Raw genomic sequence first — 192,790 nt, 5'->3', positions numbered from 1 at the left:
ACGACTTTAGTCCGAATCCCCTTCTCGCCCGCGGCCTCCCAAGCTGTCTCCGACGCTTCCTTCAGCGACTGCGCAAGCTGATCCCGCGTCCAATGCCGGTTCCGTTCAAGATTAAACAGCCGGCAGCTTTCCTCCGCTATCCCGAGCGGTAGAGGCTCCGACAGCCAGCAGACGGTTTTGCCGCCTCCTATCCGCTCTTCTGTCCACTCATGCGACTCCCAGTCAACCGACCATCGAGCTTCTATAGCTCCACCCTCATGCTCCCTCGCGTAAACGACCGCTCTCATTCCTCTTCCCCTCCATCGGCCCCATATTCGGACATCGACGATCCGCTCATTCCGCAACCACCTTTTCCCCATCGATGTTTCACTCTTCCTGCGACGCCCATTCCCATTCGGTAATGCACCGTTCCCGTAACGCCCATTCCCGATCGACGATGCGCCATTCCCCCAACGCCCATTCCCATCGAAGAATCGCTATACCGCCTCTCCCCTTCGCTCAGGACGCAAAAAAACACGCCCGAGACTGTCTCGCGACAGTGCTCGAGCGTGCTTCGCCCGCACTTCCAACATATGCTTCCAGTATAAACTCCCCGACACGCGAAAGCAATCCCTCACCTCGCCCACGGCCGATCGCTTAGAGCGGAAGCCGAGCCACGTCCTCTTCCCGGGCCAGGTCGATCCAGACGAGCGCCTGATCCGCTTTCCAGGTTTGGTCGTAGCGCCACTCGATTCCTCTGTCGTCTTTGGCGAATTTTTGGACGATTGCCGCCGTGTCGTCCTTCGAATCTTCTAGCACAACCGTTATATGAAGCCCCATTCCCGTCCTCCGGGAAAAGCTCATGAGAGATCTCATATACCATTCGATCTGTTTCTCGTGGTTGCCCGCAACGAGCACGTAATGCCGATCGTCGCCCAGATGTCGGCGTCGCGCCAGCCAATGGACAAAAAGAACGCCAAGAGCGTAAACGACGAGTATCCCGCACAGCCCAGCCAGCATGGGAGCACCTCCTCCGTCGTGCTTTTATCCGGTCCGACGTCGCCCATCGGCTTTCGGTCCGGGAAGGTGGCAGCTGCTGCCCTCTTTTCCGCTCCTTTGCCTTGGAGACATCCCTTTGACCTCGTGTGACAATATATGCCGAGGTTCGGGCGTTCGTTCCGGTATCTGCCTGTCCGCGAATGACGAGGGTTGACCATTGTCACACGCCGTTCTCTGTGCTGGGGATAAGGAACCTGAGCCAATGGGAGAGGCGACATAAGCGGACCACCGTCTGGCTTATGCTTTTGCTGGGCCTGAGCCAATGGGAGAAGCTACCTAGCAAATAAGCACAACATACGAACCTGAGCCAACGGGAGAAGCGACCTAGCAAGCAAGCGCAACATGCAAACCTGAGCCAACGGGAAAAGCAGCCTAGCAACACTAGCGCAACATGCGAACCTGAGCGAGCGGGAGAAGCGACCTTAACCCGCGGTGAGCATTTGCAGCGCTCAGCCCCCATTCCTTCCCGCTAGCCAAACGGCCCCCCGGCGATCAATCGCCAGGGGGCCGTTGCTGCTGCCTGATATGTATGTTTTGCTCTAAAGTTTATCCTACAGGACGACCCAACCGTTCTTGATCGAGTTGATGACGGCTTGGGTACGGTCGTCGACTTCCATCTTCTGCAGAATGCTGCTGACGTGGTTCTTGACGGTCTTCTCGCTGATGAAGAGGTTCTCGCCGATCGTCTTGTTGCTCTTGCCTTCCGCCATCAGGCGTAGCACTTCAGCCTCGCGGCGGGTCAGCGGGTTGTTGCCGTTCGGGATCAGCTTCGTCACGGTCTCGCGGCTCGCGGCGGCGCCGGAAGCGGCTCCGATCTCGTCGAGGTAAGTCATTCGGCGAAGCTGGTTGATCAGCTTGCCCGTCACCTTCGGATGGATGTACGCTTGTCCCAGCGCGACGGTGCGGATCGCGTTAATGAGCGCCTCCGCTTCCATATCCTTAAGCAGGTAGCCCGAAGCGCCCTTGCGGAGAGTCTCGAACACGTAGCTCTCATCGTCGTGAATGGAGAGGATGATGACCTTGATCTCCGGGAAAATATCGCGAAGGCGCTCGGTGGCGATGACCCCGTTCTCCGTCGGCATGTTGATGTCGAGGAGGACGACGTCCGGCTTGATGCGGTTACAAAATTCGAGAACTTGAATGCCGTCGCCGCACTCGCCGATAACCTCCAAGTCGGACTCCATATTCAGAATTCTCTTAAGCCCCTCGCGGAAGAGCTGATGATCGTCGGCCAGAAGCACTTTGATCTTACGATTCGGTACTTTGTTCTCCATAATGTCCCAACTCCTTTCGCGGCTCTGCGTTAATCGGTACTTGAATGGTGATGGTCGTGCCTCGACCGACTGCCGATTCGAATTCGATCGTTCCTTGCAGAAGATCCACCCGTTCCTTCATCCCGATCAGGCCGTACTTGGCATGCTCCCTCGCGTTGGACTCGATCGAATGGGCCGGGAAGCCCTTCCCGTTGTCCCGGATGACCAGATCGATCATCGTTTCCCCGAAGGCGATGTCCAGCGACACGTAGGTCGGCTGCGCATGCTTGTGCGCGTTCTGGAACGCTTCCTGCACGAGTCGGAACATCGCCGCTTCCAGGGCCGACGACATTCTCTTCTCCTTGCCGGACACTTCGAACTTGGCATGGATCGTCGTGCGTTCTTCGAAGTCCTGAACGAACTTGCGAAGCGTCGGCACCAAGCCCAGATCGTCCAGCGCCATCGGCCGAAGATTGAAGATCACCTTGCGGATCTCTCCAAGATCCTGGCGAATCTGAGTCTTCAGGTCTATTAGTTCGCTGCGAACAACCTCCAATTCCTGCGTCCCCAGCATGCGCTCCGCGATCTCCGTGCGAAGAATCAGATTGGCGAGCGATTGCGCCGGGCCGTCGTGAATCTCCCTAGCGATCCGCTTCCTCTCTTCTTCCTGCGCGAGAATGATCTTGAGGCCAATCATCTGCCGGTTCTTGGTAGATTCCAGAATTCTCGTTACTTGGGTCAGATCGCCCGAGAGGTAATCCAGAACGACATTCATCTGGGAGCCGATCGACTCCGCCCTCTCGATAGATCTCTCGACGTTCCGGGCGCGCCCTTGCAACTCGTCGCGTCGAGCTTTGAGATAGCCTTCTTTCTCCCGGTACACCATAAGATCGAGCTGGATGATCGTCGCTTTCTCGTAGGCGGCCTTGATGTCCTTCTCGGTATACCGTACGAAATCCCGGCTTACTTCCGTAAGCCGGATTCTCGCAAGACGGTAGTCCCGCTCCAGCCGGTCTACGCGTTCGATCGTCTCCCCCGTCTCCTGGAGAACCTTCTCCAGTTCCTGGCTGAGAGACTCCAGCTCGCGGCGTGCCGATTCGCATATCTCGAAAACTTGCATCTTGCTGTCTTCCATGACCTTCACGGCATTCTGAATGACACGATCAATCTGCTCTACGCGATACTCCACGTGTTCGATTCCCCTCTTTATGCTCGGTTCCTCGCGCACTCGTGTCTCAGGCGCCGCTTAGTCCCGTTCCAATCCCCCGTCCGCGGAACAATCCCTCGGAATCGAGGTCTTATTTCCATCATAACACATTTAGGTCCGTATTGTATCCGGGGGCGTGATAGTTAAAGTAACATTAATAAATTGTAATGGATTTCTTGGCCTGCTCCCAGACGACCGTGAGACCTAATTGTTCGGAGACGACCCGCAGCGGAACGAGCACGCGGCCGTTCTTCACCATCGGAGCTGCCGGAGCCGTTACGCGAACGCCCGACGCGATCATATCGGAGCTGTCCGGCCAGAGCTCTATCATCTTCGAGCCTCTCAGAACGGTCACTCTCTTAAGCGTCTTCTCCCAATCCGCTTGCCCGCCGAGAGCTTCCGAGATAAAGCGAAGTGGGACGTAAGTCGTATTATCCTGGATATAAGGAGCGGTATCGAGCGCTACCTTGCTTCCGCCGATCGTCGCTTCCTTGCTTCCTACTTTTAGGACGACGGTCTTGCTGCTAGGAACAGTAGAGGTCGGCGGATACTGCAGGGACAGATTGTCGAAAGCAACCGTTCCCGTCGTCGCCCGTTCGTCCTGATCCTGAGCCAGATTCACGACGTACACTTTCGTCAGGGTCGCGGGATACTTGATTCCCGCTTCCGTCATGTCGACGCGCACCGACTTCCAGCCCGTCCAGTTCGTTTGCTTGGCGATGTCCAGGTAGGAGAGGGTGCCGTCCGAATTCTTGACCTCCGCGCGAAGCCAGCTGTTGCTGTTGTCGCCCATGACGTCAAGCGTCAGAGCGCTCGGGCTGCCGTTCAGCGCAAGCCCGGAGCCCAGAACCGCGTAGGCCCGGCGATCCCCGCTTCCCAGCGTAAAATCGTAGTCGAGCTGCAGGACCTTCGAGGACTCGCGCCCCGCCACGCCGCTTGCGATTGCGGCGTTCCCCGCCGTTTCGGCCGGAGAAGCCGTGAAGCTGACCGCGTACCCCGCGTTCTCGAAGTCTTCCAGCTTCTTCTCGGAGCCCGCCGCCAGGACGATCATCGTCGAGAAGCCGTCGTAACGGGCGATCGCGTACGCGTTCGTCGCGTTCTCGTTCACCGACTTCACGACCAATTGTCCGCCGGAGACGTCCGCCGTGAAGCCCTTGAACTCCCACTTGACCGAGGAGGCCGGAACGCTCAGCTCGCGCCCGTCCTTAAGCTTGGCGGTAACCGGAACGGAGATGGTCTGCCCGACTTGAAGCAGCGTCGTGCTCGGGGAGACGGACAGCTGGCTCAGCTGATCCCCTCCGACGACCTCGATGTCCACGGTATTCGTCGCGCTTCCGGCCTTAACCGTAAGCTTAGCCGTTCCCGTCTTCGTCGCCGTGAAGACTCCGTTCTGGAAAGTCCCGGCTCCCGAGTTGGCGCTCCAGGTTGGAGCAAGAGTGCCCGCGTCTATCGGGTTATAGTAAGTATCGTAAGCCTTAAGAGAGTAGGTCGCTTGTTGACCGATGAACAGGGTCGAAGGTCCGCTGGCCACGATGCCTTTGATCGAGCCATGCGGAGCGGTCGTGTAAACGCCGATTCCGTTCGCGACGAGACGCTGGTAGGTTCCGGACGAAGTCGGATGGGTAAGCGTCACCGCCGTCTCGCCGAGAGGACGCGTCACCATCGTCGTGGACCCGCCGCCGTCCATGTTGACGCCCTTGTAGACGCCGAGCTTAAGCATGATCTGCTGAAGCTCCTTCAGCGTCACGCCCTTGCGGTCGCCGCTCTCTTCGACCGTGATCAGATAGACCGTCTTGCCGTCCTGCGAGTAGCCGACCGCCGTGCGGGCGCGATCGTTCGAGCCGCTCAGCCCGCTGATGTCCCGCGAGAAGGACGCCGCCGCCCCATTGTTCACCAGGATCGTATGACCGCCCACCATCATCTGGAACGAGGTCGGATCGTACGAAGCCCCGGACGTTTGAGAGACGAGCTGATAGGTGGAATCGACCCTCTGGCCGATGGCAAGGTGGTTCTTGATGAAGTCCGCCGCTTCCTTATGGCCACGAAGAATATAGCCGTTAGCCGGAATCGCCGTCGCGATCTGCGAGTCGACCGCGATCTCGGTCACGACTCCGTCCACGACCAAGGCTTCCGTCGGCGTCGTCCCGCTGTTCATCGGGCGCTGCGAGGCCGTCCAGTTATCGGTGTAAATATAAAGCTTGTTAACGTGGCTGTAGCCGTTGTCCGGCTCCGTCCTGTAGGAGCTCTTGTTGATTCCCGACAGGGCGAACGAGGTTCCGTCCTCCGCCGTCGCCATTCCGGTAAAGGTGAACAGATCGATCATCGGCTGCCGGTCCTTCGTGACGGCGAACGCGTACATGCCTTCCAGCTGCGAGGTGCTCGTGAGCAGCTCGCCCGACTGGATCACGGCGCCGAACGCGGTGCCTTCGCTGCTGGAAGACGTGTTGAACACGTCGCCGTTGATGCCGGCGACCGCGCCCGTCTCCTTCGCCATTCCGCCGGTCGATTGCTTCGTCGTCACGGTGGAGGCTTTGCCCGACATGGCATTCAGTTGAACGTAGGGGTTGGTCAGGTCGATCTGAAGAACGTGCACGATCTGAGTCGTCTCCGAAGCGTTCGAGGAAACCCATTGGTAATCCACTTGCTTCGCGCCGGCCGTCACCATCGTCTCGGCCGTCTGTACGAGCTTGTAAGTAGCGGAAGTCGTTGCGGCGATAGCCGCCGGGGGCGTGGCGAACGGAATCCCGATCCCGCCGATCGAAGCGAACACCAAAGTACCTGCTACAACGGGGACTAGACATTTTCTGCAGAAGCTTATCATATGAAATTTACGAGACATTCGAGTTCTCCCATGCTGGTAAGGATTTGTTTGGGGACTTGGGTCTACCTCTTCTACCAAATTCCCTATTATTTAAGACTCCGAAAACCTCAAAAAGTTACATTAGAAATAGATTAAGATAAAATAATGGCTCAAAAAGGAGTCTCGCGGGAACGCGATCCCCCTATATACTCTGTCGCTTTGCCCCCCGAATCCGGAACGCCGGTCCTATATAATCAAAGTGAACCTGCGGTATATTCAGCTTGCAGTACGCCTACTTGCGGAAACGAAGGGGAGACAAGGGCAAAAATGAGTCAAAATCTTCAATACTATGAAAACTTGCTGCGAAAGTATATCCAAGAGAACGCGGATACGACGCTAAAGGTGCCCGTCCATTATTTGAAGCATCCGTTCGTCGATCCGGGCTCCCAGTACGCCGGGAATTTGTGGGATTGGGATTCGTTCTGGGCGGTGTATGCTCTGTTCAATCTCGCGGACGGTTCCGGCGACGAAGAACGCCGTTCCCGTTATCTGCTTCATGCGAAGGGCAACGTACGGAACTTCTTGGATTACCAGATGGAGGACGGGTATATCCCGATGATGGTCGCCACCCTGGACCAGCACGCCGGTCTTCCGGAGCCTTATTTGATCCATAAGCGCAGGGAAGGCTTCGTCACCAACATGCACAAGCCTTTCTTGTGCCAGCAAATCGCGCTTATCGGCGGCTTCGGCGGCGATTACGAATGGATGCGGGACGACTACCCGAAGCTGGAAAAGTACTTCGAATGCTACGACAGCGGATATTACAACGAGAATTGCGGATTGTACGTGTGGGCCGACGACATCATGATCGGGATGGATAACGACCCGGCCACGTTCGGCCGCCCCAAGTATTCGACAGCCAACGTGTTCCTGAACGCGTTTATGGTCTCCGAGCTGAAAGCGATGGCCGAAATCGCCGGGCGGCTCGGCAAGCCGGACCGGGCGGAGCACTACTCGGCTAAGGCGGACTCGCTGACGCAGGCCATTCAGGCCGAGTGCTGGGACCCGAGGGACAAGTTCTTCTATTCCGTGGACGTGGACATCAAGACCCGGCACTTCGACTGGTTCCACCGGGGCCTGGGCGTCTTCTGGAAGACGCTGCCGATCAAGATCCGGGCGTGGACCGGCTTCATTCCGTTATGGGCTGGCGTGGGCAACGACTCCCAGGCAGCCCATTTGGCGGACGACCATTACGCGGACAAAAACACGTTCAACAGCCCGTACGGGGTGACGACCCTGGCCCAGGACGAGAAAATGTTCGACTGCAGAGCGACGAACAATCCGTCGAACTGGCTCGGGCCGATCTGGATCGTCGCCAGCTACGTCGTGTTCCGCGGCTTGATGAATTACGGGTACCGTGAAGAGGCTCGGGAGCTGTGCGAGAAAACCGTGCTTCTGCTCGGACAGGATCTGGAGCGGACCGGCGTTCTTCACGAATATTACGTCCCCGGCACGGGCGAACCCGTGATGAACGGAGGGTTCCTGAACTGGAACCTGCTCGTGGTCAATATGATGGACGAATTGGCCGGGAAGCCTCCGATGTGCGCTCACTGGTTGAAATGACGGGAACGATTGCGAAGGACCTCGAACTCCACGGCCTAGTGGAATTCGAGGTCCTTTTTGCGCGCCTTCCGCTTACGATTCAGCGAGCTTGCGAATCCGGACGGCTTGGTACACCTTGTCCGGAAGCTCCAGCCGGCTGGGGCCGGAGAGCGTACCCTCCACCTCGCGAATCGTCATCTCCCAAGTATCGATGATTTCCGCTTTATACGCCGCGTCTTCCGGCAGCGGGATTTCCCGCCAGCAGGGGCGGTGGATGCCGAAATACTGCAGGTAATACTCGCCCTCCACCCCGATCGTCGGAACATCGTAGATCTCGGGGATCGGCTCGATGCCCGCGGGTGCGTCTTCGAGAATGTCCCGCAGGAAGGCGATCCGCTCCGGGCTCTGCCCGTGCAGCTTGCCGCCCTTGGCCCACCAGATGTCGTCCTTCGGATCGGCATACGTTTCCCCGTGCGTGCAATACGCCCCTCTTGCCGCCGAATCCCAGAACCGCCTCGTCATTTCCTCCGCCGTAATGTTGCCCCACCGCTGGGGAAGGTTGCCTTCATAGCAGCATTCGTCGATCACGATCGGTTTACGGTACTGCCGGTGCCAGATCGGCGGAAGCGTCACGTCCCAATGCTGGACGCTCAGATGGGTGACCCAGGGCTTCGCGTGGTCGTAGAACCGAACGCTGCCGTGGTCGTACATCCGGGTGCCGTTATGGATCGAACGGAGATGGCCGTACGGATCCGCTTCCTGGACGACCCGGAACAGGCGGTCCCAATCGGCCGTCGTTTTCTCCTCCATGAAGTCGTACTCGTTGGCCAGAGACCACCATACGCTGCGAATGGAAGCGATCCGGGCGATCAGGTAACGCAGGTAGAATTCGTCGGTATCCGCGCTCATCCGGTCGAAGCCCCACCGCCCGTTGTCGTAGGGATGGAACAGAATCAGGTCCGTCTCGATCCCCAGCTTCTGCAGTTCGAGAATCCGGCGCTCCAGCTTCGCGAAGAACCGCGGATCGAACCTGTCGAAGTCGAAGCCGCCGTCCGCCCGCTCGGCGAACGGGTAGCTGTCCGGATCCGCCGAGTTGAACGCGTAATGCTTCGGGAACACGCACATCCGAAGCTTGTTGAACCGCTTGCCCGCGAGCGTCCGCAGCGTCTCTTCCTGCATGCCTTCATCCAGGTGGATCCAGGCATAACAGGTCGTTCCGAACGGATGGTACGGCGTTCCGTCCTCGTGGGCGAAGTGGTAGGCGTCCCGCACCCTCACCGGACCGCGGTTGCCCTCGGATGCCGGCGCGCATTCGAAGCTTCCGGCCACCCCGTCGAGCTGTTCGGCCGGGCTCGCCGTATGGTACGACCAGACGCCTTCCCGGTCCGGCATGAAGCGGACGCGGTACGTTCCCTCTCCATCGTAGAATCCGTCGACGGTTACCTCCCGGCCGCCGTATCGGAATACGGCCTTGAGCGGATAGTCCCGGTACGGATTGCCGTCGCTCGGGCCGCGGAGCGCAAGCTCGAATACGCTCCATTTCTCCACCCGTTCGCTGGATGATTGGGTCATGATGGGTTCCACCTTCCTTTAACCTTTGATACCGGTCGTCGAGATTCCCTCGACGAAATATTTTTGCAGCGAGAAGAAAATAATCAGGCTCGGAACCAGGGACACGACCGACATCGCCAGCATCGGCCCCCAATTGGACTGGCTCGACGAATCCAGGAAGAGCCTAAGCCCCAGCGGAACCGTATACTTGCCCGGCGAGTTCAAATACAGAAGCTGGCTGAAGAAGTCGTCCCACGTCCAGATGAACGTGAAGATCGCCGTCGTGATGAGCGCGGGCAGGGCGAGCGGAAGGATCATCCTCCAGTAAATCTGGATCGGACCGCAGCCGTCGATCGTCGCCGATTCGTCCAGCTCCCTCGGCAACCCGCGGATGAATTGGATCATCAGGAAAATGAAGAACGCGTCCGTGGCCAGAAGCTTCGGCAACGTAAGCGGGCCAAGCGTATCGATCCAGTCCAGCTTGTGAAACAGGATGTACTGCGGAATGATCGTGACGTGGTGCGGAAGCATGATGGTGACCATCATGAGCGCGAACCAGACCTTTTTCAACGAAAAGTTCAGTCGCCCGAACGCGTAGGCCGCCATCGAACAGGAGGCCACGTTGCCGACAACGGTGAGCAGGCACAACACGATCGAATTCAAGAGATAACGCCCGAAGGTCACCTTCGAAAGCCCGGACCAGCCGGTCACATAGTTGTCCAGCGTCACTTCCGCCGGCCACAGCCGCAAATCCGAGAAGATCAGGGAGTCGGGCTTGAAGGAGCTGGAGATGAGCCACAGGATCGGATACAGCATGAGCAGCCCGAGCGCCAGGATGAACGCGTGGACGAGCCAAGCCGTTCGGCGGGAATAAACGTTCATTACGATCTCCCCCCGTCCCCGTAATGCACCCAATATCTAGACGTGCCGAACACGATCGCGGTAAAGAATCCGATGATGATCAAGAGCACCCACGCCATCGCCGAAGCATAGCCCATCTCGAATTGGGAGAAGCCTTTCTGATACAAATACAGCGTATAGAACAGCGTCGAATCGATCGGGCCGCCGGTGCCCCGGCTGATAATGAACGCTTGCGTGAACGCCTGGAACGAACCGATCAGCTGAATGACCAGGTTAAAGAACATGACCGGCGAGAGCATCGGGAACGTAATGCTTAGGAATCGGCGAGCCTTGCCCGCTCCGTCGACTTCGGCCGCCTCGTACAGCTCCGGAGGGATCTGCTTAAGCCCCGCCAGGAAAATGATCATGGAGGAGCCGAACTGCCAGACGGTCAACGCGATAATCGAGTATAAAGCGTACTTCGGATTCGAAACCCAGTCGGGGGCTTCGATCCCGAACGCGCTGTACAGAAAGCCGTTCAACAGGCCGTCCGCTCCGAACATCTGGCGCCACATGACGGCGATGGCCACGCTTCCGCCCAGCAAGGTCGGAATGTAATAAAGAGTCCGGTAAATATGGAGCGCCCGCAGCCCTTTGTTCAGCAGCATGGCGACGGCCAGCGCGAACGCGAGCTTCAGGGGAACCGAGACGAACACGTACGTCAGCGTCACTTTCAACGACTGCGCGTAGCGCGCGTCTTCGTTCAGCATTTTCTCGTAGTTGGCCGTTCCGGCCCACCGGGCCGGCGACAGCAGGTCGTAATCGGTGAACGACAGATAAAGCGAACTGATCATCGGCCCGAGCGTCAATACGAAGAGGCCCAGGAACCATGGAAGAAGAAAGAGGTACGGAACCGCATTTTTCTTCCAGAGCCCTATGAAGTAATTTCGCATACGATTCGGTTTGGCAGCTTGATTCAAATGCGGTTCCTCCCCGGAATCCCTTATTTTTGCGATTTCTTAACGGCATCCTGAGCCGCCTTGACCGTCTCTGCCGCCGCTTCGTCGTAAGTCGACTTGCCGAAGGCCACCTTCTGCGCCGCGTTGCGGAGCGCCGCGTCCCAATCGGCGATGTTCGGCATCTCCTGGTCCATCTCGCGGGCATAGTTGACCGCAACGTCCATATATTCGTACGTCTTCAGGAGAACGGGGTCGGCGTTCGCCTTCAATACTTCCCGGACGGACTTGTTGCCCGGTATGCCGCGGTCGCTGCCGAGAATGGCGGTCGCTTCCGGATCGTTCACGAAGAAGTCGATGAACTGGGCGGCTTCTTCCGGGTGCTTCGAGTCTTTGCCGATCGCCAGGAACTGGCTGGGCTGAATCCACATGCCCTTCTGGCTGCCGCCGCCCGGCAGAGGGACGATCTTGAGCTCGTCCTGCATGGCGTTCTGGAAGGCGACGAACTGGTTCGACCAGATGATCGACATGGCGATTTTGCCTTCCACCAGCATCGAGTTGTCCGGCGCGATCTCGAGATAGGCCGCCGCCTTCTCCGCCGGAGGAATGATACCTTCCTTACGGAAGCGGTCCCACATCTCGAACCAGGATTTCGCGATCGATTCGTCAAAGCCGATCTCCGTCCCGTTGAACAGCGACTTGCCGTTCTCCCGCACATAATTGCCGACGTAGTGGGTGAACGCGGATTGGTCGGCGAACGCGTAATAGCCTTTGCCGAGCTTGTCCACCAGCTGCTTGCCGTACGCCTCCATCTCCTCCCAGGTCCAGCCTTCCTTAGGAGGCTCCATGCCGGCTTTCTTGATCAATTCGGTATTATAAACGATACCTAACGCGTTCGAACCAAGGTTGACACCGTATTGCGAGCCGTTCAGCTTGCCGCTCGTCGCGATCGCTTCGTCGAAGCCGCTAAGATCGATCTGATTGCCGATATACGGCGTAATGTCCAGCAGCGTGCCGCGGGAGACATAGTCCGGATAGTTGTTGCCGAGCTGGATCAAGTCCGGCGCGTTGCCTCCGGCGACGAGCGTGTTCAGCTTATCCCAGTAGCCGTCCGCGCCGAGATATTCCGCGTTGATCTTGACGTGGGGGTTCTTCTGCTCGAACAGCTCGATGACCTTAAGCGTCGCATCGTGGCGCGACTGCGATCCCCACCACATCATGCGGAGCTCGACGTTCTCCTGCTTGCCGGAATCGGCCGAGGAAGAAGAGCCGCCCTCCGCCTCCTTGTCGTTGCCACATGCCGCAAGTACCAACAACAGAGCCGCGAGCAGCAGGGCCGTTAACGTTCTTTCTTTTCTCATGACAAACAACCTCCCTAATGTATGTTTCTCTATTTGATGCTGAACGGTGTCAGCTTCAAACCGACGCCTGCCGGGCTTCCATCCGGCAAATGAACGTATAGCTTCCCGAGCCGATGCGATACGTCTCTCGTCCGGGCGGATGCTCGCCGCCGTCTTCGAGGCGCACCGCCGGGGCCGGAAGCGTGACCGTCGCGTACGCGTTCGGCGGAATCCGCACGCTAAGCGTGAACTGTCCATCAGGCTCCAGCTTCCAGTTCGACTCAATTGGACCGTATCCGCTTTCATAACGGGCATTAACGGAAGTGAGCCGCCCTCCCGGACAAGGCTTCAGACGGATATGCTTGAATGCGGGCCGCTCCGGATCGGGCTCCAGTCCCGCCGCGAACCGGAACATCCATTCCCCGACCGAGCCGAGAGAATAGTGGTTGAAGGAATTCATCGACGGCGATTGGAAGCCGTTCTCCTCCGTCCAACCGTCCCATCGTTCCCAGATCGTCGTCGCTCCGTGCCGGACGGAATAGAGCCAGGAAGGGAACGTATTCTGATGCAGCAGCTCATAAGCCAACTCCGTCTCCCCGTGCTCCGTCAAGGCGGGCAGCAAGCATCCGACGCCGAGGAACCCGGTGGACAAGTGACCGTCGTTCTCCCGAACGAGCTCGGCCAATCGGCGGACCGCCTGAGGCTTCAGGAAATCGGGCAAAACCTCGAAATAGAGGGCCATCGCGTAGAGGGATTGGGTGTCGCCTTCGATCTTCCCGTCGCGAGCAACGAAGCGTTCGACGAAAGCCGTCTGAATCCGCTTGAACAGCTCTTCGTAAGCCAGGACGTCGGCCTTCCTTCCGAGAACGCCGGCTATTCGGACGAACAATCGGGTGCTGTAGGCGAAGTACAAGGTGGCGAGCACGTCCTTCGGAGTCTCGGCCCCTACGGATAGCCAATCGGCATGGTCCGCGTACCCCGGCCGTATGAGACCTTCGCAAGTCGACTCGCAATAGTCGATCCACTTTCTCATGGCCTCGTAATGATCTTCGAGAATCTTCGTATCCCCGTACATCAGGTACATCGTCCAAGGGATGATGACCCCGGCGTCCCCCCAGCCCGCGTTGTCGGGGGCATGCCAGTTGGCGCTGGATACTTTCTTGAAGTGCGACCAATTCGCATCCGGCGCCGTGTCGGGGAACGCGCCGTCTTCCCGCTGGGCGTCGACGACATCCTGCATGTACTTGCGGAAGAACGCGGCGACGTTCATGTTGTAGGAAGCCGTGCGGACGAACACTTGAGCGTCGCCGGTCCAGCCCAGTCGTTCGTCGCGCTGCGGACAATCGGTCGGCACGCTGAAGAAGTTGCCCTTCTGTCCCCACACGATATTCCGGTACAGCCGGTTCACGGCCGGATCGGAGGTTTCGAAATCCCCCGTCGTCGGCAAGGACGAGTAGGCCGCTTGCGCGAGCAAGTCTCCCGGCGGCAGCTCGTTCTCGAGCCCTTCCACCTCGACATACCGGAAGCCGTGATAGGTGAAGTGGGGCTCCAGCCACAACGCTTCTCCGCCCCGGAGGACGTAGACGTCTTCCTGCACCGCCTTGCGCAGGTTCTCCGTATACAGGGTGCCGTCCGGGTTCAGCATCTCCGCGTGGCGGACTTTGATCGTCCGGCCTTCCGTTCCCGGAACGCGAAGCCTCGTCCAGCCGGCCATATTCTGGCCGAAATCGTATACGAAGCTTTGCGGACCGGTGCGATGGGCGGCAATGGGTGTAAGCGATTCCATTACGAGGATCGGCGGGTCTTGCTGAGCGGTAAGCGTTCCTTCATAGTAATCGAATACTTCCGCCGGATACCATGTGAGATCCTGGAAATCGGCCGAATCCCAACCCTGCGGTTCCAGACGGGTATCTTGCTTCTCCCCTTTGATGATGTCGGAATAGAGGATCGCGCCCGTGCTCGTTCGCCAGGAGCCGTCCGTGACGATACGCTCCCCGGTTCCGTCCGCGTACTCCACATGAAGCTGCACTAGCAGTCTAGGCCGGGTGCCGTAAACCCCTCTCCCCATCATGCCGACGGTTCCCGCGTACCAGCCCGTTCCCAGAATGGCGCCGACCGCATTCCCACCCTCCGTCAGGAAGTCGGTGACGTCATAAGCCTGATATAACACTCGCGTGTGGTAGTCGGTCCACCCCGGCGCGAATCGGTCGCTCCCGACTTTTCGCCCGTTGATTCTCAGCTCGTAAAGCCCCAACGCGGAGGCATATACAGTCGCCCTTCGGACCGGCCGGTTCAAAGCGAACGTTCTTCGCAAGTACAGGCCGGGAATCCATTCTTCTTCCGGGCTAACCCCGCTTCCGATCCACTCTCCATGCCACTCGTTCCTCCCGAGCAGCCCCATGGACCAGTAAGCGGGCTCGCTCCAAGCCGTCGGAGTCCCGCGTTTGTCCCATACCCGGACTCTCCAGTAAGCGATTTGTTCGGATACGAGCTCCCGGCCCTCGTAGATCACGTGCAGCGATTGATCCGACGGCACTTGGCCGCTGTCCCACAGATCGGGGCGGTCTTCGCTCAGCTTCGCGAGCTCGGTCGCGACCTGGATCTGGTAGGCGGTTTGATATTGATTCCTTGCTTCGTCTGTCAAGATCCAGCTGAATCTAGGCTTCGGGTTGTCGATCCCGATCGGATTGGTCCGGTAATCGACCGTTAATTTCTCAATCGCTGGCGGCATGCTATCTGGCTCCAATCTCGCTGAGGCAGCGCTTTCATTCAACCCCATTATAGGGCGATTAAGCACTCAAAAAAGGGGGTGAAAACGAGAATTTTATAGGGGAAAATCGTATTTTTGTTGAGATTCCCAATCATTTAAGGGTATGATAGGGGCAAAATGCGGAAGAAGCGGAGGCGTAATCGGGTGATTCAATTTCTGGGCGGAGAACGTTTCTTCGAGCTGGACTTCCCTATCTTCGTAAACCGTGAGACCGAATCGTTCAAGGTAAAATACCATCAGCACGATTTCATCGAGATCTGCCTGGTCGAACAAGGCCATGGATTTCACCATATCGGCAATCAGACCATTCCCGTCCAGAAGGAGGATTTGTTCCTGCTTCCGGTCGGAACGCCCCACGTGTTCCGTCCGTCCTCCCCGGATTCGAACGAGCCCCTGGTCATTTGCAACTATATCTTCAAGCTAGAGGCGATCGAGGAGGTCAAGCAGTGGATCCCCGGCGACTCCGAGCTGTTCCGGATTCTATACTCCCCGGAGCACCGGTCGAAGCCCTGGTACCATTACCAGGACCGTCACAACCGATTCGCCCAGCTGTTCGATTCCGCCTATCTCGAATATCACCAACGGTTGTCGGACTACCGCACGATGCTGAAGACGACTCTGCTTCAAGTGCTCATTCTTCTGCACCGCATGCAATCCGACGTTGCCGGCAAGGGAGAGGATCGCGCCGCGCGGGGAATGGAGAAAGTGAAGGACGTCCTTCACTACGTGAATAATCATTTGCATGAACCGCTGGTTCTTAAGGAGTTGGCGGAAAAGAATCTCATGAGCGTCAGCCAGCTGCAGCAGCACTTCAAAGCCGCCACGGGCAAAACGTTCACCCAATACGTGCAGCATCTCCGGATCCAGCGAAGCTGCGACCTGCTCAACACGACGAATCTGTCCGTGCAGCAGATCGCGCAGCGAATCGGGTATTCCGACATGAAGTTTTTCCACGCCTTATTCCGCAAAATAACGGGCTGCACGCCCAGAGAATACCGGAACCACAGCCGCAACGAGTTTTTCCGGGGCGTATTGGAGCCGTAACGGCGGAAGCTCGAAATCAAGCCGTCCAAGAAAATTGTCAATTAAAACGGGAAAGCCGGCCTCTACTTTTTACAAACTTATATAATTTTCTTCTCTCATACGATACTATTAATTAAAATAGTAAAATTTTCAGGGGGGATGTTCATTGAATTTCTTTAGTAGAGCAAAACGATCAATATCTGCTCGTATTCGTACAAAAATTCATAGAATAAAAGCGAGTAAATTTATAAAACAACTCAACGCAAAGAAGTCCAATCTTCAAATTTTTGGGTTGCCCTTAACGATAATAAATCCTGAAAACATTAAAATAGGTAATAACTGTAGAATTAACGAACATGTTTTCTTTCATGGTGGTGGGGGAATTTTAATTGGTAACGATGTTACATTTTCAGCCTACTCCAAAATTATATCCTGGACGTATGATACAAGTGACTGGATAAACAATTATGTAAAAAAAGACCATGTCGGACAACTTGTTGAAATCGGTGATGGCGCATGGATCGGAGCAGGAGCTATTATATTGCCAGGAGTTAAGATTGCTGGTAAAGGAGTAATTATAGCAGCTGGATCTGTGGTCACTAAGGACATTCGGGAAGATTTTGTTCTTGTTGGCGGAATTCCTGCTAGAGTAATTAAGAGCTACAATACATAGCCGCATGGAATAGTTTTAAACGTGGATTGAATTAAGCAGCAACGTAATTAAGCCGTGTAGGAACTGAATGCAATTTAAATCTGAGTGGAACAATGGACTTCACGCAAATTTTCATTATACAGAAAAGAAGGTACTGCTTGAGAAATAGTACCTTCTTTCGTAAAATGACTTTTCACTGGCCTCTATTAACTCCCATTTTTTTACCTATTGGACTGAAATTTAGCCTAGCCATATTTGCAAGGGATATTCCAACATTGCTATTCTTTGTTGCTAGCTGATTTGCAGTTTCATTCTCAAGAAACACAAGTACTATCAATAGTGTGATGTACCTCGTAGAGAAGATGTCTGGAACAAGACAAGTTCCGAGAACAGTTAAGAGAATGAGCCAGGATGCATTCATTTTTCTTTTTTTCGCATAAAGGAAAGCTACGAAAATAACTCCGAACAAAATTAGGGTATAGAAAATTCCACCATGAACCAAATATTGCAAGAAAGATAGGTGAGGTATTGGTTGTCCCATTACACTGGATATATAATCGATACTGAACCCATGACCGAATATCGGATTCTGCAGAAATAGATTATAAGCTGCTTCATATCCGTTATCACGATCAGAAGAGTCGAACAGGATGTCCCGAATACTAGACTGCTGTCGCACATTCTTGTATAGGCTGTAAGCACTAAACAACGCAACAACTCCGATAACGAGAGACATTACTTTCCGAGATATTCCCTTTTGACCAACGAATATGTAGATCAAATAGACAATAAAAAATGCAACAAGTCCTGTCCTAGCCGAGGTTATTGCAGCACCTATTAATATTATGATTGGGATGATCCACATCTTCACATTTTTTTTCGATTTTCCAATTAATTGAATTGACAACAACGCTGTTGTTGCTAGGTAAAGAGATGCATGGCTGACGTCGGAAATCAGAAAGTGGAAGGATTGGCGGTTTAGATAAAACTTAATGACCCCAATTGATATGCCCACTCGAAATAGAAAGTACTGAATTATCAATCCTATGCTAGTTGCCAAGCCTGCTAGAATATAACTTTTTTCAACAGCTAATACATTCATGTTGCTAATGTTCCTACCCTTAAGAACAGCCAAGAAGATGATAATATTATGAAACGTAAGTATGATAAACTGAGTCAGACCTTGATCAAAGTAATCTGGATTCGTCAACAACAGTGGTATAACCGAGAAAACAACAGCGAATGCAAGCAAAAGTACAAGAGAGAAGTTCGCTCTATTAAGCTTAATCTCTTTTCTTAATGCGAGTAGATGGATGGAAAGAAACAGCCCAAAGATATAGAACCAAGTTATCGCCAGATCCCCATAATCACCACCAAAAATGTTCCTCCAAGATAGCGGGATGCTTAAACACATGATCTGCATAAATGCGGTAGTCTTATTGGATTTCGCTTTGAATTTATTAAACGCATAAAGAAAGAACAACGCTGAAACTGCAAAAATTGCAAATCCTGGTATACTATTAGTGACTGCGGCAGCGTAGATAATGAGTAAAGCAATATACAGGATGACTAGCACAACGTATCCCCTTTATTAAAAAGTCTTACTAATCGATAATAGGATTGATTACATGAACTTGTCAATTCAGGGGGGGAAGAAATATCAAAATGTCAAATTATTGGTCTACATTTAGTATCATAAAGATGTGGATGCTATCCAGGACAAGTAAGCTACAGACGTGATTCAAAGTGAGCTTCAGGGGGTCGAACTTTCTTGAGGGTCAATCTTCTTATTCATTTTTGGATTTTGGTTCATTAGCAGAGCTTGTAAGTTTTGTTTTTAGTCTTGAAGATGCTCCCCCATATAGTTACAGGTTGTTTTTTTCACCTATCAACCGTATGAGGGAGCATATTAAGTCCCCATTAGCCATTTACATTCCTGATCAGGAAACCTCCCCGATCGGCTCCTCGTAGTCCTCTTCCGTTAGCTCCATCCCCCGCTGGATCTCCATCACTTCCATTCTCGTGTGCGCCTGCAGGGCATGCTCCGTGCCGGGCGGAATCAGCAGCGTATCCCCTTCTCTCACCATCCGCCGGTCTCCGTCCAGCTCCGCTTCTCCTTCCCCATAGAGGATCAGCCACAGCTCCTCCCTCCGATTGTGGAGGTGCTTGGGGATTTTTTTGCCGGGATGAATGTTCATTCGCCTCGTCAGCATCTCCGATTGGGAGTCGTAGTGGTTGTAGTCGATCACCCGGTACCAGCCCCACGGGCACTCCTCGTACATCGGCCGCTGATCGATCGTGAGCACCTCCTTGAGTCGGGGGCTTGCCGCCTTGTCGGAGACAAGAATCCCGTCCGGACTGACGGCCACGACGGCGTCCGAGATTCCCAGCACCGCCACCGGAATGTCCAGCTCGTTGATCAGATGCGTGTTATGGCTGTCCGCCGATATCGTCCCTTTGCCGATCAGGTTGGCATCCATCTCTTCCGTCAGCGTATTCCAGGTTCCAAGATCCTTCCAGCTGCCGTCATACGGGAGAACCGAGACGTTCCGCGTTTTCTCCACCACCTGGTGATCGAAGCTGATTCTCGGAAGCTGCCCGTAGCTCGACCTCAGCTTCTCGTAATCCGTCGGCAGTCCCAAGCTCTCGATATGGTCCAGCATCCAGCCGATCCGGAAGGCGAACACCCCGCAGTTCCAGAGAGCGCCTTGCAGCAACAGCCAGGTTGCCTGCTCTTCCGACGGCTTTTCTTGAAAATGACTGACTCGAAGGTGAGGTTCGATCGCTTGCTCGGGGAGGAATTGGGGGACGATGTAGCCGTATTTGGAGGAAGGAAGCGTCGGCTCGACCCCGATCAGCGCGAGATCCGCCTTGCCGCTCTGAACGATCGTTCTCAGCTCCATCACCTTGCAGAAGAAGTGGTCTTCCACATGCGAATCGACCGGAAGAACGGCGACCGCCTCGTGCCGCCCCACCCCTTCGACGCTGGAGAGATAGGCCACGGACAGGGCGACAGCGGGAAAAGTATCCCGGCGTTCGGGTTCGATCACGAGAGGAACGGAGGCGCCGATCTGACTGTACAGAATATCTACTTGGGCGCGGCTCGTCGCCACGACGGCATTGGTCTGCAGGTCGGCCTGCAGCAGCTGTCTCCACACCCGCTGAATCATCGATTCCGGATTGCCTCTAGGATCCGTCAGCACCTTCAGGAACTGTTTGGACCTCGAATCGTTGGATAAGGGCCACAGCCTTCGGCCGGAGCCGCCGGATAACAGAATAATTCTCATCTCTTCACCTCGTGGTTCGGTTTCGAAACGGGGCAAAAACCATCTATTATTCATACCGTCCGGGCAAGCCCAATATGAACGATCAAGCCCAAATTAAAAAACCATTCGAGAAACAGGGGCTGGGCTCCTGCCTCGAATGGTTCGCTTTAATGATTATTTGATTCCGAGATAATCCTCGGCTGCCTTGCGGTAAGTTTCTTTGGTCTTCTCGTAGGTGCTTCTGTAGCCGGCGATCGTCGCCTGGATATCCGCGTCGTCCGCTCCCGCCGCTTGCAATTGCGACTGGGCGGTCGTCATCGCCGCCTCGAAGTTCGCATCGCAGACGGCCAGCTTGGCATTCGCCTTCTCCATCAGTTCGGCATTATCCGTCGTGGTCCCGAGGAGACCGATGATGGAATTGATGCAGCTGCTTTGGAGACTCTCCAACGACTTCTGCGTAGCGGCCTTGACTTCGGCAACCGTCATGGCTCCGCCGCCGGCACCGCCTCCCGTCGACCCGGATCCGCTGCCCGTTTCTCCACCGCCGTTGCCGCTGCCGTTCTCGCCCGATCCGCTTCCGTTCGAGCCCGAGCCCGCTTCCAGGTAAGCCTTGGACTTGCCGATGACGCTGCCCGTCTTCGAATCCCAAGCGATCGTCGTTCCGATCGCTTCCGACATGAAGCGGACGGGAACGTAGATCGTTCCGTCCAGGCTGAACACTTGCTGGCCTTCCGGAAGCTTCTTCTCCGCGCCGTCGAAGACCAGCTTCACGCTTACCGGAGCGACCTTGATCGACTTCGCGGTAACCGGCTTGCTTGCGCTATCAGCAGCAGCCGCAGCCGAGTTCATGAGGTATTCCTTCAGAACGACGGACTGCGCGGAGGTCGGCTCCGACACCGTCACCTTCTTGGCCGTGCCGTCCCATATGACATTCTTCTGAAGAGCGTAGGAGACGAATCTCAGAGGAATATAAACGCGAGATTGATAGGTGAACGCATATTGTCCCGAAGGGAGGGCGAGAGCCTGTCCGTCAAAATTCATCTGAACGTTCTGTTGAGTTACCGTTACGGAGGTAGCCGTCGCCGCGTTGGCGGAGAGCGGAGCCATGAACAGCAGAAGAGCCAGAACGAGACCGGACAACCGGAGCTTATTCATCATCATGATAGTTGGAATTCCTTTCTTCTACCTGTTGGATTTTTTACCTATTCTACCCCATAGGAGCCGATAGGCCAACAAAAAGAGACAAATCGCTAGAATGGCGCCCGTTAAATCGACTCCCACGTCGAGAAGAGTCGAGGTCCGATTCGACACGCGCGACTGGTACCATTCGTCCGTGAGGGCGGCCGCCGCGGTCAATGCCAACGCTCCAAGGAAGCGCCAGCCCGTCTTGGGTATAGGGAACAACAGGAGGAAGCACAGAACCCCTAGAACCCCGTACTCGAACAAGTGAGCGCCCTTGCGGACGAAAAATTCGATAAACCCGTACGGATTCGCTCCGGAGACCGTGCCGTGATGATACTTGAAGCTGATGTTCGGCACGATTCGTTCGGCCGTCTCCTGCGGAATCCATCTCTGGAGCTTAGGTTTAATATCTTGCTTCTGATAAGGCTGCGAAGAGAAGCCGAAGATCACGAAGAGCCAGCCGACGAGCAGAAGCGGCAGAAGCAGCAGTCTCCATGACCAAGCGTTTCTCCTCTTCATTTCGTTCCGTCTCCCCATGCGACCAGGATCTGCGACATCGCCTTCATGCGCGCCTGCCCTTTGCTGGCCGAATACTCCTTCGACCATCCGTCCAGGTCGTCCGTGCCCAGCTTCGCTTCGGCATATTCCTTCTTGGCGCTCGCCAGGATAGCCTCGAAGCGCTTATCGCAATCCGCCTCCGCCCCCGCGATGTCCGACATGAACTGCTTTTGCAGGTCGGATACGGTCACCTCTTCGCTGGATGCCTTCGCGCTCTTGATATAGGAGACAACCTCTCCCGACAGCTTGTCTACCTTGGCCAAGCAGCTCGAGCGCAGAGAGGAGAATTGGCCTTCGTACTTGCTGCGGAGGGCCTTCTCTTCGCTTGAAGGTTCGCTAGGCTTGGGAGACGCGGCTGGGGATTCCGATGGCTTGACGGCCGGCGGTTTGGCGGTCGCTTCCGCCTTATCGTCGGAAGGGCTCGGTTGCGATTGCTCTTCGCCGGATTGCTCTTCTCCTGGTTGTTCTTCGTTTGAAGGTTGCTCGCTAGACTGGCTTTCGCTCGGAGCCTGTTCCGCCTCTCCCGTCGGCTCAGGTTGCTGACTTGCCGGAGGCGTACTCGCCGATTCGGGAGACCCGCTTGATTCCGCTATCGGATCAGGGGGCTGGACAAGCTTCTCCCCTTCTCGCCCGATCTTGCCCCCGATCAGCACCGCTGCTATGATCAGAACGATCAAACCGACTGCTCCGATCGCTATCCATCTTCGAAGACGAGTTCCTTCTTGCTGTTTCTTCATGAATTCATTCCTTTAATTCGTAAGGTCCTCTTGCTGGGAGTCCTCGTAGCTCTTCCCTTGGCTGAGGCCGTATTTCTTCGCGATCTCGATGAGCTCGTCGTACTCCTTCTCCGACAGCTTCTCCAGGATGATGGCCTTGGCTTCCTTCTTCTTCTCCAAGGACAGCCCGCCGCTGGCCAGCTGCTGCAGAGTTTTAATATCGTCCACGCTTAATCTCTTGAGCATGACGGTCATGACCTTCGTTTTCTCGGAGAACGAGATATCCTCCTTCACTTCCTCCGCTTTATCCGTAGAGATCTCTGGCGTATAAGTAGAGGATGGGGTTGGCTCCAATGACGGTGTCGTAGACGGTTGTGTAGACGGTGGCGTAGACGCTTCCTTTGAAGGCGGCGCAGACGCTTCCTTCGATGGGGTAGATCCCCCAGAATTACCCGATTGTGCGGGATCTGAAGCTTCCGGAGACGAGGTTCCTTGAGCTCCTGCATCCGATGCGATTGGAGAAGAGCTCGGAGTTTCACTCGGGGATACGCTGCTATCCGCTGGAGGGGTCGTTGCCGTATCACCCGTACCTTCTTCCTTTACGGCCGATTCGAACATGGCGTCCAGAACCTTGTCCGCCGTGTAATTGATAGCAAAGTAACCTCCGACGCAACCGATAATAATAAGTCCACCTAGAATAGAGCCTATCCAGATAAAAAGCTTTTTCTTAGATTTCTTCTTCAAGAGCTTCGCCTCCATTCCGAGAGGTCGGAACCGCCCCTCGGACGCCCCGCACTCTCTTGATGATCAGTCTCTGCTGAACAAATCCCTCGTGTACACCTTGTCCGCAACGTCGGCCAGCTCTTCCGACATGCGATTGGCCACGATGACATCCGCCTGTTGTTTGAAAACCGTAAAATCGTTAATCACCTTAGAGTTAAAAAAGTCCTCTGTTAACGCCGGTTCATAGATGATGACCTCGATGCCTTTGGCCTTAATCCGCTTCATAACCCCTTGAATGGCGGACTGGCGGAAGTTGTCCGAGTCCATCTTCATCGTCAGCCGGTAGATTCCGACAACCTTCGGGTTTCTCTTGATGATCATCTCCGCGATGTGATCTTTTCTCGTTCGATTGGCATCGACAATAGCGGACATGATGTTCTGGGGAACATCCGAATAGTTCGCTAAGAGCTGCTTCGTATCCTTAGGCAAGCAATATCCGCCATAGCCGAACGAAGGGTTGTTGTAATGATCCCCGATTCTCGGATCCAGGCTGACGCCGGCGATAATCTGCTGCGTGTTCAAGCCTCTTACTTCCGCATAGGAATCGAGCTCATTGAAGAAAGCAACCCGCATCGCCAGATACGTATTGGCGAACAACTTAATCGCCTCCGCCTCCGTCGAATCCGTGAACAGCACCGGAACATCCTGCTTAAGGGCGCCCTGCACCAGCAAGTTAGCGAACACTTCTGCCCGCTCCGAACGCTCTCCTACCACTACCCGAGAAGGGTAAAGATTGTCATACAGCGCCTTGCCTTCTCTTAGAAACTCGGGAGAGAAAATAATATTGTTCGTCTCGAACTTCTCTCTCACCGACTCCGTGTAACCAACCGGCACTGTCGACTTAATAACCATTACCGCATCCGGGTTAATCGATAACACGGTCGCAATAACCGCCTCGACGCTTCTCGTATTGAAGTAGTTCTTATCCGGATCGTAATTCGTCGGCGTCGAGATAATGACATAATCTGCATCTTTATACGCAAGATAATTGTCAGTTGTTGCATGTAGATTGAGATTTTTGTTCGTGAGATACTCTTGTATCTCCTTGTCTATGATTGGAGATTGCTTGGCATTGATCATGTCGACTTTCTCTTGGATGATGTCGAGAGCGATGACTTCATTGTGCTGAGCGAGCAGCACGGCATTTGAGAGGCCGACGTAGCCTGTTCCGGCTATGGTGATTTTCATGTATGTCTCCCCTCCTTTACTTCACTTTGTAATAATCCACATACCAATCCGCGAATTTCTGCAAGCCGACTTCAATAGGGGTCTTGGGCTTAAATCCTACCGCTTGCTGCAATCTCTCTGTGGATGCATAAGTAGCTGGCACATCGCCAGGCTTGATCGGCTCGAAGATTTTATTAAATTCGACTTTTCTCTTAAGCTTATTACTAAAAGCCTTCTCCAAAGTTTCGATAAATACCATCAATTTTTCCGGGTTGTTATTACCAATGTTGTATACCTCATGTTGCACTTCACCCTGCGGCGGATTGCATATTAAACGCTCGATACCTTCTACAATATCATCTATGTAAGTGAAATCACGGTATAAGTCATTCTCAAAATCTCCATTATTAAAGATCTTGATCGGCTCTCCTGAAAAATACTTATCTGCGAACCCGAAGTAAGCCATATCCGGGCGCCCCATCGGCCCATACACCGTAAAGAAACGAAGTCCCGTCGCCGGGATCTTGTAAAGATGACTGTATGTGTGAGCCATGAGCTCATTCGATTTTTTTGTAGCCGCGTATAGAGAGACGGGGTGATCGACGAAATCCATTTCTTCGAAGGGAACCTTTTGATTGGACCCGTAAACGGAGCTAGAGGAGGCATATAGAAGATGCTCTACAGGATGATGTCTGCATGCTTCTAAAATGTTAAAGAATCCGACGATGTTGCTCTGAATGTATGCATCTGGATTTTCAATGGAATATCGAACTCCGGCCTGTGCTGCCAAGTTCACAACAACCCGAGGCTTATATTCCTTAAATATCTTTAGAAGTATCTCCTTATCGGAGATATCCGCTTTTAAAAAAGTGAATCTGTCATATAATGATAACGCCTCTAGCCGTGAGTTTTTGAGGTTCAAGCCATAGTAGTCATTAAGGTTATCGATCCCCACAACATTACATCCTTGATCTAGAAGGCTACGCGTAAGAAAAAAACCAATGAATCCAACTACACCTGTAATTAAAAATGTCTCGTGGGGACCATTAAGTTTGCCATTCATTATACCCGACTCCTCGATTTCTCACTTATTCGCACATGTTGTTTCCTCTATACACTTTTATATACTTTTTTATGCTCCTAAATTAACCTATCTATTTCCTTTTAATTTTTGATTAATTCGTGATTGAAATACAAATATAATATCCCTATTAGCAAAAAACAAAACGGCAACTACTATTATAAGAATAATCATTTGATATATAACCGATACACTATTCAAGCTGCATACAAACATTACACAAATACAAAATAATGATAAGCCTATTGTATTAATGTACTTTAGTTCTAAAACCATTCGTTTCTTTAACATTAATGCTCTAATAAGGAACATACACACTGTTCCAATTAGAGATGATACTACAACTCCCATTAATCCCAATATTGGTGCAAGAACTGCAGCTCCACCTACAGATATAATTCCAGCAACAAGTGTTGAGTAAAAGATAACATTGCTTTCTTTACGAGCTAAAAATCCACTACCTAAATGAGAGGAAAATGTAGAGAAAGCCGTGCTTAAATAAATTATTGGTGTTAGTAATAGCCCTGTAGAATACTCTCCATAAACAAACCATCGATAAAAGATAAAGGTCACCGGGATTAATACTGCAATTCCACTAAATACACTTCTCACTAAAAAATCAAAGACCCTATTGAAATAGTTATCTGCTCCTTTTTCCCCATGTATTCGAAATGATTCTTCCTGCCATGCCATATTTACTACAGAAGTGATTAATGTCATTATCATTCCAAATCTACTGGAAATTGAATAAATGCCATTCTCCTCAATACCTATTTGATTTACAATTATTATGCTTCCACCTGAATTAATAAGCCACCAAGAAATCGTATTAATACTTAACGGAAAAGAGTATTTAATTAGTTGCTTTAATAAAGATATATCAAACTTTGATATGCGGAAATTGGCAAACAACCTCAACTTCATTTCCATAACAATAATCATAGCCAAGCTACCAGCTATGTTAGAAATGAAAAGTGCAGGTAATCCCAATTTAAAAATCATTATTAGAATGAAATTCAATGCAACAGTAATAACTGTATTAGCAACAAGTCCAAATGAATAAGCTTTACTATTCTTTAAGGCTCTCGCAGAAAATTGCCAATATGATACTCCCATTTGGGTTAATGCCATTAAAAAAATTGAAAATCCATAGTTAATTTCCATAAGCAAAGAAATCAATAAAAAAACTAGACCGTAAAGAATTGACAAACCAAAACAATATAGATTAGTAGAAGTAAATATTCTTTCTTCGTTTTCAGACTTTTCTATTACAAATCTCAATATTCCTTCCCATATTGTTTGATATAACAAAGGAACAGCAAACCAAACAACAGACAAAATTAGATTAAAATAGCCTAACTCAAAAGAATCGATATATTTCGTATATAGAGGAATGAATAAAAATTGTATTAGTTTAGTTGAAAAAGTACCGAAAAAGTAAATTTTTATATTCTCTACTAACCTATCAATCTTCATTTAATAGACCTCTTTTACATAACCTATCATTCATTAATTATGTATATTTATTATATATATTACATTTAATTTGACTGAAAATATTATATTTGTGATAATTTGAGCAAACAATTGCAATTATCACCTTGATAGATCCTTTAAGAAATGATTTCTCGTGCATTTGCATACGACCCGTAATAAAAAGATCCGAATAGAATTCAAACTTCCTCTGAACTTTCTCATTGTCTACTTTTTTTTTCTTTAAATATTCCTTGTACGAATTAGGATTATAACTATCTGATTCGTTTCTATTGTAACTGTTGAACAACTTCCTTATGTATTTTATTGTATAGTACTGTTTGAGTTTATTTTTACCAGTAATGCTATTACTTCGCACTCTATAATAGAGCAATTTTTCTGGAACCATATAAAAACTGCATTCAGCAGCAACCATTCGAAGCCATAGATCATAATCTTGAGCGCATGGAAATTCTCTGTATCCATTAACTTTATGAAATACTGAAGCTTTTATTAATACAGTGGGATGATGAATGATGTTTTGATGCGGCAACAGCTTTCTGATAGCATTACTGTTATAAATTTTTGCAGATCTATTTAATATCTCGTCATTTTCATTAATAAAATAATAATCAGAGCAGACAAGATCATATTTATTTTCTTTCATTATATAATATTGTTTTTCAAAACGGCTTAAATCACATATATCATCAGCATCTGTTCTAATGTAGTATTTCCCGGTCGCGATGGAGGCTGCCTTATTGATAGATAGTGCTAAACCTATATTTCTCTCATTAAAGACGACTTTTAATCTATGGTCCAGTTGGGCGAATTCAGAGACCATTTGATGGATCCTAATATTTTCCGGATTATCTACTATAATGATGAATTCAAAATCTGTAAAAGTCTGATGAATTACAGATTCGATTGAGGCCTTAAGGTCTTTCTCATTTTCATTATATACACTCATCAGTACACTTATTTCAGGCAATTTTCACACCTCGCTTAATTAAACTATGTAACATTCATTATTTTAAAAATCAATTTTAATTTATACACAAATAACTTAACATTTCTTAACCGAAGAGAGTAATTCATTTTCAAAATTTCTTTTTTATAATTCAAATAATACTTTTTTATTTGACCTATATCTAATCCTGTTTCAAAGGCTCCTATGAGTCTATAAGTCAAAAGTGCAGGCAGGCGATATCCAACCAATGCTTTGATACAATCTTTCCTATCTTTTATTGCACTGATGTTTATTAATCTGTTTATAGATTCAAAATCCTTATCCATTTTATCTATGTTAAAAGTAGATAGAGCAGATTCCGTTGGTTCCACCGTATAGTTAGTTAAATATCCACGTATATAGCAAATAGCATTGGTTCTGCTTAGCACTTCACAAAAGAACTCAAAATCTTCTCCCCATGAAACTCCTTCGACATAGAAAATTTTGTTTTCCATTAAGTAGTTTCTTTTAATCATCCAGCCTGTAGTATGCACGTTAACTTTACCTAAAATGTATTTAACTAAGACTCCCTTTGTAGTGAAATGAGTCTTTTTATTCTTAATAATATTTCTTTTCACAATGTTATAACCACAGTAGCACACATCGGACATTCTATATTTTATTTCCTTATGCATTTCAGCAAGGAAAGTTGGCTCATAGTAATCATCAGAGTCCAAAAAGCAGAGGTAATCCCCTTTTGCCCTAGAGATCCCATTGTTTCTTGCCACTGAGACCCCCTTATTCCGCTGATAGAAATATTTAAATCTCGAATCTGCTTCGCAATACTGTTGAATTACTTCTACAGACTCATCCGTGCTACCATCATCTACAACTATAACCTCAAAGTCAGTGAATGTTTGGTTAACAAGCGATTCTAACGCTCTAGCAATAACATCCCTTCTATTAAAAACAGGGATTATAATAGATACTTCCAAAATTAATCCCCCAATCAATTTATTATTCACTTTAACTATTAACTCTCAAAGAGCAATTCCAAGTAGGCTATATGTCGATTAAATCCATACTATGTATGGTATCTTCATCCATCCTCATAAATTCGGGTTATAGAACTCTTCCATCTATCTTTACTGTTGTTCTCCATTATTCTCTGTTCAACTGCTGAACTTATTGTGTTATATAGTTGGTCATTTGATAATACTTTTATGATAGAATCTGCTGAATCAGTGGGATCATCTACATTAATAATACATATGTTATCGACAATAGTATCTTTCAAACCACCGACGTGAGAACAAAATACTGGCTTACCAAGTGCCATTGCTTCAATTGCAACTAGCCCAAACCCCTCATATTTTGAGGTCATAACTACTATTTTTGAGTTTGAAATAATTGAATATGGATTTCTTTGAAAACCTACCATGTCTATTGTACTGTTTAACTCTAAACGATCAATTAACTCAGTACATTGTCCTTTAAGGTCACCTTCACCCACCATTACAGCTCTTACATTTTTCTTTTCACTAGCAACGGCCTTTACAATTTGAATAAATTGTAAGGGGTCCTTTACATCGACTAGTCTTCCTATAAAAGCTAGGTCATATTGACCGCTAACTAACGTATCATTATTTAACTTTGATTTTTCAATAACATCTTCTATATCTACATAGTTGGGTACTATGTGGAGTCTATTTTTAACAAGTCTGGTAAATATCGCTTCCCGCTCAATTGCTTTTGATACAAAAATAATATTTTTATATCGAATAGCACTTAACATATACAACAACGTAAAGGGATTTAATTTTCTTAGCCAATGAGGATTTTGATGAATATGAGAAACTACGTGACAGTTATGGATTGAAGCTGCACTAACAATACTTGCCCTGAAATCGTGAGCATGAATGATGTCCGGCTTCCATTCACGTATAATTCTACTAACATAAAAAGGATTCATTTTCTTCAATGGTATGTACGGTATGTTATTATGTTTCAATTGGTCTTCAATTGGGCCCTCAGGAGACACATAGACAGAGTAGTAACTCTCCTCAAAAGACTTAATTATATTAAACGCAACACTCTCAGCTCCAGAATATGAATTACTCGAAAGCAAATGAAGTACCCGTTTTTTCATAATATTCCTCTTTATAAATTCTTTTTTTATTACAATGACTTATAGATATCTCTCATAATCATTTCAACCTTATCCAATCCATACTCTTTGATATACTCTTTGTTTCTTTCTCCAAAAGACTCTAGCTCTTCTGGATTATTAATAATCTGTTTTATTCCATTGGCATAGCTACCACTATCACTTGGATTTACTAAATAGCCACCATCTTTATCTTTAATCAAATCTATATTCCCTCTAATTTTTGACGCAATAACAGGCAGTCCTGATGCCATAGCTTCCATTAATGCGACTGGAAGGCCTTCTTGCAGGGAAGGAAATACAAACAAATCTGCTGCCTTACAATAATCGGATATGTTCGTCTTATACCCTAAAAAAATCACTCTATTTTTTATATCAAGTTTTTCACTTAATGTTACTAATTCTTCTTGCAATTCCCCACGACCACATATATAATATATGACCCTTTCATCGGATATGAGAGATAACGCTTTTATAACAATTTCATGGTTTTTCCTTTTACTGAGCTCACCAACTGATAACAACATTAACTCATCTTTCTTGATCCCTAGTTGTTCTCTGATTTCGCTCTTATTATTTCTATTCGTATCGAATTTTTCAACATCAATGCCGACCCCAGGAATTTGAATTACATTTTTTGTAGAGAATCTTCTAGCCGCGATTTGATAGTCTTCGGCATTGATTGTAATGAGGACGTCAGTATTTTTTGAGAGTATTTTCTCTATCGGATAATAAATTAGCCAATTGATTAGTGGCGCTCCTTTATAGAAGTGAAATCCATGAGCTGTATAAATCACTTTAGTATTTGTTTTCTTAGCAACCAACCTGCCGACGACCCCACCTATCGGTGAATGGCAATGCACAAAGGAGTAATTATTCGCTTCCAATAACCTCTTGACCTGTTTATAGGCTCGAAGGTTTTGAGCAAGTTTAGTCACATTTCTAGCAAAGTCAATTTGATAATAATTGATCTGCTGATCTTCTAACTCTTTCTTGAATGCACTTACCCTTTCGGAAGAGCTGGTATTCCCATTTTCAAAATTACACGCAACATCTACTTGAAATCCCATTTCCTGAAGCAACTTAATATTCGGCATATTAAATTGGTCGATCATGGAGGAAACGGAGGCGAGCATAAGCATTCTCTTCATTGTTTTATCCTTCTGTTCTTTTAATAGATTCCTCGAAGGTTCTAATTCTATAATTACCTTTATCGTAAACACTCAATGACTGATCATAGGCAAGATTACCAAAAGCCTTATTTACTAAACCACCGATTTTGCCTGGAAATAATCCTGCAATAATAAGAGGCAAGTTTAACAGTTTGGTTAGCTTCATCTGTTTACCGTGGTATTGTGCTATTAGTTGAACCATTTTTGATGTACTAACGTGTTCAGCGTTCTGCGGAAAGAACAATCCTGCTTCCTCGTTATCAATTAACAAACGAATAAACTCAGCGAGGTTATCTATATGAATCATAGATCTTTTATTTTCAACTTTAGGGAAAACGCTCAACTTTCTTGAGATCTTCGATAATAAAGGATAATTCCCTTTGCTATCCTTGCCATATATCATTGGTGGACGAATTATCGCTATTTTAAAATCATTACTTGAGAGCTTAGAGATTACGATTTCCGCCTGCAACTTACTATCCCCATAGAAGTTTGCAGGTAAAGGTATTGTATCTCTTGTAATTACTTTTTCCTTAGATATTGGATTACTATTGCCGTAAACTATAATTGAACTCATATATATAAACTGTTTAACCCCGGCTTCTTTTGCCTTATTCGCCACTTCAAGAGTTAAATCTTTATTCACCTTATAGTACAATGCCTTTACTTCATCGGATACATGACCAACGTCTGAATGAGCCTTACCCGCGACATGAAAAATCACGTCATATTGCGAAAAATCATGTTCAATCCAATTAGGGTCCTTTAAACTAATTGTTTTAACTAAATAGGAGTCCGGTTGTTGCTCCAGCCATTTTTTTTGAGAATTTCCAATATAGCTATTCACCCCAGTTATTAGGACCCTTTTCATTAACTAAACTTCCCTTCTCCCTGAACCTGTTGCAACCTGCTTGTTTGTTCCGCCTTCTACGACACCCTTAGCCTTAAGAACGCTAGTGAAAGTTCCAAAGAAACACTTTAGATCCATTCCTAAACTGATTCTATCTACGTAAACTCCGTCAAGTTTCGCCTTTACATCGATAGCTAATTCGTCCCGTCCATTAATCTGTGCCCAACCCGTTAATCCCGGCCTAATATCATTTGCACCATACTTATCTCTCTCGAGGATAAGATCTGTTTGGTTCCAAAGAGCTGGACGAGGGCCGACGACGCTCATATCCCCTTTAAATATATTGATTAGCTGTGGGAGTTCATCCAGACTAGATTTTCTAAGAAAACGGCCAACTTTGGTAATGAAATAATCCGGATTCTGAAGGAGATGGGTAGGCATTTCCTTAGGCGTATCAGTCCTCATCGTTCTAAACTTGAGGATCATGAATTCCGATTTGTTCTGTCCAATTCTTTTTTGTTTGAACAGAACAGGACCTCGAGAATCTACTTTAATGACAGTAGCAATAATTAGTAAAACGGGCCATAGACATAGAAGTCCGAACCCGGACAGAACAATGTCTATGACCCTTTTCCAAAATAAATAGTTCATTGGATTACCCCTAATTAAGTGGTTAAGACACAAACTCCAAAATCGGAACAAAGCTCTCGATCGCATTCCTGACTGTACTCGAATCCTCGCTGAGGACTCTCTCCAAGCGGGAGAATTCCAGATCTAGTTGACGCTGGCTGATCTCGTTCGCTTTGCCGATGAAGATTCGCTCGTTTGGCGTTTGGATGATGCCCTCCTCGTCCGTGAGGAGCTCCTCATACAGCTTCTCTCCGTCACGCATGCCGGTGAACTGGATGTCGATCTCAGAGTAGGGCTCGAAGCCCGAGAGTCGGATGAGATCCTCGGCCAGCTTGAGGATGCTCACCGGCTCACCCATGTCGAGGAGGAAGGTCTCTCCTCCCTTGGCGTAGGCGCCGGCTTGGATGACGAGTTGGACGGCTTCCGGTATGGTCATGAAGTAACGAATCATCTCCGGATGAGTAACCGTAACCGGACCTCCGCTTGCTATCTGTTGCTTAAAGAGCGGGATAACGCTGCCGCGGCTTCCCAAGACATTGCCGAAGCGCACGGCGGCGAATTTGGTTGCGCTCTGAATATTCAAGTTCTGTATGTACATCTCGGCGATTCGTTTCGTTGCTCCCATGATGCTGGTCGGGTTGACGGCCTTATCCGAAGAGATCAGGACGAAGCGTTCGGCTCCGTACTTATCTGCGCAGTCCGCTACGTTCTGCGTTCCGAACACGTTATTCTTAATCGCTTCCGAGGGATTCTTCTCCATTAGCGGCACATGCTTATGGGCGGCAGCATGGAAAACCACGTTCGGAAGATGCTCAGCGAATACATCCTCGATCCTAACACGGTCCTGAACGTCAGCAATGATAGGTTCGATCGTGAGTTCAGGGAATTTCCGCCTCATCTCCATCTCGATGGTGTAGATGCTATTCTCCCCATGTCCTAGAAGCAGCAGCTTCTCTGGCTTAAACGGTGCAATCTGACGGCATAGCTCCGAACCGATCGAGCCGCCGGCCCCCGTCACCAAGACTACCTTGTTCTGAACATACTCGGCGATTCCGACCAAGTCCGTCTTTACAGGCTCTCTTCCAAGCAGGTCCTCTACGTCTACGTTGCGGATGGAACTGAAGGAGACCTTTCCTTTAATCATGGCATCGATACCTGGGATAATCTTAGGCTTCACTCCGACAGCAAGGCAAAGGTTAATGATCTGAGAGATCGTCTTGCGAGGCGCCGATGGGATCGCGATGATGATCTCTTGAATCCGATGAGATTCCACCAGTCGGAGCATCTCGGACCTACCGCCGAACACGCGCAAGCCATGCACCGTCAAGTTGCGTTTGGATGGGTCATCATCCAGAAATCCGACAAGCTTGTGGCCGTCCATGGCCGGATTCATGAATTCCCGAGCAATCAGTTCGCCGCAATTGCCAGCACCGAAGATGAGCGTCGGAATTTGAGTCTCCGCTTTGTTCCTTGTGCGCATTCCGAAGAGTCTCCACAGCACCCGGACTCCTCCAAGGAGGAGCAAGCTGGTCTCCAGGATTCGCACGCTCACGGATAGAGGAACCGACAGATCGGACAGGAGAGCCGTAATCCCATAGGCAAGAGCCCAACTGGCAACGGCCGCCTGGCACATCCTTACGAGATCCTTAATACTCGCATATTGCCACATCCGCCGGTACATCCCGAAGAAAATCATAAATCCCATGCATAGAAGCGTAGAAATCAGGCTATATTCGAGCATTTGGCTCATGTACCGTCCCGGAATGTCCCCTTCGAAACGGAACAGATAAGCTGTGTATGTGCTAAACCAGATTATCATCAAGTCAAGTACAAGCAACAGCACCAAACTTCTCTTCATAACCATTTTCCTGCGCCTCCGATTTGATTCTTAGGAATTCGGTGAACCGTAATAGTAGTAATAGTAGCCTTCGTTTTTCTTACGTTTCACGTTATTAAGCACCACGCCAAGAACCTTGGCTCCCACCTTATCCAGAAGGGACTTCGACTTCAAGGCGACATCCTTCTTCACCTTGCCGTAATCCATAACGAGGATGACGCCGTCGCAGCGTGTCGACAGCAATTGAGCATCCGTTACGGCCAGAACCGGCGGGGCATCGATCAAGATCACGTCGAATTGTTGCTTAAGCTCCTCCAGTACCTTCGACATTCTCTGAGAGGCTAGCATCTCAGCCGGATTCGGAGGAATGGGCCCGGAAGGGATCACCGACAAATACGGGATATGCGTATCTTGAATGGCTTGGCCAAGCTCTGCCTGATTGGACAAGACCGATGACAAGCCGATTCGGTTCGAGATTTGGAAAGTGTAGTGCTCGGTAGGCTTGCGGAGGTCGGCATCGATCAAGACGACTTTCCTCTCCGACTGGGCGTAAGCCACGGCGAGGTTGCCGATGGTCGTCGACTTCCCTTCTCCCGGGCCTGCCGAAGTAACCATGAGGACCTGCATCTGCCCGTCTATCGAGGAGAAGTCGATATTCGTTCGAAGCGTCCGGTAGGATTCCGACACAGGCGACTTGGGGTCCGCTTCCGTGACGAGATATCGCTTATTTGCTTGTGCGGACACTGGATAGCTCACCTACCTTTTTTACTTTCGCGGCATCGGTTTTTTTCTCGGAAGGGAGCCCGTCTGCTTGCAATCTAGTGATTGCGGCCAGGGTAGGGAGCCCAAGAATATTCTCGACATCCTCTTCTGTCTTAACGGTATCATCCAGATATTCAAGCAGGAAGGCAACTCCGACTGCGATCATCAGGGATACGATGAAGGCAATGACTACGTTCAGCGGAACGTTCGGAGCAACCGGGCCTGGAGTCTTGTCCGGATTCGCTTCATTAAGGATGGTTACGTTCTCAACGTTAAAAATACTAGGGATCTCTTGTTTAAAAATAGCGGACACCGCGTTGACCATCTGGGCTGCAGAGGCGTAAGATTCATCACGGACAACAAGGGTCATTACTTGGGTGTTGTTTACGGAGCTGACGCTGATTTTCGATTTGAGTTGATCCGCGTTAAGCCCGAACTCCGGATGCTGCTCAACCACCTTGTCCAGGACAGCAGGCGTCTTGATGATCTCCTTGTAGGTATCGATCATCTTGATGTTCGTGTTTACTTCGTTAATGTCGAGCTGTTGCGATCCGACGTTAGACGAAGAGCGGTTGACGACGATCTTCGTCGAAGCCTCGTAAACCGGACTCTTGATAAACTTGCTGTACGCCCCCGCTGCAAGAGTGACGATCAACACGAAGCTGACGATCCACCATACTCTCTTGCGAAGAATTTGAAAGTAATCGCGGAGATCGAGTTCATTGGACACGTAACGTTCCCTCCAAGCAGTTACCTAACCGTAGTCAGAATGTTTTCATATAATTACCAAACAGGGCACTCTAGGTAGAAAATCCCCCACCCGTAGGCGGGGTGGAGGATACTTCTCGAGTACGGCCGGCTATCTTATTTGGTGTTGATCGTACGGTATACAATGACTGCCGCTTCTGCGCGGGTTGCGTTGTCGTTCGGCTTGAACTTGCCGTCGGTGCCGATCACGATGTTCTTGGAGGCGGCCAGAGCCACGCCTTCCTTCAGGCTCGGGATAATCTGGCCTGCGTCGCTGAACGAAGCCAGCGCCGCTTCCGCATTCGCTACGTCTTCTACTCCCTTAACCGACTTGAGCGCTCTTGCGATCATCGTCGACATCTCGGCGCGAGAAATCGTTGCCGTTGGAGCGAAGGTCGTTGCCGTGCGTCCATTGATGATTCCTTCTTCAGCCGCTACGGCTACATATGGAGCGTACCAGTCGCCAGGGCGTACGTCCGTGAACTTGTCCGTCGTCGCATCGTCGTTCTCGATGTTGAGAGCCGTCACGAGAATCTTCGCGAACTCCGCTCTCGTGATCTTGTCCTGCGGAGCGAACTTGCCGGCTGCCTTGCCTTCAACAACACCCTTCGCCGCGATCACTTCGATCTGGCGTCCCGCCCATGCTTGAACGGACGAGATATCGTTGAAGCTCACTTTATTCTCGACGACGACATATGGAGAGAAGTGACGGAAGTTATCGGTGATCGTATTCCCTACCACATCGCCGCCTTGTACCTTCAACGTGCCGTTGGATTCTACTCTTGCGACGGTCAGCTTCTCTTGATCGACGCCGGCGACAGTCTGGAACGGGAACTTAATGAAGATCGGTTGGTTGAACTTCGTTACCGCTTCTCCGCCAAGAGCCAGGCTGAAGTCGTACAGTTCGGATACGGCCTTGCGTCCGCCGGTCTCTGCCGAAGTCGCCGCCTTGTGGTTGAGCTTGAAGTCGATTCCCTTCGCGAAGTCGCCGCTGATCGGGAGCGTAGCCGTCAGACCGTTCACGGCGAATGCCACCTTAGCGACTCCGGCCGTGGTCAGTTGAGCAATAACGTCGGCCGGCAAGCTAACCGCGATAGAAGCTTGAGCAACCGTGCCGAGGTTAAACGTCAACGTAGGAACGACAAATCCGTCAGCATTACCTACAGCGGCAGCCAGCGCGGCCTTCAGTGCAGCCAGATCCTTCAGGAAGCTTGCAATCGCCGCCGCGTCGATCTTGATGCTTGCTTGATCGCCGCTGATCGCAACGAGCTTGGAAACATCGACGTTGGCTGCGGAAGCGAGTGCCGCGTTTGCCGTATCGATCGCTTGCTTGATCAGAGCAGCTTTCTCATCGCCGGTAGCCTTGGCGATCTTGTCCTTCAGGCCAGCCAGTGTCTCGAGGGCTTTGGCTACGTCGGTGTTGCCGGCTTGAACAACTCCACCGCCGCCACCGCCATACACAGGAGCATTAGCACTTGCGAACGCCCCTACGATCGAAGGAAGAGCCGCGTCGAATGCATCCTTCACACCAGGAGCAGCCATATAATTTTCAAAAGTATCAAGGACCGCTGATTTGAAGTTCGCATTCGAAGTGAAGTAATGCTCGATCAAATCAGATGCTTTCTGCGCGCCGGAAGTATCGCCACCAAGCACCGCTTCAGCGATAGACTCTACGAACGCGGTTTTTCCGCCAGCATAAGTCGGATTCGAGATAAGAGCCGAATATGCTTTATCGTTCAACGCAACGAAGAGAGCAGCGAAGTCTTCTACCGTGATGTCGATACCCGAATCTCTTTCGATTTCACCGATAAGAGACTTCACTTCAGTGGTTTGTAAGAGTTCGATGAATTCGGCTTCATTGTCAACCGGTGCAAGAACAATCCCCTTCAACAACCCGATCAGAGCGGATTTCTCTTCATCAGTCAATCCAAGAGAGGAGAACGGAGCATACAATGGAGCAACCGCATCCTCGTGATCCACTCCACTCAGAGCCACTTTAAGCGCGAGTACATTCGCATTAGTTGCAAGGGAGCTATTCAGCTTTTTCTGAAGTTCTATCAACTTCTGAAGATTAGCATCCGCAGCGGAAGCCACATTGACTCCCAGGTTAACGGTTGCTCCGTTAGCGGTGATCGATACTCCTGCAAGAGAAGTAACGGCGAGACTGGTAGCGACGAATCCGGCAAGTGCTTTCTTTCTTAGTTTCATTTAGAATCCTCCCACTTTATTATGTAATAGGTAATGAAGGAATTATTTCGGAAACACAGTTACTTAATCTTAACCCACATAAGTATAAGGGTCAACACTAATGGAAAAGATTTGATAACTTTCTCCACCATTTTACATTAACTTTAGAAAACAATTCAATAGCAATAGGCTTATTATCGAGGATGTTCGATGAGTTTTGTCTATAATACTCGGTTGCTGAATCTCCTATATAATGGGAGATACGGCTATATGTCTCGCTCATCTTGAATCCTCTTAGCTCCAAATGATGAGCATCGGAGGATACCGCATGGATCAATCCCTGTTTGCACAAGGACCAAGCGACCTCTTCAATCTTCTTGCCGAATCCTCCAAGGAGGGAATGAGTAGTGACTTGAGCGTAGCAGCCCGCTTCCACTAGTTCAGCAAGCCTTCCGGGATTCTTCACGACCTCCGCGTTCCGTTCCGGATGCGCAATGATCGGATGCAGCCCCATCAATCGCAGCTCATGAACCCACTCGAACATCTTGGACGGGATACGAGACGAAGGCATCTCTAGCAAAATATATTGGGAATCCGCGAGGGTCAACAACTCTTCTCTGGCCCATGCATCGAGCATATCGTCATGCACTCGAATCTCTTGGCCCGGGTATAGCTCGACCGGAATCCCTTCCCGTTTCAACTCTTCATTCAACTTCTCTACCGCTTCTCTTACGCTTTCTGCCGGATTGTTGTAGACTCCGTTAGCATGATGAGGAGTGGCGATGATCTTCCGGATTCCTTCAGCTGATGCCGCTCTCGCCATGGAAAGCGCTTGCTCCAGATCCGGTGCCCCATCATCGAGACCAGGAAGAATATGAGTGTGGATATCGACCAATAGGCATTTCCTCCCAACCACATTCTCGAAGCGAATTTTTACAGTCCATTAATCTATTTCGGCAATTCAGGCAACAATCTTTAGCATTTCAGTGTATTTACAAGGAAAATAAGCAAAACGCCCTACTTCCCGATTAAGGGGATAGGGCGTTAGGTATAATTTCGTATATCTTAGAGCGTGGCGCCTTGCTTAAGAGCCTCGACCTTATCGAGACGCTCCCAAGGAAGATCCAGATCCGTACGGCCGAAGTGGCCGTAAGCAGCCGTTTGCTTATAAATCGGACGACGGAGGTCGAGCATCTTGATGATGCCTGCAGGACGGAGGTCGAAGTTGGAACGAACCAGCTCAACCAGTATTTCTTCAGACACCTTACCCGTACCATAAGTGTCGACGTTAATGGATACCGGATTCGCTACGCCAATTGCATATGCCAATTGAATTTCGCACTTGTCGGCAAGGCCGGCCGCAACGATATTCTTGGCTACGTAACGAGCTGCATAAGCTGCGGATCGGTCAACCTTCGTCGGATCCTTGCCGGAGAACGCGCCGCCGCCGTGGCGAGCATAGCCACCGTACGTATCGACGATGATCTTGCGTCCCGTCAAGCCGGCATCGCCTTGCGGTCCGCCGATGACGAATCGGCCGGTCGGGTTGATGAAGAACTTGGTCTCGCCATCCAGCCATTGCCCCGGCACCACCGGATTAATGACATGATTGCGGATATCTTGCTGGATTTGCTCCAGGCTGACTTCTTCCGAATGCTGGGTGGAGATGACGATCGTGTCCACGCGGGTCGGCTTGCCGTCCACGTACTCGATCGTAACCTGAGTCTTGCCGTCCGGACGCAGATAGTCGAGCGTTCCGTTTTTGCGAACTTCGGATAGGCGGCGGGACAGACGGTGCGCGAGCGCGATCGGAAGCGGCATGAATTCCGGCGTTTCGTTCGTCGCGAAACCGAACATCAAGCCTTGGTCGCCGGCGCCGATGTCCGCGTTCTCTTGCAGCACATCCTTGCCGTCGCGGTTCTCGAGCGCAGCGTTAACGCCTTGGGCGATATCCGCGGATTGTTCGTTAAGCGAAGTCAATACGGCGCAAGTGCTGGCATCGAAGCCGTACTTGGCGCGAGTGTATCCAATTTCCCTGACCGTGCTTCGCACGATGGAAGAGATATCTACATAATCGGCTTTACTGCTGATTTCCCCGATAACCAGAACGAGTCCGGTTGCAACGGATACTTCGCACGCTACGCGCGCGTATGGATCCGCTTGAAGGAATGCGTCAAGCACAGCGTCGGATATTTGGTCGCAGATTTTGTCCGGATGGCCTTCGGTGACCGATTCGGACGTGAAGAGATGCCGTCCTTTGATCGACAATATCTTCAACCTCCCCTACACAAAAAATGAACCTTTTCCGGTTGGAAAAGGTTGTTAGACAGACCTTCAAATGATAATGATACCGGAATTGTCGAGGGGTGTCAATGGACCTTTGCCTATCCGAATCTTCTTAAAGAAGGGTTTGTTGCGCTTGTTGGACAAGGCGCTTCGTGACACCGCCTCCGACTGCTCCCGCCTCGCGTGCCGTCAAGTTTCCGAGATAAGCGGAGCCGGTTCCCGCTGGAGAGAAGCTTCCTAATTCTCCCGCGAACTCCGTGTCTTGTCCGAGCGCTCCGGCTTGTCCGAAGGGGACACCCAGCTCCGCCGCTATCTCGTACTTTAACTGATTCAGAGCACCGGCGCTCTCCGGCACCAGCTTCCTATTCCGGCTTGCCATTCGTTACAGCACCTCCTTTGAAGTTGACGGTCTTAGTATGGATCGGGACCGAACTCCGTAGGCGTATAACTTCATGGGCTTGCGGGAAAATAAAGGCGATTCTGTATGAGTTACACTTGCAGGAACCCGACGTACTTCAGCATTCTCTCGATCATGACAGCCGCCTGGGCTCGGGACGCGTTGTCCTTCGGCTTAAATTGATAACTCGAGACGCCGTTCATGATGCCTGCTGCAATATTCTGTTGAACAGCAGTCTTAGCGTATGAGCTGATTTTTCCGCTATCCGTAAATGGAGTCAATTCGGTTCCTCTAACGCTAACCGATGAGCCGACGTAAGCGATGGCTCTCTGCATCATCGTCGCCATCTCTTCACGAGTGATGAATGCCGTTGGCTGGAAGCGCCCATCGGTGCCTCCTTGAACGATTCCCGCTGCGCTTGCCGCGCCGATGTAGCTTGCATAAGCATTCGTAGTGCCTACATCGGAGAAACGGGCAGCCGCGCTCTTCTGACCATCAAGACCAAGCCCTTTCACAATATACTTGGCAAAATCGGCCCGAGTGATGTTCTGGTTCGGTTGGAACTGGGTCGCAGATGTCCCGCTGATGATTATTTTGGAAGCCAGGTTATTTACGCTATCTTTGGCCCAGGCAGCCGTTACGTCACTGAATACCTTGCCGTAGTAGACAACAGCGTACTTGCTGTTCCCCTTGCGTTCAAAGCTTAGCTTGGCGGACGAGCCGTTACGGGCAATCGTCGTCGGCGTATACGCCAGAGCTCCGGAATCGCTGTCGTAACGAACGACAGATAGATTGGAATCCTTATAACTTGCTACATTGCTAACCGTAAATGAACGAGTGACAAAGTTATCATACGCCTTCACTTCTGTCTTGGCGCCATTCGCTACCGTATAAGCAGTGAAATCCATTAAGGGCGTCAGAACGGTGGCGCCCTGCGAGTTTATCGCCGTCGTCAGATTGGCGTCGGATCCCCGGTCAATCTGGATGAGCAGATAAGCTGAAGGGTCGCTTGCGAGAACCTGATTTAACGAACCGCTGCTTAAAGCGAGTAAAGGATATTCGAATTGGTAGCTGCCGTAATCCACTCGAATGACGGCGTCCGGATTCAGGACCATGCCGTTGATTAAAGACTGTAGCGGCAAACCCACCATCGCTCCGGCTTGGCTTGTCGGAACGACGAAGTTCAGCTGAAGCTTCGTTATATCCGTTCCCTTCTTAAGCTGCGTCAATGCATTCGTAAGGTAATCCGCATTGAGCAAGTAACGGACCGTCGCATTGCCGGAAGGCAAAGTATCCGTAGCGGTTGTCGCCCCCGACAAACTAAAGGTAAGTCCGCCTTCGGAATTTTTTTCCAGATAACTCTCCAAGCCGCCCGTCGAACTTCCAGTCAAGGTAACGGGTCCGAAGCTGGCTACGGTCAGTCCGAGCGAGTCCTTCAGCGAATTGCCGGAAGAGCTGTAAGCCACCGATACGGCTTGTCCGGAAGGAATGGACGATGCTAACGTGAGCGTTAATGTCGAACCGGATACTTGCACGGAAGTTACCGTTGCCGTTGCGTTCCCAACCTTCACCATAAATTGAGACTGATAAGGGATATAGGAACTGCTTAAATTGGATGAGAAATTCAATGTAATCGTCGATCCGGCATAAGTTCCGCTCGAGAACTTGGCGGCAGTGCCGCCGGCCGTAACCGAATAATTACTGATTAACCCCGCGGCGTTCCCGGCCAAGTCCTTCAGAGGCGTCGTCCCCGGTATATAAGTAACCAGCACCGTTCCCGATGACACCGCCTGGGCGAGCGTAATAATGACGGCATTATTATCGATAGCGATCGATGAGATCGTCGCCGCCGAATTGTTCACGACCACCGAGAAGCTCGACTTCGGCGGAATCGAACTGGCATTGAGCCCTTCGTTAAAATACAGGGTAACGATATTGTTCGCTACCGTAGCCGTAGACAGCGCCGGAGCTACCGTATCGATCCCGTTCGTTACATAGAAATTGGTGAAGGCAGCCACCGCGTTGCCGCTCTTGTCCTGAATGGGCGTTGAGCTTGGCGTATAGGATACCGAGACGCTTTGGGACGAGCTCGGGGTCGCGCCGAGCGCAAAGGTAATGGAAGAACCGGTTAGGGCAATGGTTTGGATGCTTACTGCGTTGTTATCGAACTTAACCGTGAACTGCGAAGCAGCGTTGCTTGGCAGGTCATTTAACGTTTTATTGAAATTAAGCGTTAATACGCTTCCGCTAATGGATCCGGAAGAAGGCTTCGGGATCGTCGTGTTTGTCGTATTGGACACGTTTGTCGAAGCTAGATTCGCCGCTGCGTTGCCGGACAAGTCTCTAAGCGGAAGCTCTCCAGCCGTATAGGCGACAGTCACCTTCTGCCCGACCGCCACGCTGTTCTGAAGCTTCAGCCACACTTGCTTGCCGGAGACGGTGACTCCCGTTACCTGAGCCGCTACATCATTGACAGCCACATAGAAATTAGCGGGTGCCGGAGTGGACGTCGGATCGAGATCCTCGTTGTAGGTGAGGACAACCGACATTCCGTCCATCGCGGCGCTAGCGAAGCGAGGAGCCGTCTTATCGGACCCTAACGTCTGGAAACTCCATCGGTAATCGTTCAGGATTCCAGGGAAAACATTGGAATTCGTTGTGTCCATGATCAAGCCGGAGTCGATATAGACGGCGTACTGAGTTGCCGCGGATAAAGCAGGCACTGAATTGAGGTATACGACTGTCGGATCGTCTGAGGCTACGCTTAACGGAACTTCCCCCAGAATGCTTCCGGACGACGAGCCGGAGAGGACTTTGATCCGGGCTTTGGCTTCGGCGGCTAGTTTAACCGCTTTATTGAATTTAATGCTTAACGTGCCCACATCCGGCTTGACATTGATAACACCGGAAGCCGGCGTAAGAGTCACGATCTCAGGAGCGGAGAGATCCTCCACCACCTTGAAGGTCCATCCTGAAATTCCTGCATAATTGTTACCGGCAGCATCATGAACGGCCAGATTAGAGATCGTCACCGAGTATGAAGTGTTATTGCTAAACACCGGACACAGACCGACAGTAGGCGAAATCGTAATGGTCGCACTGCCATAGCCTGTGATCGCGGGCGAGTTGGCAGGTATCGTACAGATAGGCGCCGCTCCTTGATAAATCGTAAAGGAGCCGCTGCCTGCATAAACGTTCTCGTTGAAGCTAATAGCCAAATTTCCGCGGAGCTGGCCAAGCGTTCCTCCGTTCGACGGCCAGAAGGCACTGACGGTCGGAGGGGTCCTGTCCGTCTCGACTTTGGTCTTGAAGCTCCAGATGGAGTCCGAAGCAATTCCGTATTCATTGTTGCCCGAATCCAGAATGGCGCCCATATCCATTAAGATATAATACTCCGTCGAGTAATCCAGCTTATTCAGAGTGATCGAGACCGTCTGCTCGTTTACCGTAACGGAAGCGGAATTGACATCGATCGTCTGAAAAGTCGCATTATCCCCCTTGCGCTTAACTTGAATATAACCAGTCCCTTTTTTCATCGTCTTCGAAGACGGATAGGTCATCGTAAGCAAAATAGGGCCATCTGCATAATTATCGACAGACTTGTTGGCAGGATCAAGTCTAGGAGCCAAATCATTGTTATCCACTACCGTAAAGGACCAAGATGAGGTTCCGGTATAGAACTTGCCAGTGCTTAAGCTTGCGAACGAGGAACCGTCAATTTTAATTAAATAGTTGCCCGGAACAAGAGAGGTACGCGGAATAATGGTCGCAACTCTCGTCGGCTGCTCCAGAAGCACATTATTCAGATCCGTCTGAACGTTCAGAGTTTCGACCGTTACCAAGGAGCCGCTCTCTTTCTTCTGGATCGTAATAGCCCCCGTTCCCCTAACGATGAACTCATCAAAGGTTATCTTCAGCCTAGATCCGGCAGGAGCCTGGATCTCCTCTGGAGGCGGGACGAATTGGGTAACCAAAGGCCCGCTGTCACCGTTCGCTGAGGCTGTATTAGCGCCTCCCGGCAGGAGAGGTAAGCTCAATTGGACAATTAGGGCGGCGATAAGAACGAAAGCTATAGATTTGAAACGACGCAAAATGATACCTCCCGAATTGAACATAGTCGTACCTTATATTTCGGCTTCGGGATTGGAGAAATTTAGGGATATTCTAAAAATACAAAAAACCGTCACCGGAAGATGACGGTATAAATGGCTTTCTTGATATATGAATCATTTAGAAATTAATACAACTCCAATTATTATGACTCCTGCACCAACCCATTTCATTAAAGAGACAGGTTCATTAAACATAACTAACGCAACGATTATTCCAAGAACGTAAGCTAAACTTTGGATTGGATACGCTGTGCTTAGTGGCATTCTCGATAGAACTACAAACCAAACTAGGGTCGCCAAAGCATACAAAATCAATCCGATAATAATATGTATATTTAAAAGAGCTGACCATGCGTTAGATAGGGAGACACCGCCCATTTTCTCCAGTCCTAGTTTAAACAAAATTTGCCCTGAAACTAGCAATATTATATTCAGTAGCAGGTATACGGCATTCATCCCTGCTTTTCCTCCGCTTCTCGTTCTAACGCTAATCTTTTTACCTCGAGTTTCAATAGTCCTATCTCCTGTGATAGTTCTTTTATTTTTATTGAAGTGCGAGACGAAGTTATTGTAACAGAAAATAGTATAGCTAGTGCACTAAATGACATTAATAAAAATAACGCATTGACTGGAACCTCAATTCCAATTGCATGTGCTACGGCCCCAACTAGATCCGGGAAAATAGATAGTATTAAAATAATTATCATCATCGCTAGCCATAGCATAGAGTATTTCAATTCTAACCTATACTTCCGTATTAAGTTTATTAAAATAATAGCACACAACACAGAACCGAGAATTAATAACAATTGCAATTTTAATGGTATCATTATATACCTCTAAACTATTTGTCTTCTCAGGCTATCAATTAAAATAGCTAACGATACTTTCATCATGTAATATACGGATTTGAGCGATGTGATGGAGGAGTTCCCTTCCATTCTCTCTTGCATAATTACGGGGACCTCTTGAATACGATATCCATTTCTAATCAAATACATGATTGACTCTGGCTCAGGATAATCGGTTGGATATCTCTTTGAGAACAAATCGATTACTTTTTTGTTGCAGGCTCTAAATCCAGATGTCGGATCCGTGACATTTTTCTTCGTAATTAGTTTCAGCAAGAAAGTAAAGTAACCGATTCCCAATCTTCTCATCACTGTGGACTGAAACCCACGCTTATTAATAAATCTCGATCCAATTACCAAATCAGCTTCACTTTTTAAAATCGGGTCTATCAATTCTGACACAAATTCCGGCTTATGTTGACCGTCGCCGTCAACTTGAATTGCTATATCATAACCATGCAGATTTGCATATTTATATCCGGTTTGTACCGCACCGCCTATACCTAAATTACACGGTAAATCTACAGTAGGCACTCCAAGAGAACTACATACAGCACTGGTATTATCCTTAGAGCAGTCATTAATGACTAATACATCTACATTATCGCTACAAGTTATCCTAATAGATGAAACTAGCTTTTCGATGTTTTTTTCTTCGTTGTAAGCTGGAATAATCAGCAATATTTTTTTACGATCCATTTCCATCCCCTTAACCTACAGACAATATATATAATTCAATCCTGATATTATCCAACTTTCCTATATTAGAAAGCACAACAGAAAATTGTCTTATCAGAGCCCTCGCAAAACATTATATCAAAAATTGCAGAATACTTCCGTATTCTTTTTTCGTATCCGATAGAGGTATGCAAATAGGCTGGCAAACTGCCAACCTATCATGATGGTAATAATATTTAATTATATTCCCCCCGGATTCTTCACCAAAAGAAATTGATCTCTGCATTTTGCAAACATGGATGCTTGCCATCTTTGTCGGATAAAGTAGGATGCTCAATCGGCCAGTTAATAGCAATGTCAGGGTCATCCCATAGAATGCCACGATCGTGTTCAACCGAATAAAGTTCATCTACTTTGTAGATAACCTCTGTGTTTGGCATAAGAGTGACTTAATAAAAACAATAGAGACCCTAATGGGTCCCTATTGTAAACAATTAATAATAGGTACATCGTCACCTTTGTGTTTTATTTAATACGGTAATAACAAATTCAGAGAATTGACTTCTGAACTGTTCTGCTGTGAAGCGAGTTGCATTACTTCTACAATTCTCGGGTTTGAATAAATGCATTCTTGCTTCAAACCTCTCCACCGCTTCTCGGATGGATTCAACTGTCTGCTCATTGAAGAACAAGCCGGTTGGATTTTCACTTTCTTCCCCAATAACCGTCTCCAATACTCCGCCTTTGCCATAAGCAATTACTGGCGTACCACATGCCTGTGCTTCCACAGGGACAATTCCGAAATCCTCTTCTGCTGCGAAAATAATAGCCCTGGCTCTCTGCATATGATCCTTCAAAACTTCAAAAGATTGGCGCCCAAGGTACTTGGTATTCGGGCCGAGATGAGCTTTAACTTTATCTCTCTCAGGACCATCGCCAATGATTATAAGTTTCTTATCTGGCATTGTTGCGAATGCTCTTACGATCAAATCCATTTTCTTGTAGGGAACCAGGCGTGAAACAATGAGATAAAAGTCTTCTTTCTGAGCTTTCATTTCAAATGCACTAACATCAACCGGTGGATAAATTACATCGGAGTGTCTTCCATAGTACTTTCGAATTCTGTTCGACACGAATTGAGAATTAGCAATAAATGCATCTACGCTATTAACCGTCCGAAGGTCCCACATTCTTATATAATGTAGAATGATTCGGGCAATACTCGATTTAAACCCCTTAATCAAATTTGTTTGCTCCAAGTATTGCTGCTGCATATCCCACGCATAGCGAATTGGAGTATGAACATAGGAAATATGCACTTGTCCCGGACTTGTCAATACACCTTTAGCAACGGCATGAGAACTTGAAATGACGAGATCATAGCCCCTTAAATCTAATTGCTCAATTGCCAAAGGCATGAATGGAAGGTAACTCCGGTACTTCTTCCGAGCAAAAGGTAACTTCTGAATAAAAGTGGTTTTTGCTCTTTTGTTCTGTATAAATCCCCGTTCACTATCCTTTAGAAAATCAACGGTTGAAAACAGATCCGCATTCGGATATAAATTCACAAGTTGCTCAAGTACCTTCTCGGCACCTGCATTTACAACGAGCCAATCGTGTATGATCGCTATTCTCACTTTCAGTTCATCCTATCATGTCTTACGTGACTTGATCCTTCTTTATTTTATCACGTTTGACAATACTTATCGATTTTTATCTCTAATTACCCATAAAGTAAGAGCGACTCTATTGAATCGCTCTTTAGCTTTACTTTTATTGCCTTATTTATATATTAAGTAATAGGACAACATAGAGTAAAGAACGCCAAAAAACGAGATATAAAACAATAAATTTGCCAATAATACATCACTCGATTTAACGCTAATGGACCACTTACTTTTTACCGTTAATAATAGAACCGGCAGAAGTGGTATAAAGTACCTTCCCTGAGTCCCTTTAATACCTAAGGCTCCAACAGGTGTTATCGTCAAATAAAATATCCCATAAATGGCCATGCTTATTAACAGAAACACTCCAACCATAATGCTCTTCCCTCTTATGGATATGGTGTCCCTAATTGGATCAGATTCAAATATCAAACTCAGAATGAAGACAAAGGAGTAAATAATCATAAACAAAGTCGGTGCGTAAGGTGTTACCCAGGTCTTCAAGAACATCTGCCAGTAGTATAGTTGCTTTTCACCATCAATCGCATGAATTGTAGCTTTAACAAAAACAGTAGGATCACGTAACACATTTATAAGTTGCTCTTTTGAATCGATTCCAGGCCCATAAATATTCTGCATCCAAACAGCTAGGGCATCCGAACTTTTTCCAACCAATAAGGTCCATAATAAAGTTAATATACCACCTGATGCCAGGATTAGTGTGTTTGTGTACACATACTTTTTTCCGCTTCCGTAATATTGGCTCGGGATTACGAACAATAATAAGGCCAGTAAACAGAAACCAGGTTTACATAAAGCTATAATACAAATAATAACGGCAAGTAATTTGATATTATCTTTTTCTATTCTCTTTATAGGATTATGATAAATATTCAATATTTCAGCAATAAGTAAAAAACTACTTGCAAAGAGAAGCGCATCTGCAGAACAAGAAGCAGCAGTTTCGATAGAAATCGGCAACAATGCTAGCCCAAAGATTAAGCTCTTACCATACGGGATTCTCTTAATTGCAAAATAAAGCAAAACTGCCCAGGATACTAAATTCATTATTCTTGATATGATAAAAACAATAAGCGGAGATAAATCCAAAAATCTCCCAAAAAGAATGCCTATACTTTGGGATAAATAAGGCACTGGAGAGTAAACACCTGAATTCGGAAATGCCACAAACACCTTATCGTTTTGATTCAATTCTTCCTCTAACCCTTTTTGCCAACTATATAAATCCTTATAGTAGGCATTAAGATCCCGGAGCGAACTCGGAATGTAAGATCCTGTGGTGTCACCTTTACTTGGGAGGACAATATTGCCTTCTGAAATCGAATACGCTCGATTAAAGTGGGCCCATTCATCCGTTGATGGGGGTAGAATAACTGCAAAAACAATTCCGCTTATTAATGAAAAAACAACAAACAATTTATGAATTGGCCATTTCTTAAAAAATAAAAAAACGGAAACAACTAACATCAACAAAATCACAATTGCTGTTATTATTAAAATCTTGACCTTAGGAAGGACTGGTGATGAGTAAATCAAAGACATGGTTAAATCATATGCTTTCTTTTCTCCGTTAATATATAAATCGCCTTGGGAATATGCATTATAATTGCTATACCAAGTAACGACGGAATTATCCGATAGTTCTTTAGAATTACTACTAATGGTTATATTGTAATTTTTCCCTTTGGAATCTTTGATTTGATTAAAATGAAAGACTTTCTGAGGAGTTTGATTATTAATTTCGCTTGATAAAAAATTGGTCTGTATAATCTTCTCCCCAGAACTTTCATCTTCAATTAGAATATCAACTATTCTATCGGGTGCATTATAATTCGAAAATAAAAGCGTCACACCCTCCCAGTTATTTTCCATCACCCTAATCTTTTGCATCACCACATGATTATTGGTCACATTAATAGGCGAATCTGAATAGGGCTGTATGGATTGTACGCTTTTATTTTGTCCTTTATTTATCGAGTCCTCATATTTGTCCAAAAAATTAATTGTAAGTAAAATGGCCGCGGAAAAAATTATGATGCTCAGGATTGCAATTGTCGTATATCTTATATTAATTTTCACAATCCGTTACCCACCAATCCATGATCTTATTTACTATTAAAGCTACTTTCCATTGCGATTTAAAACTTGTAAATAGTAATCAAGAGTCTTCCTTGTCATCGCAATAGTCGAAAATTTGCTTTCCAAGATCTCTCTACCCTTTCGACCCATTCTATCCCTCTCCTCTTTATTTTTCGCTAGCTTTATTATCACTTGGGCTAACTCAGTGGCGTCCTCGGATTTTACTAAAAGCCCATTAACTCCATCTTCAATTATTTCGGGCACGCCGCCAACTGCGCATCCAATGACAGGTTTTTCGTACTTCATGGCCTCTAAATATACTAACCCAAATGATTCATAGCGTGAGGGAGCAACAAAGATGTCGCACTTGGTATACAACTGATGCAGTTCCTCGTCAGAAACTTCTCCAAGGAATTTAACCTTTTCTTGAATTTTTTTGTCCGAGCTTCTGGTAAATATCTCTTCCATAGTTAGACCGTTCTTGAATGGTATTTTCTTATTGCCCGCAAGTATTAGCTCAATCGGAAGACTGTCGTTGTAGCAAAGGCGAAAAGCATTCAATAGGATATCGACGCCTTTTCGTGGCTCAAGCCTCCCCACAAACAACACTTTTATAGGATTAATCTCGAGACTTGAATGGCTTGCTTTATGCAAGTTTTCGATTGTTTCCGTCCTGTTGAATAGACCAAGTGGAACAAGTTCGGGTTTAATTCCCCACTCTATTCCATACATTTCTGCGATCGTATCTTTTACATTGTTCGAGATCGTAATGATGCCATCCGACTTAGATAACAATTTTGCTTCAAGGTTAGCCGACAACTCCAGGTCTTTATTCCACTTCCACCCCTGCATATCTGCCGCTTTTCTTAAAGGTGTCTCTAACCTCACAATCGTTTTTAAACCATTAATCTCTGTACAAGCTAAACCTTCATAGTCCCACAGCGGCGTCTCTACTAAATGAATTTCTCCATTCCGATATAACTCTTCCACTCGGTTAGCCACATTAATAGAATAACGAACATTCGATTCAGTAATTGGCATTACTGAATTTAAAAAACTCAAATCGTCTGTTGAATTAGTAGAAGTTACAACCTGCTCTACACTAACCCCATTTATATTCTGTTTACCTTCTGGAACATTGCTCGTTAAAACGATAACGGGATGCCCTAATTTCACCAAAGTTTCTGCTAATACTTTAGTATAGGTGGCAACCCCGCCGCTGCCGAATGGAGGATAATACTTGCTTAATAAGCAAATACCAAACTTTTCGGGTAATACCGCCAGAGCCTCACTTGAGGTTTCGGCAATATGATTATTCTGATGAATGAGAAGAGCGGCATCGAGTTCAACTGGGACCTTACTGAAAGTCAGGAATGGATCATCGTTCTGTAGATGGTTGTTGATTTGCGTCGATTTAAACAAGCCATCCTTATAACCGGAGAACACGCCTTTGCGCCATAACTTCATGAAACGCCGATAATCCTTTTTGCTAATTAACCGATTACGGTACCAATGTTTAAACTCGCGTGCACGTTTATTGGCTACATGGAATGGCTTAATCATCCGCAAGGGCCATCCTTTAATTCCTTTCGAGTTCTTAACGCCAAAGTACACTGTATTCTTAACAATCGGATACCAGTTCATATCATAATTGGACTTACGAATATGAGATCTTGCGAATTCATGATGCACATAAGCTTCTTGATGATGATAAATGGGATATCCGGCTTTCGTCAGACGTACACACAGATCGCTCTCGTCATGGAAATATTCATAATACTCGTCGAAGCCGCCTACTTCCAGCAAAGCCTGGCGAGAGAAAGTACTGTTTACTCCCATCATAATGTTGTATTTATCCGATCTTGGGGCCGTATGAATTCCTGGTTGATCCAGCTTCACTTCCGCCTCGCCCCAAATATCTATATATCCATTATGAAACTGGAAGTGATCTCCGCCCGGTCCGAATACTCGCCCCCCTGCCCCCCCAATTGGAGAATGGGCATCGTATACTTCCTTGATTTGATGGAGCCAATTCGGTTCGGGAATAGCATCGTCATCGAGAAAAGCTACCACATCTCCCGCTGCCGCCTTTATGCCTATATTTCGAGATACAGACAGGTTAGCCTTGCTGTTGGTCCTAATTTTAATCCGATCCCGATAACCCTCGATGATCTCAGAGGTCCGATCTGTCGATGGTCCGTTCACCACGATAACTTCAAAATTCGAATACGACAAATTATTTAGGCTTAAGAGAGTTCTCTCTAGAAATTCATCTCTATTATAGGTGCAGATTACAATGGAAAACTTCAACTCTTCACTCATTTTCTACAAACTCCTTGCCTCCTCAAGAATCGAAACCAGTTGTTTGACAGACTCGTCTCGGGAAAAATGGTTTAACCATTCGTATTGCTTATCTATTATCTCCTGCGCCAACTTCTTGTCGCTCAGTACGGCATCAATCAATTCCGCAATATCTTCGAATCTTTTCTCATGGATGAGGACTCCGGCATTCCCCATTGTGGTCTTGACCGCTCCACAGTTAAAGACGAACGTCGGGATTCCATAAGACATGCTTTCCAATAAGGGCACGCAGAATCCCTCGTGTTCGCTCATGGATAGAAGCACATCCGCATTCCGATAGTAATGATCTCGCTCTTCAGCGGATACTTTACCCGTAAACAGGATCCGGTCTCGGCTTAGCAACCCCGCTCGATAGCTTTGCAATCTTTCGTAATACGGCAAATAATCCTGATAATTGCCGACAAGATGCAGGGTTGCTTGAGGGTCGATATATTTGCAATAATAATCAAATACCCTCATGATATCTTCGTGTTTCTTGTTGGGGGCAACTCTTCCTACAAACAAGAATTTCCTCCCTTTATTTGCATCCTTAACCGTTCTTCTTATAATACTCCCTAATTCCAAAACAATCGGCATGACATAAGTAGGTTCGCATCCCATAGCTTGGAGCTCTTGAACATTAAATTCCGAATCTCCAATGTACATGTCGAATTGACCCGCGAGCTGTAAGAGTTGTTTACGCCCCTCCATGCAATGGGTATAGTGGGGCTCCATACCTTCAAAAAATTCATGAGGGGTTATGTTATGATAAATTAGCAGCTTCTTGCATTTAAGCTTTCTGATCTTATCGAAGCTTGACGATTTACCCGAAAAGTGAAAAAGAATTATATCGTCCTTCTGAACAAGAAGTTCATCGATGCTCTTTCTTAGATGCTTCACTTTCTCATGGACATGAATGGTTCTTATCTCGTTGGAAAAGCCTAATTCGTCTAAAATACCATGAATCTCAATAGCATGACTGCTTACCGCATCGCCATAATCCAAGGCATCCATGACTTGAATAACCTTCATCGAGACCTTTCTCCTTCAACGTCCATTTCATAACACATACCGTTTTTTCTACTGGAAGCTATTATTTGCACATTAACAAACCCAATCTCTTCCAACATTTGCTGAAGAGTCTGAGGAGTAAACATATTATAGTGATAATTCCCTTCATATTCCTGTGAACCGAAGGTGACTTCCTTTAAAACCTCATAAGAGATTTCTCCTTGGGCATAGCCATCCAGCATTGCCTTCCAATTCGGGCAAATAACTTTAATTTTCCCTCCGTAAGCAATCTTGGAATACCAATGCGGTAGTACTTTATCTCGCATCTCTTGTTCCGAGAAATGTTCGATGATGTGGGACAAGTACAACTCCGAGACGCTTGCCTCAGGAAAAGGCAACTCTCTTGCATCTGCAACAACATCTACGCCATCTATTTCTCGCATATCAACGTTAATATATTCATCCTCAATAAGAGTTCCTGAACCAAGATTGACTTTTAGAGTTTTGTTTTCAAGCATTCTGTTATACTTTTCAGTATTAATGATCTTTGCCTCTAACTTCGTGCTCTGAATGGAATGAGTGTCGGTATACTTAATTTCCGCAAACAATTCCTTTCTCACTCGTTGCTGATAATTTTCAGCCCTATCCATTCGTCCGTTGATCAACTCTACCCATTGGTACAGATTATCATGCGCTGTATTTAACGACTTTAACCAATCATCTAAGTTACTGATTCGATCATTTGTATGGGTCGTTGATTGCTTCAAGTCAGCGATTGTTCTTGATAAAGTCTCAATCTTGCGCTCCATATCCCGTCTATCTTGCTCATAACTATTCAACAGTTGTAGACTATCCTGGTATTTGCCTTCTAGCTGAAGATAATTGTTATGCATATTTTTAAAGTGCTTCAAGACGAGTTCCGTGTAAGCTGTAGTAGACTGATTGAAATGGACTTGTCCTCTTGTATAAGTGCGAATGAGCTTGCCGATTATCCTCTTAATGAACCGGAACGGAGCATTCTGTGGAATCGGTATGGGATTACTGTTCTCTTGAACCTCTTTCGCTTTCCAGTAGAGATCAACAAAAGGATCTTCTTGTATATCCTGTTCACTAAGAAGGAGCTTACGTTCTTTTCTTTGTTTGCGAATGCGACTCATGATTTCTTCCGCCTGCGTGGAAGCATCTAATTCAAAAAATGGATCCAAAACCTAATCACCTCTTTATCGTATTCCATTCATGCGGCATCTGATAGATTCCAACGTCTCTGACTCTTGAAATCACTCGAAATGCTTTACACTCCGTATGATAATCGAACATTTTACCGCTGGTATCATGAACTGCGACGTCTAGAACATAGTCTCCCTCTGTTAGTTGAAGGGCGGGTATAGAGAATTGCAGCGTCCCCTTCTTAATAGTCGTATCCAACTCATATTCATCAATTTGAGTGTTTGTTCCATATACTCTTATGCGATCATTCGTATGGATAGCAACGCCAAAAATGGGCGTATCGGACAATTTCTTTCTAACGATGTAATCGATCTCAATGACCATGGAATCCACTGATGCAAATAAAGACTCCTGACTAGATTTCCTATTCAATGTCCTAACGCCAGTTATCTCAATATCTTTGGATCCCCATCGAAGGGCCGAGTCGAGCGTATTCTCCTCTACCTCAATGCTCTCAAGCTCTGCAGTTTCTACGATTTGCTCCTCTGCAGCCCCAGCAGTCTCTCTACTGGCATCCTGTTCCGCTAAATACTTCAAGTACTCGTTAACAACCTGCGTTGGAGGGCCATCTTCGCGTATTTTGCCAGCCTGAAGCCATATTGCTCGATCACAGAGTCTTTCAACCACCCCATGATCATGAGTGACCAATACGATCGTTTTATTTTTGTTTTTTAATTCTTTGATTCTATTTAAACATTTTCTCTGAAAAGAGGCATCTCCTACCGCTAACACTTCATCCACAAGCAACACGTCGGGTTCGACATTGATTGCAGTTGCAAAGGCAAGTCTCATATACATTCCCGAAGAGTAAGTCCGTACAGGATTGTGAATGAATTCCTCCAGTTCGGAGAATTCTATGATTTGATCTACTCTTTTGCTTATTTCCTTCTTACTGAGACCGAATATAGAAGCATTCATATATATATTCTCAATCCCCGTAAAATCGGGATGGAATCCTGCTCCCAATTCCAACAGGCTCGACACTCTTCCATTTATTTGAATTTTACCACTTGCAGGATAAATGATTTGTGTTAACAATTTGAGCAGCGTACTTTTCCCAGAACCATTCTGCCCAATAAGTCCGACCATTTCTCCTTCTTTAATGGTAAAGGAAACATCGTTAACGATTGGAATTTCCTTGTACTGATCCTTCCTGATTCTTAACAGCTTTTCTTTTAAGGTAGCCGGTTTTTCCTGGTATACTCGAAAAGACTTCTTAAGATTTTCTACGGAGATGGCAGCATCCATTATGGAATATCTCCTTTCTACAGCTCTTCAGCGTACTTCTTTTTCAACTTATTAAAAACAAAAGAACCTAATAAGAACGAAGCTAATGCGTAGGCGCAAGAAATTAAGATTCCCTTTATTTCCGGGGCTTGTCCATAATAAAAAATAGCTTGATAGCTTTGTTCCATCTTTGTCATCGGATTCAACTCATACAGATGTCTATATTTTTCTGGAACCATCGACAATGGATAAAAAATAGGAGTCAAATAAAACCAAGCCATAAAAAGAATGCTTACGATATGGCTAACATCCCTGAAGTAAACGTTAATTGAGGAGAATAATAGGCTTAGACCCTGAATAAAGATAATCTCAATCAATAATATTAACGGGAAATAGATAAGAGAAAGAGTAAAATCAATGTGGAAATAAAGCATTGCTATAAACAACGCTATTAAACAAAGCAGATAGTTTATCGCTCCGGCCAGCGTTGCGCTCAAAGGCAGAATCTCATGAGGAAAGTAGATCTTTTTAACCAAACCGCTGTTGTTAACAATTATGGATGTATTCGTCGAAACGACTGTTTGAAGAAATGTCCACGGCAAAAGACCAGAGAACAAAAACACGCTATAATTCGGCATGTCCATTCTCATAATTGTTTTAAATGCAATCGTATAAATAATTAACATAAGTATAGGATTAAGAAGCGTCCAAAGAAAGCCTAATACGGATTCTTTATATCTAGTCCTCAAATCTCTAATCACTAGATTTTTAAGCATTTCCCTATACTTATAGACTTCTAGCATATTTACGAACATTACTACACCGCCTTGAAAATAACCATATATTAATAGTTAAAAAGGAGCAATATGCCCCTTTTCACTAAGTAAATTATACATTAATAAATGCATTGTCATTTTGTAGAAGCCGTTTGTTCTTTTCCAGGTCGCTTTCTACCATCATACGAACAAGTTGCTCGAAGTTTACTTCCAGCTCCCAACCAAGCTCTTGGCGTGCCTTGGAGGAGTCGCCTAGCAACAAGTCGACTTCTGCGGGCCGAACGAATCGAGGATCAATGACAACGTAGTCTCTCCAGTTTAATCCCACTTGGTTAAAGGCTATGTCAACCAACTCATGTACGGTATGCGTCTCACCGGTTGCAATAACATAATCTTGCGGCTTATCTTGTTGCAGCATAAGCCACATAGCTTTGACATAATCCCCCGCAAATCCCCAATCTCGTTTGGCATCGAGATTGCCCATGCGGAGCTCTTTTTGAAGTCCCAACTTTATTTTGGCCACGGCATCCGTAACTTTGCGAGTGACGAACTCGATGCCCCGACGAGGAGACTCATGATTAAACAGAATTCCCGAGCAAGCAAACATATCATAACTCTCGCGATAGTTTACCGTAATCCAGTGTCCATAAACTTTTGCTACGCCATAAGGACTGCGAGGGTAAAATGGAGTCGTTTCCTTCTGGGGAGTCTCGACTACTTTACCAAACATTTCGCTGCTAGACGCTTGATAAAATTTAGCTTCCGGTCTGTTTAAACGTACAGCTTCCAGCATATTGGTAACTCCGATGCCGGTTAACTGGCCAGTTAAAGACGGTTGGTCCCAAGACGAACCTACAAACGATTGTGCAGCCAAATTATACACTTCATCCGGTTTAGCAATTCTAACAGCTTGACTTAGCGAACCTTGATCCATCAAATCTCCATCAAGAAACTCGATTTCCTTTTCAATGTGCTCAATGTTCTCCATCATTGGCATACTCGTTCTACGACGCAAGCCGTATACCTTATATCCTTTAGAGAGTAATAATTCCGCAAGATAGGACCCATCTTGTCCAGTAATTCCCGTAACTAATGCATTCTTCGTCATCGTTTTATCCCCTTATCAATTTATAAGTACTGTACAAGATGCTGTGATCGCAACTCTTTAAGCAGACGCTTTACTTCTTGAGCCTTATCTTTTGAACAGATTAGGGTAACATCTTCCGTATCCACTACAATTAGATCTTCTATCCCAAGAGTGGCAATAAGCTTGCCATTATTACTCTCAATGATGCACCTCTTGGTATCCATGTTAAGAGTATGACCTATTATAACATTTCCATTTTCATCTCGGTCATTAATCCGATCCAGAGCGGTCCAGCTACCTACATCATCCCAACCTAGTTTACATGGAATAACGTAGATATGATCCGACTTCTCCATTATGCCATAATCGATAGATTCATCTGGCATCTTGATAAATTCCGACTTAATTGTCTGCTCTTTATCAGGTCCATCCAATGCCGTTCGAATAGTGGAGAGTATGTCGTAAACTACAGGTAGGAATTCTTTAATCTTCTGCAGAACGGTTGTTGTCTTCCAAACAAAAATCCCGCTATTCCAATAGAACCCCCCCTGCTGGATATACTTCTCTGCCGTTTCAAGGTTTGGCTTTTCGACAAAACGACTAACCAAATGCACTTCCAACCCGTTTATCTGTACGGTGTGGTTTGTACTCTCAATATATCCATAACCTGTCTCCGGATAGAGGGGGTTGATCCCCAAAGTCACGATATTGGTATCTCTTGACGCTACTTCGATTGCAGCCCGTAGAGTCCGAAGAAACTCCTCCTCGTCTTTGATAATATGATCGGACGGGAGTACGACCATCGTGCTATCCGGATATTTTCTTTCTATCTGTATGGCCGCCAAGCCAACGCAAGGAGCCGTATTTTTACCAACCGGCTCTATGATGATATTCTCTTCCGGAAGATGAGGGACTTGCACTCGGATTAGTTCGGCGTAGCTCTCATTGGTAACGATAAAGACCTGATCGATTTCCATGAGTCTTTCTAATCGCTCGACGGTCTGTTGAATCATGGACTTGTTGCCGGATATATTTAGGAACTGTTTAGGCAAGTTAGTTCTGCTCTTTGGCCAGAACCTCTCTCCCTTGCCTCCTGCCATGATCAGACTTGTAATTATCATTGCCTGCCTCCCAGTATGTCGCGAATCTCGCTTAGGCGTTTCTCGACTTTAATCCCGACCGCTTGCGGAGAGAAATAATCCTGAATGGAACGTTTGCCGTTCTCGGCAATTTCCTGATAATATCCTTGATCGTTCACCAGCCTACTCATATAGACGCTTGCATGCTGAATATCGGGTTCAGCCCAATATTGCCCCGATGTATAGGGTCCATAATCCTGGTTGATTTGGATTAATTCATATTGAACCAGGCAAGAATTCTGTTCATTCATAAAGTCGATGTTAGCCGACCACCCGGTACCGATTGCCGGCTTACCCAAGTACATTGCTTCCGCCAAGCCGAGTCCGAAACCCTCGCTTCGATGAAGAGAAATATAGCTGTCCGTACACGCTATCAGCGCGTTCGTATCATTTCGGCTTAACGTCTCATTTAAAATAAAAATGTTCGGATAGCCCTGAGTTATGGACAACAAACGCTTCATGTCTTCCTTATTGGAATGAGCGTTGTTTACTTTGACAACAAGACCAGCGTGGCTGTCTGTCGGCTCAAACGCCTTCTGGAATGCCTCTATGGAAGCGATCGGGTTTTTGCGTTCTTGGAAGCTCTTCACGTCATACATGGTTAAGAACAGGAACATCTCTTCCGGCAAGTTGAAGTAGGAACGATCGCGAGGTTCGTCGAATCTGACTTCGATACCATGGGGGATGACCACGACCGGTACATTGCTCTTGGCAGATACGGATTCGGCCACGAAAGCGGTGGGGACCCAAACCTCGTTGACGAACTTGAATCCGTCCAGCCAGTCATCGGGGAATTCGGGCAATTCCCAGTGCCAATAACCAATATTATATCTTCCCTCGAACAAAGAGGGACCGAAGTGAGTGTACACCTCGATCATCTGCTCGGCGTTGATATGGAAGATGTTCAGATTATATTCCGGCTTCTCGACTTCTTTGTGCTGCCAAGTTAAGTCCGTCATTCTGGCTGTATTCGTGCCAACAAAATTCATCATCACGAAAGGAGTCGATGTGGTCTCTAAGCACTTGGCAGCGATTCGGCTCGATTCGCCTAATCCCATCTCCGCTCTGACGTAACCAATCAAATTGATTCCGTCGATATTCATTGAGGGAGAATTCAAAGAACGTATATCTAACTCTTGTAAATTAAAAGCTTTATCTAGAACCCTTCGCTTAAGTTTCTTCCGCATGGATTGGGGAATAAAGGGCAACAAGAACTTCTTCATCGAGATGGCCAGTTTATAGATTACTCGATAGATTAAGGACTTCATGAACTGCGCGCACCGCCGATTTCATTTACTAGTCTCGCTCAAGCACATTATTAAACATTATACCATGAATGCACACAGTTATTGACTTATTTTGTTGAATGCTAGGAGGTAATTTACTGGATATTATACTTCCCTCTTACTAGAACCGTAAGGCCGTTCTTCTGGGCCGGATCTGCCTCCACTCCCCTTCCAGCACGAGGGAAGAGAATAAGATGGTTATTGGCAACGGCCTTGCCCGGAGCAATATCCAACCCATCGGTCAAGTCGGATAGTCCGTTGACATCGGGACTATAGGCGATGGCCTTGCCAGCTCTGACGATGACCTCTCCTCCATCCTCCACGATGAGCTTCTTCCCTATCGGGACGGTAACAACCTCAAGTTTAGAGGACGATGTGCCCGAGTCGGCTCCGGTTCCCGTCCCAAGCGCCTCCGATATTTTCTGATCGACATAGCTCTTCGTTACGATCGGATCGTTCGTGCTTCCAGGGGAAGTAGTGCTGCTATCTGCCATTGCGGTTTGGTAGTATCCCACTCCCGCAAGTAAGCTTGCTGCTACGATTGCTGCACTGAGAATTTTCATATTTTTACGCATCCGGTTATTCTCCTCTCTCGTTACCTTAATAAGCGTTGCTTCGCTAGATTTTAAGTTGTTCTAGAATAGCTTTGGTCTCCTCACTCCACGTAAATGTGCGAATGTAAACGATCTTCTTGGATAGTTTAGTCAGCTCCTGCGCACGCTCATCATGGAGACTCACGATCTCGCGAATGGCGGTCTCTTCCGCCTGTTGGTTATTGGAGTCGTTTGCAGCTTGATAGGTTAACCACTGTTGAAAGCGATCCTTTATTGCTTGTTCATAATAGCTTATTTCATAGGGAAACTTGGACATCGCATCTTCCATTGCTTGATTCGCCGCTGTCTGATCCTTCAATGCTGTCGCAAGGCTATACTGAGCTTTGATTGACAAGTTCGAATTCGGTTCGGCTGAAATCAGCTGGTTCGTATACTTTTGAGCGTTTGTCTCATAACTCTGCTCTCCGGTTTGGGTAAAAGCCCCCGTATAATTAGCTGCCAGCTGCTTGAGAATAAACGGATGTCCCGGCACCCTTTTTAATCCAGCTTCCAGCTCATCCGTTAGTTGATTGAATGGCATTTGCGCATACAGCATTTCAAGGCTCTTCGTATATTTGGAATTGGCAGTAAAAGCGTTCGCGGTTCCGATCAGCAAATATATCGCCAAGACCGCCCAAAGCGCGACCATGCCATACTTTGCTCCGTTATGTTCTGCCGACTTCCTGTTTGCGAAAATCTCTTTCCTTTGCTGCCCAGCCAATACGCCAATACAGAAGAATACGAGTATGGCAAAGAAAGAATAGGTCATCTCAAAATCGATCACGCTATGAAGAAGGATGCTCAATGGAAGTAGCAAGAACAACAGGTAGTCGTTGCGCTCGTTAATTTTGCCTTTATAAAATTGATATAGAAAAGCTACTATGAGATAAAGGAATCCTCCCGCTACGAGGAGCAATCCAATCAACCCCGTGTCGAGCAATAGATCGATTAAGTAACTGTGCGGCTGAGAACTGACATAAGGGTAGGACTGATAGCGGTCATATAGAGCTTCCCATGTCCCTCCTCCTCCTCCGATTAGCTTATTTTCTCTCCAAAGCGTAAGAGAGTCTTTATAAAAGGTGAAGCGTTCAAGCACGCTATGGGTATTAAAGGAGAAATTATTTAACCGTTCGCTGAGCTGTTTAGGCAATATGGAATTAAGCAGACCTGCCCGAAGTGAAACAAATCCGGCTATCGAAACAATAACTAGGATGACCGGGATATAAAGTTGAGCTAGCTTTCGGTTCCACTTTTCCAGTCGGACTTTCTCATTATATTTAGATATTACATAGACGATTGCCATCATGATGACAGCAACAGCTGCAACCTGCAGCCATCCAAAAATCGAGTCGCTAGAGAAGAAAGATACCGTCTTAACAGGTTGGCTTGCCGACAATGAAGCCTGGATTCGATTGTAAACGGCCAATCCCTTGTCGGAGAGAGAAGATTGAATAGATAGCGAGAGAATAAAAGCAATTACAACATATATTAGGATAAGCAGTTGTCTTCTCAAATTAACTAGAAGGAGAGCAACAATCGCTATCACGGGAAGCATAAGCATAGCTCCGCGTGATAAGGTAAGTAGAAGGGAGACGCAGATGGGAACCAGCATAATGGCATAAGCCAACTGAATGGAACGTTTCGTTACGCTTGTCAATTGGTAAACCGTTATTAGTAACAAGGTTATGAGAAAGGCCGCATATGCATTAGCATAGGTGAAGATAGAGGTAAGCCGTACCTCATCGCTAAAAACCAATGCATCCATACGATATCGGTTGCCGAAAAGGTAACCAAAGCTATAAACCACGACTAGACTGCCGATGCCGTAATAGAAATGAATCAATCTCTTAAGGGTTGGAACGGAACCGGAAATCAATATCCCCATTACAAAGAACGCATACAACATGATGGAGTTGTGCAAAGAAATTTTATTCATATACGCGGTTTCCGCCCTAAAGGAGTTAATCCAATAGAGCAGTGGCAATGCAAAACCAATTAAGGCAATAAGATGCCTCTGCTCCCACTTCTCAGCTCGAATGAACTTAGCAATAACCAAAAGCAAGATAGGAATGCCAAGAAGAATTCCATAATAGATTTTCTTCTCGAAGAAAAATTGCGTGTCTGAATGCAGCCCTGCACCGTTAAAAAAACCGTACTGAAATGGCCAAAGGACCATGAATATCCCAAACATGAGAAATGCAAGCCATTCCCAAGTCCCGACACTTTTTTTTTGGAGCTGTGCCGTTTGTTTCTTTTGCTTACTTGCCAACTCGTCTTCCTCCTCAATATGCCCCGCTGCCCTTGAGCACAACCGGAACCGTCTTCACCAATATCTTCAATTCAAGCCCTAGACTCCAATGTTCAATATACTGTATGTCTAGATCCACCCATTCGTCGAAGGTAAGATCGCTTCTGCCGCTAACTTGCCAAAGTCCCGTCATTCCAGGACGAACATCCATCCTTCTCCAATGCTGATCCGTATAACGTTCGGCTTCTTCCGGCAATGGGGGTCTAGGACCGATTAAGCTCATATCGCCTCGCAGTACGTTGATCAATTGAGGCAGCTCGTCTATCGAATATTTGCGAAGGAATGCTCCAATTCGGGTGACCCTCGGATCATTTTTCATTTTGAACACAGGACCTGAAGCCTCATTCTTGCTCATCAATCGCTTCTTCATCTCATCCGCATTGACGACCATGGTTCGGAACTTATACATCATGAAGGGCAATGAATTCTTGCCTATTCTCTTCTGTTTATAAAGGACTGGACCTTTAGTCGTTGCTTTTATACTTATAGCTACGGCAACCAATAAGGGTGAAATCAGTGCAATTCCTATGGCCGATAAACTGATGTCCATGAATCTTTTGACTAATAAATTTAATCCTCTTAATGGTGTCTTTACGATCTGAAGACATGGAAATTCAAAGTCATGGCGGTATTCGTATATGGAACTAATGTGATCAAAATGCTCCGGGATGATGCGGATGTCGACCTGGTATTTATAAATGCGACTTAACAAAGAATTTATCTTATCTCGAGCGGATGGAATCGTAATATAGAGAATATCGATTCGATTTCTAATCAGGATAGATTCTAGGTCTTTTATCTCTCCGATTATCTCTTGACCAGTTTCTTTATCATCTAGAAATCCAACTATCGCGGCACCCGTTTGAGCTTTATCCATTTGGCTCTTCAATTGGTGCCCTACTCTTCCGGCTCCGATTATAAGAATATTTTGGTTTATGACCCCTTTTTTCTTAAGTTGAATTAAAAGACTCTTTCTTATTTGACGGAACAAGCCCGCTTCTACAATGACCAAGACTACGAAAGAGAGAAGCACGAATCTTGAATACGTCATTGTATTTTTGAGCAGAAAAGAAATGCCTATCGTGATTAAGAAGCAAATAAAGGCGGTGCTTATGATTTTACCAAGTTCATCGGATATACTATACTCCTTATCTAGCTTATAGTATTGCTTCTGATATAGGGATAAGAAGAATAATCCTATATAGCAAATAAAGAATATAAGATAATCATCTAACACGGGGATTTGCTTGCCCCAATTCAAGATTTGATTTACCGAAGACTCTTTGTATTCGGGGAGAACCTTATATATAAACAACATAAAATAGCTCATTAAGTAGATAATGAACTCAAGGATAAATAAGCCGCTTTGGATCCATTTCACTTTGGTATGTGAACGGGCATTTATTCTAGCCATAACTTCCATCTCATCGATATTGGCACGCCCGCGGAGAAGCTTAGCCGGTGGATTCAGGTTCATCGGCCCTCTCCTTCCGAAACTGATAAATAATTAATATTATATCACAGTTTACCGGGGATTTTGACGAATTATGAAAAAGCACCGATGTCAATAACATCGGTGCTTTCTTATAATTTGTTTTAACTTAATGCTTCTTGCGTCCAATCATTATCAAGGAACCAGTACCCCATCGGTCTTTCAGCCACAAGCTTCTTAGCTCCATCAATCACTTCATATAAGCGTACGGTGAACCTAAGAGTGCTGTCTACTCCTCCATAAGGATTAGCCTTCTCAAAGCTAATGGTCTTATCATCGCCTACCGTTAGAGCACTCTCGCCATCGCCTTCTATTGTAAGGTCTTGGGATATATACGTATATTCCGTTCCATCATCCGTATCGGTTCCAACAACCGTCATCAGGTACTTTGTATCCGTCGGATAGATGTTATAGCTGGTATCTTTGCTTAGGTCGTACTTAAAGGTAAGTTTGACATTATCCCCCAAGATGGTTGGAGTAAATGTATTGATGGACAGATTATATGGTAAAAGAGTCAAGTTCTGATATGAGTTCGTTACTCCTTGTTCTGCAGGTAGTGCAAATATGGCTCCATTAACATAAGCATTCGCAATTGCAGTTCCCGTCGTATATGCCGTATCGGTTACGCCTTCGCCGACGATTAAACGAAGCTTCGACGTATCGTAACCCAGTGGCACGCTTGCTTTAAATGTCACAAGGGACTTCCCTTGCGGATTAACCTTGCCCGTACCCGTGGAGATCGTTGCTGGGAAGATCTCATCATTATCGCTTATAAAGTAGGCCGTCAAGTTCACAGGGTCGATAGATCGCTTCTCATCGCTGGCGAGAGCCATTTGTACCGTGAACAGCTTTGTACTTAATCCCGTGTACACCTTTGCCCCATTAATCGTCCCCGTCATTTGGCTGCCTTCGCGCGCTATAGAATACGCTTTATCAAACGTATTAACCGGCAGACTCGTTTGGGCGGACGTTGTCCCTAGTTGACCAATCTTAACGGCGGTTGTATCTGCAGCCGTCTTATTGTTTACAATGATGCTGGCTTTGGTGAATGAATAATTCGCAGGAAGCGTTGCATAAACATCAACGTCTACATAGCCGCCGGCATTTAACCCAAATTGGTTACTGGAAGCAACCGTCTTAAAATCGAGTTTCACTTTATCATCTAAGTAGAAATATCCAGAAATGTTCGGAAGATCGGCCGATACGGTACCTTGGTTCGTAATTCGAATTCTAGCCGCCAGAATATCCTTGCTATCCATTGGTTCTCGGAGAAGCTTGGCCAGTTTAAATTGATATTTACCGTTCGTGTTAGAATAAGTAAAGCTATCGGTGCTAGTCGCGATAGGAGCCCCGCTGAAACTTAGCTGGTAAGAACCGACCGGAAGCTTCGCCGCAGCATCGGATTCATTTACGATAAGAAGCTTCCAGCCCGTTGTCTTCAGGCTCGCTGGAACCGTTGCCGTCAACTGAATCTCTTTGCGTTCAAGAGGATCAATCGTAATATCCTCTTCTTCTGTTGTTGCTTGGTAAATAATTCCTTCGTTTGTCATAATATAATATTTATACTTGCTAAGCGTTACGGCATTCTTTCCCGTATTATTATAGACGAAGTTGATATTCACATAGTTATTCTCTCCGGATGCGCCAACGGACGCCGTGTACACCTTAGTGTTTAACGTCGTATTGTTGTAGTACAAGGCCTTGTAAGAACCTACGCCTACAATATTCGTATAAGTGGTCGGGAACGTAAAGCTTCCGATTCCTTTGACATATCCGGCTGAACTGAAGTCGAACTTGCTAACCCGAAATTTCAAATCAGATAGCTTGGTCGACTCTCCGACAGATGCATATAGAGTAATGAACACCTTCGAACCCGGTGCAATCTTAGCCGTCAAGCTGTCAGCTGATGCTGTTTTTAATGTATAACTGCTTCCAGCCGTGTTCGTTAGTTGGAGCAAATAATCGGATAGATCTAACACCGCAGTGGAGCCATTATACACGCTGAGCCTAAAGGCCGCTGTTTGCCCATTGTCAGCTGGAGCCAGGCTCACGTCCACCAAATTAATATAGCTCTTCGCATTTAGATAAATAGGTTTTACAACTTTAGAAACAGCCGTAATAGCCGGTACTGTTGTTGTAACCATAGCAGCTTCGGCTGCAGAGAAGAACGGAGCCGTCGCCAGGACAACGCTCGTCACTCCTAGCAGTAACCTGTTTTTCTTGGTTTGGCTTCTCATTATGTAATCCTCCCTATTCTCATTAAGACAAGTATAGCTTCTGAACATGAACAGAAGATGAATCCAAGCTGAATATTCTTTAATATTTAGACGCAAGATTCCTCCTAATAGTTGCTAAATTATCAATAAAGAATAATGATTCTCAGCTAAACTTGCTACCTTTATAGAAATAAAAAAGAGCAAACCCTAAGGTTTGCTCTTTTTGTAAGGCAGTTGATTACTTCGTTACCGTGCCGTCAGCAACCGTGTTACCGTTAGTATCAACGATGCTGGAACCAGAAACAGCTACAGAAGTAGTCTTGGAAGCAGAGAACGGTGCGCTAGTAGCGTTCAGGTAAAGAACATTATCCGAAACGTTCCAGCTAGTGATCGTAACAGAAACATCGTTAACCTTAACCGTCAAACCGCTAGCAAGCGTGCTAGGCAGAGTGCCAAGCGTTTCGCTGAAGGTCACAGCGATTTGCGTGTCGCTAACAACCGAAACGGATTGAGCAACAGGCTTGAGGTTTTCCTTCATGTAAACCGTTTGTTGAACGTCAGCAAGCGTGCTGGACAGCGTGTTGCCGTTCTCGTCAACAATGTTAACTACCTTGATCGTGCGGTATCCGTTAACCGGAATAGCGCCGTTTGGCAGTTCAGCAATAACGACATTCGTGTCGCCCAAGAAGTACAGGTTAGCGTCAGCCGGCAATGGAGCACCGTTGATCAGGAACTTGGACTTATCCAGAGCAGCAGTCGTCAGCTTCTTGTTCTTGAAGTCAAACTTGATTTGGTTGTTCTTGAGCGTGCCGTCATAATGTGCAGTGTCAGTGCTCAGACCGTTCGTGTAAACAGTCACCGTAACGCTGCCAGACGTCGTGCTCGAAGACACAGTCAGAGACACAGTGCCGGAGTCATTGCCATGGGCAGAAGCAGCCTTATCGTATACAGAGCTGCTTGGTACCGTGATGGAATAAGTACCGTTGCTCAGAGAAGCAGCTACGCGGAGGTAGAAGTTCTCGCCGGAATCAGTTACATCGCCGTCGTTGTTAACGTCATAGCCAATCGTTGCACTAGCCAGCGAAATGTTCGGGTACGTTACAACGTTGTTCGAGTTCGTGTACTTAACGGTCAGAGTCTTGGTAGTGTCAACAGTGCTCAGAGCTTCGTTGAATTTGATTGCAAGATAAGTACCGTCATACAGCGCGCTCGCAACCGTTGGGTTGCCAGTGTCAAGCGTCAGCGTAATTGCTGCGGAGAAGTTGGAACCCGTATTGCCAACCAGGTCCTTATAGCCCTTAAAGATCGCAGTAGTGTTCAGGAACGAACCCGAACGCCAGCCGACCGTATAAGTCGCAACCGTGTTATCATTAGGATCAACAATACCAGCTACGCCAACATTGTCAACGCTACCTTGATATACAGATCCAGCTACGCTGATTGCTTCGCTGAACTTAGCCGTGATAACATCGCCTTCAACCGTTACGGAAGTAATCGTAGGAGCGGTGTTGTCGGACGGCACATTGATCGTTGCCGTGTAATCGAAGTAGTTCGGAGCATGCGTCGTAGAGTACACAGCAGCAGTGTCATAACCGCCAACAAGGTTAAGCGTGTAGTTCGTATCAGCACTCAGGTTGTAGATCGTGATGGACTTGATATCGCCGCCATAGTTGCTGCCTGCAGCCGTGCTGTTACGGTTGATCGTGTAGTAAACAGCAGAAGTGGAGGAGACAGTACCCTTTTGAGCGCCATTGATGGAAACAACACCAGCGTCAACCAGCGGCTCGCTGAACGTTACCGTAGCAGCGCCACCGGAGTAGGATACGCCGGAAACCGTCGGAGCAGTCGTGTCGTCAAGCAGGACAGCTTGCTTGTAAGCCGTTGCTGCTTTGCCGGAAGCGGACTTCAGGCTGGAGCTAACCGTGATTTCGGAATAAGAGCTCAGCTTGAAACCACCAGCGAACGTCAACGTAACCGTAGTCTTGTCGTCGCTCAGATCGATAGCCGTCGGGTAAGTTGTAGCGCCATTAGCCAGGGAGAAGTAAGAGTTCGCGGAACCAACTCCATACTTATGGCCGCCAACAGCTACGCCTTCTTGAACAGCTTTGTTGAACTTAACAGCGATTTGCTTAGCGTTCAGAACCGTCACGGAAGATACTTCGAAGCCATCAACCGTTACAGTTGCCGTCGTGGAAGCCAGGGAAGTTTCGCCCTTGTAAGCCGTTACCGTCAGCGTGTACGTGCCAGCTGCTTGAGCAGGCGTCGTATACGTGAACGATCCGTCTTCCTTCACCGTAGCAGCAACAGCAGTACCATTGCCGATAGCAACCTTAACGCTGTCAGAGCCATAAGTGACGCCCGTTACCGTGATCGTGTCATCGGAGTTCAGAACAGCCTTGACATCGTTCAGCGGCTTAACTTGCAGGCCTTGGAATACGGCGTAAGCAAGTTCGATTGCTTGACCGCGAGTAGCTGGAGCCTTGTAGTTCGTAGGAACCGGAAGATTGGCATCGATAGCAGCTTGGACGTAAGGACCAGCCCAAGCGGATGTGCCTGCAACCGTTGCTCCTTCAACAGGAGTCAGCTTAGCGATCGCTACGGCAACCTTGATTACCGATTCAACCGTTACGTTAGCCTTAGGCGAGAACAGCGAGTTGCCTACGCCGTTAACGAGACCAGCTTCGTACGCGGCTTGGATAGCCGACGTCCACCATTGGCCAACCTTAACGTCTTTGAATGCGGAAGAAGTGCTAGTGGATGGAGCAATGCCAGCGATCGCGATAGCGATCGTAGCGAATTCTGCACGGGACAGGTTGTCTTCCAAGTGCGGAAGTCCGTCCGGCTTACCCTTAAGTACACCCTTGTCGACCAGCTGCTGCAGCTTTTGAGCAGTAGTCAATTCAGTATCAGCAGCAGAAGCCATGGATGCGAACAAGCCGAATACCATAGCCAGTGCTAGAAGAAGAGACAAACTTTTCTTCATAACCTTTTTTTCTCCTCCTTGAAAAGGAATCTGTTGTGTTGTTTGTTTAGAAGATTTGTAGCTCGAATCTCTCATCGGCGTTTCACCCCCTTTCCGGAGTTGAGCATTGTCTATAATTGATGTCTACGGTCATGTTCTAAGGAAGAATCATGTCGCAGAAACTAGTAAACGCACAGAAATAAGCCAGGCAATAAATGCCACTTAACCTATTATACATTGACGACAAACGAGCGTAAAGAGATTTCTTGGCTTCAGCACTAGACTCTGAGTCTCTAGTCCCTCTGTTTACGCAGCATGTAATTAGACGCACGAGCATTAGAAAAGTTGCGGTTTCCTAATAAAACTTCGCAATTTTTTTTCAATAACCGTTTGAACAAATTCCCACATCTGATTATGTATCGTCTAACCTTCATCAGTATAGCCGATGGGCAGCGCACCGTCATTGCCAAAGTTCTTCCAGACCATCCAATCTCGTCTAGACCATTGATAAGCGAAAATAAAATGACGGCTCAGGGAGGTTGTCCCTTTGCCGTCATCGTTTACTGCCAAGCATTCATTGTAAATCAACAGAATACCTCAGTAATCCATTAGCTCAAGTTAGACGAGAATATATCCGTGCTCAGCTTGAGCAGCTCTACGGCCACTTTGCCCGCTTCCGCTCGCGTCATCGGACTTTGCGGGTTGAAGTTGTAAACCGGCTTCTTCTGTCCAGGCAAGGTCGTAGACGATCCTGTCATGATCTTAGCCTTATTCACGGCATCGACAGCCGGCCGCGCATAATAAGAAATGGAGCTTGAATCAACGAACGCTTTGGCCAGCGCGGCTTCCAGCTTGGAGTCATTGGTCGCCATCTTGAGTTCGAGCGCCCGGGCGATCATCACCGCGGCGTCTTGACGCGTGATCGGATCGTCTGCGCCGAAAGATCCGTCCGTATTGCCTGTAACAATGCCGGCGCGCGCTGCGGTCTCGATATGGGCATAGTCCCAAGTCGTCGTCTCTAGCCCGAGCGTAATCTCCGGGAATGTATTGTTCGCATCATAATTCAACGGTATATTCAGACCCTTTACGAGCAATGTCGCGAACTCGCCGCGGGTTGTCGTATCGTAAACTCCGAACTCCGAGATCTTGAGCGGATTCATGATTCCTTTGGAATACAGGGCGTTCAGAATGTTGCGCGCCCACGGGTGAAGCGTAATGTCGGAGAAGCTCTTCTTCATCTTAACTACTTTATAGTAGCCGAAGTCGTCGAACGGAACGGTAATGGTATGCTTCTTCATGTCCGCCGCGCCGCCGATGTTCTCCCATTGCTTCTTATCCGTGAAGCGGAACACCGTGATGGTGGTTCCGGCCTCATCGACGACGCTTTCGTCGAACTTAAGCGTAAGCTCGCCGCGATTGGTCGGTACGACCTTACGTTCCGAAGGGAACGATACTCCGAAAACTCCTTCGATCGAATAAGGCGTTAAGCCGTTGGTTGCAGGTTTGTACCCGGTCTCGCCTACGTTTCTTTCTTCCCCTACGCCGCCGCTAATCCAATACGTCGGCGATACGTTCGAGAAGTTCAGAAATGCCGTCGGGTTCGTATAAAACTCGGATAGCAGGTAATCGATCAGAACGACGCGGGAACCGACAGGCAAGTTCGCGTCAGTCCGTTGGTCCGGGTCCACCCCGATAATGTCGCCATAGTCGTTCCGGCGCTCCACGATTCCCGTATTCGGATCGGCAATGCCGAACAGCAGGTTCGTATCCGTATAAAGCTTGGTCACTTGGTTCGCATTAGGCGTCGCCGCCTTAAGAACCGTGTTCTTCGGGAAGGTCAGTTCCAATTGTTTGTTGAAGATGCTGAATTTGCTGCCCATCTTCTGCATATATTGGCTGTCCACTTGAACCGTCGATGAGTAGAAAACCGAAACGGTCTCGGTGAACGAATTGCCGGCCTGCTGAATCTGAATCTTGATAGAGGTTGCCTTGTCCGGTTTCAAACCTACGAAGTCGTAGACGAAGCGGTTCGCCAGATCCTCACGCTTGGTGGCGCTCACGCCATTGATCAAAACGTCAGTGGCTCCCTTAGCTTCGATATCGAAGTGAACGAAGTTCTTATTGACGGTGATCTGATCGCCTACGGTCGCAACCGGCGAAAGGATGCGGTACGGGGAGACGACCTTGGTAATCTCAAGCAGTTGGCTCGTGCTTGCGCCCGAACTGTTCGTCAACACCAAATTGTACACGCGCGAACCTTCATCCGGGAATGGGATGTCTTTAATCCGGAGGATGAAATCCCCGCTGTCCCCGATAAGATCGTAGTAATACGGATGAGTACTATTATAAGACAATTGGCCTTGGATTGCCGTCGTGCTGGACGTAACGGATTCCGGAATCTCAATCGGCCCGCTGATGCTCTCGGACCCCAGTTTCAACTCAGCGAATTTAGCGCCGCTTCCGCGAATGACGAGATCGTACAAAGTCTCGTTCGTTTCATAATGGCCGTCGACGGGCTTGAACACCGGCGATACGGACATGATTTTCGACATATCCGCATCGTAATTATCCAGGCCAGCAAGGACAAAGCCCACGCGTCCCTCGCCCAGGGCCGGTTGGAATTTCGCAACTGTCGGCACGTTCTTGTCGACCAGGTAAATGCGAATCTCCTTGACCACATCTTGACGGACGCCGCCTGGCGTTACATTCGTCCCTTTGAAAGTAAGGCGGTTCTCGCCCGCTACCAGTTTGCCGAGTATGCTTGAATCGACCGTCAGATTCAATTCGAATGCATGTGTGGTGCTATTCATTTCTGTCGTCGTATAAGCGTAAGACATGCCATTAATGACATATTGCTCATCCTGAAGATCGTCAAAGCCTAAATATTGGCCTTTAACGTTCACGGTGGTCGTCGCTTTGGAGTCGAAAGACACCTGTTGTCCGTCAGTCAGATTGGCAATATAGATGTAGCTCTTCTGAATGTACGAGATGCTGGCAGCATAAGCCGCGTCAAATGCTTTTGTCGGACTGCCAAGCTGAAACTGGACGGTTTGCTGACCGTTTAGGAAGCCCGTGACTTTATAAACGGCTTGCGTTCCATCTGCTGCTAGCCCCGTCGCACCCGATTCCCTCGTCAAAGTGAGCGGAGTTGTGCTGTACGGCAGATACTTGCCATACAGCTTATCGTTTGTGCCGGCAACAAGCGCCTTGTCCGCGGTCAACAGGATATAGAAGGTAGAGTCGGTTACTTCCGCGCCTTTGAGCGGAGAGCGATCGGCACTGGTCACATCCGGGTCGACGATAGGGTTATAGTTGGTCAAAAGCTGCATGTCCTTAATAACCGTGTTTCCAGGAAGAAATTGAAATCTCGCTGTCACCGACGATGTTGTCGTATCCGGATAGGCCAAGCTTAATTGTACTTTCTGATCGGCAAGCAGATTGCCGAGGCTATCCTTCTGCAAAGGGAAGGAAGGAAGCTTGAATTTGATAAGCCGATAGTTCGGAATGGTCGAATCGCTGCTTGGAATCAGCGTGTCGGAGATAATATCGGCCGCATTCACCGTGCCCGTTACGGTGCTGTTGATGCTGTAATCGGCGTTGCCTGCGAACGGCGTCGCGGCGGAGATGTCCGGGACCAGCATCGTAACCGTAAGTCCTTCCGCTTGATCAGCAGGCGACTTACTAGTCGTCACGGAAGGCGTATTATTAGCCAGTTCGAACGTGTCTGCACCGTATTGCATGATAATGCTAGTAAACGAGTTCACCGCGCTATAGTAGAACAATTGGCGAGTGATCGTGATCGTGTCCGAGCCGTTCTTCAACGTCAGCGTGATCGTATTCAGCCCTGGCTGCAGCGTCAGCGCCGGCAGAGACAAAACGCCGCTGTCCGGAACCGATATTTGAGACGGAGAGGCGCCGTTTAAGCTAAGCGTGACCTCGTTCGTGTTCCGCACCGTTCCGCGCGGCAACACCGTTTGGTTCGGAACGACAGCCTGCGAGCCTTCGTTCAGACTGATCTCCGCCGTTCCGCTCCTCACGAACAGATTCTCCACATAAGGAACTTGATCGTAAAGCACGTAGAACGAATCCGACCTTTGATTCGATCCGTTCATCCCGATCAGCGTAACGCGGTTCATCCCGCTGAACAGGGATAGACTGTTGGCCTTGAATCGCGGCGAAGTGCCCGAATCGGCCTGTACGACGCCGGTCGTGAATTGAGCCGCGTCGACCGTCCATGTTCCGTTCGAGTTCTGGTTCAAATGCTCGATCCTGGCGCTCATGCCGGTCGGCAGCACATTCGCATAAGCACCTTCGAAAGAAAGCGTGCTTTGGTACACAATATAAGCGTTGTCGCGCGACAACAGCGTGTCCGTCGTATTGGAATTATCGATCCTGTAGGTAGCCGTCTTCTTCAAGCTCGTAATATCCGGGCTGAAATAGAACGGAGCGTCTGCGGCCGCATCTGCCTGCTTGCCGATTCCGAAGGGGATCAGCGTGACGGCAAGAATAACCGCCATAAATAGAGAAACAAACTTTTTCACTAGGGTGCCTCCTTCTGTATGTAGAGCCAGATGACTCACTTTCCATTTGACGACCATCCGATAAAAAACATTACAAAAGTTCTATATTCTTTTTTATCGGTTTCTATCAGCAAATGTTTAAGCATTGAGCATAAAAAAGGCTCATATCCTTGTTCTCCGTCATGGCGGATCCAAGAAAATGAGCCTTAATTCTTTAATACAATTAACTAATTATTTAGACCGACTATCCGTCTGCTGCTTGAGGAACATGCCTCTTAAGAAATTGATAACCGGACGCTTCGTCTTGTCGACGATCCCGATGACCTCGGCGCCGATCTGCAGCAGGAAGATCAGCACGCAGATGACGATGAACGTGACCCAGTTGCCCATTCCCGCGCTCGTGGCGACCGAGAGAATGACGGCGCAGGCTCCGAAGAAGGCCGCGATGCCGTAGATGATAAGGACGGTTTTGGGGTGGCTGAAACCGAGCTGCTGCAGTCTGTGGTGCAGGTGCCCTTTGTCCGGGGCGAAAATCGGCTTCTTGTTGACCAATCGACGAATGATAGCGAAGAACGTGTCCGACAGCGGAACCCCGATAATAAGGATAGGAATCACGAAGGATACGATCGTAATTTGCTTAAATCCGAGCATGGACAAGTTCGCGAGAGCGAAGCCTAGGAAAAGCGACCCGGAATCCCCCATGAAGATCTTCGCGGGGTGGAAGTTGTAGTGCAGGAAGCCGACGACTCCTCCGAGCAGGACGGCCGACAGCAGGATAACGGAGCCTTGGCCCATGATCGCGGCCATCACGAGAATCGTCGCGATCGCGATGCCGGATACGCCGGCGGCCAGCCCGTCCAAGCCGTCGATCAAATTAATGGCGTTAGTCACTCCGACGATCCAGAAGATCGTAAGCGGAATGCTGAGCCAATCTCCCATCGGCTGCATGGCCGATCCGAACGGTATATTAACAAGGTTAATCTTGATGTCATATCCGAAAACAACGATACAAGCCGCCGCGATCTGAACGAGAAACTTGAGCTTCGCGTTGAGCTGGAAGCGATCGTCCATCGCTCCGAGAATCACGATAACCGTGCCGCCGACGAGCATCCCCATGATCAGGTTCCGATCATGTTCGCTTAGAAGGCTATCGGGCAGCCAAGGCAGAAAAAGCAGAATCGTTACGGTGAATGCGGCGTAGATAGCTAACCCGCCCATACGGGGCATGACCTTCGTATGAACTTTGCGATGATCCGGCACGTCCATGGCGCCAACCTTGACGGCAAACTTCTTGACGAGCGGCGTAAGCGCGAGCGCTAGTCCTAGCGCCAGTGCAAATCCGGCAATTCCGATTCCAACCAACCAGCCTATCGGCATCTCTATAACTCCCCTTTGTGTGATCACCGGAATGAATTATACTCCGGCTCCACCGAATTCAACAAGGCAGTTTTTCGGCCAAATTCCGGCGAATTTCCTCGTATCGTTCATTTTCATGATTTTTTCACAAGAGATCATCTTGTTTTTAGAACCTTATCTCCGTCTTTAACGACCTTAAGGGCGAATTGAGGCAGTACCAACATTCTCTTGTAACGCTTCGGCTCCTGCAGCAAGCGGTAGAACCATTCCAATCCGAACTTGCGGAAAATCGCCGGAGCTCTCTTGAGCTTGCCGGAAATGACGTCGAAGCTCCCCCCTACCCCCATCATGACGGGAACGCCGAGCTGCTCCTGGTACTTCGCGATCCAAGGCTCCTGATTCGCGACCGAGCGGGCCACGAAGAGCAGATCCGGCTTGGCCGCTTGGATCTGGGCGACGACTTCCGCGTCTTCGTCATCTCTGAAGTAACCGTTTCGCATTCCGACGAAACGGACCCCCGGATATTGCCGCTTCAGGTTGTCGTGCGCCGCTTCCAGAATCTCCTGCGAGGTTCCGAGCAGGAACACGCTCCACCCCCGCTTGTCCCCTTCGCGAAGAAGCTCGTGCAGAAGATCGAAGCCGGCGACCCGCTCGGCAACCGGCTGCTTCACGTGCCGGGCCGCCCAGACGACGCCAGCGCCGTCGGGAACGACGAGATCCGCCGTCTCCAGGATGCGCTGGTATTCCGCGCTCTCGGCGGCAGCCATCAGCATGATGGGATTGCCGGTTACGATTCGGTGAGGCTTTCTCTCCTCGACCGCTTTCGTCAAATACTTCACGGTATCGCTCATATTCATCTTGGAGAAGGGCACTCCATATAATGAGACGGTGGGAAAGGGCCTAAGGTTGCTATTTCCTGTCATTTAACGTCACCTTCTATCTGGATTAAGCAGCGAGCGTACGATGCTTTGCGCCGGCCTGGCCGATTCTTCCCGAAGGCGCCAGATCGCCGCGTGCGACTTCTCCCGCCAGGCTTGAGGATCGTCCAGCATCTTCGCTGCCGTCTCCGCGAACCGATCCGCATCCAGCGAATCGGTCGTGCCGACCGCCCGCGCGCCGAGCTGACCGAGGAATTGATCGATCTTCGGGTCGTAGGAGAGTCCGAGCAGCGGCACTTCCCGGCCCGCGGCATAGATAAGCGAATGCAATCTCATGCCGACCAAGAGCGAGCAGCGGTCTACCTCGCGCAGCATCTCCTGCGGCGCTTCGTGCGACGGGGCAATCTCCGCGTCCGCCGCGAAGCGCCCGAGCCGTTCCATTACGTACAGCGACGCGTCTTCGTCGGAGCCGCGATGGAACGGCAGGAAGCGCAGCCGAACGCTTCGCCGTTCGGCCAGCTTCCCCAGCGCTCCCGCCACGCGGTCCAGGTCCGCGCGGTCGGAGCGCCAGAACCTCACGGACACGCCGACGATCGGCCTGTCCGCGCCAGTCCCGCCGCCGCCGGCGGCCGCCCCCTCGCTCGAACCCGAGCGAGAGCCCGCGCCCTCCGGCAGCGGAAGCCCCATGACCGGATCGGGCACGACGTCGATCCGGTCCCTGGCGACGCCGAAGTCGGCCAGCAGGTCGGCCGATCCGGCGTCGCGCACGCTCACGTACGCCGCTTTGCGGAACGCGCGCGCGATCCAAGGGCGGAACATCGGGCGATTGACCGGCCCGATGCCTTGCGCGTACACGAACGTCGGCTTGCCGCGCATTCGGGCGAGCTCCATCACTCCCAGATAATACGGGATGGAGCCCATTCCGGTCGCATCCTGCAGCAGGCTTCCGCCTCCGCTGATCAGCCCGTCGCTCTCTCCCAGAGCCTTGCGGAGCTCGCCGAGCTTCATCCGCGGCACGGCCCGGACCCCGTATTGCTTCTCGGTCCAGGCCGGATCGCCGGACAGCACGATCGGCTCCACGCCGACTCCCTCTTGCGCCGCTTCCTTCTCCAGAGCGGCAAGAATGCTCAGCAGCACAGCCTCGTCCCCGCTGTTCCGGAATCCGTAGTATCCCGATAGAACGAGCTTGTATTTGCCGTCTTTCTTTGCCTTCATTATGTCACGCACCGCCCGATCTTACCTTAAAATTAGCTGAAAATCATGAGAAACCGCTTCAGCCCTATCCGAGCTTTATGAGAAAAGTCTAACGATCTTTTAAGAAAAGACTTGAAGATGGAATGGCAATCAAGGCCCGAAACGCCGTCTCTATCTCCAAGCCCTTCCCCCATCCGACTCGAATGCGGAGAATCCGAGCAATTTCGCCATCATGGCCCAAGGGCTGCAGGAGCTGTCCGAATAGACGCATCTCGCCGTTCATTAATCATTTTTAATCTTGAATCTCGTCTCGTCCCTTCAAGCGTTAGCCCGATACCCCCGCCAGACCTTCTCCAACACTTGCCAAACCGCGATGGCGATTAGGCCGAGCACCAACCCGATTCCGAGGCCGAGCAGGTCGCGCGTAGCCGACAGGAAAATCGGAGTGTGAAGATGCGCGAACGTGTCCACCATGGAGAGCTGGCCCAGCGTCGCGGCCACGAGGAACACGATGCCCCAGCGGTATTTCAGCGACAGGAACAGGCCGAGAATCAGCAGCGGATGACCAAGCAGGAATTCCTTCGTCCGAGGACGAACGCCGAACGTGGTCTCCAGGAACGAACGGAATTGCAGCTCCAGGCCGGAGGCTTGTCCGGCGTTCCCCGTCCGGGACAGGTAATACATGCCCATCGCCCCGACGATCGCCGCCAAGACGACCCACAGAACCGTGATCGGTTGCTTCATCAGGTTAACGAAGTTGCTGCGAACCGTTCCGCCGTAGCCGTACAGCACCGCATAGAGCGCCACCAAAGCGATCGGAGCCAAGTGCAGCAGGCTGACCCCGCGGAACTGCTCGAGAACCAGATTGTACGTAATATTGCTTAGGATCGCGATAACGAACGGAACGGCCACAAGGGACAGCACCGCCGTTCTGACGTACAGAACGATCGAAGCTCCGACTCGGCCCCACGCCGATTGCGGAAGTCCTTCTTTCCGGTCGTGCTTCGCGCGCAGCCATTTAAGCAGCAGCACCAGCGATGCCGTCGGAGCGGCGATCGCCGTGAACAGAGCCAGCGCCTGGTTCAGAAGCGAGGAATCCAGCACGAGCACGCCCGCGCCGCCGATGGCGCCGATAACGGTAACGAGCGTCAGCAGCTTCGGCAGATACAAGCCGATCGTCGCCGCGATGAGCGCGACCGAGCCGAAGATGGCGAAAGCCTTCCACAGCTTCTCCGCCGACGGACGGTGCACGTCGAACGAATGCGCTTCTCCGACCTTGAAGCCGAAGTCTTCGATCTGCTCGATCGCGCCTTTGGTTCCTTCGTCTTCATCGCCGGCGATCGTCTCGACGACCGTCCCGATCGAATTCGTGATTTGCCCTTTGGATGCGTCCTTCGACGCGCTCGCGTTCAGGAAGATCAGACGCAGGTTGCGGTCCTTGACCGCCAACAGGATGCGATCCGCGAGCGTCTCCGGCTTGCCGACGTTCATCTCCCCTTCGGAGATGGAATGAACGCGCATCACGTTATAATCGAGCAGATTGGCCAACGTTCCCAAGCCCTTCTGCGGAATTTTCAAATTCTCGATAGCCCCGATACCGATTCCCGCTTCCTTCAGGCGCGCGGCGAACTTGTCCAGGCTGCCTTCGTCCGCTTGATCCGCGAAGCCCGTCACGGCATCCCCGTCGAAAATAATCGAGCTGACGCCAAGAGCCTTGAACTGCTCGATCTCCTCGGCCACGAGCTCGTCGTTGTACGGAATCACGTGATCCGACAGGCGAGGCACGATCAGGAAGCCCTCGTCCTTGAGCATCTGCATCTTGATGGGGTTCGGCGGCAGAGGACGCATATAAGCGTCGTCGGGTCCGATATCGAGCAGCAAGCCCTCGCGGCCCCCGAAGGACCAATCCGATACCGGTATGCCGTTTCTTGCGAATGCCTTCTCGATCATTGGACGAAGAACGGAGACATTCTCCGGGTTATTAAATAGTAGATACGTGCGGTTGTCGCCGACTTCCGGCAGCTTGCCCTCGAGAAGAGCGGCGTTCTGCGCGTTGTACACCGTCACTTCCTTCTCCCAGCTCAGCTCTTCCAGGCTGCTCTCGTAGACGGCCATCGCGTTCACTCCGGCGTCCTTAAGCACCTTAATCTGTTCGGTCACGAACGATTGAGGATTCGGCTGGGTTTGGGACATCTGAACGATATCCCGGTAGTCCATCACGAATTCCACTTTCTTAGATGAGGCTTCCGTCTGGATTCGCGTATAAGCGAACGGCAGAGAGCCTAGCAGCCCGATCAGGACCGCCCACCACAATCCCTTCGCCAACCGGCGATTGCTTTTCTCCATCCACTGGGGCACGTCGTCAACTCCTCTAGTCATTCCAAGCGATATCCTATTGCCAATAGTGTGCTCATCTCAAACATTCCCATGTATAAAAAGGAAAACCGTCGCGTGCGGCAAAACCGGACAGGATTCGAGCTCATGCGAACGCGGCAAACCGTCAACCTGTTCGGGATGACGGTCTGCTGCAGTATTCTCTATTAACTAAGGGAATCCACCCTAGCCATAACGGCCGCCGTCAGATCGGCGATCGCGGACGAGGCGTCGGGAAGGCTTCCCTTGCGGACGGCGAAGTACACCTTGATCTTCGGCTCCGTGCCGGAAGGACGCAGGCAGAACCAGGAGCCGTCCTCGAGCAGGAACTTGAGCACGTTCTCCGGAGGGAAGCCGTCCAATCCGCCCGAATAGTCGAGCACCTTGGATACCTTGACTCCGGCCACTTCGGCCGGAGGATCGAGGCGCCAATCGCTCATGATCGAAGCGATTTTCTCGACGCCGTCCTTGCCCTTGAGCGTGCGGGATTCAAGCTTCTCCAGATAAGTGCCGTACTTGGCATAAAGCTCGAGAAGCACTTCGTACAGCGTTTTGCCTTGCGACTTGAAGTAGGCCGCGGCTTCGCAAATCAGCAGCGCGGCGACGATCGCATCCTTGTCGCGGGCGTACGTTCCGGTCAAGTAGCCATAGCTCTCCTCATAGCCGAAGAGGAAGCGATGGCTTCCCGTCTTCTCGAATTCCGTCATTTTCTCGCCGATGTACTTGAAGCCCGTCAGCGTGTTCATGACCTCGCTGCCGTAGGAACGCGCGATGTCCGCTCCCATCTCGCTGGTCACGATCGTCTTGATGACCGCGCCGTTCGCCGGAAGCTTGCCCTTCTCCTTCAAGCTGGAGAGCAGGTAGTAGACCATGATCGCGCCGGATTGGTTGCCCGACAGCACCACGTACTTGCCCTCGTCGTTCTTCACGACGGCGCCCATCCGGTCGGCGTCCGGATCGGTGCCGACGATAATGTCCGCTCCCGCCTTGTCGGCCAGAGCCATGGCGAGCGTGAACGCTTCGTGCTCCTCCGGATTCGGCGACTTGACGGTCGGGAACATGCCGTCCGGCTTCTCCTGCTCCGGCACGATATGAACCTGGGTGAAGCCCGCCTTCTCGAGAACCCGGCGAACGGGAAGATTGCCCGTTCCGTGCAGCGGCGTATAAACGACTTTGATCGCCTCGCCCGCGCCCGAGCGCAGCACTTCCGGGTTTACCGTCTGGGCGACTACGGCATCCGCGAACTTCTCGTCGGCCGCTTCGTCCAACCAGACAATCAGCCCTTGCTCTTCCGCTTCGGCTTGGGTAAGTCTCTTGACGTCATCGAACGATTCGACGGCGCGGATCGAGGCGATGACCTTCTCGGCATCGTCCGGAATGAGCTGGCCGCCATCGGCTCCGTAAACTTTATATCCGTTATATTCCGGAGGGTTGTGGCTCGCCGTGATGACGATGCCGCCCGCCGCCTTCAGATCGCGTACGGCGAACGACAGCTGCGGCGTCGGACGAAGCGAACGGAACAGGTAGGTCTTGATTCCGTTGGCCGCCAGCACGCAAGCCGACTCCAGAGCGTATACGTCCGAATTGCGCCGCGAATCGTGCGCGATCACCACGGAAGGAGCGGACGAACTTCTCTTAAGATGAGCGGCGAAGCCTTGAGTGGCCTTGCCGATCACGTACCGGTTCATCCGGTTCGTCCCGGCGCCCATCACGCCGCGAAGACCGCCCGTTCCGAATTCCAGCTCGCGATAGAACCGATCCTCGATCTCCTTGGGCTGGTCGGAGATTCCCCGAAGCTCCTCCTTCGTCCTCTCGTCAATGTTCGGATCGTTCAGCCATGCTTGATACACCTCATAGGAAGCCGTCTCATTCGCCACTCGTCTCTCATCCTCTCTTTATTATCTCTGTTCTCTCTATGTAGTCTCTCTTAGATCGCCCGGGTTTAGGAAGGTACTTCCGGCTTAACTTCCTAGCCCTTCTTAGCCGTTATTAACCCGGCTCGAGTCCCTTTAACCCTTCGAAGGGTCCGTCAGGGCGAACATCAGCTGACCCTCGGCGACGACCCGGTCTCCGACCTTCGCCGTAGCTTGTCCCTTGCCGACTGGCCCCTTCAAGCGGATAATCTCCACTTCCAGGGTCAACGTGTCGCCCGGGACGACTTGTCCGCGCCAACGGAATTCGTCCACTCCGGCGAAGAGGCCGATCTTCCCTTTATTCTCCTCGACGCCCAAGATAGCGGTCGCGCCCACCTGGGCCAAGGCTTCCAGAATCAGAACGCCCGGCATGACCGGAAACCCCGGGAAGTGGCCGACGAAGTGCGGCTCGTTCATCGTTACGTTCTTGAGTCCTACCGCGCGCTTGCCCGGTTCGAGCTCCAGAATCCGGTCGATCAATAAAAACGGCGGGCGGTGGGGAATGATTTCTTGGATTTGTTCTACGTTCAGCATCGTAAATGCTCCTTTTCTAAAAGTCGGTTAGCGGCGAAACAATCGCATAAGGCCGCCGTTCCGTGCCCATACTAATAATAATCCTTAGGCGAAACTGCAGTCGCCAAGGTTAAGATAAGAAGGTTCGCCGCCGGGCAGCGCCATGGCTTGCTGCCGGGCGGCGGGCTCTTACCAACCCTCTCCATCCCTTCCCGTTCCTCTAGGATGCCCGATTCAGACGGCGGAATTTCATGAGATAGACCCCCGTCGTGACGAAGGAAAGGGCGACCGCGCACCAGAGTATCCCGACTCCTCCGGGAACATCCAAGAAGAGAAAGACGATGGCCACGTAATACACGAAGGTCGTCAGCTTGCCGTATACGTTCGCCGGTACCGTTCTCAAACCGCGGAAATAAAAGATCGTCGAGCTGACGATCATGCCGACCTCCCGAAAAGCCATGATGGCCGCCGCGGACCAAGGAATCTCTCCCCCGATCAAGAGAGCGACGACGACGGAGAGCATCATCAGCTTATCCGCCAGGGGATCCAGCATCGTTCCGGTCAGGGTGATCTGTCCGCTTCGCCTGGCGATATACCCATCCAGCAGATCGGTCAGCCCCGCGAGCAGAATGATCAGCAAGGCGGTTACGGCATGATCGTTGAAATAGAACGCGAGGAACAAAGGGATCAACACGAACCGGGACATGGTCAGCATATTGGGTATGTTCATTTCCCGAATCCCCCTCTACAATAACTCCCATCATTATACCGTTCGCCAAGCCCGGCGGCAAAAAGAAAGCCCCCCTGGATTGCCGGAGAGCCAGAAATCTGCCAAGCTTAACGACAACTTGGCGAGATTAATCTTCTTAGTTGCCGTCTGCGAATACAAGGTCGTACATGTGCTTCCACGTGTTCATGTCGAACACGTCGGCCAGCTCCCGCTCTCCCAGCACCACGTAGCCTAGCGCCAGTCCGACCATCAACGCGAGTACGCAGAGAACGGGGATAATCAATATTTTAACGCTCGTCCCCAGAATCTGTCCGAAGAGACTCGGCTTCGATCTCTTCTTCTTGGCCGGGGGACGGTTAGAGGCCGTCACGGCGCTCCCTCCTATCATCCGCGCAAGTCGGTTGCCATCTGCATCATCTGATCGGCCGAAGTCAGGGCTCGCGCGTTCAATTGATACGCTCTCTGGACCGTGACGAGATCCGCCATCTCATCGGCCAAGCTCACGTTGGATTGCTCCAAGGAGCCTTGGCGGATCGCGACTCCGTCCGTCCGGTTCGGAGTCGCCGTTACCGTCTGCACCACGTCCCCGGCGTTAACGTCGATCGGCACCCCGTACATGTTGTCCGCTACGGCCTGCAGCAGCTCGGGCTTCAACACCTCGACCAGCTTCAGGGAACCGAGCTGCTGAGAATCCAGATTGTCCGGACTCGTCGCCGTTATCGTTCCGTCATCCGCGATAACAAGTTTATAGCCTTCGGGCACGTTAACGAACGTATCCGTCGTTCCGTTCGAAGCCACGACCGGATAGCCGGAATTCGTCACCAGAATCCGGTTGCCGTTCTCCGTCGGCATCAGTTGGAACGCTCCTTGCCTTGTGAAGGCGCGCTCGCTGTCGATCGTCATGCCGGAACGAACCTCGAACAGGGCGTTGCCTTCGATCGCCACGTCCGTCTCCAGACCCGTTGCCTTAAGAGGTCCTTGCGTCATATCCAGGGTTTGGGCGACGACGCGGGCGCCCCAGCCTTGGGTGAAGCCGAGAGGACTGCGGCGTCCTTCCAGCAGGAAGCTGTCCTCGTGCGGCTGAATGTTGGTCAGAATGTCTTCGAATACCGCATTCTTGCGCTTGTAGCCGTCAGTGTTGATATTGGAGATGTTGTCGGCCAGAATATCGAGTTTCTGTTGCATCGCGCCCATGGAAGCCGCCGCGCTGATCATGGAGTTGTTCATGCTTCGTTCTCCTTATTCTCTATAATAGAGTACTCGCCTTTAGACTTTGCCGACTTCGTTAACGGCCTTCTGCAAGCTCTGATCATAGAACTTCACGATCTGCTGATTCGCCGAGTATGCCCGCAGCGCGGCCATCAGGTCGACGGCGGATTGAGCGGAATCGACGTTCGAACGCTCCAGGAAGCCCTGCTGAATCGACACGCGGTCTCCGGCCTGGACTTGCTCGATGCCGTTCGGCTGCCCTTCGTAGCGGAACAAGCCGTTCCCTTCGCGAATGAGCAGATTAGGGTTGGCGACCTTCGTCAGATAGAGCTGTTGGCCGAGCGGTTCGTTGGTCGTCCGGTCGTACAGGGTTCCGTCCGAGCCTACCGTCACGTTATCCCAGCTGCCCCGCACGTTGATCGGCTGGCCGTTCGTGCCCAGCACGGCCATGCCTTCGGAAGAGACGAGCGTGCCGTCGGCCGTCGTCTGGAAGCTGCCATTGCGTGTGTAGCGGACTTCCCCGTCCGCCGTCCGGACCGTAAAGAACGCTTGCGGCTGATAGCTCACGTTGCCGTCGGCGTCCACGTATTTCCCCGAAGCGTCGAAGGTAGAGCCGTCGACCAGAATGTCGGAGATAAGGGCCAAGTCCTGAGAACGATCCGTCTCCATCATATCTCCCTGAAGCAATCCGAGCAAATTCTCTTCTGCGAACACGCCCGTGTTCAGCTTGCCGATCGTCCCTTCGGCCGAGGAGTCCTTGCCTCCCATGGCGGCGATCAGCATCTCGGGGAAGGCGCGATTGACGGAGCTCGTTCCCTTATAGCCCGGGGTGTTGAGGTTGGCGATGTTGTTCGTCACCGTATCGTGGCGTCTTTGCTGCGCGATCATCCCCGAAGCGGCCGTATACAGTCCCCTTAACATAATATCCCTCCTAGCTCATTTTGCGTGTCATCTTGTCCAGGTGGTCGAGCATGATTCCCGTTCCTTTGACCACGCAGTGCATCGGATCCTCCGCGATCAGCACCGGCACCTTGAGCTCGTCCGCCAACAGCGCGTCCAAGCCGTCCAGAAGAGCCCCGCCTCCGGTCAGAATGACACCTCTATCAATTATATCGGCAGAAAGCTCCGGAGGTGTACGTTCCAAGACGGATTTGGCCGAGGACACGATGGAAGATACCGGCTCCCACAACGCTTCCCGAACTTCGTCGGAATAGATCGTTACGGTGAGCGGAAGCCCCGACACCATGTCCCGGCCGCGAATGTCCATCTCCTCGCGCCTGCCCCCGTTGTAGACGGTTCCGATCTTGATCTTGATGTCTTCGCTCGTTCTTTCGCCGATCAGAAGCTTATATTTGTTCTTTATGTACTTCATTATCGCCGCGTCGAACTTGTCCCCCGCGACCTTAAGAGAAGAGGCGGTTACGACGTCGCCCATCGACAGCACGGCAACATCCGTCGTACCTCCGCCAATATCGACAACCATATTCCCGCTGGGCTGGAAGATGTCCATGCCCGCTCCGATCGCGGCCGCCTTGGGCTCTTCCTCCAGGAAGACTTCCTTGGCCCCGCTTCTCTCCGCGGCCTCGCGAATCGCCTTCTGCTCGACGGACGTAATATTGGTAGGCGCGCAGATGAGGATCCGCGGACGGCTGTACCAGGTCTTCCCGCCGACGCGGCCGATGAACGCCTTAAGCATCATGTCCGTTACTTCGAAATCCGCGATGACCCCATCCTTAAGAGGACGGATCGCCACGATGTTGCCCGGGGTACGCCCCACCATGCGGCGTGCGTCTTCGCCAACCGCCAGAACCCGACGCGTATCGCTCTCGATGGCGACGACGGAAGGCTCGTCAAGCACGACTCCTTTGCCTTTCACATGAATGGACACGTTGGCGGTGCCCAGGTCGATTCCGATGTCTTTGCTGAACATGTTCGAAGAATCCTCCACGGCGCTGTAATATCGTAATAGTACCAAATTCGCCGCAAGAAGAGAAAATCCTCTTTTTGTCGAAGAGAAATTAGGACTTAGGCCTTCCCCGCCGTCAGCACCTCGCGTTTCTTGACGGTCGTTTTCTTGTATTTGATCTTGGTCGCTTCTCCTCCTCTCAGATGGCGTATGGATTTATGGTACTCGAGAATGTGTTTGACCTGATCCGCCAGGTCCGGATTGATCTCCGGCAATCTCTCTGTCAGGTCTTTATGCACCGTGCTCTTGGAGACGCCGAATTCCTTGGCGATCGTCCGAACCGTGTTGCGCGTTTCCACAATGCACCGGCCGATCTTGATGGTGCGTTCTTTGATGTAATCGTGCACGCTCCCGCCTCCCTGCTCGATTAGATTGGTACAGTATATGAGGGGCGCGGTCACTTATTCTTTGTTCCGGTGGCTGACAAGCCCGGAAAGTCCATATCCGGCGTGGATTGTGGGCCTAACGGCTGGCCGGAGGTGTCTTTGGACCCATTCTTGCGTCCGTTCGTACCCGTTCGGCCACGCAAAAAGGACAGGGGGCAGCCCCTGTCCTTCCAGCTTCGGTTTCTATTTCCCTAGATCCCCTGCACAAGGCGCAGAATAACCAGTTGGCGGTTCTGATTCAGATCCACCGTGTAAGGCCGCGCGATCGCCTCGCCGTTCGCCTCCCGGATGATTCGGACGACCGGCCTGTGGGCCAGCCGGTTCTCGGCATGCTCGACGATCCCGATCTGTCCGTTGCTCAGCTCGACGACGGAAGAGATCGGAAAGACGACGACGTGCTTGAGGAACATCTGAACGATGTCCATGTTGAAGTCGTAATTGCCCGCCGCGAATAAATATTCCATCGCCTCGTTGTTCGGATACGGATCGCGGTGATGCCTCTTCGAGAGCAAGGCGTCATAAATATCCGCGAGTCCGATGAGCTGAGCGAGCTCCGGAATGTCCTGTCCCTTAAGCGAGAAAGGGTACCCGCCCCCGCTGAACCTTTCGTGATGAAGGAGAGCGGCGCGCGCGGCCTGCTGAGGAACTTCCTTGATCTTGGACAGAACGTCGTAGCCCAAGGAGGTATGCTGGCGAACCATCTCCCGTTCCGAGTCGCTTAGCTTGCGCTTCGCCTTGACGATGGTCTCCGGAAGCCGAGTCATGCCGATATCGAAAAGCATGGAACCGATCGTCAGCTCCTCCAGCCGCGACGAATCGAAACCGCGGACGTCTCCAAGAACGTTCGACAGGAGGGACACCTTAAGCGAATGTTGGAAAAGCTGCGGATCGCTTTGCATCATGACGCTCAGCTCGTTCGCCAGCGGCTTCTCTTCGAGCACGGACAGCACCCGCTCGCGGAAGTCCCGGCGGAAGCGCGCCGTCTCCAGAAACGGAAGGGACAGCCGGGAGTACGTTAAATCCGATTCGACGAAACGCCTCACGCTGTCTTCGGTCCTCACCAGCGCGGCTTCGTTATTCTTCATCTCGGCGACGGCTTTGGCGCCGCCCGATTCCAGGGCTTCTCCCGATTCTCTCTTCTTCGGTCTTGAGTTGGAGAGGTCCGGCGAAACCGGCCTCTGACCGGAATCCTTGACCGCCACTCTCTTGTAGCCTAGATTTCTAAGCCTATTGATATAGTATTCCGTAAGCACCGTGCCCGATTCGAGCATGACCATCCCGCTCTTGGACAGAAGCGTCTTGTTCACGATATCTCCCGGACGCAGGTCGTCTACGTGCAACTCTCTCATGTGCGAAATCTCCCCTTAGCCCTAAAGGCCCCGCCAAGTCAATATCACCTTGGTTCTATCGTACCATAATCTCACAAAAAATGGTGGATTAAATTACAAGAAGTATACTTAATTACAAATAGAGAGGGGCTCCCGGCTCATGCCGGAGGCCCCTCTCTTGCTTAGCGCGCTTATTGCTTCTTCATCAGGGAATTCGGATCGACCGATTGACCGTTGCTAAGAACCTCGAAGTGAAGGTGAATGCCTTCGTTCTGTTCCATTTCGCTGCGGTCGGCCATCGCGATCGTGTCGCCTTGCTTCACTTCGTCGCCTACTTGAACCTTCAGATCGGTCAGGCTTTGATAGACCGTCTTCAAGCCGCCGGCATGCTCGATCTGAACCTCGTAGCCGTTGATAGGGCTCTTCTCGGCCACCGTGACTTTGCCGCTCAGGGCCGCGAGAACCTCGAAGGTCTTGCCGTCCTTATGCGAGAAGTCGAGCGCCGTGTGAGGAGTGAACTTGTTGTCGTACTCGACGACGGCCGCTTGGCGTTCCTCGGCGGATCCGCTGGCGTTGTAGTAAGGCAGAGAGACGGTAATGTCTTCGGAGTCGAACGGCATGCGGAGGGCTTCCCCCGGAACGGCCGCTTCCACCGCTTCCTCGCTGGCCGACGGACTGGCTGCCGCTTCTTCGCTCGCGATGCTCGGTTGGCCCGATACCGGCTCTTGCGGATCTTTGCCGCCCGTGCCGTTCAGCCAGAGAATCGTTACGATGATTGCGGCGGCGGCCATGTAGACTGCTGGGAATACCCAACGCTTGCTGAACAATCTCTTGAGCCCCGACGTCTGGTTTTGCGACGCTCCCGCGCTTGGCTTGGAGGCCTCTTCGATTTTACGAGTGGTTTTGTTTTGGTCACTCATTGTTTATCACCTCAGTAAGCAAGTGTTACCAGGCGATAGACTTTTATACGTGCGAATTGCAAGATTTCTATTCTTATAGCGGTAGTTTCGGTAGCCAGTCGGATGCTTCGGCCAATTGGACTCCCTTATAATAGTATTCTATGATCTCTTCCGCCCTCATTCCCTGCTCGGCCATTCCCTCGGCGCCCCATTGGCTCATGCCGACTCCGTGCCCGCTGCCGTACGTCGTGATGTGCACTCCCCGCTTGTCCTGCTTCAGGGTGAACGCCGCCGACCGAAGGCCCAGCTTCTCCCTGACCGTCTTGCCCGGAATCCGCTCGTCTCCGACGAGGAGCTCTTTGACCCGCCCTCCGTCTGTCAGATCCAGAATGCGAATGGAAGATTTGCCGGCTCCTCCCGCGACGGCGGCTACGGAGCCCACCCCCATTTTCCGGTAGAATTCGGCCAGGCTGAACGTGCTCTTCTCCACCCAGTCGCTCGCTTCGGTACGATCCCAAGGGCTGTCTACCGACCGGAGGTAGGGAAGCTTCGTCCCGAAGACCTCCTCCGAGTTCTCCGTATGTCCGTTGCTCGAGGCAAAATAGAGCGCTTCGATCGGTTCCCCCTCGTAGACGATGACTCTCCCTTTCGTTCGCAAAGTCGCCAGATTCACCTTGTTCCAGCCCTGCTCGTTCGATTGCTTGAGCTCTTGCATCTCTTTAAGCGATTTATAGACTTGGTGGCTCACCGTATCCGTCACGTCCGCCTCGCTGGCCGCCCCCGTCTCCGGTATCCCGGTACGATCCTCCAGCAGCAGCCGGCGGACGATATAGGTTCTTGCCGCCAGGGCTTGGGCTTCCATCGCGGCGGGCTCGAACTCGAGCGGAAGCTCGGCGGCAACGACTCCGCGCACGTACTGCTCCAGGCTCACGCTCTCGACCCGTTTCTCTTCGGTCAAGTATACTTTTATCTTCAATCTTTCTAGCGACCTCAAGGCTTCCGCTTGCTCGGCCTTCTTATCCAGGCTAGCAGACGGCTGCCGCTCCTCCGCGTTCTTCTTGACTGCTTCTTCAAGAACCGGGGCATTCCCGCCGCCGTTCGAAGGGGAGTCCGACGTCGCCGTCGCCGCCGCCGGGAGCGCGGATTCTTGCCGAACCTGCGGCACCGCGACCGGCTTGTCCTTCCCGAGCCGATAGCTCTGCTCGTGAACGAACAACCAGACGATCAAGCCGATGCCGACTCCCAGCACGAAACCTATCCAATCAATTCGCAGCCTCTCGTTCATAGAATCTTCCTTTCGCCCGATGCTTCTCCCATTCTATGTACGATGCCCGATTGCTAGAACGAGTACGCGGGCCAATCAGAAAGGAACCTATCGAGGAGCTTCAGGCAAATAAAGAGACCTGAGCGAAGGGGAGGAGCGACATAGATGAAGCAATGTTATGCCTGCCGGCTTAGCCGATTTCTCCCGTTAGCTAGGGAAAGTCAGAGGGATTGGACTCCTCTTTCGATTTTTAACGGAACTGAGGAGCGTTATTTTGTCTATCCTGCATGTTTTTGCAATCAAACGGAACTGAGAGACGTTATTTGGGGAAAATGGTTAATAAATTCGCCATTCGACCGAAATAAGGGCTCCTACTTCCGTTAGAATAAAAAAGAGACGTTTTGAGTTCGAATAGAGGCTGTCAGTTCCGTTAGAATCGGGAACATCGGGAGCGACGCCGACATCATCACGCCGCAAGCTCTCTGATCTCTTATTGATGGCAAAAAAGCCCCTCTCCGTCGGACCGCCGCGAGGCGAATCGCTTTTAGAGAAGGGCTTTTCTTTGCTTACTGTTCGGAATAAATGAATAAGGTCAAGTCAAGGCGGCCCGCTTCGTTCGGGCTTATGCCAGCGTCGGTTGAACGCGGATTCTGCCCATGTCGGCAGGAGCCGCTGCCTGGCCTTTGATCTCCTCCAGAATCTTGGACGGGTGACGGGATGCCCGTTCGGCTTCCGCCATCACTTCCTCCGGAGAAGGCGCGCGGTAGATGTCGGCGCCGAGGCCGGCAAGCTTGCCTACGATATCCATATAGCCTCTGTCGATGTGATGGACGCCGGATACCTCCGTCGTGCCGTCCGCGACCAGAGCCGAGCAGATCAGCGCGGCGCCGGCGCGCAGGTCGGTCGCGCACACTTGGGCGCCGACAAGCTTGGCGTTCCCGGTCACGATGGCGGTACGACCGTCCACCTTGATCTGGGCGCCCATCTTGATGAGCTCGTCGACGTGCATGAAACGATTCTCGAATACCGTCTCCGTGATGATGCTCGTGCCTTCCGCATGCAGCAGCAGCGCCATCATCTGGGCCTGCATATCCGTCGGGAAGCCCGGATAAGGCAGCGTCTTCACGTCGACCGCGCGAAGCGGAAGCTGCGCTTGGACGCGAATGCCGTTCTCGTCGCTCTCGATAGCGACGCCCATCTCTTCAAGCTTCGCGACGACCGGTCCCAGGTGGTCCCGGATCGCGCCTTCAATGTACACGTCGCCGCCGGTCATGGCCGCCGCGACCATGTAGGTGCCGGCCTCGACCCGGTCGGGAATAACGACGTGCTCGACGCCGGCGAGCCGTTCGACGCCTTCAATGCGAATAACGCCGGTTCCGGCTCCGCGGACCTTCGCGCCCATCGCGTTAAGGAAGTTCGCCAGATCGACGATCTCCGGCTCCTTGGCGGCGTTCTCGATCGTCGTGGTTCCATCTGCCGTAGCGGCAGCCATCATAATATTCTCGGTAGCGCCCACGCTTGCGATGTCGAGGTAAATCCGCGCTCCGCGCAGCTTGCCCTCGACGCGGGCTTCAATAGAGCCTTGGCCGAAGCCGATCTCCGCTCCCATGGCCTCGAAGCCTTTGAGATGCTGATCGATCGGACGAGTGCCGATCGCGCAGCCTCCCGGCAGGGAGATGCGCACCTTGCCCAGACGGGCAAGCAGCGGTCCCATGACGAGGAACGAAGCTCTCATTTTGCGAACAAGCTCATAAGGGGCGTCGTAAGACGTCAGCTGGCAAGCATTCAGCCGAACGCTGCCCTCTTCCTGATTCGCCTGAACTCCCAATGCCGACAGCACCTGTATAATGTTGTGAACATCGTCCAGGGCGGGAACGTCATGAATGACGCACGATCCCTGTTCCGCCAATAATGACGCAGCAAGGATGGGCAGGACTGAATTTTTGGCGCCGTGTACGCGGACAGTCCCTTTAAGGGGACGGCCGCCGCGGACGATGATTTTGCTCATGGGTGGTTCCCTCCGCGGGTATATAATCATTCCGAAGCCGCTCGACGCGAGAGGCACTTCAGAAAACCCAAACTCCATCATATCACCGCCTCCGCTATGCGCACAAGTGGCAACATTTGTCGAATATGGTTGGTTTTCAGAAGGCGCTTCTGGCAAGCGGACGCATCTACGCCATATTATCCAGTGTTATCTTTACGTACTTTGGTTATGCGGCCTTCGCTTAATTGGAGCCGAACAGCCATTTCAGAGAAGCGGTCCAGTCCCAATAATCCAGGATGAACGAGGCTAGCTGATGCCCGATCACGATCGACAGGAACAGCTTCAACAATTGCGCGCCGGGGCCGAGAGGGTGCTTCACGAGCTTCTCCCAGCGGATCTCCTTCAGCACGACCCATGTTACGACGATAAGGCCCAAGGTGACGAACATGGAGAACAGCCCGTTCCAGCCTACGGTTTGATAAATATTTTCTTCGTTCATCCGCGAACCTCCTCGCTATTGCAGCAGCTTCGCGAGCAAGGCGGACCATTCCGCTCGCGTTATCGTCCGATCCGGCCGGAAGGTTCCGTCGCCGTAACCGGCCATCCACTTCTTGCGGACCAACGCGTCGACCGCCCCTGCCGCCTTGTGGCTGGAAGGGACGTCCAAGAACCGGATCGGCGGAAGCTTGGATTGCGTCAGGCCCGCGGCGTTCGCGAACAGGACGGCCGCCTCGCCTCTGGTGATCGACTTGTCGGGTTCCAGCCTTCGCCCCGTAAAGCCGGAGAGCCATCCTTCCGCCTCCGCTATCCGGATCGAATCGGATGCCCATTCCGCGGATGCCAAGTCGCTATACTTGGAACGGGTTCCCTTGCTTGCGGGCTGGAAGGCGCGAACCGCGATGACGATCGCCTCCGCGCGGGACAGCTCGCGATCGGGCAGAAACCGCCCGTCTCCGTAGCCGGACATCCATCCCTCCTTCGCGACCGCCGTGATCGGCTTCTCCGCCCAATGGCCGGATACGTCCTTGAACGACTGAGCAATGGGCACGCCCTTCAAGTTCAGCTCGTAATAGGAGCTCTGGATAGGAGCGTCTGCTTCCACCGACACGTAGTAGGTCCCGGGCGGCAGGAGACGCGAGCCGTCGATCCGATCGGTTCCCTTCCGGTTGCTCCATCCTTCAAGCTCCTTGACCCCTTTGTCGTACAGCTTGACGGCGGCTTGCGCCGAGGACGGAATGTTGCCGAGCTGCAGGCTCGCTTGCATCCGCTCGCCGATCGTGAACCGGTACCAATCCTTATCGTCGGCGGAAGAGATCAAGCCTTGAATCGGGGTTTCCGCGTTCAGCCGGATGACGGTCGCTTGAAGCGGAGCGTCGTTCGGCTCGTGCGGATCCACGTATGGTGTAATATATTCCAATTGCACACGGTAGGTCCCGATTACCGGTTCCGGCTTCTCCGAGACGGCATTACGCACTTGTATGTAGTATTTGCCTGAACTCGCATTCGTTAGCACGAGCTGCTCGCTGCGCCCGTCGCCGTAATCGTCCCTGGACCAGGAAGCTTCGCCGCCCGCTTGCTGAACGAAAATCGCCGGATCGATCCGGGTCGTGCTCGGCTCCACCGTCAGTCTTAGCTTGCCGTCCTTCGGCAGGGCGATCTGCACCCAATCCTCGTCGCCTTGACGGTTGAAGTTGCCCGTCCAGCTCTGGGTCCGAGGCGATAGCGTAAAGGCTTGCAGCGGCGAGCCGTTAGGCTCCATCGCATCGTCCGCCATGACGAAGCCGGTCTCGAGCCGATACGGAACGGCTCCGTTCGGGCCGCCCCTGCCCTTGCTCGTCTTCAGGTAATAACGGCCGTGGCCGACATTCCAGCTGTAATGCCTTTCTCCCCGGAAGAACGGGACAATCTCCTCCGAGGAGCCGGAGGAAGACAGAATCAGGTTCGGTGTCTGGGAGCTCCCGTCCAGCTCCTCCCATCGCACGGTCAGATCTCCGTCGTAAGGAACTTCGATCTTGTAATAGTCCCATTCGTCATCCTTCAACCATACTCCGTAGAGCTCCGCTCCGAGCGGGAACGCGGAGGCCGTCTGGCGGCTGTCGTTCGGCTCCCGCCAATCGATATTGTCGTCGCTGGCGGCCGCCAAGTCGGCTCGGACGATTCCGTAGCCGGTCTGCGCGTCCCACCCCTTCGCGGCGACGTCCTGTGCGGTGCGGCGAAGAATCTCGCGAAGCTCGGCCGGCGTCTTGTTGGGCTTAGAGGCCATCAGCAGCGCTGCCGCCCCGGCAACCTGCGGCGCTCCCATCGAAGTCCCTTCGACCGTGACCGTTCCGCCTCCGCGCTTGTAGGTGCTTACCCTCCAAGGAGCGGCCAGGTCGATCTCGGTCCCCGTCGTCGATTCCGCTTGCGGCTTAGTCCCGTCCGCGCCGGCGACGGCCAGCACCGTCGGATAAGCGGCCGGATACTGGATCGCCGCCTTCTTGCCGAACTGGGCCGCATCGTTGCCTCCGGCGGCGATCAGGAGCACCCCCGCTTTCTCGGCCTGCTCGACCACCTTCCGCATCTCCGGCGCATCCCTCCTAAGACCGAGGGAGAGCACGACGATATCCGCCTTCTTCTCGATGGCGTACTGAATTCCCCGAACGAGACTGGTTTCGCTTCCTTCCCCGTTGCTGTCCAGGGCCTTGATCGGCATCATCTTCATCTTCCAGGATGCGCCCGCGGAGCTCGCCTCCGCGATCTGGGCGATGATGCCGGCTACCGCCGTTCCATGTCCGTTATCGTCCTCCGGAGGCTTCCGGCTGTCCAGCAGGTTGACCCCATCCGTTAAATACTTCGCGAGCAGCGGATGGTTTAAGTCCACGCCGGTATCCACGATCGCGATCGTGCCCGCGACCTCCCCCTTAAGGGAACGCCAAGCCTCAGGAACGCCGATGGCCTGCAGGAAGTCGGCAGGCTGCTCTTGCGAGCCGCCGTTCTCCTGGACGAACGTTAGGCTCGAAGCCTTAACGGGAATGGCCTTGCTCTCCGTCGCGGAGGCTGCGGCCGGGTTGCCGAAGGCCAAAGGTCCCGCTGCCGCGGAGAAAATAACCGCCCAAGCCGTGCCTACAACGAGAACAAACGACGTATGGCGCTTCATGGTCGATCACAACCTTTGCACGAGCTGGCCAAAGCCTTCGGGCGCCTTGCGAACGCCTGCAAAACTTTGCGAGTAGGAGTTCATCCTTTTCTTACAGTTGATTAACCATCTCGGCCGTCCTTTAATCGCCGCGGCCTAACTCCGGTCGTCCGAACGTCCCATGCAGGGCGCGCATGCGGGTCCCGGAGGCCGGGCAATCCTGCGGCGCTTATCAGGTGCCGAGATCCCAATCCTCTTCCTCTTAATACTTCTATTTTCGACACTCTCTTCCTTCCTCTTTTCTTAAAAAAAGGACTTTTGTCGCAATGGAATCGATAAGCTCGAAAAAAAGTAGAACTATGGGAGCAGAGATCGCGTTGAACGGGGGTTAAGAGGACAGGAGAAGGAGGCTCCGGGCTCCCGGCCGAGCGTTGCCGCTCGCCTTGACGAAGCTCGAAGCCTCCCTTCTGCCGGAGGAACCGCGGCTTATCGCGAGAGGAAGTCAAGCGATACGGAGAAGAGGCCGTCGACCCACTCCAGGATCGGCTTCGGAAGCACGCCCAAGGCCACGGAAGCGATGGCGCAGATCCAGACGACCAGCCCGGTCGCCATCGGGACCTTCGTTTGACGTTCCGTATCGCCGCTCCTCATAAACATCTGGCGGATGAAGGAGAAGTAAAGGTAATAAGAGACGACGGTCGTGAAGAGAAGGATGGCGGCCAGCCAGTACTGCTTCGTCTGGACCGTGCCGAACAAGATAAACAGCTTGCCGAAGAAGCCTCCGGTCACCGGCAGTCCCGCGAGGGAGCAGATCAGAGCCGTCATGGCGGCGGCGGTCCACGGAGCACGGTGGTACAAGCCCGCGAAGCCGGACAGCTCCTCGCTGCCCGTCTCCCGGGATACCACGGTCAGAACGGCGAACGCCCCCACGTTCATGAAGACGTAGGCGAGCAGGTAGTAGATGAACTCGGAGAACAAGGAAGAATGGAAGCTCGTGATGTCCAGCGTTAACGGAACGAGCAGAATGCCCGCGTTGGCTACCCCCGACAGGGCCAGAAGCCGCTTCGCGTTCTGCTGCCGCAGCGCTCCGGCGACGCCGACGATCATCGCGGCCGCCGCCAGCACCGCAAGCGCCAGAAAGAGGTCTTCGCGAACCTGCGCGGTATCCGCGTACGCATATAAAGCGGTATTGACGAAGAGACGGTACAGCATCGCGAAAGCGGCAGCCTTCGCCACGACGCCAAGGAACGAGGTAACCGGCGTCGGGGCGCCTTGGTACACGTCGGGAGCCCAGGCGTGGAACGGAGCCAGAGCCAGCTTCAATGCGAAGCCGACGATCATCAAGAAGAAAGCGACGTAAACCAATGCCTTGGAACCTTCGACGGCGTCGCCGATCGATTGGGCGATTCCGCTGAGCCGCGTCGAGCCCGTCGCCCCGTAGAGGAAAGACATTCCGTACAGCACGAACGCCGATGCCGTCCCTCCCGTCACCACGTATTTGAAAGCCGCCTCGCCCGACAGCCCGCTGCTTTTGCGAACGCCGACCAGGATATAGGAGGCGATCCCGAGCAGTTCCATCCCGATGAATAACGTGATCAGATCCCCGGAGGAGGCCATCACCATGGCTCCGAGAACGGCAGGCAGAACGAGATAATAGAACTCTCCCTTGATCGGGACCTCTTCCTTCTTCACGGTCCCCAGGGAAGCCAAGACGATCAAGGCGGAGGCCCCTAGGAAAACCAGCTTCAGAAGGTTGCCGAAGTCGTCCACGCGATAGCTACCGTCGAGCAGGTTGCGGAATGGAGACTCGCCCGCCTTCTCCCACGCCCCGAGGTCGTGAATGTGCCAGCCGACGAACACTCCTGCCGTCACGAGTCCGAGCACGGCGCCCCAGCCGATGATGTCCCTGTCGATTCGCCGCGGAAGCGACAGGTCCAGAAGGGCAAGGGCGATCGTAAACGCCGCCAGAACGATCTCGGGGGCCAGATACCAGGTATCGTTCCAAGTCAATGTCTGCAATGCCTGCATCTTCTCACCCCCCGACCTTGGACTGAAGTAGCTTGAGCAAGCCGTCGAAGCTATGCGACATCATATCCGTCATCAACGCGGGATACACGCCGAGCAGAACGATCAGCGCCGTGAGCGCGATCATCGGCAGCGCCTCGACGAACCGGACGTCCCGAATGGCCGCGAAGCGGTCCGGCAGAGGCCCGTAGGTCATGGAGAGCACGCTGCGAAGAACGTAGACGGCCGCGAACAAGAGCCCGAGAACGCCGACCGCAACCAACCATGGATACGAGTCGAACAACCCGAGGAAGGACAGGAATTCTCCGACGAAGCCCGACAAGCCCGGAAGCCCAAGGGAAGCGAGCCCCGCAGTCAACAGAATCCCCGAGGTGAACGGGACAACGCTCGCGAGGCCGCCCAGCTCGTCGATGCGAGTGGTCTCCGCTCGTTCGTGCAGGCTTCCGACGATCAGGAACAGAAGCGCGGAGATAAGCCCGTGCGAGACGCTCTGGAAGACGGCGCCCTCGAAGCCCGCTTCGTTAAGCGAAGCGATCCCAAGCAGGACGATTCCCATGTGGCTGATGCTGGAGTAAGCGAGCACCAGCTTGAACTCCTTCTGCGCGCAGGCGAGAATCGCTCCGTACACGATGTTGATGACTCCGAGCGTCGCCAGGACCGGCGCCCAGGATTGAAGCTGGCCGGGAAGCAGGAACGCCCCGAAGCGGAGCAATCCGTAGGCCCCCATTTTAAGAAGGATTCCGGAATGGATCATGACGACCGGAGGAGCCGCTTCCGCATGCACCTTGAGCATCCAGGTGTGGAACGGGAAGATCGGCAGCTTGATGCCGAAAGCGATGACCAATAGGATGAAGGCCGTCCACTTCAGATTGTCCGATAGATACATGATGCTGTCCTGATTAACGGCCGCGTTAGGGTCCGCCAAATTCGCCAGCAGAACCTCATAGCTTCCGCTGAAGGAGAGCGTGGTGCCGGATGCCGTCTCCGTCGCGCTGAAGCCCGCCGTCGCGATCAGGATAAGGAAGGCGAGCAGCATGAACGCCGACCCTAGCCCGTTGTAGACGAGGAACCGGTTCGCCGCTTGCTCTCTTCCGAAGTAGCCCCAAATTCCGATCAGGAAGAACATCGGAATCAGGGTCAGCTCGAAGAAGATGAAGAACAGCGTCAGATCCCGGGCGAGAAACACCCCGTACATCCCCGTCTGAAGCAGCAGGAAGAGCGCGTAGTAGAGCTTCCATCTTTTGCGAATATATACGGAGGCCAGCGAAGCCATCGAAGCGACCGCCCCCGTCAGCAGGACGAGCGGGAGAGACAGTCCGTCGACGCCCATCCGATAATCGAAGAGCAAGCGATAGGAGGTCGCTCCCTTGTCCGCAAGCCCCGCTTCCGTATTCAAGGGAATGGACAGCCAGGTCAGCTTCTCTGCGAAGGCTCCTCCCCCGACTATCGGTTCGTAGGAGACGTAAAGCGCGATCGCCAGAAGCAGCGGCAGGAAGGTGAACGCGATCGCCGTACCCCGGATGAAACGGACTCGGCTTTGAGGCAGCAGCAGCGTGATCAGCGTCCCCAGCAGAGGCAAGAACGTTAGAATCGATAAAACCGGGATATCCTCCAGCATCACCAGAACCTCCTTCCGGCAATGGCTAGAATCAAGAGAACGGCTCCGAGCAAGGCGCATAAGGCATAGGCTTGGATTTGTCCGTTCAACAGCCTCGTATTCAGCTTGCCGGCCGCCTGCACGGATCGGCCCGCCAGGCGGACCGCCCCGTCCACGACGACCCGGTCGAACGCGTCCAGCCCGCGTCCCAACGCGGCAAGCGGCCTCACGAATGCCAGCTCATAGAGCTCGTCGACATAGAACTTGCGTTCCAGGATCCGCCGCAGCCCGGAGGCTTTCTCCGCCGCGGGATTGCCGGAGGAGGACCTCCTTCCGTAGAAAAGCCACCCCAAGTAAAGCCCGAGCAGAGACGCTCCAACCGAAGCGATTACCACCAGGCCGTTGATGCCTCCCTCTTCCTCCTCGCCGGATAGCCAAGAGCCGAGCCATTCGTTCCACGGAGTCTCGACGAAGCCCGCCAGGAGGGCCAGAACGGCCAAGATAACGAGAGGAACCGTCATGACGGCGGGAGATTTCTTCGCATGAGCGTACGCCTTCGCATCTCCGCGCGGGGCTCCGAAGAAGACGAGGAAGAACAATCTGGCCATGTAAAGCGCCGTGAAGAAGGCGGCAACGACGCCTACGGCGAACAGCCAAGGGCTCTCGTCCAAGGCGGCGGCGAGAACCGCGTCCTTCGACCAGAACCCGGAGAACGGCGGGATGCCGGAGAGCGCGAGAGCTCCGATTCCGAACGTCCAGGCCGTTATCTTCATCCGGCGGCCCAGCCCTCCCATCTCGCGGATGTCCTGCGTATGGATCGCGTGGATTACGCTTCCCGCCGCGAGGAACAGCAGCGCCTTGAAGAAAGCGTGGGTGAAGAGATGGAAGGTTGCCGCGGCCGTCGAGCCCGCTCCCAGAGCCAGCATCATGTAGCCGAGCTGGCTGACCGTCGAATACGCCAGCACTCTCTTGATATCGTTCTGCGCGAGTCCGATGACCGCGGCGAAGATCGCCGTGAACGCCCCGACGATCGCGACGGCGGCGAGCGCCGCTTGGGAGGCTTCGAAAATATCGAACGTGCGCACGACCAGGTAGACGCCCGCCGCCACCATCGTCGCCGCGTGAATCAGGGCGCTGATCGGAGTCGGCCCCTCCATCGCGTCGGGAAGCCAGACGTGCAGCGGGAATTGACCCGATTTGCCGACGGCCCCGAGGAAAATAAGCAGCGCGATTAGCGTCGTCAGAGAAGCCGAAAGGGTGTCGCTCTGCGAATGGAACACGTTGTAGAGGCTCGTAAAGTCCAATGCGTGATTCGGCATGTTCCAATAGAGCAGCAGAATGGCGAGCAGCAGCCCCAAATCCCCGATCCGGGTCACGATGAACGCCTTCTTCGCGGCCGCCCTCGCTTCGGGCTTGCGGAACCAGAAGCCGATCAGGAGGAACGAGCAGACCCCGACCAGCTCCCAGCATATGTACAGCGTAAGCAGATTGTCGGCCAGCACCAGCCCCAGCATGGAGGCGGTAAACAAGGCCACGTACCCGAAGAAGACGGAGATTCTCTCGTCGTCCTTCATGTAGCCGATCGAATAGAGATTCACGAGCAACGCGACGAAAGTGACGATGACGAGCATCAGCGAGGTCAGGTTCGTCACTTCATAGCCCGCGTGCAGCATGATGCTTCCCGCTCTCAGCCATTCGATCCGCCCGGTATAGTCTTCCGCAGTCCCCCCCAGCCTCTCTATGGCGATCAATAGGGAGAGGAGAAACGAGAGAAGCGAGGCGGCCGTGGCGACCCAAGCCCCGGCCCGCCCCAGCCCGCGGCCCATCGCGGTCAGAATGGCGAACGCCGCCAGCGGGAATAGAGGAGCGAACCACGCGTATTGCGCGAATGTGATGTCCATAGCGCTACCTCCTGAGCTCATCGTATTCGTCTACGTTCACCGTTGCCCGGCGTCGATAGAGCGAGATGAGCACGGCGATCCCGACGGCGGCCTCCGCGGCCGCGACCGTCATCGTAAAGAGTGAGAACACTTGTCCCCGGAGCGAGGCGTTGATTCCGTACTTGGCGAAGGCGACCAGATTCAGGTTGACGGCATTGAGCATCAGCTCGATCGAGAGCAGGACGATGATCGCGTTTCTCTTCGTAAGCACCCCGTACAAACCGAGGCAGAATAGGACGGCGGCCAGAGTCAGATAGGAACCCAGCATCGTCATTTCGGCTCCTCCTCTTCCTCTTTCTCCCTTTTGGCCAGGGCCACCGCCCCGATAAAGGCGACGGTGAGCAGGACGGAGACCAGCTCGAACGGAATCGCGTAAGCAGAATAGAGAAGCTTGCCGATCGCCATCGTGTTGTCTTCCGGCAGCTCGGCCTGCGGCTTCGGGAACGAGGCGTTCCGGATCGCGTAGAACAGAATGCCGAACAAGCACAAGCAGCCGATCGCCGCGAGCGTCTCGAGAAGAGGCCGTCCCGGCTCCCGGCCTTCGCTCTGGTGCTTCGTCATCATGATTCCGAAGATCATCAGGATCGTGACGGCGCCGACGTAGAGCAGCACCTGCACGAACGCGACGAATTCGGCCTGAAGCAGCACGTACAAGCCCGCCAGAGACACGAAAGTGAACGCGAGGGACAGCGCCATGTGCACCACTTTCGTGAAGTTGATGGCGAGAACGGCCCCGACGATCGCGCATGCCGCGAGCAAGAAAAAGGCGAAGAACTCTCCGGTGAAGTCCACGTTAAAGTTGAGCACGGCTTACTTGGCTCCCCCTCTCTGGGGAGCTCCGATGTTGTTGTTGTCCTCCCGGATATTTCGGTTGTTCCCGTACAGCCAATCCCGATCCTTGAACAGATCGTCGCGGCTGTAGGCGGCCAGCTCGAAGTTGTTCGTCATGACGATCGCCTCGGTCGGACACACCTCCGTGCACAGATCGCAGAGAATGCAGATCTCGAAGTTGAGATCGAACGTATCGATGACCTTGCCTTTCTTCTCCGGATCCGGGTTCGGTTTCCCCGTAAGCGTGATGCAATCCGTCGGGCAGACGCGGGCGCATTGATTGCACACGATGCACTTGTCCGGCTCGAAGTATTGAACCCCGCGGAACCGGTCCGGCATCTGAATCGGCACGTCGGGGTATTTCATCGTGACCTTCTTCGAGCCCATCGTCCGCAGCGTCACTCCGAGACCTTTTACGATTCCCGTTCCTTTCATTGTCCGTCAGCCCCCTTTGCCCCACCATTCAATGCCAAGCGCCGTCAGGAAAATATTCAGGATCGCCAGAGGAAGCAGCACCTTCCAAGCCATGCCCATCAGCTGATCGACGCGAAGCCGGGGAAGGGTAGCGCGAATCCAGAATAGGAAAAACACGATGAACGCGAACTTGAGAGCGAACCAGAGCAGCCCGGGGATAAAATCCAGCTGCGGAGCCGGAGGATTCCACCCGCCGAGGAACAGGATCGTCGCCAGGCAAGCGATCGCGTACACGTAGATATACTCGGTCAGCATGAAGAACGCGAAGCGGAACCCGCTGTATTCCACGTGGTAGCCCGCGACCAGCTCCGACTCCGCTTCCGGCAGGTCGAACGGCGTCCGGTTCAGCTCCGAGATCGCCGCCACCACGAACACCGCGAAGCCGATGATCTGCGGGAGGAAGTTCCAATGCCAGAAGTACCCTTCCTGATGGATGACGATCTCTCTCAGGTTCAGGCTCTCCGTCATCATCGCGATGCCGACGACCGAGAGCACGAGCGGCACCTCGTAGCTGATCATCTGCGCGGCGGAACGCATGCCTCCGAGCAGGGCGTACTTGTTGTTCGAGGACCAGCCTCCGAGGATGATGGCGATCGTCGTGATCCCGGAGAGCGCCACGTAGTAGAGAAAGCCGACGTTCAGGTCGGCGAACTGCAGGTTCAAGCCGTAAGGAATGATGGCCAACACGAGAAAAGACGGCACGAACGCAAGGGCCGGAGCGAGGATAAACAGAGCTTTGTCCGCTTTGGCCGGGATCGTGTCCTCCTTGATCAGCAGCTTCGCGACGTCCGCGACGGTCTGCAGCAGCCCGAGTGGTCCCGTGCGGTTCGGCCCCTTCCGGTACTGCATCCAGCCGATGACCTTGCGTTCGAAGTAAATCGCGTAGGTGACGAAGACGATGACCACCGCGAGAATGGCGATGGCTCCCAGAAGGTAAATGCCGGCGTGGCCCCAGGAGACCGGGTCGTTCCAGAATCTCTGCATCTAGCAATCCACCTCTCCGAGCACGATATCGATGCCTCCGAGAATGGTCACGAGGTTGGTCATGCTCTCCCCGACGAGCAGCTTGGGAAGAATCTGCAGGTTGACGAAGGACGGCCTGCGGAACTTCAGCCGGAACGGCTCGGCCTTGCCCTTCGAGACGATATAGCAGCCGATCTCGCCGCGTGGAGATTCGATCCTCACGTAGATCTCTCCTACGGGCGGGCGGATGACGCGGGGCACCTTGCCCATCGTCTCTCCGCCTTCCGGGAACTGCTCCAGCGCTTGCTCCAGAATGCGCAGGCTCTGCCTCATCTCCTCCATCCGGATGAGATAGCGGTCGTAGCAGTCGCCGTTCTTGCCCACCGGAACGTCGAACTCGAAGCGGCTGTAGAGGCTGTAGGGCTCGTTCTTGCGAAGGTCCCACTTCACTCCGGTCGAGCGAAGATTCGCCCCGGACAAGCCGTAGTCGATCGCCGTCCGGGCATCGTAAGCGCCTACCCCCTTGATCCGCGACAGGAAAATCTCGTTGCCGCTCGCCAGGTCGTCATACTCGTGCAGCTTCTCTCGCATGTCGCGGACGAACTCCTTGACCCGCCCGATCCAGCCCTCCGGAGCATCCCACTTCACGCCTCCGACCCGCATGTAGTTGTAGGTCAATCTGGCGCCGCACAGCTCGTTGAACAGCTGGAGGATTCTCTCGCGGTCGTTAAAGGCATAAAGGAACGGACTAAGCGCCCCGATGTCGAGCAGATACGTCCCCCACCACACCAGGTGGCTCGCCACGCGCTGCAGCTCCATCACGATCAGGCGGAGGAATTCGGCCCGTTCCGGGACCTCCAGCCCCATCATTTTCTCGACGGCATGCACTAACACATAGTTATTCGTCATCGCGGACACGTAGTCCATTCGGTCGGTATAAGGGATAATCTGAGTAAAATTGAGGTTCTCGGCAAGCTTCTCCGTGCCGCGGTGCAGATACCCCATCACGGGGGTCGCTTCTGTAATGATCTCTCCGTCCAGCTTGACGATGATGCGGAAAACGCCATGGGTGCTCGGATGCTGGGGTCCTACGTTCAGCAGCAGTTCCTCGGTCCGAATCATGCCCGGTGTCACACCTCCGAATCCAGCGGCACGTAGTCTTTGCGAAGCGGGTGGCCGACCCAGTCGTCCGGCATCATGATGCGTCTAAGATCGGGGTGGCCGGGAAAATCGATTCCGAGAAGGTCGAAGATCTCCCTCTCGTTCCAATTGGCGGTTTGCCAGATGGGGGTGACGGAAGGGACGGCGGGCCGGTCGCGATCGGTTCGCACTTTCACCGCATAGACGTGGCCGCTGTCCATGCTGAGCAGGTGGTAGACCACCTCCATGTGCGTCTCGTGATCGACCCCGGCTACGTTGCGCAAGTAGTTCGCGTTCAGCTCCGGATGGCCGCGGAACAGCCTCGCCGCCGCCAGCCAGCGCTCGTTCTTCACGACGAGCGTCGGGAGGTGATCGTTAGGCTCGTTAATCGTCGCTTCCTCGACGGCGTCCGCGGCCACGTGTTCCCGCAGCAGCTGGACGGCGCGGTCGAGGCGCGGCTGGTTCGGGGATGGAGGCGGAGGCGGCGCTGCCTCCGCTTCGGGCGCGGCGGCTCCGTCCGCCTTCGCGGCCGCCGGCGGGCTTGCCTTAGCGGCCTGAGCGGCAGCCTGCGCCGCGGCTGCCTTGGCGGCTTCGCGCGCTTCGAGCGCGGCCTTGCGGCGGGCCGCCTTCTCCTCGTCCGTCTCCTTGCGGCGGACGGGAGCCGCTTCCTCCGCGGGCGCGGCAGCGGCGGGCACCGAAGGCGGCGGCTCGCTCGCGGTTCCGGCCGGCTCAGCCGGCGCGGCAGGCGCGGCTTGAGGTGCGCTCTCCGGGGCAGGCGGAACGGCCGGTGCCGGGCTCTCTGCGACGGGCGCAGGCGTGCCGGGAGCCGCAGGAGCGGTTGAAGGCGCGGCGCTCTCTGCGACCGGCTCGGCGGGCGGCGCAGCGACGGGTGCAGGCTCGGCTGGAACGGCTGAAGGCGTGCTCTCCGCGGCCGACTGCGGCGGCGCACCGACGGGTGCCGACGACGGTGCGTCTGGCGCAGGTTCCAATGCGGCTGGCTCGGGTACTTGGGCGGGCTCGACCTTTGCCCCGCCCTCCGGCGCGGCTTCCTTCGCCCCCTCGACCGGCGGCTGTTCTTCGCGCTTCTCCTCTTCGCTCATGAGCCCGTCACCCGCTTCCCGGTCCTGGCTTCGTAGCGGATTTTCTCCTGGAGCTTGTTAATGCCGTAAATCAGCGCCGCCGGATTCGGCGGGCAGCCCGGAATATAAACGTCGACGGGAACGATCTGGTCCACTCCCTTGATAACGGAGTAGGACTTGATATAAGGTCCTCCGGCCGTCGCGCAGGAGCCCATCGCGATGACCCACTTCGGCTCGGGCATCTGGTCGTATAGCCTGCGGAGAAGAGGCCCCATCTTCTTCGTCACCGTGCCCGAGACGATCATCACGTCGGCCTGACGCGGCGAGGTGCGGAACATAACCCCGAACCGATCCAGGTCGTAGTGCGGAGCCCCTGCCGCCATCATCTCGATGGCGCAGCAAGCCAACCCGAAGGTTAACGGCCATAACGAATTGCTGCGAACCCAGCCCTTGAGCGTCTCGATGCTGCCGATGAACACGTTGCGCTCCAGCTCCCGCACGTCCTCGGGCGAGATTTTCGCTAAATCGAATTCCATTGGAACACCTTCTTCCTCCAGGCATAGATGAGTCCGACAAGAAGCAAGCCAACGAATACGACCATCTCGAACAGCGCAAATAGGCCGAGTTGCTTATACGCAACGGCCCAAGGATAGAGGAACACGGTCTCCACGTCGAAAATTACGAACATCAACGCATACAGGTAGTATCTGACGTTAAAGCGAATCTGGCTGTCTCCAACCGGCTCGTTGCCGCTCTCGTAGGTGGTCTCTTTCTCGGTGTTCGGTTTGCTCGGCCGAAGCAGCTTGCCAATCTGCAGCACGACAATCGGGAACACGATGCCAAGTACCAGGAAGATGGTGACAATCACATACTGATTCGCATATTTCTCCACATCATCGCCTCCGGCGAATTGGAATGAAGAGATTGCAGATACTGGGATTTTTGCCTCCACAAATTATAACAAATGAGTCTGGAGGCGTCCATAAAATTAAAGCGTTTACAGGATTCGACAGGGTATGCTTCTACGGCAAGAACCGCCCTCCGGCACTCGACGAATCGATGCGCTGGAGGACGGTTCTTATCGTTAATTAAGCGGTCGGAGTAAAGTCAAGAGTAAGAGTGTACTCTTCTAGATCGCCACTGGCATAGGTAATAGCTAGCTTTAGATTAACGACAGTTTCGCTTACGTTGCTGAAATCCAAAATATAGGTTCCGTTTTCTCCGGCTTTAATGATGCCCGAATTATTCGGATCGGACAGATAAGCTGCCAAAGCGTAATATCCTTCATCGGCGAAATTGAGATGTAGCTGATTCTCACCTGATTGGGTAGCCGGATCGATGTGAGCCGTCCAAGAACGACTTGCCGAGTCATAAGGGGATACGACGATTCCATCTCCTGCTTCGAACTGCGGATTAAGCCGCTCGTACATTTTGTAGAAGATCGTAATGAACGGTTGGAACGTCCGCCCTGCCACGTCCGACATATATAAAGTGTATCGGTTGATGTTACGGTCAAGCAGAAGTTGGTACGTCCCTTCGTCCGTCGGCGTAATCGACTGGGAATCGAAATCGTCGTACAGTTCGTCCAGATAGACTCGATCCGTATCGAAGTTGAACGCCGCGAGCTGAATCGTATCGTCCGTTACCTCATCCATGGGTCTCCAATACATATATCCGTTTTCGTAGATATCCGCGGCGTTTGGTCCATCTTCCGAATCGAAGCTCGCCACTAGTTCCGGGGTTATGTCTCCAACGATAGCATAAAGGTAAATTACCTCCGTGTACTCGCTCGGCGCGGTCACGTACAAGTAATACTCATTATACCCAGGCTGTAGAGTCAACGTATAATTGCCGCTTGCATCCGCCTCGAGATAGCCGTTCTCAACCGATGCCAACGATACGGAATATCTTTCTTCCAGGTCCAAATGGAAGACCAGGGAGGTCGTTTCCTCATTCATAGCCGTAAAGTATGCGACATCGTTTGTAGCGGTCCAGTTGTGCGCGACATCGTTGGCGTCCTTCAGCGACCAACCCACAATTCCGTTCGGAAGCCCGTTCGAAGGCTCCTCCGTTTCCTCGAAATTCAGGAAGATCGGATACAAGTACCGATTACCCGCCGTATCCTTCGTTACCAAATAATAACTTGCAGTATAACCCGCTCCGGTCCCCAAAGGATCCATGCTTAGCGAATACTCGTTTGTACCTTCAGCAATCAGCTTGCCCCAAAAATCATATAACGCCGAGGTGGAGCTTTCCTCAAGATTGAAAGAGATAGTGACATTATCGGTGTGAGCCGGCAGATAAGCGAACCAGTTTTTTGACCAATAACCGCTTGTGCCCAGGGAAGCTTCCACCGTCTCATCGTTCCCGTAATGCACGACCATATCCGACACGGTGACATTAGAGGTCCAATTTCCTTCGCGAATCAGATGGAACTCGTAAGATGCGGAACGCCCGTATTGATCCGAGACAGTGAGCTCATATACGTTGTCGCCTTCGGGAACCGGAGTTCCGCCCGGAGCAAAATCGAATTGATCGATAGGAATTCCATCGATTTCGTATGTGTAATCCGATTCCCACGGTTCCTCCAAATACACTCGTGACGCTCCGCTGTACTCCATCCATACGTTCCAATAAGTGCCTCCGAAGTCGCTTAGATTGCTCCCAACATAATTTCCCGGCGAGCTCTCATATTTCATGGTTAGGTAAACATACGGAGGCTGCTCAAGCTGAACCTCATAAACTACGGAATGTCCAACCTCATCCTTAAGGACGACGAACGCCGAATCGTAAATCGAATGGATAGGCAGGATGAAGGACCCTTCGTACGAAGTTTGCTCCGCCCACTCCAATTGTCCATTCGGATTCCAGTAGAGCACCCCGATTAAAGACTCGAGATCGTTAACGGACGGAGTGAGCACCATTTCGCTGGCAGCATTAGGTGCTAACCATCCGGAGAAGGTCAACGCTTCTTCCGACGGAGCAAACCCCACGTCCATAGTCGTCTCGCCTTCATAAGTACCGCTGACACCCGTCATCTGGAGTCCGTCCGGAATCTCCGCCCCGGCGTAAACATGCAGCGTGTAAGTAATAGCGGTTTCTCCCGTGAGAGGGTCCAGCAGATTAAATAGAATTTCGTTCCAGCCATCCTCGACATTGGCATAATAACCGTCACCCGCGAATAGGATTTCCCCATTCACCATGATTTGCATATTATTGATTCCAAAGCTTGGGTCGGGATAAAGAATCAACCGATCGTCCGAATCCTCTTGGAAGGCGACAGCGCTCAGTTCCGTTCCGGTTGCGTTAACCGGCATTGGCGTGGAAACCGTACCGTAGTCCATAGCCAAGCCTAGTTCGATCAGCTGTGGCGTTCCGATATATACGGTCAACTTTATCTTTACATATCTTCCATCTTTGAGATTGTAATAAACGGTTGCTTCATTCTCTCCGTCGTGCCATTGATCCTGTTGAATGGCAAAGTAGCCTTGGGACAGGTCGAAATAAGTATCGAACGCTTCCAGCTCGGCAGAGTCAACATCTACCACATTGCTATCGAATCCAAAATTCACTTCGAAGGTTGCCGGAGCCGATTCGAAGGAGAGAACGTAATCATACTTCACAAACGAATCGTCTGAATTCTCGTCAACGAGGATCCAATTCACCGTAGATTCATTTGCCGTAGTAGTCCAGCTAAGAACTCCTTCCGGCAAAGGCGCCTGACGGGTGACCGTAATCGTATAAGTCTCCGTCGTTTCCCCGTCTTCCGCCGTCACTACGATCGTTATCGTGTTCAGGCCAACTTCCAGCGGTACCGTCACTTCTACTCCGCTAGCCGCTTCGCTGTCGTTCACCGTCAGCATTTCGCTTCCATCCACGAACGGCGTCACCACGATCGAGGCCACTTCATTTCCAACACTCATCGTGTAGCTCGTCGTCGTCGGGCTGAAGTCCGGGCTCAATACTCCGCCGCTCACGCTCAGCCCGCCCAGTCTTGCTTCCGGTCCATGACGTTCCACCGTGATCGTGTACGTCTTAGTAGACGATTCGTCTTCCGACGTTACCACGACCTCGATGATGTTTGCCCTTTCGCCATCAAGGGTCACTTGTCCGCCTGCGTCACTCCCATTATGAAGCAATCGAACTCCCGCATTCGAATCGGATGCCGTGAAGCTTACGTTCACGTACTCAACGTCGTTCGCGACTTGGATAGTATAATCCGTAACCGACGAAGAGAATGGCGTATCGAAATCATAGCCTTCCACGCTCAACCCGCTCAAGGTGGAGACAGAGGACTTATGCAATACGGTGATCGTATATTCTTTCGTCGTCACTGCGTCTTCCGACGTTACGATAACCGGAATCGTCGTGCTGCCTTCGGCATTTAACGTCACTTTCGCTTGAAGTCCGCTTTGTGCCGGTCCCCCATTGATCGTAATTTTCGAAGTAGCGGCCGCACTCGCCGTTACGTATAGCAGTTCAACCCCCTGTTCCACCTTCACGGTATAGTCTAGAATGCTCGCGTCGAATGAAGGGCTGAACGTTCCTTCCGACACCATCAATCCCGTAAGACTCGCATCGCTTGATGCCGCGTTACGCGTTACCGTAATCGTATACGTCGTCGTAGACGAGCCGTCTTCCGAAGTAACCGCGATCTCGATGAGGTTGTCGTCTCCTGCTGCAAGAGTTACCGTCGGGCTTTCCGCGACGACGCCGTTCACCTTCAGCACCGCCTCAGACATCTCGTTCCACAGCCAGTAGTCTACCGTTACGATCGTTTCAGAGTACGGAACGCTAAGGGTGTACTCCTCGATATCCGGCGAGAACTCCGGACTCAGGCTATAGCCGGATACGCTAAGTTCACCCAGCTTCGAGTCCGAGGAGAAGCGTTCGACGAAAATGACGTATAAGTCCTCGTTCGTTCCGTCTTCCGATGTGATTTCGATTCGAATCGTATTCTCGCCTTCTTCGAGCGTTACCACATCGCCGGTCGCTTCGCCATTCACGGTTACGATGGCACTTGCATTTTCGCTAAGGAGATAGCTCAGCTTTAAACTCTCTTCCGATGCCGGAATGCGAACGCTGTACGAGTTCCCTTCCATGGGAATCAACTCGTACCCTTCCACGCTTAATCCGCTCAGGCTCGCTTCCGAAGACTTGCGCTCCACCGTAATCGAATAAGTTTGCTTCTGGCCGTTCTGGGCCGTGACTACAACCGTTATTACGGTATCGCCGGAAGAATTCAACGTAACGGGAACGGGAAGCCCGCTCTGAGCCGCGCCGCCATTTACCGTCAACTTCGAAGTCGACACCGCATACGGAGTTACCGAGATCTTAGTTACGTCGTTATTCACTTTTGCCGTATATTCAAGAATCGTCGGGCTGAAACCAGGAGTCAACGTAACTCCATCCGACAGCGCTAATTCGCTTAAGCTAACTTCGCTAGCTGCCGCTTCGCGGGTAACCGTGATCGTATATGTCCGCTTGGTAACGCCGTCGGCCGCGGTAACGGCAATCGTCACCTCATTGCTGCCTACTTGAAGCTCCGAGCCGCCTTTGACGGCGACTTGCGCTGCAGAATCGGCGGCGATCCCTACTACCTCAAGGTTAGTCGTCGTATACGGCACGACTAAACTGTACTCTGCTACATTGGATTCGAAGCCTTCCAGCGACTCTCCATTAATCTTAATGTCGCTAAGAGAAGCGTTGTTAGACGGCACTTCCTCTTCCAAATGAGCATTAAACGTATAAGTCCTCGAGTACCCGTTCAAGGAAGTCGTCAATTGAATCGCGTTGTTGCCCGGCGCCAGCTGGATGCGGTACTCCAACGGCGCGTCCCATTCCGGATCCTCCAGGGCTGCCAAGCGAATAACGCCCGGCAGCACTTCTTGGCCGTTCAGACGGACCGTATACGTCGTGCCGTCGTTCGGCAAAGACAGGGTGAAGCTGCTGTCTTCGTTCGTGAACTCTCCCAGATCGTATTCGTCCTGATCGGGATTGATCGCAAGGCTGCCGTTGCCGAAGCTCAAGCCGATCTGCGTGATCAACGCGCGGTTGACGGTCAATGTGTAGGTCTTCGTCGTCGTTCCGTCTTGAGCCGTTACCAGAACCGTAATCGTGTTGCTGCCCAGAGACAGCGGAACCGATGTGCCCGCGCCGTTGGCCGCTGCAGTTCCGTTCACTTTAACGCTCGAAGCGCCGGCCGCCGTCGGCGTTACCGATATCGCCGCGACGTCATTCGATACGTTGACGGTGTAGGAAGCCGTATCCGGATGGAAAGCGGGGCTCAGAACGCCATCCGACAGAGTCAGGCCGCTAAGCTTCGCGTCGCTGGACGGAGCCGGATTCGACGGGGTCGTCGGCGTCGTCGGACTCGTAGGATTTTTCTGTTCTTCTATCGCCTTTTTAATTTGCTCTAATTTAGCCGCGTTTTCCTGGTTCTGCTTATCCTTCTCTTTCTTTAACTTCTCTAACAACTGATCTTCCGCTTGCTGCTGCTTCAACTTTTTCTGTCTTTCCAGCTCTTGAAGCTGTTGTTCTTTCTGCTTCAGCAGCTCTTGTTTCGCTTTCTCTATTTGCGATATGATCAGAACTTTATTCTGGAACTCGATAATCTGTCCGATCATTTCCTGCGCTTTTTGAAGGATTTTATTGATTTCCTCCAGCGGGATCGATCCCGAGGATACGATCTGATTGATTAAGGCCCCGATCAAATTCTCGAAATTAGCGCCTACCACATCGAGGTTCGATCCCAACTGCTCGGGCAGGCCGCCGCCTTTCAACTTTTCCAGCAGCTGTTGATTTTCCTCGTCGATCTTCTGCTTGCTTTGAATAATAGCCTGGAGAATACTCGGAGAAACGACCGGCGCAAGCAGCTCCAGGTTCACGATGGAGACTTGACTGCTCAGTTCGCCCGGGTTGGTATTCGGACTCATGATGATTTGGTTAGTCGGATAGACGAGGATGGACCCCGGCGTGCTTCCGCTAATAACGGTCCCTGGCGCAGTAGGCAAGGAAATAGCGTTTGGCAGCTGCCCGCTTCCCAAGATGGTCCCCGGAGGAGCCACTTCCACGATACCCGCGAAGACGGAAGTGTTCGTCGTTCCCGATAAGGGATTAACCGTGACCAGGAAGTTCGTTCCCCGCACGCCCATGATCGCCGTCGGCGTCTCGACTTGGAATTCGTCGTCCTTGTTCTGGATCGATTTGACGTCGGACCAAGCCGTGCCCTTCAGCATGCTGACCTTCGTCACCGTGCCGTCCTTGCTCGTGAGCTTGGAGAATTTCAGCGTCGTGTCGGCGTCTACCGTCATCGTATCGTCGGAGGACGTGCCGTTGGAGAACTGCAGCGTCGCGGAGCCGTTCGATCCCGTGAGCAGCATGTCTCCCTGATTCAGGTTTAACTTCTTAAAAGCACGGATCTTCTTGCTCCCGCCCGACTTCTGCACCTGGACATCGCCGGACATGTCGCTGATGATCGCAACCCGCGACGAAGCGGCCGCCTGCGAATCGTTCGCGAACGTTCCGAGCACGGGCAAGGCGATCAGCAAGAAGACCAGTGCCTGGATGGATACCTTCCTTAGCATTCCAATGCCAACTCCTCTCATTTTACGAGGTGAACCTTTGACTCTATCAATCATTGAATTCTCTTATTGGAAAATAGGGCTGCGAATAACGACGACGGAAGAAGCGGAATCCCATTGGATATCCAGGCCGGCTTCTTCGGCGAAGAACCGAACCGGCACGAACAATCTTCCCTGCTTGGTCGCCGGAGCGCTCGCCAGCTTAAGCTCGGACTTCGTTCCGTTCTCCGTTACCGACGCGGTCAGCGCCCCGCTCTTGATCTCGTAAACGACTCCGTCCTTCGAGAGCTTGGCCGTCTGCGCTTTGGCGTCATAGCCGACTTCATAGCCAAGCGCTTCGCCGACGCTTCGAAGAGGAAGCAGCGTCGAACCGTTCATCGCGAACGCCGGCACATCCGGCTTAACGAGCTCGCCGTTCAACAGGATTTGGATCGTGCCGCTCGGCGCGAAGCCTTCCGGCGTCCGATACTTCTCGAGCACCCGGATCTTGTTGCCGCTCTCGTCCGCGATCGCAAGCCGTCCATCCGCCAGGACGGCGACGTCCGTCGGATGATCGAAGTGGGCCGCATACGTTACGCCGTCATTCGAACCGAACTCCGTCCCTTCCCCGGCCAACGTCGTGACCTTTCCGTCCTTCAGAAGACGTACCGCATGGTTCAGGCTGTCCGCGATGACAAGCGTTCCGTCCGGGGCGAGAGCCAAGCCTTCCGGAGCGTTGAAGCGCGCCGCGCTTGCCGTTCCGTCCAGGTAGTCTCCTTCGGCATACAGGCTGTCGCTCGCATACGAAGGCTTGCTTCCGGCCACGGTCGTCACCGTACCCGCCGCGAAATCGATATAGCGAATGACTTGATTCCCTCTATCGCTGACGTAAAGATTGCCTTTATTGTCCAGAACTAGACCGCTCGGCTCGTTAAACTTGGCCGTCGCGATCGGTCCGTCCGCATAATCTCCGGAAGCCTCGACGACATCGGCGGCCAGCTCCACGATCCTCGTCGAAGGCGCCGTGAGCGTCGTCACCGTTCCGTCCGGAGCGATCTTGCGGATCGTATGATTGAGCGTATCCGCTACGTACACCGTACCGGAAGCGTCTACCGCCACATCCGACGGATAATAGAAGCGGGCTTTGCTTCCTTGCCCGTCGTCGTCCCCGATACGCCCGTCACCGGCAAGAGTCGTGACCTGACCGTCCGGAGTTACTTTGCGGACCGCATGATTGGACGCATCGGCCATATAGACGTTGCCGGCAGCGTCGACGGCCAACCCGGACGGCTCGTCGAACGCTGCCTTGGCCAGCTCGCCATCCTGATAGGCGCCGACCGGCAGGCCCGATTCGTCATATTCCAGGATTATTCCGCCATAATAAGAGACGGCGGTCGCATTCAACGCGCGCAACAGATGATTGCCGGTATCCGCCGCCAGAAGACGTCCGTCCGGAAGCTGGACGATCGAGCGGGGATGGAATAAGGTGGCTTCCTTCAAGGCACCGTCGTCGGATCCCCATTTGGATTGCCCCGTCCAGGTATTCACTTCGTACAGTCCGGCCGCAGCCGTCCAGCCCGCGTCTTGCGCGGCCGCTCCCGCCGACGCCGCGATCCCCGAGGAGATAAGCGTCGCCCCTAGGAAGACCGACCATGCCTTTCTTTTTAACTTCATTTTCTCGTCCATCCTCTCGTACTCTATTGGAAAACCCATATCCAAATAGGTTTGGTTCTTCGGTCGCTGCCAGAAATAGGACATACCGCACTTTAGTATACCTAATTTTGGAGGATTTTTGTTGATTTTGTCTACTAACGATCGTTAAAATTTTCAAAAATACGACTTAAGTAATAGAAAGCAAAAAAGCTCTCCCCAACGGATCGAAATCCGCCGGAGAGAGCCTCTTCTCTGCGCCTTTTAAATTATGCTTTAACGGGAAGTCCTTTCGCCGTCGCGGTCAGCATCCAGATCTGCTTCTGCAGCTCCTCGATATGGCCGTTAAGCATGTCCGTCGTCACGGAATCTCCTGCTTCGTCGGCCATCTCGCCCGTCTCCTTCAAGCTGTCGACGACGGTCCGGAAGTCCTTGATGACGGACTCCAGCATGTCCTCCGCCGTCTTCTCCTTGCCCGCCTCGGTCAGCATCGTCTGGTCCAGATACTGCTTCAGCGTGGAGATCGGCTTGCCTCCGAGCGCCAGAATCCGTTCCGCCACCTCGTCCAGCGAAGTCCCGGCGTAATCGTACAGCTCCTCGAACTTCGCATGAAGCGCCAAGAAATTAGGGCCCGTTACGTACCAGTGATAATGATGCAGCTTCGTGTAAAGAAGATTCCAGTCCGCCAAATGAATGTTCAGCCTGTCCGTTACTTTCGACATAATGGAACACCCTCCTTTAAAGCTTCGTTCCCGATTAACTTACCCATTCGGGACCCGAATCAATCAGAGGCTGCTCCTAGCCGTTCGGCCAGATGGGCCGCGATCTTCCTTCCATGAAACCTGCCGCTCTCGATAAAGATCTCATTGGCATCTCTTCCGGTCGATACCACGCCCGCAAGATACAGCCCCGGAACGTTGGTCTCCATCGTCTCCGGGTCGTGAGTCGGGGGAATGATGCCGTCCGGCGCTTCGATGCCCATGGCTCTCAGAAAGCCCCGATCCGGCCGAAACCCCGTGAGAGCGAGAACGAAGTCGGCCTGCACGACCTCGGATGACGCCTCCTCCGAAGCCGTCTCTATTTTCACCCAATCGGATCCGATCTCGACCACCCGGCTCATGAGCTTCAATTCGATAAGCCCTTTGGCTACCTTGCCGTCGAAGACCGGGCGTACCCATGGCTTGATGTTCGCGGAGACCGATTCTCCCCGATACACCACCGTCACCTTCGCCCCGACCCTTTCCAGCTCGAGCGCGGCGTCGACCGCGGAATTGCTTCCTCCGATTATGGTCACTCTCGTGCCGGCATACGGATGAGCTTCGCGGAAGAAATGCGTCACGTGGGGAAGATCCTCGCCGGGAATTCCTATCCGGTTCGGATGATCGAAGTAGCCGGTCGCAATGACGACGGCGCGCGCAGCCGTCTCGACCGCGTTACCCGACCGCCCGACGGAAGCAACGACGAAGCCGTCTCCCTTGCGCTCCACCCCCGTCACTTTCTCGTATCGCCGAATTCGCAGCGCCCTTCTCTCCGACACCATCCGATAGTAGTGCAAGGCTTCCAGCCGCGTCGGCTTCTCCGCCACCGTCGTGAACGGTACTCCCGCGATCTCGAGCAGAACCGACGTGCTAAAGAACTGCATGTTCGTCGGATAACAGGTAATGGAGTGAACGATATTTTCTTTCTCGATAATGAGCGGGTCGAAGCCCCGGTCCTGCAGCTCCGCCGCCGCCGACAAGCCGCATGGACCGGCTCCGACGATAACGACTTGTTCCATGTGACCGCCTCCAGATAGTATGGCAAAATCGCCGAGAAGCGCGATTTCCTTTAACAGGAATTCGCTTCTCGGCGATTCGGATGAGATCTATTATTGTCCGGACGTTTGAATACGCGTAAGCGCACGTTGCAGAGCAAGCTCGGCTCGCTTATGGTCGTACTGCTCGTTCTTGCTGGCGAGACGCTGTTCGGCGCGTTCCTTCGCTTGGCGGGCGCGGGAGAGGTCGATGTCCGCTCCTTGCTCCGCCGCTTCCGCGAGAATAACTACCTTCTCCTTGCGCACTTCCATGAAGCCGCCATGAACGGCGATCAACTCTTCCGAGTTGCCCTTCTTGACGCGGATCGGCGCAATCTTCAAAGGAGTTACCATGGGAACGTGGTTAGGCAGAACGCCCAGCTGTCCGCTGACGCCATTGGCGATAACCATGTTGACGTCTTGCTCGTACACGATACGCTCCGGCGTGACAATCTCGAGCCGTAAGGTGCTCATTGGTATTCCTCCTTAGCGGCGGATTAGAGCCCTGCTGCGAGCTTTTTCGCCTTCTCGACGGCATCTTCGATCGTACCGACGTTGTGGAACGCCGGTTCCGGAAGATCGTCGTGCTTGCCTTCAAGAATTTCTTTGAAGCCGCGTACCGTTTCTTTAACCGGTACGGCCAGCCCCGGGATGCCGTTAAACGGAGCGGCAACGTGCAGCGGCTGGGACAGGAACAATTGAACGCGACGCGCGCGAAGCACGACGAGCTTGTCGTCCTCGGACAGTTCGTCCATCCCGAGGATCGCGATAATATCTTGAAGCTCCTTGTAGCGCTGCAGCAGCTTCTTAACGGCTTGAGCAACGTTGTAGTGCTCTTCGCCGACGACTTCCGGAGTCAGAATCCGGGAAGAGGAAGCGAGCGGGTCGACGGCCGGGAAGATACCCATTGCCGCGATGTTACGCTCCAGGTTCGTCGTGGAATCCAAGTGCGCGAACGCGGTAGCCGGAGCCGGGTCGGTGTAATCGTCCGCCGGTACGTAGATCGCTTGAATGGAGGTAACGGAACCTTTCTTCGTGGAAGTGATCCGTTCTTGCAATTGACCCATCTCCGTAGCGAGCGTCGGCTGGTAACCTACGGCCGAAGGCATGCGGCCCAGCAGGGCGGATACTTCGGAGCCCGCTTGCGTGAAGCGGAAGATGTTGTCGATCAGCAGAAGCACGTCGCGGCCTTCTTGGTCGCGGAAGTACTCGGCCATCGTCAGACCCGACAGAGCGACGCGAAGACGCGCGCCCGGAGGCTCGTTCATCTGGCCGAAGACCATCGCGGTCTTGTCGATAACGCCGGAATCGGTCATTTCGTGATAGAGGTCGTTACCTTCGCGGGTACGTTCGCCAACGCCGGCGAATACGGAGATACCGCCGTGCTCGGAAGCGATGTTGTGGATCAGCTCTTGCAGCGTAACCGTCTTGCCGACGCCCGCTCCGCCGAACAGACCGACCTTACCGCCCTTGGCGTAAGGAGCGATCAAGTCGATAACCTTGATGCCGGTCTCCAGCATTTCTTGTTGCGTGGACAGCTCTTCGAAGGAAGGAGCCTTGCGGTGGATCGGATTCGTCAGCGAGCGATCTACGTCGCCTTTGCTGTCGATCGGGTCGCCAAGCACGTTAAATACGCGTCCCAGCGTAGCCGGACCTACCGGAACGGCGATCGGCTTGCCGGTGTCGACCGCTTCCGTGCCTCTTACCAGGCCGTCCGTGGACGACATGGCGATGGCGCGAACGAGGTTGTCGCCCAGGTGCTGAGCGACTTCAACCGTCAGCTTAACCTCTTTGTCGCCGGTTTGATGAATTTGGATTGCGTTCAGAATGTCCGGCAGATAGCCATGATCGAACTCGATGTCGACTACCGGGCCCAAGACCTGAACGATACGTCCCTTGCTCATTCGTGTCCCTCCTGTAACTTCGTTATGAACCTCTATATCCGTTAACTGATCGCGTTCGCGCCGCCGACGATTTCCGTGATTTCTTGGGTAATCGCCGCTTGGCGAGCACGGTTATAGTGCAGGGTAAGCTCGTTGATCATCTTCGTCGCGTTCTTCGTCGCGCTGCTCATAGCGGTCATACGCGCGCCGAACTCGCTCGCCTTGTTCTCGAGCAGCGAGCTGAACACGAGAGTCTCCGCGTACTTCGGCAAGAGGACGTCCAGGATCGCTTCCGCATCAGGCTCGTATTCGTAGCCCGCGGACAGGGAGGAATCCTGCTTGTCGAATTGAGAAGCATCCAGAGGAAGCATCTGCTTGATCGTCGGAATCTGCGTCACCGCGTTCACGAAGCGGTTGTACACGACGAAGAGCTCGTCGTATTCGCCGTTCTCGAAGCCGCCCACCGCGGCGGAAGCGATGCTCTTGATGTCCGCGAAGGTCGGGGAATCGGGAGCGCCGATGATCTCTTGACGGATCTCGTACTTGCGGCGAACCAGATAGTCATAGCCCTTCCGTCCGATCACGAACAGAGAGAATTCGTCCTGCGACTTGTGCTTCTCCTTCAGCTTCTCCACGAGCTTCTTCAGCAAGTTCGAGTTCAGACCGCCCGCTTGTCCGCGGTCGGAAGTGATCACCAGATAAGCGCTGCGCTTGACCGGACGGCTCTCGAGCATCGGATGGCTCACGCTGGAGCCGCTCGTCGCGATGCTGGAGACGACCTCCTTCAGCTTATCGGAATAGGGCCTGCTTGCCAGAGCGGCGTTCTGCGCCCGTCTCAGCTTGCTCGCCGCGACCATCTCCATCGCTTTGGTGATCTGCTTCGTATTCTGAGTGCTCTTGATCTTGCTCTTAATCTCGCGCATTCCTTTAGCCATTCATGTCACCACCTTATTGCCGGGCTTCCGCGAAGCGGACGAGCCCGGCGCGAGCTTATTCGGATATTCGTGCCTAGCGGGCTTAAGCCGTCGTGGAGAAGCTCTTCTTGAAGGCGCCGATCGCGTCGACAAGGGCCTTCTCGTTGTCGGAGACCAGGTCTTTGGTATCGCGAATGGAAGCGAGAATCTCGGAACGGTTCGCATCCAGGTATGCCAAGAATTCCTTCTCGAAGCGAAGAACGTCGGCAACCGGGATGTTGTCCAGGTGCCCTCTCGTTACGATGAACAAGGAGACGACTTGGCGCTCCAGCGGCATCGGAACGTTGATGCCTTGCTTCAGGATTTCCAGCGTGCGGATACCGCGGTCGAGACGGGATTGCGTTACTTTATCGAGGTCGGAGCCGAACGCTGCGAACGCAGCCAGCTCGCGATATTGTGCAAGGTCGGTCTTGAGCGTGCCCGCAACCTTCTTCATCGCCTTCGTTTGAGCCGATCCGCCTACCCGGGATACGGAGATACCGACGTTAACCGCCGGACGTTGACCGGAATAGAACAGTTCGGATTCGAGGAAGATCTGTCCGTCCGTGATGGAGATAACGTTCGTCGGGATGTACGCCGACACGTCGCCCGCTTGCGTCTCGATGAACGGAAGCGCGGTCATGGATCCTCCGCCGAGCTCGTCGTTCAGCTTCGCAGCGCGCTCGAGAAGACGGGAGTGTAAATAGAAGACGTCGCCCGGGAACGCTTCGCGGCCCGGAGGACGGCGGAGCAGCAGGGACATTTCGCGGTATGCGGCGGCTTGCTTGGACAGGTCATCATAGATGATCAGAACATGCTTGCCGTTGTACATGAACTCTTCGCCCATCGCGCAGCCGGTGTACGGAGCGACATAGAGAAGAGGGGATGGTTCGGATGCGCTCGCCGTAACGACGATCGTGTAGTCCAGAGCGCCTTGGCGACGCAGGGATTCGACGACGTTACGAACGGTCGATTGCTTCTGGCCGATGGCGACGTAGATACAGATAACGCCATTGCCCTTCTGGTTGACGATCGTGTCAATCGCGATCGTCGTCTTGCCCGTTTGGCGGTCGCCGATGATGAGCTCCCGTTGGCCGCGGCCGATCGGGATCATGGCGTCGATCGCCTTGATGCCTGTTTGCATCGGCTCGTGAACGGACTTACGAGCCATAACGCCCGGAGCGGGACCTTCGACCGGACGGGTCTTCGTCGTCTTGATCGGACCTTCGCCGTCAACCGGTTGACCGAGAGCGTTAACGACGCGTCCGAGCAGCTCTTCGCCGACCGGAACTTCCATAACGCGGCCGGTGCGCTTCACTTGGTCGCCTTCGCGGATGCCCGTAAAAGGACCCATGATAACGACGCCGACATTGCTCTCTTCAAGGTTAAGGGCCATGCCTACCGTACCGTCAGCGAATTCGAGCAGTTCGCCCGCCATCGCGTTCTCCAACCCGTGCACGCGCGCAATACCGTCACTAACTTGGATGACCGTACCGACGTCCACGACTTGAATATCGGATTGATATTGTTCGATCTGTTGCTTTATCAATGTGCTGATTTCTTCAGGCCGGATACTCAATTCGTTCACCCCTGTCTATTTTGCCGACGATTGCAGCGCTTTGTCCAAACGATTCAGCTTGCCGGAGAGACTGCCGTCGTACAACGTGTCTCCGATGCGGACCGTCATGCCGCCCAGCAAAGACGCATCGACCGCATCGTGTACGCGGATCGTCTTGCCGAGCAAAGCGCCGAACTTCTTGGCGATTTGGTCTTTCTCATTAAGCGAAAGCGGTTGTGCGGAGGTTACGTAAGCATCCGCGCGTCCCAGCGCGGCGCTGGCCACCTCAAGGTACGCTTGATATACCGCGGGCAATTCGCTCTGGCGTCCGCGCTCGATGAGCAGGCTTACCAGATTCAGTACGGACGGAAGAAGGGTTCCGGCGAACGCATTGCTGACGACGCCGATCTTCGCTTCCGCCGGAATGTTAGGAGCCGCGAGAACCGCGCTGAAAGGCGCGTTGTTCTGCAATTCCTTGACGAGGAGCATCAATTGAGTCTCCGCTTCGGCGATCTGATTCTGCCCTCTCGCAACATCGAAGATCGCTTTGGCATAACGCTTCGCGACTACGTTGCTGCGGCTCATGGCTTCGTCCCTACCTCTTGCAGGTATTTATCGACGAGTTCACCTTGAGCCTTCTCGTCCACTTGCTTCTCGATAATCTTCGAAGCGATCTTGACGGACAAGCCCGTCACTTCGGATCTCAGGGCGGCAACCGCCTTGTTCTTCTCGCTCTCGATCTCGCGCACCGCTTCGTTCTTCAGACGGCTGGATTCTTCGCGCGCGGCATTGACGATCTCGTCCGCTTGCTTGGAGCCCGTAGTCTTGGCTTGCTCGATAATGTCGTAAGCTTCCTTGCGGGCTTGCTGCAGGGATTGCTTCTGCTCTTCCAGGAACTTCTCCGATTCGAGGCGATTCTTCTCCGCGTTGTCCATCTGCTCTTGAACGAGCAAACGGCGTTTCTCCATGATTCCAAACAACGGCCCAAAAGCAAACTTATTGAGCAGCCAGTAAAGAATCAGGAATGCCACGATCGCGTATACAAACGATTCCCAATGTAAGGACATGGTCGCACTCCTTTCCGTTACTTATGCATCTGTTCAAAAAACGATGGCGTGGAGGGCTTTGGCCTTCCCCGCCATGATTTCGTTTGCTATAGGCTTAGCTGAAGAACGCCAGGAAGCCGATAACGACGCCGATGATCGGCACGACTTCGACGATACCTACGCCGATAAACATCGTCGTTTGAAGCTTGCTTGCGCTTTCCGGTTGACGAGCGATACCTTCAACCGTCTTCGATACAATCAGACCGTTACCGACGCCAGCGCCGATAGCGCCCAAACCTACTGCGATTGCAGCTGCCAATACGTTCATATCCATTGTGTAAATCCTCCTCAGAAAATGGGTTTGATTTTATAGCGGCCTTGTGAAGCCATCATGGGCAACCGAGGCTTAGTGCGCGTGTTCAGCGTGCTCTTCGTCATCGTGGATAGCCGCTTGCGAGATGTACACCATCGTCAAGATCGTGAACAGGAACGCTTGGATCGCCCCGACGAAGATACTGAAGCCTTGCCATACGATCATGAACGGCGTTCCGATTACCCCCAACATAAGGATCGTCGCGATGAGCACTTCGCCGGCAAAGATGTTGGCGTATAGCCGCAATGCCAAGGTAACCGGCTTCGCGATCGTCTCGATGATGTTGAGAGGGAAGAAGAACCAGAACGGCTGGAAGTAGTGTTTGATGTAGTGTTTGCGATTCATCTTAAGTCCCAGGAAATGCACCAGAACGAATACGATGAGCGCGAGTCCTCCGGTGACGCTTAGGTCGGCCGTAGGAGACTTCCACCAAGCCAGCTCCACTTCGCCTTCGTGTTCGTCCAACATCTCTTGCGAGACGAAAGTATCCGTATGATGATGTTCCGTCACGATCCCGAAAGGCAAGCCCAACAGGTTCGAGATGAAGATGAACATGATCAGCGTCATACCGAGCGCGAGGAACGGACGAACTCTCTTGAGCGGCATCGTGCTCGCAATGGTCGAATGAACGAATTCAACCACCCACTCCATAAAGTTCTGAAGCTTGGAAGGATTCTCAACCGACAGTTTGCGAACAGCCAGCTTTGCTAGAACGAAAGTGACGATTGCCGACACCGTGATTGCGATAAAGGTAGCGATATCGATATGCAATCCAGCGACTTCTAGCACGGGAAATTCATGCATGCTGTATTGTTTCCCTCCTTTCCGTCAGGTATCATTTTTCCGGTTGCCCGCGTAAGCGAGCACCAGGGTAACGATAGGCATGAAGAAACAAGACAGCAGTACGGAAGGCAGATGGAACGTTTCCGGGTACTTGTAAGCCACCATGGCTACAAGCAGAACCGTAGCCAATCGACTCGCCAGTCCTAGACTCGCTTTGCGGGGAGCATTCGGATTGTTCGTGAAAACGGTTCCGATCATGTCTACCCTTCTGCGAAGCATCATCCCATTGATAACGCTCGCAACGACTCCCAGAATAACCCCCGCCGCGTAGATTCTCCAATCGGGCAGGAACGCCCAAACTAGGAAACACGCCGAGAGGAAGAAGGTTGCGATTCGGATAGACTTCCGCAACAGCTCATTCATCATGATTCTCCAAGACCTTCTTGACAAGCAGGATTGCCGACCAGATCCCTACTCCGAAGCCTATCAGAATCCCTCCGGCTTGCCAGCCGCGAGTTCCTCCGATCCAACCTCCGACCCAGTAACCCACCAAAGCGCACATTGCGACTTGGAATCCTAAGGCGCCCATTAATCCTAGCGCTCTCCACGGATTGTCTCCCTTGCCCTTATCTTTCATCTTTTGTACCCCTGTCAATCCTCATACATTTTATCGGAGGGCTAGTTCCTTGTCAATTGAGCTTCCTTTGAAAAAAACCTGAAAACCCTTGTCAAACCTAGATTTTTTCCTTCGATAAACCATACAGTCTCACTGTATGCTGTGATGTTCAAGGGTTTTCGCAATAGTCGCGATGCTTTATGAACATTTTGTGAATTTGACTTTGCCCCTTTATTTAATCTCTTCGGTCGGACAAAGTCAAATCCCAGCTGTCTTTGTCGGGATGTGGACAGGCTCTTCGACGGGGAGTCGAACGGCGCCGTCGTCCTCTATTCAAACCCGAAAGTTATCCGGCCGAGGGCCTCGTCCGAAATGGTGCAGAATCGCCTGGGCGATCCTCTTCGAAGCTTGTCCGTCACCGTACGGGTTGGCCGCGCGGCTCATGCGGGCATAAAGCTCGCCGTCGGTGAGCAGCGCCTTCGCTCGGTTGTACACGTCCTCCCCGTCCGTCCCTACCAGCTCCAAGGTGCCGGCTTCGATTCCTTCCGGCCGTTCCGTCGTCTCTCTCAGAACGAGAACGGGCACTCCGAACGAAGGAGCCTCTTCCTGCAAGCCTCCCGAATCCGTCAGGATCAAGTGCGCGTGCGGGTAGAAGTTATGCAGCTCCACGACGTCCAAGGGATCGATCAGCTTGATTCGCGGATGGTCCCCGAGAATGCGCTGCGCGGGTTCCTTGACGGCCGGGTTCGGATGAACCGGATAAACGATCGCGATGTCGTCGAACTCGTCGGCGATTCTCTTCACCGCCTCGAAGATCCGGCGATGCGGCTCGCCTTGGGATTCCCTGCGGTGCGCGGTCATCAGGATAAGCCGCTTGCCCTTCGCCCAATCGAGCACCGGATGGGAGAAGTCCTCCCTGACCGTATATTGGAAGACGTCCGTCACCGTGTTGCCCGTGACGTAGAGGTTCTCCTCGGGCTTGTTCTCCTTGCGCAGGTTGCCCGCCGACCAATCCGTCGGGGCGAAGTGCAGGTCCGCCAGGACGCCGGTCAGCTGGCGGTTCATCTCTTCCGGGTAAGGGTCCAGCTTGTTCCACGTCCGCAGCCCCGCCTCGACATGCCCCACCTTGACCTGCTGCAGGAACGACGCGTAGCTCGCCAGGAACGTCGTCAGCGTGTCCCCGTGAACGAGGACGAGATCCGGCTTCGCTTCCTTCAGGACGGGCTCCAGTCCTTGCAGAACGCGAACGGTGATCTCGCCCAGCGTCTGCTGCTTCTGCATGATGTCCAGATCGTAGTCCGGCTTGATCTTGAATACCTCCAGCACTTGGTCCAGCATCTGGCGATGCTGGGCCGTCACGCAGACGATCGGCTCGATCTGTCCCGGATACTTCTGCAGCTCCAGAATGAGCGGAGCCATCTTGATGGCTTCCGGCCTTACGCCGAATATCGTCATCACTTTAATCGCACTCACGTCGGTTGTCTCCCCCAACTATCCCGGTCTCCCGGTTACTTAGTCCCGTATAATCGGTCGCCTGCATCGCCGAGACCCGGAACGATGTAACCGTGATCGTTCAGATACTGGTCGAGAGCCGCAACGTATATATCGATGTCCGGATGCGCGTCCTGCACCGCCTTGACTCCTTCCGGAGCCGCGATCAGGCAGACGAGCTTCGTCGGACGGCAGTTTCTCTTCTTCAGGGCTTCGATCGCCGCGTTGGCGGAACCTCCCGTCGCGAGCATCGGATCCAGCACGATCAGCTCCCGCTCCGTGACGTCGGACGGTACGCTGAAGTAATATTCCACGGGCAACAGAGTCTCCGGATCGCGGTAAAGGCCGATATGGCCGACCTTGGCGGACGGAATAAGCTTCAGCATGCCCTCCACCATTCCGAGCCCCGCGCGCAGGATCGGGATCAGACCGAGCATACGGCCCGCCACGACCTTTCCTTCCGCTTGGGAGACCGGCGTCTCCACCGTTACCGTCTCAAGCGGGATATCCCGGGTTACCTCGTAAGCCATTAATGTCGACAGCTCATCCACCAATTCGCGGAATTGCTTGGTGTCGGTATTTTTGTCGCGCAGAAAAGTCACTTTGTGCTGGATCAACGGGTGATCGCAGATGATAAAACGACCCAAAAGATTCTCCCCTTCCGTTCTTCTTGCGTGTCCATTATATCATTGTCTCCCTGGGTTCGCACTCTATCCTTATCAGTCTTCCATGCCGCGGCGAAGGACGCCGGAAACCAGTCGCTCCCTTCTCTCTATCTATGATACAATCGAAGAAGTAAACCGCTTAATCTAAGTTGATAGCGCTTCCAATGACATGGCGCACAGAAGTCTATTGAAGACTTTCCAGGCGCGGGCGGATAGGTCGAACCCAGGGAGGAATGAAATGCTTCGCAATTGGTATTTTCGGTTAATGGTGTCCTATTTCCCGATCGTTCTCCTCACTTTCTTCATTATAGTCTCCTCTTCCTTTCTCGTCGTCAACGAGATTTCCCGTACGGGAACCGAGAAGGCGGACGGGATCGCGACGGAATACGTGATCGACAGCCTCGAGCAAGCTGCCCAGGATATCGAGACGGCGCTCTCGAACGAGGCGGTCAAGAATGCCGCGTACTACTCCTACCTGAACCGCTCGGAAGAACGCGACGTCAAGTACGGCGTCGTTCGCAGCCTGGCTTCCCTCGTCAAGAACAACGAACTGATCGACTCCGCTTATTTGTACCGAGCCTCGGACGGAGCCGTTCTTACCGAGAATGGGCAAATCTCCCTTGACCTGTTCTCCGATCGCCCCTTCCTGGAACAAGCTTGGGACAACCGGAGCTTCCGCGGCTGGTCTCCCGTTCGGACATACAAGGAATCCGCCAACGAGCCGGCGGTCAAGGTCATCACTTTGTACAAGAGCGCTCCGCTCCCGTTCGGCAGCGAAGGGCTGCTCGTCGTGAACGTGAACCTCTACGGCCTGGAGACGATGATCGGCGGCATGACGAACCACGACTTATCGTTCCTGAGAATCGCCGATTCCGCCGGCCAACAGGTTTATCCTCCCAATAACGGGGAAGCACGGGCCGATTCGGGCAAGGTCCTCACGACGGCAAGCTCGGAATCGCTCGGCTGGACGTTCAAGAGCGGCATCCAGCATTCGCAGCTGTTCGGCTGGGTATCGGTCGTCTCTTATGTCTGGATAGGAATCGCGGTGCTGACGCTCGTCGCCGCCTTGCTTTATGTCGTCTGGATCTCCAAGCGCAACTACAAGCCGATCCAACTGATGATGAGCCGGATCCAGACGCTTCAGTTCCAGAGCGACCGCTCGCCCGTCAAGATGGACGACCTGTCGCGCATCGACCGCGCGCTGGAAGACCTTATTCATCAATCGGTCGATTACGAGCAGCAGCAGCGGGAGAATTTGATCATCGAACGCCGGCAGCTGCTGTTCGACCTCGTAAACGGAGGGTTATCCAAGCAAGGGAACGAGCGCATCCGGAAGCTTCGGCTCCTGCCCGACGAAGGCGAATTCGTCGTCGTCGCCGTTCGGCTGAACCGGCACGAAGAATTCTGCGCGAACAACACGCCAAGCGAGCAAAACATGCTGAAGTTCGCGCTCGGCAACGTGATGCAGGAGGTGCTTCGCGACAACGGACTGGAAGGCTGGGGGGAATGGCTGGCTCCGGACCGGATGGTCTATGTGCTCGCCTCGACTCCGGACCGTCCGGATTTGAAGTCTCGGGCGAGAGCGGGAGTAACCGTCGCGGGGGAATGGATCGAGAGTCATCTGCGCCTATCCTTATCCTTCGCTATCGGAAGCGTCGCGGGGCGCTGGTACGGCGTTCCCTCCTCTTATAGGGATGCGCTCGCCGCCCTGAACCGGAGAATCTCGATCGGCCACGGCTTCATGACGGATATAGACGACGTACCGAGCGAACAGCAGCCCGAGATGTTCAAGTACATGCAGCTGTGCGCCGATTGCGTCCAGGACTTCCGCCTTACGAACGAGAGCTGGCGCGACCGTCTCGACCAGATCTTCCGGGAGATGGAGGCCGACGCCCCGAAGGACGAGGACGTTCATTCGTTGATGAGACTGCTGCTTCAGACGCTCGGCCGCGAGCTCAAGGGGCTGTCCGACAGCCTCCGGGATTGCTTCGAGGGCGAATTGGCGACGAAGTGGGCGGACAGGCTCCATTCCGCCACGTCGCTGACCCAGATGGAATCCCTGTCGCTTGAGTATTTGAACGAGATCTACAGAACCTATGTCAGCGTCAGCGAGACGAAGAGCTACCGCGCCATGATCGCGGAAATTCGCAGCTATATCCAAGAGAACTTCGCCGATCCGGATCTATCGCTTAAGCACCTCAGCGATCGCTTTCAGATTACGGGCAAGTACGCCAGCTACCTGTTCAAGCAGGAATACGACATGAAGTTCGTCGACTTCCTCGTCGCTCTCCGCATGCAGCATGCCGAGCATTTGCTCGCGGAGAGCGACGAAACGATCCAGTCGATCGCCATGCAAGTCGGATATGCCAACTCGATTACATTCGGAAGGGTGTTCAAGCGCACGGTCGGCGTCACGCCGGGCGACTATCGGAAGCTGAAGATGATCCCCTCCAACCCTATCTAATTCCAAGACCGGATCTCGCCCCGATTTATCGGGCTTGCGAATCCGGTTTATTGTAGGAATTCAGTGCTGTCCATTCGGCAAAAATCGCATAACGGCGGGCTTTATCCGCTTCGGTTTGTCCATTGGAAACTGGTTTATTGCCGCTCGGTTACGGCGATGACATACTGGGGACATTCCGATTCGGATCGAGTGAAACCGCATTCACGAAAGTCGGATCGAGAGTTGAATTCATAACGAAAAAGGGGATGAACGCATGGTTAAGAAGTTGAACCAACACGGCATGCACAAAAAGACGGCCGGCCTGCTGGCGCTTACTCTCGCAAGCACGGCCCTGCTGTCCGCATGCGGCGGCAACAACAATAACAACGGCGGCGATACCGCAAGCGCGACGTCGGGCTCCTCCTCCGCTCCATCCGGCAAGTCGGTGACGCTGAAGGTCGAAGTGTTCGACCGGGGCAACGCGCCGGACGGCATGTCCATCACCAATAACTACCTAACCAAGTTCGTTCAGGATAACTTCGGCACGCCGAACAATATCAAGCTCGAATTCGTGCCGGTTCCGCGCTCCGAGGAAGTCAACAAGCTGAACGTTCTGATGGCGAGCGGCAGCGATGTTCCCGACATCGTGTTCACCTACGATTCCGGAACCTTCTTCCGTTACGCGCAGCAAGGCGGCCTGACCGACCTTAGTGAGTTGCTTGACCAATACGGCTCCAACCTGAAGTCGTTCCTCGGCGAAGATACGCTCGCTTACGGCGTCGTCGAAGGGACGCAATACGGAATCCCGGCCAAGAGAACCCACTTGGGCAAGTACTCCTCCTTCATTCGAACCGATTGGCTTGACAAGCTCGGCCTTCAGGTACCGAAGACGACCGACGAGCTGTACGACGTGCTCAAAGCATTTAAGGAAAAGGATCCGGGCGGGACCGGCGGCAAGGCGATCCCGCTCGGCATGTCGATCGCCCCGGCCCAATACGAGCCGCTGATCTGGTCGTTCATCCAGCCGACTACGGAAGAGCAAAAGTACACGCTCACGCAGCAGCTTGGCTCCCGCGATTACCCGGTTCTGCTTCCGGGCTTTAAGGATGCGCTGCAATTCATGAACAAGCTGTACAACGAAGGGCTCATGAGCGCCGACTTCGGTCTCGACGAAGACAAGACGAAGCTTGGCCAGGACGTCTCCAACGGCCTCGTCGGCTTCTACAGCGAAGACGACATGAACCCGTTCTACAAGGACGGCACGGTCGACACGCTGAAGGCGAACATTCCGACGGCCGTTCTCTCTTCCGTCGACGTCTACACGAACTCGGAAGGCAAGCATGCCAAGCCGGAGTATGCGCCGGTCGGCATGTACATCATGATTCCGAAAGCGAGCAAGCACGCGGCCGAAGCGGTCAAGTACCTCGACTGGATGGCGTCCGGCGACAACCTGTTCCGGATGCAGAACGGCGTCGAAGGCGAGAACTACAACCTCGTGGACGGCGTTCCGGTCACGATCGCCGATCAGCCGGCCGAATTCAGCAACCGTCTCTACAACCAAGGCGACATGGCGATCATCTCCAACGGCAAGTCGCTCGGCGACGCCGACAAGAACGTCGAAGCTTACGTCAAGGGCATGCCTGAGGCGAACCAGGAAGAGACCCGCAAGGCGATGACGATCTCCCGCACCGACACGATCGCGCCGATCCGCTTCGACGTTCCGGTCGAATCCCAGGCCAAGTACGGAACGACGCTGCTCGACAAGTTCGAAGAGCTTCTCGTCAAGACGACGATGGCGAAGCCGGATCAATTCGAGACCACTTACGAGTCGATGCTGAAGGACTACATGGCCAGCGGCGGTCAAGCGATTCTCGACGAGCGCAAGAAACTGTATGCCGATATGCAAAAATAATCCGGCTTGACGGCCGCGCGTCCGGGAGGAGCCTTGCGGGCTCCTCCTTAGGCGCACTCCCCAGCAGAAGGAGGCTTCACCGCTTTGAATGCGACCCGATATATCCGCCGATATTGGCAGCTGTACGCTCTTCTCGTCCTGCCCGTGCTTTATTTCGCCATCTTCAAATACGGTCCGATGTACGGCGTCATTATCGCGTTCAAGGACTTCAACTTCTTCCAAGGCATCAACGGCAGCGAATGGATCGGCTTCGACGCGTTCCGCGAAGTGTTCGCGATGCGCGACTTCTACAAGACGCTGCGCAACACGCTCATGCTCAACCTGCTCGACCTTATCGTCTCGTTCCCGGCTCCGCTTTTTATCGCCATCATGCTATATGAACTGAGAACCGCCTGGTTCCGGAAGCTCTCGCAAACGATCCTGTACATTCCGCACTTCATCTCCTGGGTTATTATCGGCGGCATCGCCTACCAGGTATTCGGCACCCAGTCCGGGATGCTGAACAACGTCATTACGTCGCTCGGCTTCGACGCCGTGCCGTTCCTGACCGACAAGAACTACTGGCTCGTTACGTATCTCGCCATCGGCGTGTGGCAGAGCGCGGGCTGGGGCACGATCATCTACCTGGCCGCGTTGACCGGCCTCAACCGCGAGCTGTTCGAAGCCGCCGAGGTGGACGGCGCCGGCCGCATGCGCCGAATCTGGAGCATTACGCTTCCGAGCCTCAAGCCTACCATCGTGACCCTTCTCATTATCAATATCGGCCATATGATCTCGATCGGCTTCGACCGGCCGTACGTGATCGGCAATACCACCGTACGCGAATATTCCGACGTCTTGAGCACGTTCGTTTACCGGGTCGGCCTGGAGTCCGGCCAATATACGCTGGCAACCGTCGTCGGCTTGTTCCAAGCCGTTGTCGGCCTCGTGTTCGTCCTGGGATCCAACTACGTCTCCAAGAAGCTGGCGGATCAGAGCATTCTGTAGTCGAATGCGGCATCCATGCGGCTCTCGCATATCGGAAAGGAGCATGAAGGCATGAAAGCTCGTCAAGGAGGCCGTCTGTTCGATACGGTCAATATTATCGTCCTGTTTCTATTGGTATTGCTTTGTCTCGCTCCGTTCGTTCACCTCGTCTCCATCTCGCTCAGCTCGGCCCGCGCCATCAACTCAGGCGAAGTCAGCCTGCTGCCCGTCGAGATGAATTGGAATTCCTACAAGCAGGTCATCACCGACATGTCGATGATCAAGTCGCTCGGCTTCACCATCCTGCTCACCGTCCTGTTCACGGTGTTCTGCATGGCGATGTCGCTCGCCGCGGCTTATCCTCTATCAAAGATGAAGCTGAAGGGCCGCAAGACCGTCATGTTCTTCATCATCATCACGATGTTCTTCAGCGGCGGCATCATCCCCGAATACATTCTCGTTCGCAACCTGCACATTCTCGACAGCATCTGGGCGCTCGTGCTGCCCGGCCTGATCAGCCCGTTCTATCTGATCATCCTGATCACGTTTATCCAGAACATCCCGGACAGCCTGGAGGAATCGGCGGAGATCGACGGCAGCTCGCACTTCCGTTCGCTGCTCAGCTTGATCGTTCCTTTGTCCATGCCGGTCATCGCGACGCTCAGCCTTTTCTACGCGGTCGGACGCTGGAACGGCTTCCAGGACACGCTCATGTACATTACCAGCCCGGAGCTGTACCCGCTCCAGCTCAAGCTTTACCAGCTCGTGCAGAACAACATGGTCAGCGACCTGATGCAGCTCGAAGGCGCCAACGGAACGCAGCTGCTTCAGCCGGAGAGCCTGAAGGCCGCCAGCGTCATCTTCGCCACGGTGCCGATTCTGCTCGTGTACCCGTGGCTGCAGCGCTACTTCGTCAACGGCGTCATGCTCGGCGCGGTGAAGGGTTAACTAGATTTTCATGGAAAAAGGAGAACCGTCATGGGCAAGGACAAAGGAGAGTATTCGTTCTCGACCTGCTGGAATATAAAGCGCCATCCGGTCGGAAGCGGCATGATCGAAGAGATACGCGAGCTCGGCTTCCGCTTCGTCGAGCTTAACTACAACGTGACCGATGAGCTGCTCGAAACGATCGAGCCTTTGATCGAGCGCGGTGAGATCGGAGTCTCGAGCGTTCACAATACGTTCCCTCACGTGCCCGACCCCGATTACGGAACCGACTCGGTTCTGCTAGGCTTCGAGGACGCGGAACGGCGCAACAAGGCGATCGAGCTTCTCGTTCGCTCGGCCGAATACGCGCATCGCTACGGCGCGCGGGCCGTCGTCGTTCATCCGGGAGAGGTGCCGTTCGTGCACAACGTCGACCAGGAGCTTAAAGGGCTCTATCATGAGCACGGAGCCGATTCCGCCGTCTATCGAAGCCGGTGGAACGAGATGCTAGAGCGGCGAGAGTCGCTTAGCGCCGAATACCTTCGCCGGATCGGCGACAGTCTCGAGGAGGCTTGCAACCGCATCGCCTCCAAGGGCTGGAACGTCTCGCTCGGCATCGAGACCCGTTCCCGCTGCTATCAGATGCCGACGCTTCGCGAAGCACGTTCGGTGTTCGATCGCCTGCCGGACGCCCCCGTCGGCCTCTGGTACGACTTCGGCCACGGAATGATGATGGAACGAATGGGGCTGTACGACAACGCCGCCGACATGGAGCTCATCAAGGACCGGGTCGTCGGCATTCATATTCACGAGACGGTCGGCCTGTCGGACCATTGGTGCCCTTACGTGCATAGCGGCGACATGGAGTACTTCGACCGCTTCCTCCCGATCATCGCCGCCGCCCCGGTCAAAGTGTACGAGCTCAAGGCCGCCTGCAAGCCGGAGGAGATCGAAACGAGCCACGACCTGCTGCTAGGGAAGCTTGCAGGACTCGGGACGTAGCCGATGAAGGACGAGTGGATCACTTACGCCCCCGTGCTGATGTTCGATGAGCGGGAGCCGTTCTATCCGGTTCGCGTTGGCGTCTCCGAACTGCGCGACGGCGAGTCGTCTCCTTCGTTCCGGAGAACGATGAGCTTCTCCGGCCGCGATATCGACCGCGCTTTGGAATACGCGATCTATTGGGACTATGACATCCAGCATCTTTACGAGCTGGAGCACGTATGGTTATACCTTCGCAAGGACGGCACCGTCGCGGATGCGGAAGCGAGCTTTCACGGCCGCTACTTGAAGGCGCTGCTGCCGGACCGTTCCAATCTGAGCGGCAACAAGGTCATTCTCTACTCCCAGCCCGGCAAGCACGCTTTCGCTCCGCTGCCTCTCCTGTTCCGGCTGCTTCCGAACGCCGACGAGTGCACGGACAAGGAAGCCGGACGGGATGGCCTTACCGCTCCCGATTGGCTTGGCAGCGATTCCGTCCGCCTGCTCATGGCGGACGAAGGCGCGCAGCGGCTCGTCCGGGAGCATATCCGCTCCCGATTCCGCTTCGCTCCCTCCTATTCGTTTCTCCCTTACGAGCTAGGTGGACAAGAGGATCTGTTCGTGCCCTGGACGTCGCTGCTCAAGGAGATCCCGCTTCGCATCGAACGGGAGATGGCCTTCATCCGCGGCTCCTTCGGAGAATAGCACCAACGGCAAGTCAGAGAGGATGAGAAGAATGTACGAGAAGCTTATAGCCGCGGGCGATCGATGGACGGAATTCGCGCTCGCTAGGCAAGATATGGATGGGAGCAGCCGCTTCTACGGCGGCGTCTCCGACTTGGACAACGGCATCGCATGGCCGACCCACACGGGAACCGGGATGTATCTGGCGATCTGGGCGTGCGCCCTGTCCGCGCCGGAATCCGCGCGCTATCGCGATGCGGAGCTAGCCGGCAGGCTGGAGCTGGCCGCCTCGTTCATGCTGCGGCAGCAGCATGCGGACGGGACGATCTCCCCCGGGTGGACGAATCTCCATTCGCCTCCGGACACCGCGTTCGTCGCCGTCGGGATGGCCCAGGCGCTCGAGCTGCTGGAACGCCAGCAATGGCCGCCGCTGAACGGGACGATAGCCAACCTCCGCCTCTTCCTGGAGAGGACCGCGCCCGCGCTGTTGACCGGAGGCTGCCATACGCCGAACCATCGCTGGGTGATGTCCGCGGCTCTCGGATATCTGTACCGGTTGACCGGGCGCGCCGAGTTCCTCGCCCGCGCCGAGGAATGGCTCGCGGAAGGAATGGACATCACCGCGGACGGCGAATGGACCGAACGCAGCAACGGAATTTACAACGGCGTCAGCGACATCATGCTTCTTCACGCCGCCGACCTGCTGGGCAAGCCGGAACTGGTCGAGCCGGTTCGGCGCAACCTGCGGATGATGGCCTACCTCGTTCATCCCGACGGGGAAGTCGTCACCGATTATTCCGGACGCCAGGACTTCGGCCATCGCCATGATCTGTCGGGCTACCTCCCCGCGGCGGCGATGCTCGCCCATCGCGACCGCGATCCGTTCTTCGCCGCGCTCGCCAAGCTGGCGGGAGAGGCGATCGATCACCCGGGCTCGGCCAACAACAACGCCCTGCTCGGCTTCCTGCTCCATCCGGAATGGCGGGAGGAGACGATCAAGCCCGGCTCCCTGCCGACGGAATACCGCGTCGTTCTCAACCGAGACTTCCCTCGCGAGGCGTATCTGGAAGCTATGAAGGACGCCGGGCACGGCGGCCGCATCTACCATAGCCGCCTTCATCCCGACTTCGGAGCTCCGGTCGCCCGCGAACGCAGCGGAAGCACGAGCCTTACGGTCATGGCCGAGACGAATTCCTTCTTCGCGCTTCGCCACGGGGCGGCTCGCTTGCTCGGCCTGACGGTCGGCTCCAGCTTCGAGCCCGGCTTCGTCCGGATGAACCGTATGGAAGCGTCCGGAGACGGCTATAGGCTGTCGGGCATCGAGACGAAGGGATACTACGGCCCCGTTCCGTCCGGCAGCCTTCCCGCCTCCGCTTCGGGCGAGGTCAGCCCTTGGTATCTGCTTCCGCACCATCTCAGGGAGACGACCCATCTCCAGGAGCACCGCGTGGAAGCGGAGCTGATCCGCGAGGCGGACGGCTGGACCGTGAGCCTTCGATGCCCGACTCCGGAGCCCGTCGTGACTCAGGTATCGTTCCTCTTCGGTCTCGACGGCTCGTTCGCCGGCGGCGAACTTGAGCCGTTGAACGGAGCCGCGGGCGAATTTGCCGGCGGCGGCGACGCGGACGCCGGATTCGTCCGCGGCACCCGGTTCTGGAAGGGCGGCGAGGTCCGCTACGCTTCCGGCAGCGACTGGTTCGAGCTGTCGGGCGGAGCCTTCGAACACCGGGCGAGCGCTCTGCGCAACGCCGAGCTCCCTTCCGGCTGCCAGGCGCTCGTCGTCAATCTGCTCACCCCGTTCGACCGCACGTTCCGGATCCGGATGTCCCCGTCGGCACGCGAGGAGGCGAAGAAGAATGACTAACCTCGAATTGACGTCCGGCGCTGCAGGCGGAGCTGCTAGCGCGGCTGGGGCCGGAGTTGCGCGCGGAGTTGCGCGCGAAGTTGTGAGCGAAGTTGAGGTCGGCGCTGGGAGCAACGCCGTTCCGGCCTCCCGCCCGAAGAGGCCGGCGCCTTCCGGCTGCTTCGATCCCCGCGAAAGCGCCGCCGCCGCGTTCGGCGAGGACGACCGGCGAATTCTGGAGCTGGTGGCGAACCGGTATATCGGCGCCAATCCGCCGGTTCCGTTCGCCGTCCGCAGCTTCTGCACGGAGGGCGTCCTCCAGAACGAGGAAGGGCTGTACGACCTCGATCTGGCCGAACGGCTTCCGCAAGCGGAGCTGGGCCATTACGCCTACGCGTTCGCCCTTGTGTGGAGCGATGGAGAGCGGTCGATCGACAGTGTGATCGAGCCGCTGGGCCCGACCTCCCTCTATCTGAACCAAGAGCTGCTATATCGCTCCGGTGTCGTGGACGAGATGAAGCCCGACGCCCGGGTCGTCGTCCCCCTTCTCTTCCGCAAAGGCTGGAACGAGGTGCTCCTCGAAGCGAGAAAAACCCCGGCGGGCTTCGGCTGCCGCTTCGGCGCCGACGAGGCGAAGGTTCGCATCCTGCACGTGCTCTCCCCGTTCGCCGATAGGACCGGCAGCGCGGGATGGGCCGTCTCGCCCCCCGTACCGACTGCATGCTTCGGATCGAACGGACGGTTCCCCGACGGCTCGCGGCCGGAAGCGGACAGCGGACTCGAGTGGCTGCCGCGGATCCGGTGGACGGGCGAGGAAACGAAGCTGCCGAACCTCGAGCGGATTTTCGGCCGGCCTTCCCAACCGGCGGACGCTTTCGGGTGGACGAAGCTGGAGCCGCTCGGGGAGGCAAGCGTCGTTCTCCAAGGTAGCTCGCGCGGAGCGGCGACGGTATGGATCGACGGCCGGCCTGTCGTCCGTTTGAACGAGTCCGGCAGCTTCCGGACGGCGCCATTGCCCATAAAGGGACAGGTCGACGTTCTTGTTCGCTCGTCCGCCGGAGCGGACGGCTGGGGCTTCGAATTGAAGGCGATCGCGGGAGAGGCGCCGCTCCTATTCCACTGCCCGGCGACGGTGCACGGCTACGACGGAGAGTGGCTCTATGCCGGACCAATCGCCCCGGACGCGACCCTCGATCCCTCCTCCGTCTGCTCGCTGTCGACGCTTTTCCCAGCGGAAGGCTCTCCCGGGCCTTCCGGCAAAACGTACTGGAGAACGGATGCCCCCGGCTCCCGGGTTCGTCCCTACTACGAGAACGCCATGCTCAGCAACAAGTGGACGACAGGTGCGGCCACCAATTACGGCCGTTGGGACTATCCTCTCGGCGTCACGATGTACGGCCTGCTCCGAGCGGCGAGCGCGCTGAATCGCCCCGAGTGGGCCGAGTACGCTCGGAGCCATATCCGAAGCTGCACCGGAATGTACGATTACTCCCTATGGGATCGAGACGCTTATGGCTTCCCTTCCATCAACCAGCAGCTCGTACTCATGAAGATGCTGGACAATTGCGGCTCGTTCGGCTCGGCCATGCTGGAATCCCTCTCCGCTCCCGAAGGGAATGCCGGCGCGGGTACGGGAGCAGGCAAGGGTGCGCATGCGGACGCGTCATCGGTCGAATACGCTTCGTCAGCGGACCGCTCCGCCCGCCGCATCGCCGACGTCATAGCCGAATTTATGCTGCGAAAGCTGGAGCGTCGCGAGGACGGGGCCTTCTACCGCCGCAGCCCCGGCGAATACTTCGACGATACGATGTGGGCCGACGATCTGTACATGAGCGGACCGTTCTTGGCGCGCTACTCTCTATTAACCGGTTCTCCGGAAGCGATCGACGAGTCGGCCCGGCAGTTCCTGCATTACCGTCGGTACTTGTTCATGGAAGATTGGCGAGTCATGTCCCACGTCTACGATTTTAAGTACGGAAGAGCGACCCGCGTTCCTTGGGGACGCGGCAACGGCTGGGTGCTGTTCTCGCTGACGGAGCTGCTCGAAAAGCTTCCGAAGGAGCATTCCGATCGCAAAGCTCTGCTCGACTTCTTCCGAAGCCTGTCCGAAGGAGTCCTCACGCTGCAGGGCGATTCCGGACTATGGAGACAGGTGCTGAATGAGCCCGATGCCTACGAGGAAGCCTCCTGCACGGCCATGTTCGCTTACGCCTTCGCCCGCGGCGTCCGTTACGGCTGGTATCTGCCCGAGGAGCAAAAACGCTTCGCGGACGCGGCAATCCGGGCATGGCGAGGCCTCGCTTCTTCGGCGATCGACCGTCATGGCAACGTTCACGGCGTCTGCAGCGGATCGCGCTATTCGTTCTCGCCGGACTACTACATGCATGAGCTGCGTACAGTGGTTAACGACAACCATGGCATCGGCATCGTTATTCTCGCGGGTATCGAGGTTCATCTCTTGAAGCGTTTCTTCTCGGGAGAAGCTGTCGGGCAAGGAGGCATGCGGAACGGATGATGTTCGCCCTCAAGCTTGGAGCCGCCATGGCGCTCGGATTGCTGATCGGAATCGACCGCCAGCTGCGGCACAAGCCGCTGGGGATCAAGACGAGCATGGTGATCGCAGTCGCGAGCTGTCTCATCACGCTCGTCTCCATCGAAGCGGTCGCCCGGTTCGCGCAGCCCGGGATGACCAATATGGACCCGATGCGCCTGGCCGCCCAAATCGTCAGCGGCATCGGCTTCATCGGCGCCGGCGCTATCCTTCGCCGCAGCAACGACGGCATCTCGGGCCTGACGACCGCCGCGATGGTATGGTCCTCCGCGGCGCTAGGCGTCGCGGCCGGAGCCGGCTTTTTCAAGGAAGCGTTCGTATCGGCCGCGCTTATCATCGTCGCCGTCAACCTCGTTCCGTCCGCGATTCGCTTGATCGGCCCCTCCCGCCTGCGGGAGAAGGAGATCTCGGTCTGCCTAACCGTAGCCGAACCGGCGGAGCTGGGCTCGGTCATCGACCGAATCCGGCTGACTCACCACGTCAAGCATACCAAGATCCGCGACTCCGAGGACGGCCGCAGGGAGGTTCGCCTCGTTCTATCCGCGACCGACCGTCAGTCGACCGAAGGCGTGTACGCAGAGTTGAAAAGCATGAAACCGATCCTGTTCGTCGAGGTCGAGAGCATCGGTACCTGACCCGTTCAACTCCGCCGGAAGTTCGCATGCCGGGTCCGGATGAGTAATCACGACTCAAGTGGAGAGACTTCGGGCGCTACAAGAAGCTCAGATGAGTAACTAGGACTCAAGTCGGCTCGTAAACGTTCGCATGGTGGGTCCGGATGAGTAATCACGACTCTGAAATCCTAAACGGATATGCAGTTCCTCACGTTACTATGCAGCCTAAAATCGTTTTTCATTGCTTAACTGCTATCTTATCCGATACGTAACAGCAACCCTATTTACTTGCACCGAAGACCGCAGATAGCCCAATCGGGCATTTTCGTATGAAGTTAAGCGCTTAATTCATTTTCAACCGGAAAGGAAGGGGAACGATGGCCACGATTCGTTTAACGATGGCGCAAGCGCTGCTTAAGTTCCTGGATAACCAATACATCTCCGTCGACGGAACGGAGACCAAGTTCGTGAAGGGCGTCATGGGCATCTTCGGCCACGGCAACGTGACCGGCATCGGCGAAGCGCTGGAGCGCAGCCCCGGCGATCTCGCCTTCATCCAAGGCAAGAACGAGCAAGGCATGGCCCATGCCGCGACCGCTTACGCGAAGCAGAAGCGCCGCCGCCAGATCTGGGCCTGCACGTCGTCCATCGGACCGGGCGCGCTCAACATGGTGACGGCCGCCGCGACCGCGACCGTCAACCGCATCCCGCTGCTTCTGCTGCCGGGCGACAACTTCGCTTGCCGCCAGCCGGACCCGGTGCTTCAGCAGCTTGAAGTGCCCGGCGATTATACGGTCGCCGCGACGGATGCCTTCCGACCGGTCAGCCGCTACTGGGACCGGATCGTCCGTCCCGAGCAGCTGATGACCGCCGCGCTTCAAGCGATGCGGGTGCTGACCGACCCGGCCGACACCGGCGCGGTCACGCTGGCGCTGCCGCAGGATACGCAGACGGAGGCAATCGACTATCCGGAGGCGTTCTTCCGCAAGCGCGTGCATATCGTCGACCGGCTTCCTCCGGCCCCGGAAGCCGTCAGACGCGCCGCGGAAGTCATTGCGGCCGGACGTCGGCCGCTGATCGTCGCCGGAGGAGGCGTGCACTACAGCGGGGCAGCCGAGGCGCTGGCGTCTTTCGCTTCCGACTTCGGCATTCCGGTCGCGGAGACGCAAGCCGGCAAGAGCGTTCTGCCCTGGAACCATCCGCTCAACCTTGGGGGCGTCGGCTCCACAGGCACTCTGGCCGCGAACAAAGCGGCCAAGGAAGCCGACGTCGTCATCGGCATCGGCACCCGTTATTCCGACTTCACGACCGCCTCGAAGTCGGCGTTCTCCCAAGCGGACGTCCGGTTCGTCAACCTGAACGCGAACGCGGCGGACGCCGCCAAGCTGGCAGGCACGGCCGTCGTCGGCGATGCTCTGGAGTCGCTTCGGGCATTGGCGGACGCGCTGAAGAACTCTGGATACCGGAGCGGCTACGCGGACGGTGAGATCGCCGTCCTCCAAGAGGAGTGGAGCCGCGAGGTCGATCGGCTTTACTCCCTGGATTCGGCCGACGGCCTTCCACAGACGAGAGCGCTCGGCATTCTTAACGAGACGCTTCTGCCTTCGGACGTAATCGTCTGCGCCGCCGGAAGCCTCCCGGGCGATCTTCATCGCTTGTGGCGACCGGCCGAGCCGGGCACGTATCACCTGGAGTACGGATTCTCCTGCATGGGCTACGAAGTAAGCGGGGCGTTCGGAGCCGCCTTGGCCGAACCCGGGCGGAACGTCTATGCCCTCGTCGGCGACGGCAGCTACCTGATGCTCCATTCCGAGCTCGTCACCAGCCTTCAGGAAGGCGTGAAGGTTACCGTAGTGCTGCTCGACAACAACGGCTTCCAATGCATTCACAACCTGCAGCGCAGCCGAGGAAGCGACGGCTTCGGCAACGAGTTCCGTTACCGCAGCTCCGCAACCGGACGGCTCGACGGAGAGTGCCTGCCGATCGACTATGCGGCGCACGCCCGCAGCTTGGGCGCGAATGCCGTCACCGTCCGCACGGCGGAGGAACTGCGCGAAGCGCTGCTTCAAGCCCGCGAAGGGAAAACCTCGACGCTGATCGAGGTCAAGGTGCTGCCGGGAACGAATACGGGCGACTACGAATCGTGGTGGCGCGTCGACGTTCCGGAGGTATCCGTCAGCCCGAAGGTGAACGAAGCCCGCCAGAGAGAAGAGGCGCATACGGAAAAAGCCGCCCAACGAACCATCCGTTAACCAGCCGGCGTCTCGAGGACAACGTCGGGTTACAGAGCCGAAGCATGCGTTTCATGCCGCTCTAGCCCGACAACATCGGCTTACAGAGCCGAACCATGCGTTTCATTCCGCTCTAACCCGACAATATCGGCTTACAGAGCCGAAGCATGCCTTTCATTCCGCTCCAACCCGACAATATCGGCTTACAGAGCCGAAGTATGCCTTTCACGCCGCTCTAACCCGACAATATCGGCTTACAGAGCCGAAGTATGCGTTTCACGCCGCTCTAACCCGACAACATCGGCTTACAGAACCGCCTCCCGGCGCCTAGCCGCGCGCCATAGGCAAGGGCCAATTTATCCATAAACCTGCAGGAGGGATTCCCATGTCTAGCAAACTGACTTTTAAGCTCGGCATCCACCCGATCAACTGGGTCGGCGAGGACGTTCGCGAGCACGGCGCCGACACGACCTACCGGACGATTCTGGACGACATCCGCCGCCTAGGGCTGACCGGCACCGAGATGGGCCGCAAGTACCCGCAAGACCGCGCGTTGCTCCGCCAAGAGCTCGACTCCCGCGGCATCCGGCTCGTCTCGCAATGGAAGTCCGTGCTGCTGTCCGCGCCCGAATACCGCGAGCGAGAGCTCGCCGCCTACCGCGAGCATTGCGCCTTCCTCCGCGACATGGGCGCGGAGGTCGTCAGCACGGCGGAGGTCGGCGGCTCCCTCCACTTCGACCCGCGCCGCACGCCGAACGAGAAGGTCGTGCAGCGGCTTGACGACCTTGGCTGGCAATCGCTCGCCGAAGGGCTGAACGAAGCCGGCAAAATCGCCGCGGAATACGGCCTAAAGCTGACCTACCATCACCACGGCGGCACCGTCGTCGAATCCCCCGAGGAGATCGACCGGCTGCTCGAGATGACCGATCCTTCGCTCGTTTGGCTGCTGTACGACACCGGACACGCGCTTTACGGCGGCGCGGACCCGCTCGCCGTGCTGCGCAAGCATTACGATCGGATCGGCTACGTCCACCTGAAGGACGTTCGCCTGTCCGTGCTCGCCGAAGCGCGCGCCGAACAAGCCGACTTCGTCACCTGCATCCGCAAGGGCGTGTTCACCGTGCCAGGCGACGGCGATATCGACTTCCCGCCGATTCTCGCCGAGCTGTCCGTTAGGGGTTATGCCGGGTGGGCCATGCTCGAGGGCGAGCAGGACCCCGCGGAACATCCGCCGTACGAGTACGCCCTCCGTTCGCTGCAATTCATTCGCCAACACGCTTAACCAAGCGGAGAAAGGAGCCTTCATGAATCCCATCGTTTTCCCGACCGGCAAAACTCTCGACTTCGTCGCGATAGGACGGCTGTGCATCGACCTGAACGCCAACGAGATCAACCGTCCCATGGAGGATACGGCCACCTTCACGAAGTACGTCGGCGGTTCGCCCGCCAACATCTGCATCGGCATGTCCCGCCTCGGCCTGCGCACCGGCTTCATCGGCAAAGTCGCCGACGACCAGATGGGCCGTTTCATCGCGCGCTATCTGGATAAGGAGGGCATCGATTCGTCCGCCGTCAGCGTCGATCGCACCGGAGCGGTAACCGGGCTTGCATTCACCGAGATTAAGAGCCCGTCCGACTGCAGCATCCTGATGTACCGCGACAACGTCGCCGATCTTCTGCTTACGCCAAGCGAAGTGCCGGAGTCGCTGATCGCCGGAACGGCCCTGCTGCTCATCTCCGGAACCGCCCTGGCCAAGAGCCCGTCGCGGGAAGCCGTTTTCCAGGCGCTCGACTACGCGAAGCGGCACGGAGCCGTCATCGCTTTCGACCTCGACTACCGTCCGTACACGTGGGCATCCGACGAAGAAACGGCGACCTATTACAATCTTGCGGCGGAAAAGTGCGACATTCTGCTCGGCACGCGAGAGGAATTCGACAGGATGGAGCGATTCGAGGCCAATTCGAAGCGCGACGACCGCATCACGGCGAAGAAGTGGTTCGACCATTCCGCGCGGATCGTCATCATCAAGCACGGCAAGGAAGGCTCCATCGCCTACGCCAAGGACGGGTCCTCGCACCGCGCCCGCAGCTTCCCCGCGAAGGTCGTCAAGACGTTCGGGGCCGGCGATTCCTACGCGGCGGGCTTCCTGTACGGCCTGATGCAGGGCTGGAGCATCGAGGCCAGCATGGAGTTCGGCAGCGCGGCCGCCTGCATCGTCATCTCCAGCCACAGCTGCTCCGACGCCATGCCGAGCGCGGATCAAGTCCGCGACTACATCGAACGCTGCAACCGCGGCGAGATCGTCCCTAATTAACCGAGAGGAGCTAACGCCCATGACGAACTCGAAGGCTAGAACATTGAACAACCTGATCGGAGGGCAGTGGGTCCCTTCCGCCTCCGGCCGCGCCGAACCGGTATATAATCCCGCCACGGAAGAGGTGCTCGCTTACGTCCCGATGTCCTCGAAGGAGGAGGTCGACCAAGCCGTCACCGCCGCACGCCAAGCGTTCGCGGACTGGAGCCGCACTCCGGTACCCCGTCGCGCCCGGGTTCTTTTCCGCTATCAGCAGCTTCTCGTGGAGCATTGGGGAGAGCTTGCCCGACTCATCACCTTGGAAAACGGAAAGAGCTACGCGGAGGCCTACGGAGAGGTACAGCGGGGCATCGAATGCGTCGAATTCGCGGCGGGAGCCCCTTCGCTCATGATGGGCAAGCAGCTGCCGGATATCGCCACCAACCTGGAATCCGGCATGTACCGCTACCCAATCGGAGTCGTCGGCGGAATCACGCCGTTCAACTTCCCGATGATGGTCCCTTGCTGGATGTTCCCGCTCGCCATCGCCTGCGGCAACGCGTTCGTGCTCAAGCCGTCGGAGCGCACGCCGCTGCTCGCCGAGCGTCTCGCCGAGCTGTTCCTCGAAGCCGGGCTGCCGGCGGGCGTGCTCAGCATCGTGCACGGCGCCCATGACGTCGTGAACGGCATCCTCGAGCATTCCTCGATCGCCGCCGTCTCGTTCGTCGGCTCGCAGCCGGTCGCCGAGTACGTGTACAAGACCGCATCCGCCCAAGGCAAGCGCGTGCAAGCTCTCGCCGGGGCCAAGAACCACTCGATCGTCCTCCCTGACGCCGATCTCGATGCCGCCGTCACCCAAATCGCCGGCGCCGCTTTCGGCTCCGCCGGGGAACGCTGCATGGCTTGCTCCGTCGTCGTCGCCGTCGGCGACATCGGCGACTCGCTCGTCGAGAAGCTGAAGCAGGCCGCCGACGCGATCACGATCGGCAACGGCATGGAGAAGGACGTGTTCCTCGGCCCGGTCATCCGCCGGCAGCACAAGGAGCGCACGGTCGGCTATATCGAAGCCGGCGAGAAGGAAGGCGCGAAGCTGCTTCGCGACGGGCGTCTCGACGCGGCGGCGAGCGGCGACGGCTACTTCGTCGGCCCGACGCTGTTCGACGATGTGAGCCTCGAGATGAGCATCTGGAAGGACGAGATTTTCGCTCCGGTGCTGTCGATCATGAGAGCCGGCTCGCTGGACGAGGCGATCGCGATCGCCAACGAGTCCCCGTTCGCCAACGGCGCCTGCCTGTTCACGAAGGACGGAAGCAGCGTCCGGCAGTTCCGCGAGACGATCGACGCCGGCATGCTCGGCATCAACCTCGGCGTTCCGGCCCCGATGGCGTTCTTCCCGTTCTCCGGGTGGAAGAAGTCGTTCTACGGGGATCTGCATGCCAACGGAACCGACGGAGTCGAGTTCTACACGCGCAAGAAGATGGTGACGGCCCGCTGGTAATGTCCAGCCGGCCAAGAGAATGCGGGAGGAGCGCGAAGCTCTCCGCCGGGAGGAACGACAACATGACGACATTAACGATCGGCATTATCGGAGCCGGACGCATCGGCCGAATTCACGCCGACAACCTGCTTCGCCTGCCTGAAGTCAAGCTGGCCGCGATCGCCGACCTGTTCGCCGGAGACGAGCTTCGCGAATGGGCGGCCGCGCGCGGCATCGACCGCGTGACGACGAACAGCGACGAGATCCTGGGCGACCCGTCCATTGGCGCCGTGTTCATCTGCTCGTCGACCGACACTCACGTGCCGCTGATCCTTCAAGCCGCGGCGGCAGGCAAACACATTTTCTGCGAGAAGCCCGTCAGCATGGACATTCGCCGCACCCGCGAGGCGCTCGAAGCCGTCCGCAAGGCGAACGTCAAGCTGCAGATCGGCTTCAACCGCCGCTTCGACCACAACTTCCGCCGCGTTCGCGAGCTGATCCGGGAAGGACGAATCGGCGACACCCATCTGGTGAAGATCACCTCCCGCGACCCGAACCCGCCGCATCCCGATTACATCAAGGTGTCCGGCGGCCTGTTCATGGACATGGCGATCCACGACTTCGACATGGCCCGCTACCTGTCCGGCAGCGAGGTCGAGGAAGTATTCGCGCAAGGAGCCGTTCTCGTCGACCCGGTATTCGCGGAGCACGGGGACATCGACACGGCGATCACGACGCTTCGGTTCGAGAGCGGGGCGCTCGCGGTCATCGACAACAGCCGCCGCGCCGTCTACGGCTACGACCAGCGAGTCGAGGCGTTCGGCTCGGCGGGAAGCGCTGCCGCCGACAACGACTATCCGAACACGGCCGTCATCAGCGGCGCCGACGGCATCGTCCGCGACAAGCCGCTTCATTTCTTCCTCGAGCGTTACAACGAGGCTTACGTCGAAGAGACTCGCCAGTTCGTCGACAGCATCGTCCGCGGCCTGCCGCTTCCGGTCGACGGCAACGACGGGCTGCAAGCGGAGAGAATCGCGCTGGCCGCGAAGCGTTCCGTCGAGTTGAACCGCCCCGTCCGTCTGAGCGAGATCGAATAGGAGGAACATGCCATGGCGAATTTGATCGTGAAGCCGAGTCCCGTACCGGCGGCCGACGGCCGCATGCTGTCCATCGCGCCGGAATCGGCGGGCTGGGAATATGTCGGCTTCGAGGTATACCGCTTGAAGCCGGGAGAGAAGCTGGCTAACGACACGCATGGGCAGGAAGCCTGCCTGGTGCTGCTCTCCGGTCGCGCCGACATCGTGACGAAGGAAGGGAGCTGGCCCAACGTCGGACGGAGAATGAGCGTCTTCGAGAAGACTCCTCCCTTCTCGGCCTACGTGCCCGCCGGCGACCGATTCGCCTTAACCGCGTTGACGGAGCTGGAGCTCGCGGTCTGTCTCGCCCCCGGCGCCGCAGGACGCAAAGCCCGGCTTATCGGTCCGGACAGCGTCGGCGTCGAGCTGCGCGGCAGCGGCAGCATGGAGCGGCTCGTGCATAACATCCTGCCCGAGAGCGAGCCGGCGGACAGCTTGCTCGTCGTCGAGGTGTTCACCCCGGGCGGGCATTGGTCGAGCTACCCGCCCCACAAGCACGACCGGGACGCGCTCCCGGAAGAATCTCTCCTCGAGGAGACGTATTACTTCCGCGTTCAGCCGGAGCAAGGCTTCGCCGTCCAGCGCGTCTACACCGACGACCGTTCGCTAGACGAGACGCTGGCCGTTCGCGACGGAGAAGCGGTGCTCGTGCCGAAGGGCTACCACCCCGTCTCCGCCCCTCCCGGCTACGACGTCTATTACCTGAACGTCATGGCCGGACCGAAGCGCGCTTGGAGGTTCCGCAACGACCCGGCTCACGACTGGCTGATGAACGCCCCTCTCCGCAAGGAGTGAGCTTGCCTAACGAACGGAAGGCTTGCGCGTCGGAGTCACGGCGTCTTGGCGCCCCGGCATCCTCTTTGTCTTGGACATAAGGGGAAATTATGCTTGCTTAAATTTTTCCCATCCATGCATAATGAAGGTAATTCTATGTTTTGAAACGGAGCGCAGGGAGTTTATGAGAGCGACTATCTACGATGTAGCCAAGGAAGCGGGCGTGTCGATCGCGACCGTGTCCCACGTGCTGAACGGCAAGGGCAAGATCAGCCGCGAGAGGCGCGAGGAGATTCGGCGCATTATCGAGAGAATGAACTATCAGCCGAGCGCGATCGCCTCCGCGCTGACGAGCAAGAAGACGTTCACGCTCGGCCTGCTCATCCCCGACATCTCCAACCCCTTCTTCGCGGAGCTGGCGCGGGCGGTGGAAGACGAAGGCCAGCGGCTCGGCTACAGCTTGTTCATCTGCAGCACCGACAATCAGGACCGGAAGGTCGAGAGCTACGCGGCGCTGCTTCGCCAGAAAGGCGTCGACGGGGTCATCGTCGGCACCGGCGTCGATCGGCTGTCCTCGCTCGCCCCGCTGCTGGAACGGTCGATTCCCGTCGTCTTCGTCTCTCGCGAATGTCCGGACGCTCCCGGCATTCCGTCCGTCGTCTCCGACGACTATGCCGGAGGAGCCGCCGCGGCCCGCCATCTGCTGGGGCTCGGCCATCGCCGGTTCGCCGTCATCGCCGAGAGCGAAGCCGTCAGCAGCAGCCGAGAACGGGTCCGCGGCTTCCGGGATACCCTTCGCGATGCCGGCCCGCTTCCCCCCGTCAAGCTCGAGAGAGCGGTCGGCATCCGGGAAGGCCGGCAGCAAGCGTTAAAGCTGCTGCGGGCCCCGGACCGGCCGACCGCCATATTCTGCTGCAACGATCTGATCGCCATCGGCCTCCTTCAAGGGGCGAAGGAGCTCGGCCTGCGCATTCCGGCCGATTGCTCGGTCGTCGGCTTCGACGACACGATCCTCGCCTCCGTTACCGATCCGCCGCTGACGACGGTAGCCCAGCCGATCGAGCGGATCGGCCACTCCGTCATCCGGCAGCTCGTTCAATCGGCGGAAGGCCGCGCTTTCGAAAGGGAACGGCTCGTCCTCGAGCCCTCCCTCACCGTACGCGCCTCCACGGCGCCGCCCTCCTCTCTCGGTTAAGCCGACGGCGGGGAGGTTTTTTTGCGTTCGAGCTCCTCATATCAAGATTATAGGCCGGCGGCCCCCGTCGCCCGCCCCGATCCGTCACCGCTCCCTGGGCGGGCGCATAACCTAGAATCAACTACCCAGGGGAGGAATCACTTATGAGCGCCGGTCAAGCAAGCCAAGCGATCGTTTACCAGGCGGAGAGCCCGTGGATCGACCAAGTCAAGCAAACCCGCCGCAAGCTCGCCGAGCTGTGCGGCAAGCATGACAACCGCCCGGTTCGTATCCAGACGATCGACGGGCATACCTACGAAGGCACCATCGTGGGCACCGACGGCTGCCACGTTCACCTGATGCACTTTCCGCAGCAGGGCGGCCATCAGCCGCCTCAACACGATTATCAACAACCGTACGGGCAACAATCTCCGTATGGCCATCCGTCTCATCCGTACGGCCATCCGTCTCATCCGTATGGCCATCCGTCTAACCCGTACGGCCATTCGCCTCATTCGCACGGCCAGCATCGCTTCTTCGGCCCTAGTTCCGCGGCCGCGATCACGACGCTCGTCCTGTACGAGCTGCTCGTCATCACGCTTCTGATTTGATCGGAGACCGATAAACGCAAAACAGAGGCGCGGCGAGCTCCATGCTCGCCGCGCCTCTATCGCGCACATATCGTTAACGAAGCGTCACCTTCGCCGGGTGATCCTGCCCGAGCCTCCGATCTTCGTCTTCGGCGAGCCCGACTTGCGCGGGCTTAGCCAGCCGGACGAGCCGGACTTGCCCGAGCTTCCGTCCTTGTTGCGGGTGATGCTCCCCGTCGTCCCCGTGCCCGAAGAAGAATCCTGCTTCTTCTTGCCGAACACTCCGTCCGAGCCGACTCCCGCGCTGTCTCCGCCGGTTACCCGTTTGAAGATAGAGCCCTTCTTGGACACCGTCATCGGAGGAGCGGCCTTCGTGTCGCCCGCCGTCGGCGCGCGGTAAGTACCCGTCTTCGGAGGGTTCGTCGTCTGGCTTCCGTAGCCGCGGTAATCGCCGTAGCTTCCCCTCGGCACGTTGTCGAACAAGCTCCCGATCAAGCTGGCGAGCAGATATCCCTCCAGGAAGGATGGGCTGTAATTCTGCCGCACGTATTCCGTGCTGTCGACTTCGATCAAGGTATCTTCCGGGTTGTTCGGATCCTTCTGAACGTGAATCACTTGATCGGAGTAGACGAGGAACATCCGTTCCTCGTCCTCCGGAGATTGCTGCTGCGGCTTCTTCTGAGCCGCCAGCTCAGAAGCCACCTCCGGCACGGTCTCTCCGGCCGCTCTGTAGACGTAAGAGGTCGAATTGCCGCTGCCGTTGACCGACTCTAACGGATAGCTCTGCTCGACGTTTACGGTGCCGCATGCGGACAACAGCGTAACGACGAGAGCCAGAATAACGGTGTAGTGGATCCATGAAGTCCATCTGCGGCGAGGGGAATCCATTACGCGCCTCCCCGGAGCCACTCGACATCCGCGGGAAGTATCGATTCTCCTTCATACAGCATAAAACGGCCGTTCTGCCACTCGATCCGGAGAAGCTTGCGCCCGTCCGACTGGAAGTTCCAGACGTGCAGGTCCCCGCCCGCGGACGTGAACGGCGTGTTGCCGTCTTCCACGATCCGGGAGTAGAATTGCTCGTCCAGATAATAATGAATGCCGTCGAGCTCGATCTCGGTAGGCACCTCGTCAAACGAATCGAGACGCCCGTCGATGACGGAGTAGAGGCCGTACAGCGTACGCTCCCTCTCCTCGATGCTTAGATAGCGAATATCCGCGCCGTCCCGCAGCGTCAGCCAGACGGCATTGCGGTTGACCGGCTTGGTTCGGCCGGCGATCTGGTACGTCACGAGCGATACCTCGATCACGTCGCCCGGACCTAACGTCAGAACGCTCCGTTCCGCCTTCAGCGGCTCGGGCTTCTTCAGAATGTTTTTAACCCGTTGAAACAAGCTCATGAGCGATCCTCCTTCCGCGCGGCGTTACAGGCACGCGCCGATAATCAGCGCGCCGACGCCATGCAACGACCCGGCGATCAGGCCGTAACCGACGATGCCCTTCTTGACTCCCTCGTCCAGCCGGAGATCGGCCAACGCCTTCAGTACCGCCTCCACGATCCATTCCAGAACAAACAGAATGACGAAGGAGACGAAGGAGACGAGCAGCGCTTCCCATAAGTCGTCCGAAGTGACGATGGACCGGGACAGGATGTATCCCTGGGAGGCCAGCTTCAGCACGAAGCGGACCGTCACGGCGGTGTTGCCGTTCTTCATCTCTTCCAGGTCGCGATACTTCGTGAAGAAGGAGTCGATTGCCATCAGAATAAAAAGCAAAACGGCGCCGGCGGCGGTCCATACGAGCGTTCCCAGAATTTCGTTAAACGTCAATGAAAGGTCTCTCCTCTCGCGTCGGACAGCATCGATAAGAGCAAAAGAAGGAAACCCCCGAAGGGGTTATCCTTCTCGATTAAGTCTTATTCGTACTTCTTCATCAGCGCGGCCAATTCGTCCTCGACCGCTTTATCCTTGCCGAGAGCGGCGAACTCGTCGTCGAGCGATTTGCCCTTGGAGCCGCTCATCTCTTCGGTCGCTTCCGCATGGGCTTCCATCTGAAGCACTTTCTCCTCCATGCGCTTCAGGCCGGACAGCGCGGAATCGGAGCCGAAGCCCGACATCGCCTTGTTGATCTCGGATTGGGCCTTCGCGGCGTTCGCGCGCGCGACCAGCGTCTCGCGCTTGTTCTTCAGCTCGGTGAACTGCTTGCGCATCTCGTCGAGCTTCTCGCGCAGGCGATCGGCCGCCGCCTTGTTCTGGTCCCAGCTCGCTTTGTACTCGGCAGCCTTCTGTTCGGCGCCTTTCTTCTCTTCGAGAGCGCGTCTTGCGAGGTCGATGTTCTTGTTCTGGGCCGCGATGTTCGCTTGCTCGTCGCGCTTCTGAACGAGAGCCGCCTGCTCCTCGTACAGCTGCTTGAACTTCTTCTCGAGAGCGATCTGCGCGGCAACCGCCTTCTCCGCTTCCTCAAGGTCTTCCTGCATATCCCGCAAATATTGATCCGTCATCTTGATCGGATCCTCTGCCTTGTCGATCAGCGCGTTAATATTGGACATCGTTAGGTCGCGAAGCCTCTTGAAGATGGACATCGTTCATTTCCTCCCTATGGGGTTTATTCCCCGTTTCATATACAGCGTAATACGCTGCAGAAGAAGAAGGGTTTCAAGCTATTAAGACTTCGCAACGGGTAAGCCGAATCCCTGCCCGCTCGAACAAAAACTCCCCCGTCGCCCTTGGGGCGCCGAAGGAGTTCCGCGAAGCTCGCATCAAGGCTCCCGCTTATTATCTTAAGTCTTAATCGGGAATTTCATGCGGCTTCTTCAAATAGGTCTTGCTGCTGGGAAAATACCCGGGGCTAAGCTCGATGTCGGCGGCCGGCTTCTTCCGCCTGAAATCCACTTCGTCCTTGCCCTCTTCCGCGCTCGACGCCGCGAGCTCCCACTCCTCCGCCCAGAGCGAATGCTTCTCGGCGTTCACGATAAGGAATCGGCCGCCGACTTCCTCCGGCGAGGAATGCCACTTGAGATAAGCTTTGCCGTCCTCTACCGCAAGAATCTCCATTAACCCGTCCTCGCGAAGCAAGGATAGACGGATTCTTCTTCCGAGCCCCATCGTCCTCGTCTTCACCGCTTCCGTCAACCGGTAGGCCTGCGGCAGCTCGACCGCTTGCGCCTCCTGTCCCGGCACCGGCCTCTCTAGAACGAACTGATAAGGAATAACGCTCGCCTGAGCGAGAAGATTCATCAACTCGGACAATACCTCGGCGTCGTCGTTGACACCGCGAACCATAGGAATCTCCGCGATCAGGTTGGCGCCCGCGGCATGCAGCGACCGGAACGCTTCCATCGCCTCGTCCGTGATTTCCTTCGGGTGCCGGATTTTGACCATCATATAGATGCTCTTCCCCGGCTTGGAATGAAGGCCGATCAGCTCCAGCAGCTTCTCGTTGCCGACGATGCGGGAAGGCTCCGCGACGGGCAGCCTGGAATGAAGCCGGATCATCTGGACATGATCGATCTGCCTGAGCGAGGATATGATCTCTTCCAGCCGGTCATGAGGCAGCCGGAAGCAATCCGCGCCGGACAGATGAACGTGATTGATGAGACTCTGGCTTCGAATGTAGGACATGGCGTCGGACAAATCGGCCTTCTCTACATTTCTAAGAAGAACGGTCGATCGATTGACGTGAAGGTAAGCAACCGGCTCCTTCGCCCGCTCGGGCAGGTCCTCGGCGCGGACGGCTTCGTTCCATTCCTTCAATTCGGCGGTTCGCCGCGAACCGAACAGTCCGGGCTCGAACTCGCCCATGCTTCCTCCAAGCTCGTTATGCGCGAAATCATGTGGACACGTCATCTTGCATCCTCCTCCTTGTCCAAGTGATTTGTTCGCCTCTGCGCCTCCTGATGGGACAAAAAAGACCCCGGGCGGCAGGGCTTGAAAAGCGCTTAGCCAGCATAGGGTCCAAAAAATGCAGAAAAGACCCGTTAATAGGGTCAATGAAGTTGAATTAATGTGGTGAATTGACCCATCTACTGCCTACGAGGTTAGCTGACGGGCTCGGGTAAGATGGTCCCCTATGCTCTTGCCGAAGCAAGCAGCAATTCGCCCCTAAGATTGGTTCCCCCGCTTCCAGGCGAGATACCCGGAATTAAGCGTAATCTTAGTATACCTTTAGCTAAACGGCAGCGTCAATCGCTAATTCGCCTCGCTCTGCCATCATATTCTCTTTACCCGCTTTCGGTGATTCCGACCAAAAAGCTCTCCGCACGGCCGAATGGGCCGCAGGGAGAGCTTTCTCGTACCCGCGTTATGCGGGAATTAGTAAGACAGGCCAGGATACAACGGGAATCGATCGCTCAACGCGCTGACCATGCCGCGGGCTTGCGCCAGAACCGCTTCGTCCTTGGAGTTCTTCAGCGTGAGGGCGATGACCTTGCCGATCGTCTTCATCGCTTCCGCGTCCATGCCGCGGGAAGTGACGGCCGGAGTTCCGATGCGGATGCCGCTCGTGATGAACGGGGAAGTCGGATCGTAAGGGATCGCGTTCTTGTTGACCGTGATGCCGACGGAGTCGAGCACGTGCTCGGCGTCCTTGCCCGTGATGTTCAGGTTGCGCGTATCGATCAGCATCAGGTGGTTGTCCGTGCCTCCGGATACGAGGTTCAGGCCTTCCGCCAGTAGCGTGTCCGCCAGAACTTTGGCGTTGTTAACGACGTTAGCCGCATAGTCCTTGAAGGAAGGCTGAAGGGCTTCGCCGAGGGCCACGGCCTTCGAAGCGATCACGTGCATCAGAGGGCCGCCTTGCGTTCCCGGGAATACCGCCTTGTCGATGGCGGCCGCCCACGGCTGACGGCACAGGATCAGGCCGCCGCGCGGTCCGCGCAGCGTCTTGTGCGTCGTCGTCGTCACGAAGTGCGCGTGCGGCACCGGGCTCGGATGCTGGCCGCCGGCCACGAGGCCCGCGATGTGAGCCATGTCGACCATGAAGAGCGCGCCGACGTCTTGGGCGATCTTGCCCAACGTCTCGAAATCGATCGTGCGGGGATAGGCGCTGGCGCCGGCCACGATCAGGCGGGGACGATGCTTGAAGGCCAGCTTGCGAACCTCGTCGTAGTCGATGCGGAACGTCTGCTCGTTGACGCCGTAAGCGACGAAGTTATAGAGCAGGCCGGAAGCGTTGACCGGGCTGCCGTGCGTCAGGTGTCCGCCGTGCGCCAGGTTCATGCCGAGAACCGTATCGCCCGGCTTCAGAGCGGCGAGGTAGACGGCCAGGTTCGCTTGGGCGCCGGAGTGGGGCTGAACGTTCGCGTGCTCCGCGCCGAACAGCTCCTTCGCGCGATTGCGGGCGATCTCTTCCGGAATGTCGACGTACTCGCAGCCGCCGTAGTAGCGCTTGCCCGGATAGCCTTCCGCGTACTTGTTCGTCAGAACCGTGCCCATCGCCTGCATGACGGCTTCGCTGACGATGTTCTCCGAAGCGATCAGCTCCAGGTTGTTGCGTTGACGACCCAGCTCCAGGTTAAGTGCCTTGACGATCTCGGGATCTTGATTGCGCAATTGTTCCATGGTTAAGTCCTCCTATAAGGTCGTGTATATTGGGAAAATTCCGTTATTCCGCTAACTTGCCTAGCATTCCCTTTCTTATTCGGATCCCTCGGCCGCGCCTCAGTCGCAAGTGCCGTTGTCCGACGCGGGCCCGGATGGCCCGGCAGCCCCCGCGGGCGCCTCCGGTTCCTCCAGGCGGTAAACCGCCCGTTCCCCGCCGATCAGCTTCGGCCGGGAGTACGCCATCGTCAGCCGGGCTTCCCCGATCCAAGGAACGGAAGGGCGAACCGGCACGGCGACCGGGCGCAGGTGCATGCCGATCAGCGTCTCGCCGATGTCGAAGCCGGCGTCCGCCTGGACCGACTCGACCAGGCAGGGGTCGGCCAGCCGGCGATAGGCGTAAGCCGCCATCGAGCCTCCCGCCTTGCGGACCGGCACCGCGGAGACGATCGTCCAGCCCATTCTCTCGGCGAGCTCCCGCTCGGCGACGAGGGCGCGGTTCAGATGCTCGCAGCACTGCCACACCGCGTGGAACCCGATTCTCGTCCGCACGCGCTCGACGCCTTCGTAGATCCGCTCGGCGACGTCCTCCGTTCCCGACGTTCCGATCCGGCGGCCCCGCACCTCGCTGGTGCTGACCCCGAATACGATTTTCCGGCCGGGCTTAAGCGCCCCCGCCTCGACTAGCTCCGTCAAAGCGGTCTCCACTTGATCGGCGAGAGATTTGTCCGTAACGTTGGAATCCATGCCGTATCCCTCCTTCAACGAACCCGAACCGAACGAGGCATCCGCTCAACGCCCCGAAGCGGCCTGCGCCGATTCCAGAGCCTTGACCTTGCCGATGCGGCCGACGTGGCGCTCTCCCTGGGAGAACGGAGTGTCCAGCCAGATCTTGACGATCTCTTCCGCGACGCCGGGGCCGATGACTCTCTCTCCCATCGCCAGAACGTTCGTATCGTTATGCTCGCGGGTCGCCTTCGCGGAGAACAGATCGTGGACGAGCGCGCAGCGGATTCCCGCCATCTTGTTCGCCGCGATCGACATCCCGATCCCGGTGCCGCAGATCAGGATTCCGCGCTCCGCTTCTCCGCGGACGACGGCCTCGCAGACGGGAACCGAATAATCAGGGTAATCGACGGAATCCGCGCAGTTGCAGCCCATGTCGATCACTTCGTGTCCTTGCGCTTCCAAGAAGGGAACGATAACGTCCTTCAGCCTATACCCCGCGTGATCCGCGCCAATCGCTATTTTCATGGATGAACCAAACCTCCTTATTCTTAGGATTTATTATACCTAACCGAGCGAAAAAAAGAGTGAAAAAAGACGAAAAGAGAGCGAACGCACGTCAAGACGCGCGTTGCTCTCTGCCCAGGCGACCGGCCGTCATTCCGATGCTCCACCGTGGTTAAGCCCACCCGTGTCGCCAGTTACACCGGAACTGCAACGATTACCCTCATCATACCGAAGGCTCCGGCAAAAATCAATCCGTTCCCAAAAATCAATCGTTCGTTCGGAGCTTGTCGACGGAACGCTTCAAGGCGTCCATGATCTCCTCCGCGCACCGTTCGTAAACCTCGAGCGGCCCGCCGTAAGGATCCGCGATATCGAAGCTCGGAAGCCTGCGCTGCAGCTCCGCGAGCCGCTCCCGGTCCTCCTGGGGCAGCTCCTTCCCGAGAGCTCTCCGCGTCTGATATTCCGCGAACAGCCGCTCCGCCTCGGCCAGATCGTCCATGACGGGGTCGTCCTTCAGCGCGAACTCCTTCAGCGTGAACGTTTTGACCTCCGCCTCCGGGTATTTCTCTAACACGGCCCGCTTGTGGCCGGCCGTCATCGTCAAGATCAGATCCGCCCACTTCGTCCCTTCTCCGGTAAGCGAAGTGGAGCCGGACGGCTTCTTCACTCCCCGCTTCCGCAGCGTCTCGGCCGCATTCGGGGACACCGGCAGCCCGTCGACGGTCGATACTCCGGCAGACCGCACTTCCACGTCCAGCCCCCGCTCTTCCGTCAAGCTTCGCAGCATCGCTTCGGCCATCGGGCTCCGGCAAGTGTTGCCCGTACAAACGATAAGCACTCGCGTCATTGCCGTCTCCTCCTTCCGGCGACTCGCCGAGGAATGTATCGTGAACCTATTTATATCAGAAAAAGGATTCCGAAAGCAAACAGAATCGCGCCGCCCAGCGCCTCGCCGTAGCCTCCGAGCTGATGGCTGATTTTCCTCCCGAGCATGAGTCCCAGCACGCTCATCAATCCCCCGACGGCCCCGAACATGAGGACCGTGATCAGAATATGCGAGGCGAACATTCCGAGAGACACCCCGACCGAGAAGGAATCGACGCTGACGCTCAGCGCGAAGAACAGCATCCCCCAGAAGGTGCGATGGTTGATCGACCGGACTTCCTCTCCCTTAAGCGAGCTGTAGACCATGTGCCCCCCGAGCAGAAGCAGAAGGGCTCCGGCCGCCGAGGTCGCGACTCCCCCCAGCAAGCTGCCGACGTAGTACCCCATCACCATGCCCGCCAGAGGCATGAGCACATGGAAGGCCGCAATGACCGAGCTGAGCTGCAGAATATCGAGCTTGCGGATCCCTTTAAGGCCGATGCCCACTCCCAGCGAGAATGCGTCCATTCCTAGCGCCAACGCCATTACGGCAATGGTGAGGAGCTGCCCCATCGACGCGGACACGATCTCCATCGTTCAACCTCCTTGTCCGCCGCGCGGTCATGCGAGCGCCATACCGGGCGCCGATACCTGAGCATATGCGGACGAGCACGCGATCATGTCCATTAAGGAGGCCGATGGGAAAATGACCCTTGCTCGGGGATCGGGTACGGCGGACAACGGCGGACGATGCGGGACGAGCGGCAGCGGGGGGAGCTCTAGGCGCGGAGGATGCTTCTCCCACTTCCAGGCCAAGCGCCAAGCGGCCGTTCGCGCCAATCGATAAAGGCGAGCGGCCTCAGCAAAGGCTGCAGGCGAGGCTACGGCTAGGCCCGGAGGACGCGTCCTCCCGCGGCCTTGAGCATTCGGTTCCGGAGGGCGGCGCCGATGCCCGCCTCCGGGAATTCCTCCGCGACGATATAGGAGATGTCGCGGTCGTCGCATTCGCGCAGCGCGGCGTACAGCGCGTGCGCCGCCCGCTCGGGCTCGGCTCGCGGCCCGAGCGGGATCACCGCGGCCGCGCGGTACGAGCCGGCGTTCTCGCCGCAGGCGAGAATGCCGACGCGGTCCCCGCGCGCCCGCGCTTCGTCCGCCGCCGCCTGGACGGCGGCGGGAAGCTTCTCCGGGTCGCCCGAGACGAGCACCATTACGCCCCGCGGGGCGTAATGGGCGTACTTGACGCCGGGCGACCTGGGCGCTTCCTCGGCGGGCGGCTCCTGGCCCCCGCCGGACGACGCCTCGGCTTCGGAGCGCACCTCGGCCTCCTCGCCGACAACCTCCCGCAGCCGCTCGGCCGTAATGCCGCCGGGCCGCAGAATGTGAACGACGCCGCCTAGGACGCGTACGACCGTCGACTCCAGGCCGACCCCGGTCTCCCCTCCGTCGAGCACCCCGTCGATTCGCCCGTCCAGATCCTCCAGCACGTGCCGCGCCGCCGTCGGGCTCGGCCGGCCCGAGCGGTTCGCGCTCGGCGCGGCGATCGGGCAGCCGGACGCCGCGATGAGCTCGCGGGCCAGCTCATGCTCCGGCACCCGCAAGCCTACCGTATCGAGCCCGGCCGTCACCCTTGGCGATACCGCCCCTTCCCGCACGGGAAGCACCAGCGTCAGAGGTCCCGGCCAGAAAGCGTCCATCAGCTTCCTCTCCAAGGTACTTACCCTCTCCGCCAGTTTTATAGCGGATTCCGCATCCGCCAGATGAACGATCAGCGGGTTGTCCGACGGACGTCCCTTCGCCGCGAAGATGCCCTCCACGGCGTAGGCGCTCCGGGCGTCCGCGCCCAGTCCGTAAACCGTCTCGGTCGGAAAAGCGACGATGCCCCCGTTCGCAAGAACGGAGGCGGCTTCCCGAACGCCCGCCTCCGCTTGCTCCGGCGGCCAGTATGTTGTACGTTGCTTCATGAGATAGACCTTCCTAATGCGTTTGATATGGCTCTATTATACCACCGGAAGGTTTAGAAAAGGGAGCTGAGGAAGGAGAACAGCTTCTCCAGAAGAACCGCGAGGAAAAACTTCGCTTTGGGCTTCTCCTCCGCCGTATCCGCCGCAGCCGCCGCCTCTTGCTCGTCCGCGTTCGCAGCGGCGCTCGTCTTTTCGATCTTCTGCGCCTGCGTCGTTTTCGTCTCGGCCTTCTCGTCGGCGTTCGAAGCCGGGGCTTCTTCCTTCGCCGTAGCGGCGGTCAAGCAAAGAGGCGGGAACAGCACGCACCACCAGTTGGCGCCTTGGCCGTCTCCGAGCGTAATGCGGAGGGCTTCGTAATCGGCGGCCGGGTAGACGGTTCCTTCGAACGTTTTCTCCGGAAAGGGGACTTCCGCCAGCTCGATGTCGGCTCCGTAGGGGGCTTTCTCGTCCTGCAGCGCGCTCTCCGCGGCCGAACGAACGTCAGGCAAACGCGCTTCTATATAAGCTCTCGCCTCGGGCAGCGTATCGGGCAACTCGCCCCACGATACGATCAGGTCGGAGACGCGATCGCGCACGGCGCGCTTGATCGCCTGATCCTCCTCGCTGTCCGATTGAGCGATAATGCGAATCCGAATGGAATCCTGCGGAATGAGCACCGCATCGTCGGCGGACGCGGCGGGTTCCCGGCCGGCCGCTTGCGCCAAGTAGACGGTACCGCCAATCAACAGAGCAACCATAGAAATAAGGACCGACTTGGCAAAAGAAAAAAAGGAATAATGGCTATGACCACGCATCGTTTCTCGCTCCTTGGAGCGCCCGTCGGCGCCGCTCGATGCGTTCCGGAACGTCTTAGCCCTAGTATGTCCTCTCTCTTAAACTCTAAACCTGCGAATCTAGCGTTTTTCCTCGCACGCCCCAAAAAAAAGCGCCGCCCGGACCGTTCGGGCGACGCTTAACCGGGTTAATCTCCAACGGCGATAACATGCCGGTCGATGCCCGCGTAATCCTTCACATAGCGGATCTCGCGCCAGTCGGCGACGGCCCTCAGCAGCTTCGCCGCATCGTCGGCCTGGCCGGCTCCCATCTCCCAGGCCACCAACCGCGGCAGCCTCGGCAGCTTCCCGAGCTGCGCGGCCATGCGGCGATAAGGATCGAGTCCGTCCTCTCCTCCGTCCAGAGCGAGATGCGGCTCGTAGTCCCTCACTTCCCGCTGCAGCCCCGGCATGTCCGAGGAGCGGATATAAGGCGGGTTGGAGACGAGGATGTCGACGGCGATGCCCTCCGGACGCTCTGCCGAGCATTGGAAGGGAGCCAGCAGATCTCCTTCGAAGAACGTTATTCTCTCCTCCACGCCGTTCAACGAGGCGTTGCCCCGGGCAACCCCCAGCGCCGCGGGCGACAGGTCGGAGGCGAGGACGCCCCAGTCCTGCCGCTCCGCCGCCAGAGTAACCGCGAGCGCCCCGCTTCCCGTGCCGACGTCCAGCACGATCAGCGGCCCGCCGCCCTCGGCTTCGCTCCAGCCCGCCGCTTGGGCGAGCACCGCTTCGGCCAGAAGCTCCGTCTCCGGACGAGGAATGAGCACGTCCGGGGTCACCCGGAACGGACGCCCGTAGAAGAATTGCTCGCCGATAATGTACTGGGCCGGCTCTCCCGCCGCCTTGCGTTCCAGCGCCCGCTCCCAGAGCTCCCGCTTCCCTTCGGGGAACGGCTCGCGAAGATCGCGAAGCAGCTCGGCCTTGCCTATCCCCAAGACGTGCAGGAGCAGAAGCTCGGAATTGGCATTCGCCTCCTCCACTTCCGCCGAACGCAGCAGGTCCGCTCCCTTCCGCCACTCTTCGCTTATCGTCGGATTCTTTTCCTTTGCCAACGCGTTAGCTCCTTCCTTCCCGAACAACTTAAGAAGCGGCCCGCCTCCGCTGGGAAGGCCGCGCCGCTTCCATTAATTCGATTATGCCATGTTCTCCCGGGCCAGCAGATCGGTCTGCTCCGCGAGGGTGAGCGCATTGACGAGGTCGTTCATGTCCCCGTTCAGCACCGCGTCCAGCTTGTGCATGGTGAGGCCGATCCGATGGTCGGTCACCCGGCTCTGCGGAAAGTTGTACGTCCGAATGCGTTCGGAGCGGTCGCCCGTGCCGATCTTCTCGCGGCGCTCGCCGGCGTACTTCGCTTCTTCTTCCTGAATCTTGATGTCCATGATCCGCGTCCGAAGCACCTGCAGAGCCTTGGCCTTGTTATCGTTCTGCGACTTGCCGTCCTGGCAGGTGGCGATGATTCCGGTCGGAATATGGGTCACCCGCACGGCCGACTTCGTCGTGTTGACGGACTGGCCGCCCGCTCCGCTGGAGCAGAACGTGTCGACGCGAATGTCCTTGTCGAGAATCTCGATATCGACTTCCTCCGCCTCCGGCATGACGACGACGGTCGAGGTCGACGTATGGATGCGTCCGCCGGATTCCGTCTCCGGAACGCGCTGGACGCGGTGAGCGCCGCTCTCGAACTTCATCTTGCTGTAGGCGCCTTGACCGCTGATCGTGAAGATGACTTCCTTGAAGCCGCCCAGGTCGCTGACGCTGGCTTCGAGCAGCTCGGTGCGCCAGCCTTGGCTGTCCGCGTACTTCGCGTACATCCGGTACAGCTCGGCCGCGAACAGGTTCGCTTCTTCCCCGCCCGCCGCTCCGCGAATCTCGACGATTACGTTCTTGCCGTCGTTCGGGTCCTTAGGCAGCATGAGAATGCGGATGCGTTCCTCCAGCTCCGTCTGCCGGGGAACGAGCTCCTCGATCTCCATCTTGACCATATCGCGCATCTCTTCGTCCAGCTTATCCTCCAGAAGAGCGCGGGCGTCGGCCAATTGCTCCAAAACCGATTTATATTCCACATAAGCCTGGTAAGCTTCCTCCAGGTCCGACTGTTCCTTCGCGTAAGAGCGCAACCGCGACGAGTCGTTCACGACGTCAGGGTCGCACAGAAGCTCGCTCAGCTTCTCATAACGGTCCGCCAGCGCTTGAAGACGGTCCAGCACGTTCATTCAACCTCCTATTGGTTAGAGCAAAAGCCGGCCGGAAGCCAGCCTCGCGTTCCTTCGTAGTCTTGGGATCTTAGTCATAATATTATATCACACTCCTTCAAAGTTTGCGGCTGTTTTCAAGGGACTTCGGAAGCTTAGGCGTGCGGCTAACAAAAGGCACGCGACGGTTTCCGCCTCGGCAGCGCTTGCAACGTCCGTTGGCGAAGGGTAAGCTTAATAGAATCGGAATAGGACTGGGACTGGAGGGAACATGGGCGATGGATAAAGATACGTTCGACGTCATCGAGCTGGAGATCGCGGTCTTCATGCGCCGCGCGGAGGCGGTTCGCCTGGCGGGCATGAACGGCAAGGAGCTGGAGAGGGCGGCTTATCTGCTGCTTCGTTATCTGGAGAAAACCGGGCCGATCGGAATCAAGGCGCTATCCGAGGACCTGCAGCTCGACATCTCGACCGCCAGCCGCCAGATCGCTTCGCTCGAAGCCAAAGGCTATGTCGTTCGCGCCGTCGACCCTCAGGATGCCCGAATCAATCTTCTCAGGGTTTCGGATGAAGTGCCGGAGCTGCTCCGGGAGGTCCGCCGGAATCGCAAGCGGTTTTACGCCGAGCTGCTGGAGGAATGGCCGGAGGAAGACAGCCGACGGTTCGGGGAACTGCTGGCCAAGTTCAACTCGACGGCCGAGCTGCGGCAGAAGCGGCGCCGCGACCGTTAGCAACGATCATGAATAACGCCGACGAAGCACGGATTCGTGCAACGTCGGCGTTTCTTAGTTAGGCGGATCGGACGTAAATCTTCGCCGCCTTGACCGAAAGAACGGGGATTCAAGGCTTCAAGGCTGCTCCCGTCACTCGGCGGAAGAGGTCGACGGCTTCGCCCGAAGCGAGGATGCCGCTTCCGCCATGATTTGACTGCCTCCTTCGCTGTACCACTTCCGAACGAAGGAATCGAACGCGTCCACGGGCAATCCGCCCGTGATAATCTTCGCGTACGTCTCCTGCTCCAGCGTCTGCAGCTTCTCCCACTTCAAGGCCATCGTCGGCGTCGGATCGATGTACAGGATCTCCGCCTTCTTCATCGCCGTCTTGCTCACCTCGCCGCCCTGCAAATAAGCTTGCGAGCTGCTCCACGCATCCAGGTTCTTGCGCGGCGATTCGCGCTCGCTGACGGAATCTTCGTACAGCCGCTTCGTCTCGGGATCCAGAGTCTCGGGGTCGATCTTCCCGTCCAAAGCCTGAACGAGCTGGTCGTGCCGGGACACGACCGCGTCGGGACGGTCCAGCAGCAGGTCGAACGGATAATAATTCCTCAACTGCGTGCCTAACCGTTCGGTCACTTCCAGCAAGGGGCCGACGTTCGGATCGCGGTTCCGTTCCAGCCGGGTAAAGGCGTTAAGCAGCTTCAGGACCGCTTCCGGATGAGCGTAGCCCTTGCGGACGACAAGGTACCGGTCGGTCGCGGGAGCGTCGCTCGTCGCGAACTGCCCTTGGCCGTCGAGCGGCGCCGCGTAAACCCGCCATTCCGCCTTCGTATCCGAGGAGATCGACTTCGATAACGGGAAATACGGCGCCCACCACGGCCCGAAAAACAGCCCCGCCTGGTTCCCCGCGACAAGGTCCTGGGAATCCTGCCTCAGCATGAATTGCGGGTCGAGGATCCCTTCCCCGTACCATCGCGCCAGCAAGGCAAGCGCCTGCTTCGCTTCCGGCCGGACGGAGCCGTACACCGGCTGCCCCTCCGAGCCCGCGATCCACCGCTTCGGGAACGCCCCGAACGCGGCAAAAACGCCGTTCAGGCCGTTGTTGCCCATCTTCTCGGGGTACACGAGCGCGCGGTCGACCGGAATGCCGGCCGTGTCCGCCTGGCCGTTGCCGTCCAGGTCCGCGGCGCGGAACGCCCGGACGATGGCCGCGATGTCGTCCAGGTCGCGCGGAGCCGGCAGCCCAAGGCGGTCGAGCCAATCCTGGCGGACCCACACGTAGACCGGGGAATCCGCTTCGATGGCGATGTTGGGGAAGCCGTACAGTTTGCCGTCCACGGAGGCCTCCTGAAGCGCTTTGCCCCCAGTTGCGTCATATAGGGAGGAGACGAGCTGGGAGGCGTACTTCCGGTATACGTCGGTCAAATCCTCCAACCGGCCGTTCTTCTCCAGCTCCAGGAATTGAGCGCGATTGACGACGAAGGCGTCCGGCAGATCTCCGCTGCGGATCGACAAATCGATCTTCGAGGCGTACTGCGCGTCGTTGGGAGCTTCCCAGACGTAGCGGAGGGAGATGCCGGTCTGCTCGGCCAAGTAGCGGGTGACGAAATTATTCTCGCTCGTATCTCCCTCCGGCAGTTGTATATCCGAATACAAATGCGGGATCCGGAGAGTGACCGGCGTATCGTACGGCTCGTAAGCCAGCCGATCGACTCCCGTCGCCTCGGAGACGGATTCGGAGGAGCGGCCGCCCCAGCAGGAGCAGAGCGTCATTATTAAGGCGAGCCACGCCGCTCCCCGCACGAATCCCCTTCTCCCGTCCCTCACGTGGCTCCTCCTCCCCCGGCGCCGAGCGACTTGCGGTACTCGGTCGGCAAGACGCTCATTTTCTCCCGGAATACCCGGCTGAAATACTTCTCGTCGTCGAACCCGACGCGGTTCGCGACCTCCCGCACGGACAGCTCGGTTCGGCCCAGCAGCTCGCGCGCCCGCTCGATCCGCATTTTCCGAAGAACGTCCCCGAACAGCTCGCCGCCGGCGAACTTCTTGAAGCATTGGCTGAAGTAGCTGCGGCTCATGCCGACGCGGCGCGCGATGTCGTCCTGGTTCAGGTCCCGCCCCATATGCTCCTTCATGTAGAGAAAGGCGCGGACGAGGCTGGCGAACACCTCGCGGGAGAGCGACAGCTCCGCTATTCTCTGTTGGACAAGGAGGGCGGCCTTCGACAGCCCGTTTCGCAGCGGCTTCCAATGGCGCCATTCGGCGAACTCCCGCGAGAACTCCGGGTCTTCCGACTCCCAGCCCAGAATGCCGGACCATTCCGCGGCCACCTCCGTTAGGAACCGTCTCAGCCGTTCCGGAGGAATCCGCCACTTCTCGACCCGGTCGATAAACTGCTTCCAATCCTCGGTGAAAATCAGCCATTTGAGCTGCCTCCACGACGCGAACGCCGCCTCCAGCTCGGCTTCGGAAGGCGAGCTTCTTCGCCTCAGCTCCTCCAGCTCCAGCGAATCCGGCGGCTCTGCCTGATCCCAGTAGAATAGATAGGAGGCCAACTGCGACCCGATAAGCGCTTCCGCTTCCGGCAGCGGCAGGCCCGACGCCGAGACCACCCGCACCGGCTGCCACTCGGCGGTCACGTAGGCGGGCAGATCCCGTATCCAATCGCCGGCCGCCCGGGCGGACATCGGCGCGAGCCAGAGTCCCCCTTCGAGAGGCTGAATCGCCTGGGAGGAAGGAAGGCCTTCCGACAGCAGATCCGGCCGAGCCCCCTCCCGAAGCGGGACGAACGCCGCCCCGAACCGGAACGCCTTATCCGGAGGAGCGAATGTTCCGCGCGTCTCCCAGGCGTACCGCTTCACGATTCGGTGCATCGTCTCGTCCACGTTGTTCTTGTTCAGCAGCGTCTTCACGATGTAATCGATCGCGCCGAGGCGCAGCGCCTCCTGCACGTAGTCGAATTCGTGGTAGCAGGTCAGAATGACCGCCTTCGTCCAAGGATACCGCCCCCGCGCCTGCTCGATCAGCTCGAAGCCGGACATGCCGGGCATGCCGATATCGACGAACATCAGATCGACCCGTTCGCTGCCGAGCGCCTCGAGGGCGGACATGCCGTCCTTGGCCTCCCCGGCGATCTCGATGCCGTAGGAAGCCCAGTTCGCCAGCGAGATGAAGCCTTGGCGAACCCGCTTCTCATCGTCGACTACCAGAGCTTTGATCATCCCGATCCACCTCGTTTAGCGTCGTCGGTATTTCCACCGTCAGCCTCGTGCCTTGCCCCGGCGCGCTGGATATTTTAAGCCGGTCTCCGCTGCCGTAGAAGCTGACCAGCAGTCTCTTGACGTATTGCAGGCCGATGCCCATGCCTCCGCGCGGCCGTTCCCCGTCATCGTCGAACAGCCGCCGGATCGCCTCGTCGTCCATTCCCGGGCCGTTGTCCGTCACTTGCAGCCTCAGGCCGTCCGGCCCGACCTTCGTCACGGTCACGACGATCTCCCCGCCTTCCTCGCTCTTGCCGTGGTAGATCGCGTTCTCCACCAGCGGCTGAAGCAGAAAGCGCGGGATGGAAGCTTCCTCCGCCGCGGGCTCCACCTCGATGCGGAAGCGCAGCTCATCCTCGTAACGGTAGCGCTGCAGCTCGAGGTAATGCCCGAGCGCTTCGATCTCCTCTCGGACGGTTACGATCATGCTTTTTTTGCCCATATTGTAGTGCAGAACCCGGACCAGCAGAGTCACGATCGCGTCGATCTCCTCCTGGCCGTTCGCTCGCGCGACCCATTGAACCGTATTCAGGGTATTATGCAGAAAATGCGGGTTGATCTGGCTGAGAAGCTTCTCGGTCTCGAGCTGGTACTTCTTCCGTTCGTTGTCGCCGATCTCCGCGATCAAGCCGTTGACGGTCGTCTTCATGACCTGGAAGTTGTTCAGCAGCTGATCGAACTCCTCGACGTTCATCAGCTGCACGGGCGCCTCCCGTTCGCCGGTCATGCGCACGATCTCCCGGTTCACCTTGCGGATCGAGCCGTATACCTTGCGCCAAATCATCATGGCCAGGACGATCGCGAACCCGAACGCGCCTACGAACAGTCCCCCCATCCGCAGAAGCCAGAGGTTGATCTCTTTGTTGAAAGCGCTTTTACTAACGGCGGTAACAAGCTTCCATCCTTGCGGGCTGTCATACCCGAACAAGTAATAGTCGCGGTACGAGCGCAGACTGTCGTTCGCGTCTTCGCGGGCCATCTCCCACGAAATCGAAGCCGGATCGATGGGAGCCTCCCCTTCGTCGGTAAACAGCGCCTTCCCGTTCGCGTCGATCAGATAGTGGGACACCTTCATGCCGTACAAGGCATCGTTCAGAATTTTCTCGAAGAGGTTGGAATTGGTCTCCAGATAGATATAGACGGGTCTCTCCTGGTCCGTCTGGACGACCCTCAAGGAGGAGAAGACCGTATTGTCGCTGTCCTTATATTGGGTCCGGTGAGGCCCGAAATATGAGGCTCCCTTATATGGAACGAACGGCGGAAGGTCCTCGACTCCGAACGAAGGAGACACCGCCAGATTGGTGAACAGAACGGGATCCTGCGCGTCCGGCATGTAATAAACGGTGAGCCCAAGGTTCGGGTTCGTGAAGTTCACGACGTTGATGCTCTCCTCGATATCTTTCTTGATCACCGCTTTGTCGTACGTCCGGTCCGTCGTCAAATAGCGGTTCATCAGGTCGGCGATGTGGCCGTCCAGCGCGAACTGCTTCGAGACGAAGTCCAGCACGTTCACCACGTTCTCCAATCCCGTCGCTTCCTGCTTCAGGCTGGCGTCGATGCCGCTTCGGATTTTGTTGGTCAGGATCGAATGAAGCGACGAGTACGTATAGACGGAGAACAGGATAGGCGGGAAAAGGCAGGCGATCAGCAGATAGATGACCAGCGTTCGCCTTAACGTTCCGGGCTTGAACGGATGCGGCATTCGGAAAAATCGCAGCGAAGCCAGCGGTCGTCCCCCTCTCTGCCGGATCGGCAAGCCTTGTCGATATCCCTTATTTTAACAAGGATTACGGCCGTTAGGAATACAGAAAGGCATGGGAGGGACGCCGGGCGCCCTTCCCATACCTGCGACTCTCTCCGGAGGTTCCCCGGGGGATCTCCGTTTACTGCTTGCGATAGCCGAACGTCTTCTCGTTCTGCTCTTTGTTCCAGTTCAGCACGTCGTCGTAGCCGAGACCCTTGGATTTCTCGATCATTTCGTTCTTCAGCTTGTCGAATTCGGCTTCGTCCTTGGCGAATACCATCTTCCAGGAGTATTGCTTGATGACTTGCGCCACTTGGCTTTGCTTCTGGGACAGGTCGTCGCTGATGAGCTCGGGCGCGGTACCCGTGAAGATCTGCTTATTGACCGCGAGCTTGCCGTTCTTCTCGAGATATTCCCTCGCCGTCGTCGCGCCGCCCATCGCCGCGCGCCAATTCTCTTCGAGCTTGTTCGGAGCTTTGGCGAGATACGACGTCCACAGATCGTACTGGTACGGATCGCCCGTCTCCGGATTCGTAGCCGTCATCTTCAGCGTCGTGTTGTTGATTTGGTTCTGGCCGTCCTTCCACGTGCCGCCTCCGAATTCCTCCGGAATCGGAGTCTGGTTCGACGGGAAAGCCTCGTTGCCGAGGTCTGTCAGCTCAAGCTTGCCGTCCGCGCCCTTCTTCCAGGCAAGGCCTTCCGGACCGTAATTGGATACGATCACGCCTTCCGGGCTGTACATCCAGTCGAGGAATTCCATGATCCGCTCCGGATTCTTCGCCTTGGCGCCGATCGCCCATACGCGGTTGCCGCCGTAAGGGTTGAATCCGTAAGAGAACGTGCGCTCTTCTTCGAACGGCACCAGCGCGAAGCCTTTGCCTTCCGCGAGACGCTCCGGCGTGTTGTACGTGTTCATCCACGGGAACCAGGTGAACAGCAGTTGGCCGTCCGTCATCTTGTTGACGACGTCGTCGAACGTTTGCGTCAGGGAATCCGGGTCGACCAGCCCCATTTGATTGGCGTCGAAATAAAGCTTCAGGCCGCGCATATAATACCCGTCTTCGTCGAGAACGCCTTGTATCTCGTCCTTGTCGGCGGAAATAAGCGTGAAGCCGCCGTTGCTGAAGCCGTCGGTCTCGTCGAAGCCGTGCAAGCCGGCCCAGGCCTTCGTGTTCATCATCATGTTGCCGTCCCAATCCTTCCACATGGAGAAGGCGTAGGTCGGACGGCCGGAATCGCTCTTCGGCTCAAGCTCCTGCATCTTCTTAAGCACAGGCAGGTAATCCTCCATCGTCTTGATGGCCGGGCTGCCGATTTGCTGATACAGGTCGAAGCGCAGGTTCGGGTGGTAGGTCAGGTCCTTCCCCTCGGACGGACCGTCCTTGTCTTCGCCGACGTCGAAGCCGATGCCGTACACCTTCGAGCCGCCGCCGAAGTTCACCTTGTTCTTCTCGATCGCTTTCGGAGCGTACTGCATAATGTTCTTGCCGTGAGTATCGAGAAGTCCGTTCTGGGTCCAATCGAGCAGCATGCCGGCTTTGATGGCGTCCTGGTACTTCTGGCCGTCGTCGCCGAACACGACGAGGTCGCCCAGGTCTCCGGAAGACATCATGGCGTTGAACTTGACGTCTCCTCCGCCCTCCAGGTTGGAGGAGATGATGTTCAGCTTCAGGTTGAATTTGTCCTTCACGACTTTGGCGAACCAGCCTTGCTGCTCGCCGGAGAAGTTGGACAGCATGGAGAAGACGTCGATCGTGTACTCGTCGCGGGCCGGCGAAGCGGAAGCCTCCTGAGAGGCTCCGGCGGATGCGCCGGTAGAAGCCGACGGGGATGCGTCGCCGCCGTTGTTGTTCGACGAACAAGCCGCAAGGCTCAGCGCGAGCAGCGCGGCGGTGGACGCCAGTCCTGCTTTTCTAATCTTCTTGTTCAACTGGAATGCCTCCCTTTGATTTCTTTACTGGTGAAGCCGCGGTCCAAATCGGTCGCGAATCGACAAGCGCGGCAGTCCCGCGCGCCCCCCGATCACCTCCTTAAAGATGAATAGCAGACCGTTCCGCAATCGGCCTTCGGGAAGAAACCGGAATCAGCCCTTGACCGCGCCGATCATGATCCCTTTGACGAAGAAGCGCTGGAAGAACGGATAGACGAGCATGATCGGAATGACGACGATCATCGAGACGGTCGTTCGCACCGAGGTGGCCGTCTGCATCTTGGATAAGTCGATGTTGGCCGTTCCTCCGCTCCGGATGATGGCCGCGAGCGAATTCGATTCGTTCAGGTACTTGTAAAGCACGAACTGCAGCGTGTAATAGGTCTGGTCGGTCATGAGGAACACCGTGTCGATAAACGAGTTCCATTGCGTGACGGCGGCGAAGATGGCGATGGTGGCCGCGATCGGCTTGATGAGCGGCAGAATGATTCTCCAGAACACCGTCAGGGTGCCCGCCCCGTCTATCTCCGCGGATTCCTGCAGCACCTCCGGGATCGATTCGATGAAAGTCTTGGCGAGAATGATGAAGAACGGAGAGACGATCGTCGGCAGGATGTAAGCCAGGAAGTTGTTCGTCATGTTCAGCTTCATCATGATGACGAACCAAGGAATGATGCCCGCGTTGAAGTACATCGTGACGACCATGAACCGGTACCAGAAGCTCCGCGCCCACATCTTCTTTTTGGTAAAAAGGTAGCCGAGGAACGCCGAGCAGAGAACGGTCGCCGCCGTGCCGATGACGGTTCGCGCCACGGAGATAAACGCCGCTTGGGAGAGACCTTTGATCTTGAGAATCTGAACGTAGTTCTCGAAGTGAATCTCTTTCGGGTACCAAGTGACGAGTCCCCTTGCGCTCAAATCGTTGCTGCTGATCGTGTTGATGAACAAGTAATAGAACGGAAACACGCAGAGGAACGTGAACAGGATAAAGAAAGCGTAATTCAGAGTGTGGAACGAGATTTCGCCGAAGCTGCGGCGAATGCGCATATGCGTCACCCCTCCTGGTTAAATGATGGATTCGCCGCGAACCCACTTGGACAGCTTGTTGGCGAACAGAAGCAGGCCAATGCTGATAAGAGACTTTAGCATGCTGACGGCCGTCGCGAACGAGAAGTTCGTCCCGAGCATGCCCGCGTTATAAACGTAGAGGTCGAGAACCTCGATGTGGTCCTTGTTGATCGGGTTCTGGAAGACGAAGTATTGCTCCATGCCGTTGTTGATGAAGTTGGCGATCTGAAGCATCAGCAGGACGAAGTACGTCGGCATAATGCCCGGGATGGTGATGTTCCAGATCATCCGGAACCGCCCGGCCCCGTCCACCTTGGCCGCGTCGTAGAGCTCCTGATCGATCGACGTGATCGCCGCGATGTACATGATCGCTCCCCAGCCGAGACCCTTCCACGTATTCCACAGAATCATCGAGAGCCAAGTGTGGTTGTCGGTCGCCAGGTAGTTGATGCCCCGTTCCTGGAGCCCCAGGCCGATCATGATTTTGTTGATGAGGCCGTTGTCCACGTTGAACAGAGCGAAGGCGATGGCGTAAACGAGCACCCAGCTGATGAAGTTCGGAAGCGTCGTCAGAATCTGAACCGTCTTCTTGAAGCGCATCGCCTTGATCTCGCTAAGGAGGATGGCGAAGGCGACCGGAAGCACCGAGGTGAGGATACCGAGCGAGCTCATGGCGATCGTGTTCTTCATGACCCGTCCCACTTCCGCCGTCTGGGTCGGGTTCGCGAAGATCGACCGGAACCATTGCAGGCCGACGAACGGCGTATCGCTTAGCTTGAAGCCCGGCCGGTAATTATAGAGAGAGTAGATCCATCCATACAACGGGAGGTAGCTGAACAAGAAGACGAGAACGAGAAATGGAAGCGCATACAAAAATAATCTGTACCGTTCGGATAAAATACCCCCGCTTCGGGCGGGCTTTAGCTCTTCCCGGGTGACCGGTTCCATGGGACCCCTCCTGCTTCGGAACGTTTTCGCGCGGCGGCATTCGGCAATCGCTTTCAAACGAGTCGCTTGCAACCGTCGCGAGTCAATCGTCGTACCTCTATTGTAGAGAGTTATCGATAACAGAGAGATATAAAACGGTTTCCTATTCTTTAAAGCTGTTATGTGCCGGGGAAAATTTTTCTACCTTGAATAAACGAATTTCTAACCTTAACGGCTGGGAAGGGAATAAAAGGAGGTTTCTGTCGGAGGTTTTCGTTGGGGTTTCCGATAACCCCATACATTCGGGGATCCGCCCCCGGAAAACAATCCGGCCCCCGGAGCTCTAAAGCGCAGAGCTCCGGGGGCCGGATTCGTTCAAACGTTGAAGCGGAAGTGCATGACGTCGCCGTCCGCGACCACGTATTCCTTGCCTTCGAGACGAAGCTGGCCTTTCTCCTTGGCCGCGTTCATCGACCCGGCGTTAACGAGGTCCTCGTACGAGACGACCTCCGCGCGGATGAAGCCGCGTTCGAAGTCGGTGTGAATGACGCCCGCCGCTTGCGGCGCCTTCATTCCCTTGCGGATCGTCCAGGCGCGAACCTCTTGCACGCCGGCGGTGAAGTACGTGTACAAGCCGAGCAGCTTGTACGCGGCGCGGATCAGACGGTCCAGGCCGGACTCGCTCAGGCCGAGCTCCTCCAGGAACATCTCCTTGTCTTCGCCTTCCAGCTCGGCGATCTCGGACTCCACCTTCGCGCTGATCGGTACGACCTCGGAGCCTTCCGCCGCCGCGAACTTGCGCACGCGCTCCACGTATTCGTTCGAATCGGAATTCGCCGCTTCGCTCTCGTGAACGTTAGCGGCATAAAGGACCGGCTTGATCGTCAGCAGGTGAAGATCGCGCACGATCAGCTTCTCTTCGTCGGACAGCTCCACGCTGCGAGCCGGCTTCTCTTCCAGCAGCGCCGCGTGAATGCGCTCCAGCACTTCAACCTCCTGGGCGTACTTCTTGTCCCCGCCCTTCATGTTCTTGCGGGAGCGTTCCATGCGCTTCTCGACCGAATCGATATCGGCGAGGATCAGCTCCAGGTTGATGACCTCGATGTCGTTGATCGGGTCGATCTTGCCGGAGACGTGCGTGATGTTCTCGTCCACGAAGCAGCGGACGACGTGAACGATGGCGTCCACCTCGCGGATGTTCGCGAGGAATTTGTTGCCCAGGCCTTCGCCTCGGCTGGCTCCCTTGACGAGGCCCGCGATGTCGACGAATTCGAACGCGGTCGGTACGATCCGGTTCGGCGTTACGATCTCGGCGAGCTTCTGAAGGCGTTCGTCCGGAACTTCGACGACGCCGACGTTCGGGTCGATCGTGCAGAACGGATAGTTGGCCGATTCCGCTCCGGCTTGCGTAATGGCGTTAAATAAAGTCGACTTGCCGACGTTCGGCAATCCGACGATTCCACAAGACAGTGGCATTCGAGTACACTCCTGACTTAAGCGCGACCGTTGCTTAAGCGCCTTAAGCGCCCGATCGTTCGCCTCTTCAATTCTCAGGTCATTATACCGGAATCCGAGTTGCCTCGTCTACTCAGGCAAGCAAGTCGGTTCGCGAGCCGCCCTCCCGCTCCCACTTCCTTACTCGGATAGAGGCGGCGGAAGCGGAGAACAATGTCCTTGAGGCATTTTCCCGCCAAGAGCCCTAAGGAGTGAACGACCGATGGAAAATCAAAACCACGCAGGCAACTACAAAGGCACGACCCGCATGCGCGCGAAGAATCAGGATATGGCCTTCGTCAACGACACGATCGACCGATCCAAGAACGCCACTCCCGTCAATCGTCCCGGCAAACGCTCCAAGTAGCCAACCTCTTCCCATTCAAGCAGCAGCGGCTCCAAGCCGCTGCTTTTCTTTTTCCCCGCGGGCCACATCCCTCTATACAAACCTCTCGCCAAAATTTTTAATGGATAGGGAACCTTTTCCATCGTTAATCGTCGGTTTATCGAGGTGAACGCAAGTGGAGTTCGACTATTTGAAGCATATGACCGAGGGGCTGGACCGCAACGAGATCCTGGACGAGCTCATGCTCGCGTACGGCAAGGACGTCTGGAATTACGCCTACTTCCTGACCTGCCGCCGGGAGGCCGCGGAGGATATCGCCCAGGACGTGTTCGTCAAAGCGTACCAGAATCTCCATAACTACCGGGGGGAGTCGCCGATCAAGCCGTGGCTGCTCTCGATCGCGAGAAATACGGCGCTCGATTATCTTCGGTCTTCTTGGGTTCGCAAAGTAAGCTTCCTGACGCCTCACGCGAGCAGAGCCTCCCATCCTTCGGCGGAGAACGAGTGGCTGCACCGGGAGGAGCACCAGGCGATCTGGGACATCGTCCTGAAGCTGCCTCGCAAGCTTCGAGAGGCGCTGCTTCTTTACGCTCATCATCAGTTGTCCATGAAGGAGATTTCGGCCCTGCTCGGCGTATCGGAAGGAACCGTGAAGTCGCGGCTGTTCCGCGCCCGGGAAGCCGTGAACCGGGCATGGGGATCGTCCGGCCAAGAAAGGAGCGAATTGTCATGAAGCGCGCCGAGCGGGATTGGGAGAGCCACTTGACGGAGACTCCGCTCGGAACGGGCGGTTTCTCGATGGGAACGATTCGCAAAGTAAAGGAGAGAATCGCCGTGCAAGAGAGACGCAAGAAGAAGAAAATCGTTCCGCTTGCGGCCGCGGCCCTGGTCGCCGTTATCCTGGCGGCGGTGGTATTCCGTTCGGAAATCGGAAGCACTCTCGCTTCCTGGAACAAGCCCGAGCCCGAGAAGAAGCCCGTCATCAGCGAGACGGAAACGACGACGCTCAAGATCGGCTATTTGTCGGGAGCGGACGATTTTATGAGGAAATACGGCAGTCCTTTTGTTATCCGGCACCCTATGGCGCGCTTTAGCTACTCGGCAAACGTGCCGAAAATGGGAAGCCTCGAAGATTACAGGGAGTGGATCGAGAACGAGGAGCCCGATCTGGTCCAGATTCCGCTCGGATACCTGGACGAGCTGTCGTCGGCCGGCCTGCTGACGGATCTTGACGCGCTGCTGCTCCGGGACGGCATCGACGAACAGAACTTCTATGAGCCGGTCCGGCGGACGATTCGGGAAGCCGGCGCGGGGAAGCTGTACGGGATGGCCGACAAGTTCTCGGCATACGGCTTGTACTATAATCGGGAGCTGTTCGCCGAGTTTGGCATTCCCGAACCGTCCGGAAGTCTGACCTGGGAGGAGACGATGGGCCTTGCGGCAAGGTTCGCCGGATCGGAGAAGAACGGGGATCCCGTATACGGGCTCAGCTTCGGCTACCGGCCGGGCCTGTCCTTGAACGCGGTGACCGTCGGACAAAGCCTGGGGCTGGGAACGTACGCGCCGGACGGCCTTCGGTCCACCTTAAGCTCGAAAGCTTGGACGGGTTTATGGTCTTCGTTCGTTCAAGGGTACCGGGACGGCTGGATCGGAGGCGAGCAGGGGATGGAACAGGGCAAGAGCTATCCCATGAAGGAGCTCTACAAGCTCGACCCGTTCCTGAACGGCCGTTCCGCCATGACGTTCCAGCCGAGCGATTACGGCAGCAATCTCGCCGGCGCGCGGGAGATGATCGGATTCGACGACGAATGGGCCCTTCTCCCCGCTCCCGCCCTGGACGAATCGGCGCGCTCCGGCGGGCAGGCGATGGAGATCGGTTACGTGTTCGCGATTCCGTCCCGATCCTCGCAGCCGGATGCCGCCTGGGAGCTGCTCAAGTACATCCTGAGCCCGGAGCAGACGGAGAGGCAAACCCGTACGGCGCCGTACGCCTTGTACACCGTCAAAGCCGAAACCGTCGACGACTCAGGTCCGCAAGACGCATACTACGAAGCCAGGTACGATACGTCCTTGTCCCTGAGCAGCCTGAAGCAGAAAGCCGACCCCGCTTACCAGGCGCTGCTTAACCTGGCTTACAAGTCGGGACAGGAACGGGAGCGGGATCTGCTGAACGGCTCTCTCGGGGTCGAGCCGTTCCTGGAACAGCTGGACCGCGAAGCCGAAGAAACGCTGCGGACGCTTGCCGCGGAGAAGGAGACCCGGCCATGATCCGGCGACTCTGCCTGTTCCTCCTCGCGGTCTGCCTGTTGTCCGGTTGCACGAAGAAGAGCTCGAACGAGGAGCCGGTATCCTTAAGGATCGCGACGCTGGATGCCTACTCTTTCGAATCGACGTACCGGGATTATTTCGATGCCGCTTTTTCCGATTGGGACCTCATCTTGATCGAAATCCCCGAAGAGTCGAGCTCTTTCTCGGAGAGCCGGTGGCGGGATTGGCTGGATACCGAGAAGCCCGATCTGCTTCTCATGAACGTGTTCGATTACCGCCGATTGGCCGATGCCGATCTCCTGCGCGACTTGGAGGAGTTCGCCTGGCGGTCCGATATGGATCTCGGCCGGTTCAATCCCGCCGTTCTTGACTATTTAAAAGGCAATGAGCAAGGACGGCTGTTCGGGCTCTCTCCCTTCTTCAGCACATCGGCCTTGTATTACAACAAGGATCTGTTCGACCGGCTCGGAATTCCATACCCCGAGGACGACATGACTTGGGCGGATACGCTGAACCTGGCCGGCCGCTTCATGAACGACAGCCGGCTCGGCGACGACGAATTCGGCCTACACGTCAAATGGGTGAGCACGCCGTTCGATCTGATGAACAAAATCTCTTATACGGAAGGTGTCGAGTACGTCAACTCGCAGACGGGCGCGCTCACGATCGATACGGACGGCTGGCGGAACATCTTCGGCGAGGTCGTCGACGCCTACCGGAACGGAACGTTCCGGACCCAGACCGTCGAAGGCGATACGAGGGACGGCACCACCTATTACGGTCCGGAGGCGCTGGCTCAGACGGAGCTGTTCGCGCAGGGACTGGCTGCGATGACCGTGGACGGTGACTCGCTCATGCGAAATCTCAAGGCGGGCGAGCCCGGGTTCCGGTGGGGCGTCGCGACGGGACCGATCCGGGCGTCCGATCCTTCCCGGGCGGGCTGGTTCGGCACCGGATACGTGTTCGCGATCCCCACCGTCTCTTCGAAGCCGGTGCGGGCTTGGGAATCGATCGCCTATCTCCACTCCGAACGCATGGGCCGCGCCTCCGTCGCCATCAACGGGGACCTTCTCGCGTTGCAAGACGATCCCGCCTGGAGAGGCGACGAGGATTACCGGGCGTTCTACCGCAAGCTGCCGGAGAACGAGTTGCCCGCGTACGCCGAGTCGAAGGTCCCCGTTAGTTTCTTCGAGCCGTTTAATCGGCTTGTCGATCGCCGCATTGACGAGGTGCTCCAAGGCAAGTCGACCGTAGAAGAGGCGCTCGCCTCCATCCAAAGGGAAGGCGAAGAGCTGATGGTTAAAGCCAAGCTCGAATCTGAACAGACGGCAGCCTCGCCATCGCAATAGCCGCGCCTCAAACGAATGGGGAGAATGACGGTCGGCCCGACCGTTATTCTCCCCATTTTTACTTTTTAAACCCAAGCGTCGTTATCGTACCCCCGAACCTCCCAGTAGCCGTAATGCGGCTCCTCGATCAGCTCGATCCTCTCCAGCCATTTAACCGACTTATAAGCGTACATCTTCGGAACGATCAGGCGAACCGGCCCCCCGTAATCGCGGTGAATCGGCTTGCCGTCGTGAAGCACCGCGACGAGCACGTCTTCCATCTGCGCCTGTTCCAGCGACAGTGCATCCGTGTATTCCCCGTCCCCGGAATAGAACTTGACGAAGCGGGCCCCAGGCCTCACTCCCGCGGCGGAGAGCAACTGCGAGAGAGGAACGCCCTCCCACGTATTATGATAGACCGACCATCCCGTCACGCAATGGAAGTCGCTGACCTGCACGACCCGTTTAAGCTGGAGAAAATCCCCCCAATTCCACTTGATCGGATTGTCCACCAACCCGTCTATCGTAAACGACCAGCTGGCCGAATCGAACTTCGGCAGCGGAGTTACCGTGTACACCCGGAATCTCCCCTGGGCTCCCCCGCCTATTACATTCGCCGAATCCGGCAAAGGCTCTGGAGGCGGAAGCATTCGGTTCGGATCGGTCTCCTTCGTCATTCCGCCCGCTTCCGACGGCCCGAAATCCCCGAGCGTACGGCCCGCCCATCGGAAGAACGGGGGGACTACCGCAACCGTTATCGCCAGCCCGACCGACCATTGGATGAACTGCTTGCGGCTCATCCATGCTTGAGGCTCCGCGGCGGAATACGCCGGCTCCCGGCGAGGCTCCCCTCCGGGAGCCGCCCGTTCCGGCTCCTCGGTCGTCCGGATCGCGCGTTTCTCGGGCTTCCTCGCCCAACGAAGACGCGTAATCGAATGATAAGCGATGTAAGGGAGTCCAACCCATGTCAGCAGGTCGTGAACCGCCAACGCTCCGTTGGACCAACGAGGCGGAAGATGGCGGAACTGCCAGAGCACGATGCCCGACAGCAGCCAGCCGACGAGCAGGACGAGCACGACGGCCAGGTTGCCCTTCTGTCTGGGCCGCGTTCGGATCTGCTTCAGATGGCGCTTCATCAGCGGACCGTAGAGAACCAGAATGACCGCCGTGATCAGCCCGATATAAATATGAAGCTGCTTCAGCCATACCCTTCCTTCCCCGAGCCAGCCGCGAGCCGCTCCCCAAGACAAGAGCAAGCCGCTGACGGCCAGAACGACGACCAGCCAGGCGTTCCATCGATGAAGCTCGGCCAGCTGCTTGCCGAGTCCGGGTCTTTTTCGCCCGCCCATTCGATCCCCTCCGTTTCTAACCGAATCCTTCGCCGCCAAATTATACCACCCTTCTATGTACATTACATGAACGAACCCGCCTAATCCTGTCTCGAAATCCGTCGGGAAGCGCCAAATATTTTTTTCCAACCCGATAAGACCGGAACATCTTGACCAAACCTGCGTCTAAAAAGAAAACCGACAACTAGATCTACGAAACGCTTCAGAAGGAGGAATGAATCAAGATGCGCGGAATGCTTTCGCTTCTTACGGCGAGTCTTCTTGCGCTTCTATTGGCAGGCTGCGGAGCCGGCGATAAGACAAACAACGACGCCGGTACCGTGGATGTTCCGTCTGCCAATGCAGAAGCTACCCAGTCAGCGTCTCCTGCCGAATCCGGCAACTCCGGCACCCCATCGGCCGCCCCTTCCGGATCCGAATCGTCCCTAACCCCTCAAGAGCAGTCGCTGGCCGCGGCGGCAGACGAGGTGGTAGGCGCGCTTCGCGACCGGGATCTGAGCCGTTTGTCCTCTTGGACCGATACCGAGCTAGGTCTTCGTTTCTCGCCTTATCCGCATCTCGACGACAAGACGGATCTCGTGTTCCAAGCCGATCAATTCCCGTCCTTCAAGGATGATACGGCCCTGAACTGGGGTTCTTACGACGGCTCCGGCGAGCCAATCCGACTGAGCTTCCGGGACTACTTCGAGAAGTTCGTCTACGACCAAGACTTTGCGGACGCGCCGGTCGTGTCCGTGGGCAAGCTCGCCAGCTCCGGCAATACGGCTTGGAACGCAGCGGAGATCTACCCGAACTCTTCTTTCGTGGAATATCATTTTCCCGGGTTCGACAAGGACCTGGAAGGGCATGATTGGGAGAGCCTGATTCTGGTCTTCACCCCCTACGGACCGGAATGGAAGCTCGTCGCCGTCGCCCACGGCCAATGGACCATCTAATCTCCCGAATGCAACCGCCCCGGCAAGGAACTTACGCCTTGGCCCTGGCGCGCCGCACCGAACCAAAAAAACGCCCTCCATGCGGCCGATTAAGCCGAATGGAGGGCGTTCCGTTGCTCCGGGCAAGATTTACATTTGGTTCTGGATCTTGTTCTTCAGGGAATCCTTGCTTTGAAGGCCGACCAGCTTGTCGACCGGTTGGCCGTCCTTGAACAGGATCAGCGTCGGAATGCTCATGACGCCGAATTGGGAAGCCAGTTCAGGCTCTTCGTCGACGTTGATCTTGCCGACCGTAGCCGATCCCTTAAGCTCTTCGGACAGCTCCTCGACGATCGGAAGCTGCATTTTGCAAGGTCCGCACCAAGGAGCCCAGAAGTCCAGAAGGGTTACGCCTTCGGACACGGTAGAGTTGAAGTTGTCTTTCGTTACTACTACTGCCATGTTACTCCACTCCTTCTAGAAAGGTATGATTAGCAAATCTCAGCTCTATATGATGATCGGGCCCTGTACTTCTCCCGTTGCATCCTAGCGCCATCCGATCGCTAGACGTGCTGCCTCTGCGCGATGTTCAGCAGCATGCCTCCGATCGTAATATCGGAGAAATAAGCTTCCAGCTGCTTCTCCGCCCCGCAGAACACCGAGTTCATCACGTCCTGCATGTTCGATCCGACCATGCAGTCCATCTCCGGATCCCCCGAGCACCAGTTCGGCATGAGCGAGCCTGCCGACATGGCGCGGTAAACGTCCGCGAGCGTGACTTCCATCGGGTCGCAGGTCAATCGGTAGCCGCCTCCGGACCCTTCTCTCGTCGAGACGTAGCCGAGCTTGCGAAGACAGCCGAGAACCTTGCGGACTCGCGCGGGATGGGTGCAGACATTCGCCGCGATCTCCTCGCTGGATGCCATTCCGTCCTCGCGATGGGCCAGCAGCACGAGACTGTGGACCGCAATAATGAATTCACTGTTCATCGTCTGCCGCCTCCTCCGGTTCGTACTGTAATAATATCAATTACAGTTGTGGTTGTCAACACCGAAACGCGCCGACCCGCGGGGCGGCGGGCCATCTGTCTCATGATGCCCGTTCATACCGTTTTTACCCCTCTTGACGCGCATTGTATCCTTTGTCCCCGTCTGTCATACTGGAGGCGAAACTTTCCGATCGACGAGGTGATCGCATGCATATTCAAGTTTACTCCGACATGGTGTGCCCATGGTGCCGAATCGGCATGAAGAATCTGTCGGACGCAATAGAACTCTGGACGGAACGGACGGCGGAAGAGATCGAGGTAAGCCACCGCGCCTACCTGCTCGACCCTTCCCTCCCGCCGGAGGGACTTCCGTTCAAAGCTTCCATGGAACGGAAAATGGGGCCGAAGCTGGAAGAGATGACGCGGCGCGTAACGGAGGCGGGAGCGAACGTCGGCCTGGTATTCCGGTTCGACCGCGTCGCCCGTATGCCGAACACGGTGCTCGCCCACCGGGTGACCGCCCTGCTCCCGGAAAAGCAACGTCAGATGTGGATCGACGCCATCATGACCGCTTACTTCGAGTTCGGCCGCGATATCGCGAAGCTCGACGTGCTGTTGGAGGTGGCGACGGACATCGGCTTGAACGCCCATGAAATCGGCATGAGACTAGAGAACGGGGAAGGCGCCGAGGAGGTCGAACGGGACCTGGCCCAAGCCCGCGCGATGGGCATCTCCGGAGTGCCGTTCTTCGTTATCGACAACAAGTTCGGGTTGTCCGGCGCTTATCCGGCGGCGGAATTCGTGCGGGCGTTCGAGAAGATTCAAGAGCAGAAAGCTTAACCCATGCCTATGCGCCTTCGTCGTCCTCGGACATCGAAGGCGCTTGTGCAAATTCTACCCCATAAAACCAAACGAGAACCGTCCGCAATATGCGTAGGGTCCTCGTCATGTTAACCTATAAACTAAACATATATTCAAAACACTAATCATACTTAAACTTATAAATTAATATAACTCTCATGGGTACAACTCCTTAAATTTTATAGGTTTTCGTCACTTAGCTTTTCCGCTTAATTTGTACAGTATATATTGATTCAAGCTGACGCCTTCACGTTCTGCATTATCAATCAAGTCTCTATGCAAAGTTCTAGGCATTCTAAGCATAATATTTCCGCTTGGAAGTTCCCTAGGCTCGGGAATTGGATCGCCATATTCAAGTTTGATTTCTATATGGTCTTTCTTTACTTCGTTTAAGTTCTGAACCAATTCATCTATTGTATCTGCCGTACTCTGGCATCCCTCCAACTCGACAAATTTCCCATGATAATAGGTTCCTGATTCATCAGAAACATGTTTGATAATCATCGTATAGTCCAAACGCAAGTAATACTCCAAGTTTTTTTCCATTACACCCTTCACCTGCACCCTCCTCGAAATAAAGGTGAACTCCCCCGTGTAAACCTTACTGATCTCTCTGTCTTAGACATCCCCGTAGAATTTCTGAAATGACGATGAGAGCCGTTTGTTCGAACCAATTGATAACCATAATGCTCCAAAACCTTAACGGCTTCTGGATACCTTATGTTATGTGGTTGGTTCTTCATCTTCTCCACGAGCTTTTCTATCCTGGGCACACAGGTTACACCTCCACAGCATAATACCGTATGTGATATCATGATGTTGAAATTATGATACTGCATGCAGTATCATAATTCAAGCTCGGATTAGCCCATTGAATATTTAATTATATGAAATGCCTTCGTCGTCCTCGGACATCGAAGGCGCGTGATTTTACTCAACCTTCCCCGCCGTCTCCAGCTCGTGCTGCCGGTACTCGGAGGGAGTGAAGCCGGTTTTCTTGCGGAAAATCTGCGAGAAGTGGCGGACGTCCGGGTAGCCGACCCGTTCGCTGATGTCGCCGACCTTCAGCTCGGAATCGCGAAGCAGCTCCATCGCGCGCTCGAGGCGCCGCTGGGTGACGTAATCCTTGAAGCCGTGGCCCGTCTTCTGCTTAAACAGCTGGCTGAAATAAACGGGATTGAGAAACACGACGGATGCGACCTTCTCGAGAGTCAGCTCCGACGGCAGATGCGCGTGGATGTACTGAAGAGCGACCTCGATCGCCTTCTCCCCTCCGCTAGCGTAATGATCGTAATGTTGGGACTCGGACGTCCGGCGCATCGCCTGAACGTGTTTCGGCACGGTCGCCATGTCGTCGATCCGCTCGCTATGAAGAACCTGGAACGGAACTTTCAAATACCGTTTCAAGTGAGTCCGCAGCAGCTCGATCAGCTTCGAGAGCTTGCCCTCCTCGCTAAGCGTCGCGAGCCCGAGCAAGCTTCTGGCGTCGACGTTGGCCACGAACCCCTTGCCCGCCGAGTCGATCAGCTCCGACAGCACGTTCTCGACGATAAAATGCTCGAGCCGAAGATCCGCGTCGCTCTCCATTTTGACCATGATCAGGTAAAAGCTCGGATGGCTGCCGGTAAACGTCGTTAAGTCGATCCCGCCCAGATCGAGGCCGGACGCCCAACGGGCGAAGACGGCTTCGCGGAGAAGCTTCAGGTTCGTCTTCAGCAGCTGAGTCTCGCTCGTCCTCTCGTTCTCCTTCTCGACCTCCTCGCCGAGCTCTTTGATTTTCTCGATCAGCGTTTCTTTGCCTATCGGCTTCAGCAAATAATCTTTCGCCCCGAGACGGACCGCTTCCTTGGCGTACGCGAATTCGGAATGGGCCGAGATGAACACCCATTTCACGTGAGCATGGCGCTTGCGCGAGATCTCCATCAGCTCGATGCCGGTCATGCCGGGCATCAGAACGTCCGTCAGCACGAGATGGATGAACAGCGTCTTCAGCAGGTCGACCGCTTCCTCCGGGCTGGAAGCCAGATAAACGCGGTGTTCGGGATACGTCTTGCGGATCGTTCGCTCGATCCCGTCTCGGATAATGCTCTCGTCGTCCACCACGAGTATGTTCATGAAGCGTTCCCTCCTCTCTCTATCGGAAACGAAACGACGACCGTCGTTCCCCGATCCGGCTCGCTCTCGATACCGAGTCCGTAGGCTTCCCCGAACATCAACCGGATGCGATGATGCACGTTCAGCAGGCCTATGCCGCGCCGCTCCGCCTGCCCGTCCCGCTCGCCGGACGGCGAATCCTTCAGCGACTCCCGGATGCGGCGCAGCGTCTCTTCGTCCATGCCGACCCCGTCGTCTTGGATGACGATCTCCAGGCGGCCGTCCGATTCCCTGGAGCAGACGCGAAGAGCTCCCTCGCGATTAAGCGGCTCCAAGCCGTACTTCACGGCGTTCTCGATGACGGGCTGCAGAATCAGCTTCGGCACCTTCGTGCCGAGCCACCGTTCATCCACTTCGATGCTCGTGCGGACGCGGCCCTTGAGGCGGGTCTCGATAATCGTCAAATAATGCTCCAGCTGCTCCAGCTCCGCCCGAAGCGTCGTCCGGGACGCTTCCTCCCAATCGCTGCTGAACCGAAGAATCCGCGATAGCGATAAAATGATCTTGCCCAGCCGGTCGTTCTCCCTCTCGTCCAGCATCCAATAAATCATGTCCAGCGTATTGAACAGGAAATGAGGGTTCACCTGAGACTGCAGCGCCTGCAATTGGGCGTTCTTCTCGCTGATGGACGCCAGCTTGATTCGTTCGATCAGATCGTCCATCTGCCTCACCATCCGGTTGAACGAGCCCACGAGAACGTTCAGCTCATGATAGGAATGGACGCGAACCTCGCCTTTGAAGTTGCCCAGCTCCACTTGCTTCATCTGCTGGATCAGCCGCTTGAACGGGGACGAGAACGACCTTGAGACGAGCGTCGCGAGAACCGTCGCCGCGATGACGAGAACGAGGATGACCGTCAGCAGGAATTGCTGGGTCTGCTTCAGCTCCAGGTTCAGCTCGCGGTTCGGCGTTACCCCGATGACCGTCCAATCGGCCGTGCTGATCCGGGCGGCCGTCACCATGGCGCCCGCGTGTTCCCGAACGAGCACCTCGCCGACTTTGAGCGGGCCGGGCCATCCGTCCGGAAGGCTCGCCATGCCGTCTTCCTCCGGCTGGGTCCGAATGATCTCCTTCCCCCCGGATTCGCGAAGGATCACGTTGCTCCCGGGCCCCAGGCTCGCGTTGCGAAGCGCGGAGACGATCGCTTCGGCATCCGTCTCGATCAAGACGACGCCGACGGACTTCAGCGTGCTGAGCTCGTACAATTGGCGCCCGAACGCAAAAACAGGCCGGTCGATTCCCGTGCTCATGAGAGACTCCGGATAAACGCCCAACCATTTCATTTCGCCCGTCGATTTTTTCAGCTCCTCGAACCAGGTCTGGCCCGAATAGTTATGCATCGCCCCGCCGATCGAGAGATCGAAGCTGTACACCCTGCCGGAGTTCGTCACCACGTGGATCCCGATGATGTCGTTGCGGGAATAGAAGATCGCCCCGAGAATATCGGTAATGCGGCGTTCCAGGTTCACGGCTTCGACGCCCCCGGCGCTTTCGGTCTGCAGCAGCCTCATCAGCTCGTTGTTGCTGTTAAGCGACTTGGTGACGCTGTCGTACCCTTTCAGCATCAGGTCGAACAAGCCGACCGTCTGCGAAATGTTTTTCTCGGCGACGTCCCCGACCTTGTCCCGAACCTGCTCGGTTGCCCTCTGGTAATACACGAAGCTGACGATGAGGAGCAATCCGAGCAGGCTGAACAGGAAGATCAGGAACAGCCGTCCGTGAATGGACTGAAATCTGGTCATTGCAACGATCACCCTTTGACGGCGCCGGCCACCATGCCTTTGGTAATCTTCTCGGCAAGCAAGAAGTAAATGATGATCACCGGAAGCGCCCCGAGCACGAGGAACGCGCCGATCGCCCCATAATTGACGGAATACTGGCTGACGAAGCTGTTGACCCCGAACGGAAGCGTCTTCAGGCTCTCCTTGGAGATGAACGTCGCGGCGAGCACGTATTCGTTCCAAATGTTGATGAAGGTCAAGATGCACACCGTCATGATCGGCGGGATCGAGACCGGAAGCACGATGCTGCGAAAAATCCTCAGAACGCCCGCTCCGTCGATGATGGCGGACTCCTCGATCTCCGTCGGGATCGTCTTCATGAAGCCGCTCATGATGAACACCGCGATCGGCGTCTGGAAGGCGATGTACGGCAGGATCAAGCTCAGCCTGGTGTTAAGGATGTCCATATTACTGAATATGACCATGATCGGGAGCAGCGTCGCTTGCAGCGGAATCATCATTCCGAGCAGGAACAGCAGCATGACGTACTGGCCGTACTTCCAGCGGAATCGCGTAATGGCGAACGCAGCCAACGAGGCGAGGACAATGACGCACGCCATCGTTACGGTCGTAACGAGCAGGCTGTTCGTCAGGTAGTCCCAGTACTTGCCTCCGCCGAGGGCGTTCTTATAATTTACCCATTGGGCTACTTTCGGAAGGGCGAAGAAGCTGCCCGAGAGAATCTCCTCGTTCGTCTTAAGGGAGTATATCAGCAGCCATAGCAGCGGGTAAAGCTGCGTGACGAGAAGAATGCCGAAGATGATATAGACGATGGTCTTGGCGACGGGCAAGCGTTTCTTGGGAGATCGGACGGCGGGCTTCGCGCCTTGCAGCGTTGCGGATCGGTTCATGTGCGGAGCGCCTCCTTTTTTACGAGTATCGTTTCTCTAGCCGGTTGAAAACGAAGTTGATCAAGACGGTGACGAGCAGGCACATCGCGACGAGGAACGTCCCGACCGCGCTTCCGTAGCCGTACTTCTGGGATAGGAACGACATGTTGTACATGTGCATGGCGACGACGTCCGTCGCATGTGCCGGCCCCCCGCCCGTCATGACCATGATCAGGTCGAACGATTGAAGCGAACCGATAAAGGATAGAACGAACGAGATCTTGAAGATCGGAACGATCATGGGCAGCGTAATATATCGATCGGCCTTGAAGCCATCGGCGCCGTCTATCTTGGCGGCTTCGTAGATGTCGGCCGGTATGTTCTGAATCCCGGTAAACTGAATGAGCAGGTGATACCCGAGGTACTGCCATAACCCGACGAGGATGATGGCGTAGATCGCCACTTTGGGGTCGGTGAGCCAGTTGTGCGTCCACGAATGAAGCCCTATCTTGTCGAGGATTTGATTGATCATGCCGCCTTGGGAGGCCGGGTTGTAAATCGTCTTCCACAGCTGCCCGATCACGACGACGGACAGGATGACGGGAAGGAAGTAGCTGGAGACCAGAAAATTCGCCTTGCGGGTGTAGCGGCCGATCAGGATCGCAACGAGTAGCGCGAGCGGCAGCTGAATCAGCATGGAGAAGCCCGCGAGCAGGAACGTGCGCCGGACGGAGGGCCAGAACACGGAGTCGCCGGTGAACATGCGATGGTAATTATCGAAGCCGACGTGCTTGGCCATTCCGATCGGAACGATTCCGTTCCAATCCAGGAAGGAAGTATAGACGGACACGCCAATCGGCACGAACACGAGACCGATGTATATGATTAGACACGGCAGCACGAACGCCGCGATCGTCCAGTTGGACACCTTCAACACTTTCAAGGCTTACGCCTCCTTCATGCTTCCCGGACGATGACGAAAGGGGAGCGCGGGCGCCCCCTTCCGTCAAGCCGAACGGAATCTATTATTTGTTGTCTTCGTAAGCTTGTTGGTGTTCCTTGGCCACCGCCGCGGGATCCGTGTCCGGAGTAACGAACAGGTTCTGGATGCTGGACAGGTGAACCTGGGAAGTCGCCGGGTTCATCGTGTTGTCGAAGCTCAGGTCGCCGCCTTTTACGGTCTTGAACAGGTCGAGAACCGTAACCGCCATGTCGGAGTACCCGGCCGCCTTGAAGTCGCCTTCGACCTTCTGAGCCAGGCCGACCGCGCCCTTCAGGCCGAACAGCTCCTTCGGATAGTTCAGCATGAAGTAGTTCAGGAAGTCGAGCGTCTCGTTCAGATGCTTGCTGTTCTTGGAGACCGCGAACGCGGAGCCCGGCGCGAGCATGTATTCGTCCGGATCGCCCTTGCCGCCCACCGTAGGGAACTTGAAGACGCCGACGTTGCCGTCCTTGCTCACTTCGGCGGTCTCGATGCCGCCGGTCGCCCAGGAGCCCATGTAATACATTGCCGACTTGCCCGTCTTGAACAGGTTCTCGCCCGCGTTGTAGTCGAAGGAAGTCGCGCCGTCTTGGAACGCGCCGGCCTTGACGAGATCCTCGAACGCCTTGACCGCTTCCAGGAAGGCCGGGTCCTCGAACGTCGTCTTGCCGTCCGTCACGTCTTGCAGGAAGCCCGGGCCGTACGTGCGGAGCAGGATGTTCATGAACAGGAAGGAGCCGGTCCAGGAATCCTTCTCGCCGATCGCGAGCGGGGTAATGCCCTTCTCCTTCAGGATTTTGACGTCCGCCACGAGCTCTTCGAACGTCGTCGGCGGGTTCGCGATGCCGGCTTGCTGGAACAGCGACTTGTTGTAGTAAAGGACGCCGATGTTGTTGCCGTCAGGCAGCGCGTACAGGTTGCCGTTGAACGTATAAGGATCGAGAATGCCCGTTTGGAACGTGTCGGCCAGGCCGTTCTGCTTCACCATGTCGTTCAGCGGAGCGAATAGGTCCGCGTCGACGAACGGCTGCATCTGCGCCTTCGGGTTGACGATCGTGATGTCCGGAACTTCCTTGGAAGCCGCTTGCGTCTTGAGCTTCAGCTTCTGTTGGTCGGTGTTCAGGGAGTCCAGCTCGATCTTGACGTTCGGGTGAGCCGCTTCGTAATCGCTTACGATCTTGTGAAGCATCTGGTACTTAGGATCGGAAGAGTCCGGATAAATGTTCTGGAACGTGATCGTGACTTTCTCGCCGGAGCTTTCGGAAGCCGCGGGAGAGGAAGCGGGAGCGGACGCGGAGGCGGAGGCGGAAGGCTCCGGGCTCGCCGCGCTGTTGCCGTCGTTTTCATTGGAGGATCCGCAAGCCGACAGGCTCGCCGCGAGCAGGCCCGCTACGGTAACGACTCCAAGTACTTTTTTGCCGTTTTTCATTTCGTTCTTTCCCCCTTCAGGTTGTCTACGGGCTTTATTATGATCGCTTTGGTTATCCTGAACAATTAAGTTAATTAGGGGGAGATGTTTGTTTTTTTAAGATAGAAAATGCAAACCCGCCCGGGTAGAGCTTTAGCGGAGCTGTTCCTGACAAGGCAATGAGGCTGTTTGATCGGCAGCGCGACGCAACCATCGGCCGGCTCGGGGGTGGCTAATGTGGTGCATCGGGTGCACCACTTCGGCGGGAATGCGGGTTGCGAAACCAAGCAATGCGCGGATTGCACCACATTCAACAAAAAACCTTCCCTCCGAAGCGATGAAGCCCGCTTCGGAAAGAAGGTCCTGATCTATCGTTACACGTTCGCAGGCTGAGGCTTGACGCCCGCCTTCTCGGCGATCGCCCGCGCGATCCAGACGCCCGCCGCGCCCGCTTGCGCGAGGCCGCGGGTCACGCCCGCTCCGTCTCCGCCGCAGTAGAGACCGTCGATCTCGGTCTCCAGCTTCTCCGTCAGTTGCGGACGGGCGGAGTAGAATTTCGCTTCCACGCCGTAGAACAGCGTATGCTCGGACGCGATGCCCGGCGTTACCTTGTCGAGAGCTTCGACCATCTCGATCAAGCTCTTCATCGTGACGTACGGAAGCACCAGCCCCAGATCGCCCGGCACGGCCTCCTTCAGCGTCGGCTCGAGGAACCCTTCCTTGATGCGGGCTTCCGTGGAGCGGCGGCCTCTCAGGATATCGCCGTACTTCTGCACGATGACGCCTCCGTTAGACAGGTCGTTCGCGCGCTTGCAGATCTCGCGTGCGTATTCGTTAGGCTTGTCGAACGGCTCCGTGAACTTGTGGGAGACGAGCAGCGCGAAGTTCGTGTTGCTCGAGCCGAGCGCCGGATCCTTGAACGCGTGCCCGTTCGCCGCCATGACGCCGCTGTGGTTCTCGACGACGACGTGGCCCGAAGGGTTGCTGCAGAACGTGCGGACCCGCGTGCCGACCGAGGTGTTGAAGACGAACTTGCCTTCGTACAGGTTCTCGTTGATCTCGCGCATGACCACGTCGGACGTCTCGACGCGAACGCCGACGTCCACCTGGTTGTTGTACATTTTCAGGCGGCGCTTCTTCAGCACCTCCGTCAGCCAAGCCGATCCGTCCCGTCCGGGGGCGATGACCACGGTATCCGCTTCGATCTCTTCCCCGTTCTTCAGCCGAATGCCGGTCGTCTTGTGCTTCCCGTCTATTTTCACCGTGATCAGATCGTCGACTTCCGTCTTGAACCGCATCTCCACGCGAGTGCTCAGGTAATCCGCGATAGACTTCATGATCTCCAGGTTCTGCTCCGTGCCCAAGTGGCGAACCTGCGCCCGCAGCAGCTTCAGTCCCGCCGCGTAAGCCCTCTGCTCGATGCCGCGCACCGTATCCGTGGTCGGATCGGTAATCGCCGGAGTCGCGCCGTGCTCCAGGTTGACCTCGTCCACGTACTTGATCAGCGAGAGAACCTGGGATGCCGGCAGATAATCGGTCAGCCAGCCTCCGAACTCCGTGGTGATGTTGAATTTGCCGTCGCTGTAAGCTCCCGCGCCTCCGAAGCCGGCCGTGATCGAACATGCGGGCAGGCAGCCGGCGAATTCCTTCTTGCCTGCGGCCGGAGGGCATAGCTTGATTTTCTCCTCCAGAATGGGGCAGCTGCGCCGGCGGATCTCATGGCCTTTGTCTACGAGAAGAACCTTAAGATCCGGGGCTTTGCGGGTGAGCTCATAGCAAGCGAAAATACCGGCCGGGCCGGCACCGACAACAACGACATCGTATCGATTCATGTGGTGTCATCCTCCTACTAAGGAAATCATGTGCCGCCCATGGCCGCGAGAGAACAAAAAAATTCCTGACCGCGAGCGGGTGTGAGAAAAGCGATCCCACATCCGTCGTAGTCGGGAATTTGCGGTTCCCGGTAGAGACTCTCGGCCCGTATCGCCGAGGATATACGAAGGAATGATGAATGTGAATGTTCGGCATCGCGCTTAGTCGCATCGATTAAATCATGCCGCACCTCAAATGCTAACCGATAAATCCGTACGCGTCAAGCAGATGATAGCTAAATCATTCGATTTTGAAGAGGTAGTTAGTGGCGTTTAGAATCTGTAGCCCTGCAAATACCCTCAAACCCGAACATTAACCTCGTTAAAGCCGATCTATCCTTCGTTTTTCTCTTCTTTGCCCTTAGGGATGATCAAGTTAAGCACCAGCGCGGCGATAGCGCCGACGGCCGTTCCCGAGGACAGAATGTAATTGGCGATATCCGGAAGCGTATTGAGCACGTCCTTCGGGAATACCGTAAGGCCGAGCGTCAGCGCGATCGGAATGCCCACGATCATCATGTTGCGGTCGTCGATCTTCAGCGGCTGGATGACCTTCATGCCGTTCATCAGGATAGCGACGCAGACGATGGCGAAAATCCCGTTGATGACCGGTTCCGGAATGCAGGTGATCAGCACGGACAGCTTCGGAATGAGGCCAAGCGCGAGCAGGATGATTCCGCCGGCCATAATAGCCATGCGGCTGGCGACGCCCGTCACGGCGATAAGGCCCGCATTGGAGGAATAGCCCGTCATAGGAGAGCCGCCGAACATCGAACCGACGAAGCAGCCGAGGCCTTCGCCGAACGCGCCGCGATTGAGGCGCTTCTCGGTCAGCTCGCTGCCCGTTACCGAGGAGACGACGAACCAGGTGCCCGTCGTTTCGATGAGGACGATCAAGTACACGATCGCCATCGTAAGAACGGCGCTAAGATCGAAGGTAGGCGCGCCGAACGGGAACAGCTCCGGAAGCTTGAACCAGCTCGCGTCTCGAACCGGAGAGAAATCTACCGTGCCGAAGAAGGAAGCGACGATCGTGCCGACGACGATCGCGACGATAACGGAGAGAAGACGGAACAGCGTGCCGCCGCGCTTCAGCTTGCTGCCTAGCAGCATGCAGACGACGAGAACGGCCGCGGAGACGCCGGCGATCGTCACGTTATTGCCGAGGTTGCCGGGGGCGATGAAGATGCTGTTCATCGCGGATGGAATCAAAGTGACGCCGACGACCATGATAACGGTACCGCCGACGATCGGGGGAATGACTTTGCGAACGGCCTTGGCGAACCACTTGAGCGGCAAGCCGAGAACGGCGATAAGCAGAGCGCCCGGCAGTAGGCTGCCCGTCATCGCGGCCAAACCGAGCTTATTGCCGATGGCGGCCATCGCGCCGATAGGAATATAGGAAGGGCCTTGAACGACCGGGAGCCGCATGAAGATCCCCGTCTGGATCAGCGTACCGATCCCCGTCGCCAGGAAGCACATTTGGATGAAGAATGAGGTGTCTCCGCCGCTTAATCCGAGCAATCCGGCGATAATGATGGGGGCAATGTATAGGTCCATCGCCAGAACGTGCTGAAGTCCGAGCAAGAAAGCTTTGCCGGTGCCGATCTTGTCGTCGACTCCGACCAATAAACCGCTGCTTTGCGCTGTTCTCTGTTGTTCCTGCATAATGCTCGTTTGAGACCTCCTCATGGGTTAAAAAAGTAACGACCGTTTGATTATAGTGGACTTTTCGTGAAAAGTATAGATTTTTACGTACAATAAATTGTAGAATGTTATTAAACGTTCGCATTTAGACGACTGGAAAAGAGGACACCTTATGCCGAATACTCAACTCGATCCCGTGCTGGCGAATGAGTGGATCGTCGCCTGCCGTTCTTCCGACCTTCAGGACCGCCCCGTTCCGATCGTCGTTCTTCGCGAGAGACTCGTTTTGTTCCGTACGGAGGAAGGGGTCCACGCCTTCTCCGACCTGTGCGTCCACCGCGGAGCCGCCCTTTCCTTAGGCTGCATCAGGGAGGGCCGTCTGGTGTGCCCTTATCATGAATGGGAATACAATACCGACGGAGCATGCGCGAAGATTCCCCAGCTTCCGGAGGGACAAGCCATCCCCCTGAAGGCCAGAGCCAAGAAGTTCTCCTGCGTCGAGAAGTACGGTCTCGTCTGGGTTAACCTAAGCGGCGGCGAGCCTCCGCTCGTCTCTTACCCCGAGGATGAAGATCCGAGCTTTCGCAATGTGATCTGGGGACCGCAAGAGGTTAACGCCAATCCTCCTCGGATCGTCGAGAATTTCCTCGATGTCGGCCATCTCGCCTTTATCCACCAGGGTTACCTCGGCATGCCGGATCATGCGGAGATCGGCGATTACCGCATGGTAGAAGAAGAGGACGGCATTCGCTCGGAGGAGATCGCGGTGTACCAGCCCGATCCGGACGGCTCCGGCCAAGCGAAGCACGTCTATTACACGTACAAGATCCTTAAGCCGCTCACCGTGCGCTTTACGAAGCGCGACCGCGAGCTCGGCAACCTGATGACGATCATGCTCACCGTTCGTCCCGTCGAAGAAGGCAAATCGGTCGCCTACGGCATCCTCTCCTTCAATTACGACACGGGCACGACCGACGAGGAGATCGTCGAGTTCCAGGACATGATTTTCGCGCAGGACAAGCCGATCGTCGAGAACCAGAAGCCGGAGAACCTGCCGCTCGACCTGCAGGCCGAGCTCTCCCTCCGCTGCGACCGCGTCAGCATCGCCTATCGCCAGTACCTAAAGAAGATGGGCGTGACTTTGGGCACGGCTTGATAGTTTGGCAACTAAGAAGCGCCGATTCTTCCGCATTATGCGATTGGATCGGCTTTTTTTAGCACAGCCGCTTCCGCGACTAGGCGTTAGTCGATTTTTTCGACTATCTCGACCGCCAGCACGACCTTCGCACCCCCGTTAGTCGATTTTTTCGACTATCTCGACCGCCAGCACGACCTTCGAGCCCCCGTTAGTCGATTTTT

General features: G+C 54.7%; 159 protein-coding genes, 1 pseudogene and 3 riboswitches. Of the genes and pseudogenes, 29 read left to right on the top strand and 131 right to left on the bottom strand.

Translation table 11 applies throughout. From position 1 onward, the window contains the following. The 5 genes from H7B67_RS28970 to H7B67_RS28950 form a co-directional block, all read right to left on the bottom strand. Positions 1–287: hypothetical protein (locus tag H7B67_RS28970; RefSeq protein ID WP_185123384.1), on the bottom strand; the 287-nt coding region annotated here is incomplete at its 3' end. A gap of 349 nt (positions 288–636) precedes the next feature. Beyond that, positions 637–999 (bottom strand): glycosyltransferase family 2 protein, encoded by a 363-nt coding sequence (locus tag H7B67_RS28965; protein ID WP_185123383.1) that lies wholly within the window; start codon positions 997–999, stop codon positions 637–639. A 590-nt stretch (positions 1,000–1,589) separates the two neighbouring features. Then, a complete protein-coding gene (locus H7B67_RS28960) occupies positions 1,590–2,312 on the bottom strand; it encodes a response regulator (RefSeq protein WP_185123382.1) in 723 nt (240 codons plus the stop codon). Then, positions 2,287–3,480, bottom strand: a complete 1,194-nt coding sequence (locus H7B67_RS28955; protein ID WP_185123381.1) for a histidine kinase — start codon at positions 3,478–3,480, stop codon at positions 2,287–2,289. Before H7B67_RS28955 ends, H7B67_RS28960 begins: the two co-directional genes overlap by 26 nt. A gap of 172 nt (positions 3,481–3,652) precedes the next feature. Next, positions 3,653–6,268, bottom strand: a complete 2,616-nt coding sequence (locus tag H7B67_RS28950) for a stalk domain-containing protein (protein WP_342592344.1) — start codon at positions 6,266–6,268, stop codon at positions 3,653–3,655. A 357-nt stretch (positions 6,269–6,625) separates the two neighbouring features. Here H7B67_RS28950 and H7B67_RS28945 point away from each other — a divergent pair, with 357 nt between their 5' ends. Beyond that, positions 6,626–7,921 carry an MGH1-like glycoside hydrolase domain-containing protein gene (locus H7B67_RS28945; RefSeq protein WP_185123380.1) on the top strand — a complete coding sequence of 432 codons (1,296 nt, stop codon included), beginning with the start codon at positions 6,626–6,628 and terminating at the stop codon, positions 7,919–7,921. A 72-nt stretch (positions 7,922–7,993) separates the two neighbouring features. Here H7B67_RS28945 and H7B67_RS28940 read toward each other — a convergent pair whose 3' ends face one another. Genes H7B67_RS28940 through H7B67_RS28920 form a run of 5 tightly spaced genes read right to left on the bottom strand, consistent with a single transcriptional unit; the run spans position 7,994 to position 15,318 of the window. Next, positions 7,994–9,472 (bottom strand): DUF5605 domain-containing protein, encoded by a 1,479-nt coding sequence (locus tag H7B67_RS28940; protein ID WP_185123379.1) that lies wholly within the window; start codon positions 9,470–9,472, stop codon positions 7,994–7,996. Between the two features lie 18 nt (positions 9,473–9,490). Then, positions 9,491–10,333, bottom strand: a complete 843-nt coding sequence (locus tag H7B67_RS28935; protein WP_185123378.1) for a carbohydrate ABC transporter permease — start codon at positions 10,331–10,333, stop codon at positions 9,491–9,493. Beyond that, a complete protein-coding gene (locus H7B67_RS28930; protein WP_185123391.1) occupies positions 10,333–11,244 on the bottom strand; it encodes a carbohydrate ABC transporter permease in 912 nt (303 codons plus the stop codon). The genes H7B67_RS28935 and H7B67_RS28930 overlap by 1 nt, the downstream gene beginning before the upstream one ends. Before the next feature lie 50 nt (positions 11,245–11,294). Beyond that, complete coding sequence (locus H7B67_RS28925) at positions 11,295–12,608, bottom strand: ABC transporter substrate-binding protein (RefSeq protein ID WP_185123377.1); 1,314 nt, start codon at positions 12,606–12,608, stop codon at positions 11,295–11,297. 55 nt (positions 12,609–12,663) lie between these two features. Continuing rightward, positions 12,664–15,318, bottom strand: a complete 2,655-nt coding sequence (locus tag H7B67_RS28920; protein ID WP_185123376.1) for a glycoside hydrolase family 78 protein — start codon at positions 15,316–15,318, stop codon at positions 12,664–12,666. Positions 15,319–15,501: 183 nt separating this feature from the next. On the opposite strand from H7B67_RS28920, the gene H7B67_RS28915 reads away from it, so the two are divergent. Further along, entirely contained in the window at positions 15,502–16,401 is a 900-nt protein-coding gene (locus tag H7B67_RS28915; protein WP_185123375.1) for a helix-turn-helix domain-containing protein, read from the top strand. Between the two features lie 145 nt (positions 16,402–16,546). Further along, on the top strand, positions 16,547–17,053 hold the full coding sequence (locus H7B67_RS28910) for an acyltransferase (RefSeq protein WP_185123374.1): 507 nt from the start codon (positions 16,547–16,549) through the stop codon (positions 17,051–17,053). Positions 17,054–17,225: 172 nt separating this feature from the next. On the opposite strand, the gene H7B67_RS31385 is transcribed toward H7B67_RS28910, so the two are convergent. The 88 genes and pseudogenes from H7B67_RS31385 to upp form a co-directional block, all read right to left on the bottom strand. Beyond that, positions 17,226–18,608, bottom strand: a complete 1,383-nt coding sequence (locus H7B67_RS31385) for an O-antigen ligase family protein (protein ID WP_185123373.1) — start codon at positions 18,606–18,608, stop codon at positions 17,226–17,228. A gap of 364 nt (positions 18,609–18,972) precedes the next feature. Then, entirely contained in the window at positions 18,973–20,319 is a 1,347-nt protein-coding gene (locus H7B67_RS28900) for a sugar phosphate nucleotidyltransferase (RefSeq protein ID WP_185123372.1), read from the bottom strand. Between the two features lie 153 nt (positions 20,320–20,472). Next, positions 20,473–21,459 carry a copper amine oxidase N-terminal domain-containing protein gene (locus H7B67_RS28895; protein ID WP_185123371.1) on the bottom strand — a complete coding sequence of 329 codons (987 nt, stop codon included), beginning with the start codon at positions 21,457–21,459 and terminating at the stop codon, positions 20,473–20,475. A gap of 21 nt (positions 21,460–21,480) precedes the next feature. After that, on the bottom strand, positions 21,481–21,999 hold the full coding sequence (locus H7B67_RS28890; protein WP_185123370.1) for a VanZ family protein: 519 nt from the start codon (positions 21,997–21,999) through the stop codon (positions 21,481–21,483). Next, the gene (locus H7B67_RS28885) at positions 21,996–22,775 is read right to left on the bottom strand and encodes a hypothetical protein (protein WP_185123369.1); all 780 of its coding nucleotides are present in this window, start codon (positions 22,773–22,775) and stop codon (positions 21,996–21,998) included. The genes H7B67_RS28890 and H7B67_RS28885 overlap by 4 nt, the downstream gene beginning before the upstream one ends. A gap of 12 nt (positions 22,776–22,787) precedes the next feature. Then, on the bottom strand, positions 22,788–23,048 hold the full coding sequence (locus H7B67_RS28880; RefSeq protein WP_185123368.1) for a hypothetical protein: 261 nt from the start codon (positions 23,046–23,048) through the stop codon (positions 22,788–22,790). A gap of 513 nt (positions 23,049–23,561) precedes the next feature. Then, positions 23,562–24,725: a nucleotide sugar dehydrogenase gene (locus H7B67_RS28875; RefSeq protein WP_185123367.1), complete on the bottom strand. Its 1,164-nt coding sequence runs from the start codon at positions 24,723–24,725 to the stop codon at positions 23,562–23,564. Positions 24,726–24,741: 16 nt separating this feature from the next. After that, complete coding sequence (locus H7B67_RS28870; protein ID WP_185123366.1) at positions 24,742–25,767, bottom strand: GDP-mannose 4,6-dehydratase; 1,026 nt, start codon at positions 25,765–25,767, stop codon at positions 24,742–24,744. An 87-nt stretch (positions 25,768–25,854) separates the two neighbouring features. Beyond that, positions 25,855–27,261, bottom strand: a complete 1,407-nt coding sequence (locus tag H7B67_RS28865; protein WP_185123365.1) for a lipopolysaccharide biosynthesis protein — start codon at positions 27,259–27,261, stop codon at positions 25,855–25,857. Between the two features lie 37 nt (positions 27,262–27,298). After that, entirely contained in the window at positions 27,299–28,249 is a 951-nt protein-coding gene (locus H7B67_RS28860) for a glycosyltransferase (protein WP_185123364.1), read from the bottom strand. Between the two features lie 23 nt (positions 28,250–28,272). Continuing rightward, positions 28,273–29,232, bottom strand: coding sequence for a glycosyltransferase (locus H7B67_RS28855; RefSeq protein ID WP_185123363.1), 960 nt, complete (start codon positions 29,230–29,232; stop codon positions 28,273–28,275). A gap of 74 nt (positions 29,233–29,306) precedes the next feature. After that, complete coding sequence (locus H7B67_RS28850) at positions 29,307–30,356, bottom strand: glycosyltransferase (RefSeq protein ID WP_185123362.1); 1,050 nt, start codon at positions 30,354–30,356, stop codon at positions 29,307–29,309. A 29-nt stretch (positions 30,357–30,385) separates the two neighbouring features. Beyond that, the gene (locus H7B67_RS28845; RefSeq protein ID WP_185123361.1) at positions 30,386–31,525 is read right to left on the bottom strand and encodes a glycosyltransferase family 4 protein; all 1,140 of its coding nucleotides are present in this window, start codon (positions 31,523–31,525) and stop codon (positions 30,386–30,388) included. Between the two features lie 4 nt (positions 31,526–31,529). Next, positions 31,530–32,417, bottom strand: coding sequence for an NAD-dependent epimerase/dehydratase family protein (locus tag H7B67_RS28840; protein WP_185123360.1), 888 nt, complete (start codon positions 32,415–32,417; stop codon positions 31,530–31,532). A gap of 3 nt (positions 32,418–32,420) precedes the next feature. Then, positions 32,421–33,047 (bottom strand): sugar transferase, encoded by a 627-nt coding sequence (locus tag H7B67_RS28835; RefSeq protein WP_185123359.1) that lies wholly within the window; start codon positions 33,045–33,047, stop codon positions 32,421–32,423. Positions 33,048–33,069: 22 nt separating this feature from the next. Further along, entirely contained in the window at positions 33,070–34,890 is a 1,821-nt protein-coding gene (locus H7B67_RS28830; RefSeq protein WP_185123358.1) for a polysaccharide biosynthesis protein, read from the bottom strand. Between the two features lie 24 nt (positions 34,891–34,914). Then, entirely contained in the window at positions 34,915–35,607 is a 693-nt protein-coding gene (locus tag H7B67_RS28825) for a polysaccharide biosynthesis tyrosine autokinase (protein ID WP_185123357.1), read from the bottom strand. After that, positions 35,588–36,355, bottom strand: coding sequence for a Wzz/FepE/Etk N-terminal domain-containing protein (locus H7B67_RS28820; protein ID WP_185123356.1), 768 nt, complete (start codon positions 36,353–36,355; stop codon positions 35,588–35,590). The genes H7B67_RS28825 and H7B67_RS28820 overlap by 20 nt, the downstream gene beginning before the upstream one ends. Positions 36,356–36,489: 134 nt before the next feature. Beyond that, positions 36,490–38,580 (bottom strand): S-layer homology domain-containing protein, encoded by a 2,091-nt coding sequence (locus H7B67_RS28815; protein WP_185123355.1) that lies wholly within the window; start codon positions 38,578–38,580, stop codon positions 36,490–36,492. 97 nt (positions 38,581–38,677) lie between these two features. After that, on the bottom strand, positions 38,678–39,454 hold the full coding sequence (locus H7B67_RS28810; RefSeq protein WP_185123354.1) for a tyrosine-protein phosphatase: 777 nt from the start codon (positions 39,452–39,454) through the stop codon (positions 38,678–38,680). A gap of 170 nt (positions 39,455–39,624) precedes the next feature. After that, positions 39,625–40,827 carry a methionine adenosyltransferase gene (gene metK / locus H7B67_RS28805; RefSeq protein WP_185123353.1) on the bottom strand — a complete coding sequence of 401 codons (1,203 nt, stop codon included), beginning with the start codon at positions 40,825–40,827 and terminating at the stop codon, positions 39,625–39,627. Positions 40,828–40,957: 130 nt separating this feature from the next. Then, positions 40,958–41,224, bottom strand: coding sequence for an alpha/beta-type small acid-soluble spore protein (locus tag H7B67_RS28800; RefSeq protein WP_185123352.1), 267 nt, complete (start codon positions 41,222–41,224; stop codon positions 40,958–40,960). 110 nt (positions 41,225–41,334) lie between these two features. Next, positions 41,335–44,802 (bottom strand): SwmB domain-containing protein, encoded by a 3,468-nt coding sequence (locus H7B67_RS28795; protein ID WP_245363222.1) that lies wholly within the window; start codon positions 44,800–44,802, stop codon positions 41,335–41,337. Positions 44,803–45,468: 666 nt separating this feature from the next. After that, complete coding sequence (locus H7B67_RS28790) at positions 45,469–45,810, bottom strand: EamA family transporter (RefSeq protein ID WP_185123350.1); 342 nt, start codon at positions 45,808–45,810, stop codon at positions 45,469–45,471. Further along, a complete protein-coding gene (locus tag H7B67_RS28785; protein WP_185123349.1) occupies positions 45,807–46,184 on the bottom strand; it encodes a DUF2304 domain-containing protein in 378 nt (125 codons plus the stop codon). The genes H7B67_RS28790 and H7B67_RS28785 overlap by 4 nt, the downstream gene beginning before the upstream one ends. A 9-nt stretch (positions 46,185–46,193) precedes the next feature. Then, complete coding sequence (locus tag H7B67_RS28780; protein ID WP_185123348.1) at positions 46,194–46,910, bottom strand: glycosyltransferase family 2 protein; 717 nt, start codon at positions 46,908–46,910, stop codon at positions 46,194–46,196. A 233-nt stretch (positions 46,911–47,143) separates the two neighbouring features. Beyond that, positions 47,144–47,329: pseudogene (locus H7B67_RS28775) on the bottom strand (dTDP-4-dehydrorhamnose 3,5-epimerase family protein); the annotation flags it as partial. Positions 47,330–47,395: 66 nt separating this feature from the next. Beyond that, on the bottom strand, positions 47,396–48,520 hold the full coding sequence (locus H7B67_RS28770) for a glycosyltransferase (protein ID WP_185123346.1): 1,125 nt from the start codon (positions 48,518–48,520) through the stop codon (positions 47,396–47,398). 144 nt (positions 48,521–48,664) lie between these two features. Further along, a complete protein-coding gene (locus H7B67_RS28765) occupies positions 48,665–50,650 on the bottom strand; it encodes a DUF2142 domain-containing protein (protein ID WP_185123345.1) in 1,986 nt (661 codons plus the stop codon). A 42-nt stretch (positions 50,651–50,692) separates the two neighbouring features. Further along, positions 50,693–52,972, bottom strand: coding sequence for a glycosyltransferase (locus H7B67_RS28760; protein WP_185123344.1), 2,280 nt, complete (start codon positions 52,970–52,972; stop codon positions 50,693–50,695). 3 nt (positions 52,973–52,975) lie between these two features. After that, positions 52,976–54,022 (bottom strand): glycosyltransferase family 4 protein, encoded by a 1,047-nt coding sequence (locus tag H7B67_RS28755; RefSeq protein WP_185123343.1) that lies wholly within the window; start codon positions 54,020–54,022, stop codon positions 52,976–52,978. Further along, entirely contained in the window at positions 54,019–55,206 is a 1,188-nt protein-coding gene (locus H7B67_RS28750) for a class I SAM-dependent methyltransferase (protein ID WP_185123342.1), read from the bottom strand. The genes H7B67_RS28755 and H7B67_RS28750 overlap by 4 nt, the downstream gene beginning before the upstream one ends. Before the next feature lie 7 nt (positions 55,207–55,213). Beyond that, a complete protein-coding gene (locus H7B67_RS28745) occupies positions 55,214–56,476 on the bottom strand; it encodes an ABC transporter ATP-binding protein (protein ID WP_185123341.1) in 1,263 nt (420 codons plus the stop codon). A gap of 17 nt (positions 56,477–56,493) precedes the next feature. Further along, a complete protein-coding gene (locus H7B67_RS28740) occupies positions 56,494–57,270 on the bottom strand; it encodes an ABC transporter permease (RefSeq protein WP_185123340.1) in 777 nt (258 codons plus the stop codon). 73 nt (positions 57,271–57,343) lie between these two features. Then, positions 57,344–58,339: a GDP-mannose 4,6-dehydratase gene (gene gmd, locus H7B67_RS28735; protein ID WP_185123339.1), complete on the bottom strand. Its 996-nt coding sequence runs from the start codon at positions 58,337–58,339 to the stop codon at positions 57,344–57,346. Between the two features lie 20 nt (positions 58,340–58,359). After that, positions 58,360–59,439 (bottom strand): mannose-1-phosphate guanylyltransferase, encoded by a 1,080-nt coding sequence (locus H7B67_RS28730; RefSeq protein ID WP_185123338.1) that lies wholly within the window; start codon positions 59,437–59,439, stop codon positions 58,360–58,362. Further along, a complete protein-coding gene (locus tag H7B67_RS28725) occupies positions 59,436–60,725 on the bottom strand; it encodes a glycosyltransferase (RefSeq protein ID WP_185123337.1) in 1,290 nt (429 codons plus the stop codon). The genes H7B67_RS28730 and H7B67_RS28725 overlap by 4 nt, the downstream gene beginning before the upstream one ends. Positions 60,726–60,838: 113 nt before the next feature. Further along, a complete protein-coding gene (locus H7B67_RS28720; RefSeq protein ID WP_185123336.1) occupies positions 60,839–61,318 on the bottom strand; it encodes a hypothetical protein in 480 nt (159 codons plus the stop codon). A 43-nt stretch (positions 61,319–61,361) separates the two neighbouring features. Further along, positions 61,362–63,605, bottom strand: a complete 2,244-nt coding sequence (locus H7B67_RS28715) for an O-antigen ligase family protein (protein ID WP_185123335.1) — start codon at positions 63,603–63,605, stop codon at positions 61,362–61,364. Positions 63,606–63,618: 13 nt separating this feature from the next. Then, positions 63,619–65,121 (bottom strand): sugar transferase, encoded by a 1,503-nt coding sequence (locus H7B67_RS28710; protein ID WP_185123334.1) that lies wholly within the window; start codon positions 65,119–65,121, stop codon positions 63,619–63,621. 119 nt (positions 65,122–65,240) lie between these two features. Beyond that, entirely contained in the window at positions 65,241–67,373 is a 2,133-nt protein-coding gene (locus H7B67_RS28705) for a hypothetical protein (RefSeq protein WP_185123333.1), read from the bottom strand. Between the two features lie 217 nt (positions 67,374–67,590). After that, entirely contained in the window at positions 67,591–70,410 is a 2,820-nt protein-coding gene (locus H7B67_RS28700) for an S-layer homology domain-containing protein (RefSeq protein ID WP_185123332.1), read from the bottom strand. A gap of 512 nt (positions 70,411–70,922) precedes the next feature. Further along, entirely contained in the window at positions 70,923–74,855 is a 3,933-nt protein-coding gene (locus H7B67_RS31380; RefSeq protein WP_185123331.1) for an S-layer homology domain-containing protein, read from the bottom strand. Positions 74,856–75,065: 210 nt separating this feature from the next. After that, entirely contained in the window at positions 75,066–76,196 is a 1,131-nt protein-coding gene (locus H7B67_RS28690) for an MraY family glycosyltransferase (RefSeq protein ID WP_185123390.1), read from the bottom strand. Positions 76,197–76,345: 149 nt separating this feature from the next. Then, the gene (locus H7B67_RS28685; protein WP_425353873.1) at positions 76,346–77,047 is read right to left on the bottom strand and encodes a WecB/TagA/CpsF family glycosyltransferase; all 702 of its coding nucleotides are present in this window, start codon (positions 77,045–77,047) and stop codon (positions 76,346–76,348) included. Between the two features lie 72 nt (positions 77,048–77,119). Further along, positions 77,120–78,283 (bottom strand): polysaccharide pyruvyl transferase CsaB, encoded by a 1,164-nt coding sequence (gene csaB, locus H7B67_RS28680; protein WP_185123329.1) that lies wholly within the window; start codon positions 78,281–78,283, stop codon positions 77,120–77,122. A gap of 297 nt (positions 78,284–78,580) precedes the next feature. Then, positions 78,581–80,641: a DUF5693 family protein gene (locus H7B67_RS28675; RefSeq protein ID WP_185123328.1), complete on the bottom strand. Its 2,061-nt coding sequence runs from the start codon at positions 80,639–80,641 to the stop codon at positions 78,581–78,583. 161 nt (positions 80,642–80,802) lie between these two features. Next, positions 80,803–82,512 carry a phosphohexomutase domain-containing protein gene (locus tag H7B67_RS28670; RefSeq protein ID WP_185123327.1) on the bottom strand — a complete coding sequence of 570 codons (1,710 nt, stop codon included), beginning with the start codon at positions 82,510–82,512 and terminating at the stop codon, positions 80,803–80,805. Between the two features lie 132 nt (positions 82,513–82,644). After that, positions 82,645–83,082 (bottom strand): 3-hydroxyacyl-ACP dehydratase FabZ, encoded by a 438-nt coding sequence (gene fabZ, locus H7B67_RS28665; RefSeq protein WP_185123326.1) that lies wholly within the window; start codon positions 83,080–83,082, stop codon positions 82,645–82,647. A gap of 199 nt (positions 83,083–83,281) precedes the next feature. After that, a complete protein-coding gene (locus H7B67_RS28660; RefSeq protein ID WP_185123325.1) occupies positions 83,282–83,791 on the bottom strand; it encodes a CDP-alcohol phosphatidyltransferase family protein in 510 nt (169 codons plus the stop codon). Positions 83,792–83,927: 136 nt separating this feature from the next. After that, positions 83,928–84,161 carry a DNA-directed RNA polymerase subunit beta gene (locus H7B67_RS28655; protein WP_342592350.1) on the bottom strand — a complete coding sequence of 78 codons (234 nt, stop codon included), beginning with the start codon at positions 84,159–84,161 and terminating at the stop codon, positions 83,928–83,930. 14 nt (positions 84,162–84,175) lie between these two features. Continuing rightward, positions 84,176–85,018 (bottom strand): flagellar hook-basal body protein, encoded by an 843-nt coding sequence (locus H7B67_RS28650; protein WP_185123323.1) that lies wholly within the window; start codon positions 85,016–85,018, stop codon positions 84,176–84,178. A 39-nt stretch (positions 85,019–85,057) separates the two neighbouring features. Beyond that, the gene (locus H7B67_RS28645) at positions 85,058–85,921 is read right to left on the bottom strand and encodes a flagellar hook-basal body protein (protein WP_185123322.1); all 864 of its coding nucleotides are present in this window, start codon (positions 85,919–85,921) and stop codon (positions 85,058–85,060) included. A 10-nt stretch (positions 85,922–85,931) separates the two neighbouring features. Then, the gene (gene mreB, locus H7B67_RS28640) at positions 85,932–86,930 is read right to left on the bottom strand and encodes a rod shape-determining protein MreB (protein ID WP_185123321.1); all 999 of its coding nucleotides are present in this window, start codon (positions 86,928–86,930) and stop codon (positions 85,932–85,934) included. Between the two features lie 95 nt (positions 86,931–87,025). Next, positions 87,026–87,313: a sporulation transcriptional regulator SpoIIID gene (spoIIID, locus tag H7B67_RS28635; RefSeq protein ID WP_027094289.1), complete on the bottom strand. Its 288-nt coding sequence runs from the start codon at positions 87,311–87,313 to the stop codon at positions 87,026–87,028. A gap of 230 nt (positions 87,314–87,543) precedes the next feature. After that, positions 87,544–88,701 carry an HD-GYP domain-containing protein gene (locus H7B67_RS28630; protein WP_185123320.1) on the bottom strand — a complete coding sequence of 386 codons (1,158 nt, stop codon included), beginning with the start codon at positions 88,699–88,701 and terminating at the stop codon, positions 87,544–87,546. Between the two features lie 170 nt (positions 88,702–88,871). Next, a complete protein-coding gene (locus H7B67_RS28625) occupies positions 88,872–89,600 on the bottom strand; it encodes a M23 family metallopeptidase (protein WP_185123319.1) in 729 nt (242 codons plus the stop codon). A 73-nt stretch (positions 89,601–89,673) separates the two neighbouring features. Beyond that, the gene (spoIID, locus tag H7B67_RS28620; RefSeq protein WP_185123318.1) at positions 89,674–90,864 is read right to left on the bottom strand and encodes a stage II sporulation protein D; all 1,191 of its coding nucleotides are present in this window, start codon (positions 90,862–90,864) and stop codon (positions 89,674–89,676) included. A 601-nt stretch (positions 90,865–91,465) separates the two neighbouring features. After that, positions 91,466–92,851: a UDP-N-acetylglucosamine 1-carboxyvinyltransferase gene (gene murA, locus H7B67_RS28615; RefSeq protein WP_185123317.1), complete on the bottom strand. Its 1,386-nt coding sequence runs from the start codon at positions 92,849–92,851 to the stop codon at positions 91,466–91,468. Between the two features lie 220 nt (positions 92,852–93,071). Continuing rightward, positions 93,072–93,329 (bottom strand): DUF1146 domain-containing protein, encoded by a 258-nt coding sequence (locus H7B67_RS28610; RefSeq protein ID WP_185123316.1) that lies wholly within the window; start codon positions 93,327–93,329, stop codon positions 93,072–93,074. 15 nt (positions 93,330–93,344) lie between these two features. Next, positions 93,345–95,966 carry a S8 family serine peptidase gene (locus H7B67_RS28605; RefSeq protein WP_185123315.1) on the bottom strand — a complete coding sequence of 874 codons (2,622 nt, stop codon included), beginning with the start codon at positions 95,964–95,966 and terminating at the stop codon, positions 93,345–93,347. Positions 95,967–96,431: 465 nt separating this feature from the next. Next, positions 96,432–97,973 carry an NADH-quinone oxidoreductase subunit N gene (locus tag H7B67_RS28600; RefSeq protein WP_185123314.1) on the bottom strand — a complete coding sequence of 514 codons (1,542 nt, stop codon included), beginning with the start codon at positions 97,971–97,973 and terminating at the stop codon, positions 96,432–96,434. Positions 97,974–97,977: 4 nt separating this feature from the next. Next, complete coding sequence (locus H7B67_RS28595; RefSeq protein WP_185123313.1) at positions 97,978–99,588, bottom strand: complex I subunit 4 family protein; 1,611 nt, start codon at positions 99,586–99,588, stop codon at positions 97,978–97,980. Beyond that, on the bottom strand, positions 99,588–101,468 hold the full coding sequence (gene nuoL, locus H7B67_RS28590; RefSeq protein ID WP_185123312.1) for an NADH-quinone oxidoreductase subunit L: 1,881 nt from the start codon (positions 101,466–101,468) through the stop codon (positions 99,588–99,590). The genes H7B67_RS28595 and nuoL overlap by 1 nt, the downstream gene beginning before the upstream one ends. A gap of 4 nt (positions 101,469–101,472) precedes the next feature. After that, on the bottom strand, positions 101,473–101,781 hold the full coding sequence (gene nuoK / locus H7B67_RS28585; protein WP_185123311.1) for an NADH-quinone oxidoreductase subunit NuoK: 309 nt from the start codon (positions 101,779–101,781) through the stop codon (positions 101,473–101,475). Beyond that, a complete protein-coding gene (locus H7B67_RS28580; RefSeq protein WP_185123310.1) occupies positions 101,778–102,314 on the bottom strand; it encodes an NADH-quinone oxidoreductase subunit J in 537 nt (178 codons plus the stop codon). The genes nuoK and H7B67_RS28580 overlap by 4 nt, the downstream gene beginning before the upstream one ends. A gap of 3 nt (positions 102,315–102,317) precedes the next feature. Next, the gene (gene nuoI / locus H7B67_RS28575) at positions 102,318–102,773 is read right to left on the bottom strand and encodes an NADH-quinone oxidoreductase subunit NuoI (RefSeq protein WP_185123309.1); all 456 of its coding nucleotides are present in this window, start codon (positions 102,771–102,773) and stop codon (positions 102,318–102,320) included. 6 nt (positions 102,774–102,779) lie between these two features. Continuing rightward, the gene (gene nuoH / locus H7B67_RS28570) at positions 102,780–103,796 is read right to left on the bottom strand and encodes an NADH-quinone oxidoreductase subunit NuoH (protein ID WP_185123308.1); all 1,017 of its coding nucleotides are present in this window, start codon (positions 103,794–103,796) and stop codon (positions 102,780–102,782) included. After that, positions 103,797–104,897, bottom strand: coding sequence for an NADH-quinone oxidoreductase subunit D (locus tag H7B67_RS28565; RefSeq protein ID WP_185123307.1), 1,101 nt, complete (start codon positions 104,895–104,897; stop codon positions 103,797–103,799). It abuts the gene before it with no gap. A gap of 8 nt (positions 104,898–104,905) precedes the next feature. Continuing rightward, positions 104,906–105,904 (bottom strand): NADH-quinone oxidoreductase subunit C, encoded by a 999-nt coding sequence (locus H7B67_RS30690; protein WP_281067792.1) that lies wholly within the window; start codon positions 105,902–105,904, stop codon positions 104,906–104,908. Positions 105,905–106,011: 107 nt separating this feature from the next. Then, on the bottom strand, positions 106,012–106,530 hold the full coding sequence (locus tag H7B67_RS28555; protein WP_185123306.1) for a NuoB/complex I 20 kDa subunit family protein: 519 nt from the start codon (positions 106,528–106,530) through the stop codon (positions 106,012–106,014). Further along, positions 106,515–106,886: an NADH-quinone oxidoreductase subunit A gene (locus H7B67_RS28550; protein WP_185123305.1), complete on the bottom strand. Its 372-nt coding sequence runs from the start codon at positions 106,884–106,886 to the stop codon at positions 106,515–106,517. The genes H7B67_RS28555 and H7B67_RS28550 overlap by 16 nt, the downstream gene beginning before the upstream one ends. A 196-nt stretch (positions 106,887–107,082) precedes the next feature. Continuing rightward, positions 107,083–113,580 (bottom strand): cadherin-like beta sandwich domain-containing protein, encoded by a 6,498-nt coding sequence (locus H7B67_RS28545; RefSeq protein WP_185123304.1) that lies wholly within the window; start codon positions 113,578–113,580, stop codon positions 107,083–107,085. A gap of 63 nt (positions 113,581–113,643) precedes the next feature. Further along, on the bottom strand, positions 113,644–115,230 hold the full coding sequence (locus H7B67_RS28540; protein WP_185123303.1) for a stalk domain-containing protein: 1,587 nt from the start codon (positions 115,228–115,230) through the stop codon (positions 113,644–113,646). A 245-nt stretch (positions 115,231–115,475) separates the two neighbouring features. Further along, positions 115,476–115,928 (bottom strand): Dps family protein, encoded by a 453-nt coding sequence (locus H7B67_RS28535; RefSeq protein ID WP_185123302.1) that lies wholly within the window; start codon positions 115,926–115,928, stop codon positions 115,476–115,478. Between the two features lie 59 nt (positions 115,929–115,987). Beyond that, a complete protein-coding gene (locus tag H7B67_RS28530) occupies positions 115,988–116,983 on the bottom strand; it encodes a YpdA family putative bacillithiol disulfide reductase (RefSeq protein ID WP_185123301.1) in 996 nt (331 codons plus the stop codon). A 90-nt stretch (positions 116,984–117,073) separates the two neighbouring features. Continuing rightward, a complete protein-coding gene (locus H7B67_RS28525) occupies positions 117,074–117,472 on the bottom strand; it encodes a F0F1 ATP synthase subunit epsilon (protein ID WP_185123300.1) in 399 nt (132 codons plus the stop codon). A gap of 23 nt (positions 117,473–117,495) precedes the next feature. Continuing rightward, a complete protein-coding gene (gene atpD, locus H7B67_RS28520; RefSeq protein WP_185123299.1) occupies positions 117,496–118,902 on the bottom strand; it encodes a F0F1 ATP synthase subunit beta in 1,407 nt (468 codons plus the stop codon). 41 nt (positions 118,903–118,943) lie between these two features. Further along, a complete protein-coding gene (gene atpG, locus H7B67_RS28515) occupies positions 118,944–119,816 on the bottom strand; it encodes an ATP synthase F1 subunit gamma (protein ID WP_185123298.1) in 873 nt (290 codons plus the stop codon). An 82-nt stretch (positions 119,817–119,898) separates the two neighbouring features. Then, positions 119,899–121,413, bottom strand: a complete 1,515-nt coding sequence (atpA, locus tag H7B67_RS28510; protein ID WP_185123297.1) for a F0F1 ATP synthase subunit alpha — start codon at positions 121,411–121,413, stop codon at positions 119,899–119,901. Positions 121,414–121,428: 15 nt separating this feature from the next. Continuing rightward, on the bottom strand, positions 121,429–121,977 hold the full coding sequence (locus H7B67_RS28505) for a F0F1 ATP synthase subunit delta (RefSeq protein ID WP_185123296.1): 549 nt from the start codon (positions 121,975–121,977) through the stop codon (positions 121,429–121,431). Continuing rightward, positions 121,974–122,459 (bottom strand): F0F1 ATP synthase subunit B, encoded by a 486-nt coding sequence (gene atpF, locus H7B67_RS28500; protein ID WP_185123295.1) that lies wholly within the window; start codon positions 122,457–122,459, stop codon positions 121,974–121,976. Before atpF ends, H7B67_RS28505 begins: the two co-directional genes overlap by 4 nt. 94 nt (positions 122,460–122,553) lie before the next feature. Next, on the bottom strand, positions 122,554–122,766 hold the full coding sequence (gene atpE / locus H7B67_RS28495; protein ID WP_281067796.1) for a F0F1 ATP synthase subunit C: 213 nt from the start codon (positions 122,764–122,766) through the stop codon (positions 122,554–122,556). Between the two features lie 78 nt (positions 122,767–122,844). Further along, positions 122,845–123,615, bottom strand: a complete 771-nt coding sequence (atpB, locus tag H7B67_RS28490) for a F0F1 ATP synthase subunit A (RefSeq protein WP_185123293.1) — start codon at positions 123,613–123,615, stop codon at positions 122,845–122,847. A gap of 24 nt (positions 123,616–123,639) precedes the next feature. Then, entirely contained in the window at positions 123,640–124,020 is a 381-nt protein-coding gene (locus H7B67_RS28485) for an ATP synthase subunit I (RefSeq protein WP_185123292.1), read from the bottom strand. Next, complete coding sequence (locus H7B67_RS28480) at positions 124,010–124,231, bottom strand: AtpZ/AtpI family protein (protein WP_185123291.1); 222 nt, start codon at positions 124,229–124,231, stop codon at positions 124,010–124,012. Before H7B67_RS28480 ends, H7B67_RS28485 begins: the two co-directional genes overlap by 11 nt. 312 nt (positions 124,232–124,543) lie before the next feature. Further along, positions 124,544–125,683 carry a non-hydrolyzing UDP-N-acetylglucosamine 2-epimerase gene (gene wecB / locus H7B67_RS28475; protein ID WP_342592352.1) on the bottom strand — a complete coding sequence of 380 codons (1,140 nt, stop codon included), beginning with the start codon at positions 125,681–125,683 and terminating at the stop codon, positions 124,544–124,546. A gap of 35 nt (positions 125,684–125,718) precedes the next feature. Next, a complete protein-coding gene (gene upp, locus H7B67_RS28470) occupies positions 125,719–126,348 on the bottom strand; it encodes a uracil phosphoribosyltransferase (RefSeq protein ID WP_185123290.1) in 630 nt (209 codons plus the stop codon). Positions 126,349–126,604: 256 nt separating this feature from the next. Here upp and H7B67_RS28465 point away from each other — a divergent pair, with 256 nt between their 5' ends. The 17 genes from H7B67_RS28465 (at position 126,605) to H7B67_RS28385 (ending at position 148,984) form a co-directional block, all read left to right on the top strand. Continuing rightward, positions 126,605–128,830 carry a helix-turn-helix domain-containing protein gene (locus tag H7B67_RS28465; RefSeq protein WP_185123289.1) on the top strand — a complete coding sequence of 742 codons (2,226 nt, stop codon included), beginning with the start codon at positions 126,605–126,607 and terminating at the stop codon, positions 128,828–128,830. A 253-nt stretch (positions 128,831–129,083) separates the two neighbouring features. Then, on the top strand, positions 129,084–130,721 hold the full coding sequence (locus H7B67_RS28460) for an extracellular solute-binding protein (RefSeq protein WP_245363128.1): 1,638 nt from the start codon (positions 129,084–129,086) through the stop codon (positions 130,719–130,721). 84 nt (positions 130,722–130,805) lie between these two features. After that, the gene (locus tag H7B67_RS28455; RefSeq protein ID WP_185123288.1) at positions 130,806–131,708 is read left to right on the top strand and encodes an ABC transporter permease; all 903 of its coding nucleotides are present in this window, start codon (positions 130,806–130,808) and stop codon (positions 131,706–131,708) included. Positions 131,709–131,759: 51 nt separating this feature from the next. Continuing rightward, positions 131,760–132,635 (top strand): carbohydrate ABC transporter permease, encoded by an 876-nt coding sequence (locus H7B67_RS28450; protein WP_185123287.1) that lies wholly within the window; start codon positions 131,760–131,762, stop codon positions 132,633–132,635. 30 nt (positions 132,636–132,665) lie between these two features. Further along, positions 132,666–133,616 carry a sugar phosphate isomerase/epimerase family protein gene (locus H7B67_RS28445; RefSeq protein WP_185123286.1) on the top strand — a complete coding sequence of 317 codons (951 nt, stop codon included), beginning with the start codon at positions 132,666–132,668 and terminating at the stop codon, positions 133,614–133,616. Between the two features lie 3 nt (positions 133,617–133,619). Further along, positions 133,620–134,300, top strand: a complete 681-nt coding sequence (locus tag H7B67_RS28440) for a hypothetical protein (RefSeq protein WP_185123285.1) — start codon at positions 133,620–133,622, stop codon at positions 134,298–134,300. Positions 134,301–134,331: 31 nt separating this feature from the next. Beyond that, positions 134,332–136,143, top strand: coding sequence for a hypothetical protein (locus H7B67_RS28435; protein ID WP_185123284.1), 1,812 nt, complete (start codon positions 134,332–134,334; stop codon positions 136,141–136,143). Further along, a complete protein-coding gene (locus tag H7B67_RS28430) occupies positions 136,136–138,637 on the top strand; it encodes a glycoside hydrolase family 88/105 protein (RefSeq protein WP_185123283.1) in 2,502 nt (833 codons plus the stop codon). The genes H7B67_RS28435 and H7B67_RS28430 overlap by 8 nt, the downstream gene beginning before the upstream one ends. After that, on the top strand, positions 138,634–139,308 hold the full coding sequence (locus H7B67_RS28425; protein ID WP_185123282.1) for an MgtC/SapB family protein: 675 nt from the start codon (positions 138,634–138,636) through the stop codon (positions 139,306–139,308). The genes H7B67_RS28430 and H7B67_RS28425 overlap by 4 nt, the downstream gene beginning before the upstream one ends. A 356-nt stretch (positions 139,309–139,664) precedes the next feature. Further along, a complete protein-coding gene (gene iolD, locus H7B67_RS28420) occupies positions 139,665–141,539 on the top strand; it encodes a 3D-(3,5/4)-trihydroxycyclohexane-1,2-dione acylhydrolase (decyclizing) (RefSeq protein ID WP_185123281.1) in 1,875 nt (624 codons plus the stop codon). 364 nt (positions 141,540–141,903) lie between these two features. Next, positions 141,904–142,800, top strand: a complete 897-nt coding sequence (gene iolE, locus H7B67_RS28415) for a myo-inosose-2 dehydratase (protein ID WP_185123280.1) — start codon at positions 141,904–141,906, stop codon at positions 142,798–142,800. Positions 142,801–142,822: 22 nt separating this feature from the next. Next, positions 142,823–143,833 (top strand): 5-dehydro-2-deoxygluconokinase, encoded by a 1,011-nt coding sequence (gene iolC, locus H7B67_RS28410; RefSeq protein ID WP_185123279.1) that lies wholly within the window; start codon positions 142,823–142,825, stop codon positions 143,831–143,833. A gap of 19 nt (positions 143,834–143,852) precedes the next feature. Beyond that, positions 143,853–145,310 carry a CoA-acylating methylmalonate-semialdehyde dehydrogenase gene (locus H7B67_RS28405; protein ID WP_185123278.1) on the top strand — a complete coding sequence of 486 codons (1,458 nt, stop codon included), beginning with the start codon at positions 143,853–143,855 and terminating at the stop codon, positions 145,308–145,310. A 62-nt stretch (positions 145,311–145,372) separates the two neighbouring features. Continuing rightward, the gene (gene iolG, locus H7B67_RS28400) at positions 145,373–146,386 is read left to right on the top strand and encodes an inositol 2-dehydrogenase (protein WP_185123277.1); all 1,014 of its coding nucleotides are present in this window, start codon (positions 145,373–145,375) and stop codon (positions 146,384–146,386) included. 12 nt (positions 146,387–146,398) lie between these two features. Further along, on the top strand, positions 146,399–147,220 hold the full coding sequence (gene iolB / locus H7B67_RS28395; RefSeq protein ID WP_185123276.1) for a 5-deoxy-glucuronate isomerase: 822 nt from the start codon (positions 146,399–146,401) through the stop codon (positions 147,218–147,220). 163 nt (positions 147,221–147,383) lie between these two features. Beyond that, entirely contained in the window at positions 147,384–148,394 is a 1,011-nt protein-coding gene (locus H7B67_RS28390) for a LacI family DNA-binding transcriptional regulator (protein ID WP_185123275.1), read from the top strand. A 143-nt stretch (positions 148,395–148,537) separates the two neighbouring features. After that, positions 148,538–148,984, top strand: a complete 447-nt coding sequence (locus H7B67_RS28385) for a hypothetical protein (protein ID WP_185123274.1) — start codon at positions 148,538–148,540, stop codon at positions 148,982–148,984. An 84-nt stretch (positions 148,985–149,068) separates the two neighbouring features. Here the strand turns inward: H7B67_RS28385 and H7B67_RS28380 are convergent, their stop codons facing one another. From H7B67_RS28380 to H7B67_RS28335, 10 genes are all read right to left on the bottom strand, one after another. Then, positions 149,069–149,851 (bottom strand): DUF4247 domain-containing protein, encoded by a 783-nt coding sequence (locus H7B67_RS28380; RefSeq protein WP_185123273.1) that lies wholly within the window; start codon positions 149,849–149,851, stop codon positions 149,069–149,071. Further along, a complete protein-coding gene (locus tag H7B67_RS28375) occupies positions 149,851–150,363 on the bottom strand; it encodes a DUF4178 domain-containing protein (protein ID WP_185123272.1) in 513 nt (170 codons plus the stop codon). The genes H7B67_RS28380 and H7B67_RS28375 overlap by 1 nt, the downstream gene beginning before the upstream one ends. Positions 150,364–150,387: 24 nt before the next feature. Next, positions 150,388–150,792, bottom strand: coding sequence for a DUF350 domain-containing protein (locus tag H7B67_RS28370; RefSeq protein WP_185123271.1), 405 nt, complete (start codon positions 150,790–150,792; stop codon positions 150,388–150,390). Between the two features lie 86 nt (positions 150,793–150,878). Continuing rightward, positions 150,879–151,544 (bottom strand): PspA/IM30 family protein, encoded by a 666-nt coding sequence (locus tag H7B67_RS28365; RefSeq protein ID WP_185123270.1) that lies wholly within the window; start codon positions 151,542–151,544, stop codon positions 150,879–150,881. Between the two features lie 205 nt (positions 151,545–151,749). Further along, complete coding sequence (locus tag H7B67_RS28360) at positions 151,750–152,808, bottom strand: hypothetical protein (RefSeq protein ID WP_185123269.1); 1,059 nt, start codon at positions 152,806–152,808, stop codon at positions 151,750–151,752. Positions 152,809–152,973: 165 nt separating this feature from the next. Continuing rightward, positions 152,974–153,120, bottom strand: a riboswitch (cyclic di-AMP (ydaO/yuaA leader). 153 nt (positions 153,121–153,273) lie between these two features. After that, on the bottom strand, positions 153,274–154,521 hold the full coding sequence (locus H7B67_RS28355; protein WP_185123268.1) for a serine hydroxymethyltransferase: 1,248 nt from the start codon (positions 154,519–154,521) through the stop codon (positions 153,274–153,276). Between the two features lie 99 nt (positions 154,522–154,620). Then, positions 154,621–155,247 carry a TIGR01440 family protein gene (locus tag H7B67_RS28350; RefSeq protein ID WP_185123267.1) on the bottom strand — a complete coding sequence of 209 codons (627 nt, stop codon included), beginning with the start codon at positions 155,245–155,247 and terminating at the stop codon, positions 154,621–154,623. 45 nt (positions 155,248–155,292) lie between these two features. After that, a complete protein-coding gene (gene rpiB, locus H7B67_RS28345) occupies positions 155,293–155,754 on the bottom strand; it encodes a ribose 5-phosphate isomerase B (protein WP_185123266.1) in 462 nt (153 codons plus the stop codon). Positions 155,755–155,859: 105 nt separating this feature from the next. After that, a riboswitch (ZMP/ZTP riboswitch) is annotated at positions 155,860–155,941 on the bottom strand. Positions 155,942–155,998: 57 nt separating this feature from the next. Next, positions 155,999–156,580: a low molecular weight protein arginine phosphatase gene (locus H7B67_RS28340; RefSeq protein WP_185123265.1), complete on the bottom strand. Its 582-nt coding sequence runs from the start codon at positions 156,578–156,580 to the stop codon at positions 155,999–156,001. A 50-nt stretch (positions 156,581–156,630) separates the two neighbouring features. Beyond that, positions 156,631–157,191, bottom strand: a complete 561-nt coding sequence (locus H7B67_RS28335) for a manganese efflux pump MntP (RefSeq protein WP_185123264.1) — start codon at positions 157,189–157,191, stop codon at positions 156,631–156,633. An 85-nt stretch (positions 157,192–157,276) separates the two neighbouring features. Between H7B67_RS28335 and H7B67_RS28330 the strand changes: the two genes are divergently transcribed. Continuing rightward, positions 157,277–157,444 carry a hypothetical protein gene (locus tag H7B67_RS28330; RefSeq protein ID WP_185123263.1) on the top strand — a complete coding sequence of 56 codons (168 nt, stop codon included), beginning with the start codon at positions 157,277–157,279 and terminating at the stop codon, positions 157,442–157,444. A gap of 40 nt (positions 157,445–157,484) precedes the next feature. On the opposite strand, the gene H7B67_RS28325 is transcribed toward H7B67_RS28330, so the two are convergent. The 4 genes from H7B67_RS28325 to prfA all read right to left on the bottom strand — a co-directional run bounded on the left by H7B67_RS28325 (position 157,485) and on the right by prfA (position 161,580). Then, positions 157,485–158,558, bottom strand: a complete 1,074-nt coding sequence (locus tag H7B67_RS28325; RefSeq protein WP_185123262.1) for an L-threonylcarbamoyladenylate synthase — start codon at positions 158,556–158,558, stop codon at positions 157,485–157,487. Positions 158,559–158,611: 53 nt separating this feature from the next. After that, on the bottom strand, positions 158,612–159,352 hold the full coding sequence (locus H7B67_RS28320; protein ID WP_185123261.1) for a stage II sporulation protein R: 741 nt from the start codon (positions 159,350–159,352) through the stop codon (positions 158,612–158,614). Between the two features lie 167 nt (positions 159,353–159,519). Next, positions 159,520–160,425, bottom strand: coding sequence for a peptide chain release factor N(5)-glutamine methyltransferase (gene prmC / locus H7B67_RS28315; protein WP_185123260.1), 906 nt, complete (start codon positions 160,423–160,425; stop codon positions 159,520–159,522). Positions 160,426–160,506: 81 nt separating this feature from the next. Then, positions 160,507–161,580, bottom strand: coding sequence for a peptide chain release factor 1 (gene prfA, locus H7B67_RS28310; protein ID WP_185123259.1), 1,074 nt, complete (start codon positions 161,578–161,580; stop codon positions 160,507–160,509). 263 nt (positions 161,581–161,843) lie between these two features. Between prfA and H7B67_RS28305 the strand changes: the two genes are divergently transcribed. After that, entirely contained in the window at positions 161,844–162,296 is a 453-nt protein-coding gene (locus tag H7B67_RS28305) for a MarR family winged helix-turn-helix transcriptional regulator (protein WP_185123258.1), read from the top strand. Positions 162,297–162,428: 132 nt separating this feature from the next. Here H7B67_RS28305 and H7B67_RS28300 read toward each other — a convergent pair whose 3' ends face one another. From H7B67_RS28300 to ychF, 7 genes are all read right to left on the bottom strand, one after another. Beyond that, a complete protein-coding gene (locus H7B67_RS28300) occupies positions 162,429–164,108 on the bottom strand; it encodes an extracellular solute-binding protein (protein ID WP_185123257.1) in 1,680 nt (559 codons plus the stop codon). Next, positions 164,105–165,502, bottom strand: a complete 1,398-nt coding sequence (locus H7B67_RS28295) for a response regulator (RefSeq protein WP_185123256.1) — start codon at positions 165,500–165,502, stop codon at positions 164,105–164,107. Before H7B67_RS28295 ends, H7B67_RS28300 begins: the two co-directional genes overlap by 4 nt. After that, positions 165,474–167,297: a cache domain-containing sensor histidine kinase gene (locus H7B67_RS28290; RefSeq protein ID WP_185123255.1), complete on the bottom strand. Its 1,824-nt coding sequence runs from the start codon at positions 167,295–167,297 to the stop codon at positions 165,474–165,476. Before H7B67_RS28290 ends, H7B67_RS28295 begins: the two co-directional genes overlap by 29 nt. Positions 167,298–167,424: 127 nt before the next feature. After that, positions 167,425–169,215, bottom strand: a complete 1,791-nt coding sequence (locus tag H7B67_RS28285) for an extracellular solute-binding protein (protein ID WP_185123254.1) — start codon at positions 169,213–169,215, stop codon at positions 167,425–167,427. A 153-nt stretch (positions 169,216–169,368) separates the two neighbouring features. Next, entirely contained in the window at positions 169,369–170,262 is an 894-nt protein-coding gene (locus H7B67_RS28280) for a carbohydrate ABC transporter permease (protein ID WP_185123253.1), read from the bottom strand. An 18-nt stretch (positions 170,263–170,280) separates the two neighbouring features. Beyond that, positions 170,281–171,231, bottom strand: a complete 951-nt coding sequence (locus tag H7B67_RS28275) for an ABC transporter permease (protein WP_185123252.1) — start codon at positions 171,229–171,231, stop codon at positions 170,281–170,283. A 354-nt stretch (positions 171,232–171,585) separates the two neighbouring features. Beyond that, positions 171,586–172,686: a redox-regulated ATPase YchF gene (gene ychF, locus H7B67_RS28270; protein ID WP_185123251.1), complete on the bottom strand. Its 1,101-nt coding sequence runs from the start codon at positions 172,684–172,686 to the stop codon at positions 171,586–171,588. Between the two features lie 241 nt (positions 172,687–172,927). Here ychF and H7B67_RS28265 point away from each other — a divergent pair, with 241 nt between their 5' ends. The 4 genes from H7B67_RS28265 (at position 172,928) to H7B67_RS28250 (ending at position 176,667) form a co-directional block, all read left to right on the top strand. Further along, on the top strand, positions 172,928–173,071 hold the full coding sequence (locus H7B67_RS28265) for a hypothetical protein (protein WP_185123250.1): 144 nt from the start codon (positions 172,928–172,930) through the stop codon (positions 173,069–173,071). 154 nt (positions 173,072–173,225) lie between these two features. Beyond that, positions 173,226–173,783 carry a sigma-70 family RNA polymerase sigma factor gene (locus H7B67_RS28260; RefSeq protein WP_342592355.1) on the top strand — a complete coding sequence of 186 codons (558 nt, stop codon included), beginning with the start codon at positions 173,226–173,228 and terminating at the stop codon, positions 173,781–173,783. After that, positions 173,780–175,318, top strand: a complete 1,539-nt coding sequence (locus tag H7B67_RS28255; RefSeq protein WP_185123249.1) for an ABC transporter substrate-binding protein — start codon at positions 173,780–173,782, stop codon at positions 175,316–175,318. The genes H7B67_RS28260 and H7B67_RS28255 overlap by 4 nt, the downstream gene beginning before the upstream one ends. Next, on the top strand, positions 175,315–176,667 hold the full coding sequence (locus H7B67_RS28250; RefSeq protein WP_185123248.1) for an ABC transporter substrate-binding protein: 1,353 nt from the start codon (positions 175,315–175,317) through the stop codon (positions 176,665–176,667). The genes H7B67_RS28255 and H7B67_RS28250 overlap by 4 nt, the downstream gene beginning before the upstream one ends. A 65-nt stretch (positions 176,668–176,732) precedes the next feature. Here H7B67_RS28250 and H7B67_RS28245 read toward each other — a convergent pair whose 3' ends face one another. Beyond that, a complete protein-coding gene (locus tag H7B67_RS28245) occupies positions 176,733–177,995 on the bottom strand; it encodes a molybdopterin-dependent oxidoreductase (protein WP_185123247.1) in 1,263 nt (420 codons plus the stop codon). Between the two features lie 224 nt (positions 177,996–178,219). On the opposite strand from H7B67_RS28245, the gene H7B67_RS28240 reads away from it, so the two are divergent. Then, positions 178,220–178,930, top strand: a complete 711-nt coding sequence (locus tag H7B67_RS28240) for a hypothetical protein (protein WP_185123246.1) — start codon at positions 178,220–178,222, stop codon at positions 178,928–178,930. A gap of 129 nt (positions 178,931–179,059) precedes the next feature. Here the strand turns inward: H7B67_RS28240 and trxA are convergent, their stop codons facing one another. Next, positions 179,060–179,371: a thioredoxin gene (trxA, locus tag H7B67_RS28235; protein ID WP_185123245.1), complete on the bottom strand. Its 312-nt coding sequence runs from the start codon at positions 179,369–179,371 to the stop codon at positions 179,060–179,062. Positions 179,372–179,472: 101 nt separating this feature from the next. Next, positions 179,473–179,898 carry an RrF2 family transcriptional regulator gene (locus H7B67_RS28230; RefSeq protein WP_185123244.1) on the bottom strand — a complete coding sequence of 142 codons (426 nt, stop codon included), beginning with the start codon at positions 179,896–179,898 and terminating at the stop codon, positions 179,473–179,475. Positions 179,899–180,104: 206 nt separating this feature from the next. Between H7B67_RS28230 and H7B67_RS28225 the strand changes: the two genes are divergently transcribed. Next, positions 180,105–180,737, top strand: a complete 633-nt coding sequence (locus H7B67_RS28225; protein WP_185123243.1) for a DsbA family oxidoreductase — start codon at positions 180,105–180,107, stop codon at positions 180,735–180,737. Positions 180,738–180,950: 213 nt separating this feature from the next. Here H7B67_RS28225 and H7B67_RS28220 read toward each other — a convergent pair whose 3' ends face one another. From H7B67_RS28220 to H7B67_RS28180, 9 genes are all read right to left on the bottom strand, one after another. After that, positions 180,951–181,316 carry a toxin-antitoxin system HicB family antitoxin gene (locus tag H7B67_RS28220; RefSeq protein WP_342592357.1) on the bottom strand — a complete coding sequence of 122 codons (366 nt, stop codon included), beginning with the start codon at positions 181,314–181,316 and terminating at the stop codon, positions 180,951–180,953. Continuing rightward, positions 181,313–181,501 (bottom strand): type II toxin-antitoxin system HicA family toxin, encoded by a 189-nt coding sequence (locus tag H7B67_RS28215; RefSeq protein ID WP_246476057.1) that lies wholly within the window; start codon positions 181,499–181,501, stop codon positions 181,313–181,315. The genes H7B67_RS28220 and H7B67_RS28215 overlap by 4 nt, the downstream gene beginning before the upstream one ends. Before the next feature lie 187 nt (positions 181,502–181,688). Beyond that, positions 181,689–182,873, bottom strand: coding sequence for a response regulator transcription factor (locus tag H7B67_RS28210; RefSeq protein ID WP_185123241.1), 1,185 nt, complete (start codon positions 182,871–182,873; stop codon positions 181,689–181,691). Next, the gene (locus H7B67_RS28205; RefSeq protein WP_185123240.1) at positions 182,870–184,654 is read right to left on the bottom strand and encodes a sensor histidine kinase; all 1,785 of its coding nucleotides are present in this window, start codon (positions 184,652–184,654) and stop codon (positions 182,870–182,872) included. The genes H7B67_RS28210 and H7B67_RS28205 overlap by 4 nt, the downstream gene beginning before the upstream one ends. Positions 184,655–184,662: 8 nt before the next feature. After that, a complete protein-coding gene (locus tag H7B67_RS28200; RefSeq protein WP_185123239.1) occupies positions 184,663–185,544 on the bottom strand; it encodes a carbohydrate ABC transporter permease in 882 nt (293 codons plus the stop codon). A 19-nt stretch (positions 185,545–185,563) separates the two neighbouring features. After that, positions 185,564–186,466 (bottom strand): carbohydrate ABC transporter permease, encoded by a 903-nt coding sequence (locus tag H7B67_RS28195; protein WP_185123238.1) that lies wholly within the window; start codon positions 186,464–186,466, stop codon positions 185,564–185,566. 82 nt (positions 186,467–186,548) lie between these two features. Continuing rightward, complete coding sequence (locus tag H7B67_RS28190; protein ID WP_185123237.1) at positions 186,549–187,934, bottom strand: extracellular solute-binding protein; 1,386 nt, start codon at positions 187,932–187,934, stop codon at positions 186,549–186,551. A gap of 353 nt (positions 187,935–188,287) precedes the next feature. Next, complete coding sequence (locus tag H7B67_RS28185; protein ID WP_185123236.1) at positions 188,288–189,745, bottom strand: NAD(P)/FAD-dependent oxidoreductase; 1,458 nt, start codon at positions 189,743–189,745, stop codon at positions 188,288–188,290. Positions 189,746–189,833: 88 nt separating this feature from the next. Next, positions 189,834–189,933, bottom strand: a riboswitch (purine riboswitch). Between the two features lie 184 nt (positions 189,934–190,117). Continuing rightward, positions 190,118–191,452, bottom strand: coding sequence for a uracil-xanthine permease family protein (locus tag H7B67_RS28180; protein ID WP_185123235.1), 1,335 nt, complete (start codon positions 191,450–191,452; stop codon positions 190,118–190,120). A gap of 151 nt (positions 191,453–191,603) precedes the next feature. Between H7B67_RS28180 and H7B67_RS28175 the strand changes: the two genes are divergently transcribed. Then, entirely contained in the window at positions 191,604–192,587 is a 984-nt protein-coding gene (locus H7B67_RS28175; protein WP_185123234.1) for an aromatic ring-hydroxylating dioxygenase subunit alpha, read from the top strand. Positions 192,588–192,790: the final 203 nt, after the last annotated feature.

This window comes from Cohnella thailandensis, from assembly GCF_014212135.1.
GTDB classification, from domain to species: Bacteria; Bacillota; Bacilli; order Paenibacillales; family Paenibacillaceae; genus Cohnella; species Cohnella thailandensis.
The sequence above is the reverse complement of the archived record's forward strand: the minus strand, read 5'-3'. Positions and strand labels throughout refer to the sequence as shown.

Bases quoted from the DNA above. Each gene is read 5' to 3' on its own strand.
- H7B67_RS28965 (WP_185123383.1), bottom strand. From the start codon at position 999: ATGCTGGCTGGGCTGTGCGGGATACTCGTCGTTTACGCTCTTGGCGTT.
- H7B67_RS28960 (WP_185123382.1), bottom strand. From the start codon at position 2,312: ATGGAGAACAAAGTACCGAATCGTAAGATCAAAGTGCTTCTGGCCGAC.
- H7B67_RS28945 (WP_185123380.1), top strand. From the start codon at position 6,626: ATGAGTCAAAATCTTCAATACTATGAAAACTTGCTGCGAAAGTATATC.
- H7B67_RS28940 (WP_185123379.1), bottom strand. From the start codon at position 9,472: ATGACCCAATCATCCAGCGAACGGGTGGAGAAATGGAGCGTATTCGAG.
- H7B67_RS28935 (WP_185123378.1), bottom strand. From the start codon at position 10,333: ATGAACGTTTATTCCCGCCGAACGGCTTGGCTCGTCCACGCGTTCATC.
- H7B67_RS28930 (WP_185123391.1), bottom strand. From the start codon at position 11,244: ATGCGAAATTACTTCATAGGGCTCTGGAAGAAAAATGCGGTTCCGTAC.
- H7B67_RS28925 (WP_185123377.1), bottom strand. From the start codon at position 12,608: ATGAGAAAAGAAAGAACGTTAACGGCCCTGCTGCTCGCGGCTCTGTTG.
- H7B67_RS28920 (WP_185123376.1), bottom strand. From the start codon at position 15,318: ATGCCGCCAGCGATTGAGAAATTAACGGTCGATTACCGGACCAATCCG.
- H7B67_RS28900 (WP_185123372.1), bottom strand. From the start codon at position 20,319: ATGAGAATTATTCTGTTATCCGGCGGCTCCGGCCGAAGGCTGTGGCCC.
- H7B67_RS28895 (WP_185123371.1), bottom strand. From the start codon at position 21,459: ATGATGATGAATAAGCTCCGGTTGTCCGGTCTCGTTCTGGCTCTTCTG.
- H7B67_RS28890 (WP_185123370.1), bottom strand. From the start codon at position 21,999: ATGAAGAGGAGAAACGCTTGGTCATGGAGACTGCTGCTTCTGCCGCTT.
- H7B67_RS28885 (WP_185123369.1), bottom strand. From the start codon at position 22,775: ATGAAGAAACAGCAAGAAGGAACTCGTCTTCGAAGATGGATAGCGATC.
- H7B67_RS28875 (WP_185123367.1), bottom strand. From the start codon at position 24,725: ATGAAAATCACCATAGCCGGAACAGGCTACGTCGGCCTCTCAAATGCC.
- H7B67_RS28870 (WP_185123366.1), bottom strand. From the start codon at position 25,767: ATGAATGGCAAACTTAATGGTCCCCACGAGACATTTTTAATTACAGGT.
- H7B67_RS28865 (WP_185123365.1), bottom strand. From the start codon at position 27,261: ATGAAGATTGATAGGTTAGTAGAGAATATAAAAATTTACTTTTTCGGT.
- H7B67_RS28850 (WP_185123362.1), bottom strand. From the start codon at position 30,356: ATGAAAAAACGGGTACTTCATTTGCTTTCGAGTAATTCATATTCTGGA.
- H7B67_RS28845 (WP_185123361.1), bottom strand. From the start codon at position 31,525: ATGAAGAGAATGCTTATGCTCGCCTCCGTTTCCTCCATGATCGACCAA.
- H7B67_RS28840 (WP_185123360.1), bottom strand. From the start codon at position 32,417: ATGAAAAGGGTCCTAATAACTGGGGTGAATAGCTATATTGGAAATTCT.
- H7B67_RS28835 (WP_185123359.1), bottom strand. From the start codon at position 33,047: ATGAACTATTTATTTTGGAAAAGGGTCATAGACATTGTTCTGTCCGGG.
- H7B67_RS28830 (WP_185123358.1), bottom strand. From the start codon at position 34,890: ATGGTTATGAAGAGAAGTTTGGTGCTGTTGCTTGTACTTGACTTGATG.
- H7B67_RS28815 (WP_185123355.1), bottom strand. From the start codon at position 38,580: ATGAAACTAAGAAAGAAAGCACTTGCCGGATTCGTCGCTACCAGTCTC.
- H7B67_RS28800 (WP_185123352.1), bottom strand. From the start codon at position 41,224: ATGGCAAGCCGGAATAGGAAGCTGGTGCCGGAGAGCGCCGGTGCTCTG.
- H7B67_RS28795 (WP_245363222.1), bottom strand. From the start codon at position 44,802: ATGACCTATCCGTCTTCGAAGACGATGAAAAAAGGGACTGGTTATATT.
- H7B67_RS28790 (WP_185123350.1), bottom strand. From the start codon at position 45,810: ATGAATGCCGTATACCTGCTACTGAATATAATATTGCTAGTTTCAGGG.
- H7B67_RS28785 (WP_185123349.1), bottom strand. From the start codon at position 46,184: ATGATACCATTAAAATTGCAATTGTTATTAATTCTCGGTTCTGTGTTG.
- H7B67_RS28780 (WP_185123348.1), bottom strand. From the start codon at position 46,910: ATGGAAATGGATCGTAAAAAAATATTGCTGATTATTCCAGCTTACAAC.
- H7B67_RS28760 (WP_185123344.1), bottom strand. From the start codon at position 52,972: ATGAGTGAAGAGTTGAAGTTTTCCATTGTAATCTGCACCTATAATAGA.
- H7B67_RS28755 (WP_185123343.1), bottom strand. From the start codon at position 54,022: ATGAAGGTTATTCAAGTCATGGATGCCTTGGATTATGGCGATGCGGTA.
- H7B67_RS28745 (WP_185123341.1), bottom strand. From the start codon at position 56,476: ATGGATGCTGCCATCTCCGTAGAAAATCTTAAGAAGTCTTTTCGAGTA.
- H7B67_RS28740 (WP_185123340.1), bottom strand. From the start codon at position 57,270: ATGTTCGTAAATATGCTAGAAGTCTATAAGTATAGGGAAATGCTTAAA.
- gmd (WP_185123339.1), bottom strand. From the start codon at position 58,339: ATGACGAAGAATGCATTAGTTACGGGAATTACTGGACAAGATGGGTCC.
- H7B67_RS28730 (WP_185123338.1), bottom strand. From the start codon at position 59,439: ATGATAATTACAAGTCTGATCATGGCAGGAGGCAAGGGAGAGAGGTTC.
- H7B67_RS28725 (WP_185123337.1), bottom strand. From the start codon at position 60,725: ATGAAGTCCTTAATCTATCGAGTAATCTATAAACTGGCCATCTCGATG.
- H7B67_RS28720 (WP_185123336.1), bottom strand. From the start codon at position 61,318: ATGCGTAAAAATATGAAAATTCTCAGTGCAGCAATCGTAGCAGCAAGC.
- H7B67_RS28710 (WP_185123334.1), bottom strand. From the start codon at position 65,121: ATGAACCTGAATCCACCGGCTAAGCTTCTCCGCGGGCGTGCCAATATC.
- H7B67_RS28705 (WP_185123333.1), bottom strand. From the start codon at position 67,373: ATGAGAAGCCAAACCAAGAAAAACAGGTTACTGCTAGGAGTGACGAGC.
- H7B67_RS28700 (WP_185123332.1), bottom strand. From the start codon at position 70,410: ATGAGAGATTCGAGCTACAAATCTTCTAAACAAACAACACAACAGATT.
- H7B67_RS28685 (WP_425353873.1), bottom strand. From the start codon at position 77,047: ATGAATATGAGCGATACCGTGAAGTATTTGACGAAAGCGGTCGAGGAG.
- csaB (WP_185123329.1), bottom strand. From the start codon at position 78,283: ATGAAGGCAAAGAAAGACGGCAAATACAAGCTCGTTCTATCGGGATAC.
- H7B67_RS28675 (WP_185123328.1), bottom strand. From the start codon at position 80,641: ATGACTAGAGGAGTTGACGACGTGCCCCAGTGGATGGAGAAAAGCAAT.
- fabZ (WP_185123326.1), bottom strand. From the start codon at position 83,082: ATGCTGAACGTAGAACAAATCCAAGAAATCATTCCCCACCGCCCGCCG.
- H7B67_RS28660 (WP_185123325.1), bottom strand. From the start codon at position 83,791: ATGAACATACCCAATATGCTGACCATGTCCCGGTTCGTGTTGATCCCT.
- H7B67_RS28650 (WP_185123323.1), bottom strand. From the start codon at position 85,018: ATGAACAACTCCATGATCAGCGCGGCGGCTTCCATGGGCGCGATGCAA.
- H7B67_RS28645 (WP_185123322.1), bottom strand. From the start codon at position 85,921: ATGTTAAGGGGACTGTATACGGCCGCTTCGGGGATGATCGCGCAGCAA.
- mreB (WP_185123321.1), bottom strand. From the start codon at position 86,930: ATGTTCAGCAAAGACATCGGAATCGACCTGGGCACCGCCAACGTGTCC.
- H7B67_RS28630 (WP_185123320.1), bottom strand. From the start codon at position 88,701: ATGAGAGAGTTGCACGTAGACGACCTGCGTCCGGGAGATATCGTGAAC.
- H7B67_RS28625 (WP_185123319.1), bottom strand. From the start codon at position 89,600: ATGAGTGACCAAAACAAAACCACTCGTAAAATCGAAGAGGCCTCCAAG.
- spoIID (WP_185123318.1), bottom strand. From the start codon at position 90,864: ATGAACGAGAGGCTGCGAATTGATTGGATAGGTTTCGTGCTGGGAGTC.
- murA (WP_185123317.1), bottom strand. From the start codon at position 92,851: ATGAGCAAAATCATCGTCCGCGGCGGCCGTCCCCTTAAAGGGACTGTC.
- H7B67_RS28610 (WP_185123316.1), bottom strand. From the start codon at position 93,329: ATGAACGAAGAAAATATTTATCAAACCGTAGGCTGGAACGGGCTGTTC.
- H7B67_RS28605 (WP_185123315.1), bottom strand. From the start codon at position 95,966: ATGAAGCGCCATACGTCGTTTGTTCTCGTTGTAGGCACGGCTTGGGCG.
- H7B67_RS28600 (WP_185123314.1), bottom strand. From the start codon at position 97,973: ATGCAGGCATTGCAGACATTGACTTGGAACGATACCTGGTATCTGGCC.
- H7B67_RS28595 (WP_185123313.1), bottom strand. From the start codon at position 99,588: ATGCTGGAGGATATCCCGGTTTTATCGATTCTAACGTTCTTGCCTCTG.
- nuoL (WP_185123312.1), bottom strand. From the start codon at position 101,468: ATGGACATCACATTCGCGCAATACGCGTGGTTCGCTCCTCTATTCCCG.
- nuoK (WP_185123311.1), bottom strand. From the start codon at position 101,781: ATGACGATGCTGGGTTCCTATCTGACTCTGGCCGCCGTCCTATTCTGC.
- nuoI (WP_185123309.1), bottom strand. From the start codon at position 102,773: ATGAAAGGAACGGGAATCGTAAAAGGTCTCGGAGTGACGCTGCGGACG.
- nuoH (WP_185123308.1), bottom strand. From the start codon at position 103,796: ATGCAGAGATTCTGGAACGACCCGGTCTCCTGGGGCCACGCCGGCATT.
- H7B67_RS28565 (WP_185123307.1), bottom strand. From the start codon at position 104,897: ATGATTCGGACCGAGGAACTGCTGCTGAACGTAGGACCCCAGCATCCG.
- H7B67_RS28555 (WP_185123306.1), bottom strand. From the start codon at position 106,530: ATGGAATTCGATTTAGCGAAAATCTCGCCCGAGGACGTGCGGGAGCTG.
- H7B67_RS28545 (WP_185123304.1), bottom strand. From the start codon at position 113,580: ATGCTAAGGAAGGTATCCATCCAGGCACTGGTCTTCTTGCTGATCGCC.
- H7B67_RS28540 (WP_185123303.1), bottom strand. From the start codon at position 115,230: ATGAAGTTAAAAAGAAAGGCATGGTCGGTCTTCCTAGGGGCGACGCTT.
- H7B67_RS28535 (WP_185123302.1), bottom strand. From the start codon at position 115,928: ATGTCGAAAGTAACGGACAGGCTGAACATTCATTTGGCGGACTGGAAT.
- H7B67_RS28530 (WP_185123301.1), bottom strand. From the start codon at position 116,983: ATGGAACAAGTCGTTATCGTCGGAGCCGGTCCATGCGGCTTGTCGGCG.
- H7B67_RS28525 (WP_185123300.1), bottom strand. From the start codon at position 117,472: ATGAGCACCTTACGGCTCGAGATTGTCACGCCGGAGCGTATCGTGTAC.
- atpD (WP_185123299.1), bottom strand. From the start codon at position 118,902: ATGAGCAAGGGACGTATCGTTCAGGTCTTGGGCCCGGTAGTCGACATC.
- atpG (WP_185123298.1), bottom strand. From the start codon at position 119,816: ATGGCTAAAGGAATGCGCGAGATTAAGAGCAAGATCAAGAGCACTCAG.
- H7B67_RS28505 (WP_185123296.1), bottom strand. From the start codon at position 121,977: ATGAGCCGCAGCAACGTAGTCGCGAAGCGTTATGCCAAAGCGATCTTC.
- atpF (WP_185123295.1), bottom strand. From the start codon at position 122,459: ATGTCCTTACATTGGGAATCGTTTGTATACGCGATCGTGGCATTCCTG.
- atpE (WP_281067796.1), bottom strand. From the start codon at position 122,766: ATGAACGTATTGGCAGCTGCAATCGCAGTAGGTTTGGGCGCTATCGGC.
- atpB (WP_185123293.1), bottom strand. From the start codon at position 123,615: ATGCATGAATTTCCCGTGCTAGAAGTCGCTGGATTGCATATCGATATC.
- H7B67_RS28485 (WP_185123292.1), bottom strand. From the start codon at position 124,020: ATGATGAATGAGCTGTTGCGGAAGTCTATCCGAATCGCAACCTTCTTC.
- H7B67_RS28480 (WP_185123291.1), bottom strand. From the start codon at position 124,231: ATGAAAGATAAGGGCAAGGGAGACAATCCGTGGAGAGCGCTAGGATTA.
- H7B67_RS28465 (WP_185123289.1), top strand. From the start codon at position 126,605: ATGCTTCGCAATTGGTATTTTCGGTTAATGGTGTCCTATTTCCCGATC.
- H7B67_RS28460 (WP_245363128.1), top strand. From the start codon at position 129,084: ATGGTTAAGAAGTTGAACCAACACGGCATGCACAAAAAGACGGCCGGC.
- H7B67_RS28450 (WP_185123287.1), top strand. From the start codon at position 131,760: ATGAAAGCTCGTCAAGGAGGCCGTCTGTTCGATACGGTCAATATTATC.
- H7B67_RS28445 (WP_185123286.1), top strand. From the start codon at position 132,666: ATGGGCAAGGACAAAGGAGAGTATTCGTTCTCGACCTGCTGGAATATA.
- H7B67_RS28440 (WP_185123285.1), top strand. From the start codon at position 133,620: ATGAAGGACGAGTGGATCACTTACGCCCCCGTGCTGATGTTCGATGAG.
- H7B67_RS28435 (WP_185123284.1), top strand. From the start codon at position 134,332: ATGTACGAGAAGCTTATAGCCGCGGGCGATCGATGGACGGAATTCGCG.
- H7B67_RS28430 (WP_185123283.1), top strand. From the start codon at position 136,136: ATGACTAACCTCGAATTGACGTCCGGCGCTGCAGGCGGAGCTGCTAGC.
- H7B67_RS28425 (WP_185123282.1), top strand. From the start codon at position 138,634: ATGATGTTCGCCCTCAAGCTTGGAGCCGCCATGGCGCTCGGATTGCTG.
- iolD (WP_185123281.1), top strand. From the start codon at position 139,665: ATGGCCACGATTCGTTTAACGATGGCGCAAGCGCTGCTTAAGTTCCTG.
- iolE (WP_185123280.1), top strand. From the start codon at position 141,904: ATGTCTAGCAAACTGACTTTTAAGCTCGGCATCCACCCGATCAACTGG.
- iolC (WP_185123279.1), top strand. From the start codon at position 142,823: ATGAATCCCATCGTTTTCCCGACCGGCAAAACTCTCGACTTCGTCGCG.
- H7B67_RS28405 (WP_185123278.1), top strand. From the start codon at position 143,853: ATGACGAACTCGAAGGCTAGAACATTGAACAACCTGATCGGAGGGCAG.
- iolG (WP_185123277.1), top strand. From the start codon at position 145,373: ATGACGACATTAACGATCGGCATTATCGGAGCCGGACGCATCGGCCGA.
- iolB (WP_185123276.1), top strand. From the start codon at position 146,399: ATGGCGAATTTGATCGTGAAGCCGAGTCCCGTACCGGCGGCCGACGGC.
- H7B67_RS28390 (WP_185123275.1), top strand. From the start codon at position 147,384: ATGAGAGCGACTATCTACGATGTAGCCAAGGAAGCGGGCGTGTCGATC.
- H7B67_RS28385 (WP_185123274.1), top strand. From the start codon at position 148,538: ATGAGCGCCGGTCAAGCAAGCCAAGCGATCGTTTACCAGGCGGAGAGC.
- H7B67_RS28380 (WP_185123273.1), bottom strand. From the start codon at position 149,851: ATGGATTCCCCTCGCCGCAGATGGACTTCATGGATCCACTACACCGTT.
- H7B67_RS28375 (WP_185123272.1), bottom strand. From the start codon at position 150,363: ATGAGCTTGTTTCAACGGGTTAAAAACATTCTGAAGAAGCCCGAGCCG.
- H7B67_RS28365 (WP_185123270.1), bottom strand. From the start codon at position 151,544: ATGTCCATCTTCAAGAGGCTTCGCGACCTAACGATGTCCAATATTAAC.
- H7B67_RS28360 (WP_185123269.1), bottom strand. From the start codon at position 152,808: ATGACGTGTCCACATGATTTCGCGCATAACGAGCTTGGAGGAAGCATG.
- H7B67_RS28355 (WP_185123268.1), bottom strand. From the start codon at position 154,521: ATGGAACAATTGCGCAATCAAGATCCCGAGATCGTCAAGGCACTTAAC.
- H7B67_RS28350 (WP_185123267.1), bottom strand. From the start codon at position 155,247: ATGGATTCCAACGTTACGGACAAATCTCTCGCCGATCAAGTGGAGACC.
- rpiB (WP_185123266.1), bottom strand. From the start codon at position 155,754: ATGAAAATAGCGATTGGCGCGGATCACGCGGGGTATAGGCTGAAGGAC.
- H7B67_RS28340 (WP_185123265.1), bottom strand. From the start codon at position 156,580: ATGACGCGAGTGCTTATCGTTTGTACGGGCAACACTTGCCGGAGCCCG.
- H7B67_RS28335 (WP_185123264.1), bottom strand. From the start codon at position 157,191: ATGGAGATCGTGTCCGCGTCGATGGGGCAGCTCCTCACCATTGCCGTA.
- H7B67_RS28330 (WP_185123263.1), top strand. From the start codon at position 157,277: ATGTCCATTAAGGAGGCCGATGGGAAAATGACCCTTGCTCGGGGATCG.
- H7B67_RS28325 (WP_185123262.1), bottom strand. From the start codon at position 158,558: ATGAAGCAACGTACAACATACTGGCCGCCGGAGCAAGCGGAGGCGGGC.
- H7B67_RS28320 (WP_185123261.1), bottom strand. From the start codon at position 159,352: ATGCGTGGTCATAGCCATTATTCCTTTTTTTCTTTTGCCAAGTCGGTC.
- H7B67_RS28305 (WP_185123258.1), top strand. From the start codon at position 161,844: ATGGATAAAGATACGTTCGACGTCATCGAGCTGGAGATCGCGGTCTTC.
- H7B67_RS28295 (WP_185123256.1), bottom strand. From the start codon at position 165,502: ATGATCAAAGCTCTGGTAGTCGACGATGAGAAGCGGGTTCGCCAAGGC.
- H7B67_RS28280 (WP_185123253.1), bottom strand. From the start codon at position 170,262: ATGCGCATTCGCCGCAGCTTCGGCGAAATCTCGTTCCACACTCTGAAT.
- H7B67_RS28275 (WP_185123252.1), bottom strand. From the start codon at position 171,231: ATGGAACCGGTCACCCGGGAAGAGCTAAAGCCCGCCCGAAGCGGGGGT.
- ychF (WP_185123251.1), bottom strand. From the start codon at position 172,686: ATGCCACTGTCTTGTGGAATCGTCGGATTGCCGAACGTCGGCAAGTCG.
- H7B67_RS28265 (WP_185123250.1), top strand. From the start codon at position 172,928: ATGGAAAATCAAAACCACGCAGGCAACTACAAAGGCACGACCCGCATG.
- H7B67_RS28255 (WP_185123249.1), top strand. From the start codon at position 173,780: ATGAAGCGCGCCGAGCGGGATTGGGAGAGCCACTTGACGGAGACTCCG.
- H7B67_RS28250 (WP_185123248.1), top strand. From the start codon at position 175,315: ATGATCCGGCGACTCTGCCTGTTCCTCCTCGCGGTCTGCCTGTTGTCC.
- H7B67_RS28245 (WP_185123247.1), bottom strand. From the start codon at position 177,995: ATGGGCGGGCGAAAAAGACCCGGACTCGGCAAGCAGCTGGCCGAGCTT.
- H7B67_RS28240 (WP_185123246.1), top strand. From the start codon at position 178,220: ATGCGCGGAATGCTTTCGCTTCTTACGGCGAGTCTTCTTGCGCTTCTA.
- trxA (WP_185123245.1), bottom strand. From the start codon at position 179,371: ATGGCAGTAGTAGTAACGAAAGACAACTTCAACTCTACCGTGTCCGAA.
- H7B67_RS28230 (WP_185123244.1), bottom strand. From the start codon at position 179,898: ATGAACAGTGAATTCATTATTGCGGTCCACAGTCTCGTGCTGCTGGCC.
- H7B67_RS28225 (WP_185123243.1), top strand. From the start codon at position 180,105: ATGCATATTCAAGTTTACTCCGACATGGTGTGCCCATGGTGCCGAATC.
- H7B67_RS28215 (WP_246476057.1), bottom strand. From the start codon at position 181,501: ATGAAGAACCAACCACATAACATAAGGTATCCAGAAGCCGTTAAGGTT.
- H7B67_RS28210 (WP_185123241.1), bottom strand. From the start codon at position 182,873: ATGAACATACTCGTGGTGGACGACGAGAGCATTATCCGAGACGGGATC.
- H7B67_RS28205 (WP_185123240.1), bottom strand. From the start codon at position 184,654: ATGACCAGATTTCAGTCCATTCACGGACGGCTGTTCCTGATCTTCCTG.
- H7B67_RS28200 (WP_185123239.1), bottom strand. From the start codon at position 185,544: ATGAACCGATCCGCAACGCTGCAAGGCGCGAAGCCCGCCGTCCGATCT.
- H7B67_RS28190 (WP_185123237.1), bottom strand. From the start codon at position 187,934: ATGAAAAACGGCAAAAAAGTACTTGGAGTCGTTACCGTAGCGGGCCTG.
- H7B67_RS28185 (WP_185123236.1), bottom strand. From the start codon at position 189,745: ATGAATCGATACGATGTCGTTGTTGTCGGTGCCGGCCCGGCCGGTATT.
- H7B67_RS28180 (WP_185123235.1), bottom strand. From the start codon at position 191,452: ATGCAGGAACAACAGAGAACAGCGCAAAGCAGCGGTTTATTGGTCGGA.
- H7B67_RS28175 (WP_185123234.1), top strand. From the start codon at position 191,604: ATGCCGAATACTCAACTCGATCCCGTGCTGGCGAATGAGTGGATCGTC.